Source organism: Moorena sp. SIO4A5 (assembly GCF_010672005.1).
Taxonomy (GTDB): Bacteria; Cyanobacteriota; Cyanobacteriia; order Cyanobacteriales; family Coleofasciculaceae; genus Moorena.
Genome location: NZ_JAAHHZ010000003.1, coordinates 230686 through 392460, shown reverse-complemented (window position 1 = coordinate 392460; position 161775 = coordinate 230686). Strand labels below are relative to the sequence as shown.

The window sequence follows — 161775 nt, the reverse complement described above, 5'->3', positions numbered from 1 at the left end:
TTCCTTACGGTGTTGGTCATGGTGCAGAAGGGGTTTGTTTGTTGGTGCAGATGGGGCCACACCGCATTCTCCTTGATTGTGGATTAGAAGACATTTCCCCCCTACAGATCGATGGGATACCACCAGCCGATTTAGTCCTGTGTAGCCACGCTCACTCAGACCATACTCAGGGATTGCTGGCTCTTCACCAAACTTTTCCACAATTACCAATTTACGCCAGTGAGGTAACGACTCAACTATTACTACTCAACTGGCCGGAACTGCCTCCTGAAGATATTCCCCCATTTTGTCAAGCTCTGCCGTGGGCTACCCCTGTAGAATTCTGCGAGGGACTCACTGCTCAATTGTTCCCAGCTGGACACTTGCCAGGAGCAGCAGCATTTTTACTCACTTACACCACTCACCATCGAACTTACCGACTGCTTTACACCGGTGACTTTTTCCTGTCGAACTCGCGGCTGGTGGAGGGATTATCCCTTGAATCACTCAGGGGGACACAGCCGGATGTGGTAATTGTAGAAGGCAGTTATGGCACTGCTCGACATCCCCATCGGCGGCAACAAGAAAATCAACTAGTAGAGCGTATTGAGCAGGCAATTGCTACCAATAACTCAGTTCTGTTACCAGTGCCTACCTTAGGTCTAGGTCAAGAAATCCTCATGCTCCTACGCTCTCATCACCACTTTACAGGACGCGACCTGGATATTTGGGTCAATGGAACGGTGGCTGCTGGTTGTAATGCTTACTTAGAACTGCTGTCTCACTTTCCCACCTCAGTACAAAATTTTGCCCGACATCAAGCCTTGTTTTGGGATGAGCGGGTACGTCCTCGGGTGCGGCGGTTAGATCCCCAGCAGCGAGATGCTATCGGTAAATCTCCCTGTATTATCCTCACTGACTTAAACATGGATTGGAGGGAGTACTGGCAGCAAGAGAACCCTTCTTGGGTTGTCCTGCAACCGGAACATCTTAAATCGTTGGATCCAATGGATGACTACGGATGGCTTAAGGTTGAAACTTATCTGCTGGCTCAACATGGGGATTGTCTGGGCACCACCCAGTTGATTCATAATCTTCGACCTCAACATGTGATTTTTGTTCACGGCTCCCCTACCTACCTAGGTGATCTTGCTGGTTTGGAAGAGTTACAAAATCGATATCACCTCCATACGCCAGCAGCAGGAACACTCGTAGAACTTCCCATTGGTGATACCTTTATCAGACCAGCTCTACCAACGGAAACGAACTATGAAGGAGAGTTGAATGAATTAGATACACTTGTCTATATCACTCTTTCAAGGGCGATCGCAACGGATCCTCGTTGGCAAAATTTCGCTGATACTGGTTTAGTAGAAGCCCGCTGGCAAGGAGAAGAACTGGTCTTGCGGGGATTGTCACAACGAGAACTACTCAAACAAGGGGGTAAAGCCAAGATACCAATTAATATCGAGTGTTGTGGTAATTGTCTATACCAAAGAGGCCAGCGCTGCTGGAATCCAGCCTCAGCTCTCTATGGTTTTAAAGTAACACTGGAGGGGTACTGTCCAGTTTTTGAACGGATAGAACCCCTTGAGTAACGAATAGTTAAGGGCAAATTGCTAGCTAGTTGTGAGTTATCAATTTGCCCTTAACAGTTGTCCATTAACAATGAACAATCTAGTCCTGATTTAAGTCTTGGGAGCGGGGGTGAATTTGTTCAGCCTCCGGACAATCATCAGAGACTATCGGATCAACATTACCTCGGAAAACAGAAGCTAGCTTGTGACTCACAGAGCCTATGCTTTCCAAGCGGACCATTTCTTCCCAGGAACTGATCTCATCCTCTTCGTCTGTTTCATAACGAATTGTGACTAAATCTCCCTCGATATCAACAATGCGGGCGTGTTCAATCCAACGTTGCTGATCCCGCAAGAAAACGCAGACCTCACGACCATCGCAGCAGAGTTGATAAATCTTGCGGTGTAGCATATTCGGCTTCTCCTGTTGCAGATAACTCTTCGTTTTACTGGTGAAGTAAGCGGTTGCTTGAACTCTCCCCGGTTTAAAAACACGGGGATTCTAAGCTGATGTTGCTACGCGGCTTGAAACCGCGCTTGGCGCGCTTTCCAATGGCGAATAAGATTCGCCTTGGGTCGCGCCTCTTCGCAACGCTTACGATATGACCTGGATAGAGACTCCAATCCATATCGTTGCGGCACGTTCAAAGATGCCCTACTGACCTTGGCTAGGTTGATTTCTAGCTGTGTCGCTACTTTTAGTAACGGGATAAATCCCGATACGCTCCACGCCCACCCTGGCGAGCAATCCCTCGCCAGGGTGGCTAACTCTCGCTCGTGGCTTTTCTGTTTCTTTAGAAACAACTTTCTTTTGACATACTTCCCACGAATATAATTGGCGGGATTCTCTCCATCATTGTGATGATGAGATACAATGGAAGGTTATAATAAACCTGAACCACCAGAGTAGGAATACTCCAGATCCTTTGTTTGTTGGCTCTGGCGACTAAAATACCATTTACTTGAGTAGTCGAGCCGCCATCAGCAGCAAAAATAAATTCCAAGAATTTAAAGGATTAGCAATAATTGTAGCTCACTCCTCGTATCCCCAGCCCTAAAGGGTAGGGGTTGGCTTGAAATCATTTTTGGTTAACTTAACATGGAATCAAGCGGGTTTGTCTATTCCTTGTTAAAGATTAAAATAGCTTAATAGTCTTTTATGTTCATTGCTTGAGAGTAAGGCATGCATTAGAAGCGAGCTTGAGTTTGAGTTGATCAACGCTGCTCATGTCATTGATTACTTTTTTTATACATTGTTTTTATGCATTGTCTTGATGCAGAACGCGAGTTGGGGAAACCCCCTCAGGTCGGCGCTACATCCCTTAATTCACTAACCTACAGAGCCCTAACCCATTTCTCCTGCTTGCCAGCAATGGTGCTGTAGTCTTTAAGAGATGGTTTTTGGGGGTATGGTTACTCTATAGTTATTTGTAAACTTAGATTCCACTAGCATTCCTATCCAGAGAATGGAGTAAGAATTTCAAAAATACCCCAAGTTGAAACATAGGGGATTATGAGCGGATGTTGCTCAAGCGGTTAAAAACCGGCTACTAGCAACGTTCACAGTAGGATTTGACTCATACTGCTGTGGTGGTTTAAACACACTAGAAACGACCTCAGCTCAAAAAGAGCTGTGCCGTTACCTTTAGTCTTGTTACCTGTTAGGTTTCTCACCGACTTGGCTATTTATAGGATACAACAGGATAAATCCTACTGCTTATTAACATCGGCCTGGATAAAGCCTTCTGATCCAAGAAGCCAACATTTTGGTAGGTGTCTAGAGGTTTGAAATACCAATCATTGTGACATAGTGACAGATCCTAAACTTATTCTTTAGAATTAGTTTAGGCTTGGCCTTTGGCCACGCTCCGCGAACGCAACCAATCCGGCTATTGCTTAGGAGGCGCTGGGCTTTAAGAACGGACTGCCGAGAGACGAAACCTTAGATAGGGTCGCCTTTATGGTTAGTCGGCTATGCATAAAAGGGTTAAAACTTTTTGATTAAGGCGACCCTATCTTACGGTAACTTCAAACCCTGCCGCTCTGTTTTCTTGGTCTTTTTTTTAAGACTGTTGTGCTGACTTGCCCAGCATTTAAGGCCGTAGGCCACGCTACGCGAACGGCTTTGTTTATCAGTACATATATTATAGCAATTCCATGCATAACCTGTGCAAAATGCATCCCACACTCATAGCGAAGCACTGAGATGTGGGGCTTGTTTTGCTGTAAGCAAACAAACCAGCATTCTCGGCTTTGCTTGCTAGTAAATAGAATATAACATTTTTAAAAAGACCCTGTGCAAAATTCATCCCACAAGAAAGCGCGAACGCGCACCCGTGGCCATTCCCGTAGCTTGGCCCCCATAGGGTGCCAAGGGTCGCCGATTTGGGGATTCTTTTGCCGAAAGCTAATCCCTGTACGTGCTTGGCACTAAGCATGAATTTTGAAAAAAAAACTGCCAATCTGCCAACCTGCCATCGGTCGCAGTCAGAGTCACTCAAAAATAGGCTCTTGCTGTGACCAAAAGTGCTTAGGCACTCAATAGACTGATCAATCTGATTTTAAATCGTAAGGGAGAAAAGCCAGTGTTTGAGATCGTACGCAGTCAAGACCAATACGAAACTTACATTCTCACTGACCACAATGCCCAGTCTCGATTAGAAGTGGTTCCTGAACGGGGTGGCATTGTCACTCGGTGGAATATCCAAGGTCAGGAGATTTTTTATCTTGATGCTGAACGTTTTAAAGATCCCAATCTGAGTGTACGGGGTGGCATTCCCATCCTCTTCCCCATCTGTGGAAACTTAGTTAATGATACTTATACATACCTTGGCCAAGACTATACTCTAAAACAACACGGCTTTGCCCGTAATTTGCCTTGGGAGGTGACTGATAGTGCAACGAGTGACATGGCAGTGTTGACTCTCACCCTCAAGAGTAATGATCAAACTCGCTCTGTCTATCCCTTTGACTTCGAAGTTACCTTTACCTATCGATTAAAGGGCAACACCCTAGACATTGATCAGCGCTATACTAATCATTCCGCTGAACCGATGCCCTTTTCCACAGGTTTCCATCCCTACTTCTTGACGTCTGACAAAACTAAACTCGAGTTTGATATTCCTGCATCGGAGTATCAGGAGAAGCAAACTCAAGCAGTACATCCTTTCACTGGCAATTTTGATTTTAGCTGTGATGAAATTGATGTAGCGTTTGGGCAACTTAGTGATAAGAGTGCCAGTGTTACTGATCCCGAAAGGGGATTAGCGATCGCATTGACCTACACTGATGTTTTCTCGACGTTGGTCTTTTGGACAGTTCAAGGCAAGGACTTTTATTGCCTTGAACCTTGGAGTGCTCCCCGTAACGCTCTTAACACTGGGGAAAATTTAACTCACTTAGCTCCCGGAGAGAGTAGTGAGGCATCGGTGAGGCTAACGGCGAAATTTTTCTAAATTTCCCTAGACATTTCCTTATCAATGTGATATTCTTAGTAAAGGTATGTTTCAAAAAAGCTTACCGGGTCGCTAACTCAATGGTAGAGTACTCGGCTTTTAACCGATTAGTTCCGGGTTCGAGTCCCGGGCGACCCATTTTTAGCTAACTGTTAGTTAGCCGCATATGTCTATTGATACAAATTATAGGTATGAGGCTAATGGTATGAGGCACTAGGTAGGTGTTAGGTACTAGGTAGGTATTAGGTACTAGGTACAAGATGGGCAGTTGACCGCCTCTGTGCTTTAAGAGGGATACTTCCTGGGCTTGTCAGAACCCGCACTCGCCAACGAACCTTAAATTCTTGATCCCATCAGAAAGCTTAGGAGCTCTTCTCAAAACTCTTAGCAAAACTACCTATACTTTACTGTTTATCCAGATTTTTACCAGGGGGACTTGGGGAGTATTTTCTAGATTTGGTAATTTTTGTCAAGTTTTATAGACTCAGCTTTGTCTAGATGATCTGATCAAGAAATTTGAATAAAAGCTGCAAAATATCTTAAGATTATCTAAAGAATTAACCTTGTCTAGAAGCAACTAGATTGACATGTCTGGACTGGCGATTCTGTTCACGAGTCACTAGGGAGTGTCAGACGTGAGGCTTCTCGCCGGAATAGCTAACAAACAAAGTTAGGAGGAATATAATATGGCACTTGTACCCATGCGGCTACTGTTGGATCACGCAGCTGAGAACGGCTACGGGATTCCAGCATACAACGTTAACAACATGGAACAAATCCTGTCTATCATGCAGGCTGCTGAAGAAGCGGATAGTCCGGTAATCTTACAAGCTTCTCGTGGTGCCCGCAAATATGCAGGTGAGAACTTCCTCCGCCATCTGGTCACAGCAGCGGTGGAATCCTACCCTCATATTCCCATTGCCATGCACCAAGACCATGGCAATAGCCCAGCCACCTGCTATTCGGCAATTCGTAACGGCTTCACCAGTGTGATGATGGATGGCTCCTTGGAAGCTGATGCTAAGACTCCAGCCAGCTTCGATTACAACGTCAGTGTTACTGCCGAAGTAGTAAAAGTTGCCCATGCTATCGGTGTTAGTGTTGAAGGGGAACTGGGTTGCCTAGGTTCACTGGAAACCGGTAAAGGTGACAAAGAAGATGGTCACGGATTTGAAGGAACTCTGAGTCGCGACCAACTATTGACCGACCCCGACGAAGCAGTTGAATTTGTTGAGCGCACCCAAGTTGATGCTCTAGCTGTAGCTATTGGTACTAGCCACGGTGCTTACAAGTTCACCCGCAAGCCGACTGGAGAAATTCTTGCCATTAGTCGCATTGAAGAAATTCATAAGCGTTTGCCTAACACTCACTTGGTGATGCACGGTTCTTCCTCTGTGCCTCAAGAGTGGCTTGACATGATCAACCAGTACGGTGGTTCTATTCCTGAAACCTATGGTGTACCCCTTGAAGAAATTCAAAAGGGTATTAAGAGCGGTGTTCGTAAGGTTAACATTGACACCGACAACCGCTTGGCTATCACTGCTGCTATCCGGGAAGCTGCTGCCAAAGATCCTTCTAACTTTGACCCCCGTCACTTCCTCAAGCCTTCTATCAAGTATATGAAGCAGGTTTGCTTGAAGCGTTACGAAGCCTTTGGTACTGCTGGTAATGCTAGCAAGATCAAGCAAGCGACTATCGATGTTTTTGCAACTAAGTATGCCAACGGTGAGTTAAGTGCTGTGGCGAAAAAGGCTGTAACTGCCTAGTTTCTAACGCTTCACAGGAAAACCTTTGCTGTTTTGGTGAACCAAAAACAAGCAGAATTATTTGGGTAGCTGTTAAAGTTACCCAATTTTTTGTTATTAGTGATTAGTTATTAGAAAATTTGCTATTTTAAGACACCTACAGCTGTCTTTGATACTCTTCGAGAATATCGATTAGATCCATCTGACACTGCATGGGTAGCAAATCTGCTAGGGGAACTTGCCGTTTACCACCACCTAGCTTGACCTGAATGCTTTGCAGGATTGGCATCATCTGGTCTTCTGTGATTGTATTAGTGTTATCGATTAGTAGGGGATAAAATTGTTCAGCCAAAGTGGTATGTAGATGGGCATCCCTAAGGTAGAGATGCCATTTGGCTACATCAATATATACCTTGTCGCCAATTTCAGCAGCGAGAGTTTCAATTGCTTCTGTAGAAGTTGGATTAGCCATGGTAATTAGCTGTTTCTAATTAATTACATGTTGGGATATCTAAGGAAGGTTTAAAGTTAAAGGTTTAAAGTTGAAGGTTTAGAATTGAAGGTTTAGAATTGAAGGTTTTCCTCAAAAAAGTTTGCTCATCACCTTGTATTAAAAGACCGGAGTTTATTTGCTGGCTTTCTGTTAACCGTCAACAGTTAACCGTCAACAGTTAACCGTCAACAGTTAACCGTCAACAGTTAACCGTCAACAGTTAAGCGCCAACAGTCAAGAAAAAATCAATTACTACAATTATCTTGGGTGATTTCATCCTTGAGGGGATTCGGTTGGAGGTTCTTGAGTAGGCAGGGGGGTATAGTTTGCGATCGCAAATATATAAACCCCATGCCCTACTAAAATCAATCCCCACAGACAAGTAAACCAGTATGCCCAAGTCCATTGAGCATACTGTATAGTTTTGAAGAACCACACTCCGGAATTACAAGCAGCAAAAATTGCCACATGTACAGCAAAGTTCATGCGGTCATCTAGACGACGGTAGGCTGGATCACGTCGGTCAGGTTTACGAGGCCAACGAGGAGGCATAGATATTTGTCAGTTTTTAGTTGTGTAACGGCTTGGTCTGATACCAACCCTAGTCAGTTAATTTAATTTTAGAACCTAATGTTGGATTGAAGATGATCCGAACCAAACAGTTTGTTCCCTTAAATATTGCAGTCATGACGGTGTCCGATTCCCGTACCGAAGCCACGGATAAGTCGGGTAAGCTGCTGGTTGAGAGTTTAACCCAGGCGGGGCATCACTTAGCGGAAAAGGTTATTGTTCCAGACAACATCTACAAAATCCGTGAGGTGGTTTCCCGATGGATTGCTGATGAATCGGTACAGGTAGTGTTGACTACAGGAGGAACTGGTGTTACAGGTCGAGATGGTACACCAGAAGCGATTCAACCCCTGCTGGATAAGGAAATCCAGGGCTTTGGTGAAATTTTCCGCATGATTTCCTACCAAGAGATTAAGACTTCTACTATCCAATCTCGTGCCCTGGCTGGTGTGGCTAACGGAACATACATCTTTTGTCTGCCAGGATCTTCTGGAGCTTGTCGGACAGGTTGGGAGCAGATTATCAAAGAGCAACTCGATTTGGGCAATTCCCCCTGTAATCTCGTGGAACTGATGCCACGTTTGCGAGAAACCTAATCTTAGCCATAGATTTCCTGTTGAAAGGGTAATGGTTAACTGAGTGCTGAGCGTGCTGAGTGCGGAGAGTGCTAAGTGCTGATCCAACTTAACTTGAGATCATTCCTTAACTTAGCAATCGCCTGATATTTGGTAATCCCCGGATTTACCTCCGGTCTTACTCAACAGGCGAATCGATTCAATCGCGATAGACTTTTCCAACGCTTTGGCCATATCGTAAAGGGTCAAAGCCGCAACAGAAACTGCTGTTAGTGCTTCCATTTCGACACCAGTTTCAGCTTTAGTAGTCACAGATGCCTGAATCTGGTATCCCGGTAGTTGGGGGTCAGGTTCGACTTGAACTTCGATCTTGTGTAGGGGCAAGGGATGACACAGAGGAATCAGTTGGGAAGTTTGCTTTGCTGCGATAATCCCAGCCAGCCTAGCGGTTCCTAAGACATCACCCTTGGGGGCATTACCAGCTTGGATGGTGTTGAAGGTTGTGGTTTTCATCCGTACCTGAGCAGCGGCTACTGCCTGACGTTTGGTAAGCTCTTTGCCAGAAACATCGACCATCTGAGCTTGACCTTGACTATCGAGATGGGATAGCGAGCGATTGATTTCCACAAGAGTATTGCAAAATTTTTGATCTATGTGTTATGATAAGTAACTGTTGAGCCACAGAAAAGTGGCAGCAGTTAAGGGCTTGTAGCTCAGTGGACTAGAGCACGTGGCTACGGACCACGGTGTCGGGGGTTCGAATCCCTCCTAGCCCGTTTACTAAGCTAAGGCATTCTAGTGTCTATAGCATATAAATCCCGTTCACGACCGATGGAGAATCTGAGGGAACGGGATAAATTTTTGTTGGACTGGGTCATAAAGATAATCAGTGCCAAAAATGCTATACCAGCACTACAGGAGAAAATTCCTCGATATCCTAACAGGTCGGCGACATAACCAAAGATCGGCCCAGCTAGGCCAATCCCTAAATCAAACCCACTAATGCAGACAGCGAATACCTGACCCCGTTCGTCAGCAGAGGAGCGGTCAGCCATCAAAGCAGTCATCATCGGTATGAATAATCCAGTGCCAGCTCCTTCTAATAAACCAGCTAGTAAAAATCCAACTTCCGTATCAGCCTGGGAAATCATCAACATTGAGATGATATAGCAAACCACACTAACGGTGATAAAAAGTCCTCGTCCATACCGATCAGATGCCTGACCAGTTAATGCACGAATCACGAAACTAGCGATCGCAGCAGCTGTGAAAAACAATCCTGGATTGAGATTAATACCAGTCTCTCGAATAAACAGAGAGACAAAGCTAACTTTTGTTCCAAATACTATACCGAACAACAGCATTACCAAAGCTGGAATTCCAAGAGCAGGGCTGGTTAACAACTGCCATAGTTTGACCAATAGCTGCCAAATCGAGTTTAACCAAGATTTTGATTGTTCCTGCTCAGGTCTAGCAGACCTAATTGGTTCACGAATCTGACTCCCTAACAGCACACCCAGCCCACCTAGAGCCGCAGACACTAAGAATAAAACAGTGTAGCTAACCTCTTGTTGTAGAAAACCCCCCAGCGCTGGTCCGAGACCTAAACCAATCGATGTTGCCAAACTCATGTAACCAATTAACTCACCCCGCTTCTCAACAGGGGACAAATCGGTGACTAGAGCCAAATAACCGATGGTAAAGGCTGCAATACTGATGCCATGAAACATTCGCACCAGCATCAACAGGCTAATCGACTGGGTAAATAGATAGCCCAAAGGCGCTAGAGCTACAGCGCTAGTACCAATAATTACTACCAGCTTGCGACCGCGCAGGTCTGCCATACGCCCCAGTGGGTTTCTAAACAGCAACAGACCAATGGCAAAGCAACCCATTACTAGCCCCACCTGTTGCTTGGTTCCACCCACGTCTTGAATATATTGCGGCAGGGTTGGCAACAAAGACGATAGGCTTGACCAAAATAGTAGACCAACAGTAAATAAAATCAGCAAACTTTGACGTTGCTGCCCTTCCAGGGTCTGAAAAACTTTCACGCGCTCTATAATCCTGACCAAACTGGCACTTGAGATAGTTAGATCACATCCGATTGAATAATCATCATAGTCCTTATGGGGTAATCAGTATTTGCCCTTTGGCTGATGGGTAATTGTCAATTACCCATCAGCCAAAGGGCTAACATCCAACAATCCAGGAACTATTTGGGAAGTGATTAACCGGACTTAATATTACTTCTCTAGTTTACTCTTCTTAACATTTTGCCCAGAGGCTTAGACAGGGTGATGGGGTGATCGGCGTTGGGGGAAGAATATTACAACCGGTTTTTGTTCACAAATTAATTAGGATTGCGATGCTCTGAAAGAGCCGCTACGCGAACGCAGCAATAACTAAGCTCAAGCTTGGCTACTGGTAGCGCATAATGTAGCGCTCAGTATTATCAGAAAAGTATTCCCGAAAGCGTTTTTAGAAGGGATAGCGGTCTTGCTGTGATTAACTTTACAGGTTTTACTTTATCAAAGATAATTTTGACGGAGCCTGTGGCTTACGGGAAACGTCACCATTTTGACTATTTTATTTAACAGTTCACGAGCCTCTAATAATCGATTTTATAGCCCAGTCTTTAGTATTCTCAAGGTAAGTCACCAGCATTTTCCATTCTCTAGCTTCTTTTGTCAAATCCTTAACATTGCTCAGGTAGACTAGAGTAATGCGGCGCTCTTCGTTATCAGAACAAAGCTCTAAAATCGTTTTGTATAGCTTTTGCCAATGGTCTAACCAGTTATCTTCAGTGGGATCAAAAATTGCCTCGAACAAATTACTCCATAATAACTCAATAGTTTTAATAGTTTTGAGATTTTCCTCGGTAGGCTTATCCCAGCCTACATGGCGCTGACGTAATACTTTAATAGGTGGGGGATTTTCACTCATAGACAGCCAATTTACTCTTCATCTTTGGAGCTACATTCCTAGAATTCCCTAAATGCTGTCTTAACGTCACAGTTTTACAAAACGTGCGCTTGCCGTTGGTGCGCCTCCACGGGAATTTAATAATTAGATGCGGAAAGCGCACCTAATATCAAAAATTCCTCCCACTTTAGCAAAGAATAGGAGGAATACCTTAGCTTCTTTTGCCGGAAGCTAATTTAACGGTCTACTGACCCCATAATGATGTCAATACTACCGAGAATCGCCATAATATCGGCAACTTTGACTCCTGTGAGGATATGGGGCAGAATCTGTAAGTTATTGAAATCGGGTGCACGAATCTTCCAACGCCAAGGAAAGACATTATCATCACCAATAATGAAAATTCCTAGTTCTCCTTTACCAGACTCAAGACGGACATAGTGTTCGCCCTTGGGAATCTTGAAGGTAGGGGCAATTTTCTTGCCCATGAACTGATAATCGAAGTCGTTCCACTGGGATTTGCGACCCTCTGCCATCCTCTTGGCTTCTAGGTTTTCGTAAGGACCACCAGGAAGTCCTTTTAAGGCTTGACGGATAATCTTAACTGACTCCCGCATTTCCCTAATCCGCACCACATACCGGGCAAAACAATCACCCCCGGTTTCCCAGTGTACTTCCCAATCGAAGTCGTCATAGCATTCGTAGTGGTCAACTTTGCGTAAGTCCCACTTGACTCCAGAACCTCGTAGCATTGGGCCAGAAAGTCCCCAGTTAATGGCTTCATCCCGACTAATGGTACCGATACCTTCAACTCGACGGCGGAAGATAGGGTTGTTGGTGATTAACCGTTCGTACTCATCAACTTTAGGGTCAAAGTAGTCACAGAAGTCTTCGCACTTATCTATCCATCCATAGGGTAGGTCAACCGCAACTCCACCAATACGGAAGTAGTTGTTGTTAATTAACCGTTGTCCAGTGGCAGCTTCCCATAGGTCATAAATCATCTCCCGTTCCCGGAAGATATAGAAGAATGGGGTTTGGGCACCCACATCTGCTAGGAATGGTCCAAGCCACAGCAGGTGATTGGCAATCCGATTCAACTCCAGCATGATCACGCGGATGTAGCTGGCACGTTTGGGTACCGGAATATCTGCTAATTTCTCTGGGGCATTGACTGTAATTGCCTCGTTGAACATCCCTGCTGCATAGTCCCATCGGCTCACATAAGGGACATACATGATGTTAGTGCGATTCTCGGCAATTTTCTCCATGCCTCGATGCAGGTAGCCAATTACCGGCTCACAATCTATCACATCCTCCCCATCCAGGGTGACAATTAAGCGGAGAACGCCGTGCATGGAGGGATGGTGGGGACCCATGTTGATCACCATGGGTTCGGTTCTGGTCTCGATCTTTGCCATATTTTGATTAATTGCCCCAACTTTTAGCTGCTAGCTGTTAGCCGCTAGCTATTAGCTTACCAAAACAGAGGCAGGAAGGTAGTCTATCTTGTTTGCCAGAAAAATTTGATATTCTTGATTAAAACTGTTAATTCCTGTTTAAGCTCCTTCTTGCCAATGCCTAGGTTAACGGGAATTGCTACGTAGAAGTTCGGTTCTACGATCCTTAAACTATCAGCAATCACATTACCATCTTTATCAAAGGAGTTGATAGTTTGAATTACTGCACTAGCTGTGCATCGGGGGTGGATTGTGGTGCCAAGGTGGTTATTACCAAGTATAAGTCAAATTTTATCCCAACAGGAATTAATTGAAAGCGATGACAAGGTTGCTGTTTCAGTAGAGCAAGCCACTGTGATTGACACTTGTTCAGTAGGTGCTAGTAGTCACAGGACAAGAGAAGGTGTTAGCCCTAAGCATAGGGCAGCAGCAGCTAAAGCTCAACGGGAATGGCAAAGTGCGATCGCTACCTTGGAACAGTTGCTGTTGCCAGGGGTTTCAGGCAACCGATCAACAAGCCATAATCCCGAACACTCGTCGAAGCAAGGATTAATTCTAGCTGGTCCTGCTCCAGTCTTAAGTGATCCAGAGCTACTGGCAAGTTTCGAGACTGGGATTTTTACGAACAACGCTTTGAATGCTTGGGCTTTTATGCCCTTCCAGCTACCTCCGGCTCAACCTGAGACTACTCCATTGGTAGAAAATACGACCTACAGGTTACCCCTGTTTCCAGGAGACCCCTTAGCTAACGAGCAGTTTTGTTTAGTTTTTACCAAAGACTTTAGCTTAGTCATGGTCTCTGGGGAAGACCACTTTGGCATTCCAGGCTTTCAATTCTCCTTTGACCCAGAAGATATCCAACGTGTTTGGACATCACTGCACCGTAGACTATTACTGAGCAGTTCTCATCATCTGAGGCAGTTGGAAGCTTTAATCGAAAAATTTGTGCCAAAGCCCCCCGATTACCGCATTGTAATGAACTTTGCTCGTGGGCTTCTGAAGAATTTACCAGAACTGCCTTCAGTAGCACTGAGCCATACTATACCGGTTACAATATCCGAGTCAACAATGGTTCAGCCAAGACAACCTCAGCATCAGAGGGATACGGTCAAAACTGGTAGTCACTCACAAAATGGGTCTTCTAGTACACCCTTTGCCAAGAAACAGAAAGGAAGCGAGCCTAACTGGCAACGATTGGTGAAAAATGAAGCGCGAGGCTTTCCTAGAATCTCTGCTGTTCACCCAAAAGAAAATTCTGAAGCTACACCTGACCTTGAGTTGCTCCGAGCTCTGACCCATGAAATTCGGACACCCCTAACTACAATTCACACCCTGACTAAACTACTGCTTAGACGTCGTGACTTGCCTCCAGAAGTCATGCGGCGTATAGAAATTATTGACCATGAGTGTAGCGAACAAATCAACCGCATGGAGTTGATTTTCCGGGCAGTAGAATTAGAAACCACAGCAGCCAAGCAAACCCCTGTTAGCCTGACCTGTATATCTCTGGCTCGGGTTTTTCACAACAGCATCCCCCGCTGGCAAAAACAAGCACAGCGGCGTAATTTAACCCTAGATGTAGTCTTACCGCAACAGTTGCCAACAGTGGTCAGCCATCCCGCCTTGTTAGATCAGGTACTAACTGGCTTGATGGAAAATTTCACCCGGTCTATTCCAACAGGGGGTCATATCCAGTTACAGGTTACACCTGCTGGAAACCAGCTGAAGTTACAATTCCAGTCTCAGATTAATCGGGAAACAATTGCTGACAACCATTGCCCGACATTGAAGTCCCTTGGTCAGCTGCTGACTTTCCAGCCAGAAACCGGTAGTATCAGTTTGAATTTGAATGTGACCAAAAATCTATTCCAGGCGTTGGGCGGTAAACTAATTGTTAAGCAACGACCCCAACAGGGTGAGGTGATGACAGTATTTTTACCGTTAGCTGACCTGGCTAAGACACCCCTCCCTGGGATTGGTTGACCATTACCTCAACGATTTTTTAGGTTTCAGATTTTTACGTTTGAGAGGCAATTGGTAGCAAGACTTTAAATTGGGAGCCTTGCCCAAATCGACTAACTACTGAAATCTTACCACCGCCCCGTTGTAATAACTGTTGCACAATGGTTAAACCTATCCCTGCACCAAGGTCTTCCCTAGGTGTTGACCTACCCCGATAAAAACTGTCAAAAATCTTAGGTATGTCACTTTCAGCAATGCCAATACCTGTATCACTAAATATTAGCTGAACATACTTGCCCTTACGAGTTGCCTGTACTCTAACCTTACCGCCAGCGGGAGTAAACTTTAAACTGTTGTGCAATAGATTAATCACGATATGCCTCAAGCCAACCTCTGAAAACAAGACTGAGGGGAGATTGGCAGGAATGGTGTAGCCGAGCTGGATGCCTTTTTCTTGGGCAAGGGGTTGATAGGTGCTGACAATACCAGGAACAATCTCTGCTAGCTGCAACGGCCAAGTTTGATCAGTTTGGGGGTCACCCTCTAGCTGAACCAGTTCTAGTAATCCAGCCACTAAGGAATTTAAGCGATCGCATTCTTTATAAAGAAGCCCAATATAGCGTTGGCGTTGGGCGAGCTTCATGTGTGAGGCATCCAGCAGCTTCAGGGCAGTTTTCATGTTCGTTATCGGTGTTCGTAATTCCTGAGCCACTCGCTGAAGTATCTCATTACTCATATAAGGCTCGACCCTTGATAAGGAATTCTTCCCTACCACAACCGGATCAGTAACCCCTGGCAGGGATGGGGGAGATGGGTTAGTCTCCCCGATTGGCTGTGTTGCCAGGGTATCCTGAACAATTTCTTCTGTACGTTGTACTTGTTTAACCAACAACTGGGTTAGTAGTGTATGATTATAGCTTTGAGGGGCAGGTAAAAGGGTTTCCCAATGGCTGCGTTGCTTTGCTGTAGTGGTTCCAATAACTTTGCTTAACCCCTCTAAGAACTGCCGAATTACTGATTGCTCAAGGGTAAAAACAGCTAATAATGTTTGACTGAGTTCACTATCAGCTAAATTTTCTGATTCCGATAGCTCAGGCTGGCAAGCCACAATTAAACTACTATAGTTCTTACAGAGAATAAGTAAGAAATACTCTTGTTTTATTTGAGTTTCAGTCTCCAATGGTAGGGAAAACAGTTGAGAATCTCTGTTCAGGTTAACTACCTCTTCCGAGTTATCTCCTAAACAGTGGCACAGATAAATTTTTTTTGGTACATCAACTTGTTGTTGATACCGTTGTATTTCTCTGTGCCAGCCCTCACCCTGTGGCTTGACCCAAATTGTGGCTGAGATGTTTTGCTCAATTAGCAGGTCAAAGGTTGCTCTGACTAGGGATTTCAGGGTGACAGGAGTGATTGTTAGAGACTCGGGAGAGGCAAGAGTTTCTAAAACCAGCTGGTAGAGAGACAATTCTCGATTAGGTGGCAGGTTCATTTATGGTTAGAGGTGGTTTCCTTAAAGGTGGTTTGGTTAAAGCTTAAACGTTGACCTTCCATGTGATAATCTACAACCTGCCCGCTGAAATAGCTGTCAATTTGCTAACCTATAACCTGTAGCCTACTCATCAAAGCATCTCGGGCTTGCTCTCGGTCATCGAAGTGGATTTTTTCAGTACCCAGAATTTGATAATCTTCGTGACCCTTACCAGCAATTAAGACTCCGTCCCCTGGTTTGGCTTGCAAGATGGCAGTCCGAATGGCGGTAGCGCGATCGCAAATTACCATTGGTTCCACTGATTTAGGAATCCCCTCTAAAACATCATCTAAGATGCTTTCTGGGTCTTCGGTGCGAGGGTTATCCGAGGTTACTACAGCAACATCAGCTAACTGAGCCGCTATTTTCCCCATCTTAGGACGCTTGGTGCGATCGCGATCACCACCACAGCCAAATACACAAATCATCTTGCCTTCAATAAAGGGTCGTGATGCCCTGAGTAAGTTTTCTAAACTATCTGGGGTGTGGGCATAATCGACAATTACACTAATATCCTGTTCCGCTTGAATTTGCACCCGTTCCATCCGCCCTGGCACTCCTGGAAATTGAGCCAAGGCTGCTGCTACTGATTCTAAATCCAAACCCAGCTCTAAAACTGTTCCTACTGCTGCGAGCAAGTTAGACAGATTGTATTGACCCACTAGGGGCGAATTGAAGCTAACCTCTCCTACGGGAGTATGCATAATTCCTCTAACCCCTGTTGGATCGTAGCTTAAGTCCCTCGAAAAAAAGTCAGCCGATGGGTTTTGGATACTATAGCTCCAGACTTGCTCAGTTGGTAACTGTTGGATTAACCGCTCTCCATAGGAGTCATCAGCATTAATAATTGCCCTGCCTTTGAGATAGTCGGAACTAAACAGCTTAGCTTTAGCGCTGAAGTAATCATCCATGTTCTGGTGGTAGTCCAAATGGTCTTGGGTGAGATTGGTAAACACCGCCACCTCAAACGGACAGCCCTGGATTCGACCTTGGGCTAAGGCGTGTGAACTAACTTCCATCACTGCCATTTGCGCACCTGCTTTGACCGCTAACTGGAGCTGTTGTTGCAATTCAACAGCAAATGGTGTAGTGTAGCTTGCTGTTTGCTCAAAACCTGGCCAACGGGCATAGAGGGTACCCAAAAGTGCTGTGGGGATAGGACTAGAGCTACGAGCGAGCAGAAATTCAATCAGATGGGTAGTGGTAGTTTTGCCATTGGTACCAGTGACTCCAATCAGTCTTAGCTGCTGTGCTGGGTAGTCGTAGAAGGCTGCTGCAGTTTGAGCAGACACGGTGGTCATGTCATCGGCGGCAATTACACAAACTCCTGTTTCTGGTGAAAGTTCCTTGGGGGGGTGTTTGGCAGCCGCTTGGGGAGAAATTATCGCTGCCACTGCCCCAGATGCGATCGCACTTTCCCAGAACTCTCCACCATCTACCCTAGTGCCTGGCATCCCGATGAATAAATCCCCCGGTTGGCAGGCGTGGGAATTGGTACAGATGCCTGTAACGACCAAATCAAGACCCTCGGAGCTAGGCATTTTCACACTATTGGCAATTTTGGCTAATAATTCCCTTAGCTTCATATTTATCGCACCAAACGACACTATAAGATCTACCGAATCATCACAGCCACCAGTCAACTGTCAACCATCAAACCGTCAACCGTCAAACCGTCAACCTGATGTATCGCCTATTTTGACTCACAAAAAGTGAAATATTTCCGTAACATTCGCTGCAATTGTTCAACGCTAGCACGAGGAGAGGGGCGAGGCAGGAGCTTTTCCTGACTACAGTGGTTGATACATAGTACTGGCACCTCATACTGATAGGATTGGAACCAATCCTCTCGACTCGTAATGTCTCGAACCTCTAGCTTAAAGTTTAAGCCTTCAATCATCTCTAGCTTTTCAAGTAATCCCTCACAAAGATGGCAACCGGGTTTACTGTAAAGAATTAATTCCATCAGGCAAGTTAGTTGAAAATTGTTAATTTAGACGATAGTTTAATAAAGTTAAGAGCAGCTTCGGCAAACATACCTGAAGAAACGCTAAAATGCTGGACAGCTACATTCGCCTTCATGGTACGTCCATTTGAACCAGCCCCATGTCCACAGACCTTCGCCTCGTCTCAGAAAACCGTTGCTTTGGCGGTACAGTAGGTTTTTACACTCATCACTCTCAGAATTGTAAGACACAGATGGGGTTTTCCGTATACCAACCCCCTCAGGCGAAAGTCCAATCCGTTCCAGTTCTATATTACCTGTCAGGTCTGACTTGTACAGAAGAGAACTTTATGGTAAAATCAGCTGCTCAGCGATTTGCTGCCAAGCATGGATTGATGTTGGTTGCTCCAGATACCAGCCCTCGAAATACAGGAATTCCAGGTGAGGACGATGAGTGGGATTTGGGTTCTGGTGCCGGTTTTTATGTAGATGCCACCCTTGAACCTTGGTCAGCTCACTACCAAATGTATAGCTACGTTGTCCACGAGTTACCGGAGGTAATTGCCCAACATTTCCCCGCGCAAGTTGAGAAACAAGGTATATTTGGTCATTCTATGGGCGGTCATGGTGCATTAATTTGTGCATTAAGAAACCCAAAGCAGTACCTATCTGTCTCTGCTTTTGCTCCCATTGCTGCTCCCATGCGCAGCGCCTGGGGTCAGAAGGCATTCACCAATTACCTCGGGACAGACCAAGAGCAATGGCGAGCTTACGATGCCAGCGAACTGGTGTTGGTAGCCAACTATAACCATACAATTCTGATTGACCAAGGCACTGCTGACCCCTTTTACGAGAAGCAACAGTTGCTCCCTGAGGTGTTTGAGAAGGCTTGTGAAAAGGCAGATCAGCCCCTGACTTTCCGTCTCCAGGTCGGCTATAACCACAGTTACTATTTTATTGCCACCTTTATAGAAGACCATATCCGCCATCATGCTGAGGCTTTGTTGGATTGAACAGAATTCAGACAATCCCAAGCTTGCTGAAAAAGTCAAGGATTGAAAATGGAAAATGTAAAATTGGCAATTAACCACTTAAGATTAACCACTTAAGAATTAACTGGAAGACAATTAACCGGAAGTTAAGCTATGAACCGGAAGTTAAGCTATCAGCTATCAGCTAATGGCTGATAGCTGATAGCTTACGTCCTACTTTTAATAATTGGTATTACCTGGCTTTGAGGACGGCAATATCCCAAAAAGAAGACGTGAAGACCGATCTATGCGATCGCACTGGTTTTTTTAGAATTGTGAACAGTTAGAGGAATGAGTGATTAGAGATGCAACCAAGTAACCCTAACCAGTTTACCGAAAAAGCCTGGGAAGCGATCGCACAAACCCAAGATGTTGCTAAAGCCGCACGGCAACAACAAATCGAAACCGAACACTTGATGAAGGCGATGCTGGATCAAGATCGACTCGCTACCAGTATTCTGAACAAAGCGGAAGTCTCTGTGCCAGGGGTAAGGGAAGCAACGGAATCCTTTATCAAAAAACAACCTAAGGTTTCTGGTAATAGCGACTCCGTTTACCTAGGACGCAGCATGAATAGCTTGCTAGACCGAGCAGAGTCCTATCGTAAAGAATACCAAGACGATTATATCTCCATTGAGCATCTGATCCTGGCTTATCTGAAAGATGACCGCTTTGGTAAGTCATTATTCCAGGAGTTTAAACTAGATGAAAATAGGCTTAAACTTACCATTGCTGACATTCGAGGGAATCAGAAAGTGACCGACCAAAATCCAGAGGGCAAATATCTTGCACTGGAAAAATATGGACGTGATCTGACAGAGGCGGCGCGGGAGGGAAAGCTTGACCCAGTTATTGGCAGAGATGATGAAATTCGGCGCACAATTCAAATTCTCTCGCGCCGTACTAAAAATAACCCAGTGCTGATGGGGGAACCTGGTGTTGGGAAAACTGCTATTGCTGAAGGCTTGGCACAACGGATTATAGCGGGTGATGTGCCTCAATCCCTCAAAGACCGACAATTAATTGCTCTGGATATGGGCGCATTGATTGCTGGGGCTAAGTTTCGGGGAGAATTTGAAGAACGCCTGAAAGCGGTACTAAAAGAAGTTACGGATTCCCAAGGCAAAATTATCCTGTTCATTGATGAAATCCATACCGTCGTCGGTGCTGGTGCTTCTCAAGGAGCAATGGATGCGGGAAATTTGCTCAAGCCAATGTTATCTCGGGGTGAATTGCGCTGTATTGGTGCTACTACTCTCGATGAGTACCGCAAGTACATTGAAAAAGATGCAGCACTAGAAAGACGCTTCCAGCAGGTCTATGTTGACCAGCCTAGTGTAGCTGATACTATCTCGATTCTACGAGGTCTCAAAGAAAGGTATGAAGTTCACCACGGGGTTAAAATTGCCGATAGTGCTTTAGTGGCAGCAGCTACTTTGTCTACTCGGTATATTAGCGATCGCTTTTTACCAGACAAAGCCATTGACTTAATGGATGAAGCGGCAGCACGGCTAAAAATGGAAATTACTTCCAAGCCAGAAGAACTCGATGAAATTGACCGCAAAATTATCCAGCTGGAAATGGAACGGTTGTCTTTACAAAAAGAAACTGATCTCGCCTCCATCGAAAGACTGGAAAGACTGGAAAAAGAACTGGCTGATCTAAAAGAAGAACAGCGTACGTTGAATGCCCAGTGGCAATCAGAAAAAGATGTGATTGACCGGATTCAGGGGATTAAGGAAGAGATTGATCGAGTTAATGTAGAAATTCAACAGGCAGAACGGGATTATGACCTCAACCGAGCCGCTAAGCTAAAATACGGCAAGTTAGCCGAGTTGCAAAAATCCCTGGAAACTGTTGAGCAACAGCTAGCCGAGAACCAAACCAGTAGTCAATCCCTGCTGCGGGAAGAAGTTACAGAAGCTGACATTGCGGAAATTATCTCTAAGTGGACTGGAATTCCGATTAGTAAGCTGGTAGAGTCTCAGAAAGAGAAGCTACTGCACCTGGAAGAAGAACTACACAAGCGGGTGATTGGCCAAGAGGAAGCCGTTACTGCTGTTGCCGATGCTATTCAGCGATCGCGTGCTGGATTAGCTGACCCCAATCGTCCCACCGCTAGCTTTATTTTCCTCGGTCCTACCGGTGTGGGTAAGACAGAATTGGCAAAAGCCTTAGCAGCCTATCTGTTTGACACCGAAGAGGCTATGGTGCGAATCGATATGTCCGAGTATATGGAAAAGCATACCGTTTCCCGACTGATTGGTGCTCCTCCAGGCTATGTGGGTTACGAAGAAGGAGGTCAGTTAACCGAAGCCATTCGTAGACGCCCGTATGCCGTAATTCTATTTGACGAAATCGAAAAAGCACACCCGGATGTCTTTAATGTCATGCTGCAAATCCTTGATGATGGTCGAGTTACTGATGCTCAAGGGCATACCGTAGATTTCAAGAATAGCGTTATTATCATGACCAGCAATATTGGCTCCCAGTATATTCTGGATGTAGCTGGGGATGACTCCAAGTATGAGGAAATGCGGAGTCGGGTCATGGAAGCCATGCGCTCTAGTTTCCGTCCTGAATTCCTCAATCGGATTGATGAGGTGATTATTTTCCATACCTTGCAAAAACATCAGTTGCGCAATATTGTCCAGCTGCAAACCCTGCGCTTAGAGCAACGGTTAGCAGAGCGCAAGATGTCCCTAAAACTTTCTGATGCAGCTATTGACTTTTTGGCAGAATTAGGGTATGACCCAGTGTTCGGAGCACGACCCCTGAAGCGAGCTATTCAGCGGGAGTTGGAAACTCCTATTGCTAAGGGAATTCTCAGGAGTGAATTTAATGATGGGGACACTATCTTTGTGGATGTGAACAATGAACGGCTTTCCTTTCAGCGATTGCCTGCTCAGTTGTTGCTCAGTGAGTCCAATTGAAGGGTAGAACGGTTGAAGGGTATTGTGTGCTATACCCCTAAGCATTCAGCCATTTGGGATCAGCTATCAGCTGAATGCTTAGAGCCAACAATATGCCCTAACCCTAAAACCTATTCCCTGCCCGCAGTGCCATACCACTTCCTTTTGGTACTACTTTTAGTTTCTCCCTATCCAAATACTTATCCAAATCCGTGAGAACGTCCTGAGCTGGAATATCTAATACTATAGCGCCATAGTCATTGACAACCCTAGAGAATATCTGATTCACCTGATCTTGCAGTTTCGGCATTGCCCTGACTGAGGTTTGTAGTCTCCCTACAGGATGATTACCTGCCTTAATTCCCTTGGCTTTGGCGATAATCCAATTTGACAATAACTCTAATCTCAAAACTGCAAAAATAGGTTCATATCCTTCTCTCGCTTTTTTCTTCAGGCCATCCACATCCTTCTGTCCTAGTGTCACCGTATGTTTAATGGTGGTCTTCACTTCAATGGAAAGATTAGGAAAGTAGGGGTGATTCCAACTATCGATATCTACACCTTGAGAGGAATAGTTTTCTACCTGAAAACCCAAGCGACAGAAGGTAATCGCTAGGAAAATCTGGCAAGTTTTGCCAAACCCATTATCTTTTCTAGAGCGACTATTCAAGTGTTGTTGAATCTTCGTTAAATGATTGAATGTTGATGCATCCATATTCTAAATTCTAAATTCTTAATTCTACATTCTATTACCCATTAGCCTCGATAGTTGGTCCACGAGTTGGTGTCCACTGTCCCAATCGGTAGAGTTGGTTGGGCTTAGTTAGCTTGAAACTCAGCTGCTCGACGAAATCATCTTCTGAAGTGGCAATAATCAATTGTTTTTTATCCAATACCTGATCCAACACCTCAGCCAACCGTTCTTTATGGACTGGGTCTAGATTTTGCGACGGGTCATCTAGCACCATGAAACCGATATTATGAGTCAATTGCTCTGAGGTGGCTAGGGCTAGAAATATACTCAAAGCAGCACAATTAATATCACCCTTGTTCAACAGTCGTAAGGCAACTTCTGACTCTCCATATCCCACCGCCATCACTTCATATTTGTCTGGGTCAATCTCAATATCTGGAAAGTCACTGCGATGGGCCAGCTGACGATAGATACTAGAAATTGCTGCTCTGGTAGCATCGATTTTTTCTTTAGCTGAGTTTCCTAGCACGTCCTGTACAGCTTCACCAATAGTTAACAATCGGTCACAAAAAGCTTCCAAGTCAGCTTTTGCTGCTTCAACTTCTTTATAGTCAGGGGAATCTTGAATCGAAAACAAATTATCCACCTCTTGGCGATAACGAAGGACAGTAATAATCCGTTTAATGTTTTCTAAGTCTTGATCAATGCTATCGATACGTTGATTACTTTGCTCAACAGCGGTGCGAATCCTGGCTAATTCCTGATCTACGTCAGTAATGGCTTGATTGAGCAGAGCCAGAGCGTGAGCAGAGTCATTAATTTCTGTTTCTAAAGCTACTGCGATCGCATTTTTTGCTTGTTGTAATCTCTTATCCTTATCTAACCGTTCCCGTTGCAACCGCTCCCAGGTTTTAATCAGTCTCTGTAACTCTTCTACTGCTGTTTCTAATTCCCGAATCTCCTTCTGAATCGGTTTTAGCTGTAACTTCATGTCTTGTTGCCAGGATTCTAATTCCTGACGCAACTGAACAGGATTAATTGGTGTAGAGCAAACGGGACAATTCTGGGCTTTATCTTCCTGTACTGACTTCAGAAATTTCAGGGTTTCGATAATGATACCGGCACGATTGTTGATACTATTTATACTCTCTTGCTTTGCCGGTAACTCTTCTTGTTCAATTTTATTTTTTTTTGCCAAAATTTCTGGTAGCATGCCGTATTGAGCTTCCAGTTGGTGAATCTCGTTTTCTTTTTGGTTGAGTTCCATCACCTTGGTCTCAACATTAGCTTTCAAACGATTTAATTCACTTTGCTGATTCAGCAATTCTTTCTGCCGTTCCCAGTCGGGCTGAGCATTCCGTAATTGCTTAATCGCCTCCTTACCACCATCTACAAATCGTTCCAAATCATCAGTAGTTTGGTATTTTGGTAAAGAGGGCACCAGCAATCCATAGTCTTTGGCAAAATTCTCAACTGCATTTTCAACCCCTTGGCAAATAGCTTTTGCTCCATTGAGGGATAGTTGGCTCAGGGGAATATCATGAAAAATTGCTTCTTCTTCCGCTAGACCTAAGTCATTTTCTTTAATCGCTTTTGCTGTCTCAATTTTGCTGATAATCTGACCAAACTCTTGATCAACTTTCTTAAATTCTTCCTGGGCTTTAGCTCGCTTAATTCCATCCAATAGATTGCGCCAATCCGTCAAACCCATGAGGCGATCCAGAGCATTTTTGCGCTCTTTTGGTTCCTGAATCAGTAGCGCACTGATAGTTTCTTGATGTAGGTATACACAACTCATGTAGTCAGACAATTCTACACCCAGTAGCACCCGCAATTCAGCTTCATCTTCATGACACAAACCATTATTAATCTGATAGTAAAACTTGGGATTACCACGACGTTTGCGGTCACTCCTATATACCTTCAGTATTTCCCCATTCCCTTCAAAGATAACTTCGACAGTAGTCTCCCTTGAAGATTGGTTTTTCACTAACCAATTCTTGCGCTCTTCAATTTTAGTAGCACTTTTATTAGCGACATCTTTGCCAAATAGGCACCACTCAATGGCATTCAGGGTACTACTTTTGCCTCCCCCCTGAGCTCCTACAATTAATGTGCAGGCTTGATCAAAGCGAAATTCCCGTTCTCCCGCTTGTTCAGGAAAGCCTCGAAACCCCTTGATCTTGACTGATACCAGTCGATAGTTTTCCATAGACACTCTTCCTCATAGACCAATGGTAGCCATCAGTTTTGTGTAGGCTTTTTTGTAAGCACTTCGATGTTTTTCCAACCGATAACGAGCCATACCAGTCACCGCTTGTGATGAACCGCTATCAAACTCTTTGAGCAATTCCTCACTAAGGGCTATCAACCCTTGCTCATGGTCTGAATCAATGGCTTGATCTTTCAGTTCCTCAAATAATTTAGAATTGTCTTTCATTAGCGTTCGCGTAGCGTGGCCTACGGCCAATCGCATTAATTATTCCTGTAAGCCTATGCGCTACGCCCATAGGCTGATAGCACCTCAAGTAGCCCCTCAAGTAGCGCATAGGCTTACGGTGTTACCGTCAGGAAGAGCAGCGCTATCATAATAGACTATGAGCTGGTTATAAATAACTCAGCACTTAGTACTTACCATTTCGCATTCAGCACTGTTCAACCTAGATCAGCGGATTAACTCTTCTTCTGCTTAGGGGATGAAGCAGGTTTATTTTCCTCTATCCATTCTTCAATCAACTCCAATAAGATATGATTCATGGTGACTCCCTTGAGAGCGCACATAGATTTGAATTTTGCCCGTAAGGATTCAGGCAAAAATAGTTTATAGCTAACTTGTTTTTCTTCTGACACATCTTTTGACAACTTTGACCTCCCAATTATCCTACTAAGGGGTAAACAATTCAATAGGTATTTTAAGTTTTTTGTGTTATTTAGATATTTTGTGTTATTATAACCTTAGGAAACGCAAAGAAGCCAGCGGCACTGAGTCTGCTTAAATCTAGTTCGACCAGACTTTGTCGCCTATGGGCTGGTTAGCGCACTAGCTACAGCAGAGGTTCCCCAGGGATCTCTGCTTAACTATTTTGAACTTTTACTGGTGCTACGGGCCAACCTAGTCAGGGGTGGTAGCTCACAGGGAAACTTCTTGGATATCAGCTAAATTTGGTAGTAATTCTGTACTATCGTTCGTCAACCTATTCCCATAACGCTGACAACGCACGGCAAAGGTACAATCACGACATCGACCAAGGGATGCTGCTACTTGAGGAAAAGCTAAACCTTGATCTTGGTACCCTTGTAGCCACCCAGCCAAGCGGGTCAACAACTGAGTCAAATCCTCCCTAGTTTTCTGGTGTTGTGCGCTATTGTAAGTAAATTTAAGACTCTGGGCAGAGGGTTGGGATTTGACAAACCAGTAACTCATGGAAATTTGTTCTGGCCAATAATCGCTAGTTTCCGCTAGGATGTAGAGATACAGGCGTGTTTGCCAGTCTTGGGCTAACCAATCCCGATTTTTCGGTTGAGGATAGGTCTTCCAATCAAGAATTTGGGCTGAGTCTTCCCCTGCAATCAATAAGTCATAGATAACTGTAAGTAGATAACCTTGGAAATACAGGGTTCGGCAATGTTCCGCTTCTCGGAAACTTTCAGATTCTGGGTGGGAAAGTTCTGGTGCGGCATTGACTAAACCAGTCAGCCAGTAGTCGAGTTGGCTATCCTCTTCTACTAAAGATGTCACTGGTAACCCAAGTTCCCGCTGTTGCATTAATAGGTGAAAGCGGCTTCCCCAAGTAAGACGCTCTTGTTGTTCAGGAGACACGGGTGTTCCCAGCTGGTCAAAGTAAATGTGTTGGAACTTACGGGGACAGGTTTCTAATACGTTCAGCTGTCCTTGGGATAGACGAGTCAGAGGTGCAGGAGGAAACACTGGTCAATGATCTAATCAAGTCTTTGAGACATTGGGTTTGTTTGTGATCTATTAGCTAGTGTAGCGGAAGATATCGAATGCGATCGCAATCCGTTGCCGTTGTTCACCAGACAATGTCCCTCCCCCTTCTCCAATCTGGGTTTCATAGCCCATGGGCAACTGTTTAATAAACTCATCAGCACCTGCCAATCGTGCTGCTTCTATAATCTCGTCTAAACTAGCGGCAGGATGACCTAAGCTAATATTTTCCTTAATCGTTCCACCAAACAAAAAGGTATCTTGGTCTACTACTCCCACTTGCGATCGCAAAGACTGTAAGGACAGACTGGTAATATCAAGGCCATCAATCAATACTTTCCCATCTGTGGGTGGATACAATCCCAACACCAATTTATAAATCGTTGTTTTACCTGAACCACTGCGTCCGACTAGGGCTACCATTTGTCCTGGTTTCACTTGAAATTATAGATTTTCCAGTACATTTAAATCACTCTCTGAGTGATAGCGAAAGGTGACGTTATTAAAGGTAATGTTACCCTGAATTGATGGTAACGATTGACGGGCTTGATTCAGCAAATCCTCCTCTGGTTCAGCATCCAACACATCATTAATCCGTTCCATAGCAATTACTACTTCCTGGAATTGATTCCATAACACCGTTAACCGCTGGAAGGGAGTAATAATATTTCCCAGCAGCATATTGAATGCCACTAATTGTCCAATGGTTAACTGATTTTGAATCACTAACCACGCTCCATACCACAGCAGGCTTGTGGTTACTACGGCTTCAATAGCATTACTAAAAAATTGCAGACGATTGCTGATAACTTGCCCATCAAAACTTGTCTTAATTTCCTTATTTAATAACTCCTACCAATGCCAACGTACTGTTTGTTCTACTGCTGTGGATTTAACGGTACTTACACCGGAAAGCGCTTCAATTAGATAACTATTTTCTTTAGCCGTCGATTGAAATATTTCCCGGGAAATCATTCGTAAAAACGGTGTCGCAATCAATGCTAGCCATAAGAATTGCGGCACAATCACTAAGGCCAATAATGCCATTTTACAGCTGTACCAAACCATCAATCCTACATAGATAAATACTGTTAGTAAATCCAGCAGAATTGATAACGCCTCACCGGTAAGGAACCGCTCAATCTTGCGGTTTTCTTGAACCCGTGATATAATATAACCAACATAGCGGGACTCGAAAAACGAGAGAGGCAACCGCAGTGTATGGCGAATAAATCCTACAATCAGTGCTGCATCTACTTTATTAGCCGTATGGTCTAGTAGATATTGCCGCAACCCCATCATTGCCACTCGAAACAGGCTAAATATCAGCAGCCCTAACCCCACCGCCATTAAGGTTAGCCCAGAGCGCTGCACTACGACTCGGTCTAAAATTAGCTGGGTAAATAGAGGTGTGATTAATCCAAATATCTGGATAAATAAGGAAGCAAGAAATACCTCTAACACTACTAACCCATGGGGTTTGATTAATTCAAAGAATTGCCAGAAGGGAGTAGTCGTTTCTTTAGCATCCTTGAGTAATGCTGTTGGTTGTAGTAGCAGTGCATAACCGGTCCAATCGGCGTTAAACTCTCGATGGGTGAGACTACGTTGACCAATGGCGGGGTCACACACAATCACTCGTTTCCGAGTAATTTCATAAACGACAATATAGTGTTTACCTTCCCAATGGACTATAGCTGGCAATTTTTGCTTAGCTAGCTGGTCAAGACTGGCTTTGACGGGACGAGTAGAAAAGCCAATACTTTCCGCTGCTGCTGATAGTCCTCGCAATGATGCGCCATTGCGGTCAACATTAGCTATATCCCGCAAGCGATTCACACTAAAGCGTTTGCCCCAATAGCGAGATACCATTACCAAACACGCGGCACCACAGTCAGAGCCACTCTGCTGGGCAAAAAACGGATAGCGTCGGATTACCCGTTGCCATAAATGCCCTACTTGCTGGGTCGGGTTAGGAAAGTAAGCTTTGCTAACTTTTTTCTGCGATTTCTGGGACTTGGCTTCCCCAGACCGAGACTGGGAGATGGTCAGATGGGGGGATGGGGAGATCTTACAAGGGTACGTTTTTAAGATTTCTGGAGCTACTGCCTTAAAATTTAGAATTAATCATGCCTAGGAGTCAAGCTGTCATAAGTTGGGAAAGGTGATTCAAATGAAATCCTTACCTGGCTTGGGCAACAGCTGCAATAATCCAGGTAGGATGGTAAACATTGCGCCCAAGGGGTAATGGTTCCCCATTATATAGTCTGCAATCTCAGCTATGACTCATTGGCCAATAGCTTACAAGGACGGGCGTTGAATAGTAACCAGCAAAATGCCTCATTTAACCAAACCCCAAGCTGTAGTCTTGAGCATGGGTCGCAATGGGATCGCTATCACCCATTGTTGTGGGTTATCAACCGTATCAGCTTTTCTGGCACAACTGCTCGATAAGCCAGAGAACACGGTCAGACAGCAATTACGAGAATGGTATAAGGAGAGTAGTGACAATGGTGGTAGAAAACGTAATGAACTGGATGTAACCGCCAGTTTTGCACCATTGTTGCAATGGATCTTAAGTTGGTGGCCAACGGATCACAAAAACATCGTGTTAGCTGCAGATGCCTCAACATTGGGAGATCGCTTTACCTTGTTAGTGGTTTGTGTGGTGTACCGAGGTTGTGGCATCCCAGTGGCGTGGAAAGTAATCGTGGCCACAGCCAAAGGAAGCTGGCAACCCTACTGGTTGAAGTTATTTGAGCATCTTCAGCCTGGGATTCCCTCAGTAGGGTGTGTGGTTGTCACCACTGACAATCGCTTGTATGGGAAGTGGTTCTATGAGGCAATTGTTGCCCTGCAATGGCATCCGTTCATGCGCATAAATGCTCAAGGTTACTATCAGACCAAGCTCTCCTGTGGGTTTGTGCCACTCAAAGGATTGATCACTGAACTGGGTCAATCTTGGGCAGGGATCATTACTTGTTTCAAAAACAACTCACTCGAATGCACCCTTTTGGCTCGGTGGGATGAAGGCTACAGCGACCCATGGTTAATTGTGACAGACTTAGAGCCAGACCAAGCTGAAATCTTGTGGTACGGCATGCGCAGTTGGATTGAGTGTATGTTCAAAGATATCAAGCGCGGCGGACTACAGTGGCATCTGACCAGGATCAGTGATCCCAAGCGAGTAGAACGAGTATGGTTAGCAATAGCAGTAGCGACGTTATGGTTAGTCAGTGTCGGTGGCCAAGCTGACGACAAGCTATTAGCTAGCAGTTTACAGTCATTGGCCCAGCCTATAGACAATAGAACTGGTCAATCTCGTATCGGAGTCTGAAGAAAGTTCATCTCCTCAATCATTGAAGACCAGTGCACCTCGAAAACTCAGTTGTTTCCGGCGAGGACTAATAGTAATTTTAGCGGCGGCATTTAAGGGGGAACCTTTGCCCATCGGGAGTTTTGTCCCTGATTTTTCAGCCTCCCCAGCACAAGTTCCTGTCTTTAGTTCTGGATGAATCTTAAAAACGTACCCTTGTAAGGATGGGGATATGGGGGGATGGTCAGATGGAGTGATAGGGGGAGTAGGGGAGCTAACTAGTAGGGCATTACGAGCTTGCGCCTGACTCCAAAAATGCTCTCGGATTTCGGGATACTTATTGATCAGGGGAAACAAGACTTCCCCCGGTACAAAGCATAGCTTTAGCTTCAGGTAAGCTCTAGCGCTATAGCTTGCTAAGTCTGCTGAGGAAAACAAGGTTAATTCCCCAAATGATTCCCCTGTTTCTAAGAGCTGATTTGTAAAGTAAATATTAAGAAGCCTGAAAGCCTTGCTATGATTGTCTTTTGCTTATTAAATAGTAAAATTGAACTATTTTGCCGCAACCCTTATCCTACAAGGATTACAGCGAGTTTACAAATCAGCACCTTAGAGCTGATTTGTAAAGAAAATCGAAAGAAAGAAAAAAGTTAAGACAAGCAGATGATATAAGATATAGAATATCTAAGGTAGTAGAAGGAATTTTACTCAATATAAGTGACATGCTCCCCTCGCCTGTTTCCTTGCTTGCTCCCCTCGCCTGTTTCCTTGCTGCATCGCTACCAAAGTGGCATAGCTAATCTGTAAGCATTCAGCCGTCAGCCGTCAGCCGTCAGCCGTCAGCCGTCAGCATTCAGCTGACGTAACAAAGATTAAACGAATGCTTACTTGTTTTATTTAAAAGCTCAAAGCTGAGAGCTGAGAGCTGAGAGCTGAGAGCTGAGAGCTGAGAGCTGAGAGCTGAGAGCTGAGAGCTGAATGCTTACGCTCATCTTTATTCCCCTACATTCCTTCGCCCACACTCCATACCCAGCCAGTAAGGCTTTCAATCTTATTGTCACCCCGTCATACTCTTAAGATATCAAGAGTAACAGTAGTTAATTGGAGAAATCAAAGATGGAATTATTTCAAAGCATTAAAAATCATCAACAAGTTATGTTCTTTAATGATTCAGAATGTAACCTTAAGGCAATAATTGCCATACATGACACAACCCTTGGTCCTGCTATGGGAGCAACACGTCTATTTCCTTATAAAAGCGAGGAAGATGCTCTAAAAGATGTTTTGCGTTTAAGCTACGGTATGACTTACAAAGCTGCTTGTGCCGATCTTAATGCAGGTGGTGGAAAAGCAGTAATTATTGCTGATCCAAAAGATAAAACACCTGAGTTACTCAAAGCCTATGGTCGCTGTGTAAACAGTCTGAAAGGACGCTTTATTACGGGTCAAGATGTTAACATTTCTGTTGAAGATGTTAATCAAATACGCACTGAAACTCAGTATGTAGTCGGAGTTTCACAAGCTAATCCTACTCAGGCAACAGCAATAGGAGTTCTCGAAGGAATGAAAGCCTCAGTGGATTTTTTATGGCCTGGGAGGAAAATGGAAGGTCTAAAAGTTGCGGTGCAGGGCGTGGGCAATGTAGGAAAAATTTTATGTGAATACTTGCATCAACAAGGAGTTCAACTTTTTGTTAGTGATAACCGAAAAGAGAGAGCTGAGGATATGAAATTTAAGTATGGAGCAACTATTGTTGATCCGATGGAAATTTTTGAGCTTGAGGTAGATATTTTTTCTCCCTGTGCTTTGGGTGGTATCTTGAACAGTTCAACAATTCCCCGTCTTAAAGCTTCAATCGTTGCTGGCTCAGCAAATAATCAGCTTAAAAATCAACATATAGATGGTAAAAATATTGATTCAAAAGGAATCCTTTATTGCCCCGACTATGTTATTAATGCAGGAGGACTAATTGATGTATATCATGAAAAAAATGGTTATCAAAAAGATCAAGTTATTAATAAAGTCAAAAAAATCTACAAAACTTTGACAGATATTTTTGACAGAGCTAAACGTGAACATAAGACCACATCAGAAATAGCAAATATTATGGCTTTTCAAAGAATTTTAAGAGCTAAAAACGACCAAAAAACTATCAGGGATAATAGACTGATAGCTTGATATCAAAAAAGTGTTAAATCTTCATAGACATAGTTGGCGTCGTCAACAAAATTCAGGTAATATAAATATATGAAGTTAGTTGATGCACTAGTTCAAGCCCTAATTTCTTTAAATGTGCCCTATGTGTTTGGTGTCAGCGGTGCAAATATTGAACACCTCCATGATGCTATTCATCGCTTAGGGAATGGAAAGTTACAGTCAATAATGGCTAAGAGTGAGGATGGGGCGGCTTTCATGGCAGACTGTCGGGCACGAGTTCACCAAACCTTGGGGGTATGTTGCTCGACCTCTGGTGGGGGAATGATGAACCTGATTGCTGGTATTGCTGAATCCTATTCCGAGTCAGTGCCAGTTCTAGCTTTAGTCGGACAGCCACCATCAGCACTTGAAGGAAGGGGAGCCTTCCAAGACTCATCGGGCATCGGTCGTACTGTAGATGCCATAAAGCTCTGGGGTGCGGTGACTAAGTATGTAGCGAAGATTTCCAACCCGGATGACTTTTGGCATCACTTGACCGAAGCTATTAAAGCTGCTCTTTCCAATCGTCCAGGACCAGCTGTGCTTCTATTTCCCCGGGACATCTACGAGCAAGAGGTTGAACCTTGTCCAGAAAACTGGGCTAGGGAGCTAAGAAATCTGATCCGTCCGAAAGGGGTTCCAGTGGAGATGATTCGTCCTCTTTTCGAAGCGATTCGTCGAGCCAAGAACCCTGTCCTCATTTTGGGACATGGAGTGCGACGATGCAGCGCTCCGGAGGCTGTAGTTAACTTTGTGCGTGCTGTGGGTCTACCAGTGGTTACAACCCTCTCAGGACGTGGTGAGTTTCCCAACGATGACCCCCTCTATTTAGGAACACTAGGTGTTGCAGGTCATCCTTCTGTTCACGCCTACTTGAAAGAGCAAGCAGATCTGTTCGTTGTTGTAGGAGCAGGTCTCAATCTCATGACCCGACAGCCACTCGCCTTTGTACTTACGGACAAAAAGATTGCTGTGGTGAATGTAGATGTCACTGCAATCACCCGTATCATCTCTCCTGCTCTGGTGGTTGAAGCTGATGCAGGAATGGCTTTCCAAGGGCTTTTGGCACTATTCCAGGAAAACCCGTTCCAGGTTAAGCCACTTCAAGGCTACATGGCTGAGATTTTCAAGCCGCTTCTAGCTCCACCTATTCCATCAGATGATCGTATATCCAGAGCTGAGGAGCAGCCCCTGTTGCAAAGTGAGGCAATCACTATTGTGCAAGATTTGCTCCCAGAAAGTGGACACGTCCTTTACGACGCAGGTAACTGCGCCGCCGCTGCTCTCCACATGACGAGAGTACCTGCTGGAGCGAGTTCGACAATTGCTCTGGGTATGGGAGGTATGGGTTATGCGATCCCAGGAGCAATTGGTGCCCAACTCGGCTCACCACGGGGCACAAGGACAGTAATTTTTGCTGGTGACGGTGCCTTCCTAATGACTGGATTAGAAATTCATACAGCCGTGGACTTAGGACTTCCGATCCTGTTTATCGTGTTTAACAACAATATGCATGGCATGTGTGTAACACGCCAACAGCTCTTCTTTGAGTCGCGATTGGAATGCGTGCGCTATGCACCCGTTAACATTGCTGTGATTGCTCGCGGACTTGGTACTCCCGATCGGCTTTGGGTGGGAAGTGCTGGCACCGTTGACGAGTTGCAGGATCAACTTAAGGACTATAGAAACCACACAGACATTCCGGGGGTTCTCGAACTTCGCCTCTTACGGGAAGAGATGCCACCATTTACACCTTTTATTCCCGAATCTGTACCGACAATTCCTATTGGCAAAAAGCAGTCGAAAGAGCTTACCAAGTCGCAATTTATTTCTAAAAGTTTACCTTCATTAGTGTCTTCTCCTCATTGAGGAGCGTATATTAGAACGCGACTTGGTCTTAAATACTCACAAAGATGTTAAGAGGTAGAACTATGCCAAGTGCACAGATTGTAGACGTTGTCAGTTTTATGCCGGAACGTGTGGTCGATAATACCAAGCTGGAACTGAATAGCGAAGATGATAACGAACTCGAGAAAAACGCTTTTTTCAAGGGAGTTAAAGAGAGACGCTTCGCCTCACCAGAATACAAGTCCTCAGATCTTGGTAGCAAAGCTTTGAAGCTCCTGCTTGAACGGACTGGTACAAAGCCGGAAGCCCTTGACCTCATTCTGTGTTCGTGCATGTTTAGCGATCATTTCTGGCCCGGTATTGGACCAGCCATCCAAAATGGGGTAGGGGCAAGTCAGGCGACGATTTTGAATCTTGACACAAGTTGCAGTTCTTACCTCTCAATGCTAAACACTGCTCGTGCATTCATTGAGTCAGGGATGTACAAGACAATTGCTATTGTTACGGTAACAAACTTCGTCTCTCGTCTCCCAGAATTTCAAAAGTCGAAGAAGTCCTGGGTACTTGGGGATGGAGCATCAGCAACGTTGTTAGTTGATGGTAAGTCTAGCTTTGTGGCTAGCTATGAACGCTCTCATGGAGAACACTACGGGCTATTCGTCTTTCAACCCGATGTAGTTGACGGTCGATTTTTGAACTACTGGGAACGTGGATGTGGACCGATTACTGTCAACTTCTCACCAGAAATGGTTACGGCCATACGTTCTAATGCTCTTGAACTAGTACCTGATGCGGTATCAAAATGTCTCTATCAAGCTGGGCTATCAACAGATGATATCTCATTGCTGATCACCCATCAGCCCAATACCTTCTTTATAAAAGAATGGCGCGATCGCATAGGAATTGGAGCTCCGCGTGTTCATGACACTCTTGAACACTACGGAAATCTTTTTCAGGGTTCGATTCCCGTAACCCTTGCTGATGCTATTGACAAGAACAAAGTAAACTCTGGTGACTTGATTGCTCTGGGAACATTTTCAAATGGAGGAGATTTTGTCAGTTCTATGGTCATACGTTGGGTTTAGCACTATGTTATAGATTTGTCAAGTTCACAAACTTTACAAAGTTCGAGGTTACTAACGATGCTTGTTGCCAAATTTTTGAAACCAATCTAGGAAATCTAGACGAAACTATCAAAAACTATAAAACTCTTGGAGGATTTAGATGCCACATAATAGTACAGTTACCAATCAAGTGTTCGATGCAATTGTGATCGGCGGAGGACCTGCTGGTTCAAGTTGTGCATACAAGATGGCAGTAGAAGGTTACTCAGTTCTTTTGTTGGAAAAAGCAAAGTTTCCTCGATTTCACATCGGCGAGTCTATGGTATCCTACCAGACTAAGTTACTTGAAAAAATGGGTGTCCTCGATAAAATCAAGGAGGCTAAATTTGTGGAGAAGTCCGGAGTCGAATTCTTCACCAGCCAAACCAACGATCTTCGGCGGCAGGACTTTAATAACATGGCACCAGGGCAAATCCTGTTTGCACATCATTTTCATCGTGCCCGTTTTGACAAAGTCTTACTGGACCACGCTCAGGATACAGGGGCGCAAGTATTACAGCAGGCAGAGGTTAAGAAACTCATATTCGACGGCGAACGACTGACCGGAGTTGAATATGAGTATCAAGGTCACAGACATCAAGCAAAAGCTTCCTATGTTGTAGATGCTAGCGGACGGGCTGGGTTGATTGCCAAGCATTTTCACCTGAGAAAAATGAATGATAAGCTGCGAAATGTTGCGGTTTTTCAACACTATAAGGATGTAGTAAAGGAAAACAATCCAGGTCTGGTTGAAGGTGACTTTCTCCTCGGCTCCCATGAGGATGGTTGGGTTTGGGGAATTCCTATTGAAACCGACATGTTCAGCGTTGGAACTGTCATGTCATTAAGCTTACTAAAGGAGAACGATCCCCAGGAAATTTTTGATACACATTGCAGTCGGTCTCCCCGTATCAAGAAGGCTATAGAAGGGGCGAGACCTGTGTATGAGAAACCGAAAATAGAGCTAGATTATTGCTACCATTCCGAGCAGTTGGCAGGTCCTGGGTATTTTATTGTCGGCGATGCGGGCTGCTTTGTAGATCCTCTATTTTCTGGAGGAGTTTATATCGGGATGGTTTCTGGACTGAAAGCAGCAGAGGGGATACAGAAGATCCTTAAAGGTACAGATGAGAAAGAGGCGCGTACCTACTTCGAGAACTTCTGCAAGACCGGGTACGACTCCTACTTTCGATTGGTCTACTCTTTCTACATAGATTTCAAGAGAGACGTAAATCGCATGGCTCTAGAGTTACCCGGTGGCGTCCACTTTGCCATACAAACCTTTGCCGGAGATTTCTGGGGTGAGGCAGAGCAGCCTTTACTGAAGTACCTACGTTCACAAAGACAATGGGATACATTTGAGCAGCCTTTTGAGCCCATTTATGAATGCCCGGTCTACCCAGAGCCAGATACTCATTACAGAGCTACAGATATTTCGAAACTGAGTACCCCAGAAAATTTCGAATCATATTCTGTACAGACACGAGGGGCGGCAGTTTGACAGAAAGGTTGACTGAGTTTAATCGAATTTATGGTGGGTGTTTTTAGGCTAGACCACCAGTTTTTCCATAAGTTTCTAACAAGTAAATTATCATATTAGGAGTAAGTCATGTTAGTACGCGATAACCTGGGACCTTGGAATACACAGAGTCTCGTGACAAATGAAATTCCGTCAAGAAAAATACCAGGTTTGTACACCTGTGAAGATCACGATATCCCGGATGTATCGGCAAAACTTAAAGAGATGACCAAGGAGAGTTATCCACACGAGGAAATCTTCGGTAACTACTGTCACCTTGGTGAGTATATTCATTGTCCAGTAGATATGGCTTTTGAATACGCTGCAAACGTTTATAGCTTGGAGGAGTGGACATTCAGCTTGCGCCAGTTCAAGCATATTGGTGGTGGTCTGTACAAAGGTATAGAGTATTTAGCCAAGGAAACCCCCATCTACATTCGGGCTGAGGCTTACCCTGACAGTAAAGTTGTGGACTACCCCTGTGCTTGGGATCAAGGAGAAGAACTTTGGATGCGATACTACTTCCGCTTCATTGATGCCATGCCAACCCTTCGCAAGCCAGGCACTGTTATGCTCTGGACTAATTGCAAACATCCGTATTACGACCGTAACACTACTAATGTTCCAGACTATATTTCCCGTGGGCGCGATCGCACAGATCGTAAATGGGTGGGCGATATTTGGAAATACTTTGATGCAATCCATCGCATCGAAGCAATGAACTTAAAAACTATTTTGGAATACCGCTTTGGTCATAGCTAGCTGTAAGTTCTGAGGTTCTTGATAGTTCGAGTCTCACACACTTTTTCATAATATGGGGAAATCAGGTTTGATGTATGACGTCATAGTTATCGGTGCTCGCTGTGCTGGTTCGCCGACAGCCATGTTACTTGCTCGTAAGGGCTATCGGGTTTTGTTAGTTGACAAAGCTACTTTCCCGAGTAACACCATGTCAAATCACTATCTTCAGCAGTCTGCTGTGGCCCAACTCAAGCGCTGGGGGCTTCTGGACAAAGTGGTTAATTCAGGCTGCCCACCAATCCAAAAAGCTACTTTCGACTTTTTCGGTTCCATTGTTTTTACGGCTCGTGCCTTACCTCTAGAAGGTACAGCAGAGGGTTACTGTCCGCGACGTACTGTACTCGACAAGATTTTAGTTGATGCTGCTGTGGAGGCTGGTGTTGAGCTTCAAGAACGCTTCGTAGTCCAAGAACTTTGTAGGGATGGCGAGCAGGTCACTGGCATTCGCGGTCGCTTAGGTGACGGCAGAAGTGTAACAGAAAAAGCACGCATTGTCATCGGTGCTGATGGCATGAATTCCTTTGTCGCTCGTAGCTGCAATGCTCTTGAGTACAACACAAAACCCTCTATCACTAGCTATCACTATAGCTACTGGAGTGGAGTTCCTGTGGATGGGGGAGAACTATATTTTCGAGATCGTCGGCTGATTATTGCTGCTTCAACTAATGACAACCTCACCTGCATCACGGTAGTTTTGCCTATTGAGGAATTCCGAGCATTTCGTAGCAATGTTAAAGAGAATTTTTGGGCAGCGCTCGATCTCGTTCCCCAATTAGCTAAACGGTTGCGGGCTGGCAAACGTGAAGAGCCATTCTATGGTACGGGTAACCTTCCCAACTTTTTCCGCAAGCCTTACGGAGATGGCTGGGCATTAGTAGGCGATGCTGGCTGCCATAGAGACCCAACTCTAGCCCAAGGAATCAAATCTGCTTTCTTGAGTTCTGAGCTTTTAGTAAATGCCATTGATCAGGGATTGTCTGGATACAGACCATTAAATGAAGCCCTTGCTGATTATGAACAGCAGCGTAATGAAGCTTTAATGCCACTATACGAATTAGTTTGTCAACGTGCTAGTAGTCTTAAGGCTAAGACGTTATCCCCAGAAGAAATCCAATTCCTAGCTGCCCTTCAAGGCAATCAGAAAGAAATAGACCGTTTCTGGGGCGTTGAAGCCGGTACTGTAGCTGTCCAAGATTTCTTTTCACCACAGGCTATTCAACAAATTATTGAGTCGAGCAATCGTAACTTGATAACAGTTTAAGCATTGCTCCTAACAGATAGTTGATTTTAAGGTTTGTCGGGAAAAAAGAAAACCGAGTAAGTGATTTTAATAATCTCCGCGCCTTCAGGCCGGAGATAACCTCATTTATCGGCTATATCTTTTTTTTATGTAGCTAAAGCTAAAGGTTTCCAAACTACCCAAGATTGTTAAATGAAAAAGGAGAGAGAAAAAATGAAATTAGCTAACTTTGCCATGGGGTTATCTACCACCTTGGTCTTGACTGTAGGAGTTAGTTATCAGGTAAAAGCACACGGTGGTGGTGGTCTACACACACACACACAAGCAGAAGTCCTAACAGAAGAAACAACAGACGAGTTAGTTGAACAGTATCTTCAAGGATTACCCGAATTACCAATAACAGAAGCAGACATCAACGCCATAACTCAACAATTAGAAGATCGACTAAGTGTAGAAGATGACTCAACGTTGCCCAATGTATTTATCTTGCCTGAGGATCTTAAGATACCTGATACAATACTTGGTGAATGGGTTGCGTCTCTTGGAGGCAACGCTTTTCAGTTTAATATTATTGGTTCAGAGGTTTCTAGCTTAGATCAACCGATCACCAATACGATAAGTACCAGTGAATTTGATACTCCCTTCTCTGCTGGTGTTGCTTTCGTTCCACCTGGAACTGGTGCCCCCGCTCACGTTCACTGGTGGGAGGATGAATGGTACTGGGTTCTTAAGGGTAATATAGATTGGTTCTTAGGTAATAATGAGTATGAAGATGGAGATATCCCCGGAGTAAATGCCCCTCTTGAAGAGCAGATCAATACTGTTAACATTGGCACTGGAGAACTGGTTTATAGTCCTGACAATCGTTTGCATGGATATCAAAATAATACGGATGAAACAGCTATATTAATACACTTTTGGCGTCGTCTTACAAATACTGATGGAGGTTTCGAACAGTTTTTTCTAGAAGATGAACTTGGGAGATTGGTAGAAACTCCATCTGCAGCGATACCGCCTAATAACGAGATTGACTTAGAGTACTTAGAGTGGGCTCAACAATGGACAGATAGATTCCCAGAATTTGGAGGAGTTTCAAACAATATTTTGGATGAGTATCTGAGAGAAGATGCTATATTTGAACCCCTCGATCCCCAGATATTAAAGGATAACAATGCGAAAGATTTAGTCGCTTTGTTTAGGCAGGTTCCAGAGTTAAGACAGAATAAATCAATACCTGAAGCTTCTGGTACATCGGGAATTTTAGCACTTGGTGCTTTGTTGTCAATGTTAACGTTAAAGCGAAAAATTAAACCAGAGCGAGATGTAAGCACCTAAACAAAATTAATTTCCTACTACCAATCTCTGTAACCCTTACATCGTAGGGCTTTGAGTTTTGTAAAATGTGTAATTAATTTTGTGCACCTGCTTACTATAATTGACACTATCCTTTGAGTTCGATATAAGTAAAAAAACAGACCATTGGCTTCCCGTATAAAGGAATATTAGGATGGGTTGCGAACAGTGTAAGATTACCAATTTCAAAGGAGATATCCATAATGAAATTAGCTAAGTTTGGTTTAGACTTATCTATCTCGTTGGTACTGACTTTAGGGGTTAGCTATCAAGTAAGAGCACACGGTCTACATTCACACACAGCAGAAGAAACAATAACAGATAATCTAACAGAAGAAACAATAACTATTAACCAAGCACAAGCTGTTGATTTCCCACTTATTGATTTCCCAAAGATAACATCGCCCCCAAGAGGAGAAGCTTTTGATTTTCCAGATGTAACACCGAACCCAGACTCACCGTTGCCAGTACTGTTTGCAGAGGGCGAACAGATTAGCTTTCTAAAAACAACTGAAGATACCAATGGACAGTTTAGGGGCTTGCAAATAAATAAGGTACCATTAGATAGGCTCAATCATAACATCCCATTTGGGAAGAGATTCAGACCTTTGCCACTGTTGTTTGTAGGGTTTTAGTTCATCCTCAGGCACCGTAATCTTTNTAGGTAATAGGTAATAGGTAATAGGTAATAGGTAATAGGTAATAGGTAATAGGTAATAGGTAATAGGTAATAGGTAATAGGTAATAGGTAATAGGTAATAGGTAATAGGTAATAGGTAATAGGTAATAGGTAATGGGTAATAGGTAATGGGTAATGGGTAATGGGTAATAGGTAATGGGTAATGGGTAATGGGTGATGGGGAATGGGGAATCAAGGAAACCTGCCCCGGTTTGACTATAGGGCGGGTTGAGTGAAGTTATCATTGAGCTGCCAAGTATTGGGCGAATCCGCCTCTATATCGTTGTATGATTGGAAAACAATTGCGATCAGCGCAAGCTGCTGCCCTAGGCAATCGCTACAGGTTCTTGTTGATCAAACCATTGAGTGCGATCGCAAAATTCCGCATCAGCCATCAGCCATCAGCCATTACCGATTCCCGATTCCCGATTCCCGATTCCCGTTCCCCTCCTGGGAGGGGTTAGGGGTGGGTTCCGATTCCCGATTCCCGATTCCCGATTCCCGATTCCCCATCACCAAATGGAAAAAGATTTATTATTCACTCGCCGCCACAGCGGACAATTTATTTCTGAGCGACAATTAGTAGACCTTAAAAGTGTCAATCGTGACTTGGCCACAGCGACAGGTTTAGATAATTTGGCTCAGGCAATTCTCAATCGCCTTTACACCCGTAAAGGGGAGCTCGCCCCTTTGGGACATCCTAATTATGGGTCACGGCTCCACCTGTTAGTGGGTCAACAAAATAATAATCGTCTTCGCTCCCTTGCTAATCTCTATATCCGTGAGTGTCTAGCTCAGGAAACTCGGATAGAAGAAATCAAGGCCATAGATTTTGAGCCTCCCTCTCGTCAGCAACGTTATACACTCGTAGCAACTTTAGTCCTTAAACCTGTAGGTGAGGAAACACCCTTGACCCTGAGCTTCTCCGTACCTGGAGCGTAATGTGATGGTTTTTGATCGCTATTAGTCAACCAAACATGGTATTAATAATACAGACACACTAATACACTATAGTGTGTGTTTGTATTTGAGATGTAAACCTAGGAGGTCTTTTTTTATTGTCCAATAAAACTCCAGATCTCTTTCCAATATTGCCTTTTGCCTATTGCCTTTTGCCTATTGCCTTTTTCAGCAATTGTGTTTACAACCCAGATACAAACGCTGTATGACTGTACAAACCCAAAAACTATCACCGTTGAGACTAATACTAAAAGTATTGATATCGTTAGTATTAGTCGCTATTTTTGCCATAGGAGCTACCTTTGCCCTTTCAGGAGAATCGTTGATGAAATTTCCAGGAAAACAACCTACCAATATTGGGATTCAGTCCTCAGGGCAATTAGCACCTTGCCCAAATACACCTAACTGTGTCAGCAGTTATAGCCAAGATGCCGAGCATGGTATTGAACCTTTAGCTTACAACTCAACCCCTACCGAAGCAATGGCTAAGCTTAAAATTGTGATTGAAAACCTAGAACGAACACAAGTTATTGAAGAGAAAGACAACTATCTCTACGCACAATTCACTACTCCTTTAATGGGATTTGTGGATGATGTAGAGTTTTTGTTGGATGACAGTGCTAAGGTAATCCATGTTCGCTCCGCCTCCCGTTTAGGAAAATCTGATTTGGGAGTTAATCGGAAACGGGTGGAAATAATTCGAGCGAAATTGAGCTAATTTGTAAGCTATCAGCCGTCAGCTGTCAGCCGTCAGCCGTCAGCCGTCAGCCGTCAGCCGTCAGCTTATTTTATTCAAAAGCTGTTCGCGCAGCGTGCGCGTAGCGCATAAGCTGAAAGCTGTTCGCGCAGCGTGCGCGTAGCGCATAGGCTGATAACTGTTCGCGCAGCGTGCGCGTAGCGCATAAGCTGATGGCTGATACCTGATAGCTTAATGCTTAAGTTTCACCTACTTGGGCAACAGTTATACTGCTAAGATTAATCATTCCTAATTTTTTTTGTAATGGTTAATGATTCACTTTAATTATTACTTATTACTATCCCGTTGCTGGGCAGTGCCTAGCAACGGGATTGACTTGCTTATGTTATCTGTTTCAAGCACTGCCCACCCTACATAAACTATTTAAAATAACTAAATTTTCAAGTTTAGTTAACTAATAGTTAATTTATTATTAGCTTGACATACTCTCTAGGCTTTGATAGTTTGGTTCTGGCGGTTAATTATCTAACCAGTGCTGGCATCTGATACTCCGAAAACTATTTCTGGATATATCCCAAAATATAGTTTTCGTAGAAGCCGAATTGGTAATAATTACTGTTAGAGACCCCATTCAAAAAAATGGATAAAATTATCATGAAAAAGTTTGCATATCTTGTGGTTTCGTTATTGTTGGTATGTTTTACCTTGGTTGGTGCTGCATCCCCAGCCAATGCTGCATATCAGGCAAAATTCTCTAACTCTGGAGCTACAGGTGGAGGACCACGTGTTAACTTTGGTACAACTGAAAATGCTACAAGTTACATGATTGTAGGAGCATACGGCAATATCAATAATATCGATACTAAGAATCGCCCTCTGAAAATATACTCTACTTCAAAGAATCCAATTACCATTCAGATCACTGAACTTCCTGATGCTTCTACTGCTCCTGCTGGTGCAGATTTAGAAAGTATTGTAATCGACAAGAATACTGGCAAGTTGTACATCACATCGTTTAATTAGCACTAGGGCGTGTCTTCTTGCTTCGGAGATCCCCCTAAATCCCCCTTAAAAAAGGGGGACTTTGAGTATGGCTCCCCCCTTATTAAGGTAATTTTGATTAGCTAGGGTAGGCTATTGCTTACCGTGTGAATCTGAACCCACATTCTTCACTTCGTGAGGAATGTGGGATATATTTTTTTTGGAGATTAACTATAGCAAGTCTTATACCCATGAGGTACAAATCTCTGGTTTTTAGGGAGTAGGGAGCAGGGAGCAGGTAATAGGTAATAGGTAATAGGTAATAGGTAATAGGTAATAGGTAATAGGTAATAGGTAATAGGTAAAAAATAATGTGTACCTCATAGCTAATATAAACGCTATAGTTCCATGTTTGACGATGTGATGATCAACACAATTGCTATAGATTAATTGAGGATAAGACTGCTGCCTATGACCTGGTTAAACAAGGCATTAAACCTATCGTTCTAGAAAAATCCAATAAAGTCGGTGGTATTGCTCGCACCGAAGTCTACAAAGGCTATCGCTTCGATATTGGTGGTCATCGCTTTTATACCAAAGTAGAAGCAGCGCATCAGCGTTGGCAAGAGGTTTTAGGGGAAGACTTTATCAAAGTTCCCCGCATGTCACGGATTTATTACCAGGGTAAATTCTACGACTATCCCCTCTCAATTTTTAACACCCTATCGAATCTAGGGATCATTAACAGTCTGGTTATTTTGCTCAGCTACTTCAAGGCAAAAATCAAGGCAAAATGGCGACCTTTAGACTGATTATAACTCCCCATATGATGACGTCAGATTTAGTAAAAAAACAAGTCAATGGTATTAATTATTTTTCTCCACAAGATATCTCTCCAGAAGAGTATGAGCTATGCTGGTCTGCCAAACTACCTTGTGCATTTGAACTAGAAGATAATATCCAACTTCGCGATCCAAACCGTGGTATTAAAGGTGGTTTTAGGAAAGGGAAAAGGGAGTAGGGAGTAGGGAGTAGGGAGTAGGGAGTAGGGAGTAGGGAGTAGGGAGTAGCTCACAGGGGTAGGTTTTTTACTTTGGAGATAGGTAATAGGTAATAGGTAATAGGTAATAGGTAATAGGTAATAGGTAATAGGTAATAGGTAATGGGGAGAGGGTTTTTTTCAGGTTATGCAATACCTTTTTATTAATAAAAATTACCCACGGTGCGCGTTCACGCTTAGCTTTGAAAAAGCGCGGGGTCGCACCGCTATCTCCCGATCTCCCTATCTGCCCACTTCCCCACCAATTAAATTTTAGCAGGACGCAAAAAACCGCCCTGCTTAGTAAGGGGGGAATGGGAGCACGGGAGAGGGTTTGACGGTTTTTTTGATAACTGAATAATATCCAATTTAAATCTGCAACAGCTTAGTTTTTTTGTAATTAAATAAATACTATATGTGGAAAATCCATTGTCAACAAGCACAATAAGGCCGGGTTTATTAAGAAATATTAGTAGTTTATTGACAATATAGATTTACCCTGTATTAGGTAATTATAGTGACAAAGTAAGCGTAGTCGATCGCTTTTAGCGGCTCCTAGGTCGCATCGCGTAGCGTGACCAAAGGTCAATCCCGGGTGCTAGTGCATAAACAGAGCACAGAATATAGGGTATATAAGATGAACCTTCGAGTATTGATTGCAGCGGAACATGCATCTGCAAAGTTTGGTGGTGAAGCAGCTCTTCCATTACATTACTATCGAATTTTGCGCCAACGAGGAATTCCTACCTGGTTAGTCGTACACGAACGCACTCGTGCAGAATTAGAGGCATTATTTCCCCAAGATCAACATATTGCTTATGTTCCTGACACCATTTGGCATCGTATGTTGTGGCAGTTAGGTCGTCTACTGCCTACCCGTTTATCCTACTTTACGCTAGGGCTGGTTATGCGTCTTTTGACCCAGCTGACCCAGCGGCAAATCATTCGCCGTATTGTTAAGCAGGAGCAGATCAATATTATTCATCAACCGATTCCAGTATCCCCCAAAGAACCATCTATGCTGTTTGGAATGGGTGTACCGATAATTATTGGTCCTATGAATGGTGGTATGGACTATCCTCCAGGTTTTCATAAACTCCCAAATAAAACTGTCAACTTTACCATATTTTTGGGACGGAAGTTTTCGAATATTATGAACCAATTGATACCTGGAAAGAAACAGGCAGCATTACTAATAGTGGCAAATGAGCGAACCCGAAAAGCACTACCTAAAGTCGCATGTAAACAAGTCATTGAAATAGTAGAAAACGGTGTAAATTTATCTATCTTTAAACCTCTGAAATCTGCGTCCACAAGCCTACCGATAAAAACATTTTATGTTTTTATCGGTAGGCTTGTGGACTGGAAAGGCGTTGATTTATTGCTGCTTTCATTTAAAAAAGCATCCCTAAACTTTCCGATTAGCTTAACTATTATTGGTGATGGTACAGAGCGGGATCAATTAGAGAAACAAGCACAAGAACTCAATATTTTATCCACAACTATCCACAATACTGGTAAAGTATTTTTTGCTGGTTGGCTTTCTCAGGAAAAGTGTTCAGAGCAATTACAGCAGTCTGATGTGTTTGTTTTACCGAGTCTTTTAGAGTGTGGTGGGGCAGTGGTGCTTGAGGCAATGGCAAAGGGACTTCCAGTGATTGCCACTAATTGGGGAGGCCCAGCAGATTATCTCGATACTTCTTGTGGAATTCTTGTAGAACCCTCCTCTAGAGAGGAGTTTATTGATAGTCTTGCCAATGCAATGCTGACGCTGGCCCACTCACCCCAAAAACGCCTTGATATGGGAAGAATGGGCCAAAAGAAAGTTATGCAACATTTTGATTGGGAAGTTAAGGTAGATCAGATGATCAAGATCTATCACAAGGTGATTGCTGAACACCTATAGCAATCCTATCTGATTCGTGAAATAAATGGTCTGCTTTAAGGCAGGAGGCAGAAGGCAGAAGGCAGATGATACCGGAGTTAGAGCTAGTTTTTAAGAAGTCCAGTGATTTTACAAGCGATGCAGAGGTGCGACCCGTGGCGAATTTAATTCGCCTACGGAAAGCGCACCTAAGCGGTCTTGGGGGTTTCCCCCATGAGCGACTGCATCAAGACAATGATTTAGGATTGCTATATATTCCCTATGCAACACTTCTACCGACTAATATCATGTCCGGATAATTAGTGATAAAAAACCTTCTCCCTTGAAACCTTACTCCTTTACTTCTGCCTTCTACCTTCTGCCCTCTGCCTTTGATTCGCGCCTCGTGTAAGTATTCAACCGGACATGATATAACTATCTCTTCAAGGGCAAAGCTGATATTACCTCTTGTTCTAATAGATATTGAAGTGCTTCAATAACTCGGTAGGCAGAAACTTGGTGATGTGTTTGGGTGAGGAATTTGGAAACGACATCACTTGCGATGTTGCCAGAGGTACAGAAATTACAGAGCAAGCGTAAATCCTTAGCCGGTAGGTACATGGTCAATCCCGTTAAGGTTTTGGTAATTTGAGGTGATTCTTGAAAAAGAAGGGGTTGTGAGGGGGCAAGAGTAATACCACCTCTTCTACTTTTCCAGAAAGGGGAATTAGACCAACGAGTTTCCATAGCATAGTATTTACGCCGGTCTTCTAAATACAATTCAAACTGGTGAAGGGCTTGAGATTCGTAGGTGCTCAAAGCTTGAGAATTACCTTTAAAATAATCTGCGATCGCATCAGCTGCTTTAATTCCCGACTGCAACGCCTTGTGAATACCAGCCGACGATAGGGGATCTAGGGTACAAGCTGCATCCCCAACAGCTAGCCAGCCATCACCAGTGATCTGATCTAAATACTGAGAATAGGCTGGCTGAATCAAAAGCCTGGATTGAGAAGAAGCGTTAGCACTTAACTCCTGCACGTACTGAGTTTTCTGGAGATATGCTGTCCAATTGGGCAATTGCAGCAGTCCGTATTGCTGCAGCAATTTGCGATCGCTCATTAAGCTAACAATCACCCGCTGATTGGGTAGACGAGCAGCATACCACCAACCCAATTCCGTTGCCTCTACTAAAGTGTAGTAATTTTGGGGAGCATCTGTTTCAAAAGTGAAGACACAGGCAACACCAATCAGCTGATCGATCCGGACTGGCTTTGCTCCTTGCCTAATGGCAAATAGGCTACGGCGTCCGCTGGCATCAACCACAAAAGACGCCTTGACCTGAAATTCTCCACGGTCTTTACTACGTAGGGTCAGAAGCCATTTGCCATCCCTTAATTGCTCCCATCGGATTACCTTAGTCTGGCGCATGAGGAAGGCACCCCCATCTGCTGCCGACTCCGCCAGAGAAGCATCAAAACGCGATCGCTTTAAATGCCAACCCTGTCTACCAGGATAGAGGAAGAAATCATTAAATCCAAGTTGGGCACTGCCCCAAGCCGAACTACTACCTAACGATGGCAGATGACCATCTTTTAGAAAAGAGTCCAGTACCCCCAATTCCTTTAAAATCGATTGGGTGTTGGGGGAGATAGTTTCACCAACTCGAAAATCATCCTGCTGAGATTTTTCAAAGATGGCAATCGGTCTTGCTCCCTGTTTCTGGAGAGCAAGGGCAGTGGCAGCCCCTGCCGGACCACCACCGATAATGGCAATATCAATCTCCGAAAGGAGGCGATTAGTCACGAGCTAAATTTCTGGCTACTTCAGCGTAATAGGGTGTAGGCCAATTACTATCCCAATCATCATATGCTGAAACTTCTAACACAAATCCCAGTTCATGCCACTTCTGAACCATCTCTATGTCATTGGGAAACATAACGTAATCGCTAGCATTTTGGTCGTAGTCAGTGCCTACCCAAGGCATCTGATTATCCTTGAGCTCCTCGATAGGAACTTGACCATCCCTCAGATCCGGATAGACAAAGTATGGGCGCTGTGCAGGCCACCACCAAACAATACGGTCAAGAGGTTGAATAGAACACTCATTGAAATCTGCCTGCCAAGGCAAAGCCATAAACTTGGTAATATCCCCTGGCTCAACACCTTCGTCCAAGTTCATACCCAAGCTAAGGGGCTTATTTTCACTGTAGTCGATGGCTTTCTTCTTAATCCGGAAAGGTTCCGAGTAAATCTTGGGATTCCGTGAAATCCAGGTCATTTCGATTCCAGGAGAAAAAGCCCCTCCCACGCAGTTTTCCAAGCTAGCACGGGTAAGCTCTTCACCAGGATCTGCTACCTGAGGAGTTGGTGGTGTAGTGTTTTCAAAGTATCCCTCTACCCACTGCTGAAGCATGAAATATTGGGTGTCTGTTAAGGTCAGATACTTCTTTGACTTCTGGCTGGAACCAGTGGCATCGTCTCCTGCCAAATAGGGCATCATCGGATAGCCAGTTTTCGGAGATTTCAGGGTATTTTTCTGGTCTGGTGCCCGGATTTGGTCAAAAAAGTATGCCCGCAGACCGTTGTACTCTGGACTGGGATTTCCTAATAACTGAGTGTCAAAGGTGTGGGGTTTGCGCGGTATGGCAACTACCCAGGGCATCATGGAAGCATGGTCGAGAATGGGTTTGATGTCCGCCTGGAAGTCCGCTTTGTATCCTGTAGAACCCTTTTTCCACAAACTATCCTCGTAAATATCTGGGCGGTATTCCATCTCCCGCACCGCCACATCAAAGATGGTATCGTACAGGGCGATCATATTGACAATCTGCGGGGCATAAGCAGGTGGCCCCACCAATACCCAAGCCGGGGATGCTTCTTCTGGAGCCTTTCCCGTCTCCGTAAAGGTTATTGTTGCAGAAACTGGTCCGTCAGAGGTATCATCCCACCAATCGTCATTGTTAGCATAATCGGTAATCTCTGGATTTTGGTTGCTCGAACCCGCTTTACCGTATCCTCCTACTACAATTAGTCTACTTTCAGAGTCTATTAGTACCTTTCCTAAGGAACTAATGGTCACGGTTGTGCTAGAACCGTCATATAGGTCCTGCGAAGGATAGCGACTAGGATAACCCGCAGGTTTAGAATTCTCGTCAAATTCCTGCGCCTGTGATGGCAAATAAGTTAATGAATTTAACGATAAGCTTCTTGGACCGAAATCAATGAACAGATTTGTCCGATCGCCTGGATAATCTTTGTTACGTAAAGGATGATTAGAAGCGTATCCATTTTCACCGTTCATAGTCTGGAACTCGTACCAACTAGCTTTTTTATTAGCTAAATGAACAGTCCAATCAATACTACTTATCCCCAGAGACTCCATATTTGACTGAGTAACTTCTATTACTTCTATCAATTTACCATCAGGTTTTGAGTAGGTGTATTGATAAAGGCGAAAACGGGCTGCTTGGCGACGCAGTTTGCCTTTGCCATCTCGGAAGTCAGTTTTTTCAAAGGGACTTCGATCCGTTTTTATGGGAAGTCCTCCTCGTGTTTCTGGTTCTAGATAATACTCTTCGCTATTACCAACACGAGCAATACCGATTGCGGGTTGAATTTTATACTTAACTACCATTTTTCCTCCTGTCAGGATTATCCTCCATTTTTTCGGCAATACGAGCCATCCCAGAGATAGCAGCACTACCAGCACTAGCACTATCAGCAATAGTTTCAGCATTTAAACTTGCTCTACTTGGGGTTTTATCAAAGGCTTGACAAGCGCTTCTCTAAACACTTCTCTACAAGTGCTTCTCTAGGGGAGTTCCCTCGATTTTTTTGCTTATTTTTTGAAGAGCTTCCTCAACTTTCTGCCAAGTATCTACCATGGAGCGTGAGACTTCATCCTGTTGAAGACATTTCTGTTTGAATTCACTCACCTTAGTGATCATACTCATACAGCTTGCTCCTGCTTTATATTCAAAGCAAGGACCAGCCGTAGGACCAAGAGTTGAGTTGGTATCTGCCGAAATTGGCGTTTTCATTAACTGAGTGATCACTGGTGGAAATACACTCTGCATCAGCTCCACAACAGTTGTGAAGTAGGCTGTAGTGTCTGCATTGTCTGCAAAGGCTTGTTCCAACGCTTGGATCATCAGACTATAGTTGTCTTGGAATTGACTAGCCAATTTTTTAGCATATTCCTCACTAAACTTCTCTATTGAGGGATTGGGTAACATCGGATAAGTTGATGGCAGGGGGATTTTACCGTCTGCGATAGCCCTGAACTTAAAGTAATGAGATAACTCGAATGGAGTGCCTAGAATTGGACCGTAGGTACCATCGTTACGATGACCATATCGGTTATAGGTTCCATAGGGTTGCTTAGGCCGATACTGTGTGGTCGGAGGAGTTGCTCCTTCTCCCTGTTGTACGATTTGCTCAATTGCTTGCTCAGCAGTGTCGAGATTGGTTACTTTGATCGCTTTTCCACCACCGCTGCCAAAGTAGTAGTTAGTTTTCTGATGGTCAGGAGTTCCAGTAAAAACATCTGGAGCTAGAGTTTTAAACCCTTCTTTAATGGCTTGATAGATTTGCCCAATGCTGGTAAATCTCTCTCCTGCTGCTGGCAGGGGCTGATTAAACTGCATCGGTTCCTCAATCGCCATGAATGTCTGTTTGATTAATTCTGGGGATGCTGCCAGAATTTGCACATAGGGACCGTCGTAGAACTTCGGCAATATATAGTTAGGATACTTGAGTTCAGAAATGTAAGGAACCTTATCCTCAAACGGATCACTAGCTGGTTTTACAAATAGAGGACTATAACCGATAGCCAGTAGCAAATTGCATACTAAATTAATATGCAACATTTCCTCCAAAGCCACACTTCTGATGATTTGATAGGCTTCAGCTGATTTATCTTTCATGGAATAAACAGCTGTCAAATAGGGAGGAATGGTCGCAAACTCTAGATACAATGCTGCCTGAAGAGATGCCCTCAGCTCAGCCTTCGTAGTAATTGGTTTATAGATCAGTTGTTGAGGTTGTACATCAACTTTCATTCTTATCGCTCCTGTTGCCCTGATAGATAAAAGAACCTAGATCGCCTCTGATATTTTAGCATGTATCAATAGATACGAGAACTTAATTTTTTTTAATAATTCCACGATCTATCATTAGAGAGCTTTACAGCCCGAGGGTTTGGATGAATTTACGACAGGGTATGGTAGCGCAGGTTTTACAAGTGCTATATTTGATGTTTTTCAGTTGATATTTGAAACTGGAATCGATGGAAAAACCGATGCAGTACTGTATAAAATAATTTATTAACTTGCTGTTAAATTCCCTAAGACGGCGTTCAATCCCTGAATTTACTAAGTTTATAGCGATTATCATAGGTAAGCTATCAGCTATCAGCGTGTCGCGTATCAGCTATCAGCTTATGGGCACGCTACACCGAACAGCTTCTGAATCAAACAGGTAAGCATTCTTTTAATCTGAGTTACCTCCCAGCGTCGTTCGCACAGCGTGGCCAAACGCGTAGCGTGGCCTTTTGGCCAAGGCCAAAGCCTGTGCCACAAAGCTGACCGCTGACTGCTGACTGCTGACTGCTTAGACAATACCAATATCCTCATTCCAAAGTTTAGAGTTGTTCAGAATAAAGTCTTGCATTAATTGATAGCAACTATCGTCGTTTAAAACGTCAACAATAACACCTCTAGAACGGAGTAATTCTTCCTCACCTAAAAAAGTTTTGTTTTCCCCAATCACAACATGAGGGATCTTGTACAACAAAATCGCGCCAGTACACATACTACATGGAATGTAGTGTACAAAACGACATCTTGATAAAAAGAAGCAGGTTGAGAGCCAACATCCTCAAGAGCATCCATCTCACCATGAAGGATTGCACTACCTTTTTGAACTCTCCTGTTGTGTCCACGCCCGACAATCTCACCACCCTTAACCACAACTGAACCGATCGGTATTCCTCCCTCTTGGAAACCTATCTGAGCTTCTTTAAATGCTGCTAGCATAAACTGATTCAAAATTCCACCTCATCACTCTGAGCTACTCCATATTGCCTATATATTACGACAAAAAATCCCCGATTTTTAAATCGATGGCTACCAAACATTTGAGATGGCGATGAAATAACAGCAAATCAATAAAATACTCTTTGTTGCTAATTTCTAAGCGATTCAGCTTATGCGCTATGCGAACAGCTAATGGTTACTATCACTCCACACCCATAAATGTTGAATCCCGAGAGTTATGTACCTAAAATTAGATACACTACACCTATAACACACCAGATAGCTTCACGAGAACACCATCTTATGAAACCAATGTACATAGCTAATATTTTCACACATAAAAGCTTGTAAATATCGAAGGTTATCTAATAAGTTATTTCCAAATTTATGAGGAATATTAACCAATTGTAATAACAATTAAGCGATCAGAAAGCTATATATTTTTATTTCAATACCATTAATATTTTTTGTTATTAATTTTTCGAGTTTAAGATTCATTTTCAAAAACTTCCAGAACAACTCTATTTGCCATCCAAGGAGACGAAACCTTAGAGAGTGGAGCCTTATTCATATAACTTAAAACTATTACCCATAACCTGTCCCTATAAAGGCTCCACTCTCTTACGGTAACTTCAAATAAACGATAAAAATCCGCAATATCTTCATTACTTCTTCCTGCTTCACCTGTTTCTGGTAGGTTAGTCACTAGTCTAAATTCAGTTTTAGTTTCAAGGTCACAAAAGTTGACTAATCTCACTTTTACTTGATCTTTACCTGTTCCAATTATGTACTGGTCATCCTCCAACATTTATAGCTTTAAATTGTTATTAATTCTCAAAACAAAATAACGATTATATTTTGTCTTAATATTTTTTATTCTCTCCAAGCTCGCAAATCCTCTATCCATTACACCAACTCCGTTTTCTGGAGTTGATTCTATTGTCTTATCCCCATATTTACTATCATGACCTTGACCAAAATGAATCATTATTACTCCTGGCTCTGCTGTTAATAAATTTAAGCCACTGAATAATTTTACTTGATTAAATCCTTGGCTCCATAACAGCTTTATTGTTAATGTTACTATAGTCGAATCAATCGGAAATAATGCTAATTTATTCTTCCCTATTTTTTTTTTTTTATGTAGAGTTTTTCTTAATTGAACGAACAAATTATAAAACACCTTGCGCATTGGCGCACGCTACGCGAATGGATTTCTAACTTTGCTCGCCTTAGAGAAAGTCGATATGTCTACCTCTATGCCGCGTACATTCAAACGCTTAAATAAACTCCTCATACTAGTTTGACTTTGTTCGCGTAGCGTGGCCCAAAGGCCAATCTAAGACAAATTATAACCAGGTTGATACAAATAGGAAAGTATTGAGGACTGGATAATCATCAGTAGGTAGTTTTCCTAGGTATTTTTTGATTATTTGTGGAAAATTTGATATCATTTAAGCAACATTATTATATTTTTGTTTAGCCTATAATTTATCAAATTATAGGCTATTTGTCTAGTTTTTTAACTATCATTCAACATTTCTGGGTTTTTGGATAACGATTCCTGGCAATTAGACCAGTATTGCTTACCGAAAGCCAGAGAGTTTAAACAATGGATTTATCATAACATGGTAGTGAATGATATCCCCAAGGGATTGTTCACCAATATGTTTTCTGAGATCTATAACCACGGTGAGTATAGCATTGCCCTAAAGGCTTTTAGTGATCTCATTGATCGTCATTACTCCTTTTCTGCTGCAGAAAAAGAGCAAGCTTTGACCTATATCCACGCTCATGTGGCTGATGAGACGGAAGTGGATCACTTTTTGGTAGTGGTCAAAGCCTTGAATGCCTATTGTCAAGGGACAAACACATCCATTGATTACCAACAGGCTCAGAACTTATTTGTAGAATATTTGACTCGTTTAGGTGGTGTAATGGTAGACTTAACTAATATGATGAGTCAAGAAAATCATGCAAACGAATCCCTTATCTGCGCCTCTTAACCCCCAGCATCAGTACTGTTTTGAAACAGCTCAACAGGTCAAATCGGCGCTGCCAGCCTATCGACGAAGATTAGCTGACATTGCTAAAGTTCACTTGGACTTGGGAGACGTGATTACCGATCAAGACTATCCCACAGAGGTGATGGTACTCCGGCCTCGGCACACAAAAGCTCCCCCCTTACTCTTAATTGGAGGGATGGGTCCAATACCGGGAGTATCGGGATTTGAGCAAGCCTGTGAAATGTTTCAAAACACTCGGGAAATTGTGTTGTTACAGGCCTGTGCAGTGCCGAATCGAACAACAGTTATGACCGAGAAAAGGCAAGCTGGCAGCAAAACCTTGAGGAAAACCTTGGCCGAAGAGGAGTTAGTGGCGATGCTAGAGATGGCAATTCGAGTGGGAGTTGCACAATGTTATACACGCCATACTCCGATCCAAGTGATTGTCCTGTGTAATGCTGCCCATTACTTCCTTCCTTTTGCCTGGCAACGGCTCTTGAACAATCATCCCCAAATGGCGATTAAACTCCAGTGGATTTCATTAATTGAATCTGTGGTGAAGCATCTCAGAGATGGGCATTGGCAGCGACCGTTACTCCTATGCACCAGTGCCACGCGATGGGGAAAGGTCTACGCCCATCCCCTTCAAGCCAATGGAATTGACCTGATCGAACCAAACGATGCTTTGCAGTTAACCCTGATGGACTGCATTTATCAGGGGGTAAAAGCCTCTAATCAGGATCTCACCTGCTTCTTAGGGGAACGCTTCTTTGTTGAGCTGCTCAAAACCCAACCTGACCTGGACTGTATCATCGCAGGCTGTAGTGAAATTCCCTGTTTGCTGGAGTTGCTGCAAGGAAGAAGTACCGGTGCTGTCGGGCAGTTTTTGTCGGCGATCGAGGTGATTAATCCGGTTCAACTGGCTTTGAACCATGCCGCTGAAACCCTTCAGCCGATGGCAGCCATGGAACTGAACCTGTGACGAGACAGGTTTTATAGCGCTACGCGCAAGGCAGCTATGCTGAGGGCAGAAGGCAGAAGTTGACTCTAAAAAGGTTTTAGAAGTAAGAGTTGTCCTAACCTTAGTACCTACTGCTATATCCCATTGATGTCAGCCCAAACCACCAAAGCTCAAACACCAAAGCTCAAACACCAAAGCTCAAACGATGAATCCCTCTGTAAAACCCCTGACCCTGAACGACAACGATAGTCCCAACCAGACCTTTAAGCCTTTCCCCTTAGAAAATGTTGAACGGTCAATTGTAGAGCAATTTGAACAACAGGTTTCACGTCATGGGAATCGTCTTGCCATCGGTTTTCCTGGACAAGAGCTAACCTACAACGCCTTAAACCAATGGGCTAACCGGATTGCACGAGCAATCTTAACCAAGCTTGGGGCTGGGGCTGAACCGGTTGCTCTGTTATTTGAGACCGGACCAAGCATGATTGCAGGGATGTTGGGGGTACTCAAGGCTGGGAAATTTTATGTTCCGATAGATATATCGTTGCCAGAGTCTCGCCTTAGCCTGATTCTTAAGGACTCAAAGGCTAGGTTAATTTTAAGCGATCGCTACCATCTCGATGCTTCAGGGTTTGAGCAGAGGATTTTGAGCCAAGATGTTTTGAGCCAAGATATTTTAAGGATTGACAGCCTAGAACCAGGGATTTCAGACGAGAACTTAGAAATTCAGTATCATCCTGACGATAAAGCCTATATTCTTTACACTTCTGGTTCTACAGGACGCCCCAAGGGTGTGATCCAAAACCATCGGTATGTCCTGAATCTATGCCGGAACTATACTAACAGCAGTAAGATTAGCTTTTGCGATCGCTTTTCACTGTTGTACTCAGCCGCTTTTGGTGGTGCAGTGCGAGATATTTACTGTGCCCTGTTGAATGGAGCAGCCCTATTCCCCTTGGATGTCAAGCAAATTGGGTTACATCAGTTAGGCCGATGGTTGCGAGATAACGAAATCACCATTATGTTTGCGGTGGCGACATTGTTTCGTCACTTTGTTTCAAAATTAGATGGGCTTGGAAATTTTCCTAAGTTACGACTGATCCAAATTGGCAGTGAAACGGTTTACCGACAGGATGCGGAACTTTTCCAGGAAAACTTTTCCGACCAATGCACCTTAATGGTGAATCTTGGAGGTACAGAGATTAGTCCAGTCCGACAATTTCCCATTACCAAAAAAACCGTGCTCACTGGTGCCACGGTGCCTGCGGGCTATGGCGTTGAGGGCACCGAGGTTTTCCTTTGGGATGAATCGGGGCAGGAGGTGCCCCCGGGAGAGGTTGGGGAAATTGTGGTTTGTTCTCGCCAAGTTGCTCTGGGATACTGGCAACAGCCTGAGCGAACCGAGCAAGTGTTTATTACCGATGGCGAGCATCGATATTTCAAAACCGGTGATAATGGTAAGTTATTACCCGATGGTTGTTTGCTGCACCTGGGTCGTAAAGATTTTCAGGTCAAGATCCGAGGTTATCGGGTTGAAACCAGTGAAGTGGAAGCCAGTTTGTTGAACTTAGACGCTGTTCAAGAGGCGGTTGTAGTCGCCCAGACAGAAGCAGGGGGAGCAGTTGGGGATCAACAGCTAGTGGCTTATCTGACTCCGGTAAATTCCCAAAACAAACCGACAGCCAACGAATTAAAAGCTGCGTTGGGAGACAAATTACCCAGTTACATGGTTCCCGCTTGTTTTATTTGGCTAGAGTCATTACCTTTAACTGTAACTGGTAAAATTGACCGACGGGCTTTACCAAAACCGGAATCAATTCTATCAACATCACAATTAGAATTAAACGTTATTGCCCCCCGTACGGAAATAGAAGAAACCTTAGTCAAAATTTGGTCGGAAGTCCTAAAAATTGAGCCGATTGGCATTGAGAATAATTTCTTTGAATTAGGGGGACACTCCCTTCATGCCAGCCAAGTTGTGGCTCGTATTTCCCAGAGACTAGGCATTGAAGTACCATTGAAGCAGATTTTTGAAGCACCAACAATTAGCCTGCTCTCAGAATACCTAGAATCCGTAAACACTAGCACTTGTAGCACTGGTGACTATCCATTAGTCCCCACCCCCACGGCAAGAGAGGCAGAAATTCCTCTATCCTTAACCCAACAAGGTCTCTGGTTTCTGGCTCAACTGGAAGACAATCGTGCTGCCTATAACTTGGTCAGAGCGTTTGTGATTACCGGGCGATTAGACACAACGAGTTTAGAAAATGCGTTCGCGAAGCGTCGGCTTTGCCGAATCGCAACCCTCATAGACCGCCACGAAATCCTACGAACCACCTTTTCAGCTGGCGAGGGCATACCAAACCAAAGGATTTCATCCCAGATTCGGTTACCCCTATCTATGGTAGACTTGACCACTGAGGGGTTGGATGGGATTGAGGAAGTGATTTTCCAAGAACAAAATCGCCCCTTCGATGTAACTGTTGGCCCTCTGCTGCGATTTACGCTAATTTGCAATTCACAGGAAAAGCAAATTTTACTACTGACCATGCACCACATCATTAGTGATGACTGGTCAATACAAGTTTTGCTCAGAGAACTCTCATGGCTTTATACGGCTGGTTTAACTCAAACATCGCCATCATTACCCCCTCTGCCCATTCAGTATGTTGATTATGCGACTTGGCAACGCCGCCGATTCACCGGGGAGTTTAGAGATAGCCAAATTAAATACTGGCAAGAGCAATTAGCGGATGCTCCCCCAGTGCTTAACCTCCCCCTGGATCGCCCCCGCACAACTCAACCCTTCAAATCTGGCCGGGTGCCATTTGGCCTCAATGCTGACCTAACTGATCAACTCAATGTCTTAAGCCAGGGTAAGGGAACAACCCTATTCATTACCCTTTTTGCGGCCTTTTCCGGTTTTCTGTCTCGCTATTGCCATCAAGACGATATTGTGGTGGGGACTCCCATCGCCAACCGAAACCCAGCCATAACAGAGGCTTTGATTGGCTTCTTCGTTAATACCTTAGTCTTACGCACTCGACCGAAGCAACAGCATACCTTCATTGAGTTGCTTTCCCAAGTTCGTCAAGTGGCCTTAGATGCTTATGCTCATGGCGATATCCCCTTTGACCTGCTGGTAGAGCAACTGAAACCGGAACGGCTGCCAGGGGTTAGTCCCCTCTTTCAGGTGATGTTTACCTTGCAAAATCTCCCGAAGGAAACCCTAGAGTTGTCGGGGCTGACTGTCAGTGCTAAGTCTTTAGATAAACCCACTGCTGGGGCTACCTTTGATTTAACCTTATCCCTGACTCAAAGCGATACAGAACTGATTGGCGCTTTTGAATACAATGCCAACCTGTTTGATCCCGCAACGATTGAGCGGATGGCAAGAAATTTCCAAATTTTTGTAGAGGGGATCACTGTATTTCCAGAACAAACCATTGCTCAATTGCCGATTTTGAGTGCTGCTGAACAACAGCAATTATTAGTGGAGTGGAATCAGACCCAAACCGATTATCCTCGTAATGCCTGCGTTCACCAGTTATTTGAAGCTATTGTCCAAAAGACACCAGATGCAGTAGCATTACGTTTTGCCGAACAAGCTCTGACCTATCACCAGTTGAATCAAAAGGCTAACCAACTCGCCCATTACTTGCTTTCTTTGGGTGTTGGCCGAGATGTTCCGGTGGGAATTTGTCTGGAGCGCTCGTTCTCTATGGTGATCGCGCTGCTAGCAATTCTCAAAGCCGGGGGAGCTTATGTGCCCCTAGACCCTGGCTATCCCCAGAAACGGCTGGCCTACATGATGAAAACTGCTCAAGTTTCCATTCTACTCACCCAAGAGTGTTTAATATCCCAGGTGCAGCTAATGGCAGAGCATACCCTTTGTTTAGATAAGGATTGGCCAACCATTGCCCAACATCTACCCACCAACCTCAATGCCCAGACTACACCAGATCAGCTGGCTTATATTATCTATACTTCTGGCTCAACTGGGCAACCGAAAGGGGTTGCCATGCCCCACCAAGCTTTAGTGAATCTGATTGTTTGGCAACTTGAGCAGACCTTAGCATCTAACACTGGTCGCACCCTCCAATTTGCCCCGATTAGCTTTGATGTTTCCTTCCAGGAAATCTTCTCGACCTTGTGTGCTGGAGGAACCTTAGTTTTAATCTCAGAGGACATACGCCAAGACCCCATGGCACTGTTGTCCAAACTCAACCAGGAAAACATTGGTCGTTTATTCTTACCCTTTGTTGGGTTACAACAGTTAGCAACTGTAGCGAAAACAGCACCATCATTGCCCACCCACTTGCAAGACATCATTACTGCAGGAGAACAGTTACAAATCTCTAATGCCATTCGCGATTTGATGGGTCGCTTGCCCGGATGTACCCTCCATAACCACTATGGGCCTTCTGAGAGTCATGTGGTGACAGCCTTTACCCTGCCAGAAGACGTTGCTCAATGGCCAGCCCTGCCCCCGATTGGAAAACCCATCTCTAATTGTCAAATCTATTTGCTAAACCAAGCTTTCCAGCCAGTTCCGATTGGGGTTGCCGGTGAGCTATACATTGGCGGGGTGGGGCTTGCTCGGGGTTATTTTAATCGCCCTGAGCTAACGGCAGAGCGATTTATTCAGCATCCATTTAGTGATAATCCATCGGCTCGACTCTACAAAACTGGGGACTTAGCTCGGTATTTACCAGATGGCACTATTGAATTCCTCGGTCGCATTGACCATCAAGTCAAAATCAGAGGCTTCCGTATCGAACTGGGGGAAATTGAATCGGTGCTCAGTGACTACCAGCAGGTGCAGGAATGCGTCGTTATCTGCCGGGAAGATACCCCAGGAAACAAGCGCCTGGTAGCCTATGTAGTTGGGGATGATGATCTTGACATCAGCGCCCTGAAAGAGTATATCAAACAGAAATTACCAGACTACATGGTTCCCAGTGTAGTGGTGCCCCTGACGTCATTACCCCTGTCTCCCAGTGGTAAAATAAACCGCAAAGCATTACCTGCCCCCTCTGCTGCCTTCAGCCAAAGTAGTGACTTCGTTGCACCGAAGACAGAGAGTCAAATTCGGATCGCTAGTCTTTTTGCCGAAATTCTCTCCCTGCACCCTCAGAGCATTAGCCTTGATGATAGTTTCTTTGAGTTAGGTGGTCATTCCCTATTGGCCACTCAACTGATGTTTCGGATTCGTGAAGCCTTCGAGATTAATTTATCGCTAAGGGCATTGTTTGATTATCCCTCTGTTTCTGATTTGGCTAGTGCAATCGACCACGCTTTAGTAACTGGAGACTATCAATCCCAGACTTGGGATTTAGAAGCAGAAGCTGCTTTAGATCCAGATATTCAGCCATTAACTGCGATCGCGCCAATCGTCAGTCCAATGGAACGAATTTTCCTAACCGGTGCCACAGGTTTCTTGGGAATTCATTTACTTTCTGAACTCTTGACCACAACGGATGCTACTGTCTATTGTTTGGTTCGCGCCGAGCATATAGATGCTGGCAAAGAAAGACTATTGAGCAAGTTAGAAGCAACTGGATTATGGCGTGATAATTTTACATCTCGAATTATTCCCATCATCGGAGATTTAGGAACCAGTCGTTTTGGACTCTCAGCAACTGAGTATAATAATTTATGCCAATATATTGATGTGGTTTATCACGCTGGAGCCTATGTTAATCATGTGTGGTCTTACCCTATTTTAAAAGATGCGAATGTTTTGGGAACCCAAGACGTGTTGAGACTGGCCAGTCTAGGGAAGCTCAAACCGGTTCATTACGTTTCTACCATCAGCGTGTTATCAACATCCCAAACTGATCAACCCATTCTCGAGTCAGCCACTGCCAATTATTATGATTTACCAAAAGTAGGCTATGTTCAGACCAAGTGGGTAGCAGAGCAGTTAGTTTGGGAAGCTGCCAAGCGCGGTTTGCCCATAACTATCTATCGACCGTCGAGGATTAGTGGTCACAGTCAAACCGGTGTCTCTAGTTTCGATGACTTACTCTCGCGACGGGTGAAAGGATGTATTCGACTCAAATGTTTTCCCAGCTGGAGTGGTTTAGCAGAAAACCTTGTCCCAGTAGATTATGTCAGCCGAGCGATTGTTTGTCTGTCTCAACAAAACCGTTTATTTGGGAAGGCATTCCATTTAATTAATCCCAAATCGGTGCATCTGAGGGAGATTTTTGACTGGGTGCGCTCCCTGGGCTATAGCTTACAAGAAATTGACTATACTGATTGGCGTTCTAAGTTGATAGAGGATATGGAAAATCCTCTCTACCCTTACTTACCTAACTTCCCGGAATCACCGTCGAACATAACAAACTTAATTGAGTACGATTGTCGCAATGTGGTTGATGGTTTAAGGGAAAGTGGTATCCAGTTACCGGAGGTTAATCAGGATTTATTTAAAACTTACCTCTGCTACTTTAGAGAAAGTGGATTTTTGGAGGATTGAACCTTTTTACTAGACTTCGCGGCAGTTGTCGGGAACAGGGAACAGCGATGCAGCGCGGTCTTGGGAAGGCAGCGCGGTCTTGGGGGTTCCCCCCACTCGCTATTGCCGTGGTTTCCCCCATGAGCGACTGCATCAAGACGGGAACAGGGAACAGTGGACAAGAATTGACGCAAAGCGATGCATCGCTTTCTTATGCCCCACACCCCACACCCCACCCCCTACACCCCACACCTGAGGTCAAAGTAAAAAACCTACCCTTATGAGCTTACTCCACCCCCTCCAATAACAGAGCCACTTGTTCAGGTGCAGGAAGTTGATTCTGCAACTGTTGTGGTAACGTTGAAACTATTCGATAAGTAGCAACACCAATCGGTTTGTTTGACTCCTTCAACGCATATTCCACAATCGTCTTATCCTTAGACTTACAAAGAATAATTCCTATGGCAGAATTCTCCTCTTCTAGCCTCACTTTGTCATCTAACGCTGCCAAATAAAACTGCATCTTGCCTATATATTCTGGCAAAAACTCCCCTATTTTTAAATCGATGGCTACCAAACATTTTAGATGGCGATGAAATAACAGCAAATCAATAAAATACTCTTTGTTGCTAATTTCTAAGCGATACTGACTGCCAATGAAAGCAAACATCCCTCCCATTTCCCGTAAAAATGGTTCGACCTTGGCTAGAATTGCTTGCTCTAACTGACGCTCACTGTACTGATCGGCTAGCTCCAAAAAATCAAAGATGTACTCATCTTTAACGGCTAACTTAGCTTGCTTACGAATATCCTCGGAAACTGTCTGTTCAAAATTAGTTTGATTCAGCAACGTTTTCTCGTAGGTTTGATTCTCTATTTGGTGAATCAAAACATTTTTTGTCCAGCCAAATTTCCGCGTCATCCGGATATAAAACTCTCGCTGTAAGTCATTTTTACACTTTTGCATAATCACCAAATTATGACTCCAAGCAATTTCTGCAACCATTGGTTGCAGTTTTTCATTTTGAGAGTAGGTGAGATATAAATTGCGCATATTCCAGATATTACGAACCGAAAAGCCACTGATACCTGGAAACTTCGCTTGTAAGTCTTTTGCTAGTTGTTCTACGACTGACTTACCCCAGGTTTCTCCCTGTTGACGGGTCACAATTAACCGTCCAATATCCCAATAAAGAGTAATTAATTCCTTGTTGACTGCTTTGAGGGATTGGTACTGGGCCTGGCGAATGCGCTCCTTGACTTCTACTAGTAGTTGCCGATACTTCCCTGAATCCAAGTCACTCATCTGGTTTCCGATTCAACAACATTTGTCCAAAAGGTGATCATAACAAAGGTAAAGCAGTCAGCGGTCAGCGGTCAGCCTCGTAGGGTGCGTTAGGGACGGGCTCGCCTTAATTTTCCGCCTCGTAGCCAGTGTTGGAATAGCCCGTCCCGTAACGCACCGCCAGTGTTGGGACAGCCCTTCCGAACACTGTAACAGGCAAGATGCCTGTTCCACGCCTGATACCCTTTCCACGCCTAATGCCTGTTCCACCCACCGGGTCAAACAGCTTTTAGGAGATGCAGCAATTTCTGCCACCAATGGTGACAGTTTTTCCGTAAGCATTCAGCTAATGGGCTATGTCACAGCTTCAAAGCCTGTGCCACAAGGCCAAAGGCCAACCGCTGACCGCTAACTGCTGATAGTTGATAGCTGACCCCTGACTACTTACTTCCCCCCTCAAATCCTCCCTTGAGAATCCTCAATATCATTCCTTAGCTCCTCTAGCTTCCCTTGTGCCTCTGGATCTTCCAAATTAAAAAGCTTTTGGTAAATTCCCTCAGCAGCCTCTAGCCATTCAACTGCTTCAGCAAACTCTTCTAGGTTGTGGGCAATCTCACCAAGCTGTTCTTGAATTTCCGCCTGCAATGGCAAATTGTTAGCTTTTTTGGCTAGTGCCAGGGCTGTGCGGTAACGCTGCTGAGCCTGTCGCTTTAGTCCAATGCGCTTATACATATCAGCTTGGAGCTGATAAATGGCAGGATTTTCTGTACCAGCTTTGATTCTTGTTTCTAAAACCTCAATGGCATTCTGATTGAGACAAGTGTTGGGGTAATTTAGATCTTGGCAAGTGCTGTGATACAGATGAGCTTTTTTCTGAGCTTTGGCATCTGCATCCAGATTTTGTGTCTCAATCTGAGCTAGGTTCTTATTCAGCTCCTGCTCCTGGTCATCGGTCAGCAGGGCAATGGTGGGAGCTGGATCTTGATTGGGATTTTCAAGTGAAGACACATCGGTACTAGCAGTCACCACTATAAAATAATCCCGATCCCGTCGGAGTTCGGAGCTATCAGGATAATCAACTATGGCTTCAGATACCCGTTTTTCCCACACTGGTGTTGCCAAATCCTTGATAGTAACATCATAGTGGCTGGCTTCTTTCACCCCATGCCAGCGCAGGGTCAGGGGTTGATTAGGACGTAGTGCTGTATTCCTCGGACTGATCAGGTAGGGAAAGTCTTCATTCTCGATGCCACGTCCAGGTGCTAGGTTATCTCCCGGTCGGAACAATATTCCTGAATTTGGGCAAACTTCAGACACCTTCAAAGCTTTTCCTAAAGGAACTTGCCAATTACTGAGATCACTGCAGGAAACTGTAGCAGAGGACTGAGGGTTTTTGACCCAGATCTGGTCTGTTAGCTTGAGACGATCTCCTTGGTGAGCTCGATCATAACCAAACCACAGGCGACGTTTCACTTGAACATCTCCTGTGACAGCTGCGATGTAGTACAGACCTTCAGCCGGAATAGTTGCTGGAGCCGCGATCGCGATTAAAACGGTGGAAAGTAGGGAGATGGAGAATAGACGTTTCCAAATCATGGCCTTTGTTTCTGTTGTTGAGCTTTCTGAATACGTTCATTAGCTAGATGTAACCAGGTGTCTTCTTCTGGAATTAAACGATTTCCTATTCCTAAATCATTAGCTAGATCTAGCCATTGGTTTGGTTTTGAAATCCTGGGATTTCCGATGATTAAATTGCGACAATTTTCCCATTCCTTGAGAGATTTATTGAGAGCTTCAGGTTTTTTCTGGCGTTCAAGTACCTGAGCTAAAATACAGGAGGCAGAGGCACGATTGGGCAGATAGTTTGCCACATCTGGATCCTTGGCAATTTTGAGAGCTTTTTCCAGAGCAATCTTAGCTTCATCATCCCGGTTTTGTTTGAATCTTACCCACCCTAGATTTTTATATAAATTGTATTTATCCTCTGGATAAACTGATTGCTCTGTGGTCAGTTTTAGACCTTCAAGTAAAAGGTTTGCCGCTTTAGGATAGTCCCCTTCTAGAATGTAGAGTCTGGCCAAGTTGTTGTATGCCCTAGGAATGTTGGCACTTACCGCCAGCTGGTACTCTTGCTTTGATTTCTTGAGCTGTAACCAGTCTTCATAGACTACGGCCAGGTTGTAATGGGCCTTAGCATTATCAGGATCAAGGGCAATTGCTCTTTGGTAGTCGGCTTCAGCACTACTAAGCTCACCGGCTCGATAGTGCTCTAAGCCACGTTCACCGTAACTATCTGAAATGCTGGATAGGCTAAACCAAAACCCTAGCAATCCCAACACTAGAGCCATGGTGGAGAGAAACTTAGTTTCAGCATGAAGAAACTTGGGCACCTTCAAACGAGTTAGCAATTCCTCAAAACCTTTTTTCAATGCTTCTGAGAAATCGTTGTCTTTTTGCTCTTCTTCGGTAAGGTCACTTTTGGCTTTTAGCAGAGTGATCAGAGTTGGTACAATGATCGCGGAAGTGCCAGCCACACCGGGACCACCACTTAAGAAACGACTGGCAATGTTGACCAACAGAGCCAGACTCACACTCCAACTTCCAAAGGTCAGACCCTTAAACACCCAGTCGTAACGATCTAGCCGATGAGGAGGACGCTGTTGATCCAGATACCACCACCAGCCCTTAGGCTTTGCTGCTAGGCTGTCGCGATAGCTAGAAAGTTCCAGAGCTTGGTCAATCCGTTGTTTGTGTTGTTGGAGTTGGGCATCTAGCTCATGGATGCACTCTAGAAGCTCTGCAGGTATGAAGGGTTCCTGTTTGAGGGCATTGTGGAGTGCATCTCTCGCACACAGAATCTCTAGAGCTTGTTGATGACTCAAGGTAGAATCTGTGGCTAGGGACTGCAGGGCAGCTCGATATTGACTTAGCACCAATGTATGATAGGGCATGCTATTGGGTTTGACTGACTACATTTGACTTAATCTGACTTCTGCCTTCTAACTTCTGACTTCTGCCTTCTGACTTCTGCCTTCTGCCTTCTAACTTCTGACTTCTGCCTTCTGACTTCTGCCTTCTGCCTTCTCAATGGTTTCCAGTTACCAGAATTGATGAAAGCTGCCCAGAAATAGGGGTGCTGGTATTTTTGATTTTGCTGCATCTCTAGTTGAGCCTGTCTCATGGCCTCGCTACGTCCCAGACCCTGTTTTAACTTCTGATAGTAAGAAACCATCAGCTCTTTAGTAGACTGATCGTCCACTTGCCAGAGGCTGATCACCTGGCTTTGGGAACCAGCCAGCACCAAGGCTCGCCGCAAACCATAGACTCCTTCTCCTTGGGACAGTTCACCTCGTCCCGTTTCACAGGCAGAAAGTACCACCAACTCACTACCGTAGAGATTAAGCCCCGATGCCTCCAATGCTGTCAGCACCCCATCCTGGACTACATCGGCAAGGTTGCCACTTTGATAATTCTGAACCCCAGCCAGCACTAGTCCAGAGTTCAACAGACTCAGCCTAGACTGCAATCGGGGATTTTCTCGCACCAGAGAGTCAACCTGTTGATTGCCCTCAAAAAAGCCATGAGTGGCAATGTGCAGAATACTGGGACGATTAACTTGCTTGATCACCGCTTCAGTGGCCTGTCGCCCAAGCCGGATTTGAGCTTGGGGTAAGATTTCAGCAATGGCTTCAGCTTCATCTCTGGTTCCTGGTAGAGGCGGAAGCTTACGCTGGGGCCAATTCCCGGAACGGGTAGGGTTTTGAGCTAATTGAACCGTTTCACCAGGTTTTCCGAAAATGGGGTCAGCAATCAGCACTGGCGGCTGCTGAGGTGGGGCTTGAACAGGGAAACGCAGCACGTCTCGCCCGGAGGTAAGGTAGGTAACGGTAACGTTTTCAATCAGGAATTGGTTATTGTGATCCACCAGGGCTTCAAAGGGAATCACGTTGAGAGCCCCATCTGGTGAAATGATTAAGTGATTGCTATTACCAATTTGTCTTCGGATCGGAGCCAGTATCTTTTCCTCTAATTTACCAGCAGCGTCTTTAACTCGGGAAATACGTATTCCAGGATTGCGGATAGCAGTGGTAAAATCATAAATCAGTGGGTCTATTTCCTCTGCTGGTCCTAGGTCAATGCCTTTAAAACGACCATCAGAGTGTAAAGTATAGACGGCATAGCGGGGCTTGCCCCATTGCTGATTTGGAGGTGCTTTGGGGTCAAAAGGTTGGTATTGGAAAAATTCAATCAGAACTGCATCAGGGGGCAGTTGAGCTTGCACAGCTTCGAGGGTAGCGACTTGAGTGGCACGTTGGAATTCAGGACTCTTTTCCAGAAGAGCCTTCTCTTGAGTTTCCTTTTCTTCCGTCAGTTTTTCGAGTTGGGTTTTATAGTCATCGAGAGACTGATTGCCGGGACCTTGATGGTAGAGTTTTGCCAGTTGGCTGTTAGTTTGGTTGAGTTCGTCGAAGCGTTTCTGGTCTTCAGGGGTAAGGTTTTGGCGCAAGCGTTGCCAGCTATTGCTGGTAGTATCCAGAATACGACCTTTACGACGCAGGATTGTTGTTAGTGCCAAATGGGCTGCCTTTTGATTGTTGGGAATTTGTTGGAGATGCAGAGAGATAGCTACATTTGTTGTACCAGAGAGCTTGTCGATGTAGTCTTGTTTTTCAGACTCAGAGCCAACTACCAGATTGTAGTCGAGGTTTTGTTCTTCTACCTCTAACCCTTGAATTAGGAGGTTGAGAGCAGAAGTAGGGTCTCCCTGTGCCCAGTAGATGAATGCCAGATTATTGAGGCTGGTTGCCACATGGGGATGGTCTTGACCAAGGAGTTTTTTCCTCAGTGCTAAGGCTTGTCGATAGAGGGGTTCCGCTTCACCATATCTGCCCTGACTTGAGTAGAGTCCAGCCAGATTATTGAGGCTGGTTGCCACATGGGGATGGTCTTGACCAAGGAGTTTTTTCAACAGTGCTAAGGCTTGTCGATAGAGGGGTTCCGCTTCACCATATCTGCCCTGGCTTAAGTAGAGTGTAGCCAGATTATGGAGGCTTCTTGCCACATCGGGATGGTTCTCACCCAGGAGTTTTTTCGTCAGTGCTAAGGCTTGTTGATAGAGGGGTTCGGCTTCACCATATCTGCCCTGGCTTTCGTAGAGTGCAGCCAGATTATTGAGGCTGGTTGCCACACGGGGATGATCCTGACCGAGGAGTTTTTTCAACAGTGCTAAGGCTTGTCGATAGAGGGGTTCCGCTTCACCATATCTGCCCTGGCTTGAGTAGAGGAATGCCAGATTATTGAGGCTGTCTGCCACATGGGGATGGTCTTGACCAAGGAGTTTTTTCCTCAGTGCTAAGGCTTGTTGATAGAGGGGTTCGGCTTCACCATATCTGCCCTGGCTTTCGTAGAGTACAGCCAGATTATTGAGGCTGGTTGCCACATCGGGATGGTCTGGACCAAGGAGTTTTTTCCTCAGTGCTAAGGCTTGTTGTAAGAGGGGTTCGGCTTCACCATATCTGCCCTGGCTTGAGTAGAGGAATGCCAGATTATTGAGGCTAATTGCCACATGGGTATGGTCTTCACCAAGGAGTTTTTTCCACAGTGCTAAGGCTTGTTGTAAGAGGGGTTCGGCTTCACCATATCTACCCTGTCTCAAGTAGAGTGCAGCCAGATTATTGAGGCTGTCTGCCACATGGGGATGGTCCTGACCCAGGAGTTTTTTCCTCAGTGCTAAGGCTTGTCGAAAGAGGGGTTCGGCTTCACCATATCTGCCCTGGCTTAAGTAGAGTAATCCCAGATTATTGAGGCTGTGTGCTACATCCGGGTGTTCCTCTCCCAAGACTTCCCGCCGAATCTCTAATGCTCTCTCAGCTAGGGGAATCGCTTCTGAGTACTTTCCTTGCTGATAAAGCTTAATGGCTTGCTGAGTTAGTTGAGAGGCTTCTGCTAGGGATAACTCTTCAGCCCTTTCACTCCCTGGTGAACTCAGTTGTTGAGCTATTATACTTTGCCCCCAGCTAGACCTAGGGAAAGCCACTCCCATTCCCATCACACCGACGACGGTGGCTAAAATCGCTGCTGGCTTGACACAGAGGTTTTGATTCATTGTTTGAACCTCCATTGGGGATAGTCAATAAACCTGATCAAAAGAAGTGGGGGTAATACAGTAGTGTGCTACCCACTATTGATTGTTCTACTGACGTTTTAGGGTTCAGGATTTATAGCAACGGAAGTATAGTTTAGGACATAGTTTTTTAGTGTAAAGGGAGCAGGGAGTCGGGAGTCGGGAGTCGGGAGTCGGGAGTCGGGAACAAGAATTATAACAATTTATACAGGGATTATTAGAAACATTTCAACGCTCACGAATTGTCATAAAAAACTATAGTAAATCAACGTTTTATCCTAATAGCTAACCCTTTAAATCGTTAGATTAAATTCCTTGAGCGTTACTGGAGCGATAATTATTCCGTAAGCATTCAGCTATCAGCATTCAGCTATCAGCTATTGGCCATAAGCGAGGCTACTGTTTGCGCAGCGTCTGCGTAGCGTAATCGGTGCTTTTAAATAAAATAAGCTGACGGCACCTCAAGTAGCGTGAGCTTTTAGCTGACGGCTGACGGCTGACGGCTGAATTCTTACTTCCAAGCTTATTGAGTTTGAATAATTTCTGTAATGGGAATAGTTTAATTATCAGCAGACTCTAAGAATTTAATCGCACTCTTGCGGAATTTAATAGTCATTTTTAATCCAATCGGTCAGATCAGTCACGTCTTCAGTCTCATAGTCTTGAGGTAAACCAAAGGTAGTGTCAAGGTCTTGTTGCTCTTGATCACTAACGTAAAGCATTAACATATGACAGAGTAAGAGTCTTTCTTCTCTCAAAACTTCTCGGATGCTTTCTTTGATAAGTGTTTTTAAGTCTTGAGTTTCCATCGCTTTTGAATTAAAGGTTATTTTTGTAAATTATATAGCAAAGGGAACAGGGAACAGGGAACAGGGAACAGGGAGCAGGGAGTAGGGAGTAGGGAGTAGGGAGTAAAGAAAAAAAAAATAGCCGCAGAAATACTATCCACGACTATTTCAAATCTTGATGTCACAAAATTAGCAAACCTAACCTGCTCTGCTTGGCCAAAGGTCACGCTACAAAACCAGACCAAAACCAAGGCCCCCGGGGGGGAAACCCCCCCAGAAATTTAAAGTGTTATGGCAACAACCAATACTTGGTGATTGTAGTGATAACTTCCCCAGGAACATCAGTCGCTTCCAGAGGAGTCCATTCCGCAATCTCCGCATAGCCTAGGGCATACAGCATTTGCATACTATAAAGTACTGATTGACGAGAACCTTTCAGAGTGTGCTGAGCAGGTTGTTTCTTGAAGTTTTGGCTGAATTGTTGTGACATTATAAAAAATCTCATTTCGGTTTATATTGATTATTGTAATGATTATATTTTTAATTGTCAAGGGTTTTAAAAAGTTTTTTTTGGGAGTTTTAGGATTAATAAAAAATAAGCGTTCGCGTAGCGTCTCTTTCAGAGAATCGCTTTTAGCGGAAGCGGTCGCGTAGGGTGACATGCAGGTCAATCGCGTAGTGTATCGTTCAAATAATCGCTTTTATAAAATTAGCGATCGCATAAACGCGGAAGGTTCGCGTGACTCGCGTAGGGTGACATGCAGGTCAATCGCATAAGCGCAGAAGGTTTACGTGACTCGCGTAGCGTCTCTTTCAGAAAATTGCTTTTTTTTACTAGTATTTTGTGATAGCGTTTATTGCATTTATGAGGTACGCTTATCAACCTCAAAGTCCCCCTTTTTAAGGGGGATTTAGGGGGATCATTTTTTACCTCATGGCAGAGAGAATAGCTATAACTAGTAATTTTAACAATAGCGCTGGGAGCAGTAGCTTCTAAAATAGACAAGGTTTAATCAGCGCGGAGATTGTAACGATAAAATACAAATTACTGATTTGCTATAATAAAGTAACCTATCAGCCAAATACACAGGATTGTTTTACCACTTCCCTGTTCCCTGTTCCCACTTCCCTATTCCCTGCTCCCTGCTCCCTGCTCCCTAAAACCAGAAACTCTGTACCTCACCAAATTGAAAAACGCTATACATCCCCAGACCAAGAGCTACCAATATGTACAGACTGTACTAGGATCTGGTTTCACCGACTTCATCGTTTTGCCCTGATCGTAGTCAAAGGTTTTATCACAAAAGCCACTTTCACTTTCCAACGCACAATTCAAAACGGTTTTATAATTTTTGCGATGATGATTGTCGATAATCTCAAATTTACCCATTAAGTTGTCTCGAGAAAATGAAACTAGATAGGCATAGGGCAAATGCTGGTATCTTTCAGGTTTATATGGGACACAAGGAACTTTATCATAAACATTTTGGATACGAATAGTTCGTGTCTCCGGGTTTTGTTGAGGTGCCTGTTGTTGATAAAATTCTACAAATGCTTGGTTGCCTACACGAGGGGAAGCATAGTTGTAGCTTGCAGACTTGATATCTGGTCTAGACAACGCCATATCAAGTGTGAAGAAAGTGCTCAGTGTAGAGCCTAAACTATGGCCAGTAATATACAGAGTATCGATCGGTTTTTCAGATGCTTGATATTTATCAACTAGGGCAAACACTTGATTATGCATCGAGGGTGTGTTCCCATCACTATTGGAATAGATATGGTAGAAACCTGATTCAACCCTAAGCTTAGATGGAACTACAACATCTTCCTGATAAGGTACAAATGTTGTATGATTAATACCAAAATTATCTATTAAATCCTCTGTCGAAGAAGTACCTCTAAAGGCAAATATATAAGTGTAAGGAGACTGCTGAGATCGAAACACTAGACCATAACACTCAACAGTTTTGTATTTATTAAAAATCGCATCAACACCAGTCCAGTAGTCTACAAAATCATAACCATCCGGTGGAGACACCTCAAGACACTCAGCAGGGTTTTGCTTATCAAAAGCATCATAAGTTCGACCGCTTGCTTGCGCTAAAACGATGGCCCTGGTGGAATCAAGGTCAGCAGTTGTGAGGTAAGTAATTCTGTTATCCATCACGCATGCTTTCATTAGGATGGCTATATATAGCCATCCTATCTGATGTGTGAAAGAAATGGTCTGCTTTAAGGCAGGAAGCAGACGGCAGATGGCAGAACGTAAGGGAGAAGGCACCACTTTTTAACAATTCCAGTGATTTTACAAATACATTACATAATTTAGGATTGCTATATAGGCTTCCTCCCCACTAGCAAGGATGAAGCCCATGGCATTACCGTCGAGTCTTTTAAACTCTTGTCATGTAATTATTTTTTTCACAAAAGTCCATACAATTGATGGCTGCTTCAGAATTAGCAACAGAGGGATGCACGGTACACTTAAGACGATAATCACCAGTAAAAAACTGACAGTTAGAACAGGGAATTTGATGCAGTCGTTTTGCAACAGCAAAACTGTCTCGGACTGCTGACAAAACGCTCCAAGCTAGAATCATCATTAGCCCCCAAGCCAAACAAAAACAAATCAGGTTTAGATAAGGCTGGAGGGCATAGATCAGTACGTAAAGGAGTTGAAACACAATTTAATAGACTTCTTGCAGAAGTCGGGAACAGGGAACAGGGAACAGGGAACAGGGAACAGGGAGCAGGGAACAGGGAGCAGGGAGCAGGGAGCAGGGAGCAGGGAGCAGGAACCCACCCCTAACCCCTCCCAGGAGGGGAAAAGAGGGAAGAGGTAAAAATTTTGTGTACCTCATAGCTATGATAAACGCTATAATCTTTGCTCCTAATAACTAAAAGGGAATATCATCTAAATCTTGTTGATGACTAGGGCTACCAGACGTTGGGTTTTGAGGAGATGAAGACCCAAAAGAAGAGTCAAAACTTTGCTCAGTATTTTGTTCAGTGCTGGTATAAGCAAAATCTTGTTCGGTATTGCTAGGAAAAGAAACAGATGACGACATCCGATGTTGCTCCATGGATACAACCTTATCATGGGTTTGGGGACGGGATGGTTCTGGGGTATGGTTGAAAGTTCTGTCCGAGGCCATGACTTGTGGCTCGAAGTGATCATCTGTTCCCAATTTGTGAATCCGGGAAACATTCAATTCTGCCCGTTTTTCCTTGAACCCTTCTGGTCGCTCAATCACATTCATCCTTAAGCTCCCTTCAATCACCACGCGATCGCCTGTGGAATAGTTTGTTTTAATTTCATTAGCCAAATATTCCCCCCAACCTACCACTTTTAAGGTTGATGGGGATTCCTCAGCCTTGAGACCGGAGAATTGTACTAGCATCTGAGTCAGCGGTGTCTGATTCTCTGAGGTGTAACGCAGTTCTGGATCCTGAATAATTTGTGCCATTAAAATGCAGCTGTTCATCAAATCTTCGCGGCTGGATACCCCATCCTTCTTAAGGTGGGGAGGAAAGCCGCGCCTCCAATTAGTGGTTTACAATTAAGCCCGTCGAACGTTTTAATAGTCGGACTTTCCGGGCAGTGAATTGTCCGATTCGCTTCCAGTTGATATCGCTAACGGAAACCTGTCTTGCTGTTTCGCCGCTTACCCAACCTCGTGCTTGTTTCCCAGCCTTGACAGCTTCAACATAGTCTCCTTTACGAAAACCATGGCTAGTAGTTGTACCGCCGTATTTGCGCCGTTTTCCACCTTTATAAAACTGCAACAAATGTAATTGACGGCGGCTTATGGGGGCACGTTTGATAACAGAAAAGGTAGCATCAGTCACGTCACAGTTTCTTGGGACACTTAGCTTACCTTTGCTGTGATAATAGTTTTTGCGCCGGAAGAAATGGGTAGCAGCCAAAGCAATCCCATCTACTGCATGAGTGTTAACTGAAAGCCTACTTTTGTCAGCCTTGTCCTTGACCAGTCCTAGAGCCTCCCTTTTAAGGGCAGTCTCCCAGCCTTGTTTTTGAATAACTGGAGCTATTCTCTCTAACTGAGATATTGACCAATATTGACCTACCATCACAGGAGAAAATCCTTTACTACCTCTTGCTTTGACTACTTCGTAGACAATGACTCTTAATGGATACAAAAGGCTAAGCTCTTTGATTACCCGTTGTTCTAGCTGACGATTAGCTCGAATTGAAGGAGGAACTTTTTTTTCTCTTCTGTTCGAGAATCGTTTTTGTCTATGAGACCTTTGCGAGTAACGTACTTTGCGGTTTATTCGACGACTTCTACGAGTTCTTTCGGCGAAGCCGACGCTACGCGAACGCATCATTCGTCGAGTATCCATGCGTTCGCGTAGCGTCGGCTCTGCCGAATCACGAACTTTCTTGTAGGGCAACACTAAATGCCCTGTCCAAAGAGTAGTCTTATTTGACTGAACAGCAATACCAGAAAACAGTTTTCCAGGGTCAACACCAACAGCAATGTCCTGAGTTTCTTCTCCAGACGGTTTGTTGACTAACTGAACAGCAAAAACATTTAGGTCGTTTTGGTAAACAACAGCTAAACCTTTATTAATCCAACGTCGAGCACGAGAGGCTTTAGTTGGCATTAATGGTCTCCCATCGGGAGAAATAACTGGAACTCGTAACATGGTGATAAACCTCACGAGAAAAGTATTTGAGTTGACGACTCGTCCCCTGGCCGTAGGCCACGCTACGCGAACGACCACCGAATTTAAGATGTCCTGTCCAACAGCAACTGACAACACAATTTTAAAGAGGTTTGAACTGGGGAAGTATTCAAACGTTCGTACCAAAACTCGGCTCAAATGGTCTAGTCAAACACGCATAATTGATTGTTTATGCAAGCCCCATCCCTCTATAGGGTGGGGTTATTGACCTCGTATCTCCCTTGTCCTTTCAGTGTTGACTCCTTATTATAGAACAAGCGTACCAATACTCTTGGCTTTTCTTTGATAGAACTTAACCTACCAACAATTAACTAACAACAATAGCGTAGCGGCTTTCCTCTGAGCTCTACAAACACTCTGAGGAAAGCCACCGCTATGCCTATTAACGTAAGCATTCAGCCGTCAGCTATCAGCCGTCAGCTTATTTTATTCAAAAGCTGTTCGGTGTAGCTTGCGCTATGGGCATAAACTGTTCCCGTAGCGTGACCACAGGCCTTTGGCTGATAGCTGATAGCTGATAGCTGATAGCTGATAGCTTACCTGTTAACAGCCGATAAATCGGATTTATGACACGGCTGAAGGTTGCGCTTCTACACCTTGTTCTTGTTCAACGAATTCCTGAACATGGTTGCGATAATGCTTGAGGTTTTCCTCGGCCCAATCCCGGTCATCGCTGTTGGCAAAAATATGAACTAAGGGTTCGCCAGCATCGGGTAAAATCAACACCCAGTTATCATTTTGCGCGTTGATAATTTTAACGCCATCAACAAGTTCGAGCTGCTCACTGGGATGGGTTTCCACCAGATGACGCATCAGGCTACCCTTAACTGTCCAAGGACAGCGCAGGGTAACGGTTTTGTACCATACCCGGGGGAGCTCAGCGCGAATATCAGCAAGCGATCGCTCTTGGACTGTCAGCATCTCGATCAACTTGGCGATTCCAAACATGGCATCAAAGCCTGGATGTAGTTGGGGGAAAATAAAGCCCATGTCCCAACTACCTCCCAATACTACATTGGGGTTGCTTTGAGAAGCTTCCATCAGTGCTGTGGGGTTAGATTTGGTGCGGATCACCTTGCCATCATGGCGTCGGGCAATTTGTTCCACCGCACTTGATGCCTGGACTGGTACCACCACAGTTCCCCTGGGATTAGATGTTAACATAATATTGACCATCAGTGCAGTCAATATCTCACCTCGAATCGAGATTCCCGATTCATCCACCAAAATCAGCTGTTCCCCATTAGCAGAGACCTGGACGCCAAAATTGGCTTTTAGGGCTTCGACCACCTGACCCAGCTGATTGAGCAAACTCTCTCGTTCTTCTGCCGAGATAGCTGTTTGTTTCAAACTGGCATTGAGGACTACTGCATCAGCGCCAAATTTTGCTAACAGTCGGGGTAACACCGCACCAGACACGGCATAAGCATAGTCAATAACTACCTTAGAACCACTGTTGCGAATTGCCTCTACATTGAGATGCTTCTCAAAAGCAGTACCGTAGATATCGATTAACTGGATCGGGTAGTTAACATTACCGATATCATTAATCTGGACTCGTCTTAGGTCTTCTTTAAAGTAAGCCCCCTCAATTTTTTTCTCTTTACCCTTGCTGACATTAATTCCCTTGGCATCAATAACTTCGATCAGGATATGATCTGGTCGGTCAGGATGCACTCGCACATGGATACCCCCCTCAACCCCTAGGGTTGGTATCACGGTTCGAGCCACAGGAATTGCAGTTGCATCTAGGTTCTGGACATCGACACCCACAGACATCAATCCCCCAATCAAAGACCGGGTCACCATGCGACAGATACTACGCTGGTCACGGGAGAGTGATACTTGGGAGCCTAGTTTTAAGGTAGACCCATAAGCCGCTCCCAACTTAACGGCAAATTCCGGAGTAATATCGATGTTGGCTAAGCCTTGGACACCCCGCTGACCAAAAAGATTCCGTTGGGCAGTGTTGCCCCAAATTAAATTGATATTCAATGTTGCACCTGATTCTATAGTTTTACTTGGCCAAACCCTTACAGTGGGACTAATTTGAGCTTCTTCTCCCACTTTAGACAGGGAACCGACAACGGCACCTTCGAAAACCTGAGCACGACGGTCTATCCTGGTTCCCCTGGAAATGGTGCAGGCACTCAGATTAACCTCTTCACCAATCAACGCTCCATTCCAAATAATCGGTCGTTTCAGGTTAGCGTAGGCAGAGATGGTAACATTATCGCCAATTACTGTTCCTGCTTCGATGTGGGCGTTTGGACCAATCCGGCAGTTGCTACCAATTAGTACTGGGGTTTCAATCTTGGCAGTAGGGTCGATATAGGTATTTTGTCCCACCCACAGTCCTGAGGATTGTTCTGGGTAAGCAAAGTCTAGTGTGACCTTATTCATTAAGCCGTCATACTGGGCTTCTCGGTAAGCCTCCAGGTGACCGACATCACACCAATATCCCTCAGCCACATAGCCATACATTGGCTCATCTTTCGCGAGGAGTTTCGGAAACAGGTCTTTGGAAAAGTCACATTCCTCATTTGATGGCAGGTACTCTAGAACCGATGGTTCGAGAATGTAAGTGCCAGTATTAACAGTATCGGAAAAAATTTCTGAGGTCGAAGGTTTTTCCAAAAATCGGCGGATGCGCATTTCCTTATCGGTGATCACCACCCCGAACTCAACGGGATTAGGAACGCGAGTTAGGATTAATGTCGCCTTTGATTTCTTAGCTTTATGAAATTCAATCGCAGCAGTCAAATCAAAGTCGGTGATGCTATCGCCACTAATGACTAAAAAGGTTTCATTGAGTAATTCGGAAATATTTTTAACACAACCTGCAGTCCCCAGAGGCTGTTCTTCTTCTACCGCATAGGTCATCTTTACCCCAAAGTCACTGCCGTCTTGGAAGTAGTCCCGCATGACATCTGGGAGATAGTACAGAGTGGCAATGACCTCATTGATATTGTGCCGTTTGAGTAGATTAACGATATGTTCAGCAATGGGTCGATTCAGGATTGGCACCATGGGCTTGGGCAGATCACAGGTCAACGGTCTCAGCCGTGTTCCTGAACCACCAGCCATCAGCACTGCTCGCATAATTCCTCCTCTTTTAACCCGTTAAGGGGTTTGATCATCTTGTCTACGTTCATTTGTCTTGTTATGGGCTTTTTTTAGTGAAGTACTTTCCGATACTTTTTAGCTACCAAAATCTACCCTCGTAGACTTTAGCCCGCCAATGCAAGATGCAATAGCATCCAGGGGGTATCTCCGCGCTTCTCTGACGGAATATCCCGCGAGCGCCATAAAAATGTCAAAAAAGTTCGTTCCACCGGGATTTAAGCGCAACTATTTTTACCTTGGTTTTCGGCTTTAATTTAAGTTACATAATCATCCGTGTCGGTGTTACCATAATTTAACTCTCACAAATAATCAGAGTTTTTGGTAGACTATGGGACATTTTTTCTAGCTGTTTACTCACCTCCACAAACAGTGACTTGATCTCAAAACCGTGATTTTGGCATGCTAGCGTCGATAGTGATTCATAAAAGAGTGCTTTCGACAAAGACTGGCGGAACTATAACTAACGACACTGGTGTCGCCAAGTTTCCTCCGACCTCAGAAGAAAGATCGCGCGTTAACCCGCTGCTTCTTCATTCAGGTAATGATCACTACTGAGTTTGGCTAGTCTGTAACTCCTAAGGGTGACACCACAAATGAAGACTAGAGAAACTGGATCTGGATCAATGCTACTAGGAGCTGTAATCCGAATCAATTCGGTTGATTAACCTACACACTTATGGTATTGAGGTCATGGTCTAACACTGGCTTGATAAGGTAAAATTATCATTAATATAAAAATTATCTTATAAAAAGCACCGGAGGTGAAAAAGCATGTCACAATAGCCAAATGTGTTCTACCCAAATTGATCAAGGGTAGTTAAAACTGCCCCAAGGGCTCGCTTTTCCTCCCTGTCAGGCGAGAGGCCTATCTGACTTGAGACGGGGTTTCAAAATATGGCAAGATTTTTGATGAATGGCTAAGTTAATTGTCTTAGGGTTACTGGTAGTCTATGGGTACGGCGTGTGGAAATTCTGGAGGGGGTTTGAGCGCACTGACTTCAGCCGGAGCTTAACCAATCGGATAGCATTGTCACTGTTGTGGCCAGCTTTAATCGTTGCCAATAAGTCCTATCGCAAAAACTTTACTAAAGCCCTTAAGGGCAGATAGGAGTGCTAGATAGCAGTGGCGGTATTTGGCTGATTGGTGGAACCACGGAAAGTGTGACTCTGGCAAATGCGATCGCGTCCAGGGGGATTCCCTGTACAGTAACAGTTACCACAACGGCGGCCAAATCCCTCTATCCCCAAACCCCAAATTTAAGGGTTCAAGTCGGACGTTTAGATACAAATGGGCTAGAGCAGTTTTTGGAGAAGCATGGTATTGTAGCGATCCTAGATGCCTCTCACCCCTATGCAGTGGAAATTTCCCAAATAGCGATTTCAGCGGCTTGTGCTCGGCATATACCTTACCTGCGTTTTGAACGGCAACAGCTAAATTCTCAGGTAAGTTCTGAACTAGACAATTCACCAATAATTTATCTCAATAGTTTCCAAGACCTGATTGCTGGTAACTATCTCCATCACCAGCGGGTATTGCTGACCATCGGTTACAAAAATTTACCCTTATTCCGTAGCTGGCAAGACCAGTCAACCCTATACGCCAGGATTCTGCCGAGTGTTACTGCCATCGATGTAGCGATCGCGTCTGGATTTAGCCCAAATCGAATTATTGCCCTGCGCCCTCCGGTACCAGCTGAGTTGGAAAAGGCACTCTGGCATCACTGGGACATCTCTGTTGTTGTCACCAAGGCATCTGGGGTTGCTGGGGGAGAAGATATTAAACGAGCCCTAGCTGCTGAGTTAGGCATCTCCCTAGTTATCATTACTCGCCCAGTTGTTGATTATCCGCAGCAAACCAGCAATGTATCTGTGGCATTAGAGTTTTGCGATCGTTATGTTTGAACTATCCTCCCCCTTAAATAAAAGGTAAGCATTCAGCCTTTGGCTGACGGCTGACAGCTGAACGCGCACGCGTGCGCGTAGCGCATGAGCTGAATGCTTAAAACCATAGCTTAAACCATAGCTGGTTCGAGTAACCTGATATTAGAAAAGTTGAATTCAGTAGCTGTCCGCCCTTTTTCCTCAATGGCATAAACCACTTGACGAGTCATAATATAATAATCACCAACTTTATCGAACCTGTCCTCAAACTCTCGTTTAGCCATCAAATCACCCGTTTTGGCATTGCGAAAAATGGCATTGTAGCCTGAGGAAATATACCCTTCTCCTGTATCTAGGCTATCGTTGGTATTAATTGTAAAAGCCATCGGACCCATAACCCGACTGACATGACAAATTTCCCTTCCTCGGACTTTATAGTTAGAGCCCATAGCATCACCCTTGACAAAAATTTCTACTGCACCAGTAGAATCATTTTCACCAAAGCTAAATTGGTTTTTACCATGGGCTTTTTCAAAAGATGACCGCTTGCGGTGGGTCACAATATCCCGCATCTGGTTATAGACACTTTCTTTGACCTTTTCATCATCAAACCCACTGACTTCAACACTGTGATCACCATTAATGCGAACTTGACCAGTGTATACTTCATCACCTTGCTTAATTTCCAGGTCAGCTTTGTAACCAGGAAAATTGTCGTCCCAGGTGTAGCGGTTTTCGTAAGCCGCCTGGAATACTTCACGAGCTGTTGCGTTTTCGATCATAGTCTTGCTAAGTCAACCGATAGTTTATCCAAAGACTACTCATTCACTAATCTCTGACGCTGGTTATTATAGCATTACTGCTTGATATAGAATCTTTAAATTGGGTGAGGTAGTTTAAGCTAACTTTAAGCTAAAAATCATTTTTAACCATTACTCCCAAATTTATCATGATTTGGAATAAGTATAGGTAAGTTTAGTTGAAATTTTCCATAAAAAGTTTGCTAATCTTACCGTTAGGTTTTCTAAATAATAAACTATTAACGATTAACAGGATCAGCTGACTTTATTTTAATTCCATAGTTCTGACAGCTGCTCTCCCTGTTATCGTCAGCAGGAAGTATGGTTATTTAACCAGATTTGATCTAATTCTCCAGCAGAGGAGATCGCTTAAGCTTGCCAGCCTTAAGCTAACCCCCTAAGCCAATGCTAAGCTTACCAACTATCACCCCTTGATCATGCCAAAGTTACTGGGGGTGGTGATTGTAAGGGTAACGTCAAGGATGGATGGTTAATCGATATCAGTTGGTTGATTGGAAACCATCACAGGAACTTGATAAAGAGGTACAGTGAAGGTAACTGTTGACCCTAAATTTTCCCCCATACTGAAAAAATTGACCACACCCCCCATGGTTTCAATCAGCTTTTGGGATATGACTAGACCTAAACCTGTGCCGCCATATTGCCGAGTGCGGGAACCATCCACTTGGGTAAATGTTTGAAACAGCCGGTCTTGCTGGTCTAGGGAAACACCGATGCCAGTATCGGCAACTCGAACTTTAACCAATCCTGGGAATTCCGTACCTTTGAAAGTTATCTTCTTTCGGATCACCTCAGCACTAACAGTCACCCCACCTTCATCAGTAAACTTAATGGCATTGCCCACTAGGTTTAACATCACCTGTAGCAGCCTTTGATAGTTACCATACATAACAATGCCATCATAGACATCAGGCATTTCAATTCTGAGGCTGAGGTTTTTGAGCTCAGCTTGATTGGCCGTAAAGTCCTCAACTTTTCTAAACAGAGACTCTAATTCTACTGGAGCCAGTTCTAGCTCCATTTTCCCCGCTTCAATCTTGGCAATATCGAGGATATCATTAATAATATTTAGCAGATGCAATGCAGAATTGTAGGCTTCTTGGATAAAATCCCGTTGCTCCTGTGGATCGTCTGCCATGCCATCAAGAACCAACTTGAGAAACCCAATCATGCCATTGAGAGGGGTGCGTAACTCATGGGAAGTATTAGCCAGAAAATCACTTTTGTGGCGAGAGGCTTCTTCAGCCCTTTCACTAGCTATTTCTAGCTCCTTGTAAAGGGTGCCATGAGCGATCGCTGTGCCGACTTGTTCAGCCAATTCCCCCACTAACTTTATTTCTGCGGCACTCCATTGACGGCGATGATCACACTGCTGTAGGCAAATCAAACCATTAGGTTCATCTTTATAGGAGGTTGAAACCACCAACACAGACAACTGTTCCCATTCACCAGCAACAATGTGTTCTACCAGCAGTGGTTCCTGACTAGTGAGGGCTTGTTCGAGGTAAGGCTCAGAATCTAAGGGTAGCAGTTGTTTGGCCATTGACCGCAAGGGCTGTTGGCAATATTCTGCCTGCACCTTGGTTACCCGTGCGTCTGGTTTGTAATAGCAGACGAGGCAACGGCTTACCTGGAGTGCCTCCCCTAGACTTTTGGCAGTTTGTTGCCAAATGGTATCTAGATCGAGAGTACGACGAATCTGCCCGGAAATTTTGGTGAGTAATTTTTGATGGGGGTCTACACTTAGGCTTGTAGGAGATTCCCGGCATTCCAATGTTGATGATTCCGGCAACAAGTGACCCATAACTAGAACGGTTGTTGCTTCGCCATCCGCTGGCAAAATAGGACTAATCACCAACTCAAAGGCAAAGGATCTGTCCTGGTAACAAAACGATTGAAGACAACGTTCAGGGGTTCGCTGGCTCAAAATTCTCTGAAGCCTCTCTTGGTAGGCTTCGGCTTCAGTCGGGCAGAATGCATCTTCTAGGGGAAGTCCCACCACTTGTGTGAAACTCAGACCATATTGCTCAGCAGCTTGCCAGTAAAAAGAAAGGCATTTACCCGATGCCTCTTGAGTATACACCAGCTCACACCCTAAACCCTGCAAAAAGTTAGAATCACCTTGTGCACTAGCGGATTGCCTATTATTTATATATCCAGTTTGAAAACATTGAAAATTCACAGGTGCAGCCATTAAAAGAAACCTGGAAACTACAAGCAACACCGGGAGCCTCAGTTCCCGTTTCAACATGTAAATGCAACCACCCAACCCTAACGCACGAGCCAATGGCAACGTCTCAAAGTAGATGCCTTTACCTCTTGTCTATCAATCGTTCCACTCACCTCGGGGGGGCAGGGGCGGATTTCGGTCAAAGGTACGGGCTAATTCCTGATCTGTTCCCCTTTCACCCCTGAGCCATTGACGAATTGCCGTTTCTATTACTTTACTCGGATCATTAGTCAAGTGTTTGATTTGATCCAAGAGTTCCGTATCCAAATGAATAGAAATTTCTTCTTTGTCAGCTGAACGTGATAGCGCTACGTTAGTAGCTTTGGTAGACTCAAGGTGGTTTTCAAGCAAACCCTCTTGATGTAAGGCATGATCATTCATAATCAATGGGCTAATAACACTACTAATATAACTTTACGATAACTGACAATTACGCTGGGTCAGTTATAACCATTCCAGGGATAGTACCCTTACCTCTGACGGAAAACATTAAAATACATTAAGTGAAGCATGAACTCAATAGACCAGTTATTGACTGGGTTTATACCAATAGCTTATGACTGATGCCCCTGTCTCTCATATTCGTAATTTTTCGATTATCGCCCACATTGATCATGGGAAATCGACCTTAGCTGATCGCCTACTGCAAGCTACTGGTACCGTAAGCGACCGCCAGATGAAAGAACAGTTCCTGGACAATATGGATTTGGAACGGGAGCGGGGAATTACGATTAAGCTGCAAGCAGCTCGGATGAACTATACAGCTAGCGATGGTCACCAGTACGTTCTCAATTTAATTGACACTCCCGGTCATGTGGATTTCTCCTATGAAGTGTCCCGCTCACTAGTGGCTTGTGAAGGAGCACTGTTGGTAGTCGATGCATCCCAGGGTGTAGAGGCTCAAACTCTAGCAAATGTTTACCTAGCCCTTGAACACGATCTAGAAATTATTCCAGTTCTAAATAAAATAGACTTGCCTGGAGCTGAACCGGAAAGGGTAAGTACCGAAATCGAAGATATCATTGGTCTTGATTGTAGCCAAGCGATTCGAGCATCAGCCAAGGAAGGTATAGGCATACAAGAAATCCTGGAATCTATTGTACATCTAATTCCACCTCCAATCGATACTGTAGACCAACCCCTAAGGGCGTTGATTTTTGACAGTTACTATGATGCTTATCGTGGCGTAATCGTTTATTTTAGAGTGGTCGATGGCACTCTAAAAAAAGGCGATCGCATTCGCTTGATGGCATCTGGCAAGGAGTACGAAATTGATGAGCTAGGGGTGCTTTCCCCTAACCAAGTCCAAGTCGATGAACTCCACGCTGGTGAAGTTGGTTACCTAGCTGCTGCCATTAAGGCGGTAGCCGATGCCCGTGTGGGTGACACCATTACTTTAGCAAAAGCAGCAGCTATTGACCCTTTACCGGGATACACTGAAGCCAAACCGATGGTTTTTTGTGGCTTGTTTCCCACTGATGCTGACCAGTACAAGGATTTAAAGGAAGCATTAGATAAGCTCAAACTCAATGATGCTGCCCTGAACTACGAACCAGAAACTTCCTCTGCCATGGGATTTGGCTTCCGCTGTGGTTTCTTAGGCTTGCTGCACATGGAAATTGTTCAAGAGCGCCTGGAAAGGGAATATGATTTGGAGCTAATCACCACCGCCCCTTCAGTGGTCTATCAAGTGACTACCAATCAGGGAGAAGTCCTTGAAATTGATAATCCGAGTACTCTGCCATCCCCCCAAGAACGGGAAAAAATTGCCGAACCCTATGTCCGGGTAGAAATGATTACTCCAGAAACCTATGTTGGGACTCTGATGGAACTCTGTCAAAGCCGCCGTGGGGATTTTAAGGATATGACTTATCTTGCCCAAGGACGGACTACTTTAATTTATGAATTACCCCTAGCAGAAGTGGTTACTGACTTTTTTGATCAAATGAAGTCTCGCTCTCGGGGTTATGCCAGTATGGAGTACCAGCTCATTGGTTACCGAGATAATCCCTTAGTCAAGCTGGATCTACTGATTAATGCGGAGCCTGTAGACTCCCTGGCAGTAATTGTTCACCGAGACAAAGCTTACTATGTGGGTCGTACCTTAGTGGAAAAACTCAAGGAACTCATTCCCCGGCACCAATTTAAAATTCCTCTTCAAGCCGCTATTGGTAGTCGAGTCATTGCTAGTGAACATATTCCGGCTTTGAGAAAAGATGTATTGGCTAAATGCTACGGTGGTGACATTTCCCGGAAGAAAAAACTTCTCCAAAAGCAGGCAAAAGGTAAAAAGCGGATGAAGGCTGTAGGCACTGTTGATGTTCCCCAGGAAGCGTTTATGGCAGTCTTACGTCTTGACCAAGGTTAGAGGGGGGATTCAGTGATTAAAAGTCCAGACCTGAAAGCCTAGTACTAATCTCGGAATGCTTACTACCAACTAGCGTAATTTTCAACCAGTCAGCCAAGAGAATTCGATGATCACCTTCGGGAATTACGGAATTGGTTTTCAAGGTAGGTAAAAAACTATATGGAGAGATATATATCCGGACTTTTTGCCATAAATTAAGTAAAAATTGTCTAACTGGACACTGTTAAATTCAGAGGTTAGTTTAGGATTGATTTCACATCACAAAAGTTCAGTGGCATGAGAATCCTAGTTACTGGTGGGGCTGGTTTTATCGGCTCCCATCTAATTGATCGTTTGATGGCAGAAGGTCATGAAGTTATTTGTCTGGATAACTTCTATACTGGCCACAAACGGAATATCCTCAAATGGCTGTCACACCCCTACTTTGAGTTGCTCCGTCACGACATCACTGAGCCAATTCGGTTAGAAGTTGATCAAATATACCACCTCGCTTGTCCAGCATCCCCAGTTCACTACCAATACAATCCCGTCAAGACTATCAAAACCAATGTCATGGGTACCCTATACATGTTAGGGTTAGCCAAACGGGTGAAGGCGAGATTCTTATTAGCCTCCACGTCTGAGGTATATGGGGATCCGGATGTCCATCCCCAGTCAGAAGATTATCGGGGTAATGTCAATCCCATTGGGATTCGCAGTTGTTACGATGAAGGCAAGCGAGTGGCAGAAACCCTCGCATTTGACTACCATCGACAGAATGGTGTAGACATTCGTGTAGCCCGCATTTTTAACACCTACGGTCCTCGAATGCTGGAAAATGATGGGCGAGTCGTTAGCAATTTTGTGGTGCAAGCTCTGAAGGGGGAACCCTTAACCGTTTATGGTGATGGTTCACAGACCCGCAGTTTCTGCTATGTCTCCGACTTAGTAGAAGGACTAATGCGACTTATGAATAATGACCATACCGGACCGATTAATCTCGGGAATCCTGGAGAATACACTATCTTAGAACTCGCTCAGGCGATTCAAAAAATGGTCAATCCTGATACAGAAATTATCTTTAAGCCTCTACCTCAGGATGACCCCCGACGTCGCCAACCAGACATTAGTAAAGCTAAAACCTTACTAGGGTGGGAACCTACTATTCCTTTGTCAGAAGGGTTAGATTTGACAGTATCCGATTTCCGTAAGCGTTTAACTGCTCAAGAGTAAAACAATCAGATTTAATTAAATCAATCAACCTCAGGTCAGGGTGCCAATACTATCTTTGGCTCCAACCGTGAGACTTTCCTAACGTTTACTAACGATTGAAGTTTATATTAATTGAGGCATAGGTCCATGCGCGTTTGTGTAATTGGTACAGGATATGTGGGCTTAGTAACTGGCGCTTGCTTAGCCCATATCGGTCATCATGTAATCTGTGTAGACAACAACGAAGAAAAAGTTAAGCTGATGAAATCTGGACAGTCCCCCATTTACGAACCGGGACTGTCGGAAATAATGCAAGAGTCAGCTAATGCAGGTAGAATTGAGTTTACCACAGATTTGGCGGCTGGGGTAGACCATGGGGAAATTTTATTCATTGCAGTGGGAACTCCCCCCCTACCTACTGGAGAAAGTGACACTCGTTATGTGGAAGCTGTTGCCAGAGGGATTGGAACCCATCTCAAGGATGGTTACAAAGTAATTGTCAACAAATCAACGGTACCCATTGGTTCTGGAGATTGGGTGAGGATGATTGTCCTAGATGGGGTAGCTGAACGCCAGAAATCTTTGGTAACTGCAGGAGGTAAAGCTGAAACTGAACCAGCAGAAGACATTACGGCGGATTTTGATGTGGTCAGTAATCCAGAGTTTCTCCGAGAAGGCTCAGCAGTTTACGATACCTTTAATCCAGACCGTATTGTCCTAGGAGGCAATAGCGAACAAGCGATCGCAATGATGAAGGAACTGTATCAACCAATTGTTGAACGCCAGTTTGCCGAAGACAAATCCCTTCCCCCAGTTCCTGTACTAGCTACAGACCTCAGCTCAGCTGAGATGATTAAATATGCGGCTAATGCCTTTTTGGCTACTAAAATTAGCTTTATTAATGAAATTGCCAATATTTGCGATCGCGTAGGTGCTGATGTTACCCAAGTTGCCCAAGGAATTGGTTTAGATTCCCGGATTGGCAACAAGTTTTTACAAGCAGGAATTGGCTGGGGTGGTTCTTGCTTCCCCAAAGATGTCTTAGCACTACTCCATACCGCTGAAGATTACGGCTATGAAGCAGATTTGCTGACAGCCACTGTCAGTGTCAACAAACGCCAACGTCTACTTGCCCTTGAAAAACTCCAGAAAGAGCTGAAAATCCTCAAAGGTAAAACAGTGGGACTGTTGGGTTTGACCTTTAAGCCCAATACTGATGATATGCGGGATGCTCCTGCTCTAAATCTGGTGGAAGAACTAAACCGACTCGGAGCCAAGGTCAAAGCCTATGACCCAATTATTTCCCAAACTGGCATGCGTCATGGTCTATCTAACGTGATTGTCGAAACCGATCCAGAACGGTTGGCTGATAGCTGTGATGCTTTAGTTTTAGTTACAGATTGGGATCAGTTCCAGAAGCTCGACTATGGTAAAATGGCCGAGCTGATGAACTATCCGGTGATCATTGATGGTCGCAACTGCCTAGATCGGACCCAGCTAGAACGTGCTGGTTTCTCCTATTTGGGAATTGGTCGTTGAACTCTATCCCCTCCTCATACGAGGATTGATTGTCAACCTAAAGTTGTCAGAGCAGCTGATTCACTTTATCTGATTATCTGACAACTTTAGGTTTAAAACCAACTTTAGGTTTAAAACTTCCCGACAAACCTCTGACTGGGGACAATCAAGTTGTGTTGTTACTTCCTGCTCTAGGGAAGAGGACTTTCCTGGAGCGCTTTGATCAAGGAATTAGGGGCATCTTTTAGGTGCGACCCGGAGGTGCGACCCGTGATGGCGAGCAATCCCTTGACCGTAGGTCACGCGGGGCGCGTTCGCCATCACGGAAAGCGCACCTGTAGCGAATTTAATTCTTAATGGTAAGAGCGTACCTTTAGAATTTTTGTGATAGCAAGTTTACCTTACTTATATGTAAATTGCCATAAGTGAAATCCTGTACTAGAATAACTGAGGGGTCTGACCCCTCAGTTATTTTGTGAATACTAGCTAAATACCCAAACCCCATCCCCAAAGCTAAAAATCCTAGTTGTTGGGATTTGCCAACAACTTTGTGTTAAGACTAGTGTTGGTGTTGAACAAGAACAAAACCCCAGTCAGCACCCCCCACCCTTGGTGACGGGGCATCAAGCATCTAAATTGAGTTAACTGACCAGTAATCCCCATTAATATTGGCTAGGTGATCGGCAAGTGTTAAAGTCCTACCAAAAAATCGGCACTACCCCAAAAGGGGAGGTCAGGCAACTGATTTGGTTGTCAACTATTATGGGGGAGATTATATATCTGTGTTGATGGTTTAATGGCTTTATGGATGCCAGCAACCATTGACTATCAGCAAACCTAATCAGTAACCCTTAGTGATGTAGTTGGCGACAAATCGAGCTAAGCACTAAACTCTAGTAATGGTAATTTTGGTGATAGTTTTGGCTTAGATCACTAATAGTCCAGTTAATCCAAGGGATATGAGCTAATTTTGGTTCATTTTAAAACAAATATGAGCCAAAATAATCTATAAATGGGTGTGCCATAAAATTGTGACCATAACTGGTCGTCAGGAAATATCAATGAGAGTGGAGTGGCAACAAAAACACGAAAAACATCACTAAGGGTTATTAAACATGCACAAAGCTATCAAGACCAAACTAAAACTGAATAATCACCAAAAAACTTTGATGGCTAAACATGCTGGCTATTATAGGTGGGTTTATAACTGGGGACTGGCTTTATGGCAGCAAGCTTACTCAGAAGGTCTAAAACCATCAGCAAGTAAGCTGAGGAAGCTTTTTACCAACCATGTCAAACCCCAGTACCCTTGGATGAATCAACTATCCTCTAAAGTCTATCAATATGCTTTTATTTCCCTAGGCGTTGCCTATAAACGTTTCTTCAAGGGGCTAGGAGGATATCCAAAATTCAAAAAGAAAGGGAGAAATGACAGTTTGACGATTGACAACTCTGGTAAGTCGATTAAATTATCAGGCATAAGACATAAGTTACCCAAGTTAGGTTGGGTGAAAACTTATGAGCCATTACCACAGATAACCACCAAGAAAATAACTATTTCTAGGCAAGCTGACGGTTGGTATGTGAGTTTTCATTATGAACACGAAGCATTACCGACCCCCAAATTAAAAGATGTGGTAGGGGTGGATTTAGGAATCAAGGAATTAGCTGTACTCAGCACTGGCATTGTGTTCCCAGGTTCATTGCCCTATGGTCAAGCTTTTAAGCAACTAGTCAGATGCCAGCGTGACCTATCTAGAAAAATTAAAGGTTCAAACAATTGGTACAAGGCAGTAAATCGACTAGCTAAGAAACATCAAAAAGTAGCTAATATCCGCAAAAATACATTAAACCAACTCACTACTTATTTAGCTAAGAACCACGGCACGGTAGTGATTGAAGACTTAAATGTATCTGGAATGATGGCTAATCATAGGCTAGCTGCCTCTATTGCTGACCAAGGGTTTTACGAGTTCAAGAGACAGCTGGAATACAAATGTGAATGGTATGGCTCACAGTTAGTCATGGTTGACAGATTTTACCCATCATCTCAACTGTGTTCAAGCTGTGGGCATCGTCAAAAGATGCCACTGAACATCAGGACTTATAACTGTCCTGAGTGCGGGTTAAGTCTCGACAGAGATTTAAACGCAGCAATTAATTTGAGAAACGCCGTAGGCTCTACGGTGTCTGCCTGTGGACGGAGTGCTGCCGACAGTTCCGGAAGAAGCAGGAAGTAAACAGCTTTAACTAGCTAAGGCAAGTTTTGTATAAGTTTTATGGAGCAGGTAGTATGAGTCGCCCAAAACCAAGCCCTTTGCTAGAGCGGCGACAGGGTTTACAGAAAGGATTGATTAGGCAAAAAACCCAGACAATCCATCAAACAACTAGTCAATGTCTGAGATGGATAGTCAAGAATGTCCTTCTATGGATGCAACTGCTTAGTACTGGGTCATTCGTTGTAGTCTGGATGCTGTCCTTCAGTGCCATTGAACCAGCCCAGGCAACTGCTATATCTAAACATACTAAGTTCTTAGAGCAGCTCCGGACAAATCAGAGCAATGATTCAGAGCAATCCATTAGTGAAGAAAGTGAAGAAGTAGCCCCAATAAGTATTGTAGCACTAGGAAAGCTTGAAAGTCAACAGGAGACAATCCCTGAGCCAATTAAGACCCAAAGGTCTTCTGCCCCAAGGAGCAACTCCACCAGGAAACTGGATTCAGCTGTGCCGCCACACTTCTTACCCCAGACTGAAGAATCAGCTAAACCAGTAGCTAAGCGTAAGTTAGGGTCACGCCAGTCAAGGGCTACCCCTGAGGCTCTCCCGACCTTGCTGAAAACCAAGGAATCTGCTCAGCCCAGTTCTTATGCTACCAGGAGGAAGTTACCATTATCTCGGTTGCAGCAGCAAAAATTAGCCAAACGGGAGTCTACAGCTAAAGCTGTTTCTGCACCGCTGAAAACCCAAAGCTCAGCTACCTCAAGGACTGCCTCCCAAAAAACCGTCCAAAAAACCGTAGCTGCTCCAATCCAGCCGACGGCTAAGCCCCAGCCAGAGGAGATAGCCAAAGTTATTCCAGCACGGCCCAAAGGTAAAAAGTCGGCTTTACTAAGCAGTAACGGTAGAGAAAACGGTAGAGAAAACAGAACTACCCTAGCCCAGCCGACAGGTAACCACCAGCAAAGACAATCAACTAAACCCAAGTTCAGATCACCCTATGCCAGGTCTAGAGCTAGGGCAATGCCACCCTTTGGAAAAGCCAAAACGTCGGCTTCCCTAAACATCACCACTAGCCAACCTAACCTCACCACTAGCAAAAAGGTGGGTTCGGAAATCCCTGAGTTATCTCAACAGCCTCAAAAACCAGGGAAACTGGAGCTAAAACCAGGACACAGGGATGGGTTACCAAAGTCATCCCGGCTCAATAAAACTACTAAAGTCTCTCATCGACCTAACCCTGAGGCTACCTCGAAACTAGGCTCACCAGTCCCAGAGTCGTCGGAACTAAAACACAGCAAAGCAGCTAACTCTAAGCTAGTCACCCAGAAGAAATCTGCTGACACTAAAGCTGACACTAAAGTAGACCAGTTAGCGTTAACGCCATCACCTCAAAAGCCTTTAGTGTCATCATCGACGCTAAACCTAGAGAAAATCGACTTAACTTTCACGGAATTCAAGCTAAGCCAACTGTTGCCCTATGGCAGCAGTTCGAGTTTAGATTTGCAAGGAGTAGTTCCAGCTAACTGGAGCAACTGTCAAAACAACACAGCCTGTAATCAGCTGCTGCCATCCCTAATTCCGAAGTTAGTTCCCAATAGTCCCAACTCTAGCTCGAACCAGCAGACAACCTCCCAAGCAAAAACCGAACCTTTGCCAGTACCAACAGGGCCAATTCCGTCCAATGCTGGTAAACTGCCCAACAAGTTCAAGCAACTACCTCCTTCCCCACCAACCCTGCCCGAGCAGCTAGGGCAAGGAACAGCCACACCCCTATTTCTGAATAACTACCAAAACCAATCGGTAGGACAACTGCCTGTCTTCCCACAAACCAAAACACCAGCGCCATTGCCAGCACTTCCTAACTCGATGCCGTTGGTAAGCAATACTCCTAACCAGAATTGGGGCTATTTTCCTTACGTGCCACAAACGGTAGTATTGATGCCGATGATGCCAGGAGTAACTGGGACGATGCCGTTGGGAACGAGTATGGGTACGAATAATGGGTTACCTGCTCAATTGCCCTACGTACCACAAACTGTAATATTGATACCAACGGCAGGGTTCGGCATGTCTACCCCCCAGGGGATAAATAGCTATAACCCTAGCTATAACCCTGGCTTGGGTCAGCTACCTTATTTGAGAACTACACCGGCTCCCCTGCCAGCCCCAGTCAATACCATTCCGATGGGGGGTACTACCTATAACCCTGGCTTCGGTCAGTTGCCCTACCCGAGACCTATGCCCGCTCCTCTGCCAGCCCCAGTCAATCCCATGCCCATGAGGGGTAGTCCTTACAATTCGGGTTTAGGTCAGCTGCCCTATCTGAGAAGTTCCCCAGCCCCCCGGCCAGTAGTCCCGATCAATCCCATTCCCATGGGGGGCAGTAGTTATGGCTTGGGCTTAGGTCAGCTACCGTATTTGAACAATATTCCAGGGCAGGTACCAGGGCAAGTCATTGCGATACCAATGATGCCCAATCCCAACATCCCTGGCTTGAGCCAGTCTCCTTTTCCAGCCACCCCTCCAGGTCAGGTACCAGGACAATTCATTCCCATCCCAGTGGTGCCGAATCCCAACACCCCTGGCTTTGGTCAATCTCCTTTCCCAGCCACCCCCCAACCACCCCTACCAGGGCAAGTCACTCCCATCCCAGTGGTGCCAAATCCCAACACCCCTGGCTTTGGTCAAGTACCCTTCTTCCAACCAGCACTACAACCCTGGCCACCGGCTCCTAACTCAAACCTGAATCGACCAACCTCTCCCCCAACAGCCCAATCCACCGGTCGCCCCTTGCTGCCTACTACCGCTCTCACCCCAGCATCATTGCGTTTCCAGGGTAGTTTCGTGACTCAAGGGGAAAATTCAGTAGCCAGAGCTCGCTTGGACGGAAACTATGTGCTAACGCCCCAATTCCTGTTTGGAGCTACCCTAGATCTGACTAGCGAAAATGACCAATTGGTAGACTCACCTAACGAAGGGGCAACTATCAATCAGTTGTTCTTTACGGCTGCTCCTGCTAGCACCTTACCCACTCTGCGCTTTTCTGTCGGTCAGTTGGATTTAACCTCCTACTTTGATCGGAATAGTTTTGCCAAGGATGGGGTAAGCCATTTCTTTAATCCAGTTTTTCAAACTAATCCAGCCTTGAGTGCTACTGCGATCGCATCTCGTCCAGGTTTATTGGTTAACTGGGCAGTTACAGACAATATAGAAGGCAAAGTCGCTCTGTTTTCATCAGCTGAGAGTCTGGAGCGATTTGACCTCAATGGCTTGGCTGGAGAAATTGGTCTGCGTTACGATAATGTGATCGTGCGAGGAACCTATGCCTCAGGCAGGGATGGTGGTGCCAATAGTGGCTTCCGGGAAATTTTCTCCATCGAACGGGGAAGGGATGACTTTGGCATCAACAAGAATGATGATGAAGAAGCATTTGGTGTCAATGGCGAAGTGTTTATTCCTGAACTGAATATGGGCATATTTGGTCGCTATGGGATTTACCGCAACCGGGATTTGGATGAAGATGGAAACACCTTCAGTTTCGGAATCACCTTCTTGGATTTGTTTTCTAAGAATGACCGGGTAGGATTAGCCTATGGTCGGGACCTCTCCAATGAGGAATTGCGCCAGGAAAATGGGGATGATGTACCAGATGTGTTAGAGCTATACTACGATTTCCAATTTTTACCGAATGTGCGGCTTGGTTTTAGCCTTCAGCAACGCAATAGTTTCAAGGAAACGTTTGCCGGATTTCGATTGAAAACCGATTTTGATGTAACTCCTAGAGGTAGGTTTACTCCATGATTCTAGAGGAAGGCAAAAGGAACAAGGGAAAAGGCTTACCCCCGATAAAGAGCGGAGAATCCTCGGGTCAGAGGCAAAAGGCAAAGGGACTGGATTCACCTTGCCATCCGTGCCGCCGTGTGGTAAATTATTTACCCATTTACCTCTTACCCTTGACCGTTTACCTCTTACCCTTAACTGTTTCCCTTTTCCCTCTTGCCTTTTGCCTTGAGGCAGCTCAAGCCCAAACTATTCCGGTGCCGATTATCAAAGCCTTTAATCTGCTCAGGGAAGGACGAGTGGAGGAGGCAATTAAAGAGTTTGAGCAAGCTGTCCAGCGTTATCCCCAATCCATTGATGCGAAGATTGGCCTAGCCATCGCCTACCGCCGACAGGGATTGATTGACCAAGCCTGGGATGCCTATCAACAGGTGCTCGCTGAAGACCCTACCAATGAGTTAGCCCTAAGTGCAGTAGGTCTGTTCGGGACTTATAAACAAGAATGGCAGGCTCAGGGAATTGAAGCCCTTACGGTCTTGCTCGATATTAATCCCAATGATACAGAAGCTCGTGGCAGGCGAGCTCTGCTGTATGGTTATCAGCAACGATTTGGTGAAGCGATCGCAGACTATGAAATTGTGCTGCAAACGGACCCTACTCCAGATGTGCTAATAGGGGCAGCAGAAGTTTACACCTACAACGGTAACCCTCAAAGGGGTCTGGAACTCTTTAATCAATACCTCGCGACAGGGAATGTGATTAGTGGCTATGCTGTGCTGGCTTATGCCCAATCCTTAAGGCAAACTGGCAATGCGGCTCAGGCGGTGCAGGTTCTGGAAAACGAGTTAGTGGGATTCGCCCTAATCGATCAGCTGGATGACCTAGGCATCCAAACCCGAGCCGCCCTCTCCCAAGCCTATGCTGAAAATGGACAAATCTCTGAAGCCTTGGCTGTATTAGAGCCTTTACAAGGTCTTTCTCAAGCCACATTGCCCTTAGCGCGATCGCTAAATGAAATTCGCAATAAAAATCAAGATCCAGCCCTGGAAGCCCAAGTCTCTATGCTCTACCGCCAGGCACTGGCAGAGAATCCTAATGACCCTAACTTAATTCGGGAGATAGCTGATGTGTTCACAGGCATACCCAGCGAACGGGCAACCGCATTGCAGCTTTACCAACAACAGCTTGCCTTCGAGCCTGATAACCGTAGTCTGATGATTAAGATCGTGGGTCTGGAACGTCAGACCGGGTTAATTTCTCAAGCTCAATTGAGCAACCGTCTAGCGACCATACTGATTCCCCTACCTACTGAACCCAGGGAATTGCAAGCGGTGGCAGACGCCTTGATCCCGATCGAGCCGCCGGGGCCAGAATTTCTATCTATTTACCAAAATATCCTGGCATCTGGGGTTAACGCCCCGTTTTTGTACTTTCGGATGGCTCAACTTTACATTGAAGCCAATGACTTGATCTCAGCTAGAAATGCTTTGGCTACATATACCGCCACACCCCAGGGAGCTAACGATCTGGTAGTACAGTTGCTAGCGGCAGATATTGAACGTCTTGAGGGTAACTGGATTGCTAGCCGCCAGCGTTACCAAGCCTTGATTGCCAGCAACCCACAACGGGATATTCTCAATGGAGCATTGCAAGGATTGTCATCTATACTTCTGCTACAGGATAGACCAGGGGAAGCTGTGGCAGTTTATGACCAACTAGTGGCGCTCAATCCTAGTGATGTTAACCTACAGCTAGCACGCGCTACAATTGCCTATCAAGCGAATCTGATTCCAGAATCCCAAGCTGAGGCATTTGTATACTATTGGTTGCAGACACAACCCAATGTGCTTCCGCCCCAAGAACTCTTTGCTCTAGTCGGTGCTCTACCTGCCAATCCCACACGAGAACCCCTATACATTTCGCTCCTGCAATCTGAACCAGACAACATACCAGTAAACCGCCGTTTAATTCAGGTTATTGCTCAGCGTAGTCCAGAATTAGCTAGAGCTCAGGTGATTGAATTAGTCAATCGAGCTCCCTACTCCGTTCAGACATACTTGTTGCAGGGGCGATTGGCAGAAGCGATTGATCAGTTAGACATAGCAGAACGCGCCTATCAGGTGATTTTGACCGCAGAACCCAGTAACACTGAGATTATTGCTGCTTTAGGTGGTGTTCGTTTCCAACAACGACGCTTTGACTCCGCCAAGCAACTCTATTATAGGGGTCTTGCGATCAAACCCCTGGATTTCGGGGTACGTCGCGCCTTAGTTGGACTAAATCAGACAGAAGATTTTAAAGTCAAAGCCCTAGAACAGTTGGAACAGCTACGACTGGAGGAATTCAGTCGAGGGTCTAGTACTGCTACCCTGTCCCGTCAGAGACAGCAAATCCAAGAAGGATTTCTGTTCCGCAGGGGTTTCCAACCGCCTTGGGAACGTTTTGATTAAGGATAAAAAATGAAGTCTAGATGAAGTGTCAAGTGTAAAGAATAAATTCTAAATGAAGTATAAAGGATGAAGTGTCAAGGATGAAGGATGAAGGATTAAGGATTAAGGTATCGCAAGGGAAAATCCCAAATGGCAATGAACACTTAAAAATTGGCAGTTTTATAATCACAAATGAATAATCCAGACATTTAAAGCCAATATCAGAATTGAATAATTCTGAACTCTGATGTTTTTAGGCTAGGCTTAGGTTCAGACTTCTTCCCTTAAAAGACTACGTTGGATCAATCCAGAGGCTTGTATCCAACTATGTTTGAGGAGTAAATGTAAGAGCCGCAAATTTACGATGTCATACAACAGCCGTCAAGGTTTATTTATGGGTCGCACCCTCAGGGTTTCTATAGTTACTTTCACCATTATGTTGTTGAGTCTATGGGGTTGTGCTCCCCATCAATTGTCAAGACGATCTCCAACCCCTTCACCACCCCAGTCATCACCAAGCAAAACGCCTTCAGTATACCGTGAGTATCCTGAACCAGAGGCTCCCCAGACTGCTTTACCTATAGACGAAAGCGCTATTATAGCAGAAAGTTGGACTGTATACAAAGAGAAATTTATTCAAAAAGACGGGCGAGTCATCGACTACGAAGCAAGCGATCGCTCAACCTCTGAAGGGCAAGCCTATGGGATGCTGCGAGCGGTGATTGCCGATGACCCCACCACCTTTGCCCTAACCTTAGAATGGTCTCAAAACAATCTCAAACGCTCAGGAACCAATGGTACTCTCGAAGACCAACTTTGGGTGTGGAAGTGGGGTCGTAATCAGAGCGGTAACTGGGGTGCGATTGACAGAAATTTTGCCAGCGATGCCGATATTGATGCAGCAACAGCATTAATTCTCGCTTCTCGTCGCTGGAATCGACCGGAATACCTAGACTTAGCTTTGACTAAGCTGGAAGATTTGTGGAACTTGTCCACCAAAGAGGTCAGGGGAAAGCGCTATCTTCTGCCAGGACCTGTAGCAGCCTTTGTGCCCTCTCCATCAACTGTATATCTCAACCCCTCATATCTTGCTCCTTTCTCCTTTCGTCTCTTTGCCCAAGTTGACCCCAACCATGACTGGTTAAGTTTGGTGGATAGTAGCTACCAGGTGTTAAAAGAGTCTTCTCAGGTTTCTGCTGTAGGTTTACCCAGCGATTGGATAGCCCTTGATACCGAAACTGGTCAATTCCAGCCATTGCCACCAGACAGTCCACTCAAAAGTTCTTATAGCTTTGATGCCTACCGAGTGTGGTGGAGAGTTGCTTGGGATGCAGCTTGGTTCAATACCCCAGAAGCATTTTCCTATCTCGGTACTGCCACCCAGCATTTGCAATCCCTGTGGCGTTCTTCTTCAAAGCTGCCCGCCAGGATTGACATCCAGGGAAAACCAACGGTGACTTACGAAGCAACTTCCCAATATGCCATGCTTTATTCTGCCCTACGTTTAATTAAGCCAGCGATGGCTAGAGAATTGATAGAGCAGAAACTAATACCACAATATCAGGAAGGCATTTGGGATGATCAATCGGCCTACTATACCCAAAACTTAGCTTGGTTAGGGTTATTGCCTACCACAGCCATCGACCGCAACCTGTTAAATCCCAGTTAGGGAGGGGAATAGTTTAAACATACCAATAACTATACCGATAACTATACCGATCAATCTATACCGATCAATCAGGTGATACAGGTGACAAAAATGGTCTAAATCGTTAAAGTTAAGCCTAAGCAATACAACTTTTCTTTATAAATTAAGGGTGATCTTACTATTCTCCTAGTATTCTCTATTGTTAAGATTATGAAATTCTTGTTTCGCCGCTCCCAAGCCCAAGATCGTACGACTAATCATCAACGACGTCCTTCTCTAGGTCCTAGATTATCCTTGTTGCTGCTATGTGCAAGCATGGTATTAACCCTCGGCATCGGTACTACCCTAACCAGAGCTCAAGGGGACGGTAACCTCAGAAAACAGGAAGACCAGTTCATCCAGAAGTACAGCTTACCCAAAACCCCCACTAAGGCTCCAGTCTACAAACCTAAACCTCGACCTCGGCCAGCGGCGCGACCTAGACCAAAAGCTGCTCCAGCAGCGCCACGACAAAGACGTTCTAATCCTGCGCCAGCAAGGGTTGCTCCCACCAGACCTCGACCAGCTGCCCGACCTCAGCCACGGACCAAACCCCGCTCCCAGTCCCAACCTCGTTCACAGCCCCAATCTACCCCAAATCCAATTGCTTCTACGCCGAATATCCCATTAAGTGAGTACATCTTGCAATTTAACCGCTCTCCGATTGTAGGCAATCGCCTCCGTATGCGGGGGGTTTATTCGGAAGCAAGACTGGGCTTTACCCGTCCGAGGGGTTGGAATATAAAAACCGCCAAAGCCTTAATCCGCTTCCAGCATTCACCAGCCTTGATTGCAAATCGCTCTAACCTGACCTTGCGGATTAATGGTACCAGTGTGGCCAGTGTCCCTCTCAACCGCAAGCAGTCTCAGGTGGCTAACGTCATGTTTGCTATTCCAACGACCCTGATCCAGGACTACAATGAACTTTCCCTAGTAGCCCAGCAACACAACACCACTGGCTGTACGGATGGAGGGGATGCCACGTTGTGGACTGAGGTTTTGCCGGATTCCAAATTAATCTTCCAATACCAAGTTCAACCTATCCCCCTAAATTTCAGTCGCTATCCTTATCCTTTCTTTGATCAACTCAGCTTAGATGCCAATCGCATTGCTTATATGCTGCCGCAGGGGAATGTCCAGACCCGATCCGTGGATTCCTTAGAATCTTGGTTGACTGCTGCGCCTCGCTTACAGGCTTCCCTAGGCAGATTGGCTGACTTCCGTCCTATTACCACCCGTTTAGTAGAGACTATCGACGAATTAGAGTGGGGCGATAGTTTAGTTGTGATTGGGACTCCTGGAAATCAACAGGTTTTGAAGTCTTTAGAACTGCCCTTTACTTTCTCCGGGAATCAGATTTTAGATGGAAATCAGATTCCCTTACCCGATGATGTCGGTGTGCTGGCACTTACCACCGTCAATGATGGCAGTAACCCGGTCTTGGTGGTGACTGGCAATGGCCCAGATGGCGTGAAAAAGGCTGCCCAGTTTTTAGTACAGCCAGATACCAGTAAACTTGGCACAGGTCAATTAATTTTCGTGGATCAGGTTCCGGATGTACCAATACCATCCTCCCGAAATTGGCCTGGTTATTTGCCAGAAGAAAATTCCTTTACTCTCCAAGACATCGTTACTCAGCCCAATGGTAAACCCTTTAAGGACGTAACGGTGCGAGGCAGTGGAGCACCACCGGTAGAGTTTAATTTTCGTGCCTTACCGGATGATCGGTTTAAACGGGGCAGTTCCATGAATTTAGTTTACAGCTATGGTCCCCAGGTCAATCCTCGCACCTCTGCTGTAGAAGTCTTACTAGATGATGTACTAATTGGTGGTAAACGCTTGACTAAGAGGGATGGCTCACAGCGAGAAACCCTCAAAGTGGATCTTCCTGCCAATCTGATTAAACCCACCTCTAAAATCAAAGTTGCTTTCCGGCTGAACCCCAGGGAACCAGAGGAGTGTGGTAAAATTACGGACCAACAACTAACCGGTACGGTTCATGCTGAAACCAGCTTCAAAGTTAATCGGGAGCCCTCAGTTCAACTACCTAATCTAGAACTGTTGCAAGTAGGTTACCCATTTGCAGCTCCTCAAGATTTGTCCAATACAGCGATCGTGTTGTCAGAGACACCATCTGATACCGATCTGCTCACACTACTAGCTATGAGTGAACGTTTAGGACGTCTGAGTAAGGCAGATTCAGTACAGCTGGATGTTTACACCATTGAACAATTGCCTGATCAGATCAGGAGGAAGCGCAATCTAGTCGGAATTGGCACCAGGGATGAATTTCCGTTTCCAGAGGTATTTGAGTCAAAAGGTTTGCGTTTGAGTAATGCTCTAGGACGTCAGTGGGGTGAAGCTAGTGCCCAGACTCTACCGGATACTGAAGGGGTAATGAAACAAATCATGTCTCCCGATAACAATCAGCGGGTACTTTTGGCTTTGAGTGGTCAAACGGAAAATGGCTTAGACCGCGTGCGGCAGATTCTCACTAAAGATTCTTGGTTCTACCAGTTGCAGAAGGATACGGTTTTAGTTAGTAGTTATCAACAAGACCCTGCTGGTTATGACCCCGATGCCTATAAGCTAGAGTTCTTTGAACTAGCCCGTTCTAAAAAGCGCATTGAAAAAACCTCCGCCCTCAGTAAAGCATCGTTCTTCCTCCAACAAAACTGGTGGTTCCTAGCTTTAGGTATTCTGGGCGTAACCTTCCTGCTTTATGGCATTAGCCAGTTGTACCTCAAGCGTGTGACAGATCAAAAAAGTCATTAGTAATTAGTGATTAGTGATTAGTCTTTAGTTTTAATTAGTCTTTAGGATTGTTTGTCTATTAAATAGGATTAAATCAAAATTCCACTGTCAGCTATCAGCTGATAGCTGATAGCTGACGGCTGAATACTTACATCAATATTAGTTTCACATCTCAAATCAAAATGCTATAAATTGCTATGTCTTTTTCCTTATTCAAACAATCGAGAAATAGGCAAAATCGCCCTCGTCGCTCCCCTTTAATTACATTACTCGTTGATCGCCTACCTCGGTTTTTTGACCGAGTCCTAGCACGGCTAGGGTCGAATCACTTGTCGTGGCTGATTTTGCTGCTGGTGTTGCTATCCATACCCCTGATTACTACACCCCTAACAGTCAGGCAGCAGGGGATTGTAGCGATCGCACTAATATTGGTTGGTCAAGTGGTAGTGCGCACTGAAGCCAAACAATCTGATAAAACAGTCAGTGAGTATTTTCATCTGTTTTTAGTATGGCTGAGCCTGGTGACCACCATGCGCTACCTATACTATCGCTTTGCCTATACCCTAAATTTTGATACTTGGATCAACGGGTTTTTCTGTGTGCTGTTGTTGGGGGCGGAATTGTATGCAATTCTAACCCTATTGCTAGCTTATTTTCAAACTATCAAAATCAAAGACCGAGAAACCGTTGATCTGGCTAACTATCCTCAAGACCAATGGTTCAAGGTTGATATCTACATTCCAACCTACAACGAGCCTGTGGAAATTGTCCGCAATACAGCAGTAGCCGCTCTGGCTATGGACTATCCGGAGGATAAAAAACAAGTCTATGTCTTAGATGATGGCAGAAAGTATCCAGAGCGTCGCAAAAAGTTGAAGCAGATGTGCGAAGAAATCGGCTGTAAATTGTTGACTAGACCTAACAATGATCATGCCAAGGCAGGTAATATCAACACAGCTTTTAAGACTACCAAGGGCGATCTGGTATTGATTCTGGACTGCGATCACATTCCAGTGCGAAAATTGCTGATGCGCACAGTCGGGTTTTTCTACAACCCAAACGTATCCTTTGTGCAAACGCCCCACTGGTTCTTTAACCCCGACCCCTTTGAGCGAAATCTCTATACTAAGGGTGAGATTCCAGTGATGAATGAACTCTTTTATAAAGTACTGCAAAAGGGCAATGACTTCTGGAATGCTTCCTTTTTCTGTGGCTCAGCAGCGGTAATTCGCAAAAACCATGCGCTGGAGATTGGGGGAATTGCCGTTGAAACCGTTACAGAAGATTGTCACACGGCCTTCCGACTCCATTCCTTAGGTTATGAGTCAGTGTACTATGACCAGATTATGGTTGCTGGCTTAGCCCCTGAAACCTTTGCCTCCTATGTGGGTCAGCAAGTGCGTTGGGCAAGGGGAATGGCTCAGATTCTACGGCTAGAATTCCCCTTGTTGAACTGGAAGGCAAAACATCTCACCTTAGGCCAGCGGATTTGCTATTTTTCAGCCACCTCCCACTTCTTCTATGGCTTTCCCCGGCTGATTTACGCTATCACTCCCACTCTATTCCTATTGTTTGGCATCAATCCCATTCAGGGTTTGGGGCTAGAAACCTTATTTTATGCCCTGCCCCATCTACTGATTAGCCTCAATGCTAACTATATCACCTACAAAGAAGTTCGCTTTTCCTTCTGGAACGAGGTGTTTGAATTTGTGATGTCATTCCAGACGGGGTATGTCACTCTGATGGCGGTGATTAACCCCAAGCTCGGTTCATTTAATGTAACTGACAAGGGGGTATCGGTTAGTCAGCGGAGTTTTGATTGGCAGTCAGTACAGGGTCTTTTGGTAGTAACAGCTATAGTGATTGCTGCCTTACTAGCTGTTCCCTTTTGGCTGCTGCTCCGTCCAGAAGATGCAGAAGCGGTCTTGGTTAACGCCATGTGGTGCGTCTTTAACTTGATTCTGCTGACAGCAGGTTTGTTGGTTGCCTTTGAACAACCCCAACAACGCCCCAAACACCGCCTGCTACGACGCCTTCCGGTGACAATTCACACCACTGACCAGAGTTGGCCAGGGGAAACGGTTAATATCTCAGAAAGCGGAGTTTTAATTGCCTTAGATAGCTGGCCCAACCTACCTGATCAAGTAGACCTTGAAATTGTGGGAGATTACGGCAGACGAGCCTTTGTTGCTGGAGAAATTATCCGCAAGACACCGATTAGTGACCATCAAGTTCACCTTGCGATTAATTTTATCAACCTCACTCAAGCTCAGCTAGATGATTTAGTCCTAGTAATTTATTCCGATGTCAGGGAGTGGTATTCCCAGAAGCGTGCGACCTTAGACCGACCTATGGGCTCCTTAGGTTTCTTAGCCACTGGTGTGTTCCGTGCCTTCCGAGAGTTGAATACCCAAACTAGTACTAAGGTGCGTAAACAGATTAGGGCTACTGCTCAGCTTTATTGGGAAGGTAAGTTTTACAGTGGTAGGGCAACTGAAATGGGAGTGATGAGTTTACGGGTTGAATTAGAACGCAGCACTGCCTATTCTGATACCACGGAGCAAACTAGTCCATTGCTCACACCAGAAGATTTACGAAGAATGGAGCAAGACCAACCCTTCGTTGGCTTGCTATTGAGTCAGGAATCGACTAACCAGTTACCACAGCGATTGTTGGCTCAAATTGTGGATGTCGAAGATTTATCCGATCAAGTTGCCATTGAGTTGAAGTTCCCAGACCAATTAAAGCAGAAACAGGAGACCAAAATTAAACAGCTTTTGAAGGTACTTTAGTTGAAGGTTTAATCAGGTTGAAGGTTGAAGGTTGAAGGTTGAAGGTTGAAGGTTGAAGGTTGAAGGTTCCCCTTGGAATTACCCTAGGGTAGGTTAAAACTGGAGTTTAGACTATGACAAAATAGCCCAGTCTTCTTTTGAGGCTGAGATGTTAGTAAATTGATGCAAAATTTGGTCTAAGTCCAGGGTAAACGCATATAGAAAAGAAAGAACAATGGTGTAAAATCAAGGATTTTGTCGTAACTGCTCACCGCAACAAGGTGGTGTTATTGCCAAGAGTATCGATTTTGCAATCGCGAAGAACAAAGGGGTCGGTTATTGGTTCTATGAGCTGCTGTTAACTCCAGTAGGCAAAGAAGCTACGAGAATTTTCAGCAAGAAATTGTTATCCAAACCAGCACGAAGCGCGCTTCATTCTTAAACTGCCCGCGGGTTGGCTCAAGACGCAAGAGATTAAGAGCCAAACGTCGCAGAATACTGAAGTTGCGAGGAGCATGGTTTTTGCGAATGCGACATTTGTCCTCACAGAACAGTACATCTAGTGGGACTAAGCGCGATAATTAAAGGCATAAATAGTGCTATCCTATATAGGGTCTAGTTTTTAGGTTGGTTACTTTGTCCCTCCAATCCCATGAAAGAAACTGTTTCCACAGCAATGCCTCCATCAGCTAGTAAGGTAATTTGGCATTTCACAACCCAAGATGCACGAATTAAATTGAAGCATCAATATCGCTGTTTTTGAAGATGTTGAATCCGACAATTCTAATGCATCAAATTAAGCTTGCCACGCCAGTAGGGTGCGTTAGGGACGGGCTCGCCGTGATTGTCACGGTCGCCAGGGTTGGGATAGCCCGTCCCGTAACGCACCACCGGCTCAAACCCCTTGAACAAGATGCACCGAGCCAGTTGGGTAGGGTGCGTTAGGGACGGAAAGCCTCTGATTTTATCAGTAGCCAGTATTGGGACAGTCCGTCCCGTAACGCACCACCGGGTCAAACCCATTGAATAAGATGCACCCAGCCAGGATTGATGATCGTGATCTTTTTGGCATCATGGAAGTAACTCCTATTTAGGTGGGAGGAAAACCGCGCTGATGTTGATTAAGGCTGTTACCAGCGCGGTTATTAGTATCGGTCTTTACCTTCTATAGTATAGATAACTCCTGGGAAAAATGCAAGGGATAATTAAAAGTTTTTACATTTCTTTACAAATATTATGTTTCGCGATTTATGGACTCAATTATGTGTAATTTATTTTATTTTTTTGAGTTAGCTGTGTTAATGAGCAACACCTTAACCAAAATCACCAATGCCCCTTTGTTTTTTTTGTGTAGGGTTAGATGTAAACCTAGGATATCTTTTTTGATTAGACAATAAAACTGAGAATCTCTTTCTCCTCTTGCCTGTTGCCTGTTGCCTGTTGCCTGTTGCCTGTTGCCTGTTGCCTCTTGGCCTTTGGGAGTATGTTCACAACCCAGATACAACGCGCTTATTACTTCCAGCACTCTAATTTTAGATTCCTGACTTCATTCATTTTTCGATAATCTCTATCTTCTGAAACAATAATTAAATTATGTTGTATGGCTGTGCAAGCTATCCATAAATCGTTGATACGTACTCCGGCATCCTCTATTTATTCCCTAACTCGGTTGACATAGTCCAAACACTCTTGAAAATCATCTCCAGCCCAAGTTGGTGAAGTTTTTAGCCAATCTAAGAGGTTTGTGACTGGATACTTTTGATGAGATAGTTGATAATTGTCAATCTGCCACAAAATTACCCTTGCCGTATTTCTGATATCCATAAGATAGTTTTTGGCTGCGTCTGGAAGCTCATTTTGTTCAGATGCCAAGGCAGAAGCTTGCAAAATTGCCATTAATCTACGTTTAATACGTTCTAGATAGTCCTTGGAGAAGTCAAAGATATGCTTTTCCAAAACTGTTGATAATCTAGACAGTCCTGTGTAAAGACTACTGAATTTATTAACAGTATCGATTTCAAGTGCTCGTTCAAAAGCCTGCTGTGCTTGATCTAATTTACCCTGTTGTTGGAGCACTTCTACTAAATGGTTCAATCCCATAGCAAGTAATGATTGATTATTGAGGGCTTCAGCGATCGCAATTTCTCGTTCAAAAGCCTGCTGTGCTTGATCTAATTTACCCTGTTGTTGGAGTAATCGTCCTAAACGATTCCACCCCATAGCAAGTAATGATTGATTATTGAGGGTTTGGGCAGTCGCGATTTGACCATTTAGTTCAAATTCATCTCCCAGAGCTGCTATTAAAGGCTGACCCTTGTGTTCTGATCCAATTCGACCCAAATCCTCTACAAAATTAATTCTTTCGATAATTTGCTTGAATTCAGCATAAAATCCTTCTTGATTAGATTGCTCCAGATTCCTCAATTTTGCCTCGCTTATTGCTAAATATTCGATAATCAAGTGCTCGTTATTTAGAACTAATTTAGTTAATTCTTCTTCTGGTAAGATTAGCATTAGTTAAACTACTTTTAATGATATAATATAAGTTGAGTATAGCATGTAAGCATATGCGTAGCACATAAGCTGATAGCTGATAGCTGATAGCTGATAGCTGAATGCTTACTATAGCATTTACCTACTCCCTACTCCCGATTCCCTACTCCCTGCTCCCTGCTCCCTTTGCTAAAGTTATATAATAAAACTATCAATCATCTCTTTCAACTATGGAACCATTAGCCGCTGCCGTTGTCGCTATTTCTACTGTGCTCGCCACTAAAGCCCTAGAAAAAACTGGGGAAAATGTCGGGCAAGTTGTCTGGGACCAGACTAACCAGTTTGTGGAATCCCTGAGAAGCCAGTCTCCAGATACAGTAATGGCGATCGAGCAAGCTCCAGGGCAACCTCTTAATTATGCCGAAGTGGTATTGGAAGTAGAAGCAGCAGCCAAGCAAAATCCCGAAGTTGCCCAAGCCATCGAGGGTTTGGTGACTACTGTTGATGCTGAAGCTTTGCCTAACTTAGAGGAAATTATTGAAAAGATTACCAAAGCCTTGGAATCCCACCAGGCTACTAGTGAGACTTACAACATTGAGAACATAATTGAAAACGTGGAGAACTTTGCCAAAGGGGATATTAATCAAGGTAATACTAATATTGGAAGAGATAGTATTGGAAGAGATAGTATTGGAGGAGATAGTATTGGAAGAGACAAAATAACTAATAATTATAATTGACTACAGTCGCCTGGGAGGCAGGTTAACCAAACTCGAACAAATCAAGCACCCCCACTACCTGCGTATTATGTCGAACGCCCGGAAGTAAGCCAACGACTAAAACAAATTCTGTTATCCCAAGAAACCGCTAGAGCTGGCACTTTAGTAGTTAGTGCCATCTATGGCTTAGGAGGCATTGGGAAATCCACCATTACTGCCGCCTTAGCCCATGATTCAGAGGTTCAATCCCATTTTCCCGATGGGATTTTTTGGGCAACCTTAGGTCAGCAACCTGATATTTTATCCTTTCTAAGTACGTGGATACAGGCATTAGGAGATTATGACTTCAAAGCGATTAATATTGATAGCGCTTCTTTACAATTAAGAACGTTATTATCTGATAAAAAAGCCTTGCTAGTCGTGGATGATGTTTGGCATCCTGACCATGTTGAACCCTTTCGAGTAGTAGGGGGTGGCTGTCGGGTTTTAGTGACCACCAGAGAAGCTCCGGTTAACGGTGCGATTCGCTATGATTTAGACGTGATGACTCTAAATCAATCCTTGGAGTTATTAACCGCTTGTTTCAACAATGAGTTAACTAATCAAGAACTCAACTATGCTGAAATCTTAGCTAAAACTGTGGGCTACTTACCCCTAGCCTTAGAATTAGCGGCTGCCCAAGTTAGGGATGGATTCTCTTGGGAAGAGTTACTGGATGAGTTACAAGCAGAAATTGCTGACTTAGAAGCCTTGGATCGATTGGAAGCAGAGGAAGAACCAAATGACGCCAAGCGCAAAAACTACAGTCTAGTGGCTTCCTTTAATCTCAGTTTAAAGCGATTATCCCCCGAGAGATTGAAAAAATTTGCTTGGTTAGGGGTACTGCCGGAGGATGTCACCATTACTGAAACCATGGCGACTACCTTATGGAACTGTAATTCAGTTAAAGCTAAAAAGACTTTACGATACTTAAGACAAAAAGCGTTATTACTACCAGGGGTCTCTAGTACAAAAAAAACTAACTATCGCCTCCATGACCTGTTACATGATTTAGCCCGTAATCTGCTACAACCAGAGCTAGGATTATCAATCCCCGAAGCCCATCAGCAATTAGTAGAACGTTATCAAACTAAGATCGAAAACGGATTATGGCATACCTTACCCGATGATGGTTACATCTATAACCACTTAACCTGGCACCTAGAGAAAGCCCAAAAGATAGATCAAATTCATCAACTCCTGAAAGAAGAAACTCCAGAAGAAGATAACGGTTGGTATTGGCAGTGTGATAGACAAGGAAAAACTGCCAATTTTATCAAGGATGTATCGAGAGCTTGGGCAATAGCAGCAGCTAAGTTTAAGGAAAATCCTACAGAATCGATTAGTTTACAGTGCCGGTATGCTCTGATTACGACATCCCTCAACAGTTTAGCTGGAAATATTCCTCCAGAGTTAATGGCTGCATTACTTAAGAACAAAATCTGGACGCCAGCCCAAGCACTAGCTTATGTGCGACAGAGCAAAGATTATGAACGTCAAGTAGAAGGTTTAAAGGTAATTAGTGAGTATCTTCCGTCTTCTTTATTAGCGGAAGCGTTAGATTGCGTCAGAGGGATTTGGGATGAATACTACCAAGCAAAAGCCTTAGTAGACTTAGCCCCCCACTTACCGGATGTGTTGTTACACCAAGCCTTAGATTGCGCCAGAGGGATTTCCTATAAAAGATACCGAGCCGATGCCTTAGTGGCCTTAGCCCCCCACTTATCCGAAGTGTTACCTCAAGCCTTAGATTGCGCCAGAGGGATTGACTATGAATCAGACCGAGCCAGAGCCTTAGCAGCCTTAGCCCCCCATTTACCGGAAGTGTTGTTAGCCCAAACCTTAGATTGGGCCAGAGGGATTTCGGATAAATCCCACCGAGCTTTCGCCTTAGGAGCCTTAGCCCCCCACTTACCGAATGTGTTACCAGAAGCCTTAGATTGCGCCAGAGGGATTGACCATGAATACTCCCGAGCTTTAGCCTTAAGAGCCTTAGCCCCCCACTTACCCGATGTGTTGTTACCCCAAGCCTTAGATTGCGCCAGAGGGCTTTCCAATGAATACTACCGAGTCAAAGCCTTAAGAGCCTTAGCCCCCCACTTACCCGATGTGTTGTTACCCCAAGCCTTAGATTGCGCCAGAGGCATTGGGTATAAATACGACCGAGCCGATGCTTTAGTAGCCTTAGCCCCCCACTTCCCGGATGTGTTACCCCAAGCCTTAGATTGCGCCAGAGGGCTTGACCATGAATACTCCCGAGCTTTAGCCTTAGTGGCCTTAGCCTCCCACTTCCCCGATGTATTACCAGAAGCCTTAGATTGCGCCAGAGGGCTTTTCGATGAAGACTTCCGAGCCCATGCCTTAGTGGCCTTAGCCTCCCACTTACCCGATGTATTACCAGAAGCCTTAGATTGCGCCACAGGGCTTTCCAATGAATACTACCGAGTCAAAGCCTTAGTGGCCTTAGCCCCCCACTTCCCCGATGTATTACCGGAAGCCTTAGATTGCGCCAGAGGGATTTCCGATGAATACTACCGAGCCCATGCCTTAGTAGCCTTAGCCCCCCACTTACCCGATGTGTTGTTACCTCAAGCCTTAGATTGCGCCAGAGGGCTTTTCGATGACAGATACCGAGTCAATGCCTTAGTGGCCTTAGCCTCCCACTTACCTGATGTGTTATCGGAATTAGATTGCGCCAGAGGGATTGACCATGAATACTTCCGAGCCCATGCCTTAAGAGCCTTAGCCCCCCACTTACCTGATGTGTTGTTACCCCAAGCCTTAGATTGCGCCAGAGGGCTTTCCAATGAATCAGACCGAGCCAGAGCCTTAGTAGCCTTAGCCCCCCACTTACCTGATGTGTTGTTACCCCAAGCCTTAGATTGCGCCAGAGGGCTTTCCAATGAATCAGACCGAGCCAGAGCCTTAGTGGCCTTAGCCCCTCACTTACCGGATGTGTTGTTATCCCAAGCCTTAGATTGCGCCAGACGGATTTGGCATCAAGAATACCGAGCCGATGCCTTAATTGCTTTAGCCCCCCACTTACCTGATGTGTTATCGGAAGCCTTAGATTGCGCCAGAGGGATTGACTATGAATCAGACCGAGTCAATGCCTTACAGGACTTAATTAAGATATTCACTCCTTCGTCCGTTGATTTTCCTCTTTGGCAACAAATTCTTGATAGTTTAGCTAGTCTAACCCGTCCCTATTTTCTTAGAGCTCTTCCTCAATTAGCTCCTTTAATCATCGAGCTTGGGGGTATTGAAGCCCTAAGAGAAACAGTGGCAGCGGTTGATGATGTTAGTCGATGGTGGAAATAGGGAAAAGGGAGTAGGGAGTAGGGAGTAGGGAGTAGGGAAGAGTTAATCAAGGATAGAGGAATTATGATTAGCCTTACTGGGTGTGGCGTGGATGGGTGTTAGGATTCAGTTGATGCCTGTGCCATGGGGAATAATTGCACTGAAATAAAGTTCATAAAATACAGAGCAACATCGCATCCCTAATTTCAAAATCTAATATCTTGCCATCGTCGAGACTCAAGGAAACGACTTAGATGTTTAACGTTAGTGGTAGCAATAACTAAACGTTGTCCTAAATTTTCTTGTTGAAATAGTTGACACTGAGCAGCAATTATCACATCATTATCAAGAGTTTTGTCATCAGCGGTCGGCATTCCTTGATGGCGAGACATTGCCCAAAGTTGAGCAGCATGACGCATAACCGGTTGAGTTATCGGTAGAAAGTCAATGATATTGCCCATCTCATCAAGATTAGCTAAACCTTGATGTAATGGTTTTCTCATGCCATCTAAGATTAAACTTCTTCTAACTTCATAATCACACAAATCAGAACTCAGTACATAAACTCCTCTAGCTAAAAGAGAGTAAAGCCATTGCTGACATTGTTGTGCTTCTAATTTGTCATTGGGAGAAGATAATAACCCTAAAACGCCTGTATCGACAAAAACAATCATTATTAGCTATATAGCTTAGAGCCTTCTGGACGAAAACTATCAAGAATTTGTTTAAATTTCTCTAAATCTTCCTGTCTAATTTTAGCTTCTTCTTGTGTGATTTCCTCTTCAAGGCGTTTTCTTAGCCATGCCAGAGCAGGTTGATTGAGTTGAATTTGTTCTTCGACAGTTTTCCCTCTATGTCTTAAGTAGGGAGCAAAATGACTTTGAGTATTGGTTGCCATAGATTTTAACACCTTGTTTACTTCATGCTTTACTTAATTTAGTATAGCGCTTATCAATGCCCTTGCGGTTACGCTGGAGTTGGTGCAGCAGGGGTTCAATAGCAGCAGTGAAGGGTTGACGAGGTAGATCGATATGCGATCGCACAAAGGTACAGTCAAATTCAGCCAAGATATCTTCGATGGGTTTAGGGAAGGTCAAAATATTGGCATTAGCTGTAAGGCTGTCCAGCTTTGAGAATGCGGCGGCGGTTCATTTGTAGAGTAACTTAACTACTATAATTTTACAGTATTTTTCAATGGGGTAAACTAGAAAGTTCTGGGTTTTAGGGAATCGGGAGTCGGGAATCGGGAGTAGGGAGTAGGGAGTAGGGAGTAGGGAAGAGATAAGAGTTAATCAACGATAGAGGAATTATGATTAGCCTGACTGGGTGTGGCGTGGATGGGTGTTATAATGCAGTTGAAGTTTCTGATAAAATTAAAGTAACTGTTGATAATCGACTAATTACTTATCAGTGTAGCTATGAGTGTAGTTATCCCTGACGATATTGTCCAAGCTAGCCAAATGACTGAGGGTGAGTTCAAACTTGAAATTGCCCTGATGCTGTATAAGCAAGACAAAATTAGCAGTGGCAAAGTCCGTGCCTGGACGGGGTTAACCGTGATTGAATTTCAGCATGAACTTGCCAAGCGCGGTTTAGATTTGAATTATGATGTTGCTGATTTTGAAGCAGACCTTAAAACCATACAATCGATGAGTTTGCTGTGATTATTATTAGCGATACATCACCCATTACTAATCTAGCAGGCATCAATCAACTTAACCTCTTGCATCGCTTATATGGTTCTGTTATTATTCCCGTTGCTGTCTACAATGAAATGGTTGGTATCGGTAAAATTGTACCTGGAACAGTAGAAGTCCAAACCTTATCTTGGATTAAAACTCAGGCTGTTTCAGATAGGCAGCAAGTTGTCATACTTCAGGAAAGTCAAGAAACCATCGATTTAGGTGAAGCAGAAGCGATCGTATTAGCACTGGAAATGGATGCCGATTTGCTACTGATGGATGAGCGACGGGGACGAACAGTTGCTCAAGAATTGGGGTTAACTATTGTGGGGTTACTGGGCATTCTGGTGCAAGCCAAGAAAAGTAATTTAATTCCGGCGGTTAAACCATTAATGGATCAATTGATTGAAACAATGGACTTTCGTATTAGTTCTCAATTGTACCACGCAATTCTCCAAGCTACCGATGAATAAAGTACATTATAAAATTAAAAGAGGCAGGACTTTATCCTTCTTGGGTTTTAGGGAGTTGGGAGTCGAGAGTCGAGAATAGAGAAGAGCCATGAAATATAGCATTTTAATTCAATGGTCAGAGGAAGATAACTCTTATGTGGCTAGTTTACCCGAATGGGGTAACTATGCTCGTACCCACGGTGACACCTATGAGGAAGCTCTTGAGAATGCTAAGGAAGTTTTAGAGGATTTGGTATACGCCTATAGCCAAGTTAATAAAGAGTTACCAACTCCAAAGATACTAGAGGTAGCCTGAAATTAGCCTAAAAGTAAGTATTCAGGTATTAGCTGAATGCTTACACTCCCTAAAAACTTAGAACTTTATACCTAACTGAATTGCAAACCGCTGTAATTAAACTGTTGTTATTTGTGAATAATTTAATAAAGGTAACTCTTTACCTCTAGCTTGGTAATCTTCTACTAAAAGCTCTAACACTTCTTATAAGCAGTCAGCTGACGGCTGACGACTGTTCGCGTAGCGTGAGCTTTTAGCTCACGGCTGACGGCTTATGTTACATCTTCATACAAAGCCTCAAGACTAGTCCGAAAATCCACAGTTTCTAGATTAATCTCACTGCCCGGATAATAAAATTGCAATGTCCAAACTCCCTCGGAATTCCGGCGAAAGCAATCTAAGCGTTTACGATTTTGGCTAATTAAAACATATTCCACCAAGGTTTCTAACTGTTGATAGTCAGAAAATTTGTCACCCCGGTCAAAGGCTTCAGTCTTGGGAGATAAAACTTCTACAATTAAACAAGGATATTTTTTATAATTAGCCAATTCTCGGTCTCTGGCATCGCAAGTCACCATAACATCAGGATAATAATAACTATTGGATGCTTCAACATAAGTTTTCATATCTGCCATATAAACCCGACAGCCAGTGCCCCTGACATGATTTCTTAAGGCTGAAGCCAGGTTAAGGGCAATAGTAACATGGGCATCACTAGCGCCAGCCATAGCATAGACTTCTCCATCAATATACTCATGTTTGATGGCACTATCTTCTTCGTAGGATAGATACTCTTCTTTGGAAATGTAATTGGGGATTTTATCAGCAATCATGATAGTTTCAATACAGTGACTTTATTAGTATAGAATAAAGGGAGTAGGGAGTAGGGAGTAGGGAGTAGGGAGTAGGGAGTAGGGAGTAGGGAGTAGGGAGTAGGGGAAAGAGTGTGGGGAGTGTGGGTAGAGAGGATACTGAAGAAGTAATTTTCGATAATTGGGTATAGTTAAAGACATTGTATTGATGCAGTCGATCATCGATATCTGATGATATTATCGCCTCCTTAATCAAAACTCGTTGATCATACTTTTAAATAAAAGTAATGGTTGAGAGCAAGGATAAATTTAAACTAAAAATTGCGATCAGCGCGTTTTTCATACTTATATTCCTATTCTCTATTCCCGATTCCCGATTCCCGATTCCCGACTCCCTAATTAAAAACCACTATAATTAATTAACCGTTTCAATTCATAATCCCCACTAAAATTTCCAGCAACTCGGTTAGCTCTTCTGGGACGAGGTAGCGCTTGGGGTCTTGTTGTATGGAACGTTCTTGGCGATTAAAAGTACCGAAACGCCAGTCTTCTCCGGTGGTAACAATGCCATACAAAATTCTCTGGTCAGACTGGAGCCACTGATCAAGGGCAACCAACTCCACCGCCAGTTGAGTGAAGCCCCGTACCAGATCAGATTGTTTGGCTTCTATCACAATCACGTTATGGTTAGCAATATAATAATCTAAGGTTCCCCGCAGGTGTTCGCTAACTGCAATAGAATATTCAATGTAAATGCGGTGATTAGTTAGATCCACTACTTCAAACAGAATTGGTGCGATCAAGGCTTCGCGACGGGCAGTTTCGTTGATCAGCTCGATGCGCTTGCGGTTACGCTGGAGTTGGTGCAGCAGGGGTTCAATAGCAGCAGTGAAGGGTTGACGGGGAAGATCGATATGCGATCGCACAAAGGTACAGTCAAATTCAGCCAAGATATCTTCTAGGGTAAAGGGAAGGTCAAAATATTGGCTAAAGCTGTAAGGTTGTCCAGTTTTAAGAATGCGGCGGCGGTTCATTTGTGGTTAGTCTTCCTTGGTTTTGAGGAAATTCGGAGCAGGGACTTAATAGCAATAGTAAAGAAAGCTACTTTTTTATGTTATGATAAATTACCAAAATTGCTCATAAACTTTTTATCAAAAATATACCTATATTTTATCCTTAAATATCCTCAATTAACTGGAAATAATAGCAAAAATAATTGCTTAGCAAAAGTGTTGTAAATCATAGGAAGTAAATCCAAAAAATACCAATTAAAGTAGGCTGAGCAAAGTCATCTAATCTAGTTCCCTACTCTCTACTCCCCACTCCCTACTCCCCACTCCCCACTCCCTACTCCCTACTCCCTACTCCCTGTTACCTATAAAAATAATTTTGTCAACCCCTCCCAAGGCGATATACTAAAATTTAACGATGTTTTTATATTTCAAATGAACTCCTCAACACCATCCATCCAATTCTTTGACGGTATTTATGAACAGCTGAGTGACGTCAGCCTCAGAAAAAACCGAAGCTCAGGAGCCCGCATCGTCTTAATGACCTTTGAAAGCTTAAAGGCTATTGAACAATTCAACAGTTATAGAAACCGATTTTCTCAATCAATGGTCTTAACAGACGAAGAAGGGGTCATTAATATGACTCCATCCTCAATAAAATTTCGCTTCGGTGGTCCAGAAGGAGATGAGCTAGCAGGAGTGGAGTGTAAAGTTGAAATTGATCAAGACGACCACTGGGAACGCTTCATGCGCTTCATGAATCGGTACGCTGAAGCTAATGGCATGGCTTACGGTGAAAGCAAACCATCTACTGAAGGATAATTACCCATCCTGAACATTTCCCCCGGTCTTTGGGTTCCGTCCCAGGTTAACCTAAGCCATAAGTGTGCTATCAGACACGATATCAAGTATCAAGGATGAAGTATGAAAGTCGCAATTACTGGAGCAACAGGATTTGTCGGTAGCCGCTTAGTCGAGCGTCTACAAGAAGAAGGACATCAACCCTTAATCTTAACCCGTGACTCAGCTAAAGCTAAGGCGAAATTTCCCAATATAGAAACTATTACCTACACTCCCACCGAATCAGGGGATTGGCAAAATGCGATCGCAGGCTGTGATGGTGTAGTCAATTTAGCCGGAGCCCCCATTGCTGAAGAGCGCTGGACAGCAGCCCGTAAGCAAGAAATCCTCAATAGCCGCCAATTAGGTACCCAAAAAATAGTGGAAGCGATCGCTCTTGCTGACCCTAAACCCACGGTATTAGTAAACGCTTCTGCCATTGGTTACTACGGCACTAGTGAAACAGTAACCTTTGATGAAACAAGTCCTGCTGGAGACGACTTTCTGGCAGAGGTTTGTCAAGCCTGGGAAGGGGAAGCCCAGAAAGTCAAAGAAGCTGATGTACGACTAGTGATACTGCGCCTCGGTATAGTTTTGGGCAATGGCGGTGCCTTAGCCAAAATGATACCCCCCTTTCAAATGTTTGCTGGAGGGCCAATCGGTACCGGTCGCCAATGGTTTTCTTGGATTCACCGAGACGATGTAGTGAACTTAATCATAGCTGCCCTAACCAGACCAGACATGGAAGGGATTTTCAATGCCACAGCCCCCAATCCTGTCTTGATGTCCGAACTATGTAACGCCATTGGAGAGGTTCTCAATCGTCCCTCCTGGTTACCAGTTCCCAGTGTTGCCCTAGAAGCCCTGCTGGGAGAAGGAGCCACAGTAGTCTTGGAAGGTCAACAGGTGCTACCCAAACGAACCACTAGTTATGGATGGGAATATCAGTATTCCACAGTAAAGCAAGCTCTAGTAGAGATATTGAAAACTGAAAATTGAAAATTGATCAGAATTAACAATTAACAATTAACAATTTCTCAATGACTAATGACTAATGACTATAACTACTAAGGTGTTGCAGTCATGGCATTAGTGGGAGTCGGAGGAAGTTCCTCTTCCTCTATCTGAGCCGGAACCCGTTCTACTCTAGCACCAAGTTGTCGGAGTTTACCCTCCAAATCGTCATAACCCCGGTCTAAATGACGGAGTCCCTGAATCGTAGTTATTCCTTCTGCCCCTAACCCAGCGACCACAAGTGCAGCAGATGCTCGTAAATCCGTACCCACTACTGGTGCTCCCGACAACATTGGCACACCTCGGATAATCGCATTATTCCCTTTAACCCGGATATCCGCCCCCATACGATTCAATTCGGCAACATGACGCAGCCGATTTTCAAAAACCGTTTCGCTAACCACACAGTTTCCTTCACTCAGAGCCAGCAAGGCCGTAAACTGGGCTTGCATATCCGTAGGAAATCCAGGATAAGGCAAAGTTTCAATATCCGTTGCCCTTAGTTTATTGGGAATAATTCGTAAGCGATTGGGTTCTTCCACCATCACCTCACTACCAATTGCCCGTAGCTTAGCAATCACAGCAGTTAAATGTTCCGGTATTACTGGGTAAAGGCTCAGTTCAGAGTGGGTAATTGCCCCAGCTACCAAGAAAGTGCCAGCCTCAATCCGGTCAGGAATAATCGGGTAATCCACCGAATGTAAACTAGAAACCCCAGAGATACTAATAGTTTTAGTACCAGCACCACTAATTTGAGCTCCCATTGCTCGGCAGAAATTCGCCAAATCCACCACTTCTGGCTCTTGAGCAGCATTTTCAAGGGTGGTTTCCCCTTCTGCCAGAGTCGCTGCCATCAGCAGAGTTTCCGTTGCGCCGACACTGGGGTAATCCAGGTAGATTTTTGCCCCCTTTAGCTTGTTGTTACCTGTTCCTTTCACATAAGCATTGACAATCCCATGCTCAATATGAACTTGAGCGCCCATCGCTTGTAGACCCCTGACATGGAGGTCTACAGGTCTAGCACCAATCGCACAGCCACCAGGCAGTGGTATCCGTGCCACTCCCAATCGCGCTAGCATCGGACCAAGGATAAAAAAGCTAGCTCGCAGCTGGCTAACCAACTCATAGGGAGCTTTTGATTGTCCGATATGGCTGACATCTAAATCTAAGATGTCACCATTGCGTTTGAGCTTCACTCCCACAGCAGCAAGAATCTGGCTCATCCGCTCGATATCTACTAGGGAAGGCACATTACGCAGTCGGCAATCTTGAGAACACAGTAAAGCCCCTGCCATAATTGCCAAGGCAGAATTTTTAGCTCCACTAATTTTTACCTGTCCGTGGAGAGACGCTCTACCCCAAATCTTGAGAACCGATTCGTTTTCCTGGGACAGAGATTGTGGATTTATCGGGCTTTGAGAGTGATTGATGGGTCTATCCTCCAAAATCATTGTAATTTCTGGCGAAATGTTAAATTTGGTTTTGATTTTACCTGAAACTTTATAAATGTCTAGTTTTCCAAGTATCTTGATCGAATGTCAGGTTTTCCACTATACTCAGTAGTTGGCAATGTAAACCGGGAAATTTGCAGGCGTTGCGGCTATCGACAAGTTTCTTGTCCAAAATCCCAGTAAATGCTGTATACTAAAAAACCGGTGAGCTAATAGAGCAAACCCTATAGCAACCCTAAGTTTAATCCTCAACCGTGACAGTTCTGAATCAGAACTGACCACTATCGGAATCACCAAAGATTGCTATAGCGCCAACAAACGCGGAACTGGCGGAATTGGTAGACGCGCTAGATTCAGGTTCTAGTGTTCGCAAGGACTTCCGGGTTCAAGTCCCGGGTTCCGCATAATTAGCCAGACTTGTATGCTGACCGAAAGTCTAAGGGCGCAACGCCCCACCGATTCTATCCATGGGGTTAGCCCGCAGGAAATTTATTCCCTGATCAATCTCCGGGAACTTTTCTCGGAAGACATCGACTATAATAATAAGTAAATTCAACAAAAAACTAAGGAGGTGATTAAAAGTGTTTGTAATGGAGTTCAAAGCGGTAATCAAAGAGTCCCAAAAAGTCGCAATAAATGAAGCTATTAGGACAGCAAAATTTGTCCGCAACAAAGTGCTTCGATATTGGATGGATAACAGAGGGGTCGCCAAAAAAGAACTCTACCGTTACAACACTCAACTCAGGGATGAATTTAACTTTGTCAAAGAACTTAATAGTCACGCCTGTCAGGCTTCTGTCGAAAATGTAGAAAGGGCTATTAAAAGGTTTTTCGATAATTGCAAGAAAAAAGTCCCTGGCAAGAAAGGTTATCCCAAGTTTAAGAAGCATTATAGGTCGGTTGAATATAAGCAATCTGGATGGAAATTATCCCCGGACAAAAAATCTATCAAGTTTACCGACAAGAAAGGCATTGGGAGGGTTAAACTCAAGGGCACCTGGGACTTGTGGAGTTTCGACCAGAAACTTATTAAGCGAGTTAGGATTGTTCAAAGAGCTGATGGCTATTACGTCCAGTTCTGCGTAAAAATCGATAATATTGAGCGACTAGAGGCTACTGGTTTTACTGTTGGGTTGGACGTAGGCTTGAAGGAGTTTTATACCGACTCTGATGGATACTCAGAACCTAACCCCAGATTTTATCGCAAAGGCGAAAAGCGCTTAAAGTTTTACCAGAGACGAGTATCTCGAAAAAAGAAAGGCTCATCCAATCGCAAGAAAGCAATTAATAGACTAGGCAGGACACATCTTAAAATAAGTAGGCAGCGTGAAGAACATGCCAAGAGACTGGTTAGAAGTTACCGTAAGAATAAAGAAGCCTTTATGGTTAGTCGGCTATGCATAAAAGGGTTAAATCTTTGTTATTAAGGCTTCTTTATTCTAAGGTTTCGTCTCCGGCGCGTTACGTAATCCGGTCTAACGACCTGGTCGCCTATGAAGATCTCAGAGTCAAGAACCTGGTCAAGAACCACTGTCTTGCTAAATCTATTAATGATGCGGGTTGGTATCAATTTCGAGAATGGTTGGAATATTTTGGCCAGAAGTTTGGAAGGATCACTGTTGCAGTTAATCCTGCTTACACAAGTCAAAACTGTTCTGATTGTGGCGAAGTGGTCAAGAAATCTTTGTCAACTAGAACCCACACCTGTAAGTGCGGATGTCAGCTAGACCGCGACCACAACGCCGCTAAAAACATCTTAACGAGAGCCTTGGGTACGGTGGGGCACACCGGAACTTTAATCAACGCTTGGGGAGATCTGTCCTCTACTCTTCCTGGTTCCGACCTGGTTGAGCAAGACGGGTCTATGAACCAAGAATCCCCTGGCTTCTAGCCATGGGGAGTGTCAAAAGCACTAAGAATCCCCTAGTCAAGGAAATTCGCAAGCTGCACAGAGTCAAAGGGCGTCGGCAGCAAGACCTATTTCTGTTGGAGGGAACCCACCTGTTGGCAGAAGCCTGTGCCGTAGATTATCCCCTAGTCACCCTCTGCTATACACCAGAATGGCTTGAAGCTCATCCACAACTATCCCACGATGCTTCCGTTCGGTCTCAAAGAGTGGAAGTAGTCAGTCAGTCTGTACTAAAAGCGATCGCTACTACAGTTGAGCCAGATGGAGTAGTAGCCACAGCAACCCGTCTTCCCCTTTCCCCGAAACCCTTCAATTCCCTCTCCCTAGGGCTAGCCCTAGAAACCATACAAGACCCAGGAAATCTTGGAACAATCATTAGAACTGCCGTAGCTGCTGGTGCAGAAGGATTGTGGCTAAGTTCCGATAGTGTAGAGCTAGATAATCCTAAAGTATTGCGAGCCTCAGTTGGTCAGTGGTTCCGTCTTCCCATGGCAGTTACCCCGGATTTGCCCACCCTCGTAGCTCAAGCTCAAGCTCAAGGGATACAAGTAGTGGCCACAGTACCAGATGCTAAGGTCAGTTACTGGGACATAGATTGGCGCTGTCCTAGCTTAATACTCCTGGGCAATGAAGCAGCTGGACTTAAGGAAGAGTTAGTAAACACCACAGATCAGCAAGTTAAGATTCCCCTGATGCCAGGGGTAGAATCCTTAAATGTAGCGATTGCTGCTGCCTTGATGTTGTACGAAGCTAAACGGCAACGTTTTTGAAAGTATTTAGTCTCAAGTTTTAGGTGGGCTGGTTGACTGACAAAACTGTAAGCATAAGCTTACACAAAACTCAACCAGCGTAGTCAAACCACCTTACTTTAAAGGCATCTATAGCAGTCGAAGCCTAGTTTAGGACAGTCACTTTTCCTCAAACCTAGATACAAAGCTAGTTTAACTTCTGACTTCTGACTTCAAACTTCTGACTTCTGCTATAATTTTATGATTTCTATAAAAAATAGTGTTCTTGGAATTCCAAAAACACTATATAAATAATTGCCTTATCAAAAAAACAATAAAGTAGGGTTTATTAAGAACTATCCCCGGTTACCCAACAAGATGGGAATACGGATGATAACTATCCCCAGTTTATTCACACCCGGTGTCGATATAGACTCCCAAAGAAGTGAGATAGCCACTGGCGCTGCCGAAGAATGATTGAATGGTGGGTTGGGCAGCTTTTAAAGTGAATGGCTTTCGGTTTGATGTTGATTGCATAGTACCAAACGGACCATAGGTCTTGCCCTTAAGAGTCTTAAATGTTAATTGGGCAATTAAGGGTTTGTTGCCAGCATATGAATAGTCTGCAACGTAACCATCTACTTCTACTAATGGATCATCTGCACTAAAATTGATGGTGGTCTCTCCGCCGCCAGTACCTCCATTCTGAAATGATTTTCCATTGGCATAACTTACCTTGAAGCCATCAATAATCCACCCATGATGAACCGTGATTTCAGTAATTGGACCTAATGTGCTGGCCTCAGGGAAATTATAAAATTCAGTGGTTGTCCGTCCTACAGGGCCTTCAATAACTTGGGCTTGGGCAGGAGAAACCCCTAGAGTTGTGCTCAGCAAGACTACTGCAGCCAATAGTCCAATAAACTGAAAAAATCGCTTAAACATTACTTAAAACCTCAATCTTTTAAAGGATTTGTAACCCACCCGAATCTAGCAGGTATGCTAGCCAAAATATTGAATTATTTAAAAAAAATTTAGATTTATAAAAAAAATATTATTTTTGACATATTATGGCTCAATATATGCTCAATATTTCAATGGTAAGAGGCAAGAGGCAAGAGGCAAGAGGCAAGAGGCAAGAGGCAAGAGGGGAAACAGATTCGGGGTTTTATGGTTCAATAAAAAAAGACCATACAGCTTGAAATATCAAATACAAATGCTATATATGAGCAAGCTAAAAGCCATGAAGGGGCGATAGCTTGAGTACAAATGCTCTGCATAAGTGACATACACCCCATCTAACTTAAGTAAGTTTAAAAAAATCTCTAGTTATGACTTGTAACTAATAACAATTAAGGTATTGGAGCTAACTAAAATTTTTTCTATAGCGGTTTCTAGCCTAATGAGGTACACAGGAGTTTTTCCGTGTTCCGTGTTCCCACGTCCGAAGTTCCCTGTTCCCTGTTCCCGATTCCCGATTCCCTGTTCCCGATTCCCTGTTCCCTGTTCCCTGTTCCCTTTGCGATCCTAGATACTTCATACTTCACCCTCCCAATCTTAATAGTTGAGCACTTGCAATCCTGGATTGCTCAAGTTGAAAATAATAAGGACGAAGCATAGCCAATCTAACTCAGGAGATAGATGTGAGTCAAGACTTTGATTACGATTTATTGATTATCGGTGCTGGTGTGGGGGGTCATGGTGCTGCCTTACACGCAGTTAGCTGTGGTCTGAAAACCGCTATTATTGAAGCCGCTGACATGGGCGGAACTTGTGTCAACCGGGGCTGCATCCCTTCTAAAGCTCTATTAGCCGCATCAGGTAGAGTGCGAGAGCTACAGGACGCTCATCATCTCAATGCCCTTGGGATTAAAGTAGCAGGGGTTGAGTTTGACCGAAATGCGATCGCAAATCATGCCAGCAATCTAGTCAGTAAAATTCGTGGTGACCTGACCAACAGCCTAAAACGCCTGGGTGTGGATATTATTAAAGGCTGGGGTAAAGTAGCTGGACCTCAAAAAGTAACCGTTGCTACAGACAATGGCAAAAAAACTATCACTGGCAAAGATATTATGATATCCGCTGGTTCAATTCCCTTTGTACCCCCAGGAATTGAGATTGATGGCAAAACCGTATTTACCAGTGATGATGCCATCAAACTAGAATGGCTGCCAGATTGGGTAGCAATCGTGGGCAGTGGTTACATTGGTCTAGAGTTTGCTGATGTCTACACAGCACTAGGGTCTGAAATCACCATGATCGAAGCCCTAGATGACCTGATGCCAACCTTTGACCCTGATATTGCCAAACTAGCCACACGCATCCTGATCAAACCTCGGGACATTGAAACTCACACTGGGGTGCTAGCGATGAAAGTAACTCCCGGTTCCCCGGTAGTAATTGAACTAGCAGATACCAAAACCAAGGAAGTAGTCGATGTGCTCGAAGTCGATGCTTGCCTGGTCGCTACAGGTCGGATTCCCGCCACCAAAGACCTAGGACTAGATGCCGTAGGAGTGGAAACAGACCGGCGCGGTTTTATTCCCGTAGATGACACCATGGCAGTACTTTCAGCAGGGGAACCCGTACCTCATCTTTGGGCAATTGGTGATGCCACTGGGAAAATGATGTTAGCCCATGCCGCATCCGCTCAAGGTATTGTCGCAGTAGAGAATATCTGTGGACGTCAGCGCACCATAGACTACCGCAGCATACCCGCAGCCGCCTTTACCCATCCAGAAATCAGCTACGTCGGCCTAAGCGAACCACAAGCCAAAAAATTGGCCTCCGAAGAAGGCTTTGAAGTATCCATTGTAAAATCATACTTTAAGGGGAATTCTAAAGCGATCGCAGAAGGAGAAGCAGATGGGGTAGCGAAAGTGATCTACCGTAAAGATACCGGGGAAGTCCTAGGAGTCCACATCCTAGGTATCCACGCCTCCGACTTAATTCACGAAGCCTCAAATGCGATCGCAAACAGACAATCGGTCAACTCCCTCGCCTACTTAGTCCATGCTCACCCCACTCTGTCAGAAGTACTCGACGAAGCTTACAAACGAGCTGTAACTCATTAGTCAAAATCCTTTGTTAATTGCTAATTAACAAAGGATTTTGGAACTGACGCACTGAGAAACTGACGCACTGAGGGACTGACGCACTCACGCACTATATAAAACTACTGATGCAAATTCGCCGACGCCCACCTAATCCAGCAGTTAAAATCCAAACCCTGCACTATCAAGTTGCACTACCAGACGATAAACCCCACCATATTCTCGAAGAAATTGTCTGGCACAAAGAGAAAGAAATTGACCAGATGCGGGAAAGTCTGCCTCTAGTGGAGTTGCGTAAGCGAGTACAAACAGCACCACCCCCCCGAGACTTTCTAGCAGCCCTAAAATCAGGAAAGACTAGCCCTGCCCTGATTGCAGAAATCAAAAAAGCATCTCCTAGCAAAGGGGTTATTCGAGAAAATTTTGACCCAGTAGCCATTGCTCAGTCATACAGCCAAGGTGGTGCTAGTGCGATCTCAGTGCTGACAGATCAAAAATTCTTTCAGGGTAGTTGGGAAAACCTGGCAAAAGTTCGTGCTGCTGTAGACTTGCCTTTGCTGTGTAAGGAGTTCATCATCTATCCCTACCAAATGTACATGGCTCGTAGTCACGGAGCAGATGCAGTTTTACTGATTGCAGCCATCCTTTCCGATCAAGACCTGCAATACTTTATCAAAATTGCTAAGACTCTGTCGATCACTCCCTTGATCGAAGTCCATACCCAATCTGAATTAGATCGAGTATTATCTCTCGATGGAGTTACCCTAGTAGGTATAAACAATCGTAACTTGGAAGATTTTTCCGTCGATTTACAAACAACCTGTCAATTACTAGCAGCAAGGGCTAACCAACTACTCGAACGTGGCATTCTGGTAGTCAGTGAATCAGGGCTTCATACCAACGCTCACCTTGATCAGGTAGCATCTGCCGGAGCCACAGCCGTCCTCATTGGTGAGTCATTGGTAAAACAGCCAGACCCAGCAGTTGCTATTGCCAGCTTGTTTAGCCATCAGTGACCCATAGCCCAAAAAAATAGTCAATTTTGATGGCAGACTCCGACTCACCGAGGTACAGCAAATTTCATGGATCCAATTCCCCTTCCATCTTATATTCACTACGAACTGCTGCTCCAACTGCTAGAGCGCCAAACCGCATTTGCTACCAGTCAAAACCCCCAATTGCGAGAGCAGGTTCATGAATTGATCAGTACTCTGCGTAAAGCCCTAGCTCAACAGAAGCAATTAGAACAAAGCTGTCAGCGAGCCAACTTGCCAATGGAGTATCGCTGGTCTCTCAACAGCGTCAAATTGGATGCCCATGACTCAAAAAATGGTTTACCGGATTCAGCAGGAAGACTTCCTAATTAAATTGTCAACTTCATAAATAAAAAACTAAGAAATTTAGTCACAGTATCCAGTTTGAGCCAATATATTTTGAGATTGTTACCTACTCCTGAGGAGCGTCACTCCCACTGTCGGCATCAATAACACATGCTCGCTATGGCTCCGAACTAAAGAGTGTCCTAACTTCAGGATGTCAATATACAAAGACTTTAAGGCAAGTTTAAATCTAGCGTGGCTGGGTCAGTCTTCGTGTAAGCATGGGTGGGGATAACCGCTCCCATGGTCCGGTGGTGAAACGCCAAAGTAACCGCTAAATTAACCTTGAATTTCCGGTTTTGTCCGGTAACATCCAAGACTTAATCGGTCAGTTCAGAGTAACTAACCAATCATCAGATCACAACAACCCTAGATACCAAGACTAACTACAGATGGAAGACAAGCTCAAACTAATGATTCCTGGCCCGACGCCAGTACCAGAACAAGTATTACTGGCCATGGCCAAACACCCGATCGGACACCGTAGTCCGGAATTTAGCGAAATCATGGCAGAGGTGAATGAAAACCTCAAATGGCTACACCAGACCAAAAATGATGTCTTGACTGTAACCGCTAGCGGTACCGGAGTTATGGAAGCTGGCATTATTAACTTCCTCAGTGCAGGCGATCGCGTTTTAGTTGGTTCTAATGGTAAATTTGGCGACCGTTGGGAAAAAATCAGTACTGCTTTTGGTCTGGAAGTGGACACCATTACCGCTGAGTGGGGTAAGCCCCTAGATACCGAGCAGTTTCGTGAAAAGCTAGAAGCTGATACCGAAAAGCAAATCAAAGCCGTAATCGTTACCCACTCTGAAACCTCTACTGGCGTTCTTAACGACTTAGAAACCATAAATCGTTACGTCAAAGACCACGGCGAAGCCCTAATTATTGTTGATGCCGTTACCAGCCTCGGAGCAGTCAATGTACCCATTGATGACTGGGGTCTCGATGTAGTAGGCTCTGGTTCCCAGAAGGGATACATGATTCCCCCAGGACTCGGATTTGTCAGTGTTAGTCCTAAAGCTTGGGAAGCCTACAAAACTGCTACCCTGCCCAAGTTTTACCTAGATTTAGGGACTTACAAGAAATCTACGGCTAAAAACAGCAATCCCTTTACCCCGCCAGTGAACCTAGTTATTGCCCTACAAGCTTCACTGGGCATGATGAAAAGAGAAGGGTTAGAATCAATATTTTCCCGTCACCAGCTTCTGATGCAAGCAACCCGCGCCGCCGTCAAAGCCCTATCATTACCTTTGTTTGGTTCTGATGAGTATGCTAGCCCAGCCGCAACTGCAGTTATTCCCACATCAGTAGAGTCCGAAAAAATTCGTTCTGTGATGAAAAAACGCTATAACATTGCTCTAGCTGGGGGACAAGACAACTATAAAGGAAAAATATTCCGCATTGGTCACTTAGGTTTTGTCTGTGAGCAAGATATTCTTGCTGTCATTGGTGCTCTCGAAGCCACCCTTCAGGAATTGGGACACCAATCCATGACACCAGGAGCAGGTATTGCAGCTGCTGCTAGTGTATTTGCTCAGAACTGATTAACAGTTGAAGGTTGAAGGTTGAAGGTTAAAAGTTGAAGGTTAAAAGTTGAAGGTTAAAAGTTGAAAATTGACGGTTGAAGGTTAAAAGTTGAAAATTGACGGTTGAAGGTTGACGGTTGACTGTGTTCTGCGGTAAATGGTCAACCGTCAACTCCTAATAGTCTTTTTAATTTTTAATGAAACTTCCGCCACCTAAGTTCAGTAAAGATGGCGGAATAATTCCTAATTGAGTTTAACACCACCATCAGATCCCAATTCTCAATTGGAACCCAATCACATACCCAATTCCCAAGTTTTCCTGATCAGTACGAAATCCTGAGGAATTAATTAAAGAAGTTTTGGCTCTGCCATAAGAGATCATCCTAATTGACACTCGCCGTCTTGAAAGAACGGCGATTCCCAGATCGACGAGCTGCCTTAAACCACTGTGTCCTAATCTTTGACGCCGCCAAAAAGTAAGCAATATCTAAACCAAAGACCCGTCAAGAACAAGAATTCAGTTTAGTTCACAGTAGACCCAGCGGGCAATTCTCGCGATCGCGTTTGGTTACTTGCTAGAAAGTGCGTGATTAAAGTCCGTTGCTTTCTCATTCACCTGGTTCCGGCGTGCCCCGCCGTACCGTTTTTATCTCAAATCGTGTTTTTGCTTGGTTCACACACCAACGGTTAATTGATGACTGGGTTTTTAAGGAGGACTTTCCCTACCCTCCGAGCATTATTATTTTAAGGTCAAGCAGGGGCGGGTCTCTCTCCCGGTTGCGCCAAGGCCAAAGGCCACGCTACGCGAACGGTTTTTCAACCTGTACTCATGGTTTCAGTATATCCTAGCGCTACATAATCGTCAACCTCAAATACTAGAATTATTTCTAGGCGACTAAATTCGCTAGTCACTTTCATCTGAGCTCGCTTTGTGACGGAGTTTTCAGTGTTTAAATTTCTAATAAAATACATGGGTGATGTGAGGGTATGCAAAAGCCAATGTTTGAAACAGCTGAACAATTTCCTGTCTTGGGGTTACCCGTTCACCTTTTAGACAACTACAGTCAATTCTTAGAGGATCGTCTCACCAAAGGTCTAGGTAGTCATGTGGTAACTCTAAATGCCGAAATGGCAATCCAGGGAGAGCGCAACCCTGAGCTAGCTGCCGTTATCAAGCAGGCAGAACTAGTGATTCCTGATGGGGCAGGTATTATATTTTACTTACGACTCCACGGTAAAAAAAAGCAGCGCTGTCCAGGAATTGAACTAGCTGAGTCTTTACTGGTCAAGGCTGGACAATACGGAGAATCTTGCCCAGTGTTCTTCTATGGGGCAGCCCCTCATGTAGTCCAAAAAACAGCTAGGGTTTGGCAGAAGAGAGTTCCAAAATTAGCGATCGCTGGAATTAGTGATGGCTACCTCAGTGCAGAAGCAGAGGAAGACTTAAAGCTCACCTTAAAAGAACAACAGCCTAAAATCATACTAGTCGGCTTAGGTGTACCACGTCAAGAATTTTGGATTGCCCAGAATCGCCACCTGTGTCCCCAATCCACTTGGATTGGTGTTGGTGGTAGCTTTGATATCTGGTCAGGGGCTAAAACCCGTGCGCCAGGCTGGTTCCGGAAGAATAATCTCGAATGGTTATATCGGTTGTATCAAGAACCCCACCGTTGGCGGCGAATGATGGTTCTGCCTCAGTTTGCTCTCAAAGCTTTAGGTCAAAGAATGATGGTTCTGCCTCAGTTTGCTCTCAAAGCCTTAGGTCAAAGGTTGGCATAAGCTAATCCCTAATCAATAGAGGTGCAACTATTAGCCTTATAGCTCTCTAAACCTTGTCAAACATTATCCATTATTTTATAATCAAATAAGTTAGTAACTTGTTTAACTTCGGAACACTACCGCCCAACGAAGAACTAAAAGCTTTGGCAGCTGGTCGTAAGTTAAGCGACGTAAAATAATGGACTGAGTGAAGTTACAGTGCGGTTTGAGAGTAGGCAGAAGAGCCTCCATTAATAAAAATAGCGCAATGCTTTTGGCATTGCTTTGTCGGCAACAACCATTAGTTAAAACTAATGCTATACCATCGTCCTATCTGCTTGTGAGTAGGTTTGTACAGGTTAAATGTTGCACCTGAATCAATACACCTGACAACATGAGTATTGTCGAGTATTATCTTGATGCGATCGCATAAGCGCGGAAGCTTTGCTTCATCGCCTTTGGCGATTGGCCGTAGGCCACGCTACGCGAACGCTCGTTGGGGAGCGGCTGTGTGCTAAGGCTTGCCTCAGCACCTTCTCAGCCTCGTGGAATACCAGTCCCTCATCTGACTCCCCATTTCCCCATTTCCCCATCTCCCCATCTCCCCATCTCCCCATCTCCCCATCTCCCCATCTCCCCACACTTCCCTATCTTTCCCTAATCCCTAATGACCCAGAAAGCGATAATCAAATTACAAGGAGTGACAACAACCTATCCCAACAACCGAGGTTTGTTTAACGTCAATCTAGAAGTCAAGTCAGGGGACTTTTTATTTATCACAGGGCCTTCTGGTGCTGGTAAATCCACATTGCTAAAGTTACTCTATGGTGAACAGCGCCCCACCCAAGGGAAAGTATTTGTCGATCAAATCAATGTTGGGCAATTACGAGGCGATCGCTTGTCATTCCTACGCCGTCGCCTAGGGATTGTTTTTCAGGACTACAAACTAATTCCCAAGCGAACTGTGTCAGAGAATATCGCTTTTGTTCTGTGGGCACAGAGTTTCACTCGCAAAGAAATTAAGCGACGCCTAACACCAACCCTTAAATTAGTGGGTTTGCAAGACAAAGCCAACTGTTTTCCAGAGCAACTTTCAGGAGGAGAACAACAACGGGTAAGTCTAGCTCGTGCCATTGTTAGTACACCGCCCTTGATATTAGCTGATGAGCCAACAGGTAACCTCGATCCCGACAATTCGTGGCAGGTATTAAACATTCTCAGGAAACTTAATCACCTAGGGACTACAGTTATTGTGACAACTCATAATGAAAACTTAGTCAGAATCTCCAATCAGCCAGTAGTACAGCTGCGCGAAGGTCGTTTATATTCGCCTTTTTAGAGGCAATAGTTTACGAAAAATCAAACATTATGGGTGAGCACTGGGCTCAAGGATTGTTGTTGAATTTTCTTAGCACTCTCGGTCAGTCCTGCTCTGACTTTTTGGTATTCAGACTCAAGCTGGGCAAAAATTTCCGCTGCTCCAGTGATAGTGTCCGACCTCCCCAGACTTTCCAGTTTCTGACACAGTTTGGAGAGATTTATCCCCCCTAGGGTAGCGCTACTAGACTTTAATGTGTGAGCCGCAATTTCCATGGCTTTTGGATCTTCTTCAATAATTGCTTGAGCCATGTTTTTTACTAACCTCGGAGTATCTTTTAAGTAAATTTCAATCAAACCAAGCAAGCATTCCGCCCCCCCTTTTCCGATACTGTCGAGCAAGGATTGCAAAACCGAAAAGTCAACAGCTTGATCAGCTACTACTGGCTTGGTAAGTTCACGATGGTGCCGACCTTGACTCAAGGCACGGACTAACTCTGGTACCTGGATCGGCTTACTAATGTAATCATCCATTCCTGCACTCAGGCACATTTGTCGATCCCCTTCCATGGCATTAGCAGTCATGGCAATAATCCAGGGGCGTGAATGAGCTGGCCATTGTTCACAAATCCGTTGCGTCGCAGTTAAGCCATCCATTTCCGGCATCTGGACATCCATCAAAACCAGGTCATAGGGCTGACGACTAAGAGCTTGGAGTACTTCTAATCCATTACCCGCGACATCAGCCCGGTACCCCATCCGTTTCAACAATTGCAGGGCTAACTGCTGGTTAACGATATTATCTTCAGCCAACAAAATCCGCAAAGGATGCTTTTGCGCCATTTCGGTGTCAAGTTTTAGGTGTTGAGCAGGTGTGCGCTTAATCTTGATCGGCTGTCCGCTCATCACCTGGGTCAAAACATCGTAAAGCTGAGATTGCTTAATAGGCTTGTTTAAAACAGCTGCAATATCTAGCTGACTCTGATGATGCTTTGTATCTGATTGACTCATTGAGCTCAGCATTACCAAGGGCAAGGCTTGACCCTCAGACTCCTGGCGGATTTTCGTTGCTAGGGTAAAACCATCCATCTCAGGCATGTACCCATCAAGAATGGCAATGTCAAATTTATCCCCCTGACTGAGCCAATCGAGAGCTTCTCTACCTGATGCTGCTGTCTGGGTAAACATACCCCAAGACTTGGCTTGCTCAGAGATAATCGTGCGGTTGGTCGCACTATCATCCACAATCAGCAGCCGCTTTCCTTCTAACAATGGCTGAGATACTGGCAGGTTAGGTTCCTCGATCGGATCAGGCTGTTTAGCCAATACAGTGAAATAGAATTTAGAGCCTTGACCAACTTGACTCTCTACCCAAATCTTGCCACCCATCATGGTGGTGAGCCGTTGACAAATGGCCAGACCAAGACCTGTGCCTCCATATTGGCGAGATGTGGAGGAATCCACCTGAGAGAAGGACTGGAACAGGCGGTCGATCCGATCCTCAGGAATGCCGATGCCAGTATCCTTGACCACAAATTGGATTTCGTAGATTGAAGATTGGGTGGAAGGAGGACAAAATCTGGTGGTGTTAGGGTTGCGGGAAGAAATCTGGGGCTGAGGCGGTAAAAATACTCTGGTGTTGTCTCTCGTATTGTTCTGTGTTCCGTTCGCTCCCCTGACCCCGTTAATATAGCCGTTAATATAGCCCGTCTGGTCAAATCCTCCTTGTAGAGTGTAGTAGTTTCCATTGGGTAGAGTAGGGAAACTCAAAGAGTAATGTTTTCCGTAGTCAGAACCAGACGCCAACGGGTAGGAGTAGTTAGCAGTATTGCTTTGTTCTTTTTCTTTGCCATCAACCCATTCCCCTGTGCTCACTTCTCGGGCGGTTACAGAAACTAACACTTCCCCGATATGGGTAAATTTAATCGCATTCCCCAACAAATTGACTAGAATTTGGCGCAGCCGAGTCACATCTCCCACAATCATGGGTGGAGTGTTGGGATGGAATAGATAGGCTAACTCCAATTTTTTCTCAGCTGCTTTTGCCGCCAACAAATCTAGGGATTCCTCAATGCAAGTGATCAGATTAAACGGTTGTTCTTCTAACTCCAGCTTTCCAGACTCAATTTTGGAAAAATCCAAAATATCATTAATGATGGTGAGTAAACTATCCCCACTATTGCGGATCGTTTCCACAAAGTTTCGTTGCTGGGACGTTAGATCTGTATCCAGTAGCAAACCCGTCATGCCAATCACAGCATTCATCGGAGTGCGGATTTCATGGCTCATGGTTGCCAGAAATTCGCTTTTTGCCTGAGTGGCCGCTTCGGCAGTTCTTCTAGCTTGCTCTAGGGCAAAATTTTGCTCAGTCAATTGCTCTCGTTGGCGGGTTTCTTGCTCAAGCAAGCGAGCCTGAGCAATAGCAATCCCTACTTGGTCAGCCACGGCTTCGAGTAACTCAATTTCATCCAGACTCCACTGACGAAATTCATCACACTGATGTATTCCAATCACACCATTCGGTTCCCCCTGATAGGAAGTACGAATTACCAACATGGATTTGACTCCAATCTGCCGACATATTGGGATCATCGGTTTCAGAAGGGGGTCTTGGTAAACATTAGGGGAACTGATGGCTCGGTCTTGGACTAACAACTGCTCTAAATAAGGATTCCCCAGAATCGGAATTTCTAAATCCAGTATCGATAGATAACCCTTTTCTAAATACTCAGCAACTGTAGGAATGCGAGGATAGGGTTGGGAAACATAGGTATGAATGGTGCAACGATTGACCTGAAACACTTGACCAATTTGTGTGGCGGTGGTCTGAAAAATTTGTTTAGTTTTTAAACTTTGGCGGATTTCTTGGGTCACCTGTTTGAGTAGCATTACACGAGTCAGTTGCTGGTGTAATGCTTGCTCGGCTTGCTTTTGCTCAGATATATCAATCGATACACTTAATACCGCTGGCATGTGGGAAATTGCTAAGGAGAAGGGAATTTTGGTAGTTTGGATGATACGCTTTTCTCCATCGGGATAGATGATCGTCTCTTCTGGAAGGTGTGTCGGTTCTCCACTCTCCAATACCTGCAAATCCGCCTCTCTAAACTGGAATGATTTTAGGAAAGATTGAGGAAAATCTTCATCCCGATGGTATAGTAACTCATCTACTGTCGTACCATAAGCTTCCGCAACTGCTTTGTTGGCTAGAAGAAACTCTCCATCTCGGTTCTTGGCGTAAATGAAATGAGGCACTAAATCAATAACTTGACGCAGTTGTTTTTCACTTTCTTTCAGATGTGACTCGGTTAATTTACGATTTGTAATATCTTGGATAGTGCCAGAAGTCCCTGTGATACTATTGTCAGGATCTAGGGTTAATTGGGCATGAATTTCGAGCCAGCCTGAGCCCCCATCCTTGGTAATATACCTTAGTTCCTGCTGATAATACTCCTGTTTGTGGGTAATTAGGGATTGAAACAGTTCTATGTTAGTTTGACGATCATCAGGATGGAGATAATCAATAAAGTTAGTACCAATGCTATCTGCTACAGAAAAGCCCGTCATTTCTGTCCAAGTTGGATTGAGAAAGGTCAACACCCCAAGCCCATCGGTTTGGAAAATAACCTCTTGCACATTTTCCACCACTGACCGATACTGCTCCTCTCTCTCCAGCAAGGCCAGTTCAACTCGCTTGCGTTCGGTAATGTCTTCCACAGAGCCTTCGTAGTAGAGCAAATTCCCATTAGTGTCTCGGACAGGGCGCACATTTTCCAAAATCGAGATTACACTACCATCTTTGCGATAAGCCTGAGCCTCAATGGATGATACAGCACCATTTTCCGCGATTCTGTTAGTAAACTCGTTACGAGCCTCAGTGTCCAGATAAATTTGTTTTGAGACGTTCGTAATCGACTCCACTAGTTCTTCTGGGGAAGAATAGCCATAGATTCGCGCTAAGGCTGGATTGGCACTAATAAAGCGCCCATCGGGTGTAATCTGATAGATGCCCTCTACTGAATTCTCAAAAATGCTACGGTAATTCGCTTCAGCTTGCCGCAGCGCTTCCTCGGCTCGCTTGCGATTGGTGATATCACTAAAGGTACAAATGACTTGCTCTACTAACCCATCCACCCCCACCTGGGGATCTGCATTCACTAGTAACCATACCCAATCTTTAGTCGCTTGATTGTGGACACCCATAACCACATTTCTTACCAGTTTATGGGTGCTAATTGCCTGTTGGATAGGACGACTTTCGGTGGGGAATGGAGTGGTGTCTTCGTGAATGATAGTCCAATCCGAACCAAAAGGACTTTTATCCAACAATTCACTTTCGGTGAAGCCCAGTATATCCAGAGCCGCTTGATTAAAGAGCATGAATTCGGTTTTTGCCTCGAATAGCAATACCCCGACCTGCATTTCTCGAATCACGGTTCGGAATAGCCTTTCGCTCTCTTGCAATGCTTCTTGTCTAAGAGCTTGCAGTGCTTTACTCGTTTTCTGCTCGTAATATGAGGCAAGTAAGGTGAGGCTGAAGATGATTAGGTTAGTTATCCCGATTGTGCTTGTTACTACCGAAGTATTTAATGTTGGAGAAAACCCAGTGTCTAATGGTGGAGTAACGGGGAACTTGGCTGCCATCATGGTTGTATAGTGTACAGAGGTAATGGCTAATCCCAGGATCACTGCCCAGCAAAGCTTCCACCAATTAAGGACTTTTCTAGTTCCTACCCCCAAATCAAAGGATAGCCACAAGATGAAAAAGGATGTCAAGCTGGCTATAACAACGGATAGGGCAACTAAAAGGAGGTTGTAGTGAATCAGCCTTGGTATTCCCATGGCAGCGATCAGCAGGTAGGGTACGGATGCGATCGCTAATCCCATTACCACACTGCCCACCATTAAATGTCTGAGGTTGGTGATGCGGCTGACACTATAGAGTACGGCACCAGATATTAGCACTGCTACCCAGTAAGAAAGCAGTACCATCGGCATATCATAAGTGATGGGGATTGGGAACCGGAATGCTAGCATTCCCAAAAAGTGTATTGACCAAATCCCAACTCCCATGATCATTGCCCCACCAATCAGCCAACCTTTACGGTTACTCTTTTGTGAGGTTTTTACTTGTCTAGCTAGAATGAGCACCGTATAGGTCACAATCGAGGCGATAGCAATGGATAGAACAACTAACTGTAGGTCATAGGTACCACTCATTGCTCTATCTGTATCGCTAATTGGGACAGTTTCTATGAGAAAATTGAGCCAGACCAAAACCATTGAGTAGGGCATACCGAGATATTATCTCCCAGACCTTCTAGGGGCCATGTTGATATATTTCTTCCGAAACTTGTCTTGTAATTCTGAATATATGTCTTGAATTTACACAATTTTGATGAATTAATTTACCGTATAAATACGTATTTTTATTATAGCTATATCATAAAATTTACCGAATATAAATCTAATCTATTGCTTGAATCATAAAGCACCAAATTAAAAACTTGGTAATTGTAATTGCAGAGATTTTTTTAGCTACCAAACAATTATCAACAGATAGCAGGATAAGTATATTTATCCATACCTAATTAAATTTTTGATAATAATCATTGGGTATCTAGCGGTTTTTAAGCTAGTAAGGTACAATTTTTTGGGTTTATAGGGAGCAGGAACTTCCGAGCAGTAAAGTCAGAAGAAAGAAAAGGGAAAAAATCCTGTGTACCTCATTAGGATAAAAACCGCTAGATACCGTAAAAAAAACTACTTTGAACGTCTCAAGCTTAGACTAAAGGTATGCAGTCAGCTAATGCGCTACTTGAGGTGCTACGCGAATAGCATTGAGCTCTCAGCTAATGTAAGGCAACCCCTGATCAATAAACAGAGTAGGAAGTTGTTCGTCAATTAACAGTTAATATAGCGTTTTCCATACTTATGAGGTACACAGGATTTTTTCCCTATTCCCTGTTCCCTATTCCCTGTTCCCTATTCCCTGTTCCCTAAAATCCAAAAATTTTGGATCTAACACAATTGAAAACTGCTATATTTAATACTTAAGACTTAATATTTAACCTTACGTAAGTCTTGGAAAACTGGGTGTAGTGGGTCATAAACTCGTTCAGAATTGCCTTGAATGACCCGGTGAATGGGAACAACTTCCACCACGCAGTTAGTGTATGCGATCGCATCCAACTGTCCTACCAACTCGGGTGACCAAGGTTCCTCACGAACTCTCTGATTTTGGCAAGTCAGCCACTGAATTAAATGCGATCGCATCACACCCGGTAAAATTCCAGCTTCCACTGGTGGTGTCCACCAGTGACCATCTCTCCATCCCCATAAGTTACCTGTACTAGTTTCCAGCCAATTCCCGTGATTATCTACCAGAATCCCTTCCTGTGCTCCCATATTTTGCGCCATTTGCTTCGCCAGCCATGGAGATAGGTAATTCCCGGTCTTGTGAGTAGGTAAGCAGCGATGAAATTTTACAGAGGGGGACTGGGCTACCCAAGCAGTGATACCCTGTTCTTGCCACTGGGCTAAATTGGCTGGCAGAGGACGACCCATAATCAATTCTCGTCCATCGGGGAATAGGCTAATTCTCAGCACTGGGTAAAGGGTGATCAGTGATTGTGCTCCTTGGCGCAATTGCTCCCAATCCGGCTGTTGCCAACCAAATGCTTGTAGACTCGATTGCAGGCGATGGCAATGATTAGTCCAATGGGTTAGTGGATGTTCTAATGACTGATGGTAAACTCGTAAGGTCGTAAAAACTGTAGCGCCATAGATAAATCCTGGCTCATCAATGGTCAGGCTTAGGAAGTTGCCCTCAATTAGCTGGCCATTGTACCAGAAGCAGGGTTTTGACATGACTATGATCGTGATTAACCAGTGTCAACAAGTAGGGAACTATATAGGTTAAACCCCCTGAAATCCATCGCTCTCGATTCATCTGCCCTTTTAGGAGAGCAGAACCATGATTGATCACAAACAGAACTGAGCCAACCACCAAAGCCACCCTCAGTGCAGTTGGCATCAATTCGCGATCAACAACACTTAGACAGAACTCTTTTAGAGGTTTCACGCTTTACCTATCGAGCAAGCTGTTAACCATCTAATTTTACCTAACTGATGGTTTTTTGTTGGGGGTTGGCTGTTAATTACCAAATTAGCTTCCGGCAAAATTCATCCCACACTCATGGCGTAGCATTGAGATGTGGGATGAATTTTGCACAGGGTCTCTCGGATAAGGAAAGCGAGCAATCAAACTTCTAATTAACTCTGACTGAGTCATTCCGGAGACGAATCCCTGAAGAGGGTAGCCTTAATTAACAATTTTTAACCCTTTTGCGCAAGAACCTCAAACTATAAAGGCTACCCTCTTCTACGGAAACTTCTAACCACGCCGTTCTGCTTCTTGTGATAATTGCCTTTTCTAGAAGTCGGTAATCCTGATTATTAGTTTTTTATCTTTTATTTTGGCTTGTCACACTGGAGGGGCGACAAGCGCCCCGTAACCCTTGAGCTATATTAAATTGAGCGAATTATGGTAAAAAAAGATAGGTCATAAATTGTCAATACGACCTATCAAGTTATAATGAGCCCAGAATTAGAACAAAAACATCTAAAAAATATCCTTGACGAATCTCAATTATTATTTGTTTATAGCACTACGCATTAAGATTAGGACATTCCTAAACTCCGAAACTTAGTCATAGCTTACTTCTGACTTCTGACTTCTGACTTCTGACTTGCGCGTAGCGCTATACCTTGTCGTAATTATTGGACAATATCTCAATAATGTTCAACTCAAAAAAAATGCTTAATCTTTACCTTTTCCTAGTAAATTTACATCAATTTTCAAAAGTTACAGAGATTTTTGTCATTGTCTTGATGCAGTCGCTCATGGGAGAAAGCACGGCAGTCGCTCATGGGGAGGGTCTGTGTGCGGAACCTGCGTCCGCACCTTGTAAGCCCCGTGGGAACCCCCAAGACCGCGCTGCCTCCCCTGTTCCCTTGCTGCATCGCTACCAAGATTTCCAATCAAAACAATGTGGGTTACAATTATTAGATAATGGCTATATCAAACATTTATTAAACAGCAAAAAATCTATTTAGCTATCGATATAAATAATTGGAATAACCAGAATTTATTGATAGTTAGCTTAATTTATAAAAACCGAGCACTTCTTTGAAGTTACCGTAAGAGAGTGGTTTGTTCGCGTTCGCCTTTGGCGTGGCCTACGGCCAAGCGCGCCTTTGGCGATAGTTACCGTAAGACAGGCTCGCCTTATTTCACGAGTTTTAACCCTTTTTTGCATAGCCTGCCGACGCTCATTGGCGAGCCGTAATAAGGCCTCAGATGAAACCTTATTACGGCTCTCCTAGACCTGACTGCCTGACACATCTGTGTGAAAACCAAACAGATCAGGTTCTACACTTTAAAGACCGAATACGGGAAAACCAAATCTGGTCTAGTGGGACTTTAGCCAAAGCAAACCCCTGCGCCCACGTCTGTTTTGTCAAGTACAATTTATACAAAATAGCTGGGATTACCCTGCCCATAGCCCATAAGCTGATAGCACCTCAAGTAGCACCATCTGTAGCGCATTAGCTGATAGCTGAATGCGCTACGCTATATCAATATACTGCGTCAAGCATTCAGCTATATCAATATCCGATTCAGGGCAATTTCTAGATGGTACAACCCCTAAAATAGTCTCAGGGAAATCAAGAATCCCAAATTAACGTAACTATTGCTAACTATTACCCCCCGAGACCCCCAGAGGATTGCTATATATATGGATGCTTTTGCCCCCTTACCGCCTCAGTGGACCAAATCAGCCACCCATGCCTTGGAGTTCTGCTGTCCTAGTTGTCGAGCATCTGTTCTAGAAGCTGAGAAGGTTTGGATTAATCGCTCCTCACCAGTGATGGGTGAAGACCACCGCCGGAAGTGGCAAGAGTTTTATCAATGTAAGTGTGGCTATGTATGGTGGGCTTGGAGTAGCGATCGCCCACCCTCAGAATTTAGCAATCGAGACAATCCTCCTATAGTTTAACCGCCGATCGTCCTTCCCGTTCTTTGGGTTTTCGTGGTTCACTCAAACCACTCTCAATTTTATTTGCGCTACCATATTGTTCACCAAATTAACACCCCTAGGGTTAGATGACCAGCAGATCACCAGGTAAACAGGCAGCTCCAACAATGCGAACGCAAGAGAACGACTGGAGACTTTTCCTACGCCTAGTCCCCTACGCCCGTCGCAGCAAAGGCCCGCTATTGATTGCAATTACTTTATTGATACCCCTGTCCGTAGCAAGTGCCATTCAACCCTTAATTGTCGGTCAGGTAATCTCTTTAATTCGTCAAGAAGAGCGAACTTGGTCTTTCCTATTAGAGCGCTCCCTATCACAGAGCCTCAATATTCTGATCACTATACTACTATTAACCATACTAATCCGGTTAGTGTTCGTTGGGCTTCAGGGATTCGTGGTGGTGAAGATAGGTCAGAAAATCACTGCTGCTATCCGGGAAGACCTATTTGAGCACGTCACCTCCCTAGCGGTGCGATTTTTTGACCGCACACCAGTGGGGAAATTGATTACCAGGCTCACTAGCGATGTGGAAGCCCTAGGGGATGTCTTTTCCACCGGTGCCATTGGCATCGTGGGTGATTTACTATCCATGATAGTCATTGCTGCTACCATGTTTTTGGTGCAATGGCAACTGGCATCGATCTTAGTGGTAATGCTCTTGCCAGTGACTGCTATTATTATTTACTTCCAGAAACAATATCGCAAAGCTAACTACAAATCTAGGGAAGAACTTTCCTCCCTAAACGCGATGCTGCAAGAAAACATCTCTGGCATTAATATTGTGCAACTGTTTCGCCGTGAACAATACAATGCCGAGATGTTTCGCACGGTTAACCAAAAATACATCACTGAAGTAGACAAAACCATCTTTCACGATTCAGCGATTTCAGCAACCCTAGAGTGGATTTCCCTGGTAGCGATCGCAGCAGTATTGTGGAGCGGTGGTCATTTTATCCTCAAAGATCACCTGAGTTTTGGTGATTTGTCGGCCTTTATCCTCTATGCTCAGCGGCTATTTGACCCCTTGCGTCGGTTTTCCGAAAAATTCACTATGCTCCAAGCTGGTTTCACTGCCATTGAGCGCATTAGTGACATCATGAATGAAACTATTGAAATTCGTGACCCCGAAGGCTTGCAGGTCAGACGCTTGCAGGTGGCAAGTTCTCCAGAGTTTGAGGGAGGGAAACAAGACCGGAAACAATCTGGAGATTTACCGATAAAGCCTCCAAGCAGCTTGAATGGTGATCTAGCCCATCACTCTTCTAACTTATCCTTCAGCAATGGTTATACTGAACAACCCTTGAACCTTAAACCGTCAACCCTAAACGGAGAGATTTGCTTTGAATATGTTTGGTTTGCTTACAAGGAAGATGAATATGTTCTCAAAGACTTGCACTTTACCATTCATCCAGGGGAAAAAGTTGCTTTAGTTGGTCCAACCGGTGCAGGTAAAAGTTCCATTATTCGGTTGCTGTGCCGCCTCTATGAACCAAGCCAAGGGCGAATTCTCGTAGATGGGATTGATATTCGGGATTTACCCCAAGCAGAACTACGACGCCACATCGGAGTCATCCTTCAGGAGGGATTTCTTTTTGCTGGTGATGTTAAGAGTAATATTTCCTTAGGAGAAACCTACTCCATTGAGGCAATTAAAACCTCAGCGGAGGTGACTAACGTGGCTAGCTTTATCGAAAAACTGCCCCAAAGCTACGATACCCAGCTCAGAGAGCGAGGCACTAATCTGTCTGCTGGCCAAAAACAATTGTTAGCCTTTGCTCGTGCTGCAATTCGTAACCCCCAAATCTTGGTACTCGATGAGGCAACAGCTAGTTTAGATGTGGCTACCGAAGCTCTGATTCAAGAAGCTTTGGAACGGCTGTTACAACAGCGGACTGCAATTATTATTGCCCACCGACTGTCCACTATCCGTAATGTAGACCGGATTCTGGTACTAAAGCGAGGAGAGTTAGTAGAGTCGGGAAGCCATGAGGAATTGTTAGAGCAAAACGGATTGTACGCTAGTTTATATAAATTGCAGATGCTAGGAGATTGATGGCTAATCTAGCATTTTCATTTAAGATGTGAAACTAGGATTGATGGGAATAGGGAACAGGGAATAGGGAACAGGTAACAGTAGGAAAGAGCGATGCAGCGCTATAAGACCACGCTCAATCATTCCCTGTTCCCTTGTCCGAAGTTCCCTATTCCACTTCAAGTAGCACTATAGATTAAGATGCGTTCGCGTAGCGTGACCGTTCGCGTAGCGTGGCCTTTTGGCCAAGGTCAATCGCTAACTCCGGAAGAGTGACAGGTTCTGCAATCTGTCGTCCCACTGCTGCTGCTATCGGCTTTAAGCTATGAACCAAATCCACCATTGCTTCGATGGAAAGCGCCTGTCTAGCATCAGAAACAGATTTTTCTGGTTCCGGGTGACATTCAATAATCAGTCCATCTGCACCAGCTGCCACTGCAGCTTTTGCCAGAGGTGCCACTAATTCCCGCTTACCCACAGCATGGGAAGGGTCTACAATCACCGGCAAGTGAGTCAACTGCTTGAGTGCTACTACTGCTCCTAAATCTAAGATATTGCGGGTATAGTTATCGAAACTGCGAATACCTCGTTCACACAACACCACCTGAGAGTTACCGTGAGTGAGGATATATTCCGCTGCCATGACGAATTCCTCAACAGTAGCAGCTAGTCCCCGCTTTAGCAGTATCGGCAAGTCTTGCTTACCCAAGGCTTTGAGTAAGTCAAAGTTTTGCATATTGCGACTACCTACCTGAAGCAGATCAGCGTGGGTAGCAATAGATTCAATTTGCCCAATCGACATCACCTCCGTCACTACTGGGATTTGGTGACGCCTGCGGATATCAGACAAAATTTCTAGTCCTGCTAGTCCTAGCCCTTGGAAAGAGTACGGGGAGGTGCGCGGTTTGAACGCACCTCCCCGCAACGCTTGTACCGGGGCAGCTTTGAGTTTAGTAGCCACTGTTTCCATCTGGGCGTGACTTTCTACGGTACATGGACCACCAATAATCACCAGTTCTGAGCCACCGAAGACAACTTGTTCTGAGAGTCTAACGATGGTTTGGTGATTGGGGTTAGTAGCTAGTGCTAGTTTAGCGTTCAACATGGTTATGGACTCCTTAGTTAGAGATATAGACATAAAAAAAACCCGGTTCCTTGAGGGTTCCGGGTTGCTGTGAAAGCTTGGCACGACCTAACTACCCGGAACGATTTCTGGGCCAAAAAAAGTAAAAGCCGTAAACGCTGTAAAGGTAGGTGGTCATCTCTTGCTCTTGTCGCTGCTTTGCCTAAAAAAACAAAGGACCGCAGATTATATTGCTGCGGTCCACCGGGGGGTTCCATATGGAACTATCCTCACCTCCGGTGAACCTCGCTAAACCAAAAATAAAAGTAATAGCTGGGGCTGAACATGTCTCTTTGCGGCTAAGCCATGAAAAATTTGGCAATTTCTTTTTACTGGTACTACCCTAGCAAGGGTAATAGGGTGATGTCAATAGTTACTGGGAAATGAGGAAAAGTCTGAGCTACTACCTCTGGCTTCGATGCAGCCTAATCCCATCTATGCTTGTCTAGTCTTTCACGATTTTTGCCCAAGACATGATTTAAGATCACAGTATAAGTGCTCATTGCTCAGTTTAACGAGGCAAAGCCGTTGAATGCTAGTTTGATTGAAGTCAAAGTTCATTCCTCGTTACGAGATTTTCTGCGATCGCAGGGTCAACCCAATTGGCCTCACCAATTGACTATGGCGAGGCTAGTGGCACGAGCCTTGCGGTTAGGGCGTTCTGCTTTGATACAGACCGGTTTAGAACCCTTGCAGGAAACCTCTCTACAGTCTTCCTATCGCCTGAGTTACCTGGCACCAGCCCTGGTTTGGTCTGGACCTGTGATCGTAGTGGCACCCTTATGGATACAAGAATGGTTGCTGCAAAAGGAAATTCCCCTTTTACAACAGTGCTTTGGTAGCGATAAGGTAATTCATACCAGTGATAGGTTTCCCGATCAACCGTTCCAAGGACTGTTGATTACCTCACCAGAATCTTGGCTAACAGACCGCTTGAAGAACAAGGGCTGGTTTCCTAATCACATCCCTACTGTGATTGATGGTGTGGATGACCTAGAATCTTGGACTAGTAACCAGCTTAAAGGCTGCATCCAGCCCCAAGACTGGGACGCACTGATGCAAGCCCACCCACAAGAGGCTGATTTGATTCGGGATGTGCGGGTAAAGCTAACCAAAGCCTTATTTCAGCGCCCTGTTAACCCCTATGAGTGCTACCTGATTGAAGCTGATCAGCAAGATGGCTTGGAACAGCTATTTGATCGACTAAGTTCCCTAAGCACTGAAGCACAATCTCTGTATCGGCTAAAACCCTGGGAAAAGTTTTGCCACTTCTGGCAGCAGTCAGGTCAGCTAATGTGGGCAACCGTTGCGCGATCGCAAGGTCAGTTTTCCTTATATAGCGCACCAGTAGAAGTGGCTACAGCCTTAAATCCCATTTGGTCGAGACAGCCAGTAGTGCTAATCGGTGGGGCTCTAGATTTAGAGAAAACTGCCTCTGTTTACCGTCAGCAGCTCGGATTAGGCGAGTTAACCTGTTTGAAGTTTTCCCCTCACCGACAGATTCAACTGTATTTGCCCGATCGTCTACCCATGCCCAATACAGAGCGATTTCAAAACGCTCTGACTCAAGAAATTCGCACCCTACTAAACCTAAGTCCTGACATCACCAGACCAGTCGTTATTTTAGTTGGAGATGTCCCCCTCAAAGCCCAGTTAGGGGCAGTCTTAGCAGCAGAATTTGGTTCCCGGGTGCAGGTAGAAACCACCAGTCTCAGTGACAGAGGTATTTTGATTTGTGGCTGGGAATTTTGGCATAGGTATCAAGCTCAAATCCCCTCTCCCCAACTGTTGATGATTGCTACCTTACCAATTCCCTCTTTGGAAAATCCATTAGTTGCTGGTCGAGTCGCTTACTACAAGCAGCAACTAATGGATTGGTTTCGTTTATATTTATTACCAACAGCATTAAGAGAATTACAACGAGCAGTAGCACCAGTAAGAGCTACTCAAGGCTGTGTTGCCATCTTAGATAATCGTGTAAACCGCCGCAGTTATGGACGCCATGTGCTATCAGCCTTGAGTCCTTTTGCTCGAATTAATTATTTAGATGCTAGTTGGTTTAATTCAGATGCTCCAGAAGGACAAGATAGTTGGCTTTAGAAAGTGAGTAGGTTGGTCAAATTAAAGCCAATCACATTAAAGCCAAAATGTTGAGGAGCCCAAGTCCTAATTACAATCCAAGTTTTCATTAACTGTTCTCACCCCTACCTAATTATCAAATTGCCGTATTGATAGCACATATTCTCCTTGATTCGCACTATAATTTGTTGAAACATCAAACACTAAACCATCTGTCTCGGCCTTGATATCAATTACATTCGGTAGATTTCCTTCTTTATTAAAGCTCAGTAGCTGATAAAGTCTATCTCCTACTTTGACAACACTCCCTAACTTAACTCTCGATTGAATCATTCCTCCAGCCGGAGCATAGTATCTCTCGATGTTATCTTTAGATGCTAATTGCATTTTGTAGGAGTCTGGATCAGTTATCGGTAAATCCGGTAGTTTTAACATTCCTTTTTTCGACAAATAGTTTTTGATACCGTATACTCCATTTTTTACCGACTCTGGATTCATTTGCATCCCAGATCCCAATTCTAGAGTCCATGATTCAATATCAAACTGAAGGGTTCTGCCTAACTTAGCCAAGGCTTTCTCTAACCCTTGCCAAGGCTTAATAAATGCCTCATCGAAAGCATCACCATCATACTCATCTTCATGCATCACAATTCCATAATCGAGAAGAAAGTCTTTGGCGCTTTCTTCCCGAGAGTAGAAGCCATACAAGAAATCAAGTCCTTGATTAGTAGAACTATGGATATCAATCACATAGTTAGCATCTACACATAAAGATTGCAGTTGATAGCGGTAAAGGTGACGAAACGGTAATCCCCTCGGAGAGTAGCAGTCTTCTAAGTGTTGTTTCAAGCTAGACTGGATCCGTGCTAAATAGTTATTTCTGATTTCATCAGGGTTCAAATTAAGTTGAGATTGGGCGAAATCCTCTAAATCATCACACTCTTTTTCATAGTCCCAAAAAATCCTATTCCAGTCTTGACCATCGTAAGGATTGAATCCTCCTGTGGCAAAGAAATGACTACGCTGATTAGTGCTAGCTGGATTACAAACAGGGACCAGCCAGATTTCCCCAGTCAGCTGAGTGTCATCCAGAGTGCTCAAAAAGTCAATCAACTGGTGAATCACTGCATTACCAACAATTTCACAACCATGGAGATTGCCTTGTAAATATGCCTTCTTTCCTGGTTGGGAGCCAACGAATTTATAGACTTGGAGCGAAATGCGATCGCCTGAGGTGAGTTGCTGAATTGGAATAGTAGAAATAGTTGGATTCATATAGCAGTTTTAAATTGGGTTAGGTAAAACGTCCTGGGTTTTAGGGAGTAGGGAGTAGGGAGTAGGGAGTAGGGAGTAGGGAGTAGGGAGTAGGGGTAATAAAATTGACTGTACCTCATAAGGATACCATTTAAAAACATTTACAAATATGTCATTAACAATCTTGCTGATTTATCATAACATCAAAAACTCTTCGGTTCTCTTTCCTACTGTTCGATGTTCCCTGTTCCCAAGTTCCCTTTTTCTATCAATCCTAATCAGCCCTCACCTCTACGCGGATATTCTACAAGTGGCGGGAGAGTAACTGGCAACCCGAAACAGATGCGATTGGCCGTAGGCCACGCGGGGCGCGTTCGCTTTCCCTATGGTGAGTTTCTCAATAGACCTATGTCAGCTTCCATATTTGGCTAGCCAATCCAATGTCCACATAAACGGAATTCCAGCTGCAACGGCTGCCTCAGCATCTTCGTTGCGATTGACCTTCGGTCACGCTTCGCGATCGCCAACCATCAAAGCTGAAGAGCCGCTCGTTTTAAACTGCAAAATCATTCCCGGCTTTGGTTTTCGGTATTCTCCAGCGTATGTTTTACTGGTTACTTCAGAAAAGTAGTGTTGCTCGCAATAATAACAGGTTGTCCCATAGTCAGGACAAAAAATAATTCCTTTGAGCTGGGGAAGCAATTTAAGAGTTTTCTGTTGCTCTTTAATACAATTCTTCAGGGTTTTATGTCGGGCTGCAACTCCAGCCTGATTGGTCACCCCAAGAATGATATAACCCTTATTTTTGAAACATTGCAGAGCTTTATCAGCTCCTTCAATAACTTTTTGCTGGTCAGGGTAGTCAATAAATCTACCGTGACCACTCGGCTGGCGAATGGTCCAGTCGCAATCTACAAATAGCTCAAGTTTTGAATTCATGAAGCTTGCTGGGTGGTACACCAATTAGCGATGCAGCGCGGTCTTGGGGAGGTCTAGTCACCTGAACTTGGTGATGGTGCTTGAGATGACCATGAGGCAGTGCGGTCTTGGGGGGAACCCCCATGAGCAACTGCCGTGGTTTCCCCCACTCGCGCTTTGCATCAAGACAGGGAATGGAGGGTTAATTTCCGACTGTATCTTCCATGAGGTCATTGGCATCAAAGCATTATATACTAAGCTTTTTAGGGCTGATGTCACCCCCTCAGTTTTTCATCAAAGCTTAATCTAGTTACTGGTTTAGTTAATGTTTTCGTGAATTTTTCTGGAATTGTGAAAATTTTGCTGAAGTTATATCTATAATTGCTTTTAAAATAAAATTCAGCCAATTCAACTAGTTGATTGAACTCCTGATTAGTTACATCCATGCTTACGACATTTGGCTTGGATGTTTCCCTTGATGGTAATCGCTGATTAAGATGCTGGCTTATTGTCTAATTAATTAGCTGAAGCCACTTGTTTTATAGAGCAATGTACTTGTTGATTAATTTCTAAAAAAATGATATAATCTTAAGGACAGAGTGTGAATATTTTCCTGATTGGTTATTACGGTTATGGTAATATTGGCGACGATTTATTTGTGGCTCAGTTAACTAATTATTTCGCTAGCAAAAAAGATGTCAAAAAAATATTTATCTGTTGCCAAACTAACTATTACCAAGGTTTTAGTGATAAAGTTTTATTCTTTAAGAATGCACAACTATCAAAACTCAAAAGAACTTTATTACTTTTGAAAAGTGACTGCATAGCCTGGGGTGGGGGAACCTTAAACCTGCAAGACAGGCCCAGGAATTTATCAAGGATGCAAGCCTTGTCAAAATTAATGGGTAAGCGTTTCTGCTTCCTGGGTGTTGGATTAGAAAGCGTGAAATCTGAGAAGAAAAAAAAGATAGCTGATATCTTTGAAAAAGCCGACCTGCTATACCTTAGAGATAACCATTCCTATGAAATGGCATTGCAACAGCTTCAACTTTCCAAATCACCTGACTTAGGAGGTGACTTGGCTTTCTTGGATTTGACTATGTATGAAAAGTTTGTCAAACCAGCCAAGCAAGCTAGTGATATTGCCAACATATCCTTCTCTGGAAAATTTTGGTGGGGTGAAGGCAGAGCTGAGTTTTATGCCAAACAGTTAATGCCACTCATTGATAAGTATAATTGTATGATTCATTTGCTACCAGGACATGTAGGAAATGAAAGAAATGATAATCGGTTCCACGAACGACTGAAAAAATATTTACCTGCTGCTAATTGCCAAATCAACTCATGGAAAAATCCGGAAGAGTTTCTAGCAATCCTCAGGCACATGGATTTTCACATAGGTAATCGCCTGCACTCAATTATACTAGCCGATATCCTTGGCATTGCCAATATTGGAATTGTTAATTCCGAATCAAAAATTAAGCATTACATTGATAAGTCAGAAATGCTACCGACAGCAAGAGTGGTAAATTTTATGGAGCCCTTGTCTATAGAGCAGATAGAAACAGTTTTCAAAAATTACAAAAGACCAGAAGAGTTTATCTGCCAAGAATCGAAAACTGCGAAAGAATGTCTTGAGAAAGTTTTTGCCAATAGATAGTTTTTACTTTATTCAAATACACTAACAACTATTATGAAACTACTGCATGTTGAAAAAATCATTGCTAATGACAGAGTGAGACTTGTTGGTCTCGTTCAGGTTGATAGCCTTGACCAAGAAATAGAGATTTATTTTGAATATCCTCAACGATTCGCTGATTTTGTAACTGAAAGCGCCGATGCTTTTGTTCCTGCCTTACTTTTACCGGCAATGGAGAAAGGTGAAAATCTGGAGATCAAACCGCTGATGTCCGCGAAACTTTTCCGCAATTTACCTACCATACAAGATATCTTTCATCAGTGGTATCCATCCCAGCTTAAAAAAGTTTTAGTTACCGCAGATTACCCAACAAACTATGATCAAAAATCCCTTAGCAAAGTTGGGGCATTTTTCTCCTTGGGCGTGGATTCGTTTTATACCTTTATTAAACATACGAAGACCCCTAGCGACTTTGGAATTCCCCTTTCTCATTTAATTTACATGAAAGGCATTGAGCGACCTTTACGCATTTATAAACATGGTCAAGAAAAAAAGGTAATCTCAAGGATTATGGAAGTTGCCCATGCAGCCAGTATAGATTGTATTGTCGGTGAAACAAATATCCGCAATCATTTTAACTTACAATGGGGACCTTATTATCATGGGGCTGGCTTGGCTTCAGTCTCCCTTTCTCTTTCAGCAGGTTTAGAATCTGTTTTAATTCCTTCAACAGATTCTTATAAAGATGTTTTCCCTTGGGGAACTAGCCCATTACTCGACCACCTATGGTCAACGGAAAAAACTAATATAGTTCATGACGGTTCAGAGACCCAAAGGGTTGAAAAAATTGCTAACTTTTTAGCAAAAGACCCTTTGGCTATGAAAAATTTGAGGGTATGTACTAATAATGAAGGTGGTGAAACCAACTGTGGAACCTGCCCTAAATGCGTGAGAACTATGCTGCCTTTACTGATTTCTGGTAATTTAGAAAAAGCCATAACATTTCCAGATCAATTACCCAGTAATTGGAACAGAATATTGCAAATTCAAGATACTCATGATCTAAGTCATGCTGTAGCAATTTTGAAGCTAGCGAAAGAGGTTAAAGCCGAAGAAAAAATAGTAAAAGCTCTTGAGAGCAAAATAGAAAATGGTAAAGCTTATCTATTTTGCCAAGGCAAAACTATTGCTGAAGTAGTAGGTTCAATACTTCACGTTTATTTTATTAAGAAGCCATTTGATTTGGTAAAACAACCAATCAAAGATATTCTAAATAGCCTAAATTTATATAGCGCAAACCAGAGCTGAATGACACCCTGGCCGTAGGCCACGCGGGGCGCGTTCGTTAAGGGCGAGCTTAAGCTAAAAACTTGGAAAAGTCTGGTAGAACTGATTAGCATTCAGCTTTTTCTATAGCTGAATGCTGATCCCTGACTAACCCCCTTCTAAAAACTGGGGATTAGGCCAATGATATTGCTTCTTAACAGGTCGGGGAGCTGGGTGACTTACCTTTTCTCTCCTAGCACTTTCAATAACACTCCCTTGGCAAAGCATCTGAGCCATCAAAATCATTACAGTTTCAAATACTGAGGTCTTATTATTGGGATTAACAGCCACAATTGGGGGTTGATTAGGATCGCCAATGTATGCCATGCGCATCATAATTTCCTCTGGAGTCCATGCCCCTGCAACATCAGTATGAGTCAGACCAATAATCATGGGAATAGTAACCCGCTCCTGCATAAACGATAAAATCTGACGAGCACTAGCAAAATCAGTGGTTCGATTAGCTGCCATCAATAAAATATAGGCGTGAGCTCGGCGAATCAAAATATCCCACATAAAATCAAAGCGAGCTTGACCAGGAGTTCCATACAGGTGCAAATCCAAGTTCCGATTTAAGGGACGCAAACCAAAGTCTAAGGCAACGGTCGTTTTTTTCTTAAGCAATGATGTGGCATCCGTAGCGGTTCGTTCTGTTTCAATAACCGCACCTTCGCTGAATGTTCTGACAAAAGTAGATTTGCCAGCCCCTATTGTTCCCGTTACTACAATCCGTATACTGTCCATTGGGTTATGCTTTCCTAGCAAATACTACAGGTTATCAACTGTGCCAGTAGGTTGGGGTGAATCAAGGTAATTTGTTGACGATTGACGGTTGACGGTTGATGGTTGACTGTTAGTGGTCAACCTTAAACAAAAAATAGCTTACATTGAATTTCACACACCCACTGACGTTATACCAATAACTGACGTTATACCAATAATCGAGAATGCCTTGGCCGTAGGCCACGCTACGCGAACAACAATTTTTAAAAAATTTTACCATTTGGTAATGGGTAATGGGGAATTAATGCTAGTCTTTAAATTCCCCATTACCCATTATCTATCACCCCTTAATAATAACCAATAAACCTATATTGTATCCATTTTCTCTAAAAGGTATTAGTAGAGTAATACCCACAAAATTACTAGAGCAACATTGGTTTTAATTCAGCCAGAGTTCGTTTAATTTCTAACATCAATACTCCCTGCTTAGCTGCTTTACTAGCTAGAACCAGAAATACCGCTTCTTCACCACAACTGGTCAAAACGCTAAATCCCTCTTTACCCTCAACATAGATCCGGTCGATTTCTCCTCTAGCCAGTTCTGAGCCAATTCGCTCACCCAAGGAGAGCATAGCCGCAGACATCGCTGAAACCCGTTCTTCATCCATTTCCCCAGGCAGACTGGATGCTAACGGTAAACCATCGGTCGTGACTACAGCTGCTCCTTGAATATCAGCAGTGGATGTAACAAAATTATGCAGGATATACCCCAATTTTTGAGAATTGATCGCCATTGTTCCCTTACTCCAATTGCAGAATGTGTAATTCGGTTAGTTTGTTTTCCTCGAAACTGATAGCTGATATTTAAGTAGGAGTAGTGCCAATTTGCCAAAACTTATAGACTATTGATTTAGTTTCCAACAAAATCGACACTTAATCTAGCAATCCTATCGGAAAAGTGAACAGTCACAGGTCTTACTCAGGACTCGTAACTTTCCGAGTCTGAACTATTTTATTGACAGGTATTGTTCACAAATGATTTAGGATTGCTCTAGTTACATAGAGCCAGCGCCAGTACTAATCAGACGTCTAAATAGAGCCTCTGTCCAGCCAGTTTCTTTGAGAACCGCTGCCGAACTCACTTCTACATAGGCTTGCTCAATGAAGGCTAAATCAATCATGCAGATCCGACTGAGGGCATCCCGCAAGGCTTCATCTTTACTATCAGTTTTTATCCGGTTAGTAAATGCCTGCACCACAATTGCCATGGCTGGGACGACATGTTGAGGACCGATACCAATTTTCACATGTACCAAACCTATACGCCAACGACGTTCAGCATAGGCTTTTCCCCAGTCATCCATACCAGTGAACATTTCGTAAAACCATTGCACAAAGGTTACCCGTAGGCGCTCCATACGACCTTCCTTCTCTTTCATAATGGCATCCATTTCTTCATCATTACCTAAGTAAGTATAGAAATGGTCTGCCATTTCAGAAGCAATTTCTTTTCCCCAATCTGCCTGTGATTTCAGAAGCACTTTGTCTTCATTGGTCAAATTGACACGCTTTTCCATCTTGGTCATAAATTCCTGGGGATCTAAGCTCATAATTACTCCGATATAGCTGAATCTAACTCTAAGTTATTACTTGACTATTTAGCAAAGCACCCCGATTGACTTTTATAGTATTTAAACAGTATAGCAATGTTTTGATTAATTATTATCTGAATAGATAATTTTAACCGAAAATATAATCATGTAAATTAGTTATATTTTAGCTTATTTTATTAAATAAAAGAGTTACAAGTATTTTTTTGTATAGTTTTAGTGAAGTTTATAGTTTGGGTTTACCAGAATTTTAAACTATTGACTTCATCTATCGTTGAATGTACCTATAACCTAAACTCCTGGATGCTTAGATAATACATTTATAGGTAAACTCTATAACGTTTACCTACTAAGCTTTTCAGCAAGTGATCCGTTCAATCCGGATCACTTTTTTTAGTGACGCTAATTAATGATTTGTGTAGTTTTATAAACACAAATTACAGAACATGGCAATTCTTAGAAACGATAATCCTTGGGGCGAAGTATTCGGCTAGCAAATTTGGGAGCAAACCAAGAATTTATGTGCGAATGCTTCGCCCTGACAAACGTCCTTTGTTTTATGGGTTTCGACCTGACAGGGGCTGGTCAGTTATTTGAGCTGAACGGCACTAGCTACTGGCTTGTCTAGGAATCTAGGAGATCCATCAGAAGCACCAAAGCCTCAAGCACTGAGGTTCGCTGATTGGGATTAACTATCACACTTGGGGGTTGATTGTGAGGGTTGCTATAACCGAGAGTTCTGATAATTTCCTCTGAGGTCATTGCCCCTGGACAATCCATATGGGTTAAACCAATAATCATGGGAACATTTACTCGCTCTTTCATAAACAGCAGAAGCTCACGAGAGTTGTTTAAACTACTGGGTCGATGAACTGGCACCAATACAATATAGGCGTGAGCTTCACTAATCAAAATATCCCACATGAAGTCAAAGCGAGATTGACCAGGAGTACCGTAGATATGAACATTTAGATTGTTACCAAAGGTAAGGCTACCAAAGTCAAATGCAACGGTAGTTTTTTTCTTTAGCAGAAGTATTTCGTCGGTGGCTTTACTTTCTATTTCCACAGCTTCAACATTACTTGCTGTCCTCACAAAAGTAGATTTGCCAGCTCCTACAGTTCCGGTTACTACGACACGGACACTTTTCATGGGATTTACTCCACTAAGACTAGTTAATATTGAGTAGATTTCAGTCTTAGCAGATGAGAAAGGGAAATTTGGTGGGGTAAGTCCTGTAATTTGAGTTAAACTCAGATCTTGAACCAAGTTTAAGATTTACCTGTAAAGGTAGGGAACAGGAATCCCCCCTAGCCTTAGTAAGGGGGGAGGGGAACAGGGAACAGTGATAAGATTTGGTGATTTCAGTACTTAAATTGATTGTTATCACTGCCGTTATTAAGTTTTTTGTACTGGTGCAAGAGCTCAGTTAAAGGAGGATTATCAAAGGGGATTTGGTATTAATACCTAACCTTCAACAGTATTAATCTTGAGTCCTCGACTTTGTATAGTTTGCTCAAATAATGGCGTAGATAGGGCTTGTTCCACCGGCCAAACTCCCGGTTTATTGAGTTGACCAGTAAGCATCAGTTCCGCAATACTACCAGTACCCACCCCAGCAGCGACAGCAGTATTCTCATGGACTAAGGTTGAGCCAGCACGGGCTGATTTACCATCTTTGTAACCAGTAACCTCTGAGCGAATGGCAACACCAACGCCACTAACGCGATCGCTTACATCCGTCATGATGTGGCTGACATGGGACAAAAACTCGATTCCAGCGGGATTTTTCAGCCAAGATGAGGGAAAGATATGGGCAGCTATCCAGGTCAGATGATTATAAAAATCGGGAACTGAGCCAAATTTAGTGATTACCGTGTTAACGGGGAATGAGTCCACTAAGGTCAAGGCTTCTGGCATATCAAACCAGTAGACACCAGCTTTACCATAGGGAGCAGGGAATTGGATGGTTTCGCGTAGGCTATAAGGTTTCACGGTTTGCCACTGATTATCAATCCAAGCTTCAAACGGTTCTTGCAATCCCAGGAAAGTAGTACGCATCACCGTCACTCCAGCACCACCAGAACCCGCAACTACATAGCTGAGGTGAATCCGTTCTGCAACATCTAACTGTTCTACATCGTGACGCACCATACTATTGGAGATACCAGGAAAAATGCCAGAATTCACAATAGCGGTGACACCAGCAGCAGCAGCCTGTTCACGGAAAGCTAACGCTTTGCGGGTGAAAGCACGGTTGTCACTGACATCGAGATAGTTAACCCCTTGTTCGATGCAAGTGTTTAGGACAGTAGCGTCTCGGTAGAGAAACGGACCAGCACAATGGATCACTAGGTTGTGAGATGCGATCGCATTTCTTAACCCCTCCTGATCAGCTAAGTCTAGAGGGAGAAACTGCACGGGGGGCTGTAACTGTTGTGGTAATACTAGATCAAGTTTACCCTGACGTCCGGTAATCGTAATTTTCGCCTGAGTATGGGCAAGTAAGTCTTGCGCTACACTGTTCCCGATTCGTCCTTTGCCTCCTAGGATTAAAACCTGGTCTGTCATTAGATCATGTCCGGTTGAATACTTATCGCATTTCTATATTACGGTTGCTGGTTTCACCGACCGTAGGGAATAGAATCATTAATTATCCTGATGCTCTACGCTCAACTCTTTACTCCTTGTGATTCTGACAACATTTCAAGCATTGATTATCATTTAATTTAATTGTGTCCATTGGGTTTTACTAATAGTAATTTTTTTAACTATGGGTCTTCAGTATCTACTATGCTAAAATGTTAGCTGAAACCTTAACTAAACTCAAAAAATGGATCAAATTATAGCCTGACATGTAGCTTGATTTGACTTCTAAGGATAATCTATTGTTATATAGCGGTTTTCAATTAGGTGAGGTACATGTTTTGAGGGAGTAGGGAGCAGGGAGTAGGGACTTCGGAGCAGGGACTTCGGAGCATAAAAGAGGCAATAGGCATGCTAGCAATAGGCATGCTAGCAAGAGGTAAAAAAGCCTGTGTACCTCGTTATACTAAAAACCGCTATAATGTAATTTGAGGATGTATTTGTCATTATGGCATCAAAAAAGGAAATTAAACTGCTGACAGAACTTCTGGATATAGAAGGGGTAAAAGCTTGTTCACCTGTAAGCATTCAGCTATCAGCTATCAGCTCTCAGCTCTCAGCTCTCAGCTCTCAGCTCTCAGCTTTGAGCTTTGAGCTTTTAAATAAAACAAGTAAGCTTCGTTTAATCTTTGTTACGTCAGCTGACGGCTGAATGCTGACGGCTGACGGCTGACGGCTGACGGCTGACGGCTGAATGCTTACGTTCACGTTACCAGCACAAAGGAATTGGAATAATTTTACAGAAGTGTGGTACAAAAAGTTATAATATCAAATCCGGCTAATCAGTTATCGCAAACGTTGTTTTAGGCCACCAATGAAAACAAGTCAAACCACTAATAAATTTTGGCTGTTCCATTAAAACTTTCAAGGGAGTAAGCAAAACTTCTTCTAACTCTGAGGTCGAAAAATATATAGTCAAAGGTTCCGGAATCCTCTCCTGGACCATAGAGATTAAGAGGACGGTCTGGCCAAGACTGACGAATTTGATTCCACTTTTCGATTTTTACGTTTGCTTGTGGTTGCCAAATTTTATTCAATTCTGCTACGGAAATATCCTCAGCCCAAGTATTTTTAGGGCTGACTACCAGGGTAATAGCATCTAAGGCGACGGGAAGTTCAATATACTTACTCCATTGGCCTTGCAGGTTGCCATCTCATCTGCTTCAATCGGGCGAGAGGCATCATTGATGTCCGTATCCCCAGCACAAAACTTCTTGAAACCGCCGCCAGTACCAGAAAAGCTGACTGCGATCGCAGGGGCATCGGTAACATCTCGTTGGTAACGCTTAGCTGCTTCATAAGAAATGGGAAAGACGGTGCTAGAGCCATCAATTTTGATGAATTTGCCGGTGGAAACTGATAAAACATTGACTGATTCAGTGCTAAATTCACCATCGCCCAGGATGCCAGATTGTGCTGAGTCTTGTACTTGATTTGAACATCCAGTAGCTAGGGTGATTACACCAAGAGTAGCAACTAATGCTCCTAAGATTGTCTTCATGGTTTTTTCCTTGGAAATTTTTATCGCTTTATTTATGCATCAGGTTTTTTAAGCTATCACTGATAGTATGCAGCAGCTGTTCGATGGTTTCTTTTAATTCGTGCCATGCTTCTTCAGCTGCTGCGTTAATGTCTTTGAGTTTAACTTGAGCGTTTTCTAAATGTTCTTCTAGACGCTCGATTTCTTCATGTTGCAATTTTTGGATGAGTTCCTCTCGTTCTGCCTTTAAGCGGTTGAGAGTAGTCTGGGCTTCGTTAATTTGCCCTTCTAATTTTTCAATATATTCCAATCTTTCATTCATGGTATAGGGAAGGGAGTAGGGAGTAGGGAGTAGGGAGTAGGGAACAAAAATTATCAAAATTTATTTAAGCTCCCTATAAATGTTTGATTATTCCACTATTAGAAAATGGCCGTAGCACCAAGGAGGATGCCAGGAATCACAAAAAAGACGCCTATGATATAGGCAAATGCGATCGCTTTTCGTTCACTAGCCACAGCAGCGAGGGTTTCTGCACTGATAATTGGCAAGCGACAGAGGAAGGGAATGCCATAGATGATAACCACCCCAAGCACGTTGTAGATCAAGTGAACCATGGCAATTTCTAGGGCAGGAACGGCTTCTGCGCCAGAAACAGCGGTGGCTGCTAGCAAGGCGGTAATACAGGTGCCAATGTTCGCACCAAGGGTAAAGGGATAGATTTGCGCTAGGCCAAATACCCCTGCACCGGCCAAGGGTACCATCAAGCTGGTGGTAGTGGAGGAAGATTGAACCAGAACTGTCATTAAGGTACCAGCAGCAATACCCGCGATTGGTCCTTTACCAATGGCTGTATGAAGAATATCTTTGGCACGACCGACCATTAGGACTTTAAGCAGTTTGCCAATAAAACTAATGGTCAAGAAAATCATCGCGATTCCTAAAATAATCAAAGCAATACCATCAAAGGGCCCTGGTAAAACGTGAGTTATGGTTTTAAACACACTCACAACTGGCTTAGTGGCAGCTTTGACAAAGTTCAAATCTTTGACACTTAGAGAACCGCCTCCTACTAAGTTTTGAGCTAAGAAATGGGCAATCTTCTCTAGGGGGTGAAAGATAATCTCAACGGGCAGAAAAATGACTACACTCAGTAAGTTGAAAAAGTCATGGATTGTAGCGGCAGCAAAGGCTCGCTTAAATTCTTTCTTATCCCCAATATGACCTAAACTAACTAAGGTATTGGTAATACTGGTACCAATATTTGCCCCCATCACCATTGGCACAGCAGTGGTTACCGGTAAGCCTCCAGCCACTAAACCAACAATAATTGAGGTTACGGTACTGGATGATTGAATTAATGCTGTGGCAACGGTACCAACGATTAGTCCTAAGAAAGGATTAGTGGCAAAGGCAAATAATTCTTTAGCCTGTGATCCGGTTGCGGATTTAAAACCCGTACCAATCATGCCAACTGCTACAATTAGCAGATATACTAAAAGTACAACTTTAATCCATTCCAGAATATTGTTAGTTTGGTTTGCCGGTTGGCTTCTTTCTATAGGTTGCTCTGAAATGTTGCTCATAATTGATGTGAAACTATAGCCTTTCCGGTGAGGTATAAGCCAGAGGGTTCAAGGATTGGTAACGTAAGAGTAGGGATCCCCCCTAACCCCCCTTAGCAAGGGGGGAACAATTGGCTTCACCCTTAGCAAGGGGGGAAAATTGGCTTCACCCTTAGCAAGGGGGGAAAATTGGCTTCACCCTTATTAAGGGGGGAAAATTGGCTTCACCCTTATTAAGGGGGGAAAATTGGCTTCACCCTTATTAAGGGGGGAAAATTGGCTTCACCCTTATTAAGGGGGGAAAATAGGCTTCACCCTTATTAAGGGGGGAAAATTGGCTTCACCCTTAGCAAGGGGGGAAAATTGGCTTCACCCTTATTAAGGGGGGAAAATTGGCTTCACCCTTATTAAGGGGGGAAAATTGGCTTCACCCTTATTAATTGGCTTCCCCCTTATTAAGGGGGACGGGAGGGGGATCCCAACCACAGCTTAGAAAGATTTATCCAAAACCCACGCAGCATTGCCTCACTACCCTAGAAAAGGCTGTCTACTTGATTCCAGAGCTAAAATTATATCACAAAGTTTAACTTTGAGTTATAAATTATTTATCAAAAGAATAAACTTTTATAAAGTAGGGTGGGCAAAATTTTAGGCTCTAGAATTATCAAAAGAACCAAAGGGTTTTTGCCCACCAGAAAAGCCCCCGACTCCTGACTCCCGACTCCCGACTCCCGACTCCCTACTTTCGACCCAAAATTAAAGCAGTAATCGCACCAACTCCCACACCAAGCAAAACATGAAATAGCACAAACCAGAAAGTGTAACTCAAGCAAGACTGGAGTTCAGCTTTAGGGCATTTTTCTATAGATACATTGGGGTTTAGTTTGATCAAGATCGCTTCTAGAGGTTTAGCATCAGTTTGGGAAGAAATACCACTGACCGCTAAACCAATACCCACCGAGGCAATCCAACGTTCTAATCGTTTCTCTTGTTGTGCTTGTTCAGTTTCCACAATGCCTCGGATACTACCAAGCATCTGGTCAAATAGTTGCTGACCGGGTTTGAGATAATTGAGATTGACTTGAATCTGATTTTGAAATAGCTCGGTTCTTTGGTTTAGGAAGTCTTCCAAAAACTCGATATTATCGTCTTTGAGACTAGATTCACTGATTTTTTTTAGCCAGTAGTTATAGTTGGCGGCATTGGTAGCGATCGCAGTTTTGTGATCTTCCATGTCTCGCAGATAACCAGCATAGTCAAAGGTCTTGGATGGCATCTCGGTCAGTTTCTGCTTCAGTTGCTCTAGCCTTGTTTTTCGCTCCCTTGGCAATTCCTTGAAGCCTTGAACCTCTTGTTCCAGTTGCCCATAGAGTCCTCTAGTTTGGCGATAACACCAACGGGCTTGATCATAAGCAAACAGGATTTTACTGCGACAGCACAACAGATTTAACAATGAAAAGTAAGTCTTTTGTGCCAGGTTTAAGGTTTCTGGGTGACGGTTTAACCAGACCAGAAGGTGACATTGCTCCGTTGGTTTCTCCTTACCGTTGTCATAGGCAAAAATTGGGCTACCAAATAACTGCCCAGATGCGCTAAATTGGGGTTTTTGGTCGGTTCCCTGGAAAAAAGCATCCACACAAGCATCTGCTAACTTTCTATCCTCCTCGGGAGTACCCACTGGTTCGCCATAGAGTACTAAGGTTTGTCCCAAGGAAGCTTGAATAGTGCTGGCTAGCAGACACCCTTGAGGATTTAACCGACTAAATTGACCGACTGGAACAGTGACATTTTGGTAATACAGAGTTATATCAACGGCATAAGTGTCATGAATAGGAAATGCCTCAAAGGCAAAAACTCTAAGAGCCTCTTGTAAACAAGCGATCGCTTCTTCTATATTCTGTGCTTTCTCCCCTTTTATTCGGTTATTGTAAGCATTACCGAGATTATTTTGTGTGATTGCCCACTCAACAGGAAAAGCCTAAAAGGTATAAACTCTAAGAGCCTGTTGGTAACAAGCGATCGCCTGTTCTATATTCTGTGCTTTCTTCCCTTTTCTTCTATCAATGTAAGCACCTCCAAGATTGTTTTGAGTCAAAGCCCATTTTTCTGCACAAACTTCACGGGTGAAAAAAGTTAGTACGATTTTATTGCCAGTAATGGCAATTTCCATATTCCTGGCTTTGTCACCCAAGGGAAATTGTGCAATTAAAGTGCTTAAATCGCCAATATATCCTAATAAGAGCGCCGTTTCATATATTTCTCCTTTCTCCAGAATACTTGTTCCCACAACATGCAATAATTTAGCTAGTCTATCATTAATTTTGTCTGTATTTGCTGCTAGTAATGGGTAAACTACCTGCTCATCACCCCTACTGTCTTCAATTGCTTGTATAACCTCTAATAAAAACTCGAATTGGGGATCAGATGTTTTGCGATTTCTCCCCATCAACCGTTGTTTAATAGTTATTAAACAATAATACAACCGCTTTAGAATATTCATTACCAAATTAGACTTATCTAAATCACCCTGGATTCACCAATCTTCAGCCACTGCCAACATTGTCTGCTGCAATCCCTTAGGGAAAGGCCAGAGGCAAGATTTAATACTTATAGCATTTCTCAATAGATTATGACAAGCAATCTTAATTTATCGTAACACCAAACACTCCTCGGATATCTTGACACTGCTCCCTGCTCCTTGTTTCGATCCAGGCTCTATTCATAAATAAACTAAAAATGCTATAATATTTTATACATTATTATAAAAATTATTTAACACCAACTAAACTAGTAAAACCCATGAATATTGACACAGAAATATTACAAACAGTGGGTAAAATGCCAGAATCCCTAAAACAAGAACTGCTGCATTATGCCAAGTATCTAATGGAAAACTACTCCCAAGATGTTTCCCCAGAGCAGCATGCTAGCAAGAAACGTCGTTCAGGGATCTTAAAAGGAACCTTTGTGCTACCATTACCTGATGATTTTGATGAACCATTAGACGATTTTAAGGAATATATGGAATGAGCTCTTTCCTGTTAGACACTCATGCCTTGATCTGGTTATCTGAAAATGACCCAAATTTGCCTAATAAACTAAGAGACATGATTGATGCAGCGGATAGCGTTTATCTGAGTATTGCTAGTCTCTGGGAAATTGCGATTAAGTTGAATCTTGGTAAGTTATCACTGCAACGAAATTATCAAACCATTGAATCTGAACTGCAATCATCAGATATTACTTTACTACCTATTGCATTTATCGACACCCTGCAAATTTCTAATCTACCCCTACATCATCGTGATCCATTTGATAGAATGTTGATTGCTCAAGCCATGAATAGATCTCTGGTTTTGATTAGTCGGGATAATAAATTTGATGCTTATCCAATTCAAAGACTATGGGTTAGTTGACTGACTGATAAAGCTGTAAGCATTCAGCCGTTTACCAAAGGCCACATGCTTACCATTTTAAAGAGCCGCTACGCGATTATCCTACAGATAATCGCTTTTTTTTATTACTCCTAAACCCCAAAAAAAAAAATTTTAAAACCCTTGACAAATAATTTTATAATTATTACAATAATCATTGTAAATCAAAGTTCAACTTTTGAAAGATGCCAGAAGAATTTACTCGCAACTTCAAGAAACAACCTACTCAGCACACTCTGAAAGGTCCTCGTCAATCAGTAATCCATAGTATGCAGATGCTTTATTCATTGGGCTATGCAGAAATCGCAGAGTGGACTCCTCTGGAGCCGACCGATATTCCCGGTGAAGTGATCACTACTATGACCAAGTATTGGTTGTTGCCATAACACCTTAAATTTCTGGGGGGATTTTCCCCCCTTGGCCTTGGGTTTGGTCTGATAGCATAGGATCACATCCGAAAGTTTCGGGTATTTTTCTGACATCAATCAAAAGTTGAACTAGCCGTAGATAGTATTTCTACGGCTATTTTTTTTGTCAGCGGTCAGCGGTCAGCGGTCAGCGGTCAGCCGTCAGCTATATCATAAGGGATGATAAAATTAGTAAAGAGTTTTTCATAGCTATCAGGTAAAGAGGATTTTTTACCTCTTACCTACTCCCGACTCCCGACTCCCGACTCCCGACTCCCGACTCCCGACTCCCTACTCCCTAGCCATTCCACGATTTCCTTAGGTAAGGGAGTTTTAGTTCTAGTCATTGCATTAATACAAACGTGCTTCGTAATTGCCTTGGCCAGTAACTGTTGCGATGAAGAAGCTGTAACAACCTGATAAGCAATCTCAAACTTACTTTCACTCAACTGCTCAGGCATCACGTGAATCAGCAGTGGATCCCCACAAAACATAGGACCCAAGAAGTCCACACTGGCATGAACAATCGGAATTGCCACAGCTGGCTGAGTGAAAAAGGACTTGAGATTAATGCCCGATACATCTAGAGAGGCTTCATAGGCTTCATGGCAGATAGATAAAACATTAGCAAAATAGACCACACCAGCCGCATCCGTATCTGAAAAGCGCACAGTGCGATTATAAGTAAAAGAGATCATACCATTTCACTTATCAGCTATCAGCTATCAGCTATCAGCTATCAGCTATCAGCTGAATGCTTACAAAGTTTCTGCCCATAGCGTAACCTCCTTGAGGTGCTATTGAATAAAATAAGCTGACGGCTGACGGCTGACGGCTGATGGCTGAATGCTTACACAAGTAACAATTAACAATTAACATGAATGGGATTAAAAAAAACTACCAAGCAGCAGTATATCTCAACACTGACCTCCAGGGGTCAGGATTCCCAATTCTGTGCCTTCACGGTCATCCCGGCTCAAGTCAGTGCCTTTCGGTTTTTACCCAACATCTATCCCAGAAGTTCTGGACTATCAGCCCTGATTTGCGAGGATATGGTAGAAGTCCAGCTGATCGGGATTTTCAGATGACCGACCACCTGATTGACTTGGAATCC

138 protein-coding genes, 3 tRNA genes and 5 pseudogenes (1 of these 146 only partly in view) are annotated in these 161775 nt (G+C 44.1%); 68 read left to right on the top strand and 78 right to left on the bottom strand.

Annotated features, from left to right (window positions below; genetic code table 11):
* The coding region (locus F6K57_RS04055; protein ID WP_293065023.1) for an MBL fold metallo-hydrolase at positions 1-1577 on the top strand (1577 nt) is incomplete at its 5' end.
* A gap of 79 nt (positions 1578-1656) precedes the next feature.
* Here F6K57_RS04055 and F6K57_RS04050 read toward each other — a convergent pair.
* A complete protein-coding gene (locus F6K57_RS04050; RefSeq protein WP_008182036.1) occupies positions 1657-1968 on the bottom strand; it encodes a DUF6679 family protein in 312 nt (103 codons plus the stop codon).
* Between the two features lie 104 nt (positions 1969-2072).
* A complete protein-coding gene (locus F6K57_RS04045; protein ID WP_293036947.1) occupies positions 2073-2360 on the bottom strand; it encodes a hypothetical protein in 288 nt (95 codons plus the stop codon).
* A 1781-nt stretch (positions 2361-4141) separates the two neighbouring features.
* On the opposite strand from F6K57_RS04045, the gene F6K57_RS04040 reads away from it, so the two are divergent.
* From F6K57_RS04040 to fba, 3 genes are all read left to right on the top strand, one after another.
* Entirely contained in the window at positions 4142-5011 is an 870-nt protein-coding gene (locus tag F6K57_RS04040) for an aldose epimerase (protein ID WP_293065020.1), read from the top strand.
* A gap of 66 nt (positions 5012-5077) precedes the next feature.
* Positions 5078-5149 (top strand) — tRNA-Lys (locus tag F6K57_RS04035).
* Positions 5150-5697: 548 nt separating this feature from the next.
* Positions 5698-6777, top strand: a complete 1080-nt coding sequence (gene fba, locus F6K57_RS04030) for a class II fructose-bisphosphate aldolase (protein ID WP_070390956.1) — start codon at positions 5698-5700, stop codon at positions 6775-6777.
* Between the two features lie 136 nt (positions 6778-6913).
* Here the strand turns inward: fba and F6K57_RS04025 are convergent, their stop codons facing one another.
* Both F6K57_RS04025 and F6K57_RS04020 read right to left on the bottom strand, forming a co-directional pair.
* Positions 6914-7228 carry a DUF3181 family protein gene (locus tag F6K57_RS04025; protein ID WP_071103773.1) on the bottom strand — a complete coding sequence of 105 codons (315 nt, stop codon included), beginning with the start codon at positions 7226-7228 and terminating at the stop codon, positions 6914-6916.
* A gap of 294 nt (positions 7229-7522) precedes the next feature.
* Positions 7523-7801: a 2TM domain-containing protein gene (locus tag F6K57_RS04020; RefSeq protein WP_293065016.1), complete on the bottom strand. Its 279-nt coding sequence runs from the start codon at positions 7799-7801 to the stop codon at positions 7523-7525.
* Positions 7802-7893: 92 nt separating this feature from the next.
* Between F6K57_RS04020 and moaB the strand changes: the two genes are divergently transcribed.
* A complete protein-coding gene (gene moaB, locus F6K57_RS04015) occupies positions 7894-8415 on the top strand; it encodes a molybdenum cofactor biosynthesis protein B (RefSeq protein WP_364301162.1) in 522 nt (173 codons plus the stop codon).
* A 111-nt stretch (positions 8416-8526) separates the two neighbouring features.
* On the opposite strand, the gene moaC is transcribed toward moaB, so the two are convergent.
* Positions 8527-9021 (bottom strand): cyclic pyranopterin monophosphate synthase MoaC, encoded by a 495-nt coding sequence (gene moaC, locus F6K57_RS04010; protein WP_293020379.1) that lies wholly within the window; start codon positions 9019-9021, stop codon positions 8527-8529.
* Between the two features lie 75 nt (positions 9022-9096).
* On the opposite strand from moaC, the gene F6K57_RS04005 reads away from it, so the two are divergent.
* Positions 9097-9170 (top strand) — tRNA-Arg (locus F6K57_RS04005).
* Between the two features lie 9 nt (positions 9171-9179).
* Here F6K57_RS04005 and F6K57_RS04000 read toward each other — a convergent pair.
* The 3 genes from F6K57_RS04000 to F6K57_RS03990 all read right to left on the bottom strand — a co-directional run bounded on the left by F6K57_RS04000 (position 9180) and on the right by F6K57_RS03990 (position 12740).
* Entirely contained in the window at positions 9180-10448 is a 1269-nt protein-coding gene (locus tag F6K57_RS04000) for an MFS transporter (protein WP_293020378.1), read from the bottom strand.
* Positions 10449-10995: 547 nt separating this feature from the next.
* A complete protein-coding gene (locus F6K57_RS03995) occupies positions 10996-11340 on the bottom strand; it encodes a hypothetical protein (protein WP_293065011.1) in 345 nt (114 codons plus the stop codon).
* A gap of 215 nt (positions 11341-11555) precedes the next feature.
* The gene (locus F6K57_RS03990; RefSeq protein WP_293020374.1) at positions 11556-12740 is read right to left on the bottom strand and encodes an NAD(P)H-quinone oxidoreductase subunit H; all 1185 of its coding nucleotides are present in this window, start codon (positions 12738-12740) and stop codon (positions 11556-11558) included.
* Positions 12741-13034: 294 nt separating this feature from the next.
* Between F6K57_RS03990 and F6K57_RS03985 the strand changes: the two genes are divergently transcribed.
* Positions 13035-14762, top strand: a complete 1728-nt coding sequence (locus tag F6K57_RS03985; protein WP_364301155.1) for a HAMP domain-containing sensor histidine kinase — start codon at positions 13035-13037, stop codon at positions 14760-14762.
* A gap of 34 nt (positions 14763-14796) precedes the next feature.
* On the opposite strand, the gene F6K57_RS03980 is transcribed toward F6K57_RS03985, so the two are convergent.
* The 3 genes from F6K57_RS03980 to F6K57_RS03970 all read right to left on the bottom strand — a co-directional run bounded on the left by F6K57_RS03980 (position 14797) and on the right by F6K57_RS03970 (position 18238).
* Positions 14797-16233, bottom strand: coding sequence for a DICT sensory domain-containing protein (locus tag F6K57_RS03980; RefSeq protein ID WP_293065005.1), 1437 nt, complete (start codon positions 16231-16233; stop codon positions 14797-14799).
* Positions 16234-16337: 104 nt separating this feature from the next.
* Positions 16338-17858: a UDP-N-acetylmuramoyl-L-alanyl-D-glutamate--2,6-diaminopimelate ligase gene (locus F6K57_RS03975; RefSeq protein WP_293065001.1), complete on the bottom strand. Its 1521-nt coding sequence runs from the start codon at positions 17856-17858 to the stop codon at positions 16338-16340.
* A 107-nt stretch (positions 17859-17965) separates the two neighbouring features.
* A complete protein-coding gene (locus F6K57_RS03970; RefSeq protein WP_293064998.1) occupies positions 17966-18238 on the bottom strand; it encodes a glutaredoxin family protein in 273 nt (90 codons plus the stop codon).
* Positions 18239-18378: 140 nt separating this feature from the next.
* Here F6K57_RS03970 and fghA point away from each other — a divergent pair, with 140 nt between their 5' ends.
* A complete protein-coding gene (gene fghA / locus F6K57_RS03965) occupies positions 18379-19230 on the top strand; it encodes an S-formylglutathione hydrolase (protein WP_293064995.1) in 852 nt (283 codons plus the stop codon).
* A 323-nt stretch (positions 19231-19553) separates the two neighbouring features.
* Positions 19554-22181, top strand: coding sequence for an ATP-dependent chaperone ClpB (clpB, locus tag F6K57_RS03960; protein WP_293064992.1), 2628 nt, complete (start codon positions 19554-19556; stop codon positions 22179-22181).
* A 103-nt stretch (positions 22182-22284) separates the two neighbouring features.
* Here clpB and F6K57_RS03955 read toward each other — a convergent pair whose 3' ends face one another.
* From F6K57_RS03955 to F6K57_RS03925, 7 genes and pseudogenes are all read right to left on the bottom strand, one after another.
* Complete coding sequence (locus F6K57_RS03955; protein WP_293064989.1) at positions 22285-22875, bottom strand: hypothetical protein; 591 nt, start codon at positions 22873-22875, stop codon at positions 22285-22287.
* A 34-nt stretch (positions 22876-22909) separates the two neighbouring features.
* On the bottom strand, positions 22910-25066 hold the full coding sequence (locus F6K57_RS03950; RefSeq protein WP_293064986.1) for an AAA family ATPase: 2157 nt from the start codon (positions 25064-25066) through the stop codon (positions 22910-22912).
* Positions 25067-25078: 12 nt separating this feature from the next.
* Positions 25079-25330: a hypothetical protein gene (locus F6K57_RS03945; protein ID WP_143727430.1), complete on the bottom strand. Its 252-nt coding sequence runs from the start codon at positions 25328-25330 to the stop codon at positions 25079-25081.
* Positions 25331-25527: 197 nt separating this feature from the next.
* Positions 25528-25716, bottom strand: a complete 189-nt coding sequence (locus F6K57_RS03940; RefSeq protein WP_075896118.1) for a hypothetical protein — start codon at positions 25714-25716, stop codon at positions 25528-25530.
* 268 nt (positions 25717-25984) lie between these two features.
* Positions 25985-26782 (bottom strand): PD-(D/E)XK nuclease family protein, encoded by a 798-nt coding sequence (locus F6K57_RS03935; protein ID WP_293020363.1) that lies wholly within the window; start codon positions 26780-26782, stop codon positions 25985-25987.
* Between the two features lie 51 nt (positions 26783-26833).
* On the bottom strand, positions 26834-27238 hold the full coding sequence (locus F6K57_RS03930; protein ID WP_293020362.1) for an ATP-binding cassette domain-containing protein: 405 nt from the start codon (positions 27236-27238) through the stop codon (positions 26834-26836).
* A gap of 6 nt (positions 27239-27244) precedes the next feature.
* A pseudogene (locus F6K57_RS03925) lies at positions 27245-28735 on the bottom strand (peptidase domain-containing ABC transporter).
* A 400-nt stretch (positions 28736-29135) separates the two neighbouring features.
* Between F6K57_RS03925 and F6K57_RS03920 the strand changes: the two are divergent.
* Positions 29136-30137 (top strand): endonuclease, encoded by a 1002-nt coding sequence (locus F6K57_RS03920; RefSeq protein ID WP_293064981.1) that lies wholly within the window; start codon positions 29136-29138, stop codon positions 30135-30137.
* Positions 30138-30152: 15 nt separating this feature from the next.
* Here the strand turns inward: F6K57_RS03920 and F6K57_RS03915 are convergent, their stop codons facing one another.
* Complete coding sequence (locus F6K57_RS03915; protein WP_293064979.1) at positions 30153-30554, bottom strand: hypothetical protein; 402 nt, start codon at positions 30552-30554, stop codon at positions 30153-30155.
* A gap of 678 nt (positions 30555-31232) precedes the next feature.
* Here F6K57_RS03915 and F6K57_RS03910 point away from each other — a divergent pair.
* The 12 genes and pseudogenes from F6K57_RS03910 to F6K57_RS03850 all read left to right on the top strand — a co-directional run.
* Entirely contained in the window at positions 31233-32294 is a 1062-nt protein-coding gene (locus tag F6K57_RS03910) for a Glu/Leu/Phe/Val dehydrogenase dimerization domain-containing protein (protein ID WP_293064977.1), read from the top strand.
* A gap of 69 nt (positions 32295-32363) precedes the next feature.
* The gene (locus F6K57_RS03905) at positions 32364-34181 is read left to right on the top strand and encodes a thiamine pyrophosphate-binding protein (RefSeq protein ID WP_293064975.1); all 1818 of its coding nucleotides are present in this window, start codon (positions 32364-32366) and stop codon (positions 34179-34181) included.
* 62 nt (positions 34182-34243) lie between these two features.
* A complete protein-coding gene (locus tag F6K57_RS03900; protein WP_293064973.1) occupies positions 34244-35245 on the top strand; it encodes a 3-oxoacyl-ACP synthase III family protein in 1002 nt (333 codons plus the stop codon).
* Positions 35246-35384: 139 nt separating this feature from the next.
* The gene (locus tag F6K57_RS03895) at positions 35385-36764 is read left to right on the top strand and encodes an NAD(P)/FAD-dependent oxidoreductase (protein ID WP_293064971.1); all 1380 of its coding nucleotides are present in this window, start codon (positions 35385-35387) and stop codon (positions 36762-36764) included.
* A gap of 108 nt (positions 36765-36872) precedes the next feature.
* The gene (locus tag F6K57_RS03890) at positions 36873-37544 is read left to right on the top strand and encodes a hypothetical protein (RefSeq protein ID WP_293064969.1); all 672 of its coding nucleotides are present in this window, start codon (positions 36873-36875) and stop codon (positions 37542-37544) included.
* Positions 37545-37596: 52 nt separating this feature from the next.
* Positions 37597-38844 carry an NAD(P)/FAD-dependent oxidoreductase gene (locus F6K57_RS03885; RefSeq protein ID WP_293064967.1) on the top strand — a complete coding sequence of 416 codons (1248 nt, stop codon included), beginning with the start codon at positions 37597-37599 and terminating at the stop codon, positions 38842-38844.
* Between the two features lie 192 nt (positions 38845-39036).
* Positions 39037-40158 (top strand): cupin domain-containing protein, encoded by a 1122-nt coding sequence (locus F6K57_RS03880; protein WP_293064965.1) that lies wholly within the window; start codon positions 39037-39039, stop codon positions 40156-40158.
* Positions 40159-40379: 221 nt separating this feature from the next.
* Complete coding sequence (locus F6K57_RS03875) at positions 40380-40811, top strand: hypothetical protein (protein WP_293064963.1); 432 nt, start codon at positions 40380-40382, stop codon at positions 40809-40811.
* A gap of 410 nt (positions 40812-41221) precedes the next feature.
* Entirely contained in the window at positions 41222-41797 is a 576-nt protein-coding gene (locus tag F6K57_RS03865; protein WP_364301135.1) for a DUF2634 domain-containing protein, read from the top strand.
* A gap of 274 nt (positions 41798-42071) precedes the next feature.
* Positions 42072-42533, top strand: a complete 462-nt coding sequence (locus F6K57_RS03860) for a DUF1499 domain-containing protein (protein WP_364301132.1) — start codon at positions 42072-42074, stop codon at positions 42531-42533.
* A gap of 618 nt (positions 42534-43151) precedes the next feature.
* Complete coding sequence (locus F6K57_RS03855) at positions 43152-43535, top strand: hypothetical protein (RefSeq protein ID WP_293064954.1); 384 nt, start codon at positions 43152-43154, stop codon at positions 43533-43535.
* Positions 43536-43942: 407 nt separating this feature from the next.
* Positions 43943-44278: pseudogene (locus tag F6K57_RS03850) on the top strand (NAD(P)-binding protein); the annotation flags it as partial.
* 161 nt (positions 44279-44439) lie between these two features.
* Here the strand turns inward: F6K57_RS03850 and F6K57_RS03845 are convergent.
* Positions 44440-44568 carry a hypothetical protein gene (locus F6K57_RS03845; protein WP_293064951.1) on the bottom strand — a complete coding sequence of 43 codons (129 nt, stop codon included), beginning with the start codon at positions 44566-44568 and terminating at the stop codon, positions 44440-44442.
* Between the two features lie 538 nt (positions 44569-45106).
* Here F6K57_RS03845 and F6K57_RS03840 point away from each other — a divergent pair.
* Together F6K57_RS03840 and F6K57_RS03835 are read left to right on the top strand one after the other, a co-directional pair.
* Positions 45107-46438 (top strand): glycosyltransferase family 4 protein, encoded by a 1332-nt coding sequence (locus tag F6K57_RS03840; RefSeq protein WP_293064947.1) that lies wholly within the window; start codon positions 45107-45109, stop codon positions 46436-46438.
* A gap of 134 nt (positions 46439-46572) precedes the next feature.
* Positions 46573-46716, top strand: coding sequence for a hypothetical protein (locus F6K57_RS03835; RefSeq protein ID WP_293064944.1), 144 nt, complete (start codon positions 46573-46575; stop codon positions 46714-46716).
* A gap of 115 nt (positions 46717-46831) precedes the next feature.
* Here F6K57_RS03835 and F6K57_RS03830 read toward each other — a convergent pair whose 3' ends face one another.
* The 8 genes and pseudogenes from F6K57_RS03830 to F6K57_RS03795 all read right to left on the bottom strand — a co-directional run.
* Positions 46832-48202: a tryptophan 7-halogenase gene (locus F6K57_RS03830; RefSeq protein ID WP_293064941.1), complete on the bottom strand. Its 1371-nt coding sequence runs from the start codon at positions 48200-48202 to the stop codon at positions 46832-46834.
* Entirely contained in the window at positions 48195-50135 is a 1941-nt protein-coding gene (locus F6K57_RS03825; RefSeq protein ID WP_293064938.1) for a LodA/GoxA family CTQ-dependent oxidase, read from the bottom strand. Before F6K57_RS03825 ends, F6K57_RS03830 begins: the two co-directional genes overlap by 8 nt.
* 61 nt (positions 50136-50196) lie before the next feature.
* Positions 50197-51459 carry a ferritin-like protein gene (locus F6K57_RS03820; RefSeq protein ID WP_293064935.1) on the bottom strand — a complete coding sequence of 421 codons (1263 nt, stop codon included), beginning with the start codon at positions 51457-51459 and terminating at the stop codon, positions 50197-50199.
* A gap of 378 nt (positions 51460-51837) precedes the next feature.
* A complete protein-coding gene (locus F6K57_RS03815) occupies positions 51838-52032 on the bottom strand; it encodes a hypothetical protein (protein ID WP_293064932.1) in 195 nt (64 codons plus the stop codon).
* 132 nt (positions 52033-52164) lie between these two features.
* Positions 52165-52446 carry a nucleoside deaminase gene (locus F6K57_RS03810; RefSeq protein WP_293064930.1) on the bottom strand — a complete coding sequence of 94 codons (282 nt, stop codon included), beginning with the start codon at positions 52444-52446 and terminating at the stop codon, positions 52165-52167.
* 43 nt (positions 52447-52489) lie between these two features.
* Positions 52490-52561, bottom strand: coding sequence for a hypothetical protein (locus F6K57_RS03805; RefSeq protein WP_293065044.1), 72 nt, complete (start codon positions 52559-52561; stop codon positions 52490-52492).
* 158 nt (positions 52562-52719) lie between these two features.
* A pseudogene (locus F6K57_RS03800) lies at positions 52720-52965 on the bottom strand (IS4 family transposase); the annotation flags it as partial.
* Between the two features lie 109 nt (positions 52966-53074).
* Positions 53075-53888: pseudogene (locus F6K57_RS03795) on the bottom strand (transposase); the annotation flags it as partial.
* Positions 53889-53984: 96 nt separating this feature from the next.
* Here F6K57_RS03795 and F6K57_RS03790 point away from each other — a divergent pair.
* From F6K57_RS03790 to F6K57_RS03775, 4 genes are all read left to right on the top strand, one after another.
* Positions 53985-54440 carry a hypothetical protein gene (locus tag F6K57_RS03790; protein WP_293064928.1) on the top strand — a complete coding sequence of 152 codons (456 nt, stop codon included), beginning with the start codon at positions 53985-53987 and terminating at the stop codon, positions 54438-54440.
* Entirely contained in the window at positions 54409-55422 is a 1014-nt protein-coding gene (locus tag F6K57_RS03785) for an aspartate/glutamate racemase family protein (RefSeq protein WP_293064925.1), read from the top strand. The genes F6K57_RS03790 and F6K57_RS03785 overlap by 32 nt, the downstream gene beginning before the upstream one ends.
* Before the next feature lie 184 nt (positions 55423-55606).
* Positions 55607-61885: a non-ribosomal peptide synthetase gene (locus F6K57_RS03780; protein WP_293064922.1), complete on the top strand. Its 6279-nt coding sequence runs from the start codon at positions 55607-55609 to the stop codon at positions 61883-61885.
* Complete coding sequence (locus F6K57_RS03775) at positions 61882-62148, top strand: hypothetical protein (RefSeq protein ID WP_293028778.1); 267 nt, start codon at positions 61882-61884, stop codon at positions 62146-62148. Before F6K57_RS03780 ends, F6K57_RS03775 begins: the two co-directional genes overlap by 4 nt.
* Positions 62149-62150: 2 nt before the next feature.
* Here F6K57_RS03775 and F6K57_RS03770 read toward each other — a convergent pair whose 3' ends face one another.
* The 14 genes from F6K57_RS03770 to F6K57_RS03705 form a co-directional block, all read right to left on the bottom strand.
* A complete protein-coding gene (locus F6K57_RS03770; RefSeq protein ID WP_293028781.1) occupies positions 62151-63170 on the bottom strand; it encodes a PDDEXK nuclease domain-containing protein in 1020 nt (339 codons plus the stop codon).
* A gap of 57 nt (positions 63171-63227) precedes the next feature.
* A complete protein-coding gene (locus F6K57_RS03765) occupies positions 63228-63491 on the bottom strand; it encodes a hypothetical protein (RefSeq protein WP_293064919.1) in 264 nt (87 codons plus the stop codon).
* Between the two features lie 114 nt (positions 63492-63605).
* The gene (locus F6K57_RS03760; RefSeq protein WP_293064916.1) at positions 63606-64745 is read right to left on the bottom strand and encodes a tetratricopeptide repeat protein; all 1140 of its coding nucleotides are present in this window, start codon (positions 64743-64745) and stop codon (positions 63606-63608) included.
* Entirely contained in the window at positions 64742-66100 is a 1359-nt protein-coding gene (locus tag F6K57_RS03755) for a tetratricopeptide repeat protein (RefSeq protein WP_293064913.1), read from the bottom strand. Before F6K57_RS03755 ends, F6K57_RS03760 begins: the two co-directional genes overlap by 4 nt.
* A gap of 29 nt (positions 66101-66129) precedes the next feature.
* Complete coding sequence (locus tag F6K57_RS03750; protein WP_293064910.1) at positions 66130-69255, bottom strand: CHAT domain-containing tetratricopeptide repeat protein; 3126 nt, start codon at positions 69253-69255, stop codon at positions 66130-66132.
* Between the two features lie 623 nt (positions 69256-69878).
* Positions 69879-70082 carry a hypothetical protein gene (locus tag F6K57_RS03745; protein WP_293044886.1) on the bottom strand — a complete coding sequence of 68 codons (204 nt, stop codon included), beginning with the start codon at positions 70080-70082 and terminating at the stop codon, positions 69879-69881.
* A 17-nt stretch (positions 70083-70099) separates the two neighbouring features.
* Positions 70100-70288: a hypothetical protein gene (locus tag F6K57_RS03740; protein WP_293064907.1), complete on the bottom strand. Its 189-nt coding sequence runs from the start codon at positions 70286-70288 to the stop codon at positions 70100-70102.
* Between the two features lie 62 nt (positions 70289-70350).
* Positions 70351-70551 (bottom strand): hypothetical protein, encoded by a 201-nt coding sequence (locus F6K57_RS03735; RefSeq protein ID WP_293044890.1) that lies wholly within the window; start codon positions 70549-70551, stop codon positions 70351-70353.
* A gap of 729 nt (positions 70552-71280) precedes the next feature.
* Positions 71281-72342: a lipase family protein gene (locus F6K57_RS03730; RefSeq protein ID WP_293064905.1), complete on the bottom strand. Its 1062-nt coding sequence runs from the start codon at positions 72340-72342 to the stop codon at positions 71281-71283.
* 112 nt (positions 72343-72454) lie between these two features.
* Positions 72455-72664, bottom strand: coding sequence for a hypothetical protein (locus tag F6K57_RS03725; RefSeq protein WP_364301113.1), 210 nt, complete (start codon positions 72662-72664; stop codon positions 72455-72457).
* 84 nt (positions 72665-72748) lie between these two features.
* Positions 72749-72922 carry a hypothetical protein gene (locus F6K57_RS03720; RefSeq protein ID WP_293064899.1) on the bottom strand — a complete coding sequence of 58 codons (174 nt, stop codon included), beginning with the start codon at positions 72920-72922 and terminating at the stop codon, positions 72749-72751.
* Between the two features lie 36 nt (positions 72923-72958).
* On the bottom strand, positions 72959-73546 hold the full coding sequence (locus F6K57_RS03715; RefSeq protein WP_293029693.1) for a single-stranded DNA-binding protein: 588 nt from the start codon (positions 73544-73546) through the stop codon (positions 72959-72961).
* Positions 73547-73607: 61 nt separating this feature from the next.
* Positions 73608-74732, bottom strand: a complete 1125-nt coding sequence (locus F6K57_RS03710) for an RRXRR domain-containing protein (RefSeq protein WP_293044894.1) — start codon at positions 74730-74732, stop codon at positions 73608-73610.
* A gap of 603 nt (positions 74733-75335) precedes the next feature.
* Positions 75336-77873, bottom strand: a complete 2538-nt coding sequence (locus F6K57_RS03705; RefSeq protein WP_293064896.1) for a mannose-1-phosphate guanyltransferase — start codon at positions 77871-77873, stop codon at positions 75336-75338.
* Between the two features lie 937 nt (positions 77874-78810).
* Here F6K57_RS03705 and F6K57_RS03700 point away from each other — a divergent pair.
* The gene (locus F6K57_RS03700; RefSeq protein ID WP_293039745.1) at positions 78811-79005 is read left to right on the top strand and encodes a hypothetical protein; all 195 of its coding nucleotides are present in this window, start codon (positions 78811-78813) and stop codon (positions 79003-79005) included.
* A gap of 2 nt (positions 79006-79007) precedes the next feature.
* Entirely contained in the window at positions 79008-79799 is a 792-nt protein-coding gene (locus tag F6K57_RS03695; RefSeq protein WP_293064894.1) for a cobalt-precorrin-6A reductase, read from the top strand.
* 110 nt (positions 79800-79909) lie between these two features.
* On the opposite strand, the gene F6K57_RS03690 is transcribed toward F6K57_RS03695, so the two are convergent.
* The 3 genes from F6K57_RS03690 to F6K57_RS03680 form a co-directional block, all read right to left on the bottom strand.
* A complete protein-coding gene (locus F6K57_RS03690) occupies positions 79910-80560 on the bottom strand; it encodes a DUF3386 domain-containing protein (protein WP_293027154.1) in 651 nt (216 codons plus the stop codon).
* 508 nt (positions 80561-81068) lie between these two features.
* Positions 81069-82850 carry an ATP-binding protein gene (locus F6K57_RS03685; RefSeq protein WP_364301188.1) on the bottom strand — a complete coding sequence of 594 codons (1782 nt, stop codon included), beginning with the start codon at positions 82848-82850 and terminating at the stop codon, positions 81069-81071.
* Positions 82851-82925: 75 nt separating this feature from the next.
* Positions 82926-83210, bottom strand: a complete 285-nt coding sequence (locus F6K57_RS03680) for a hypothetical protein (RefSeq protein WP_293027147.1) — start codon at positions 83208-83210, stop codon at positions 82926-82928.
* Between the two features lie 175 nt (positions 83211-83385).
* Between F6K57_RS03680 and lepA the strand changes: the two genes are divergently transcribed.
* The 9 genes from lepA to F6K57_RS03635 all read left to right on the top strand — a co-directional run bounded on the left by lepA (position 83386) and on the right by F6K57_RS03635 (position 103569).
* A complete protein-coding gene (lepA, locus tag F6K57_RS03675; RefSeq protein WP_293027142.1) occupies positions 83386-85197 on the top strand; it encodes a translation elongation factor 4 in 1812 nt (603 codons plus the stop codon).
* Positions 85198-85473: 276 nt separating this feature from the next.
* Entirely contained in the window at positions 85474-86409 is a 936-nt protein-coding gene (locus F6K57_RS03670; protein ID WP_293027137.1) for a UDP-glucuronic acid decarboxylase family protein, read from the top strand.
* A 126-nt stretch (positions 86410-86535) separates the two neighbouring features.
* A complete protein-coding gene (locus F6K57_RS03665) occupies positions 86536-87927 on the top strand; it encodes a UDP-glucose/GDP-mannose dehydrogenase family protein (protein WP_293027134.1) in 1392 nt (463 codons plus the stop codon).
* Positions 87928-89021: 1094 nt separating this feature from the next.
* Positions 89022-90146: an RNA-guided endonuclease TnpB family protein gene (locus tag F6K57_RS03660; protein WP_293027131.1), complete on the top strand. Its 1125-nt coding sequence runs from the start codon at positions 89022-89024 to the stop codon at positions 90144-90146.
* 53 nt (positions 90147-90199) lie between these two features.
* Positions 90200-93928, top strand: a complete 3729-nt coding sequence (locus F6K57_RS03655; RefSeq protein WP_293027126.1) for a hypothetical protein — start codon at positions 90200-90202, stop codon at positions 93926-93928.
* Positions 93925-96357, top strand: coding sequence for a tetratricopeptide repeat protein (locus F6K57_RS03650; protein ID WP_293027121.1), 2433 nt, complete (start codon positions 93925-93927; stop codon positions 96355-96357). The genes F6K57_RS03655 and F6K57_RS03650 overlap by 4 nt, the downstream gene beginning before the upstream one ends.
* A 343-nt stretch (positions 96358-96700) precedes the next feature.
* Positions 96701-98005: a glycosyl hydrolase family 8 gene (locus tag F6K57_RS03645; protein WP_293027117.1), complete on the top strand. Its 1305-nt coding sequence runs from the start codon at positions 96701-96703 to the stop codon at positions 98003-98005.
* A gap of 189 nt (positions 98006-98194) precedes the next feature.
* Positions 98195-100798 carry a cellulose biosynthesis cyclic di-GMP-binding regulatory protein BcsB gene (locus F6K57_RS03640; protein ID WP_293064887.1) on the top strand — a complete coding sequence of 868 codons (2604 nt, stop codon included), beginning with the start codon at positions 98195-98197 and terminating at the stop codon, positions 100796-100798.
* Positions 100799-100974: 176 nt separating this feature from the next.
* Positions 100975-103569, top strand: coding sequence for a glycosyltransferase family 2 protein (locus F6K57_RS03635; protein WP_293030259.1), 2595 nt, complete (start codon positions 100975-100977; stop codon positions 103567-103569).
* A 1255-nt stretch (positions 103570-104824) separates the two neighbouring features.
* On the opposite strand, the gene F6K57_RS03630 is transcribed toward F6K57_RS03635, so the two are convergent.
* Genes F6K57_RS03630 through F6K57_RS03620 form a run of 3 tightly spaced genes read right to left on the bottom strand, consistent with a single transcriptional unit; the run spans position 104825 to position 106062 of the window.
* Positions 104825-105073 carry a hypothetical protein gene (locus F6K57_RS03630; protein ID WP_293064884.1) on the bottom strand — a complete coding sequence of 83 codons (249 nt, stop codon included), beginning with the start codon at positions 105071-105073 and terminating at the stop codon, positions 104825-104827.
* Positions 105061-105180 (bottom strand): hypothetical protein, encoded by a 120-nt coding sequence (locus F6K57_RS03625; protein WP_269087127.1) that lies wholly within the window; start codon positions 105178-105180, stop codon positions 105061-105063. The genes F6K57_RS03630 and F6K57_RS03625 overlap by 13 nt, the downstream gene beginning before the upstream one ends.
* 21 nt (positions 105181-105201) lie before the next feature.
* Complete coding sequence (locus F6K57_RS03620; RefSeq protein ID WP_293064882.1) at positions 105202-106062, bottom strand: tetratricopeptide repeat protein; 861 nt, start codon at positions 106060-106062, stop codon at positions 105202-105204.
* Positions 106063-106271: 209 nt separating this feature from the next.
* Here F6K57_RS03620 and F6K57_RS03615 point away from each other — a divergent pair, with 209 nt between their 5' ends.
* Positions 106272-106781 (top strand): hypothetical protein, encoded by a 510-nt coding sequence (locus F6K57_RS03615; protein ID WP_293064880.1) that lies wholly within the window; start codon positions 106272-106274, stop codon positions 106779-106781.
* 105 nt (positions 106782-106886) lie between these two features.
* Positions 106887-110120, top strand: a complete 3234-nt coding sequence (locus tag F6K57_RS03610; protein ID WP_293065041.1) for an NB-ARC domain-containing protein — start codon at positions 106887-106889, stop codon at positions 110118-110120.
* 185 nt (positions 110121-110305) lie between these two features.
* Here the strand turns inward: F6K57_RS03610 and F6K57_RS03605 are convergent, their stop codons facing one another.
* Genes F6K57_RS03605 through F6K57_RS03595 form a run of 3 tightly spaced genes read right to left on the bottom strand, consistent with a single transcriptional unit; the run spans position 110306 to position 111196 of the window.
* Positions 110306-110773 (bottom strand): hypothetical protein, encoded by a 468-nt coding sequence (locus F6K57_RS03605; RefSeq protein ID WP_293064878.1) that lies wholly within the window; start codon positions 110771-110773, stop codon positions 110306-110308.
* Between the two features lie 2 nt (positions 110774-110775).
* Positions 110776-110997, bottom strand: a complete 222-nt coding sequence (locus F6K57_RS03600; RefSeq protein WP_293064875.1) for a hypothetical protein — start codon at positions 110995-110997, stop codon at positions 110776-110778.
* Positions 110998-111019: 22 nt separating this feature from the next.
* The gene (locus tag F6K57_RS03595) at positions 111020-111196 is read right to left on the bottom strand and encodes a hypothetical protein (RefSeq protein ID WP_293064872.1); all 177 of its coding nucleotides are present in this window, start codon (positions 111194-111196) and stop codon (positions 111020-111022) included.
* 321 nt (positions 111197-111517) lie between these two features.
* On the opposite strand from F6K57_RS03595, the gene F6K57_RS03590 reads away from it, so the two are divergent.
* The 3 genes from F6K57_RS03590 (at position 111518) to F6K57_RS03580 (ending at position 112549) form a co-directional block, all read left to right on the top strand.
* Positions 111518-111763, top strand: coding sequence for a UPF0175 family protein (locus tag F6K57_RS03590; RefSeq protein WP_293051906.1), 246 nt, complete (start codon positions 111518-111520; stop codon positions 111761-111763).
* Positions 111760-112254 carry a DUF3368 domain-containing protein gene (locus F6K57_RS03585; protein ID WP_075898392.1) on the top strand — a complete coding sequence of 165 codons (495 nt, stop codon included), beginning with the start codon at positions 111760-111762 and terminating at the stop codon, positions 112252-112254. Before F6K57_RS03590 ends, F6K57_RS03585 begins: the two co-directional genes overlap by 4 nt.
* A gap of 88 nt (positions 112255-112342) precedes the next feature.
* Positions 112343-112549: a type II toxin-antitoxin system HicB family antitoxin gene (locus F6K57_RS03580; protein WP_075898394.1), complete on the top strand. Its 207-nt coding sequence runs from the start codon at positions 112343-112345 to the stop codon at positions 112547-112549.
* 251 nt (positions 112550-112800) lie between these two features.
* On the opposite strand, the gene F6K57_RS03575 is transcribed toward F6K57_RS03580, so the two are convergent.
* Together F6K57_RS03575 and F6K57_RS03570 are read right to left on the bottom strand one after the other, a co-directional pair.
* A complete protein-coding gene (locus F6K57_RS03575) occupies positions 112801-113361 on the bottom strand; it encodes a Uma2 family endonuclease (protein WP_293064867.1) in 561 nt (186 codons plus the stop codon).
* Between the two features lie 24 nt (positions 113362-113385).
* On the bottom strand, positions 113386-113541 hold the full coding sequence (locus F6K57_RS03570) for a hypothetical protein (RefSeq protein ID WP_293064864.1): 156 nt from the start codon (positions 113539-113541) through the stop codon (positions 113386-113388).
* Between the two features lie 86 nt (positions 113542-113627).
* Between F6K57_RS03570 and F6K57_RS03565 the strand changes: the two genes are divergently transcribed.
* Positions 113628-113759 carry a hypothetical protein gene (locus tag F6K57_RS03565; protein ID WP_293020135.1) on the top strand — a complete coding sequence of 44 codons (132 nt, stop codon included), beginning with the start codon at positions 113628-113630 and terminating at the stop codon, positions 113757-113759.
* 9 nt (positions 113760-113768) lie between these two features.
* On the opposite strand, the gene F6K57_RS03560 is transcribed toward F6K57_RS03565, so the two are convergent.
* Positions 113769-114374 (bottom strand): hypothetical protein, encoded by a 606-nt coding sequence (locus F6K57_RS03560; protein WP_293020133.1) that lies wholly within the window; start codon positions 114372-114374, stop codon positions 113769-113771.
* A gap of 411 nt (positions 114375-114785) precedes the next feature.
* Between F6K57_RS03560 and psb28 the strand changes: the two genes are divergently transcribed.
* Positions 114786-115172, top strand: a complete 387-nt coding sequence (psb28, locus tag F6K57_RS03555; protein ID WP_293020132.1) for a photosystem II reaction center protein Psb28 — start codon at positions 114786-114788, stop codon at positions 115170-115172.
* Positions 115173-115274: 102 nt separating this feature from the next.
* A complete protein-coding gene (locus tag F6K57_RS03550; RefSeq protein ID WP_293036737.1) occupies positions 115275-116189 on the top strand; it encodes a TIGR01777 family oxidoreductase in 915 nt (304 codons plus the stop codon).
* 68 nt (positions 116190-116257) lie between these two features.
* Here the strand turns inward: F6K57_RS03550 and murA are convergent, their stop codons facing one another.
* Positions 116258-117655 carry a UDP-N-acetylglucosamine 1-carboxyvinyltransferase gene (gene murA / locus F6K57_RS03545; RefSeq protein WP_293064859.1) on the bottom strand — a complete coding sequence of 466 codons (1398 nt, stop codon included), beginning with the start codon at positions 117653-117655 and terminating at the stop codon, positions 116258-116260.
* A gap of 320 nt (positions 117656-117975) precedes the next feature.
* On the opposite strand from murA, the gene F6K57_RS03540 reads away from it, so the two are divergent.
* The 3 genes and pseudogenes from F6K57_RS03540 to F6K57_RS03530 all read left to right on the top strand — a co-directional run bounded on the left by F6K57_RS03540 (position 117976) and on the right by F6K57_RS03530 (position 120334).
* Positions 117976-118059: transfer RNA gene (locus F6K57_RS03540), tRNA-Leu, on the top strand.
* A gap of 186 nt (positions 118060-118245) precedes the next feature.
* A pseudogene (locus tag F6K57_RS03535) lies at positions 118246-119546 on the top strand (transposase).
* Positions 119547-119548: 2 nt separating this feature from the next.
* The gene (locus tag F6K57_RS03530) at positions 119549-120334 is read left to right on the top strand and encodes an RNA methyltransferase (RefSeq protein ID WP_293064857.1); all 786 of its coding nucleotides are present in this window, start codon (positions 119549-119551) and stop codon (positions 120332-120334) included.
* Between the two features lie 366 nt (positions 120335-120700).
* Here the strand turns inward: F6K57_RS03530 and F6K57_RS03525 are convergent, their stop codons facing one another.
* Positions 120701-121237, bottom strand: a complete 537-nt coding sequence (locus F6K57_RS03525; protein WP_293020127.1) for a jacalin-like lectin — start codon at positions 121235-121237, stop codon at positions 120701-120703.
* A gap of 480 nt (positions 121238-121717) precedes the next feature.
* On the opposite strand from F6K57_RS03525, the gene F6K57_RS03520 reads away from it, so the two are divergent.
* The 6 genes from F6K57_RS03520 to F6K57_RS03495 all read left to right on the top strand — a co-directional run bounded on the left by F6K57_RS03520 (position 121718) and on the right by F6K57_RS03495 (position 128032).
* On the top strand, positions 121718-121912 hold the full coding sequence (locus tag F6K57_RS03520) for a hypothetical protein (protein WP_293064854.1): 195 nt from the start codon (positions 121718-121720) through the stop codon (positions 121910-121912).
* Positions 121913-121935: 23 nt separating this feature from the next.
* A complete protein-coding gene (gene lpdA, locus F6K57_RS03515; RefSeq protein ID WP_293064851.1) occupies positions 121936-123366 on the top strand; it encodes a dihydrolipoyl dehydrogenase in 1431 nt (476 codons plus the stop codon).
* A gap of 104 nt (positions 123367-123470) precedes the next feature.
* Positions 123471-124361, top strand: coding sequence for an indole-3-glycerol phosphate synthase TrpC (gene trpC, locus F6K57_RS03510; RefSeq protein WP_364301183.1), 891 nt, complete (start codon positions 123471-123473; stop codon positions 124359-124361).
* 66 nt (positions 124362-124427) lie between these two features.
* Positions 124428-124712 carry a DUF5340 domain-containing protein gene (locus F6K57_RS03505; protein ID WP_293020122.1) on the top strand — a complete coding sequence of 95 codons (285 nt, stop codon included), beginning with the start codon at positions 124428-124430 and terminating at the stop codon, positions 124710-124712.
* 404 nt (positions 124713-125116) lie between these two features.
* Entirely contained in the window at positions 125117-126271 is a 1155-nt protein-coding gene (locus tag F6K57_RS03500; RefSeq protein ID WP_293064847.1) for an alanine--glyoxylate aminotransferase family protein, read from the top strand.
* A gap of 981 nt (positions 126272-127252) precedes the next feature.
* Entirely contained in the window at positions 127253-128032 is a 780-nt protein-coding gene (locus tag F6K57_RS03495) for a WecB/TagA/CpsF family glycosyltransferase (protein ID WP_293064844.1), read from the top strand.
* 428 nt (positions 128033-128460) lie between these two features.
* Here F6K57_RS03495 and F6K57_RS03490 read toward each other — a convergent pair whose 3' ends face one another.
* The gene (locus F6K57_RS03490) at positions 128461-128652 is read right to left on the bottom strand and encodes a hypothetical protein (RefSeq protein ID WP_293020117.1); all 192 of its coding nucleotides are present in this window, start codon (positions 128650-128652) and stop codon (positions 128461-128463) included.
* 26 nt (positions 128653-128678) lie between these two features.
* Between F6K57_RS03490 and ftsE the strand changes: the two genes are divergently transcribed.
* Positions 128679-129350, top strand: a complete 672-nt coding sequence (ftsE, locus tag F6K57_RS03485; protein ID WP_293036754.1) for a cell division ATP-binding protein FtsE — start codon at positions 128679-128681, stop codon at positions 129348-129350.
* Positions 129351-129370: 20 nt separating this feature from the next.
* Here the strand turns inward: ftsE and F6K57_RS03480 are convergent, their stop codons facing one another.
* The 3 genes from F6K57_RS03480 to nrtS all read right to left on the bottom strand — a co-directional run bounded on the left by F6K57_RS03480 (position 129371) and on the right by nrtS (position 136412).
* Entirely contained in the window at positions 129371-134623 is a 5253-nt protein-coding gene (locus tag F6K57_RS03480) for a PAS domain S-box protein (protein WP_293064840.1), read from the bottom strand.
* Between the two features lie 765 nt (positions 134624-135388).
* Positions 135389-136198, bottom strand: a complete 810-nt coding sequence (locus F6K57_RS03475) for an aminotransferase class IV (protein WP_293020111.1) — start codon at positions 136196-136198, stop codon at positions 135389-135391.
* On the bottom strand, positions 136158-136412 hold the full coding sequence (gene nrtS, locus F6K57_RS03470; RefSeq protein WP_293020109.1) for a nitrate/nitrite transporter NrtS: 255 nt from the start codon (positions 136410-136412) through the stop codon (positions 136158-136160). Before nrtS ends, F6K57_RS03475 begins: the two co-directional genes overlap by 41 nt.
* Positions 136413-137146: 734 nt before the next feature.
* On the opposite strand from nrtS, the gene F6K57_RS03465 reads away from it, so the two are divergent.
* The 3 genes from F6K57_RS03465 (at position 137147) to F6K57_RS03455 (ending at position 140480) form a co-directional block, all read left to right on the top strand.
* A complete protein-coding gene (locus F6K57_RS03465) occupies positions 137147-137446 on the top strand; it encodes a hypothetical protein (RefSeq protein ID WP_293064836.1) in 300 nt (99 codons plus the stop codon).
* Positions 137447-138129: 683 nt separating this feature from the next.
* The gene (locus tag F6K57_RS03460; RefSeq protein ID WP_075901528.1) at positions 138130-138390 is read left to right on the top strand and encodes a hypothetical protein; all 261 of its coding nucleotides are present in this window, start codon (positions 138130-138132) and stop codon (positions 138388-138390) included.
* A 107-nt stretch (positions 138391-138497) separates the two neighbouring features.
* A complete protein-coding gene (locus F6K57_RS03455) occupies positions 138498-140480 on the top strand; it encodes an ABC transporter ATP-binding protein (protein ID WP_293020106.1) in 1983 nt (660 codons plus the stop codon).
* 21 nt (positions 140481-140501) lie between these two features.
* Here F6K57_RS03455 and F6K57_RS03450 read toward each other — a convergent pair whose 3' ends face one another.
* Together F6K57_RS03450 and aroF are read right to left on the bottom strand one after the other, a co-directional pair.
* Positions 140502-140642, bottom strand: coding sequence for a hypothetical protein (locus tag F6K57_RS03450; protein ID WP_293020104.1), 141 nt, complete (start codon positions 140640-140642; stop codon positions 140502-140504).
* Positions 140643-140655: 13 nt separating this feature from the next.
* The gene (aroF, locus tag F6K57_RS03445; RefSeq protein WP_293020102.1) at positions 140656-141564 is read right to left on the bottom strand and encodes a 3-deoxy-7-phosphoheptulonate synthase; all 909 of its coding nucleotides are present in this window, start codon (positions 141562-141564) and stop codon (positions 140656-140658) included.
* 558 nt (positions 141565-142122) lie between these two features.
* Here aroF and F6K57_RS03440 point away from each other — a divergent pair.
* Positions 142123-143682: a helicase C-terminal domain-containing protein gene (locus F6K57_RS03440; protein ID WP_293020144.1), complete on the top strand. Its 1560-nt coding sequence runs from the start codon at positions 142123-142125 to the stop codon at positions 143680-143682.
* Between the two features lie 108 nt (positions 143683-143790).
* Here the strand turns inward: F6K57_RS03440 and F6K57_RS03435 are convergent, their stop codons facing one another.
* The 4 genes from F6K57_RS03435 to F6K57_RS03420 all read right to left on the bottom strand — a co-directional run bounded on the left by F6K57_RS03435 (position 143791) and on the right by F6K57_RS03420 (position 145978).
* Positions 143791-144936, bottom strand: coding sequence for a succinylglutamate desuccinylase/aspartoacylase family protein (locus F6K57_RS03435; RefSeq protein WP_293020100.1), 1146 nt, complete (start codon positions 144934-144936; stop codon positions 143791-143793).
* A complete protein-coding gene (locus F6K57_RS03430) occupies positions 144933-145055 on the bottom strand; it encodes a hypothetical protein (RefSeq protein ID WP_293020098.1) in 123 nt (40 codons plus the stop codon). Before F6K57_RS03430 ends, F6K57_RS03435 begins: the two co-directional genes overlap by 4 nt.
* Positions 145056-145422: 367 nt before the next feature.
* Positions 145423-145854, bottom strand: a complete 432-nt coding sequence (locus F6K57_RS03425; protein ID WP_293064830.1) for a polynucleotide kinase — start codon at positions 145852-145854, stop codon at positions 145423-145425.
* Positions 145838-145978 (bottom strand): hypothetical protein, encoded by a 141-nt coding sequence (locus F6K57_RS03420; protein WP_293020094.1) that lies wholly within the window; start codon positions 145976-145978, stop codon positions 145838-145840. The genes F6K57_RS03425 and F6K57_RS03420 overlap by 17 nt, the downstream gene beginning before the upstream one ends.
* A gap of 456 nt (positions 145979-146434) precedes the next feature.
* Here F6K57_RS03420 and F6K57_RS03415 point away from each other — a divergent pair, with 456 nt between their 5' ends.
* Together F6K57_RS03415 and F6K57_RS03410 are read left to right on the top strand one after the other, a co-directional pair.
* Positions 146435-147493, top strand: coding sequence for a polysaccharide pyruvyl transferase family protein (locus F6K57_RS03415; RefSeq protein WP_293064827.1), 1059 nt, complete (start codon positions 146435-146437; stop codon positions 147491-147493).
* 33 nt (positions 147494-147526) lie between these two features.
* Positions 147527-148780: a hypothetical protein gene (locus F6K57_RS03410; protein WP_293064824.1), complete on the top strand. Its 1254-nt coding sequence runs from the start codon at positions 147527-147529 to the stop codon at positions 148778-148780.
* A gap of 126 nt (positions 148781-148906) precedes the next feature.
* On the opposite strand, the gene F6K57_RS03405 is transcribed toward F6K57_RS03410, so the two are convergent.
* Complete coding sequence (locus F6K57_RS03405) at positions 148907-149542, bottom strand: ATP/GTP-binding protein (protein ID WP_293064821.1); 636 nt, start codon at positions 149540-149542, stop codon at positions 148907-148909.
* Positions 149543-149654: 112 nt separating this feature from the next.
* Here F6K57_RS03405 and F6K57_RS03400 point away from each other — a divergent pair, with 112 nt between their 5' ends.
* The gene (locus F6K57_RS03400) at positions 149655-149885 is read left to right on the top strand and encodes a hypothetical protein (RefSeq protein ID WP_293064818.1); all 231 of its coding nucleotides are present in this window, start codon (positions 149655-149657) and stop codon (positions 149883-149885) included.
* 58 nt (positions 149886-149943) lie between these two features.
* Here F6K57_RS03400 and F6K57_RS03395 read toward each other — a convergent pair whose 3' ends face one another.
* The 10 genes from F6K57_RS03395 to F6K57_RS03345 all read right to left on the bottom strand — a co-directional run bounded on the left by F6K57_RS03395 (position 149944) and on the right by F6K57_RS03345 (position 159320).
* Positions 149944-150315 carry a roadblock/LC7 domain-containing protein gene (locus F6K57_RS03395; protein ID WP_287313137.1) on the bottom strand — a complete coding sequence of 124 codons (372 nt, stop codon included), beginning with the start codon at positions 150313-150315 and terminating at the stop codon, positions 149944-149946.
* Between the two features lie 261 nt (positions 150316-150576).
* A complete protein-coding gene (locus F6K57_RS03390) occupies positions 150577-151131 on the bottom strand; it encodes a protoglobin domain-containing protein (protein WP_293020079.1) in 555 nt (184 codons plus the stop codon).
* A 624-nt stretch (positions 151132-151755) separates the two neighbouring features.
* The gene (locus F6K57_RS03385; RefSeq protein ID WP_364301066.1) at positions 151756-152400 is read right to left on the bottom strand and encodes an ATP/GTP-binding protein; all 645 of its coding nucleotides are present in this window, start codon (positions 152398-152400) and stop codon (positions 151756-151758) included.
* A gap of 198 nt (positions 152401-152598) precedes the next feature.
* Entirely contained in the window at positions 152599-153702 is a 1104-nt protein-coding gene (locus tag F6K57_RS03380; protein WP_293020077.1) for a saccharopine dehydrogenase NADP-binding domain-containing protein, read from the bottom strand.
* Between the two features lie 908 nt (positions 153703-154610).
* Complete coding sequence (locus F6K57_RS03375; protein ID WP_293020141.1) at positions 154611-154865, bottom strand: hypothetical protein; 255 nt, start codon at positions 154863-154865, stop codon at positions 154611-154613.
* 11 nt (positions 154866-154876) lie between these two features.
* Entirely contained in the window at positions 154877-155278 is a 402-nt protein-coding gene (locus tag F6K57_RS03370) for a substrate-binding domain-containing protein (RefSeq protein ID WP_293020075.1), read from the bottom strand.
* 28 nt (positions 155279-155306) lie between these two features.
* Positions 155307-155636, bottom strand: a complete 330-nt coding sequence (locus F6K57_RS03365) for a hypothetical protein (protein ID WP_293020074.1) — start codon at positions 155634-155636, stop codon at positions 155307-155309.
* A 41-nt stretch (positions 155637-155677) separates the two neighbouring features.
* Entirely contained in the window at positions 155678-156841 is a 1164-nt protein-coding gene (locus F6K57_RS03360) for a Na/Pi symporter (RefSeq protein ID WP_293020073.1), read from the bottom strand.
* 718 nt (positions 156842-157559) lie between these two features.
* A complete protein-coding gene (locus tag F6K57_RS03355) occupies positions 157560-158531 on the bottom strand; it encodes a hypothetical protein (protein WP_293064811.1) in 972 nt (323 codons plus the stop codon).
* A 267-nt stretch (positions 158532-158798) separates the two neighbouring features.
* Complete coding sequence (locus F6K57_RS03345; protein ID WP_293064808.1) at positions 158799-159320, bottom strand: tetratricopeptide repeat protein; 522 nt, start codon at positions 159318-159320, stop codon at positions 158799-158801.
* Between the two features lie 299 nt (positions 159321-159619).
* Here F6K57_RS03345 and F6K57_RS03340 point away from each other — a divergent pair, with 299 nt between their 5' ends.
* From F6K57_RS03340 to F6K57_RS03330, 3 genes are all read left to right on the top strand, one after another.
* On the top strand, positions 159620-159850 hold the full coding sequence (locus F6K57_RS03340; protein WP_293020069.1) for a DUF2281 domain-containing protein: 231 nt from the start codon (positions 159620-159622) through the stop codon (positions 159848-159850).
* Positions 159847-160236, top strand: coding sequence for a type II toxin-antitoxin system VapC family toxin (locus tag F6K57_RS03335; protein WP_293020067.1), 390 nt, complete (start codon positions 159847-159849; stop codon positions 160234-160236). The genes F6K57_RS03340 and F6K57_RS03335 overlap by 4 nt, the downstream gene beginning before the upstream one ends.
* 203 nt (positions 160237-160439) lie before the next feature.
* Positions 160440-160640, top strand: a complete 201-nt coding sequence (locus tag F6K57_RS03330) for a hypothetical protein (protein WP_293042764.1) — start codon at positions 160440-160442, stop codon at positions 160638-160640.
* 263 nt (positions 160641-160903) lie between these two features.
* Here F6K57_RS03330 and F6K57_RS03325 read toward each other — a convergent pair whose 3' ends face one another.
* The gene (locus F6K57_RS03325; protein WP_364301058.1) at positions 160904-161359 is read right to left on the bottom strand and encodes a thioesterase family protein; all 456 of its coding nucleotides are present in this window, start codon (positions 161357-161359) and stop codon (positions 160904-160906) included.
* A gap of 179 nt (positions 161360-161538) precedes the next feature.
* On the opposite strand from F6K57_RS03325, the gene F6K57_RS03320 reads away from it, so the two are divergent.
* Positions 161539-161775, top strand: partial view of an alpha/beta hydrolase gene (locus tag F6K57_RS03320; RefSeq protein ID WP_293020065.1) — the 5' portion only. 618 nt of this gene lie beyond the right edge of the window; the window shows 237 of its 855 coding nt (coding positions 1-237); the start codon lies at positions 161539-161541; its stop codon lies off the right edge, out of view.

Excerpts from the sequence above, each read along its gene's own strand:
- F6K57_RS04050 (WP_008182036.1), bottom strand. The coding sequence starts at position 1,968 with ATGCTACACCGCAAGATTTATCAACTCTGCTGCGATGGTCGTGAGGTC.
- fba (WP_070390956.1), top strand. The coding sequence starts at position 5,698 with ATGGCACTTGTACCCATGCGGCTACTGTTGGATCACGCAGCTGAGAAC.
- F6K57_RS04025 (WP_071103773.1), bottom strand. The coding sequence starts at position 7,228 with ATGGCTAATCCAACTTCTACAGAAGCAATTGAAACTCTCGCTGCTGAA.
- F6K57_RS04020 (WP_293065016.1), bottom strand. The coding sequence starts at position 7,801 with ATGCCTCCTCGTTGGCCTCGTAAACCTGACCGACGTGATCCAGCCTAC.
- moaB (WP_364301162.1), top strand. The coding sequence starts at position 7,894 with ATGATCCGAACCAAACAGTTTGTTCCCTTAAATATTGCAGTCATGACG.
- F6K57_RS03995 (WP_293065011.1), bottom strand. The coding sequence starts at position 11,340 with ATGAGTGAAAATCCCCCACCTATTAAAGTATTACGTCAGCGCCATGTA.
- F6K57_RS03990 (WP_293020374.1), bottom strand. The coding sequence starts at position 12,740 with ATGGCAAAGATCGAGACCAGAACCGAACCCATGGTGATCAACATGGGT.
- F6K57_RS03980 (WP_293065005.1), bottom strand. The coding sequence starts at position 16,233 with ATGAACCTGCCACCTAATCGAGAATTGTCTCTCTACCAGCTGGTTTTA.
- F6K57_RS03975 (WP_293065001.1), bottom strand. The coding sequence starts at position 17,858 with ATGAAGCTAAGGGAATTATTAGCCAAAATTGCCAATAGTGTGAAAATG.
- F6K57_RS03970 (WP_293064998.1), bottom strand. The coding sequence starts at position 18,238 with ATGGAATTAATTCTTTACAGTAAACCCGGTTGCCATCTTTGTGAGGGA.
- fghA (WP_293064995.1), top strand. The coding sequence starts at position 18,379 with ATGTCCACAGACCTTCGCCTCGTCTCAGAAAACCGTTGCTTTGGCGGT.
- clpB (WP_293064992.1), top strand. The coding sequence starts at position 19,554 with ATGCAACCAAGTAACCCTAACCAGTTTACCGAAAAAGCCTGGGAAGCG.
- F6K57_RS03955 (WP_293064989.1), bottom strand. The coding sequence starts at position 22,875 with ATGGATGCATCAACATTCAATCATTTAACGAAGATTCAACAACACTTG.
- F6K57_RS03950 (WP_293064986.1), bottom strand. The coding sequence starts at position 25,066 with ATGGAAAACTATCGACTGGTATCAGTCAAGATCAAGGGGTTTCGAGGC.
- F6K57_RS03945 (WP_143727430.1), bottom strand. The coding sequence starts at position 25,330 with ATGCGATTGGCCGTAGGCCACGCTACGCGAACGCTAATGAAAGACAAT.
- F6K57_RS03920 (WP_293064981.1), top strand. The coding sequence starts at position 29,136 with ATGCCTCATTTAACCAAACCCCAAGCTGTAGTCTTGAGCATGGGTCGC.
- F6K57_RS03910 (WP_293064977.1), top strand. The coding sequence starts at position 31,233 with ATGGAATTATTTCAAAGCATTAAAAATCATCAACAAGTTATGTTCTTT.
- F6K57_RS03905 (WP_293064975.1), top strand. The coding sequence starts at position 32,364 with ATGAAGTTAGTTGATGCACTAGTTCAAGCCCTAATTTCTTTAAATGTG.
- F6K57_RS03900 (WP_293064973.1), top strand. The coding sequence starts at position 34,244 with ATGCCAAGTGCACAGATTGTAGACGTTGTCAGTTTTATGCCGGAACGT.
- F6K57_RS03895 (WP_293064971.1), top strand. The coding sequence starts at position 35,385 with ATGCCACATAATAGTACAGTTACCAATCAAGTGTTCGATGCAATTGTG.
- F6K57_RS03890 (WP_293064969.1), top strand. The coding sequence starts at position 36,873 with ATGTTAGTACGCGATAACCTGGGACCTTGGAATACACAGAGTCTCGTG.
- F6K57_RS03885 (WP_293064967.1), top strand. The coding sequence starts at position 37,597 with ATGGGGAAATCAGGTTTGATGTATGACGTCATAGTTATCGGTGCTCGC.
- F6K57_RS03880 (WP_293064965.1), top strand. The coding sequence starts at position 39,037 with ATGAAATTAGCTAACTTTGCCATGGGGTTATCTACCACCTTGGTCTTG.
- F6K57_RS03875 (WP_293064963.1), top strand. The coding sequence starts at position 40,380 with ATGAAATTAGCTAAGTTTGGTTTAGACTTATCTATCTCGTTGGTACTG.
- F6K57_RS03855 (WP_293064954.1), top strand. The coding sequence starts at position 43,152 with ATGGATAAAATTATCATGAAAAAGTTTGCATATCTTGTGGTTTCGTTA.
- F6K57_RS03825 (WP_293064938.1), bottom strand. The coding sequence starts at position 50,135 with ATGCTGAAACTATTGCTGATAGTGCTAGTGCTGGTAGTGCTGCTATCT.
- F6K57_RS03820 (WP_293064935.1), bottom strand. The coding sequence starts at position 51,459 with ATGAAAGTTGATGTACAACCTCAACAACTGATCTATAAACCAATTACT.
- F6K57_RS03815 (WP_293064932.1), bottom strand. The coding sequence starts at position 52,032 with ATGAGGATATTGGTATTGTCTAAGCAGTCAGCAGTCAGCAGTCAGCGG.
- F6K57_RS03785 (WP_293064925.1), top strand. The coding sequence starts at position 54,409 with ATGCAAACGAATCCCTTATCTGCGCCTCTTAACCCCCAGCATCAGTAC.
- F6K57_RS03780 (WP_293064922.1), top strand. The coding sequence starts at position 55,607 with ATGAATCCCTCTGTAAAACCCCTGACCCTGAACGACAACGATAGTCCC.
- F6K57_RS03770 (WP_293028781.1), bottom strand. The coding sequence starts at position 63,170 with ATGAGTGACTTGGATTCAGGGAAGTATCGGCAACTACTAGTAGAAGTC.
- F6K57_RS03765 (WP_293064919.1), bottom strand. The coding sequence starts at position 63,491 with ATGCTTACGGAAAAACTGTCACCATTGGTGGCAGAAATTGCTGCATCT.
- F6K57_RS03760 (WP_293064916.1), bottom strand. The coding sequence starts at position 64,745 with ATGATTTGGAAACGTCTATTCTCCATCTCCCTACTTTCCACCGTTTTA.
- F6K57_RS03755 (WP_293064913.1), bottom strand. The coding sequence starts at position 66,100 with ATGCCCTATCATACATTGGTGCTAAGTCAATATCGAGCTGCCCTGCAG.
- F6K57_RS03750 (WP_293064910.1), bottom strand. The coding sequence starts at position 69,255 with ATGAATCAAAACCTCTGTGTCAAGCCAGCAGCGATTTTAGCCACCGTC.
- F6K57_RS03745 (WP_293044886.1), bottom strand. The coding sequence starts at position 70,082 with ATGGAAACTCAAGACTTAAAAACACTTATCAAAGAAAGCATCCGAGAA.
- F6K57_RS03735 (WP_293044890.1), bottom strand. The coding sequence starts at position 70,551 with ATGTCACAACAATTCAGCCAAAACTTCAAGAAACAACCTGCTCAGCAC.
- F6K57_RS03725 (WP_364301113.1), bottom strand. The coding sequence starts at position 72,664 with ATGATGATTCTAGCTTGGAGCGTTTTGTCAGCAGTCCGAGACAGTTTT.
- F6K57_RS03720 (WP_293064899.1), bottom strand. The coding sequence starts at position 72,922 with ATGAGGTACACAAAATTTTTACCTCTTCCCTCTTTTCCCCTCCTGGGA.
- F6K57_RS03715 (WP_293029693.1), bottom strand. The coding sequence starts at position 73,546 with ATGAACAGCTGCATTTTAATGGCACAAATTATTCAGGATCCAGAACTG.
- F6K57_RS03710 (WP_293044894.1), bottom strand. The coding sequence starts at position 74,732 with ATGTTACGAGTTCCAGTTATTTCTCCCGATGGGAGACCATTAATGCCA.
- F6K57_RS03705 (WP_293064896.1), bottom strand. The coding sequence starts at position 77,873 with ATGCGAGCAGTGCTGATGGCTGGTGGTTCAGGAACACGGCTGAGACCG.
- F6K57_RS03700 (WP_293039745.1), top strand. The coding sequence starts at position 78,811 with ATGGCTAAGTTAATTGTCTTAGGGTTACTGGTAGTCTATGGGTACGGC.
- F6K57_RS03690 (WP_293027154.1), bottom strand. The coding sequence starts at position 80,560 with ATGATCGAAAACGCAACAGCTCGTGAAGTATTCCAGGCGGCTTACGAA.
- F6K57_RS03685 (WP_364301188.1), bottom strand. The coding sequence starts at position 82,850 with ATGTTGAAACGGGAACTGAGGCTCCCGGTGTTGCTTGTAGTTTCCAGG.
- F6K57_RS03680 (WP_293027147.1), bottom strand. The coding sequence starts at position 83,210 with ATGAATGATCATGCCTTACATCAAGAGGGTTTGCTTGAAAACCACCTT.
- lepA (WP_293027142.1), top strand. The coding sequence starts at position 83,386 with ATGACTGATGCCCCTGTCTCTCATATTCGTAATTTTTCGATTATCGCC.
- F6K57_RS03670 (WP_293027137.1), top strand. The coding sequence starts at position 85,474 with ATGAGAATCCTAGTTACTGGTGGGGCTGGTTTTATCGGCTCCCATCTA.
- F6K57_RS03665 (WP_293027134.1), top strand. The coding sequence starts at position 86,536 with ATGCGCGTTTGTGTAATTGGTACAGGATATGTGGGCTTAGTAACTGGC.
- F6K57_RS03660 (WP_293027131.1), top strand. The coding sequence starts at position 89,022 with ATGCACAAAGCTATCAAGACCAAACTAAAACTGAATAATCACCAAAAA.
- F6K57_RS03655 (WP_293027126.1), top strand. The coding sequence starts at position 90,200 with ATGAGTCGCCCAAAACCAAGCCCTTTGCTAGAGCGGCGACAGGGTTTA.
- F6K57_RS03650 (WP_293027121.1), top strand. The coding sequence starts at position 93,925 with ATGATTCTAGAGGAAGGCAAAAGGAACAAGGGAAAAGGCTTACCCCCG.
- F6K57_RS03645 (WP_293027117.1), top strand. The coding sequence starts at position 96,701 with ATGTCATACAACAGCCGTCAAGGTTTATTTATGGGTCGCACCCTCAGG.
- F6K57_RS03640 (WP_293064887.1), top strand. The coding sequence starts at position 98,195 with ATGAAATTCTTGTTTCGCCGCTCCCAAGCCCAAGATCGTACGACTAAT.
- F6K57_RS03635 (WP_293030259.1), top strand. The coding sequence starts at position 100,975 with ATGTCTTTTTCCTTATTCAAACAATCGAGAAATAGGCAAAATCGCCCT.
- F6K57_RS03620 (WP_293064882.1), bottom strand. The coding sequence starts at position 106,062 with ATGCTAATCTTACCAGAAGAAGAATTAACTAAATTAGTTCTAAATAAC.
- F6K57_RS03615 (WP_293064880.1), top strand. The coding sequence starts at position 106,272 with ATGGAACCATTAGCCGCTGCCGTTGTCGCTATTTCTACTGTGCTCGCC.
- F6K57_RS03605 (WP_293064878.1), bottom strand. The coding sequence starts at position 110,773 with ATGATTGTTTTTGTCGATACAGGCGTTTTAGGGTTATTATCTTCTCCC.
- F6K57_RS03600 (WP_293064875.1), bottom strand. The coding sequence starts at position 110,997 with ATGGCAACCAATACTCAAAGTCATTTTGCTCCCTACTTAAGACATAGA.
- F6K57_RS03590 (WP_293051906.1), top strand. The coding sequence starts at position 111,518 with ATGAGTGTAGTTATCCCTGACGATATTGTCCAAGCTAGCCAAATGACT.
- F6K57_RS03580 (WP_075898394.1), top strand. The coding sequence starts at position 112,343 with ATGAAATATAGCATTTTAATTCAATGGTCAGAGGAAGATAACTCTTAT.
- F6K57_RS03575 (WP_293064867.1), bottom strand. The coding sequence starts at position 113,361 with ATGATTGCTGATAAAATCCCCAATTACATTTCCAAAGAAGAGTATCTA.
- F6K57_RS03570 (WP_293064864.1), bottom strand. The coding sequence starts at position 113,541 with ATGTCTTTAACTATACCCAATTATCGAAAATTACTTCTTCAGTATCCT.
- F6K57_RS03565 (WP_293020135.1), top strand. The coding sequence starts at position 113,628 with ATGGTTGAGAGCAAGGATAAATTTAAACTAAAAATTGCGATCAGCGCG.
- F6K57_RS03560 (WP_293020133.1), bottom strand. The coding sequence starts at position 114,374 with ATGAACCGCCGCCGCATTCTTAAAACTGGACAACCTTACAGCTTTAGC.
- psb28 (WP_293020132.1), top strand. The coding sequence starts at position 114,786 with ATGAACTCCTCAACACCATCCATCCAATTCTTTGACGGTATTTATGAA.
- F6K57_RS03550 (WP_293036737.1), top strand. The coding sequence starts at position 115,275 with ATGAAAGTCGCAATTACTGGAGCAACAGGATTTGTCGGTAGCCGCTTA.
- murA (WP_293064859.1), bottom strand. The coding sequence starts at position 117,655 with ATGATTTTGGAGGATAGACCCATCAATCACTCTCAAAGCCCGATAAAT.
- F6K57_RS03530 (WP_293064857.1), top strand. The coding sequence starts at position 119,549 with ATGGGGAGTGTCAAAAGCACTAAGAATCCCCTAGTCAAGGAAATTCGC.
- F6K57_RS03525 (WP_293020127.1), bottom strand. The coding sequence starts at position 121,237 with ATGTTTAAGCGATTTTTTCAGTTTATTGGACTATTGGCTGCAGTAGTC.
- F6K57_RS03505 (WP_293020122.1), top strand. The coding sequence starts at position 124,428 with ATGGATCCAATTCCCCTTCCATCTTATATTCACTACGAACTGCTGCTC.
- F6K57_RS03500 (WP_293064847.1), top strand. The coding sequence starts at position 125,117 with ATGGAAGACAAGCTCAAACTAATGATTCCTGGCCCGACGCCAGTACCA.
- F6K57_RS03495 (WP_293064844.1), top strand. The coding sequence starts at position 127,253 with ATGTTTGAAACAGCTGAACAATTTCCTGTCTTGGGGTTACCCGTTCAC.
- ftsE (WP_293036754.1), top strand. The coding sequence starts at position 128,679 with ATGACCCAGAAAGCGATAATCAAATTACAAGGAGTGACAACAACCTAT.
- F6K57_RS03480 (WP_293064840.1), bottom strand. The coding sequence starts at position 134,623 with ATGCCCTACTCAATGGTTTTGGTCTGGCTCAATTTTCTCATAGAAACT.
- F6K57_RS03475 (WP_293020111.1), bottom strand. The coding sequence starts at position 136,198 with ATGTCAAAACCCTGCTTCTGGTACAATGGCCAGCTAATTGAGGGCAAC.
- F6K57_RS03465 (WP_293064836.1), top strand. The coding sequence starts at position 137,147 with ATGCTTAATCTTTACCTTTTCCTAGTAAATTTACATCAATTTTCAAAA.
- F6K57_RS03460 (WP_075901528.1), top strand. The coding sequence starts at position 138,130 with ATGGATGCTTTTGCCCCCTTACCGCCTCAGTGGACCAAATCAGCCACC.
- F6K57_RS03455 (WP_293020106.1), top strand. The coding sequence starts at position 138,498 with ATGACCAGCAGATCACCAGGTAAACAGGCAGCTCCAACAATGCGAACG.
- aroF (WP_293020102.1), bottom strand. The coding sequence starts at position 141,564 with ATGTTGAACGCTAAACTAGCACTAGCTACTAACCCCAATCACCAAACC.
- F6K57_RS03435 (WP_293020100.1), bottom strand. The coding sequence starts at position 144,936 with ATGAATCCAACTATTTCTACTATTCCAATTCAGCAACTCACCTCAGGC.
- F6K57_RS03430 (WP_293020098.1), bottom strand. The coding sequence starts at position 145,055 with ATGAGGTACAGTCAATTTTATTACCCCTACTCCCTACTCCCTACTCCC.
- F6K57_RS03425 (WP_293064830.1), bottom strand. The coding sequence starts at position 145,854 with ATGAATTCAAAACTTGAGCTATTTGTAGATTGCGACTGGACCATTCGC.
- F6K57_RS03420 (WP_293020094.1), bottom strand. The coding sequence starts at position 145,978 with ATGGGGGTTCCCCCCAAGACCGCACTGCCTCATGGTCATCTCAAGCAC.
- F6K57_RS03410 (WP_293064824.1), top strand. The coding sequence starts at position 147,527 with ATGAAACTACTGCATGTTGAAAAAATCATTGCTAATGACAGAGTGAGA.
- F6K57_RS03405 (WP_293064821.1), bottom strand. The coding sequence starts at position 149,542 with ATGGACAGTATACGGATTGTAGTAACGGGAACAATAGGGGCTGGCAAA.
- F6K57_RS03395 (WP_287313137.1), bottom strand. The coding sequence starts at position 150,315 with ATGGCGATCAATTCTCAAAAATTGGGGTATATCCTGCATAATTTTGTT.
- F6K57_RS03390 (WP_293020079.1), bottom strand. The coding sequence starts at position 151,131 with ATGAGCTTAGATCCCCAGGAATTTATGACCAAGATGGAAAAGCGTGTC.
- F6K57_RS03380 (WP_293020077.1), bottom strand. The coding sequence starts at position 153,702 with ATGACAGACCAGGTTTTAATCCTAGGAGGCAAAGGACGAATCGGGAAC.
- F6K57_RS03370 (WP_293020075.1), bottom strand. The coding sequence starts at position 155,278 with ATGAAGACAATCTTAGGAGCATTAGTTGCTACTCTTGGTGTAATCACC.
- F6K57_RS03360 (WP_293020073.1), bottom strand. The coding sequence starts at position 156,841 with ATGAGCAACATTTCAGAGCAACCTATAGAAAGAAGCCAACCGGCAAAC.
- F6K57_RS03345 (WP_293064808.1), bottom strand. The coding sequence starts at position 159,320 with ATGAATATTCTAAAGCGGTTGTATTATTGTTTAATAACTATTAAACAA.
- F6K57_RS03340 (WP_293020069.1), top strand. The coding sequence starts at position 159,620 with ATGAATATTGACACAGAAATATTACAAACAGTGGGTAAAATGCCAGAA.
- F6K57_RS03335 (WP_293020067.1), top strand. The coding sequence starts at position 159,847 with ATGAGCTCTTTCCTGTTAGACACTCATGCCTTGATCTGGTTATCTGAA.
- F6K57_RS03330 (WP_293042764.1), top strand. The coding sequence starts at position 160,440 with ATGCCAGAAGAATTTACTCGCAACTTCAAGAAACAACCTACTCAGCAC.
- F6K57_RS03325 (WP_364301058.1), bottom strand. The coding sequence starts at position 161,359 with ATGATCTCTTTTACTTATAATCGCACTGTGCGCTTTTCAGATACGGAT.